The sequence below is a fragment of the Thioclava sp. F1Mire-8 genome, from assembly GCF_002213165.1.
GTDB classification, from domain to species: Bacteria; Pseudomonadota; Alphaproteobacteria; order Rhodobacterales; family Rhodobacteraceae; genus Thioclava; species Thioclava nitratireducens.
This window is the reverse complement of record NZ_NBNY01000002.1, coordinates 1-222,076: the sequence shown is the minus strand read 5'-3', so window position 1 is coordinate 222,076 and position 222,076 is coordinate 1. Positions and strand designations below refer to the sequence as shown.

The window sequence follows — 222,076 nt, the reverse complement described above, 5'->3', positions numbered from 1 at the left end:
GACCAGCTCCAAATCCTCACCCATCGCCTCTCGCCCGAGACGGCCTCGGACAGCTTCACCGAATAAGTTTTCCTAATATTTCGACGCCCCGCATAAGTTGAACTTATGCGCGCCCGGCATCAGCCCGAATTCGAGAACTGATCGAGCAGCCGCTTGAGGTAATCCAGTTCTTCCTCGGGGCGCAGACGATCGGCCGAGCGGCGCCGGATTTCATCGAGCAGGTCCTGCGCCCGGCGATAGACATCCTCGCCGTTGAGCATCTGACGATCCGTGCCGAGCTGGTTGCCCTCGCCCTGCGCCCGACCCAGCGGATCGCGTGGCATCTCGCGCCCACCGAGTTGTCCAGGTTGGCCCGCCTGCTGATTGCCCTGCTGGCCGGGCTGCTGACCGTCGCGGCGCGCCTGTTCGTTGCGCATCGCCTCGCCCAACGCGCGCATCCCTTCGCGCAGCGCCTCGATCGCGTCGGCCTGACGGTCGATCGCCGCCGAATTGTCGCCCTGGCGCAGGGCCTGCTCGGCCTGATCCATCGCGCGCCCGGCGTCGTCGAAACGCTTCTCGGCCTGCTGGCCCGCCTCGTTGCCAAAGCCCGGCAGCAGCCCGCGCTGGCGGTCGAGTTCGCGGCGGAGCGCACGTTGGCGATCCGCGAGGCTCTGGCCGTCCACACCGCCCTGCCCGCCGTTCATGCCGGGCTGGTCGCCCTGCCCCTGACCGTCGCGCTGCGCTTGTCCGTCCTGGCCTTGGCCGGGCTGGTTGCCGGGCTGCTGGCCCTGACCTTGTCGGCCTTGCTCACCCTGCTGGCCTTGTTGCCCCTGCTGACCTTGCTGCTGACCCTGTTGCCCTTGCTGACCTTGCTGGCCCTGCTGACCGTTCTCGGCCTGCTGCTGGCGCTCCTCGGGCGTCATGAACTGGTCCTGCAGGTTGCGGAACGCGTCGTCCGAAAGCTCCTGCTGCTTGCGCAAGGTGTCCTGCATGTCGCGCATCGCCTGACCGCCGGGCATGTCGCCCTGACCGTTCTGGCCCTGCTGGACCTTGAGGTTCTCCATCATCCGCGAGAGCTGATCGAGCAATTCCTGCGCCTCGGCCATCCGGCCTTCCTCCATCAGCTTCTGGATCTGGTCCATCATCTGCTGGATCTGGTCGCCGGTTATCTGCTGGCCCTGCTGCGGCTGCTGCCCAAATTGCGGACCCTGATCCTGCTGTTGCGAGCGTTCGGCGAGCATGCGGATGTAATTGTCGGTGGCCTGTTTCAGCTCCTGCATGAGCTTGGCGATTTCGTCCTTGGAGGCCCCGTTGCGGATCGCTTCGGAAAGCTTCTCCTGCGCCTTCTGCATCGCGGCCAACGCATCGGCCAAGCCGCCATCTTCGACAAGCTCCGCCATCTTCCACAGCGCCTCGGCGATCTCGTCGCGGGCCTCGGGGGACAGGTCGGGATCGTCGAGCCGCCCGATCACGAGGCGGATCATCAGATACACCTCCTCGCGCTTGATGAAGCCCTCGTGCCGGTTCGAGATCGCGCGGAGAAGCTGATCGGCATAGCCGCGGTTGTCGCGCGACCACAGCAGATCGCGGCGCACCTCAATCAGCGCGGCGGCGAGCGGGTCGAAGAAGCGCTTGCCGGGCAGGATGATTTCCTTCGTGCCGGAGGTGCCGGTCTGGCCGCGCCCGTCCTCGACATCGAGCGTAAGCTTCACCGGCAGGTTCGCCCAAGGATGCTTCGCGGCATCCTCGACAAGGCTCTCGGTGAAATCGGCGCGCGAGCCGGAAATCGGCAGCGGCAGATCATAGATCAGATCGTCTCGCGGCTCGGGCGGGATCTCCAGGCCGTAACGGCGATCGACCTTCGCCAGATCGAGCGAGATCACCGCATGGCCCTTGGTCACGGCGTAGTCGTCCTGCGCGGTGAAGGGCAGGCTCAGCTTACCATCGGCGCGGCGGTCGGGGGTACCGGCCAGCGCGACCGAGGGCGCCTCGTCGGGGCGCACCACCACGTTGAAGCGGCGCGCGGCGGGGCCCCTGAACTCCAAAAGCCCGTCGCGGACCGCTTCGAATTCGTGGGTCTCGATGCCGCTGGCGGTCTGCGCCGCGCCCTGTTCGGGCAGCGCGGCCGGATTCGAAACGCTCTCGGAAAAGCCGATCGCGCCGGACGAGCCGTACAGCCGGATCGAGAAACGGGTGCCCTCGGGCACGATCAGTTCGTCGCCCTCGACCTTGTTCAGATAGAGCCCCGGCTTGCCGGTATAGCGCGGCGGCGCGGCCCAGCCTTCCCAGCTCGGTCCCATCGCGGCCTCGGCAGAGCCTGCAGGCGTCGGCAGGCCCTCGGTCGGATGCAACAGACGCTGCGGCACCCCGAAGATCACCGCGACGACCAAGGCCGTGAGCGCAGTCAAACGCAGCGCATAAGGATCACGGCGGGCGAGATCGGGTTTCGGTCGCGGCGCGCGGGCGGCCTGCGCGGCTTTCGCCATGCGCCGCAGATGCGCCATCCAGAGCGCGCGGGCTGCGGGATCGTTCTGCCCCAGCGCCATTTCGTCGGTCAGCGCGGAAAGTGGGTGGCCCGGCAACGTCGCATCGAGACGCGCGATCGCATCGGTCCGGCGCGGCCAACGCATCCGCCACGCGCCCCAGCCCAAAGCCACGAGCGACGCGATCAGCGCGACCAGCCAGAACCAGCGCCCGCCCGGCCCCAGATAGGCGGGCAGCGCGAAGGCGATGGCGGTGGCGATCAGCGCGAGAACGGAGAGAAGCGGCCAGAAGGCGGCCAGCCCTCGCTCGAGGATCATCCCGGCATGGGTCAGCAAAATAGGCCGGGCGAGCGGGGCCAGAGCGGCCTGCCCGTCCTCCTTCGTCGCGGTATCGCGCGAAGCTTTGCTGAACCAGTTCCTGACCGGCATTCTCTCCCTATCCGTCGGCCCTGATTCCCTTCCTACGGATCAGAGCCACTCCGGGATCGTATCGCGGGAGAGCATTTCCTCAAAGCTCGGTCTTGCCCGAATGAGAGCGAATTCGCCCCCCCGCACCAGAACCTCGGGGATCAGCGGGCGGGAATTGTATTCCGACGACATGACCGCGCCGTAGGCCCCCGCCGAGCGGAAGGCGACCAGATCGCCCGGGCCCAGCGGCGTCAGGTTGCGCGCCTTGGCGAAGGTGTCGCCGGTCTCGCATACCGGGCCGACGATGTCGTAAGGCGCGGAGTCGGTGCCCGGCTCTGGTTCGAGCACCGGGACAATATCGTGATAGGCGCCATACATCGAGGGCCGCACGAGGTCGTTCATCGCTGCGTCGAGAATGAGGAAATCGCGTCCCTCGCCCTCTTTCAGCCAGATCACCGAGGAGACCAGCAGCCCGGCATTGCCCGAGATCAGGCGGCCCGGTTCGATTTCGATCTCGCAGCCCAGATCGCCCACGGTGCGCTGGATCACCTGCCCGTATTCGATGGGCAGCGGCGGCGCGGAGTTAGAGCGCTCATAGGGAATGCCCAAGCCGCCACCGAGGTCCAGCCGACGGATATCATGGCCATCCGCGCGCAACGTCTCGGTCAGTTCGCGGACCTTCAGAAAAGCCGCCTCGAACGGCTCCAGATCGGTCAGCTGCGAGCCGATATGCACATCGATGCCGACGACATCGATGCCCGGCAGCTTCGCAGCCTCGGCATAGACCGCGCGCGCCTTGGCGATCGGGATGCCGAACTTGTTCTCGGATTTCCCGGTCGCGATCTTCTCATGGGTCTTCGCGTCGACATCCGGGTTCACCCGCAGCGCGATCGGCGCGGTCACGCCCATCGACGCGGCAATCTCGGAAATCGCCAGTAGCTCCGGCTCGGATTCGACATTGAACTGGCGGATGCCGTTTTCGAGAACGTAGGCGATCTCCTCGCGGGTCTTGCCCACGCCCGAGAACACCACCCGCTCGCCCGGCACGCCAGCCGCCCGCGCACGGCGATATTCACCGCCCGAAACCACGTCCATCCCCGCGCCGAGATCGCCCAGCACCTTCAGTACGGCGAGGTTCGAGTTCGACTTGATCGCGAAGCAGATCAGGTGTTCGGTCCAGCCAAGCGCCTCTTCGAACAGCTTGAAATGCCTCTCCAGCGTGGCGGTCGAATAGACGTAGAACGGCGTGCCCACGGCCGCCGCAATCTCGGGGATCGGCACATCCTCTGCATGAAGGACGCCGTCGCGATAAAGGAAATGATCCATGAGAGGTCTCGATTACTGGGCCGAAGCCTGCTGGGATTGCGCGCTGTCCGCCTCGGACGGAGGAACGGGCGGGCCGTCGACACCGCAGGCAGCGAGCGAAAGAAGAAGCGTCAGGGCGAGGGTCAGGGTCTTGGTCATGGAGTCACCGACAGGGTCATGATGCCGACACGCGCCGTCGCGGCGGGATAGACTTTGATGCCGTCACGATTGATGCCGACATGCGTATGCAAGGCCGGGTCGGCGGCGCAGCCGCCAAGAAGGCCGATCAGCACGAAAGGGACCGCGAAGTTCATCCAAGCAGTTCCTTCCAGCGGGCGACCTGCGCGCGCACCTGATCGGGCGCGGTGCCCCCGTAAGACTGACGCGAGGCGACCGAGTTGTGAACCCCGAGCACATCGAACACGCTCTCGGTGATCGCCGGGTTGACCGATTGCATCTGCTCGAGGCTCAGATCGGGCAGATCGCAGCCCTGCTCCTCGGCCATCGCGACGAGCGAACCAGTGACATGGTGAGCGTCACGGAACGGTAGCCCCGCCTCGCGCACCAGCCAGTCGGCCAGATCAGTCGCGGTGGAGAACCCGCCCGAGGCCGCGGCCTCCAGCTTGTCGGCATTGACGGTCATGTCGCCGATCATCCCGGCCATCGCGGCGAGCGCGAGCATCAGGTTGTCGGCGGCGTCGAAGACCTGTTCCTTGTCTTCCTGCATATCCTTGGAATAGGCGAGCGGCAGCCCTTTCATCACGGTGAACAGCGCAACCGACGCCCCGAGGATGCGTCCGATTTTGGCGCGGATCAGTTCTGCCGCGTCCGGGTTGCGTTTCTGCGGCATGATCGACGAGCCCGTCGACCACTTGTCCGACATCGCGACGAAACGGAACTGCGCGGAGGACCAGATCACCAGTTCTTCGGCAAGGCGCGACATGTGCACCGCGCAAATCGCAGAGGCCGACAGGAACTCCAGCGCGAAATCGCGATCCGACACCGCGTCGAGCGAATTCGCCATCGGCCGATCGAAACCGAGCGCCTCGGCCGTGGCATGACGGTCGATCGGGAAACCTGTGCCAGCAAGCGCCGCCGCCCCTAGAGGAGATTCGTTCATCCGTTTGCGCGCATCAATGAACCGGGATTTGTCGCGCGCGAACATCTCGACATAGGCCATCATGTGGTGGCCGAAAGTCACCGGCTGCGCGGTCTGCAGATGGGTGAAGCCGGGCATGACCCAATCGGCGCCTTCCTCGGCCCGGGTCAGCGCGGCGCGGATCAGCGTGTCGAGACCCGAGATCGCGGCGTCGCATTGTTCGCGCACCCAGAGGCGGAAATCGGTCGCGACCTGATCGTTGCGCGACCGCGCCGTGTGCAGCCGCCCCGCCGGTTCGCCAATGACCTCTTTCAGCCGCGCCTCGACATTCATGTGGATGTCTTCGAGCGCGGTAGAGAACGGAAAGCCGCCCGCTTCGATCTCGGACAAGACAGTGAGCAAACCTTCCCCGATCGCCTCGGCATCCTTTTCGCTGATGATGCCCTGCGCAGCGAGCATCGCGGCGTGGGCCCGGCTGCCGCGAATGTCCTGCGTGTAGAGCCGCTGATCATACCCGATCGAGGCGTTGATCGCCTCCATGATCGCATCAGGTCCCGCGGCGAAACGCCCGCCCCACATCGCGTTGGAGGACTTGTTCTCGTCGGTCTGATCGGTCATGGTCGAAGGCCCTTGCTAGGAGGCTATATGTTACGGTTTCTCGTCCTTTATACGGCGCTGGCGCTGGGTGCAAATGTTGCGCAGGCCGCGGATCTCGATGCGGTGAAATCGGGGCAGATGGAATCCCTCGTTACCTATGACGAACCGCTGCCGCTGCCGCCCTTCACGGTGACCGATGAAGGCGGCGACGAGCATTCGATGAAAGATTTCGAAGGCAAGGTTGTGCTGATCAATTTCTGGGCGACGTGGTGTCCGCCCTGCCGCGAGGAGATGCCTTCGCTGAATGCGCTGCAAAAAGAGTTCGGCGAAGATGGGTTTCAGGTGATGACGATCGCCACGGGCGGATCGAACTCGCCCGAGAAAGTCGCCGCCTTCTTCGACAAGGAAGGCATAGACGTCTTGCCCCGTTTCCACGACGACGCCAATTTCGCCGCCCGCGCGATGGGGGTGCTGGGCCTGCCAGTTTCAGTCCTGGTCGACAAGAACGGCCACGAGGTTGCACGAATGATCGGCGGGGCGGAATGGAATTCGCCCGAGGCGAAGAAGGTCATTCAGGCATTGATCGACGAGGATTGAGGCGCGATGACGCCGTGACGCGTGTGGTTTAAGGCCAACCGCTGCGCCATCGCGGTATTCTCGTAGATGCTGTGCTGCGCATTTATACAGTACTTCGCATTCCACTTCATATGGCGCATGCGTTCGGACACCCGATGGCGCCCCATGGGCTCCGCGCTTCGCGAAACCTCGCGTATTTTCTTTGAGCGATGTGGCACTGCTAGTGCCACAAGGCTCTGGGCGCCTCATGGCCGTGATGGCACAGCCATAAGCCCTGAGACACGCTCATGCCGCGGTTCTTTCGGCTCGGAGGTAGCGCCCTAGCCAATGCTCGATCTCTTCGGATAGAGAAAGGATAGCCTCGAGCCGTCCCTTGATGTCGTCATGGAAGCTGTCGAGCTGGTCTATTGTGGCCGCGAGCCCACCGTTGGTATCCCGCATACGCCCGCACTCGACCCGCCCGAGAACCCGGATCGTGTCGAGCCCGAGCAACTGGCGACGAAGATCTCGACTTTGGTCCATCATATCGTCAGCGAGTTCTGCCGCTTGGCGCATCGCGGCATTCGCATCGGCAGTGCCCCTGACGACGACAGACTGAAGCAATGTGCGCTCCTCGTCTCGGGTATGACCGTCGCTAGGTTGGCTAGGCTGCGCCTCTTCGCCCATGAAATTTTCGCTCATCTCGTTGAGGACACGAGCGCATCCTAGTTGGAACACGGCGCGCGCAACCTGGTAGGCCATCTGGCCACAAAGATTGTCGCGGCCGGCGACGAATTTGCGCAGCCGTTCCGATATAACGGCAGACGAGGCTTTGTAATTTTCCGAGATTGCGGACACAGGCCCCCCGGATGGTTCCAACCGCGAAGCGACAATCCGCATATTGTTGGGCACGGATTGCAGCGCCTCGAAACTGCGCAAAAGTCCGAATTGTTCCTTCGTTAGCCGTCCCATCGCGGTGTTCAACTCGGCCAGCATCCGCGTATTCTCATCGGCAGTTCGACCGAGGCGGCGATCCCGTTCGGTCAGTTCAAGCGCCAGGGCATAGGCCATGAAGGCCGTGTAGTTGGAGTAGCCGCCACGCTCTGCGAAATCGCGCAGCAGACCCGCGCTCTCCCCCGGGTCGAGGGCCTCTGCCCGCTCGCGCGCAGAGAGCTCGCGATAGAATGAATGAATCCGATCGGAGAGGTCGCTCGTCGGCTTCAGCCGGACGGAAACATAACCGCTCTCGATTGGCATGACGACCGCGAACACCCAGTACCAACCGCCACCTTTCGCCCTGTTTTTCACATAGGCGCCCATGGGATAGCCCTCTTTGATCGCATCCCACAGCACCCGGAACACCGCGCGCGGCGTATCGGGGTGGCGCACGATCTTATGCGGGGCACCGATCATCTCGGACCACTCGAAGCCCGCGGTGCGTCGAAAAATTTCGTTACCCGATTGGATCACACCGCGCGTGTCGGTGCGCGAGTAGAACAATTCTTCCAGCGCGAAAGGCACCTCGCTGGTGCCGCGCATTTCCGGCTGCCCCATTGTCGTTATCGCCCATTCTGTTCCATCAGGACTCACCCTAGGCAACCGGCGGTTACGAACGGCTTAACGCTGCAGAAGAATTTTTTGTTAACCACGAGTCCGATGCCTTTCCCTCTCTTTACCGCTTCTTAGGCGCTTGCGGGGATGCTTGTTGCGAAGGTGAAGGAGGGGCACATGACGATTCGAAACGCGAAAGCCATGCCCGTGCATCGTGACGAAGACAGCCCACTGAGCTTCGCGGCTGCGGAGCAAAGACGACAGTCCATTGCCATGGTGCACGCGGCGATCGATAGGCACGACGTCATGCTGGCCTTTCAACCCGTAATCCAAACCTGTCGTCCCGACCGTCCTGCCTTCTATGAAGGGCTGATCCGTGTGCTCGACGACCGCGGGCGGATTATCCCGGCCAAAGATTTCATGGAGGCGATCGAACGCACGGAGGTCGGGCGAAAGCTCGACTGCCTCTCGCTCGAACTCGGTTTGAAAGCGCTTCTCGGGCAACCGGATCTGCGCCTTTCGGTCAACATGTCGGCGCGCTCTATCGGCTACGCGCCCTGGACCAAGGTGCTTAATCGCTGCCTCGCAATCGATGAAACGGTCGCCGATCGCCTCATACTCGAAATTACCGAAAGCTCGGCCATGGAAATGCCTGAGCTGGTCAGCATCTTCATGGAGGACCTGCAGGCCCGAGGTGTCAGTTTCGCGCTCGACGATTTCGGGGCGGGCTACACCTCCTTCCGCTACCTTAGGGATTTCTACTTCGACATCATCAAGGTCGACGGTCAGTTCATTCGCGGCATCTCCCACGATCCGGACAATCAGGCGTTGACGAAATCGCTGCTCGATGTAGCGCGCCATTTTGAGATGTTCACGATCGCCGAAGCGGTCGAGTCGCTGGAGGATGCCGAATATCTGGCGAGCCTCGGCATCGATTGCATGCAGGGCTATTACTTTGGCGCGCCGACGATCCACCCTCCGTGGAGCCAGACGCCCGAGCCGCAGAGGAGGCGCGCATGACCCCGGCGAAAGCGCAATAAACTTGCGCTAACAATTTCCCGAGCGACGGGATTAAGCTTGACCTCTCGCCTCCATCCGCCATGCTGCGCAGCAGCAGAACGGACGCGCTTTCGCGCCCGCTTAAGTGATGAGGAGGATCCCATGACCAATGTCGTCATCGTCTCGGCCGCGCGCACGCCCGTCGGCTCGTTTTTGGGCGCGTTCGCCAATACGCCCGCACATGACCTCGGCGCCGCCGTGATCGAGGCCGTCGTCGCCCGCGCCGGGATCGAGAAGTCCGATGTGTCCGAAACGATCCTCGGTCAGGTGCTGACCGCGGGCCAAGGCCAGAACCCCGCCCGCCAAGCCCATATCAACGCGGGCCTGCCGATCGAAAGCGCCGCCTGGTCCATCAACCAGGTCTGCGGCTCGGGCCTGCGCACCGTTGCGCTCGGCGCCCAGCATATCATGTGCGGCGATGCCGATATCGTCGTAGCCGGCGGTCAGGAAAGCATGTCGCTCAGCCCCCATGTCGCGCATCTGCGCGCGGGCCAGAAGATGGGCGACATGAAGATGATCGACTCGATGATCAAGGACGGGCTGTGGGACGCGTTCAACGGCTACCACATGGGCCAGACCGCCGAGAATGTCGCGACCCAGTGGCAGATTTCGCGCGAGCAGCAGGACGAATTCGCGCTCGCCTCGCAGAACAAGGCGGAAGCCGCGCAGAAGGCGGGTAAGTTCGCCGACGAGATCGCACCCTTCACCGTGAAGACGCGCAAGGGCGACATCGTCGTGGATCAGGACGAATATATCCGCCACGGCGCGACCATCGAGAACATGCAGAAGCTGCGCCCCGCCTTCACCAAGGACGGCTCGGTGACCGCGGGCAACGCGAGCGGCATCAACGACGGCGCGGCAGCAGTGCTGTTGATGTCGGAAGAAGAGGCCGAGAAGCGCGGCCTCACGCCGCTGGCCCGCATCGCGTCCTACGCGACCGCCGGCCTCGACCCGTCGATCATGGGCTGCGGTCCGATCCCCTCCTCTCGCAAAGCGCTGGAAAAAGCGGGCTGGAAAGCCTCCGATCTCGACCTGATCGAGGCAAACGAAGCCTTCGCGGCGCAGGCTTGCGCCGTGAACAAGGATATGGGCTGGGATGTCAGCAAGGTGAACGTCAACGGCGGCGCCATCGCCATCGGCCACCCGATCGGCGCAAGCGGCGCGCGAATCCTCAACACCCTGCTCTTCGAGATGAAGCGCCAAGGCGCGAAAAAAGGCCTCGCCACGCTCTGCATTGGCGGCGGCATGGGCGTCGCAATGTGTATTGAAGGCCTCTAACGGCAAAAAAATGCTGCATCTGCAAAAAGAGCGCGCAACTTTGTTGCGCGCTCTTGTCATTTTCGGTAACAGCGTTTCAAGGGGCAATCCATTGGAGGAGGAATCATGTCGAGAGTTGCATTGGTCACCGGCGGATCGCGCGGCATTGGCGCGGCGATCTCGAAGGCGCTTCAGGCGGCGGGCTACACGGTCGTCGCGAACTATGCCGGCAATGACGAGGCTGCGGCCAAGTTCACCGAGGAAACGGGGATCAAGACCTACAAGTGGTCGGTCGCCGATTACGACGCCTGCGCGGCGGGCATCGAGCAGATCGAATCCGAAGTCGGCCCGATCGACGTTTTGATCAACAACGCCGGCATCACGCGTGACGCGCCCTTCCACAAGATGACCCGCGAGCAGTGGAGCGAGGTGATCGACACCAACCTCAGCGGCATCTTCAACATGACCCATCCGCTCTGGACGAAGATGCGCGAGCGCAAGTTTGGCCGCGTCGTGAACATCTCCTCGATCAACGGCCAGAAGGGCCAGTTCGCGCAGGCGAACTACTCGGCAGCGAAGGCGGGCGATCTGGGTTTCACCAAAGCTCTGGCGCAGGAAGGCGCCCGCGCGGGCATCACGGTGAACGCGATCTGCCCCGGCTATATCGCAACCGAAATGGTCATGGCGGTGCCGGAGAAGGTGCGTGAGTCGATCATCGGCCAGATCCCGGTCGGGCGTCTGGGCGAGCCCGAAGAGATCGCGCGCTGCGTGGTCTTCCTCGTCTCCGACGATGCGGGCTTCATCACCGGCTCGACGATCACCGCGAATGGCGGTCAGTATTTCATCTGATTTCGCCTCTTGGCATTCTCGACGGGGGCCCGCATTTTGCGGGCCTCTTTGTTTTGGCGGGGGCAGGATGACGCGCGGCAAGGCCACTTCGATCGGGTTCACGGCAGTGTTGCTGTGGGCGCTTCTGGCGCTGTTCACCGTGGGATCGGATCCGGTGCCGCCCCTGATGCTGAACGCGCTGTGCTTCGCCCTTGGCGGCGCGGTGGGCATAATCTGGCTGTTCGCGACCGGCGCGCTAGGGCAACTGCGGCATGTCTCGTGGAAGGTCTATCTCGCCGGAACCGCGGGGCTTTTCGGATATCATTTCCTGTATTTCTCGGCGCTACGTCTCGCGCCTCCGGCCGAGGCCGGGCTAATTGCCTATCTCTGGCCGTTGCTGATCGTGCTGTTTTCCGGGCTGCTGCCCGGCGAGCGGCTGACCCTTTGGCATGTCGCGGGCGCGATACTGGCCTTCGGGGGCGCCGCGCTGATCCTGGGAGGCGGGATCTCCGCCGATCCGGAGGCGCTGCCCGGCTATGGGCTGGCGCTGATTTGCGCGCTGACATGGTCGAGCTATTCGCTGCTGTCGCGGCGCTTCGGCGCGGTGCCGACGGCGGCGGTCGCGGTCTATTGTCTGGCGAGCGCAGCGCTGTCCGCCGTCGCCCATCTGGCGCTGGAGCCAACGATCTGGCCACAAAGCGCGGTCGGCTGGGCCTCGGTGATCGGCTTGGGACTGGGGCCCGTCGGGCTCGCTTTCTACACATGGGATCTTGGCGTGAAGCGCGGCGATATTCAGCTGCTAGGCACGGCCTCCTATGCGGCACCGCTGGTCTCGACGCTGGTGCTGGTCGCCGTAGGGATCGCGAGCGCGCGCCCGACCCTGCTGATTGCGGCAGCGATGATCACCGGGGGCGCGGGGCTGGCGGCGCTTGGCGGTCGGGGTCGGCGCGCCTCGCCCCCTCCGCCGGACATGACCGGGCAAGAGATACCGCGGAAAGGTTCGGCCTGAGTAGGCGCCCTCTCGAACGGCCCCGTTATAATGACACGGGCCGCCCAAAGGACGGCCCGGTTAAACTCGTGGGAGGGCCCTCAGGCCGTTTCGAGGCGGCGGATTTCCTCTTTCAGCCGAAGTTTTTGCCTTTTCATCTGAGCGATTTCAAGATCGTCGACGCCGGGTCTGCGCGCAGCGCGCTCTACCTCCATCGACAGAGCCTCATGTTTCTTGCGAAGTTCGGTGATATGCGAACCAAGCGACATGGCAGTCTCCTCTCCAGTTGTCAGCCCGTCGATTGCAGCACAGCTTTTGAGTCGTGTCACGGAAATGTCGTATAGTGACGGGGCATCTCCATCATTTTCGCGAAATCTTGCGAAAGCACTAACGAGGAATAGGCAATTTTTGACCTTCGCGCAGAATTTCGCGCGCAATATCCGTCAAATCCTCCGCATCGTGTGAATGCATCGGCGCCGCGTGCAAGATCAGCGGCGCGAGAAGCTGCAGCGGCGTTCGCACCCCCTTGCGCGCCGTCACGATCACCCGCCGCGCCGGGCGCCCCAACCGCGGCGCGATCGGCAGGACGGTGATCGCGCCCGCGCGCCCCTGGAGCCCCGCCAGAAGGTCTGCCAGCCGGTCGGCCTGCTGGATGAGCGTGATCCGCCCCTCGGGCTTGAGCCGCCGCAGCCCCGCATCGAGCCATGCGCTGATCGGCGTCGCCTCCCGCTGCGCGCGCTCGCGACCGGGATCGGCGGCGGGCGTCCCGTCTTCGGGGCTGAAATAGGGCGGATTGGCGATGACGTGATCGAAACTGCGCGCCCGCAATTCGGCGGGCATCTGCGCCAGATCGCCTTCGATCACCTCGAGCGCGATCCCGTTATCCGCCGCGTTGCGCCGGGCGAGATCGGCATAGGCGGGCTGCAGTTCCAGCCCGCTTTGCGCAAGCCCCGGCACCCGCCAGCCAAGACACAGGCTCGCCACCCCTGCCCCGCAGCCGAGCTCGAGAACCGACTGACTCGCTTGCGCTGGACAGGCCGCCGCCAGCAGGACCGGGTCCATCGCGGCGCGGTAGCCCGCGCGCGGCTGGGCGATCCGCAACCGCCCGCCGAGAAAGCCATCGACTGTCAGATCTTCGGGCGCGAACCGATCCATGCGCTCAATCCGATTTTATCTCGTTATCGCGCAGCACCGCCTGCGCCATGAACATGTCGCTGTCGCGCACCATCAGGCGGCGCGGGAGAATCCCAAGCGAGCCTTCCAGCACGCTCGTATGGACGTCGAGTTGAAACGTGCTTATACCCTCGCCCTCGAGAAGGGCGGTCGCCATGGCCAGTTTCACCGGGTCCGTGCTGCGCAGTAGCTCTTTCATATCCCTCACTTACGGCCCCTTGCGAGGGCTGTCGAGATGAGGCAGATCGAAGGGATGAACATGAGCCTCGACGACAAGCCCGACAACACAGCGAAACCGCACGACCGGCTCGCGGAAGCCTTGGCCGACGACATGGCGGCGGTGGATGCGCTGATCGCCGAGCGCATGGCCTCGGAGAACGCGCCGCGCATCCCCGAAGTGACCGCCCATCTGGTCGGCGCGGGCGGCAAGCGGCTGCGGCCGATGCTAACGGTGGCGGCGGCACGGCTGTGCGGCTACGAGGGCAATCTGCACCATAACCTCGCCGCGGCGGTCGAATTCATCCATACCGCAACGCTGCTGCATGACGATGTGGTCGACGAGAGCAAGCAGCGCCGGGGCCGCCCGACCGCGAACCTGCTCTGGGACAACAAGTCGAGCGTGCTGGTTGGCGATTACCTCTTCGCGCGGTCGTTCCAGCTGATGACGGATACAGACAACCTGCGGGTTCTGTCTATCCTGTCGAACGCCTCCGCCGTCATCACCGAAGGCGAGGTGCTGCAGCTCTCGGCGGCCGAAGACCTGAACACGACCGAGGACACCTATTACAAGGTGGTGCGCGGCAAGACGGCGGCTCTGTTCTCGGCGGCGACCGAGGCGGGCGCGGTTCTGGCCGGCGCGCCGGAGGAACAGATCGCGGCGCTGCACGATTACGGCGAGAGCCTCGGGATCGCCTTCCAGGTGGTCGACGATCTGCTGGATTATCTCAGCGATGCCAAGACGATGGGCAAGAACGTGGGCGACGATTTCCGCGAGCGCAAGCTGACGCTGCCGCTGATCAAGGCGCTGGCCAAGGCCGACGGCGAGGCCCGCGCTTTCTGGACCCGCACCATCGACAAGGGCGATCAGCGCGAGGGCGATCTGGAGCATGCGTTGGAGTTGCTGAAGGCGACCGGGGCGCTGGAAGAGACCCGCGCCGCAGCCCTCGAGTGGGCCGATCGCGGGCGCGAGCGCCTGCAGATCCTGCCGGAAAGTGAGCTGCGGCAGATGCTGGACGATCTGGCCGATTACGTGGTGGCGCGGTTGCGCTGAGGGGGCACTACCCCCCGCCCTGCGGGCTCCCCACGGGATATTTGGGTCAAGAAGAAGAGGCGCGGCTATGGGGCTGCGCCTTTTGCGTCTGATCGCCGAGCATGCCGGAGGCCCGCCACCAGCGAGGGCGGCGCTGAGCCAGCGTGGCTTCCGCAGCCTGCGCGGCGTCCAGCGTCTCGAACAGCGCGAAACAGGTCGCACCAGAGCCCGACATGCGCGCGAGACGACAGCCGGGGAGCGTCATGAGCGCGTCCAGCACCTCCCCGATCACGGGGGCCGAGGCGATGGCAGGCGCCTGCAGATCGTTACGCTGCGTGGCCAGCCAGTCGATGCAGTCAGGCGCGCCAGTAAATGTCGGCAGCACGTCGGGCATCGGGGGATTGTCCTTCGAATCTAGCCCCTTGAAGATCGCAGGCGTCGGCACCTCCACACGCGGATTCACCAGTAGCGCGGGCAGCGGCGGCAGCGACACGAGGTCGAGCGCCTCACCAATGCCGCGCACGCGCTGGGGGCGTGGCGTCAGGCACATCGGCACGTCTGCCCCAAGTTGTGCGGTCTCCGCCGGAAGCGGATGGTCCCAAAGCGCAGCCAGCGCCCGCAGCGCAGCCGCCGCGTCTGACGATCCACCGCCGATGCCCGAGGCGGGCGGCAGATATTTGTCGAGATGGATTTCCGCCCCCTGCCCCGCCGGGCGCGACAGGAGGGACGCGGCTTTCAGCACGAGGTTCGACGGATCGGCAGGCACGCCCGCCGCCTCGGGGCCTGCCACGCTGAGCGACAGCGCGTCGCTCTCGCGCAGCACCAACCGGTCGCCCATCGGCCCGAAAGCCACGAGACTGTCGAGCAGGTGATAGCCATCGGCCCTCTGGCCGATGACATGCAGCGTCAGGTTGATCTTCGCAGGCGCGAAAGCGTCAATTATTCGCATCGCTCGCGGGCGTTTCGGGGGCGGCCTTGGGGCTATCCTTGCTCGGGCCCTTATCCTCGAGTGGCGGCAGACCCTGCTCCTTGCGCTGCTGGTCCAGACCTACCTCGATCTTGCGGCGGATCGCATCGGGATCGAGTTCCTCGGTGGTCTCCGCGTCGTCGGTCGCGAAGGACAATGCGCGGCGCCACTGGAATTTCGCCTCGCGCTGGCGGCCCACGGCCCAGAGCACATCGCCCAAGTGGTCGTTGAGCAGCGGATCGCGCGGCTCGAGCTCCACGGCTCGCTCCATCTTCTGGGCCGCCTCTTGGTAATGGCCAAGCTTGAACAGCGCCCAGCCGAGGCTGTCGATGATGAAGCCCGCATCGGGACGCTCGGCGGCGGCCTTGCGGATCATGTCGAGCGCCTCGTCGAGGTTCTCGCCCTTGTCCACGTAGGAATAGCCCAGATAGTTCAGCACAGAGGGCTGATCGGGCGAAAGGCGCAGCGCCTCGCGGAAACCCTTCTCGGCCTCGTCCCAATTGCCCGAGCGTTCCTGCGCGATGGCGCGCGAATACCAGACGAACCAGTCCTTCGGCTCGGGTTGGCCGAGCAGGTCGATCGCCTTGTCATAGGCTTTCGCAGCCTCGGCAAAGCGGCTCTCGCGGCGCAGCGTATCGCCCAGAGCGGTCCAGACGCCGACGAGGTTGGGTCGGCTGCGCGACAGGTTCTCGAGCACTTCGATCGCCGCATCGTTGCGGCCCGCGCGCACCATCGATTCCGCGCGCCCGATTTCGGCGGCGTGGTAGATCGGGCTGTCGGGCTTGATATCGGCATAGGCTTCGATGGCCAGATCGTATTGGCCCTGCTGGTCGAGCATCGACGCGGTCAGCAGAGTGGCGTCATCCATGTCGGGCCGGATCATGTTGGCCAGCCGCGAATGCACCAGCGTGAACGTGTCGGGCGCATCGCCGATCAGCGCCTGCGCGACCGAGTAATAGACCTCCGCAACGCCGTCGGACGCATTGCGCACGACGTCGAAGGGCAGCGTGTCGCCCGCCTCCAGCTTGGAGCGGATATCTTTAAGCTGCGGGTCGAGATCCTTGCCGAAGCGATCCTCGATCAGCTTCAGCGCCTCCTTGTTCTTCTCGAGTTGCGAGAGCACCTCGACATGGGCCAGAACGCCGCGACGGGTCGAGGTGATCTTCTCGCCATCTTCGCCCGAGAGGATCGCATCAGCCCCCTCGTAATCGCCGACGAGCGCGAGTGCGAGCGCCTTGTGGAAACCCGCGAAGGCTGCGAGGCCCTGCTGCTTGCCGACCTCGTCGAAGGCAGCGGAGGCGTCGGACATCTTGCCGTCGCCCGCAAGCACCCAGGCCTTAGTCAGCCCGCCCACGAGCGGCCCCGGATCGGCATCGCTGTCGAGCAACTTGAGCGCGGCGCTCCAGTTCTTGTCATGCGCGTCCGCAGCGAGCACGGTCAGCGCCGCGATCTGGCTTCCAGTGCCGGCCTCGACCATCTGCTGCGCAAGCGGCTTGGCACGGTCGAAATCGGCGATCGCGATCTCTGAGACGAGCGTGGCCTCTGCCGTCGTGCCACTGGTATCGCCGCTGGCCATCAACTGGCGGTAGTAATGCGCGGCTTCGGCGAAGTCGAATTGCTGCGACGCGATGCGCGCGGCGAGATAGGCTCCCGCCTCCGCAGGGCTCGGGTCATTCGCGGTGTCGCCTGCATCGCCTTCGGCAGCAGCAGTATCGGCAGCCTGCGCGGCATCCTCGGCGCTGCCGGCCGTCGGCGCATCCTGAGCGAACAGCGGCAGGGGCGCGGTGGAGCCCATCAAGAGGGCGAAGAGCGCAAGGCGCAGCGGGGTCTTAAAACTCGGCACGAAACGGTCCTCTCATTCGGGTCGAAATCGAGCGTAACGGGGCGCTGCGGGCATTACAATGAGCCGAACCACCGCACGCGGGAAGCCGCCGTCACAGACACGGCGTTGTGATGGGGGCGAGGAGGGGTGGAAACGAAAAAGGGGCCCGCAGGCCCCTTTCGCGATCACATGTTCGGGTAGTTCGGCCCGTCGCCGCCTTGCGGGGTGGTCCAGTTGATGTTCTGGCTCGGATCCTTGATGTCGCAGGTCTTGCAGTGGACGCAGTTCTGGAAATTGATCTGGAACTTCGCGTCGTCGCCCTCGCCGACCACCTCGTAGACGCCCGCCGGGCAATAGCGCTGAGCGGGCTCGTCATATTTCGGCAGGTTCACCGAGATCGGGACCGACGCGTCCTTCAGCTTCAGGTGGCAGGGCTGGCTCTCTTCGTGGTTGGTGAAGGAGAAGCTGACATTGGTCAGGCGGTCGAAGCTCAGCTTGCCGTCGGGCTTGGGATAGTCGATCGGCTTGAAGTTTTTCGCCTCGCCGGTCGCTCTCGCATCCGACTTGCCATGCTTGAGCGTGCCGAAGAGCGAGAAGCCGAAGAGATCGTTGGTCCACATGTCGAGCCCGCCGAGGACGAGCGAGGGGACCATCCCCCATTTCGACCACATCGGCTTCACGTTGCGGACCTTCTTGAGGTCTTCCGCGATCGGACCGGAGCGCAGATCGGCCTCGTACTCGGTCAGCTCGTCGCCCGAACGCCCGCCCTTGATCGCGGCTGCCGCGGCTTCCGCCGCCGCGATGCCGGAGAGCATCGCGTTATGGTTGCCCTTGATGCGCGGCACATTCACGAGCCCCGCCGAACAGCCCAGCAGCACCCCGCCCGGTACGGTCAGTTTCGGGATCGACTGCCAGCCGCCTTCCGAGATCGCCCGCGCGCCGTAAGCCACGCGCTTACCGCCCTCCAGCAGCTCCGCAACCATCGGGTGATGCTTGAAGCGCTGGAACTCCATATAGGGGTAGAGATGCGGATTCTCGTAGTTCAGGTGCACGACGAAGCCGACATAGACCTGATTGTTGTCGAGGTGATAGATGAACGACCCGCCGCCCGCATTGCCGCCCAAAGGCCAGCCCATCGTATGGGTCACGGTGCCCTCGCGGTGCTTCTCGGGGTCGATCTCCCAGATTTCCTTCATGCCGAGGCCGAATTTCTGCGGGCAGTGACCGTCGGAGAGGTTGTGCTTCTCCATCACCACCTTGGCGAGCGAGCCGCGCACGCCCTCGGCGATCATCACGTATTTGCCGCGCAGCTCCATGCCCGGCTCGTAGCCTGGACCCTCGGTTCCATCAGGGTTCTTGCCGAATTCGCCCGCGACGACACCGGCCACCCGGTCTCCATCCCAGACGATTTCCGACGCGGCCATGCCCGGGAAAATCTCGACGCCGAGGGCTTCAGCCTGCTCGGCCATCCAGCGGCAGACATTGCCCATCGAGACGATGTATTTGCCATGGTTCGACATCAGGCGCGGCATCGGCCAGTTCGGAATGCGCATCGCTCCGGCCTCTCCGAGGACATAGAAATTGTCCTTCTTGACCGGCACGGTGATCGGCGCGCCCTTGTCCTTCCAGTCGGGGATCAGCTGATCCAACCCGCTGGTGTCGAGCACCGCGCCCGACAGGATATGCGCGCCCACTTCCGAGCCCTTCTCGAGCACGACGACCTCGAGCTCCGGGTCGATCTGTTTGAGGCGGATCGCCGCCGAAAGCCCTGCAGGCCCCGCGCCCACGATCACCACATCATATTCCATCGACTCGCGCGTCACGTCGGTCATGTCTGTCGAACCCCTTGCTGGTCGTCCTAGCTGGCGTCCTGCCTAGCCTACCTCGCGTAACGAGGCAATTGTTACGCTGCGATGCCGCGCAACAATCTTGCGCCAAATTACGCCACCTTCCCGAACTGACGAGATCGGCAATTCGCCGCGAAAATCGCGCTGTCCTCTTGACTTCCGGGGGTGAGAGCAGATTTAGATGCCCTGAATTGGGGACAGTTCCGAGTTCGGGAGCCTTCCATGGACAAACAACCGATGACGCGCGCAGGTTTTGACGCGCTCAATACAGAATTGAAAAAGCTCAAGTCCGAAGAGCGTCCCGCGATCATTGCCGCGATCGCGGAAGCGCGGGAACTGGGCGACCTCTCGGAGAATGCCGAATACCATTCGGCACGCGAGAAGCAGGGCTTTATCGAAGGCCGGATCAAGGAGCTCGAAGGGCTTCTGGGCCGAGCCGAGGTGATCGACCCGTCGAAGATGTCAGGCGCCGTGAAATTCGGCGCGACAGTGACCATCGTCGACGAGGACACTGACGAAGAGAAGACCTACCAGATCGTCGGCGAACCCGAAGCCGATCTGGAGAAGGGCAAGCTCAACATGAAGTCGCCTCTGGCGCGCGCGCTGATCGGCAAGGACGAGGGCGACTCTGTCGAGGTTCGCACGCCGGGTGGCGACAAGGCTTACGAAATCCTCAAGATCGTTTTCGCCTGACACGGACGCCCCTGCGCGGCTGCCTCTGAGCATGTGCCCGTGCGCCACTGACGGAGAGCCTGAATGGAAGGACCCGCAGAGCAGGACAAGGATCGGTTCGCCATGCCCGGCGGATCGCACCCGCCTGCCGGTCGTCCACGCCTCAAGACACGCTTTCCCGGCGCGCCGGAATGGATCGCGCTGGGGCTGAGCATCCTGTGGGTCTTCCTGGTCGCGGCCTTCTGGTTCTTCGCACCCGGGATCGCGCGCGCCGCGTCGCTGTTTGCCACCGTCAGCCTCGTCGTGGGGATGGCGGTGCCGATCGTGATGGTCTGGGTCGCCGCCGTGACCGCGCGCGCTACCCGCGAGATGCGCGCCGAAACCGCCGCGCTGCGACAATCGATCGAGGCGATGCGTACCGCCTGGCTCAATCAGCAGGCGATGCGTACCGATCAGAATGTCGAGAAGAAGCTCGACGAGATCGCTGCCGTCGCCCGTCAGGCGGAGACCACGATCGCGACCTTCGCCTCGCGCCGCGACGTGCAGGCAAGCCAGCCCTCCGCCGACCGCAAGGCGGCGCTGGTCGCCCCGCCCCCGCCCCGACCCGATGACAGCGAACCGATGCTGGCGCTCGGCACCCCGGCGGAGGACCTCCGCGCGCCGCTCTCGGTCGCGGATTTCGTCCGCGCGCTGAACTTCCCGGATTCGCCCGACGATACCGAGGGCTTCCGCGCGCTACGCCGCGCGCTCGAAGACCGTTCGACGGCAAAGCTGCTGCGCTCGGCGCAGGATGTGCTGAACCTGCTCGCGCAGGACGGCATCTACATGGACGACCTCAAGCCCGACCGCGCCCGGCCCGAACTATGGCGCCGTTTTGCGCAAGGCGAGCGCGGCCGCGAGATCACCAGCCTCGGCGGCATTCGCGATCGCTCGTCGCTGGCGCTCAGCGCGGGCCGGATGCGCGGCGATACGATCTTCCGCGACGTGGCGCATCACTTCCTGCGCCAGTTCGACCGGACCTTCGCCGAGTTCGAGAAGAACGCCTCCGATCAGGACATCGCCGAGATGGCCGAAACCCGCACCGCCCGCGCCTTCATGCTGCTGGGGCGCGTCACCGGCAGTTTCGACTGACGGGCCAGCCCCTCGGGCTTCGCCCTCGCCCCCCCGGGGATATTTGAGCCACTACGAAAGGGCGCGGCGGAGCCTTCAGAGCGCGCGGCGCATCAGTTGCACCGAACGGAAATCGAAGACCAGCCGCGTCAGTCGCGAACTGCGCCGCCCCGTCACCTCGAAGCCCAGCCGTTGGTACAAGGCGCGTGCGCGCAGGTTCTCGTCGATCACGTCGAGACAGAGCGCCCGGTAGCCACGCCTGCGCGCCTCGTGGGACAGCGCCTCGATCAGCGCGCGCCCGATGCCTGCGCCGCGCAGTTCCGGGTGGACGGCGATCCCGTCGATCATCATTCCGCCTTCGGGCAAATCGTGGGCCAGAAGATGCAGGCAGGCGCCGCGCCAGAGCCCGCCACCGCGCCCGTAATGGCTGCGCAGATCGGCCCAGCTACCGCCGACGAAGGAGCCGCGCAGCGTGCGAAACCCGACCACCCCGACCAGCGCGCCATCGCCATCGAGCGCCGAGAGCGCGTGGCTCGGATCGATCACCTCGGCGATGAAGCCCAAGGCGCGCTGCTCCGGCCCCATCACGCGGCCGAGCTTGCCGCCGAAGGCCTGCCAGTAAAGCTCCGCCGCCGCTGCGCGATGCTCGCGTGCGAGCCCGTGCCGGATCGACACCTGGGTCACCGGGTCGCCTCAGCCAGATGCGCGGCCGCCGTGGCGAGATCCTCGGGCGTGTTGAGATTGGTGAACGGGTCTGGGCTGCCCTCGAACGCCACCCGCGTCGCCTCCGGGAAGGCCGCACGCAATCGGCGTTCGCCCGAGGCGAACAGCTCGGCTATCCGCGCCCGCTCCATGACCGGGCACAGCGCGACGCTCGGGTGGTCGCGACCGGCCGAGGCGGCGTAAGCCGCGCCGCCGGGAGCGCCCAGCCGGGCAACGAGGTCGCGGGGCAGGAAAGGTGTATCGACGGGAACGCTGAGCAGCATATCCGCGCCCTGCTCCGCCGCCCAGTCCAGCGCGCTCAGGAGCCCCGCCAGGGGGCCCTCGCCCTGCCTTTGGGGCGGATCGGGTAGAACGGGGATCGGAGCGAATCGAACCGCCGCACCATTGGCGGAGATCGCGAGCCCTGCCACCTGCGGGCCGATCCGTGCTGCGACATGGGCAAATAGCGGGCGTCCAGCGAGCATCACCATCGCCTTGTCGACGCCGCCCATGCGCCGGCCCTGCCCGCCCGCAAGGATCACCGCGACCACGCGCGGCTCGACTTCTTCGCCAGCGGTCAAGATGATTGCCTCCAATACAATCGCGCGCTTTGCCTTTGCCCGCATCCTTCCCTATCTGTCCCGCAACTGAGAACGGGAGACAAGCATCATGTCGGACATGACTGTGAACGGGACGGCCCCGAAAGGCGCGGTGCGGGCCGCCTATTGGCGCGGATTTCGGCATGGCCTGCCGTTCCTTCTGGTCATCGTGCCTTTCGGCCTCCTGTTCGGCGTGGCCGCAACCAGTGCGGGGCTCGATCTGGTACAGGTGATGGGCTTCTCGGTAATGGTCATCGCGGGCGCCGCGCAGTTCACCGCATTGCAACTGATGGGCGATCACGCGCCGGTCGTGCTGATCCTCGCAGCCTCGCTTGCGGTCAATCTGCGCATGGCGATGTATTCGGCGGCCCTCACCCCGCATTTCGGCAAGGCGAAGACGTGGCAGAAAGCGTTGGTGGCCTATTTCATGGTCGATCAGGCCTATGCGATGGCGGCCAATGAATACGAGGCCGAGCCCGACATGAGCCGCGCCGAGAAGCTGGCCTATTACGCGGGCGTCTGCTCCCCGGTCTGCCCGAACTGGTATGTCGCGACCCTTGTCGGCGCATTGGTCGGCGCGCAGATCCCGCCGGAATTCGCGCTCGATTTCGCGGTGCCGATCACCTTTCTTGCGATGATCGGGCCGGCGCTGCGCACGTTGGCCCATGTCGCCGCGGCGGCCGTCTCGGTCGTGGGCGCACTGGCGCTCAGCTTCCTGCCCTCAGGCGTTGGGCTGATGATCGCCGCCGTCGCCGCGATGGTGACAGGCGCGCAGGTCGAGCTTTGGGTCGCGCGTAGAAAGGCGGTGCGGGAATGAACGGCTATTCGGACGCTTTGGTCTGGGGAATCATCGTCGCACTGGGGATCGGCACCTACTTCCTGCGCTATTCCTTCATGGGGTTTCTCGGCGACCGGCAATTGCCCGAATGGGCGCTGCGCTACCTGCGCTACACGCCGGTTGCGGTGCTGCCGGGACTCGTGGCCCCGCTGGTGCTGTGGCCCGCAGGTACCGGCGGTGAGACCGACCCCGCGCGGATGATCGCGGCCTTCGCGACGCTCGGCGTCGGGATCGCGACGCGCAACACGCTGTGGGCGATTCTGAGCGGGCTCGCAGCGCTTTACCTCTCGCTGTGGCTGGTGTGAGCCGCGGCCTGCGCTGAAGGCGCAGATCGGGGGCTCCAGAGAAGCCACCGAAGCGGCGAACGCGGATTGCGCGAGCAATGACCCGGGGAACCCCCGGTAACTCCATCTTGAGCTTCCAGAGGGCCGCGCCCGACCTCAGGTGGGTGCTTTCCCCGCCTGTGGCAGGGTGCTTTATCTCGCAAGCCCGCAAGACACATATACCCGCGACGACATCGCCAATGCGCCCTCCCCGGGGGAGGTCGGGCGCGGCCCGGGCCGCTTCGCGGCTGACCCGGGCAGCCAGCTTCCAATTCCAATACAAAAAGAAAAAGGCCGTGCCCGGAGGCACGGCCTTCTAACCGTCAAGGTCAGGCGATCTTACTTGATCTTGCCTTCCTTGTATTCGACGTGCTTGCGCGCGACCGGATCGTATTTGTTCACGGTCATCTTTTCGGTCATGGTGCGGGCGTTCTTCTTGGTCACATAGAAGTGCCCGGTGCCCGCCGTCGAGTTCAGACGGATCTTGATCGTCGTCGGCTTCGCCATTGTCTATCTCCTAGCTCCGGGCATCGAAAAAACTACGCACCCGCGGAATCCTTGAAGCCCGCCTTTTAGCGATGCGCGATGCGGAGTCAACCGGCAAACCGGGCCGCAAGCTGAAAATTCTTCGCCCGCGCCCCATAAAGCCGGAAGGCTCTCTCCGCTCAGATCAGCGGCTTGCCCATCGTCTCGTGGATCTGGGCAACTTTCTCCGTCTCAAGGCCCAGCGCGGCAGCCAGATTCGCCAGATATTGCTTCTCCGCCTCGGTATCGACTGTAATCGGAAGAAGCGCTGCGGAATAGACCTGCGACTTCATGTGATCCGAGGTGGCATTGGCCAGAGCGGTGATGTCGATCGGGCCGTCGAGTTCGGCCTTCACGAAGGCGATTTCCTCATCGGAGGCATCGGACAGGTGATCGAGAATGGTCTGCCGCTCTTTGTCGTCGATCTCGCCATCGGCTTTCGCGGCCTGAATCATTGCGCGGATCATCAGCTTGGCCTGATCTTCCATCATCGCGTTGACCGGCGTGCCGGAGGTCACGGCGCCGAGCATTTCCGAGATATTGCCCGCGCCCGTCTTCGCAGCGCCGGTCATGGCGCCGATCAGCGCGCCCAGTCCCGCCTCGGTCGCAGCCGTCGCGGAGGCCGCCTGAGAGCCGAACTGGCCGAACAGACCGCGCACGGTCTCCTTGCCGCCGGGCATGCCCATCTTCTCGGCCCACTCGCCCATCTGGTCACCCATACCGCCGGGTTCGCCCGCCTTGCCGAGCGCGTCCTTCATGCCGTCGAGACCGCCCATCTTGTTGAAACGCTCCACGCCCTTGGCAGCGGCGAAGCCCACCGCGAGCGTGGCCAATGTCTTCACGAAGCTCATATCATTCCCCCGAAATTCGGTTTCCTGTTGCGACAGCTTCGCGCGCGTCGGCGCGCTTGGCTAGAAAAAACTCGTGCGGCCTACAGTTTGGCGATCACGTCGGCGAGCATCTGGCGCACCTGGCTGGCGACTTCCACGAGATCGTCGTTCTCGACCGCCAGCATCGAAGCCACCGGGTCGACCGCGCTGACCTCGATCCCGTTTTCGACCTCGCGCAGGACCACGTTGCAGGGCAGCATCGCCCCGATCCGCGGCGCGAAGCCGATCGCCTCGTAGGCCAACTTCGGGTTGCAGGCACCGAGGATTTTGTAGCGCGGCATGTCCTTGTCGAGCTTGGCCTTCATCGTGGCCGAGACGTTGATCTCGGTCAGCACGCCGAAGCCCGCATCAGCCAATCCCTCGCGCACTTTCGCCTCGACCTCGTCGAATGCCCCGGTCATCACCTTGTCGATCGTATAGCCCATGGCAATCTCTCTCCCCTGTTCGTCTCAGCTTTGTTTGCCTTTGCTTCGAGCGTGGTTAATTCGGTCCGAAACGCAAGTCACGATCATGGCGAGGCCTGTGCTTCAACGCGCGCTCGCTGTGCCGCAATGGCGGGAACCCGTGCGGGTGGGAGCTTGTTCCATGCCCGCGTTTTCTGGCGATACTGGAAGCGGAATTTGCGCGGACGGCCTGTAAGCCGGATTTTGTCCCGAGGGCTCGCGCCCCCGTGGATGACCATTCCTCTCGCCCTGCGATTGCTCGCAGGGTCCAGCCGCCAACCCGGATCGCTCGGGGCGAAGCTCCCCTGCTATCACCGCAAGCGGCGCAGCACACGATCCCTATTCGGCGTTGCTCCCGGTGGGGCTTGCCGTGCCGGTCCTGTTGCCAGTCCCGCGGTGGGCTCTTACCCCACCGTTTCACCCTGACCCCGGCCGAAACCGGGGCGGTCTGTTTTCTGTGGCGCTTTCCGTCGAGTTTCCCCGCCCGGGCGTTACCCGGCACCGTTGCTTCATGGAGTCCGGACTTTCCTCGGGCACCCGGCTGCCCGCATTGCGCGGGGCTACGGGCGCTCGCGGCCATCCAGCCATCCGCGCAAGGCAGCAGATAGACATTCGCACTCATGCGGTCAATCGCCCGGATGGGCGCACCGCGCGCGCCCGTAGCCGGGCCGAGAGCGCCAGCCATCCATCACGAGGACGTGAAATTTGCGGAGCGATCCGTGCAATCGCTTGCTTTTCGACCCCGGCACGTCGAGGCTGAGCTTCCATTGAAGTGAAAGGGAGATCACGATGGACAAGGGAGGACTGCGCCTCGGGCTCGCGCTCGCGGCGATGGTTTGGGCGTTGCCCGCGATGGCGAACGAGAAGATCGCGATTCAGGTCAACAGCGCCGACCCACAAGTGATGAACATGGCGCTCAACAACGCGCTCAACATGATCCAATACTACAAGGACCAGGGCGAAGACGTGCAGATCGAGCTGGTCACCTACGGGCCCGGTCTCAACATGCTGCGCGCCGATACCTCGCCGGTGAAAGCCCGGATCGAGGAAATGGCGATGCTGGGCCAGCCGATCCATTTCCGCGCCTGCGCCAACACGCTCGCCGGTATGACGAAGAAGCTCGGCAAGGAGCCTCCGATGGTCGAAGAGGCGGAGATCGTCCCGTCCGGCGCGGCCTACCTCGTCGATCTGCAGCGCGACGGTTACGCCTATCTGCGCCCCTGACGGACGAGAGCGCGGGCAGCACCACGCATCCCGCGCACTCCACTCTGAATTGCGCCCCAGATCGCCCCGCTCGGCCTTCCGTGCGGGGCGGCTTACGTTGCAGGCAGGGCTGATTGATTGACCCCCCGGCAGGATCGGCTATCCTCTTGACAAACAAGAGCAGTAACGGGCCCGCATGACCGCCCTTTCCGAATATGAGCGCCTCGAGGCGATCGGCATATGGCGTCCCGATGCGGACGCACAACGCCGCGAGGTGATCCTCTCGCTGGGCGACGCGACGCTTGTGCTGTCGGAGGTGCGCTCCGGCACGGCACTCGCACATTGGTCGCTGCCCGCGATGCACCGGCGCAATCCCGGCAAGCGCCCCGCGATCTTCGCCCCATCCGAGGAGCCGGGCGAAGAGCTCGAGGTCGAAGACGAAACGATGATCGCCGCGATCGAGAAGGTTCACGCGATGATCGCCGCACAGCGCCCGCATCCGGGGCGGCTGCGCGGCGTGCTCATCGGGGCTGTTCTGCTGGCAGTCGGCGCGGTGGCGCTGTTCTGGCTACCCTCGGCGCTGGTCGATCATGCCGCGCGCGTCGCACCCCAGGCAAAACGCGTCGAGATCGGGCGTAAGCTGCTGTCGGAGATGGTAAAGATGACGGGCGCTGCCTGTCACAGCCCCGGCGGCGATCGCGCGCTCTCGGCCCTCGCCGAGCGACTGCCCGGACAATCGGCGATCGCGGTCCTGCCGCAGGCGCTCGAAGGGGCGCGGCTGTTGCCCGGCGGGATGACCGTGGTCGGTCGCGACACGATCAACGGGCCGGACACGCCCGAGGTCGTCGCGGGCTACATCATCGCCGCGCAGAACAGCGCCGCCGGAGAACGCCCGCTGCACCGGATGCTCGACCGTCTCGGGCCCGCGGCGGCGCTGCGGCTGCTGACGACGGGCGACCTTCCCGAGAGCGGACTGGCCGAATATGCGCAGGACCTGTTGCAGCGTCCGCCTGCTCGCGCCGATGGCGACACGCTTCTGCGCGCCTTCCGCGAGGCCGGGGTCAGCGCGACGCCCTACGCCTACGCGCTCGACCCGACCGGAGAGTCCGTTCTGGGCCTGATCGAGGCCGATCCGTTCAAGGGCCAGCCCGCGCCGAAGCCGGTTCTCGAAGATGCGCAATGGGTGGCCCTGCAGGATATCTGCTCAGCGCAATGAAAAACGGCCCCGAAGCGCCGCTCGATCTTGCTTCGGTCGTCATACTTCCTCAGCGCACGAGCGCATCGGGAAAGCCCGCTCGACGCGCCGAGGCCAGCGCCGAGTTCAGCTTCGCGGTATCGTAGAACGGCCCGGCATAGACCACAGTCAGCTCCTGCGTCTTGGACGTCGCGACCGGCAGGCCCAGCGCCTGCAGACGCTTCGTCGCGGTCGCAACATTCGCGACATTGGCGAAGCTGCCGACCTGCACATATTGCTTGCCGTTCGAGCCGACCGGCGCGACCGATTTGTTCGACACAGTGACGGTCGGCACCACCACGATCCGGGTTCTTGGCACCGGCGGGTGAGAGCTTTCGACATAGACCTGATCGGGCGTCGCGGTGGGCCGTAGCTGCATCGGCGTCTCCTCGGTCCAGCGTGCCCGCATCTGTTCGTTGCCCTGGACGGTGCGTGGACCGCGATAGGGGTTGAGGCGCCCGTCCTCGAAGGCATTCGTCCAGCCGTTCTCCGGCTGGGGCGCGCGGGTTACGATCGGCGCGAGCCCACCGACGCTCACCCTGTGCGACACGCGCGCGCTGTCGCGCGGCGCGGGCGGGGACGCAGGGGTCGGCGAATAGGGAGCGCGCGTTGCCACCTTCGCCCGGGTGGCAGGTTTCGCAGTTGCGGGCTTCGCCGCCAGCGTCATCGTAGGCTTATAGCCGCAGACGATGCCGCGGTCGCTATTCATTCGTGGCACCCAGCGCACGGCGCCACCATAGTCGGCGCGCACGAAGACGCAGCCCTCGCTGTCGACATATTGCGGCTCGGTATAGCTTGCCGGGGGCATCTCGGCGGGCGCATATTGCTGCGCCCGCAATTCCGATGCGAAGCCTCCCAGCCCCAGCGTGAGAATTGCGGCCAGACCGACCGCTGCTCCTGCGTTCAATCGCATATACAACCCCTAAACTATCTAGGGGGAGGATAGCCGGGTTTTCCTTTGAGTAAAGGACGTTGCCCTTACTTCGTCCCGAACATCCGGTCGCCCGCGTCGCCCAGACCCGGCACGATATAGGCGTGCTCGTTTAGCTTCTCATCGAGCGCGGCGGTCACGATCGGCACGTCCGGGTGCGCCTCTTTCATGCGCGCGACGCCCTCGGGGGCGGCCAGCAGGCACATGAAGCGGATGTTCTTCGCGCCCTTTTCCTTGATCAGGTCGATCGCCGCGACCGAGGAGTTGCCGGTGGCCAGCATCGGGTCGACCACGATGGTCAGACGATCTTCGAGCTCGCTCGGCAGCTTGCAGTAATACTCGACCGGCTTCAGCGTCTCGGGGTCCCGGTAGAGACCGACGAACCCCACGCGCGCCGCCGGCACCAGTTCCAGCACCCCATCCAGCAGACCGTTGCCCGCCCGCAGGATCGAGACCAGCGCGAGCTTCTTGCCCGCGAGGATCGGCGCGTCCATTTCCTGAAGCGGCGTCTCGATGTTCTTCGAGGTCAGTTCCAACTCCGACGTGATCTCGTAGGCCAGCAGCAGGCTGATCTCGCGCAGCAGACGACGGAAGGACGCGGTCGAGGTGTCCTTCTCGCGCATCAGGGTCAGTTTGTGCTGCACCAGCGGATGTTTGACGACGGTCAGATGGTCACTCATGGTCTTGTCCCTCACAGAAAGCTTTTGCCCGGCCCTTGCGCCGGAATGTTCAGATGCGTGGCGAGCGAGGCCGCTAGGTCGACATAGCCCACATTCCCCACGCTGCGCGACCCGATACCCGGGCCCGCGCCCAGAACAGGCACGCGTTCGCGGGTGTGATCGGTGCCGCGCCAACTTGGATCATTGCCGTGATCGGCGGTGAAGATCGCCAGATCGCCCGGTTGCAGGCGGTCGAGAAATTGCTCCGCCACCGTGTCGAACCATTCCAGCGCGCGGGCATAACCCGAGATGTCGCGGCGATGGCCGTAGAGGCTGTCGAACTCGACGAAATTGGCGAAGGTGATCGAGCCCTCCTCAGCCTCACCCGTCAGCCGGATCAGGTGATCGGCCAGATCGGCATCGCCCTTGCCCTTGTGCAGATGGGTGATACCGCGATGCGAGAAGATATCCCCGATCTTGCCGATCGCATGTGTCACGCGGCCCGCGTCATAGGCCCAGTCCAGCAGCGTCGGAGACGGTGCCGGGATCGCGTAATCGCGGCGGTTCGGCGTGCGGGCGAACTCGCCATTATCGCCGATGAACGGCCGCGCAATCACACGCCCCACCTTCATCGCATGCAGCGTCGGCGCGAGCCCCTCGCAGAGCTTCAGAAGGCGGTCGAGGCCGAAATGCTCTTCATGGGCTGCAATCTGGAACACGCTATCGGCAGAGGTGTAACAGATCGGCCAGCCGGTGCGGATATGCTCGTCGCCCAGTTCCTCGATGATGTTCGTGCCCGAGGCGTGGCAATTGCCGAGGATGCCGTCGGTCCCAGCGATCTCGCAGGCTTTCGCGACGAGATCCGGCGGGAAGCTGTTAACCTTGTCCGGGAAGTAATGCCATTCCCACGGCACCGGCACACCTGCCAGTTCCCAATGGCCCGAGGGCGTGTCCTTGCCGGGAGAGACCTCGGTGGCCGCGCCCCAGAGCCCGACAGGTTCAGCCATCAGCCCCGGCGCATCCTCGCCCGAGGCGAGCTTCACCGCAGCGCCCAGCCCCAGACCGGCCAAAGTCGGCATCTTCAGCGGCCCCGAGCGGCCCTCCTCTGCCCGTCCTTCGGCGCAGGCCTGCGCGATATGGCCCACGGTATTCGCGCCCGTATCCGGCGCGCCGTCGTTGAAGAAACGATCCGCATCGGGCGCGCCGCCGATCCCGACGCTGTCCATGACGATCAGAAAGGCGCGGCTCATTGCACATCCTCCGGGCCGATACGTTCGTGGATCAGGGGCGGCTCTTCGGGGGCCTCGTCGCTCAGCTCGATCGCAGCCAGAAGGGCCGCTTCGGCGGCATCGGCGTCGCGATCATTCGCGGCATGGATCGTCACCAGCGGTTCGCCCGATGTCACGTCGTCGCCCAGCGAGACGATCTCCCACAGCCCGACCGAGGGATTGATCCTGTCGGTGCCGACCAGACGCCCGCCGCCCAGATGCACCACCGCTTCGCCCACCGCGCGGGTGTCGATGCGGCTGACGAAGCCTGCGCGCGGGGCCTCCACGGCGCGGATCACCGGGGCGGAGGGCAGTCGGTCGGGGAAACGTTCGACGAAATCGCTCGGGCCACCCAACGCGGCGACCATCTTGCCGAACACCTCGACCGCGCGCCCGTTGCTGAGCACCTCGTCGATCCGCGCCGTGCCGTCGACCGCGTCCTTGGCCAACCCCGCGAGAACCAACGCCTCGCCGCCCAGAGCCGCGGTCACGTCCCAAAGCGCCTCGTTCACACCGGTGCCGGTCAGCGTCTCCATCACCTCGATCACTTCCAGCGCATTGCCCGCCGAATGACCCAGCGGCTGGTCCATGTCGGTGATCAGCGCCGTGGTCTTGCAGCCCGCACCGTTCGCGGTGGCGACGAGGCTCTGCGCAAGCGCCTTCGCATCCTCGGGTCGCGCCATGAACGCGCCCGAGCCGACCTTGACGTCGAGGATCAGCCCTTCGAGCCCGGCGGCCAGCTTCTTCGACAGGATGGAGGCGGTTATCAGGTCGATGCTCTCGACCGTGCCCGAGATGTCTCGGATCCCGTAGAGGCGCTTGTCGGCCGGGGCGATCTCGCCCGTGGCGCCGACGATCGCGCAACCGACTTCGCCCACCACCTTGCGCAAAGCGCCGATGCCGGGCGTCGCATCATAGCCGGGGATCGCTTCCATCTTGTCGAGCGTGCCGCCGGTATGGCCCAAGCCCCGTCCCGAGATCATCGGAACGTAGCAGCCACAGGCCGCCAGCGCGGGTGCAAGCAGCAGCGAGACGGAATCCCCTACCCCGCCGGTCGAGTGTTTGTCGATGACCGGGCCGGGCATATCCCAGCGCAGCACCTCGCCGGAATCGCGCATCGCCTGCGTCAGCGCCACACGACCGTCGGTGCCGATACCTTTCAGCAGGACGGCCATCGCGAAGGCCCCCGCCTGCGCATCGGAGACCGAGCCGTCGGCCAGACCGCGCGCGAACCATTGGGCTTGATCTGCGCTCAAGCTTTTGCCGTCGCGCACCGATTGGATAATGCCGCGGGCATCCATCAGGTGTTTTCCATATGGCTCATATCGAAGCGACCGGGCAGCAGATCGCCCACCGTCGTATCGAGTCGCTCGCCCTCGGTCGTGGCCAGCGTCACCGGCGTGTCGTGACGCGCGAATTCCGCCAGCTTCTGACGGCAGCCGCCACAGGGCGGGACCGGCGTCGGGCTGTCGGCAATCACGGCGACCTCGGTGATCTCGGTCTCGCCCGCGGCCACCATCGCGGCAATCGCACCGGCCTCGGCACAGGTGCCTTCCGGATAGGCCACGTTCTCGACATTCACGCCGCTATAGATGGTGCCGGACGCCCCGCGCACCGCCGCACCGACCTTGAATTTCGAATAGGGCGCATAGGCGTTTTCGCGCACCTGACGGGCAGAATCGAGCAGCGACATCGGCGGTCTCCGGTCCGTGGCCGGAGCGTAAAATTTGTCCAGCCGGTTGAGTTCTCCCGATCCTGCGCCGCACCTGCTCCGGATGCAAGCGCTCACCTCGCGCCACCCGTCCACCTCGCGCGGAGTTCATGCCGCAACGTAATTCGCAGGGGTTGCAATCACTCCCTTCGTGCTATCTAGAACCACGGGAGAATCGCGCGCGAAAAATTAGTTTAGCGCTAAACCAGTTCGGGGAGGATCTCATGGAAGAGGCGCGTCAGGACACCCTGCGTCAGTCGGCACTGGAATATCACGCCAAGCCGAAACCCGGAAAACTGGAAATTCGTGCGACGAAGCCGCTCGCGAACGGCCGCGATCTGGCCCGCGCCTATTCGCCCGGCGTGGCCGAGGCGAGCCTCGCCATCAAGGAAGATCCCGACACCGCGCATGACTACACCGCGCGGGGCAACCTGGTGGCTGTCGTCACCAACGGCTCGGCGGTGCTGGGCCTGGGCAACATCGGCCCGCTCGCCGCGAAACCGGTGATGGAAGGCAAAGCGGTTCTGTTCAAGAAATTCGCCAATATCGACGCGTTCGACATCGAGGTGAACCAGAACGACCCCGAGAAGCTGGCCGAGATCGTCTGCGCGCTCGAGCCCTCTTTCGGCGCGATCAACCTTGAAGACATCAAGGCGCCCGACTGCTTCATCGTGGAGAAAATCTGCCGCGAGAAGATGAACATCCCGGTCTTCCACGACGACCAGCATGGCACCGCGATCGTTGTGGGGGCAGCCGCGACCAACGCGCTGCGCATCGCGAAGAAGAACTTCGAGGACATCAAGATCGTCTCGACCGGCGGCGGGGCGGCGGGCATCGCCTGTCTCAACATGCTGCTGAAGCTGGGCGTGAAGCGCGAGAACGTCTGGCTCTGCGATATCGAAGGGCTGGTCTACAAGGGCCGCGAAGCCGACATGACGCCGCAGAAGGCCGAATTCGCACAGGACAGCGATCTGCGCACGCTCGACGAGGTGATCGAAGGCGCGGACATGTTCCTCGGCCTTTCCGGTCCCGGCGTGCTGAAGCCCGAAATGGTGCAGAAGATGGCCAAGCAGCCGATCATCTTCGCGCTGGCGAACCCGAACCCGGAAATCCTGCCCGATCTCGCCCGCGAGGTCGCCCCCGACGCGCTCATCGCGACCGGGCGCAGCGATTTCCCGAACCAGGTCAACAACGTGCTGTGCTTCCCGTTCATCTTCCGGGGCGCGCTGGATGTGGGCGCGACGACGATCAACGACGAGATGCAGATCGCCTGCGTCGAAGGGATTGCCAAACTCGCGCGGCAGACCACCTCCGCCGAAGCCGCCGCCGCTTATCGCGGAGAGAAACTCACCTTCGGCGTGGACTACCTGATCCCCAAGCCGTTCGACCCCCGGCTGATCGGCATCGTCGCCTCCGCTGTGGCGAGAGCCGCGATGGAGACCGGCGTGGCGACCCGCCCGCTGGAAGATCTCGATGCCTACAAGGTCCAGCTCGACAGTTCGGTATTCAAATCGGCCCTGCTGATGCGTCCTGTCTTCGACGCCGCTGCGACTGTGAGCCGCCGTATCGTTTTCGCCGAGGGCGAGGACGAGCGAGTGCTGCGCGCCGCCAACGCGATGATCGAGGAAACCACCGACACGCCGATCCTGATCGGTCGTCCCGACGTGATCGAGATGCGCTGCGAACGGGCCGGCCTGCCGCTCGATCTCGGCGCGGTCGAGATCGTGAACCCGGAGAACGACCCGCGTTACCGCGACTATTGGGGCACCTATCACGAGCTGATGGCCCGCCGCGGTGTCACGCCCGACCTCGCGCGTGCGATCATGCGCACCAACTCCACCGCGATTGCCGGCGTTATGGTCCATCGCGAGGAAGCGGATTCGCTGATCTGCGGCACATTCGGGCAGTATCTGTGGCACCTGAAATATGTGCGCGAAATCCTTGCCCGCGACGGGCTCCATCCCCAGGGCGCGCTGAGCCTGATGATCCTGGAGGACGGCCCGCTTTTCGTGGCCGACACCCACGTCCATCACGCGCCGACGCCGGAGCAGATCATGGAAACGGTCTGCGGCGCGGCGCGGCACGTCTCGCGCTTCGGGCTGAAGCCGAAGATCGCGCTGTGTTCGCATAGCCAGTTCGGCAATCTCGACAGCGACTCGGGCGAGCGGATGCGCGCCGCGATGAATCTGCTGATCCAGCGCGAGGTGAATTTCGACTTCGAAGGCGAAATGCATGTCGACGCGGCGCTCGACCCCGACACCCGCGCCCGCCTGATGCCGAATTCGCGCTTCGAGGGGGCGGCCAACGTGCTGGTCTTCGCCAATACCGATGCGGCGTCGGGCGTGCGCAACATCCTCAAGATGAAAGCGGGCGGTCTGGAAGTCGGGCCGATCCTGATGGGGATGGGCAACAAGGCGCATATCGTCACGCCCTCGATCACCTCGCGCGGCCTGCTGAACATGTCCGCCATCGCAGGCACGCCGGTGGCGCATTACAGCTGAGTCGCACTCGCCAGCGAAATTTGCAAACCCCCACGAGGGTGCAAATAACCTGAAAACTCGCCCGCAGTTTGCAAAAGTTTGCGGGCGATTTGTCGCGGTTTCTGCAAATTTTTTGGCAGGGCAACCGATTGTGCGCGGTAACATTCTTGCGTCAGCCGTTTCCGCTCCGTAACACATCTCCAAATTCCTGAGGAGGAGATGTTCGCATGGGCTACAAAGAGGTCTATTCCGCCTGGCAGGCCGATCCCGAGAAATTCTGGATGGACGCCGCCGAGAAGATCGACTGGGACGAGAAGCCCTCGAAGGCCCTGTTTGACGGGAACGCGCCGCTCTACGAGTGGTTCTCGGACGGGATGGTCAATACCTGCTGGAACGCGGTCGACCGCCATGTCGAGGAAGGACGTGGCGATCAGATCGCGATCATGCATGAAAGCCCGATCACCCACTCGACCAAGGGCATCACCTACAAGGAATTGCAGACCCGCGTTGCCTCGCTGGCGGGCGCGCTGAAGATGCGCGGCGTCGAGAAGGGCGATCGCGTCATCATCTACATGCCGATGATCCCCGAGGCGCTGGAGGCGATGCTCGCCTGCGCCCGGATCGGCGCGGTCCATTCGGTCGTGTTCGGCGGTTTCGCGGCGCATGAACTCGCGGTGCGGATCGACGACTGCACCCCCAAGGCGATCATCGCGGCCAGCTGCGGTCTCGAGCCGGGCCGCACGGTGCATTACAAGCCGCTTCTCGACGAGGCGATCGAGCAGGCCGAGCACAAGCCGGAATTCTGCGTCATCTTCCAGCGCGAACAGGAAGTGGCGAAGCTGATCGAGGGGCGCGACTTCTCGTGGCACGGTTTCCAATATGGCGTGAAGCCCGCAGACTGCGTGCCGGTCGAAGGCAACCACCCGGCCTATATCCTCTACACCTCGGGCACGACCGGACAGCCGAAGGGCGTCGTGCGCCATACCGGCGGCCATCTCGTCGCGCTGCAATGGTCGATGAAGAACATCTACAATATCGAGGCGGGCGACCGTTTCTGGGCGGCGTCCGATGTCGGCTGGGTCGTGGGTCACTCCTACATCTGCTACGGCCCGCTGATCGCAGGCGCCACCACGGTGGTGTTCGAAGGCAAGCCGATCGGCACGCCGCATCCGGGCGTATTCTGGCGGATTATTCAGAACAACCGCATCAAGAGCTTCTTCACCGCCCCCACGGCGCTGCGTGCGATCAAACGCGAAGACCCGAATGGCGAATGGATCAAGCGCTATGCGCTGCACGACCTGCAGGCACTCTACCTCGCAGGCGAACGGGCCGATCCCGCGACCGTCGAATGGGCGCAGAAACATCTTGGCGTACCGGTGGTCGATCACTGGTGGCAGACCGAGACCGGCTGGGCCATCGCCGCAAACCCGATCGGGATCGAGGAACTGCCGACCAAGGTGGGCAGCCCCTCGGTGCCGATGCCGGGCTATGACATTCAGGTACTCGACGAGGGCGGCCACCCGGTCGAGGCGGGCCAGCTCGGCGCCATCGCGATCAAGCTGCCGCTGCCTCCGGGCACGCTGCCGACGCTGTGGAATGCCGAGGCACGCTTCAAGAAGGCGTATCTCGAACAGTTCCCCGGCTATTACGAGACGGGCGACGCGGGCTATGTCGACGAAGATGGCTATCTCTACATCATGGCGCGCACCGATGACGTGATCAACGTCGCCGGTCACCGCCTCTCGACCGGCGCGATGGAGGAGGTTCTCGCAGGGCATCCCGACGTCGCCGAATGCGCCGTGATCGGCGTGGCGGACGAGCTTAAGGGGCAGACGCCGCTGGGCTTCCTGTGCCTCAGTTCTGGCTGCAACCGCCCGCATGAAGAGATCGTCAAGGAATGCGTGAGCCGCGTGCGCGAACAGATAGGTCCGGTCGCGGCCTTCAAGCTCGCCACTGTGGTGGATCGGCTGCCAAAGACCCGCTCTGGCAAGATCCTTCGCGCGACGATGGTGAAGATCGCGGACGGGCAGGAGTGGAAAATGCCTGCCACCATCGACGATCCGGCGATCCTCGACGAGATAACCGAGGCGCTCAAGGGGCTCGGTTATCCCCGAAAGTAAGGCAAGCTTATAATAAGCGTCGCTGATTGTGAGAGACGCGAATAGGCACCACTTTAGAAGTTTACGCGAAAGTTAAGAAGCCGCATCCACAATGGGTGCGGCTTTACGTTATTGTTTATGCTATCAAAGATTGATTTGAGAACCGCACCCCGGAATCATCCATCGAGGGGTTATTTTGATGAACCGAGAGCTACCAGACCCCGCTGACCAAGCCCCTCTCGCGACATCGCGATGCGATCGGGGGCCTTTATGGCAGCACGATCTGCGCGCCGCGCTTGCCGATGTGATGTGCGGATTGGACGCGGCGCTCGCCGATCCCGGCGGGCGAGGCATGCATGGGCAACTCCAACGCGCACGCGAAGCGGCGAACGATCTCGCTCAGCTGATCGATCTGGACGACGCGGTGGCGGGTGCGCCCGTGGTCCAGAGCGATGACGCAGCCGATCGGGGCACCCCCTCCGAGACACCGCCCTTGGTCATCGCCGATGCGCTTGAACGTGTGCGCCGTCGCTGGACCAGCGCAGCCTCCGTTCGCGGCATGGCGCTCGCAGTTCATACGTCCCCCGATATTCCGCCGGTGCTGGCGATCGACCGCGTGCCGCTCACCCGCATCTTCGCCAACCTGATGCGCAACGCACTGTGCTATGCGCAGCGTGGCACGATCCATCTGTCGCTTGACTTCGACCAAGCCGAGGGGCTTTTGCTGACCGTGCGGGACGAGGGGGATGGCTTTCCCGCCGAACGCCTCAGCGATCCGGCATGCGCGGGGCAACGCAGCGAGACCGCGACGCTCCGCAGTCCAGAAGGGCAAGGCCTGGGGCTCGCGATCTGCCACGCGCTGGTGGCGGAGGCCGGCGGCCGGATCGAACTCGCCAACGCACCGGAAGGCGGCGCCGAAATTCGCGTGTCGCTTCCCGCCCGTCCCGTCGATATCGGCTCCACGATGCCAGACGCTCCGCTGCCCGATCTCAGCGGATGGAACGTGCTCGTCGCGGACGACAGCGAGACGAGCCGCGCCTTGCTCGAACAGTTCCTGAGCGCGTTGGGCGCGCAAGTGACAGGGTTGAGCAACGGCGGCACCGCCGCTGCCCAGTTATTGACCGAACGGTTCGATCTCGCGGTGCTGGACATCGAGATGCCGGGTCTCCGCGGCACCGAGGTGATTGCGGCTATTCGCCGCTCCGGGCTGCCTTGGGCGGACCTTCCGATCATTCAGTGTAGCGGCCATCGCGGAGCTCAGATGGGTGGGGCCGATGCCTGCCTCCTCAAGCCGATGCTGGGTCTGCAGCCGATCCTGCGCGCTCTGGAAGACGCCGGCTGCACGACGACGGTGCCGCGGGTGACCACACCGCCGCGCGGTCTGCTCGCGCACCTGCGCCTGACCGAGAAGGCGCTGCCGGAAGGGCTCGGGCGCGAGTTGATCGCCGATCTCGAGACGGTACGTCACGGACTCTCGCTCGCGTTGCCCCCTTTCGACCTCTGCGCCCTGCAATTACTTAGTCATAAGCTCAGTGCCGTGGCTGGAGCCGCCGGTGACACACCCCTGTCGCGGCAAGCACGGGCGCTTGACAGCGCTACCCGTCACGGGACTTATGAAGATATTCAAACCCTTGGCCGTGTCGCCCTCATTTTCATCGACCGGCTGATCGCCACCACTCGAAATAATTTGAACACGAAGACTGATTTACAGCATGAGACCCAGTGACTCCGATACGAAGACCCCGGACAGCGAGACGCACGGGGGGACGGACGACCAGCCTTACGCGTCAGGCCGACGCGCGCGGGACGGCGAAGACGCAGAAGCCGATCATTTCCTTCTGATCGAAGATGTCGGATCGCTGCGCGCGATCTACGACGCTTATCTGCGCAATGCCGGCTTCGTCACCCATCTCGCGGCAAGCGCCGAGGAAGGGATGCGCATCTTCCGCGAGAACCCGATCCGCATGGTTCTGCTCGATCTGATGCTGCCCGACCGCGATGGCGATGAGTTGATCGCGGAGATGCTGGCCCTGCGCCCCTACACGGCGATTATCGCGGTCACCGCCGACCGGTCGATCGATCGCGCGGTGCGAGCGATGCAGGAGGGCGCGATCGACTTTCTCGTCAAACCGATCGACGAACCGCGCTTCCGAAGCGCCATCGAGAGCGCGCGCAGCCTGTCGCTGCGAGCGGATGCCAACGATGCGAACGCGGTCGAAGGGACGGTCGGGGAGTTCATCGGCAGCGCGCCGAAGATGCGCGCGCTCTATGCCCGGACGCGCGCCGCCGCCCGCTCGACCGCGCCGGTCTATATCTGGGGCGAGAGCGGCACCGGCAAGGAACTCTGCGCCCATGCGGTTCACAGCACGAGCCCCCGCGCCGACGGCCCCTTCGTCGCGCTTGATTGCGGCGCCCTGCCCGCGGAACGGATCGACAGCGAGCTGTTCGGTCACAGCCGCGGCGCCTTCCCCGGCGCCTTGGAAGACAAACCCGGTGCGCTCCATGACGCAGATGGTGGCACTCTGTTGCTCGACAATATCGGCGAGCTCGCCCCCACCGCGCAGATCAAGCTGCTGCGGTTTTTGCAAAGCGGCCAGATCAAACCGCTCGGTGCCAGCCAGGCGATTGACGTCAACGTGCGTATCGTCTGCGCCGCCACCAGTTCGCCGACGGCACTGCTGCAAAGCGGCGCGATCCGCGAAGACCTCTATTACCGGCTGGTGGTGCTCGCGATTGAGATGCCGCCGCTGAGGATGCACCGGCAGGATATCGGCCCTCTGGCGCGGATGGCGCTGGAGCGGTTCGCCTCCGAGGAAGATCGCTGCTTCAGCGAGATCGAGCCCGAAGCGATCGCCCGTCTTGAAGACCGCCCCTGGCCCGGCAACGTGCGCGAACTCATGAACGTGATCCGCGCGACGATCGTCATGCATGAGGGGCCGGTGCTGCGCGCCCATATGCTTCCGGAGTTCGACCCGGCGATGGCCGCCGCCGCCGCGCCCGCCGCGCAAGCCGCCGATCCCTTCGCGAACCGCACCCTGGCAGAGATCGAGCGCGCCGCGATCGAAGCCGCGATAGACCGCCATGACGGATCTATCCCGCGGGCAGCGCTGGAACTGGGGGTCGCGCCCTCTACGATCTATCGAAAGCGCGATGCGTGGCTGTCGAAGGACTGAGCGTCAGGCGAATTGCTCGCGCATCAATCGCTCTTCGAGACCGTGGCCGGGATCGAAGAGGATGCAATGCTCGATCTCCGGCTCGGAGCGCACCTCGACCCATTTGACCGGCTTGACCGATCGGCTGTCCGCATCGGCCATGACCGGTCGCTTGTCGGATTCCAGAATGTCGAAGCGCACGAGCGCGGAGGATGGCAGGATCGCGCCCTGCCAGCGACGTGGCCGGAAGCTCGCGATGCCGGTCAGCGCCAGCACGTCGGAGCCGATCGGCAGGATCGGCCCGTGGGCGGAGAAGTTGTAGGCGGTCGATCCGGCCGGGGTGGAGACGATCGCGCCGTCGCAGACCAGTTCTTCCATCCGCACCTTGCCGTTGATCGAGATCTTCAGCTTCGCGGCCTGCGGACCGGCGCGCAGCAGCGAGACCTCGTTGATGGCGAGCGCCTCATGCAGCATCCCGTCTTCGGTCTCGGCTTTCATCGACAGCGGATTGATCACCGCCTGCTCCGCCGCCTCCAGCCGCTCTGGCAGATCGTCGGCGACATAGTCGTTCATCAGGAAGCCGACCGAGCCGCGGTTCATCCCGTAGACCGGCAACCCCGTGCCCTCGTGGAGGCATTGCAGCATGAACCCGTCACCGCCAAGTGCCACGATCACATCGGCCGCATAGCGCGGCACCTGCCCGTAACGCGCCACCAGATCCTCGAGCGCCTTCTGCGCCGTCTCGGCATGGGAGGCTGCGAAATGGATATGGGTAAATTGCTTCGCCACCGCGCCGTCCTCCTGCTTGTCCAAGGTGTTGCAAGGGCTTGGACGAAAGACAAGCGTCAATCCGGCGCGGAAATGACCGATTTGGTCGTTTGTCTGCTTTCAGCCCTGCGAAATCTGCGCTAAACGGTCGGCGACCGGATCTTTGCGAGGAATGGCCATGAAAGACCAACGCGATGCGGGCTTCTTCACCGAAAGCCTCTCCAGCCGTGACCCCGAACTGTTCAAGTCGATCACCGATGAACTCGGTCGCCAGCGCGACGAGATCGAACTGATCGCCTCGGAAAACATCGTCTCGAAGGCGGTGATGGAGGCGCAGGGTTCGGTGATGACGAACAAATACGCCGAGGGGTACCCGGGCAAGCGCTACTACGGCGGTTGTCAATATGTCGACGTCGCGGAGAACCTCGCGATCGACCGCGCCAAGCAGCTCTTCGGCTGCGAATTCGCGAACGTCCAGCCGAACTCGGGCAGCCAGGCGAACCAGGGCGTGTTCACCGCGCTTCTGAAACCCGGCGACACCATCCTCGGCATGAGCCTCGATGCGGGCGGCCACCTGACCCACGGCGCCAAGCCGAACCAGTCGGGCAAGTGGTTCAACGCGATCCAGTACGGCGTGCGCAAGCAAGACAGCCTGCTGGACTACGAGCAGGTCCGTGAACTCGCGCTGGAGCACAAGCCGAAGCTTATCATCGCCGGTGGCTCGGCCATCCCGCGCCAGATCGACTTCGCCAAGTTCCGCGAAATCGCGGACGAGGTCGGCGCCTACCTGATGGTCGACATGGCCCACTTCGCGGGCCTCGTGGCGGGCGGTCAGCACCCCTCGCCCTTCCCCTATGCCGATGTCGCGACCACCACGACGCACAAGACGTTGCGCGGTCCGCGTGGCGGCATGATCCTCACCAACAACGAGGAGATTGCGAAGAAGGTGAACTCTGCGATCTTCCCGGGCATTCAGGGCGGTCCGCTGATGCATGTCATCGCCGGCAAGGCCGTGGCCTTCGGCGAAGCGCTGCGCCCCGAGTTCAAGAACTACGCAGCCCAGGTCGTGAAGAACGCTCAGGCGCTGGCCGACGAGCTGATGAAGGGTGGCCTCGACATCGTCACCGGCGGCACCGACACCCACGTGATGCTGGTCGACCTGCGCCCGAAAGGCGTGAAGGGCAACGCGACCGAGAAGGCTCTGGGCCGCGCGCACATCACCTGCAACAAGAACGGCATCCCGTTCGACCCGGAAAAGCCGATGGTCACCTCGGGCATCCGTCTGGGCACCCCGGCGGGCACGACCCGTGGCTTCGGCGAAGAAGAGTTCCGCGAGATCGCACGCCTGATCGTCGAAGTGGTCGACGGGCTCGCAGCGAATGGCGAAGAAGGCAATTGCGAGGTCGAAGCGGCCGTGAAGGCCAAGGTCTCGACCCTGCTGAGCGGCTTCCCGATCTACCCCGAACTCTGATCCGGATCCGAGATCACGACGAAGGCCCCCGCGTTCCGGGGGCCTTTTTCATGTGGGAGATTGCGGGCGGATCAGATCGCCCCGGTCCAGACCATCGCCGCCAGCAAGGTGCCGCCCACGATCACCACGATCACCGCGATCGACGTGGCGAGGCCAAGCGCCGCAGAGCGCAACCGCTCTGCCGCGCCCAGCGGTTCGAGATAATCGCGGCAGGTCGCGAAGGCCGCCTCCACCCGGCGGGCATCCAGTTGTCGGGCGATCTTGGGGGCCTGCATCTTTCGCTCGGCATCGATCAGCACCAGCGCCGCCTTGCGCACCTTGCGCGGCAGCGCCCGGGCCCGCGAGGCGACCCGCGCCTCGAGCGTCGGCCCCTTAGCGCCCAGCCGCTGCGCCAGAAGCCGCGAGACCTGCCGCACCATCTCGTTTATCTTCTCCGGTCCCATGCGACCCTCTCCCCTACGCGGCGTTCGGCACGACCGCACCGGACGCTAGCCGCCGCGCGAGATCAGCGCAACAGCGCGCATGGCCGCAGTTTTTTTTCGCATCCGCTCTGGAAGCGCCTGGAAGAGCGATCTAGCTTAGGCCCCATGTTGAACACGACCCTCTACTCCTCCGACAGCAATCCCGGCGCGCGGCCCCTGATCATCGCGCCCGGCCTTTTCGGATCGGCCCGGAACTGGACCGCGATCGCCAAACGGCTGAGCGCGGACCGGCCCGTGATCGCGCTCGACATGCGCAATCACGGCGACAGCTTCTGGGACGACGATCACAGCTATGAGGCGATGGCGGGGGATATCGCCGAGGTGATCGAGGCGAATGGTGGGGTCGCGGACGTTCTGGGCCATTCGATGGGCGGCAAGGCGGCGATGACGCTCGCCCTGACGCGGCCGGAACGTGTCGAGCATCTCATCGTCGCGGATATCGCGCCCGAGAACTACGACCACGGCGACAACCACACTGCGCTGATCGAAGCGATGCAGGAGATGGATATCAGCGATCTGACCTCGCGTTCCACCGCGGACGAGCGGCTGGGCGAGCAGGTCTTCGATCCGGGCACCCGCGCCTTTCTGCTACAATCGCTGGTGCTTCGCGACGGCCCGCCGCGCTGGAAGTTCAACCTTGCGGCGCTGAAGGCGAATATGGACGGCATTCTCGGCTGGCCCGAGACACTCGAGGGCAAACAGTTCGACGGACCGACGCTGTTCCTGTCCGGCGCGGACTCGCATTATGTCCAGCCGGAGATGCATGAGCGTATCCGCGGCTTCTTCCCGCAGGCTCGCTTCGAGGAAGTCGATAACGCGGGCCACTGGCTACACGCCGAGAAACCCCGCGAATTCGAAGCCGACGTGGCGCGTTTCCTCAACTCCGCGAGCTGAGGAAACCGCGTCCCTTCGTTCAGGCGCCCGGCTTCATCATCCGGCGGAGCAGATGATCGCGCTTGACGTATTGGTGGTAGAGCGCGGCCGCCACATGCAGACCGGCGAGCCACAGGAGGGCCGTCGTCAGAATCGAGTGCGTCTCGGCCGCCCATCCCAGCTGCCCGTAATAGGCCACGAGCCCCGCAATCGGGATCAGGAAGAGCAGCACGTAAAGGAGCCAGTGGATTGCCGCTGCGCCGAACCGCAGAATGGCAGGATCGTTCTCCGGCGGCTCGGGCGTTCCATGGCCTGCGCGCAGCGCCAAGCGCCAGATCGCAAGTACGAGCACAGTAATGCCGATGACGATGTGACCATAGGTCAGAAACCCGGCATCGGCCGATCCGTTCTTCATCAGGTCATGGAAAGTGTGGCCCATCTCGTCATTGAACAGGTACTGGACGATGAGCAGCAGGACGACGGCCCAGTGAAGCCATATCTGCGTTTTCGAATAACCGGGGGCGTAGGACATGTTACCTCTTCAAAATTGGCGAAACGGCTCTGCGCTTCGCCAGACTAGCGCGAGGAAGGCGCAGAGGTTCCGCCCCGTCACGAAGTTGGGATTCCCCCGCGACGACGGCTCGCGCGAATGCGATCAGGCGTTTTCGCGGATCGCCTTGGCGACGAACCACGCGATCGGAAGGGCCACGAGGAAGCCGAGTACTGCCGAAACGATGATCGCGTTGGTCGTGACCATATTCATCGTCAATACGGCGATAATGAGGATGCCCGCAAGGGTCGGTCCGGCGAGGGCGTAGATGATACCGAAGAGGCGCATATCTGATCTCCAGTGAGAACACATTTCGGACGTCATATTGGCCACGATCACGGCGATGTTACCTTGATCCGCATCAAATCCGCCTTCTCGACGCTGCGGCAGGGCGTCGCATCAGCAATCGAGCTGGAAGCGCGCTTCGCCCGTATCGCCGGGCAGCGAGGGCGACCGATAGAGCCCGCCCGCCGAACCCGTGACCTTGCAGCCAGATACCTGTTCCGCCGCGCGGATCAACAGGGGCGGCACGCGGCCCCTCTCTGCCCTGCGCAGATAGCCCATTCGCACGACCTCCGCCCGGTCCCCCTTGAGGAAGACGACGAAATCGATGCCGTCGAGCCTCACCTTGTGCCGCGACGCACCGAGGAACTGCGGCGCCGGGGAAGCGCAGCTCGTGAGGAGGCAAAGAGCGAGGAAAAACGAGGCTCTAGACATGGAAAGGCTCCGGGGAGGGACAACCCGGAGCCTTTCAGAGCTTGATTAACAATAAGTTAACCAGCTCGGGCGGAGTGTGCGGCCCCCGCGAGGGACATAGCAGGGGCCGCAAGACCGTTCTGACAGGGATCATGCCTGGCGGGGCGGCCAGAACGGGTCATTCCTTTTGTTACGCCGCTCGGACCGGAGTCCGGCGAAAATTCGGTCCGGGAGGGCGACGACGAATAGGCGCAGAGGCGTCTTTCTTCGGGCTCTCCCTTATGTGTTCGAGGGCAAAACGCCGCTTCTTGCCTACAGTTCCACGGAACCGTAAATTTTTTCGTACGTTGGCCGACAATGGCTTAATAGGAGAGCGTAAGAGATGACGAAATCGGTTCAAATGGCAGCAATGACCGTGATTCTTCTGGGCCTCGCGGCCTGCAACACGGTGCAAGGCGCGGGTCAGGATCTGTCCGTCGCGGGCAGCACGATTGCGGGTGAAGCCCGTCAGGCGCGCTAAGCACGACCGAAGCTTGCCAAAAACATCAAAGGCCCCGGAAATTTCCGGGGCCTTTGCATTTCGAACTTCGGATCGATGCCGTCAGAGATGCGTCCGGCTCAGTATTTCACATGGGCGACGCGATCTTTCATCGACTCGCCCGGGTCCGACGACAGAAGGATTTTCGCGCCCGCCACCAAGGCATTGCCGCTGTCCCAGATCTCGGCCGCATCCGCATCGAAGCGCAACAGCACCAGCTTCGGGTCGTCCTTGCCGTCATACCAGGCGCTGACAAAGGGGTTCCACAGACGCTCGACGATCTCCGGGTCGGTGTTCTCCGTCAGACTGCCGGTGACGGTCGCGAAGACATCATGCCCCTTGTCGACGAAGGTGAACATCGCACCGGCGCCGGGGGCCAGCCCGTCCATCAATTCCGTGTCGCGCGCGGTGAAGAACCAGACGGGGCCGGGTTTTTCCTCGACGATCGCCGTCATCGGACGCGGCGCCGCCGTATCGACGCCGGCCCGCGCCAACATCACTGTGCGATCCGAGTCGAGGGCGTCCCAGAAGTCTTTCTCGATCTTGGCTTGGTCGGTCATGTCGTTTCCTCCTGAAATAGGTCTGGGAGGAGAACGTGAGCCCGCCTTCCCATGTTCCTCAGAAAGGCCGCCGCCCTGCGCCGCCAGAAACGAAAAGGCCCGGCGCAATCGCCGGGCCTTCAATCAGGAAATTTCGAAGAGGATCACTCGTCCATCTTCAGCGCCGCGATGAACGCGCTTTGCGGGATCTCGACCTTCCCGAACTGGCGCATCTTCTTCTTACCGGCCTTCTGCTTCTCCAGAAGCTTCTTCTTCCGGCTCGCGTCGCCGCCATAGCATTTCGCGGTCACGTCCTTGCGCATCGCCGACAGGGTTTCGCGCGCGATCACGCGGCCACCGATGGCGGCCTGGATCGGGATCTTGAACATGTGGCGCGGGATCAGGTCCTTGAGCTTTTCGCACATCGCGCGGCCGCGGGCCTCGGCACGGTCGCGGTGGACCATGATCGAGAGCGCGTCGACCGGCTCGTCATTCACCAGAATCGACATCTTCACGAGGTAGTCCTCGCGATATTCGGTGATCTGGTAATCGAAGCTGGCGTACCCCTTCGTGACCGACTTCAGCCGGTCGTAGAAGTCGAACACGACCTCGGCCAGCGGCAGGTCATAGACCACCATCGCGCGGCCACCGACATAGGTCAGGTCCTGCTGGATACCGCGGCGGTCCTGACAGAGCTTGAGCACATCGCCCAGATATTCGTCCGGCACGAGGATCGTCGCCTTGATGCGCGGCTCCTCGATATGGTCGACATAGGTCAGGTCGGGCATGTCGGCGGGGTTGTGAAGCTCGATCACCTCCCCGTCCTTCATGTGAACCTTGAACACCACCGAGGGCGCGGTGGTGATCAGGTCGAGATCGTATTCCCGCTCCAGACGGTCGCGCACCACTTCAAGGTGCAACAGCCCGAGGAAGCCGCAGCGGAAGCCGAAGCCGAGCGCTGCCGAGGTTTCCATCTCCGCCGAGAAGCTCGCATCGTTCAGCTGCAGTTTCTCGATCGCGTCGCGCAGCGCCTCGAAATCGTTCGCATCGACCGGGAAGAGGCCGCAGAACACGACCGGGATCGAGGGTTTGAAGCCCGGCAGCGCGTTGGCGCAGGGCTTCTTTTCATGGGTGATCGTGTCGCCGACCTTGGTGTCGCGCACCTGCTTGATCGAGGCGGTGAAGACACCGATTTCGCCGGGGCCCAGCTCGTCGATATTCACCATCGCGGGTTTCAGAACGGCGAGACGGTCGAGCTTGTAGGTCGCCCCCGTCTTCATCATCTTGATCTGGTCGCCCTTCTTGATCACGCCATCCATGACGCGGATGAGAACCACGACGCCCAGATAGGGGTCATACCACGAATCCACGAGCATCGCTTTCAGCGGCGCGTCACGGTCGCCCTGCGGGGCGGGCAGACGATGGACGATAGCTTCCAGAACATCCGGGATGCCCAGGCCGGTCTTCGCGGAAATCTCGACCGCCTCGGAGGCGTCGATCCCGATCACATCCTCGATCTGCTCCTTCACGCGCTCCGGCTCTGCCGCCGGAAGGTCGATCTTGTTCAGGACCGGGACGATCTCGTGATCCGCGTCGATCGCCTGATAGACGTTGGCCAGCGTCTGCGCCTCGACGCCCTGCGAGGCGTCGACAACCAGCAGCGATCCCTCGACCGCCTGCATCGAGCGCGAAACTTCATAGGCGAAGTCGACGTGGCCGGGGGTGTCGATCAGGTTCAGCACATAGGTTTTGCCATCCTTGGCGGGATAGTCGATCCGCACCGAGTTGGCCTTGATCGTGATGCCTCGCTCACGCTCGATATCCATCGCGTCGAGGAGCTGGTCCTTCATATCGCGTTCGGCCACGGTACCGGTCAGCTGGATCAGCCGGTCGGCAAGCGTGGATTTACCGTGGTCGATATGCGCCACGATGGAGAAATTGCGGATGCGATCAAGATCAGTCATGGGCGCGCGTATACAGGGGAAAAAGCGGGCCGGGAAGAGGGATTGAACGCCATCTGCCATTGACCTCGGCCCGGTCGCGTCCGACATATCCCTGAGACACGAAACACGGGAGACGCAAGATGATCTATTCCGTTCCGAACATGACCTGCGGGCATTGCAAAGCCTCGGTCGAAGCCGCGATCGAAGAGGTGGGCGGCAAGGCCGATGTCTATCTGGAAGATCGCGAGATCGAGGTGGAAGGGCTGCCCGAATCCACCGTGATCAGCGCGTTGAAAGGCGCGGGCTACGAGGCCACCCCGGTCGAAGAATGATCTGGAGGGGCGTCGCGGTCCAGATGTAGTAGGCCCAGCGCCGCGCAACGCGACGGTTAGAAATCGGGTTCCCTGCCCTGCCCGGGACAAGCGAAATCCTGCCTGTTTTATTGCCTGCTTTTTGAAATTTGTTTAGAATCGCGGACAAATGAGCAGGCAGGATCGGCAAATACATGCCGGCCGCAACGACAAAAGGGGCAGTAGATGACTTTCAAGACGACACTCGGACTCTGCGCATTCTCGGGCGCCGTGGCGCTCGCTTCGATGGCCTCGGCCGGGCCCATCGACAACGCCTGCCTGAAGGCGGGGCGCGCCAGCAATCCCGGCACCTGTGGGTGCATCCAGCAAGTCGCCGACATGACGCTGAGCCACCGCGACCAGCGCCGCGCCGCCAGCTTCTTCCACGATCCCGACCGCGCGCAGGAAGTGCGGATGTCGGATCGCAAGTCGGATTCGGACTTCTGGGACCGCTACAAGAACTTCGCCTCCACCGCGGAAGGCTTCTGCAAGTAAGCGGTCAGTCTGCGGCGCGCGGTCTACTGCCCGCGCCGCTTTTCTTCCTCATCGGCCAGCAAATCGGCGATCAGCTGATCCGCACCCGCCTCGATCATGTCGAGGGCTCCCTCGAAATTGCGGGTAAAATAAGGATCGGGCACATCGCGCGGTCCTTCCGGCCCGTCGATGAACATCTGCACCTGCGCGCGCATCTCGCGCGGCGCCCCGTCCAGCGCATCGCGCAGGTTATTTTCATCCATCGCCAGGATCACATCGAACGCGTCGTAATCGGCGAGCTCGATTTTCCGTGCGCGCAGAGCGCGCATGTCATAGCCGCGCGCCTCCGCCGCCGCGATCATCGGTTCGTAGGGCGGTTCTCCCAGATGCCAGCTACCGGTGCCGGCGCTGTCGAACTCGATATCGAGGCCGGCCGCGGCGGCCTTGTGACGGGTCACCGCTTCGGCGGCGGGCGAGCGGCAGATATTGCCAAGGCAGAGAAAGAGGATACGCATAGGAGGAGTGATAACGGAGGGCAGCGCGATGACCAAGGTCGTGATTCTGACTGGCGCCGGTATTTCCGCCGAAAGTGGTCTCAAGACGTTTCGGGCGAGTGACGGCCTTTGGGAAGAGCATCGCATCATGGACGTGGCGACGCCTGAGGGTTTTGCGCGCGACCCCGAATTGGTGCATCGCTTCTACAATGCGCGCCGGGCGGCGGCGCGCGCGGCACAGCCAAATCCTGCCCATGTCGCGTTGGCGGAACTCGAGGCCGATCCGGGCCACGAGGTTCTGGTGGTGACGCAGAATGTCGATGACCTGCACGAGCGCGCTGGCTCTCGGAACGTGATCCACATGCACGGCACGCTGTTTGGAGCCTTGTGCCACGCATGCGGCCATCGCTGGCCCGCGCCGGAAGCGATGAAGCCGCGTGACACCTGCCCCGAGTGCGGGCGAAAAGCCACGCGGCCCGACATCGTCTGGTTCAACGAGATGCCCTACCAGATGGACCGGATAATCCGCGAGCTGGAAGCCGCGGACCTCTTCGTCTCGATCGGCACCAGCGGCAACGTCTATCCGGCGGCAGGCTTCGTACAGGATGCCGCGATGGCCGGTGTCGAGACGCTGGAGCTGAACCTCGACCGCTCGGCGGGCAGCGAGATGTTCGACATCTCGCGCCAGGGACCGGCGAGCGTGCTCGTCCCGCAATGGGTGCGCGAGCGGCTGGGATAGAGCGGCGGGGCGGCTAACCGCCCTGCCCTGTCCGTTAGTAGCTGTATTCGGCGTAAATCTTGCTCAGATCGCCATTCCACTCGCCGTGATATTTCTCGAGGAGTTCGTCGGCAGGCACGCGGCCGGTCTCGACGCTCTCTTCCAGCGCGTTGAGGAAATGGGTCTCGTCGGGGATCATTCCGCCTGCGCCGGGCTTCGCCCGTGCCGCCAGACCGGATTTCGCGATCGCCACCGTTTCGCGTGCGAGGTCATGCAGCTTCACGCCGTTGAACTCGCCCTGCAGCGCATCGACCGCCGCCGCACGGCGCAGACCTTCGCGGGTCTCGTGATCGAAGCCCTTCACCAGATCCCAAGCCGCATCGAGCGCGGTCTGGTCATAGCACAGGCCGACCCACAGCGCGGGCAGCGCACACAAACGCCGCCAGGGCCCGCCATCGGCACCGCGCATCTCGATGAATTTTTTCGCCCGCGCCTCGGGGAAGACGGTCGTCAGGTGATCGGCCCAGTCACTCAGCGTCGGCTTCTCGCCGGGCAGCGCGGGCAGCTCGCCCTTGAGGAAGTCGCGGAACGACTGGCCCAGAGCATTGATATATTTGCCGTCGCGATAGACGAAATACATCGGCACATCGAGAACGTAGTTCGCGTAGGCCTCGTAGCCCGCGCCCTCTTCGAACATGAAGGGCAGCATGCCCGTGCGCGCATCGTCGAGGTTCTGCCAGATATGGCTGCGCCACGATTTCATGCCGTTGGGCTTGCCATCGAGGAAGGGCGAGTTCGCGAACAGCGCCGTCGCGACCGGCTGCAGCGCGAGCGCCACGCGCATCTTCTGCACCATGTCGGCCTCGGACGCGAAGTCGAGATTCACCTGCACGGTGCAGGTGCGATACATCATCTGCGTTCCGAGTTCGCCGACGCGGCCCATGTAATCGGTCATCAGCCGGTAGCGCCCCTTGGGCATCATCGGCATCTGCTCCTGCGACCAGATCGGAGCCGCGCCAAGGCCGATGAACCTTACGCCGAGATCGTCGGCGACCGACTGCACTTCGCGCAGGTGGAGGTTCACCTCGTCGCAGGTCTGGTGGATCGTCTCGAGCGGCGCGCCCGACAGTTCCAGCTGCCCCCCGGGCTCGAGGCTCACATTCGCGCCGTTCAGCTCCAGCCCGATGATGTTGCCCTGCTCTTCCACCGGCTGCCAGCCAAAGCGGTCGCGCAGACCTTCCAGCATCGCCTTGATCGACCGCGGGCCATCATAGGGCAGCGGCAATTGCTTGTCCGCGCAATAGCCGAATTTCTCGTGTTCGGTGCCGATGCGCCAATCGTCGCGCGGCTTCTCACCTTCGGCCAGATATTCGGCCAGTTGCTCGAAGCGCTCGATCGGGCCACCGCCCTGCTGCGGAATGGACATGTCTTTTCTCGCGTCGCTTTATGGAGCGCCACAGGTGGCGCGGGGGCTAGCTCAAGTCAAGCGTGAAACCTGTTTACGGATCCAGAGGCTCTGTGCGGTGGTCTGCTGGTCGAGCGCGGCGGAGATTTTCCCCATATCGACCCCCGGCAAGCTCGCGAAGGCATCGTAGAGCGCATCCGCCCCCGCCGCGTCGAGCGGGATCAGAAGCGCCTCGCCCGAGAGGCTGCGCAGCCGCCAATATTGCTGGCCCTGCAGCGTCAGCAGTCGGATTTCCGCCAGTTCGCGCAGCGGCAATTCGCCGCCCATCCCGAGCGCCGAGACATTGCTGCCCGGCCCCGCAATGGCGCGCGCCCGGCTGGCTGCGAAATAGGAGATACGGCCCTCGTCGATCTCGACCAGACCCGGCGCATTTGTTTCACGCGCGAAGCGCAACCGACGCCAGCCGATCAGCGCCCAGCCGAGGCCGAGCACGACCGCGACCAGTCCCAGCGGCATCAGGATCAATCCGCCGAGCCAGACTAACCACGCACCGAACGCCACCACGACGCCCGCCGCGATCACCTCGCTCCAGCGCTTGAACCCGTCTGCGACCTCGGGACGGATCACCGCCAGTCTCCCAGCGCCGATTGCCACAATGTAATCGCCGCGCAGACCGCCGTATCGGCGCGCAGGATGCGCGGGCCGAGGCTGACGGGGGTCACGAAATCGCGACTGCGAAGCATCTCGCGCTCGGCCTCCGAGAACCCGCCTTCTGGCCCGATCAGGATCGCCCAAGGTCCCGGCTCCAACCCCGCGAGCGTCTCTGCGGGGCCAACCAAAGCCTCGTCGGCCCAGAGGATGCGACGGCTCGGATCCCAGCCATCCAGCAGCTTCTTGAGCCCCTGCAAATCCTCGACCGGGGGCACATAGGTGCCCAGACATTGCTCCGCCGCTTCCTTGGCATGGGCCTGCAAGCGGTCCTGCCGGATGCGCGCGGAATTGGTGAACTCGGTCTGCACCGGCAGCACCTTGGCGCAGCCCAGTTCGGTCGCCTTCTCTACGATGAAATCGGTGCGCTCTTTCTTGATCGGCGCGAAGATCAGCCAGAGATCGGGCGGCGCGAGCTGCGGTGCGGCCTGCTCGACGCAGGCCAGAATACCGCGCTTCTTGTGAGCCTCGACGACCTCCGCCGTCCACTCGCCATCGCGCCCGTTGAACAGCGCGACACGGGCGCCCACGGCCAGCCGCATCACCGCGAAGAGGTAATGCGCTTCGTCCTGAGTCAGAGGCACGGCTTGCCCCGCGCCCAGCGGGTGCTCTACACAGAGCCTGATCTTGGCACGTTCCATGAGGCGGACTTTATGAGCGGAAAACCCGAAACGCCAGAGGCGGCGGAAGACGCAAACGGCACGGTCGCGGATGCTTATCGCGGCAACTGGGTCGACCGGCTGGCCCCGGCATGGACGCGGCCCTATCTGCGCCTGAGCCGCGCCGACCGGCCTATCGGGACGTGGCTGCTGCTGCTGCCCTGCTACTGGTCGATCGCGCTGGCGGCGTCCTCGACGGGCGGCTTCATCTGGTGGGATCTGTGGCTGGCCATCGGCGCCTCCGTCGGAGCCTTCCTGATGCGCGGCGCGGGCTGCACCTGGAACGACATCACCGACCGCGACATCGACGCCGGCGTGGCCCGCACCCGCTCGCGCCCGATCCCCTCGGGGCAGGTTTCGACGAAACAGGCGCTGGCTTGGGCTGTGATCCAGTCGCTGATCTCCTTCGCGATCCTGCTGACCTTCAACACCCCCGCGATCATTCTCGGGATTGTCTCACTCGGCCCGGTCGCGATCTACCCCTTCGCCAAGCGCTTCACCTGGTGGCCGCAGATCTTCCTCGGGATCGCGTTCAACTGGGGCGCGCTGCTGCTGTGGGTCGCGCATACCGGAAGCCTCAGCTGGCCGCCCGTCGTGCTTTATTTCGCGGGCATGGCCTGGACGTTGTTCTACGACACGATCTACGCGCATCAGGACAAGGAAGACGACGCGCTGATCGGCGTGAAATCCACCGCGCGGCTCTTCGGGGACGACAGCGCGAAATGGCTGGGCGGCTTCCTGATGACCTCCGTCGCGCTGATGACCATCGCCGTGATGGGCGCACTGTTGCCCGGCGCGCCGCCGCTGCGCCTCGCGCTCTCGTTGCTCGCGCCCTGGGCGATGGGGTGGCACATGCTCTGGCAGATGCGTCAGCTCGATATCGACGACCCGGACACCTGTCTGAAACTGTTCCGCGCGAACCGCGATACGGGCCTGATCGCTGCGCTGTTTCTCGCCGTTGGCGCAATCGTGTAACGGCGTATCGATTGATCCCCGCGCCCCTGCACCTTAAGGAAACGGGATAAAGATTCCCCTGGGGAGGGCCTGAGACCGATGCGCAGCCGCGCCACCTTGTTGACGATCGCCGCCTTTGTCCTCGCACTCGTCGTCTCCGCAGTCATCGCGGGCGGCGCGGCGACAATTGTCGAAAAATCCACGAAACAAGAAGTGCGCGTCGCGATGGAGGCGCAGGGCTACGGCTGGATGCGTATCCATACCGATGGGCTGCAGGTGATCCTCTCCGGCACCGCCCCGACCGAGGCCGAGCGGTTCCGCGCGGTCTCCGAGGTCGACAAATACGTCGACAGCTCGCGGGTCGTCGACAATACCGACACCCAGATCACGAAGCCGATCACGCCACCCGCCTTCTCGCTGGAAATGCTGCGCAACGAGAACGGCATCTCGCTGATCGGGCTGGTGCCATCCTCGATCGACCGCGAGGCGATCGTGGAGAAGCTCTCGAAAGTCGCAGGCGAGGATGGCGTCACCGACATGCTGGAGAGCGCCGATTACCCGGTGCCCGGCGGTTGGGACGAAGCGATGAAATTCGCGATGACGACGCTCGAGACGCTGCCGCGCTCGAAAGTGTCGGTCAGCGCGGGCAAAGTCTCGGTGGAGGCGATCACCGACAGCCCCGCCGAGAAGGGGCGAGTGGAGACTTCGCTGGCGCGCCGCCGCCCCTCCGATCTCAAGCTCAGCTTCGACATCTCCGCACCGCGCCCCGTGATCACCCCCTTCACGCTGCGCTTCCTCATCGACAAGGCGGAAGGCCCGCATTTCGACGCCTGCTCCGCCGATAACGAACGTGCGCGCGACCGCATCCTGACTGCGGCCCGCGCGGCGGGCGCGAAAGGCACGCTGAGCTGCACGATCGGGATGGGCACGCCTTCGCCCGACTGGTCCAAGGCCGCGCAGATGGCGATCAAGGCGCTCGGCGATCTCGGCGCGGGCTCGGTGACCTTCTCGGATGCCGATATCGCGCTGGATGTGCCTTCGACCGTCGATCAGCAGCAATTCGACGATGTCGTGGGTGAGCTGGAATCGAACCTGCCCGGGGTGTTTTCGCTCAAGGCCAAGCGCGAGCCCGCCCCCGATGCGAAAGCCGGCGAGGCGAGCTTCACCGCCACCCGCGACGGCAACGGCCATGTCGACCTGAAGGGCCGCGTGACCGATGCGCGTGAGCGCCAGACCGTCGAGAGCTACGCACGCGCCAAGCTCGGCCATGCCAATGTCCATGGCGCGACCCGCGTCGACAAGGAGCTTCCCGCCGGTTGGCCGGTACGCACGCTGGCCGCCCTCGACGCCCTGTCGGTGCTGCACGAAGGCAAGGTCACCGTGACCCCCGACGGCATCTCGGTCAGCGGCGTCTCGGGCGATCCGCAGGCCTCCGACACGATCTCGCGCATTCTGACGAGCGAGCTTGGCGAAGATGCGCAGATCGACCTGAGCGTGAAATACGACAAGCGCCTCGATGAGCAGCTCGCCCTGCCGACCGGCAAGGAGTGCGTGGCCCGCCTGAACGACACGCTGAAGAAGAAGAAGGTCGATTTCGATCCGGGTTCGGCGCAGGTCGCTGCGGAAAGCCTCGACGCGCTCGACGCGTTGGCCAAGGCAATGAAGAACTGCACCGACTTCAAGATGGAAGTGGCCGGCTATACCGACAATCAGGGCCGCGAGGAAATGAACCTGCAGCTCTCGCAACAGCGCGCGCAGGCGGTGATCCGCGGGCTTCTGGACCGTGGCGTGCTGATCGGCAACCTGGAGGCAAAAGGCTACGGCGAAGCCCAGCCCATCGCCTCGAACGACACCGAAGCCGGCCGCGAGCAGAACCGCAGGATCGAGTTCGTGCTGCTGGACGAGGCGCCGGTGGGTGACGAGGCGCTGCCCGATGCCACGGCAGACGCCACGGCAGGCGCTGACGAGGGGACTGGGGATGGCGCTGGCGAGCCGCACTGGAACGGCGCCGTGACCGATGACGGCGCCCCCGCCACCGAGAACGGCGCGCAGGACAAATCCGGCGATGGGGACACCGCCGCAGAACCGGGGCAACAGACCCCGCAACAAGAAGAAATTCCGGTCGAGACGCCCGGCGAGAAGACGCCGCGCCCGCAATCCCGGCCGGAGGACCTGTCGAAGGGCTGAAGGGACGCCATATGAACAGAGACGAATTCATCATAGCCACAGCGATCATCCTTTTCGTGGCTTTCGCGCTTGGCTGGTTCGCAAGCTGGCTGATCCACCGCCTCACCCGTGTGAGCCAGGCCGATATGGGCGAGCTGGAGCAGATGGCGCAGGCTTTGCATGAAGCCGAGGAGACCCGCGATCAGGCACTCGTCTATGTCGAGCAGCGCGAGGCGGAACTGGCCAATCAGCTCAGCCAGACCGAGGCCGAGCTGCGCGCGGCGATGGATGGATTGCGCGACGCGCGTCACGAGGCCGAGGAATTGCGCGCCTATTTAGAGCGTACGAAAGAGGCCTGATCTCTCGCGGCTCCCCGCCCGATATTGCCGCAGATTCTCCAAACGCTCATGTCAGGCGGCAGACGCCCGTGGCGCTTTGGCCCGCGCCCCGAAGTTGGTATCGAGTCCCGCCCGCCATGCGCGGCCGATCTGCAAGCCAATAGCTGCGCCATGCTCCAGACCTTTCCCGTGGCGCCCTCCCCTGCCGCACCGCCAGCATATGCGCCGAGCCCATGCCCCATATCGCAAGCCGCAGCCTGCCCGATGCGATCTGGCCGCTGAGCATCGTCGCCTATGTCGTGATCCAGACCCTCTACCGCACCGCGCTCGGCGGTGCGCTCGGGATTGACGAGGCGCAGATGATATGTCCGGGGCAGGTCTTCCGCGCGCGACCTATCCAGACCATCCCGACTGGACGATCGGTCCGGTGCAGCAGTTCGCGGCCCCCTACCCCTTCGCGGATGAGGCGAAGTTCACCCTCTCGGTCGCGCCAATCGTGACGCCGGGCGATCAGCCGCGCTGAGGGGGACGGATATCCGGCAGGGCCGCTTTCACCAGCGGGTGCAGCTCCAGCTTGTCCGCCGCCGCGAGGAACGTGTCGCGCATCGTGGGCGCCCAATTGGCATTGATGTGATCTGCCACGGCGCGCGCCTGATCGCCGGGCTGGCTTTCGAAGAACTGTGCGATCTGATTGGCCATCCCGGCGAGTTTCTCAGGCTTCATGCGGTGGCCTCCTGCGGCGCGGTGTAAAGCGCGAGGCCCCGGCCTGCGCGTGCAATAACGGTAAGGCCTGCGTCCCGCGCCTCGCTCACCGCCAAAGCGGTGGGGGCGGAGGGGCCGACTATCACCGGGATACGTAGGGTCGCGACCTTCTGGATCAGGTCGACCGAAAGCCGCGAGGTCATCACCAGCGCGCCGCTCGCCGGGTCTATCCCGCCCCGGATCAGCGCCCCGATCAGCTTGTCGAGGGCGTTGTGGCGGCCGACATCTTCGCGCGTCAGCACGATCCCCTTGCCCGGCTGCCAGAAGCTCGACGCATGGGCGGCGCGGGTTTCGTCCTGCAGAGGCTGATGGTCACGCAGGGTCTCGAGCGCCTCCGAGGCCTGTTCCGGCGTCATGGTAAAGGCGGGCGGGAGAACCGGAGCGAGCTTGCGCCGCGCCTCCTCCAGCTGCTCGATCCCGCAGAGCCCGCAGCCCACCGGCCCCATCGTAGCGCGGCGGCGTTCGGCAAACCGGGCGCCGGCGGGGGTTGCCAGCCAGTTGCGCGCTTCGATCCCGGCCTCGGTCACTTCGAGCTCCTGCCGGGTGATCTCGGACGCGTCCTCGATGAGCCCTTCGGAGAGCGCGAATCCCAGTGCGAAATCCTCCAGATCGGCGGGGCTCGCCATCATCACCGCCTGCGTTACCCCGTCGAAAGACAGCGCCACGGGCACTTCCTCGGCAAGGCGCTGCACAGCGCCGCTGGGCATTTCCCAATCGGTCGCCGTCATTCAGCAGCCTCGACGCGGCGGGTCAACTTGGTCTGCGCGGTGTAGAGCTCCTGCCAGTCCGACGGCCCGTTCGACAGCCCCACCTGCACCGCCGTCACCTTGTATTCCGGGCAGTTCGTCGCCCAATCGGAATTGTCGGTGGTGACGACGTTCGCCTGCGTTTCGGGGTGGTGGAAAGTCGTATAGACGACGCCGGGCGAGACCCGGTCGGTGATCGTCGCGCGCAAAGACGTCTCGCCCGCTCGGCTGGTGAGCCGGACCCAGTCGCCCTCGCGAATGCCGCGCGTCTCGGCATCATGCGGGTGAATTTCCAGCCGGTCCTCGGCATGCCAGACGGAATTCTCGGTCCGCCGCGTCTGCGCGCCCACGTTATACTGCGACAGGATGCGCCCGGTGGTCAGCAGCAGCGGGAAGCGCGGCCCGGTGCGCTCCTCGGTCGCGACATAGGCCGTGCGGATGAACCGCCCCTTGCCGCGCACGAAGCCATGTTCATGCATCACCGGCGAGCCTTGCGGATGCGCATCGTTACAAGGCCACTGCACCGAGCCCATACGGTCGATCAGGTCGTAGGTCACGCCCGCGAAGGCGGGCGTCGTACGACCGATCTCTGCCATGATCTCGGACGGGTGGGTGTAACTCCATCCCGCGCCCAGCGCATTGGCCAGCGCCTGCGTCGCCTCCCAGTCGGCCAGCCCTGCTTTCGGCGCCATGACCTTGCGCACCGGGTTGATCCGGCGCTCGGCATTGGTGAAGGTCCCGTCCTTCTCGAGGAAGGTGGAGCCCGGCAGGAAGACATGGGCGTAGCGCGCGGTCTCGTTCAGGAAGAGGTCATGCACGATCACGCAATCCATCGCCGCGAGGCCCGCGGCCACGTGATGGGTATCGGGATCGGATTGCAGAATATCCTCACCCTGAATGTAGATCGCCTTAAAGTCCCCCGCGACGGCGGCGTCGAGCATATTGGGAATACGCAGCCCCGGCTCGGGGTCGAGCGTCCTACCCCATTCCGCTTCGAACACCGCGCGCACGGAGTCGTCCGAGACATGGCGATAGCCCGGCAGTTCGTGGGGGAAGGAGCCCATATCGCACGAGCCCTGCACGTTGTTCTGCCCCCGTAGCGGGTTCACCCCCACACCGGGGCGTCCGATATTGCCGGTCATCATCGCGAGGTTGGCAATGGCGATCACGGTGGTCGAGCCCTGGCTGTGCTCGGTCACGCCCAGCCCGTAATAGATCGCCCCGTTCGGCGCGGCGGCATAGGTCCGCGCAGCGTGGCGCAGCGCGTCGGCCGGCACGCCGGTCAACTCTTCGACCGCCTCGGGAGAATGGGCCGGATCGGCGGCGAACTCGGCATAATCCGTCCATTCGTCCCAATCGCAGCGCTCGCGGATGAACGCCTCGTCACACAGCACTTCCGTCACGATCACATGGGCCATCGCGGTCAACACCGCGACATTGGTTCCCGGACGTAGCGGTAGGTGATGCCCCTCGCCCATATGCGGGGTCTCCAGCAGATCGATCCGGCGCGGGTCCACGACGATCAGCTTCGCGCCCTGCCGCAGCCTTTTGCGCAGCCGCGAGGCGAAAACCGGGTGGCCGTCGGTCGGGTTTGCCCCAATGACCACGGCGCAATCCACCTGCTCGACGGAGTCGAAATCCTGCGTGCCAGCCGAGGTCCCGAAGGTCTGCTTCAGCCCGTAGCCGGTCGGCGAATGGCAGACCCGGGCGCAGGTATCGGTGTTGTTCGTGCCCATAACCGCGCGGGCGAGTTTCTGCACGAGGAAGGTCTCCTCATTGGTGCAGCGCGACGAGGTGATGACGCCCACTGAATCCTTGCCGTGCTTGGCCTGCGCGCGCTTGATGCCGTTGGCAGCAAATTCCAGCGCCTCTTCCCACGACACTTCGCGCCACGGGTCAGTGATGCTGTCGCGGATCATCGGGTTCAGGATGCGGTCGCCATGGTTCGCATAGCCCCAGGCGAAACGGCCCTTCACGCAGCTATGGCCACGGTTCGCCTTCCCCTCTTTCCACGGCACCATGCGCACCAGCTGGTCGCCGCGCATCTGCGCCTCAAAAGAGCAGCCCACGCCGCAATAGGCGCAGGTCGTGACCACGGAACGCTCCGGCACGCCGATCTCGTCGACGGTCTTCTCCTGCAGGGTCGCTGTCGGGCAGGCCTGCACGCAGGCGCCGCAGCTGACGCAATCCGAGTTCAGGAAATCTTCCGTACCGGTCGAGATGCGGGCGTCGAAGCCGCGCCCGTCCACGGTCAGCGCGAAAGTGCCCTGCACCTCTTCGCAGGCGCGCACGCAGCGCATGCAGACGATGCATTTCGACGGATCGTAGAAGAAATACGGGTTGGAATCGTCGCGCGGAATATAGAGCGGATTGGCGCCGTCCGCCGCGCGCGTCTCGACATGGTTCTCGCCCGGCGTGTAGCGCACGTCGCGCAGGCCGACGGCCCCTGCCATGTCCTGCAATTCGCAATCGCCGTTCGCCGCGCAGGTCAGACAGTCGAGCGGGTGATCGGAGATATAAAGCTCCATCACCCCGCGACGCAGCCTGTGCAGCTGCTCGGTCTGGGTTTTCACGACCATGCCTTCGCGCACGGGCGTGGTGCACGACGCAGGCGTTCCGCGCATCCCCTCGATCTCGACCACGCAAAGACGGCACGAGCCGTAAGCGTCGAGCATATCGGTCGCACACAGCTTCGGCACGGTGATCCCGGCCTCGGCGGCGGCGCGCATCACGGAGGTGCCCTCGGGCACGCTCACATCCATGCCGTCAATCACCAGCGTCACAGGCGGGCCCGATTTGGCAGGCGTGCCCATATCGGAGAGTTTCGGCCCGTGCACTCCGTCGGGGATGATGAAATCCTTCATTCCGCAGCCTCCTGTGAGAGCGAGAATTCTTGCGGGAAAAGCCGTATCGCCGAGCGCACCGGGAAGGGCGTGAAGCCCCCCATCGCGCAGAGCGAGCCCTTCTCCATCACTTCGCATAGCTCGTGCAGCAACTCGATCGCCGCCGGGTCGCCCGCCGCCACGCGGTCGAGCGTTTCCATGCCGCGCACCGCGCCGATCCGGCAGGGCGTGCATTTCCCGCAGCTCTCGACGGCGCAGAACTCCATCGCGTAGCGGGCGAGCGCGAGCATGTCGGCGCTGTCGTCATGCACCACGAAACCGGCATGGCCCACGAGGCCACCCTGATCGGCGAAAGCCTCGTAGCAGACCGGCAAATCGAAATCGTCCGGCCCGTGATAGGCGCCCAGCGGTCCGCCCACCTGCACCGCTTTGAACGGACGACCCGAAGCCGTGCCGCCGCCGATCTCGTTGACCAGCGTGCCGAGCGACATCCCGAAACCGGTCTCGAACAACCCGCCATGTTTGACGTTGCCCGCGATCTGAAGCGGGATCGTCCCGCGCGAGCGACCCAGCCCGAACTCGGCATAGGCAGCGCCGCCGTGGACCAAGATCCACGGCACGGCGGCCAGCGAGAGCACGTTGTTCACCACGGTCGGCTTGCCGAACGCGCCTTCCAGCGCGGGCAGCGGCGGCTTGGCGCGCACCATCCCGCGCTTTCCTTCGAGCGAATTGAGAAGCGAGGTCTCCTCGCCGCAAATATAGGCGCCTGCGCCGACGCGCACCTCCAGATCGAAGGCCGGCCCCTGCCCCATCAGGCTGTCGCCGATGATCCCGGCCGCGCGCGCTGCCTTGATCGCTGCGTTCAGCGTGCGGATCGCGTGGGGATATTCCGAACGGACATAGATGAAGCCCTTGGTCGCGCCGACCGCAAGACCGGCAATCGCCATGCCCTCGAGCAGGCAGAAGGGATCGCCTTCCATCAGCATCCGATCCGCGAAAGAGCCGCTATCGCCTTCGTCCGCGTTGCAGACGATATATTTCTGCGAGGCCTCTGCCCCGGCGACAGTCTTCCATTTTATGCCGGTCGGGAAGCCCGCACCGCCACGACCGCGCAGCCCCGATGTGATGACCTCTTCGATGGTCTGCTCCCCGCTCAGTTCCAGCGCACGCTTGAGACCCTGCCAGCCCTCGCCCGCCTCATAATCGGCCAGCGACAGCGGATCGGTCCGACCGCAGCGCGCGAAGGTCAGGCGGGTCTGTTTTGCGAAGAAGGGGATTTCCTCGACCGGGCCGAGCGCCTTCGGGTGATCGCCGTCTTCGAACAGCGCAGGTACGTCCTCGGGCGTCATCGGTCCGAAGCCGTAGCGCACGCCGTCGCGCTCGATCTCGACCAAAGGCTCCAGCCAGTTCATCCCGCGCGTGCCGTTGCGGATGATCTCGACCGTTTCGCCGCTCAGACCAGCCGCCGAGGCAATCGCCGCCGCGACCTCATCGGCCCCACAGGCTACGGCAGCGGCATCGCAGGGAACCCAGATCTTCATGCCGAGACCTCCGCAACCAGAGCCTCGATCCGCTCGGGCGTCGCCCGCCCGACCAACTGATCGCCCACCATCGCGGCGGGCGCGCAGGCACACAGCCCGAGGCAGTAGACCGCCTCAAGGGTCACGTCACCCTTCGTTTCTCCGACTTTCATGCCGAGCGCGCGCTCCAGCCGCGCGATCATCTCCGTCCCGCCCATCGATTGGCAGGCCTCGGCACGGCACAGCTTGATCACATGCTTGCCCGCGGGCGCATCGCGGAAATCGTGATAGAAGGAGACGACGCCCGCCACCTCCGCCCGGCTCAACCGCAGCGCATCAGCAATCGGCTGATAGCTATCGGCGGGCACGCAGCCGTAAGCGGCCTGCACATCGTGAAGAATGGGCAGCAGCGCACCTTCGCGCCCCGCATGATCCGCCAGAATCGCGGCGAGCCTGTCGTCTTCGGTCATTTCCATCCTCCCGGCCCCGATGATGGGGCGAGCATGCCCCGACCAGCAAGTCACGACTGGTTCAATCGCGAACAGGCGCGGACAGGAACCGTCATCGCCATGCTTGCGCGGGCAGGGGTGAGCCTCTACATCCCTCACATGAGCCTGATCCAACGCCTTCCCTTCGTCAAGAAATCGCCCTTCGTCGCGGTGATCCGTCTGCACGGTGCCATTGGCATCTCGCGCCCGGGATCGCCCGGCCTGTCGGATGCCGCGATGGCCCCGATCATCGAGCGGGCTTTTTCCCGCGGGAAACCGGCGGCGGTGGCCCTGATGATCAATTCGCCCGGCGGATCGCCCGTGCAATCGGCGCTGATCGCGGGGCGTATCCGCAGGCTCGCGGACGAAAAAGGTATTCCCGTGCATGCCTTCGTCGAAGACGTCGCGGCCTCGGGCGGCTATTGGCTCGCCTGCGCCGCCGACCAGATCTGGGCCGACCCGACTTCGGTCGTGGGCTCGATCGGTGTGATCTCGGCAGGGTTCGGCCTCGACGAGTTCATCAGCCGTCACGGAATCCAACGCCGCGTGCACACGGCGGGCGGCTCGAAAAGTTTCATGGACCCGTTCCGCCCAGAAAAGGACGAGGACGTCGCGCGGCTGAACAAGCTGCTCGAGGACATGCATGTCAGCTTCAAGGAACATGTCGAGTCCCGGCGCGGCGCGAAACTGGCCTCGGATCGCGACCTCTTTACCGGCGATATCTGGACCGGGCGACAAGCGCTGGCCGAGAAGACCGGCCTGATCGACGGGCTGGCCCATGCGGTACCGAAGCTGAAGGAAATCTACGGCGAGAAGACACGCATCGTGCCCTATGCGCCCAAGCGTTCTCTCTTCCGGCGTTTCGGCGCGCAGATCGGCGGCGAGATGGCGGCGGCGACGGCAGGCGCACTTATCGACACGACCGAAGAGCGCGCGCTCTGGGCGCGCTACGGGCTGTAACCCGATGCTCATCAAGGGCATGACCCTCTTCCTGGTCGTCATGGCGGTGCTCGCCATGTTCGGCAAGCTGCGGATGCCGAAGATCAAGGGCCCGCGCGGTCCGGGCCGGCTGTCGGCACGTTGTCCCGATTGCGGACGTCCGAAAATAGGACGCGGCCCCTGCCCCTGCAAGACGACCTCCAAGACCAAGAGCAAGAAGACGGAGCGCCGGTCATGATCTGGGATTTCGGCGAGATCATTGCCGGGCTGGCGTTGCTGGTCGTGGCGGGCGATCTGCTGGTGAAAGGCGCGGTGGCGATGTCGCTGCGCCTGGGCATTCCGGCGCTGATCGTCGGGCTTACTGTCGTGGCCTTCGGCACCTCCGCGCCAGAGCTGATGGTCTCCGTCGCCGCCGTCCTCGACAATGCGCCGAGCATCGCGCTCGGAAACGTCGTGGGCTCGAATATCGCGAATATCCTGCTGGTGCTGGGATTGCCGGCGATCATCTCCGCGATCCGCACCGACCTGCACGACACGCGCGAAAGCTTCGTGCTGATGATGGGCGCGACGATTCTGTTCATTCTCGTCTGTTTCATGGGCCCGATCCGCTGGGCGCAGGGGCTGCTTCTGCTCTTTGCTCTGAGCATCGTCCTGTTCCGGCAGATCCGCGAGGCGCGCGCCCATCGCGCCAATCGCGGCAACGGGAGCGCGGCCGAGACCGAGGCGAATGAAGAGATCGAAAGCGTCGATCCGAAGATGCCGCTCTGGCGGATCGGGCTTTACGTTCTCGCGGGCCTCGTCGGCTTGCCGCTGGGCGCGAACTGGTTGGTCAGCGGCGCATCGGAGATCGCCAGCGCCATGGGCATCTCGGATGCGGTGATCGGCCTGACGCTGGTGGCGCTCGGCACCTCGCTGCCGGAGCTGGCGACCTCGATCACGGCGGCGATGAAAGGTCGCTCGGACCTCGCGCTCGGCAACGTCGTGGGCTCGAACATCTTCAACCTGCTCTGCATCATCGGCGTTGCGGGGCTGTTCGGCGATATTCCGGTGCCTCGGCAGATGCTGCAGATCGACCTTTGGGTCATGGCAGCCGCCTCGATCGCGCTCGCGCCATTCATCTTCGGCAACCGTGTGATCACCCGCGGCGTCGGTATCGCTTTTTCCGTGGCTTATCTGGCCTATATGGTGGCCCTCTTCATTGGAGGCAGCGCATGAAACGAGCATTGGTGACAGGCGGCGCGAAGCGGCTGGGGCGCGCGATGGCGCTTTATCTGGCCGAACGCGGCCTGGACGTCGCGATCCACTATCACGGCTCCGCGGAGGACGCGGAGGCCACGGCAGCGGAGGCCCGCGCGAAGGGCGCGCGCGCCGAGATCGTCCAGGCCGACCTGCTGGACGAGGCAGCGACGGCGGCACTGGTGCCGCATGCGGCGCAACTGCTCGACGGGCCGCTCGATCTGCTGATCAACAATGCCTCGATCTTCGAATACGACACGATCCGCTCGGCTACGCGCGAAAGCTGGGACCGGCATATCGGCTCCAACCTCCGCGCGCCCTTCGTGCTGATCCAGCACTTCGCGGCACAGGCCCCGCAAGCCGACCGCTCAGGCGCGGAACCCAAGGCCCGTGCCCTGGTGGTCAACATGGTCGATCAGCGGATGCGCAAGCTGACGCCCGAGTTCATGACCTACTCACTCGCGAAGATGGGGCTGTGGACGCTGACCCAGACCGGCGCGCAGGCGCTGGCCCCCGATATCCGGGTGAACGCGATCGGCCCCGGCCCCACCCTGCAGGGCGCGCGCCAGTCGGAAGATCACTTCAACCGGCAGCGCGCGGCGACGATCCTTGAGCGTGGCGCGGACCCTGCGGATATCGTTGCAGCGCTGGGATATTTCATGGATGCGCCGGCCGTCACAGGGCAGTTGCTCTGCGTAGATGGCGGCCAACATCTAGGCTGGCGGACGCCCGATGTATTAGGTCCGGAATGAGCCTGAAATCGAATCACAGGCCGAAGTTGTGCACTGCGCCGCGGCCTGTAACGAGACCGTCACAAAAGTATTAATCCTTTCAATAGCTTGGCAAATGTGCAGAAAATTTCTCAATGAAATCAATGCGCTCCGCAATTGCTCAAAAAACGGGCAAACACTCGATCAACCCTTATATTAAGGTCGGAACCCGCGGTCCCACATGTTTGCCAACAGACTTATCCCCAAATTTCGTGGACATGTTTTTTCTTGAAAACGGTCGCGCGAGGTTGCAGCCACGGGGGAGAATCGAAGCCTGCTCATGAATGATGACGAGAACAACAAGGACACCCTCGATCCCCCGGCGGCCACGCGCCCGCAACACGGGCTTACGGGCCATGCTCTGATCGCGGATTACCTCAAGCGTCTCGACGGATCGCCCGGCGTGTACCGGATGCTGAACGCGAAGGGCGAGGTGCTCTATGTGGGCAAGGCGCGCAACCTGAAGGCGCGGGTTTCGAACTATGCGCGGCCCTCGGGACACTCGGCACGGATCGCGCGGATGATCTTCGAGACCGCCTCGATGATGTTCCTCACGACGCGGACCGAGACCGAGGCGCTGCTGCTCGAGCAGAACCTGATCAAGCAGCTCAAGCCGCGCTACAACGTTCTCGCACGCGACGACAAGAGCTTTCCCAACATCCTGATCGCGACCGATCACCCCTACCCGATGATCAAGAAGCATCGCGGCGCGCGCAAAGAGAAGGGACATTACTTCGGCCCCTTCGCGAGCGCTGGCGCGGTGAACCGCACGCTGAACCAGCTGGAGCGGGTGTTCCTGCTGCGCAACTGCTCGGATTCGATGTTCGAGACCCGCACACGCCCCTGTCTGCAATACCAGATCAAACGCTGTTCGGGGCCTTGCGTCGGCAAGATCTCCGAGGAGGATTACGCAGCGCTGGTCGACGATGCGAAGCGCTTCCTGCAGGGCAAGTCCACCACGATCCAGCGTGAATTGGCGGAGCAGATGCAGCAAGCCTCGGACGATATGGAGTTCGAGCGCGCCGCTGCGCTCCGTGACCGGATCAAGGCGCTGACCAACGTGCAGCAAAGCCAGGGGATCAATCCTCGTACCACCGCCGAGGCCGATGTCATCGCGCTCCATCAGGAAGGCGGGCAGGCCTGTGTTCAGGTTTTCTTCATCCGCGCGAACCAAAGCTGGGGCAATCACGACTTCTACCCGAAGACCGGCTCCGGCGCCGAGGCGCCCGAAATCCTGCAGGCCTTCATCGCGCAGTTCTACACGAACCGTCCGCCGCCGAAGCTGATCCTGCTGTCGCACCCAGTCGAGGATGAGGAACTGGTAAGCGAATTCCTCTCCGAGCGCGCCGAGCGCAAGGTCGAGATCACCGTGCCGCAACGGGGCGAGAAAGCCGAACTCGTCGAGAACGCCGCGCGCAACGCCCGCGAGAGCCTCGGTCGGAAGATGTCGGAAACCGCGGCGCAGGCGAAGCTGCTGGCTGGCGTGGCCGAAGCCTTCGGGCTGGAGAAGCCGCCGCAGCGGATCGAGGTCTACGACAACTCGCATATTCAGGGCGCGCATGCCGTGGGGGGCATGATCGTCGCGGGGCCCGAGGGCTTCATCAAAAGCCAGTATCGCAAGTTCAACATCAAGAACGCCGACCTGACGCCGGGCGACGACTTCGGGATGATGAAAGAGGTACTGACGCGCCGCTTCACCCGTTTGCTGAAGGAAGACCCAGAGCGCAAATCCGAATCCTGGCCCGATCTGCTGCTCATCGACGGCGGCGCCGGCCAGGTCTCGGCGGTGCGCGAGATCATGGACGAGATGGGCGTGAGTGACGTCGCGATGGTCGGCGTCGCGAAGGGCGTCGACCGCGACCACGGCAAGGAAGAGTTCCACCGCACCGGCCAGCGCCCGATCGCCCTGCCCCGGCAATCGCCGGTCCTCTATTACATCCAGCGCCTGCGCGACGAGGCGCACCGCTGGGCCATCGGCACGCACCGCGCGAAACGCGCCAAAGCGCAGATGGCGAACCCGCTGGATGAAATTCCGGGCATCGGCGCGGCCCGCAAACGCGCGCTGCTGGCGCATTTCGGCTCCGCCAAGGCGGTGAGCCGCGCGGCCCCGATCGATCTTATGGAGGTCGACGGCATTTCCGAGGCGATGGCCGAGACCATCCACAATTTCTTCAACGAGAAGGGCTGAGATGACCGATCACAGCCGCCACCCCCGCGCGCTGACCCGCGTGGCCGATCTCGAACGCGACGGTCTGACCGCCTCGGGGGCGCGCGTCGATCTGGAGCGCGTCGCCAAGGAATTCCGCATCCGCGTGACACCCGAGATGCGTGGGGCCATCGCCGATCCGACCGATCCGGTGGCCGCGCAATTCGTGCCCTCCGCGGCGGAGTTGGTGACCCGCGCCGAAGAAATGGAAGACCCCATCGGCGACGATGCCCATTCCCCAGCGCCCGGGCTGACGCATCGCTATCCGGACCGGGTGATCCTGCACATCACCAAGACCTGCGATGTTTATTGCCGCTTCTGCTTCCGCCGCGAGACGGTGGGGGAGAACGGGCCGCTGCCGGAAGACCAATTGACGCAGGCGCTCGACTATATCGCCGCGACCCCGGCCATTCGCGAGGTGATCCTGACCGGGGGCGATCCGCTGACGCTGTCGACGCGCAGGCTCGGCGCGGTGCTGGAGCGTCTTTCCGGCATCCCCCATCTCGACCAGGTCCGGCTCCACACCCGCGTTCCGGTCGTCGCGCCAGAGCGCATCACCGATCAGCTTTGCGCTCTGTTGCGCAAGGCGCCTACTGCGTGGATCGTGCTGCACACCAACCACGCGCAGGAACTGACGCCCGCCGCCCGCACCGCCATCGCGCGACTTGTCGATCACGGCATCCCCATGCTCTCTCAAACCGTACTGCTGCGGGGCATCAACGACAGTGCCGACGCGTTGGAGGGCCTGTTCCGCGCCCTGACCAAGCTGCGCGTCAAACCCTATTACCTGCACCATTGCGACCTCGCGCGCGGTACCTCGCATTTCCGCACCACCATCGCGGAAGGCCGCGCGCTGATGGCCGAGCTGCGCCGCCGCTGCTCGGGCACCATGCTGCCGACCTATGTGCTCGACATCCCCGGTGGGCATGGCAAAGTGCCGATCACGTCCGACCATTTCACGCCGGGGGACAGTCCCGGAGACTGGCATGTGACCGACCGACGCGGCACGGTGCATGCATATCGCGATCCCGCGACCCGTTAACGCGCCCTCTTCCGCTTTGCCAAGCACGCAGCTAGGTTGCCTCCCATGAAATGGACCCTTCCCAATATCCTGACCGTGCTCAGGCTCTTGGCTGCCCCGGGCGTGGCGGTCATGTTCCTCTATTTCTCGCGGCCCTGGGCCGACTGGCTGGCGCTCGCGCTGTTCATCGGCGCAGCAATCACCGACTGGTTCGATGGCTACCTTGCCCGGGCGTGGAAGCAGGAGAGCCGCTTCGGCGCGATGCTCGACCCGATCGCAGACAAGGCGATGGTGGTGATCGCGCTTGTGGTGCTGACCGGCTACTCGGGCATGAACCCCTGGCTGATCCTGCCCGCCACCGTGATCCTGTTCCGCGAGGTCTTCGTCTCGGGGCTGCGCGAATTCCTCGGCGCGGATGCCGGGCGGCTGCGGGTGACCAAGCTCGCGAAGTGGAAAACGACCGCGCAGATGGTGGCGATCGCCGTGCTGTTCCTCGGTACCGGGCTCGCCTATCTCGAACAGGGTCAAGCCCCGCGCGCGGGGGAAGGTGATATCCGCATGGGGGCCACTCCCGCCGATGTCGCGACCCATGTCGGACTTGCGCTGATCTGGATCGCCGCCGTGCTGACCGCGATCACCGGCTGGGACTATTTCCGCAAGGCCCTGCCCTATCTGAAGGAGCCGAGCCATGATTGACGTTCTCTATTTCGCATGGGTCCGCGAGCGGATCGGCCTGCCGAGGGAAAAGGTCGAGACCGAGGCAAAAACAGTGGCCGATCTGGTCGAGGAGCTGAAAGCGCGCGAGCCGCGCTACGAGGCGGCCTTTGCCGACGTCTCGGCGCTTCGGGTCGCGCTCGATCAGGACCTGGCAGAGTTCGATGCGCCCCTCGAAGGTGTGCGCGAGGTGGCCTTTTTCCCGCCGATGACGGGAGGCTGAAATGAAAGTCTCCGTTCAGGCCGAGCCCTTCGATCTGGGCGCAGAGCTTGCCGATTTCGGCACGGGCCGCGCGGATGTCGGCGCGGTCGTCAGCTTCACCGGCATCGTACGCGACGACACCGGCGCGATGGAGGCGCTGGAGCTGGAGCATTACCCAGGCATGACCGAGCGCGCGATCGCGGATATCGTGGATCAGGCGGTCGAGCGTTGGTCCCTGTCGGACGTGACCGTGATCCACCGCCATGGACGTCTCGCCGTGGGCGAGCAGATCATGATGGTCGCCACCGCCGCACGCCACCGCGTCGCTGCCTTCGAGGCGGCCGAATTCCTGATGGATTACCTGAAATCTCGCGCGCCCTTCTGGAAGAAGGAACACGAGCCCGAAGGCACCTCCTGGGTCGCCGCGAAGGATGAGGATGAGGACGCGCTGAAACGCTGGTGATCAGTCGCCCAGCTTTGCGTGCACCTCGTCCAGATCGACCTCGCCCACCGGCATCTTGTTGTCCGGATCGTCGAAGTCGTATTGGAACAGCTGGAAATCCTTCTTGTAGATTTCCCAGATCAGGTGGCGCGACAAGTCGTCAAAATAATCGCTGACCTTATGCGCACGCTTCGGCCCGTGCCCTTCGGATTCGTTGAACCGCGGCACGTCGGCCAGATCGACCTTCACCGGCGTCTCGACCGCGTCGAGCACCGACTGCATCCCCTCGTTGAATTTCTCGGTAAAGAAGATGTTGTCGTAGCGGCCGCCATTGACGATGAAGGTCGAGATATGGCCCGACATGGCCGACCAGTGAATGTCCGGCTCCATCGGGCGGCGCCAGCGGATCGTGTCGCGCGCGAACAGCAAGAAGCGGCGGAACGAGGCGATCTGGTCGAAATCGAAGTTATCTTCCGGCGAGCCGACCTCGATCCCGTATTTCTGCACGAGCTGCGGCACCAGATTTCCGCGATAGCGTTTGCCGTTGCGCTGGATGCCCGCGATCTTGTCGAAGAAGCTCGACAGGATGCGCTGATACGGGTTGCGAACGCAGGTGAAGGCGTAGCTTTTGTGCGCCACCACGTTCTCGGTGATCGGCGTCTGGCTTTCCTCCTGCGACCACTTATGCAGCCCGGTCTTGGAATCGTGGATATCGCCGTCGAAGAATTTCCCGTGGTCGGAATAGAACATGATCTGCCCGATGGAGGAGCAGGCGCATTTCGGCACGACGCGATACACCATGCTTTCGCTCTCGGTCATCCAGGTTCCGGGAAATCCCATTCAAAGCCCTCCAGAAGGTCGCGCACCCGTGAATGGGTGACGCAGACATAATAAATATCGAGTAAAGAGCAAAGAAACCCTGTCTTTTCAACGCTCATTCCGGCTAACAAGTCGGATAATACCAGCAAGTGACAGCGCATCGTTTCCCGTATGGCCCGAATCGCCTTTATTCTTCTGACCCATAAGGACCCGGACGGGATCATCGCTCAGGCGGAACGACTGACGCAGACCGGCGATTATGTGGCGATCCATTTCGATGCCCGCGCCAAACCAGAGCATTACCGCAAGCTGCGCAGCGCGCTCGATGCCAATCCCAATGTCACCTTCGCGAAAAAGCGCGTCAAATGCGGCTGGGGCGAATGGAGCCTCGTCGCCGCGACCTTGGAGGCGGTAAAAGCCGCCGTCGCCGATTTCCCGCGCGCCACGCATTTCTACATGCTCTCGGGCGATTGCATGCAGATCAAATCGGCCGAATACGCGCATGACTTTCTCGACGCTGAAGAGGTCGATTACATCGAAAGCTTCGACTTCTTTTCGTCTGGCTGGATCAAGACCGGGATGAAGGAGGACCGGCTGGTCTATCGCCACTGGTTCAACGAGCGCAATCAGCCCAAGCGGTTCTACCTTGCCTATAACCTGCAGAAACGGCTGAAGCTGTCGCGCGAGGTGCCGCGCGATCTGCAGATGATGATCGGCTCGCAATGGTGGTGCCTGCGGCGGCGCACGATGGAGCAGGTGCTCGATTTCATCAAGGCGCGGCCCGATGTGATGCGGTTCTTCCGCACGACATGGATTCCGGACGAGACCTTCTTTCAGACCATCGTCCACCACCTGATCCCCGAGACCGAGATCCGTGCCCGGACGCTGACCTTCCTGATGTTCACCGATTACGGGATGCCGGCGAATTTCTACAACGACCATTACGACCTGCTGCTCGCGCAGGATTACCTTTTCGCGCGCAAGATCAGCCCCGAGGCGAAGGAGCTGAAGCAGCGTCTGGGCGAGCTGTGGACACGCGAGGGTGTCCAATTCGCCGTCTCGAACGAAGGCCGCGCGCTGCATCGCTTCCTGACCGGGCGCGGTCGCGTCGGCCGTCGCTTCGCACCGCGCTTCTGGGAGGCGGAGGCGACCTTGGGGCGCGAGCGCACGCTGACCCTGATCCTGTGCAAGAAATGGCATGTCGCGAAGCGGCTGGTGGCCGAGTTCCGCAAACGCTCCTCGATCCCCGCGCTCGATTACGTTTTCAACGAGATGGCCCCTCTGCCCGATCTCGGCGGCATCGAGACCAGCCCCGAAAAGCGCAACCGTCATCGCCGCGCCCTGATGCGGATGGTGTTCGACCATGAGAACGCCGACCGCATGGTGATCTCCGTCGATCCGGCCGAGCTTGACGTGATCGAGGATTTCACCCGCGACAAATGCCAGACCCGCATCCTCGAGATCGAGTGCCAGTTCTCCGACGACTATCTCAAGGGGCACGCGCAACGCGTGGGCCTCGCTGGGCATCATACGCCGCCGCAGGTGCTCGATCAGATGCTGCCGACGATCCGCGCCGACCTGCATCATGAATCCGAACGGCTCCGCGATGCCGAGTTCGAGAATTACGCGCTCATGCGCGAGGGCGGCGAGATCGAAGACAACGCCCGCGCGCTGGCCCATGCGCTCGACATCCCCTCCGATATGGCGCAGGAATTGGCCGAACTCGACTACATCTTCCGCGACTGAGGAGAGAGGCCATGGCCTATACCTATGACGATCAGAACATCTTCGCCAAAATCCTGCGCGGCGAGATCCCGAACGACACCGTTCTGGAGACCGAGCATACGCTCGCCTTCCGCGACATCGCCCCGAAAGCGCCCGAGCATGTGCTGGTGATCCCGAAAGGCGCCTATGTCGCGCTCGATCATTTCTGCGCCGAAGCCAGCGATGCAGAGATCGTCGATTTCCACCGCACCGTGGCCGAGGTCTGCAAGATGACCGGCGCGAGCCCGGGCGAAGGCGGCGAGGGCTATCGCGGCATCACCAATGCGGGCGAGAATGGCGTGCAGGAAGTGCCGCATTACCATCTGCATATCCTCGCAGGTCGCCCGCTCGGGCCGATGCTGTTGATGCGTTAAGGTTGGCGGCGCGCCCTGATCCCGGGCGCGCCGGACAGGCTCAGATGAGCCCGCGCTCTGCGAACAGCGCCTTCACATCCACTTCCGGGCGCGCGCCATAATGGCCGATCACCTCGGCCGCCGCGGCGCAGCCCATCTTGCCCGCGGTCTCGAGGTTCTGCCCCGTCGCGTAGCCATAGAGGAAGCCCGCCGCGAACTGATCCCCCGCGCCCGTCGCATCGACCGGCACCACGCGCTTGACCGGAACCGTCGCACGCTCCTCGCCACGGATCAGGATCACGTCGTCGCCCGAGCGGGTGCAGACCACCATCTCACATTCCTCAGCGGCCTGTTTCAGCGCCGCATCCAGATCGGTCTGGTAAAGCGATTCCCATTCGTGCTGGTTGCCGATCACGTAATCCATCTGGTCGCGCACCAGACGACGGAAATCGGCGCGGTGACGGTCGACGCAGAACGGGTCTGACAGCGCAATCCCCGCCTTGCCGCCGCCCCGGTGACAGCCCTGCGCCGCCTTCAGGAATGCGGCCTTCCCGTGATCCTTGTCGAAGAGATAACCTTCGAGGAACAGGATCTGCGTGTTCTCGACCACCTCGAGGCTTACATCCTCGGTCGAGACCTCAGCCGAAATCCCCAGATAGGTGTTCATCGAACGCTCACCGTCCGGCGTCACGAAGATCATCGAGCGCGAGGTCGGCAGTTCGCCATCCTTCACCGGCGGGTTCGGGAAATCCGTGCCCTCGCCATGCAGAGCCGCCTCATAGAAGCGGCCCAGCGTGTCGTCGCGCACCCGGCCGATAAAGGCGGTGGTCAGGCCCAGATTGCCCAGCCCCGCGATCGTGTTGCCAACCGAGCCGCCCGGCGCCTGCGTGCGTTCTTTCATGGCGCCGTAAAGTGTCTCGCCGCGCTCGCGCTCGATCAGCTGCATGATGCCTTTCTCGATGCCCATATGCTCGAGAAAGCTGTCGTCGCATTGCGCGATCACGTCCACGACGGCATTGCCGATGCCGACGACCTGATACTGTTTCAAAGGTTTTTCTCCTCGTGTTTCACACGGTCTTTTCGTCGAACTGGCACAGATCCTTGATCGGACAGGCCTGACATTTGGGTTTGCGCGCCACGCAGATATAGCGACCGTGCAGGATCAGCCAGTGATGGGCGTGGCGCTGGTACTCGACGGGCACGTTGTCTTCGATGGCGCGCTCGACCGCGTCGACATCCTTGCCCGGGCAGATGCCGCTGCGATTGCCGACCCGGAATATATGCGTATCGACCGCCTGCGCGGGATGGCCGAACCACATGTTCAGCACGACATTCGCGGTCTTGCGCCCCACACCCGGCAGCGATTGCAGCGCGGCACGCGAGGATGGCACCTCGCCGTTATACTGATCGACGAGGATCTGGCTCAGCTTGATGACGTTCTTCGCCTTCTGCCGAAAGAGACCGATCGTCTTGATATGCTCGGTCACGCCCTCAAGGCCCAGCTCCAGCATCTTCTCGGGCGTGTCGGCCACGGCGAAAAGCTTCCGCGTGGCCTTGTTCACGCCCGCATCGGTCGCCTGCGCCGACAGCGCCACGGCCACCACCAGCGTATAGGCGTTGACGTGCTCGAGCTCCCCCTTGGGATGGGGCTCGGAGGCTTCGAACCGCGCGAAGACCTCTTTCATCGTGGCATAATCGAATTGCTTGGCCATGCTTTCCTAATGCCCGCCACGCGCGCGAAGGGCAAGGCCGCGCGAAAACCGCAGCTTTCGGGTCGCGCGGCTGCCGCCTGCGCCCTAGGATCGAAGAGAACCAAGAGGTGCGTGATGAACGACCACAGCGACATTGCCGAGAGCTACCACTATCAGGTCATCGCCCGCGCGCTGGACGAGATCGACGCAGCGCAGGCGGCGGGCGAGTTGCTGACGCTCGAGGCGATCTCGGCGCGGCTCTCGATGAGCCCCGCGCATTTCCAGCGGCTGTTCTCGGCCTGGGTCGGGGTGTCGCCGAAACGCTACCAGCAATATCTGACGCTCGACTTCGTGCGCGAATTGCTGAGCCAGCGCCTGCCGCTCGACGAGGTGGCCGACCGTGCGGGACTGTCCGGCACGGGCCGTCTGCACGATCTGGTTCTGCGCTGGGAGGCGATGACGCCCGGCGCCTTCGCGCGTGGCGGCGAAGGTGTCGCGATCCGCTGGGGACGGTTCGACAGCCCCTTCGGCCCGGTGATCGCGATGGGCACCGGTCAGGGGCTTTGCGGCATGGGCTTCACTGCCGAGATGGGCGAGCAGGAGACATTTGACGATCTCGCCCGCCGCTGGCCCGAGGCCCGCTTCACCGAAGACGCCGAGCCGCTGCGCGCCTGGGTCGACGCCGCCTTCTCCCGCCATGGCGAGGCGAAACTGACGCTGATCGGCGCGCCCTTCCAGATCAAGGTGTGGGAGGCGCTGCTCTCGATCCCCTCGGGACAGGTCACGACCTATTCCGACATCGCCGAGGCGATCGGCCACCCGAAAGCGGTCCGCGCCGTCGGCACCGCCGTAGGCCGCAACCCGATTTCCTTCCTGATTCCCTGCCACCGCGCCTTACGCAAATCGGGCGGATTGGGCGGCTATCACTGGGGTTTGGGCGTCAAACGCGCGATTCTGGGCTGGGAAGGCGCCCGTGCAGAGGCAGATTGAGCGTCGCTCCGCCGCTTCTACCGGCAGATGATGCGCGGAATTCCGCGCTTCGCGAAAAGGGCATGGAACCTGCGCGTTTTTTACGCGTATCTTCCGTCAAGCCTCGAAACATGGGGCGACCAGAGAAGGCAGAGACAGAACATGACCACCGTTCTCAAGACCAAAACCATTCTTCTGAGTGCCGCCGCAGCGATGGCGCTCACCGCTTGTGTGCCGGGCGGCTATACCGGGGCGAACAACCCCGACCAGAGCCCGAACGCAAATCGCAATGCCGGTGCGATCACCGGTGCGCTGATCGGCGGCGCCCTCGGCGCGAAAAGCAAAGGCGACGAGAAGCTGACCAAAGCCGCAGCCGGCGCAATCGTCGGCGGCGTGATCGGCGGCGCGATCGGTTCGCAGCTTGACCGTCAGGCACAGGAACTGCGTCGCGACCTGACCACCAACGGCGTCAGCGTCGTGCGTCAGGGCAACCAGCTGATCGTGACGATGCCGCAAGACGTGCTCTTCGCGACCGACAGCGCGGCCGTGCGCCCCGATCTGCAGCGCGATCTGTACACGCTCGCCGGCAGCCTCAACCGCTATCCGGATACCACCGTCGAGGTCGTCGGCCACACCGACAACACCGGCGATGCGGCCTACAACATGCGCCTTTCGCGTCAGCGCGCGCAGTCGGTGGCCAATGTCCTCATCAATGGCGGCGTCCCGAGCTACCGCGTCATCCCGACCGGTCGTGGCGAGGATCAGCCCATCGCGAGCAACCTCACGCCGGAAGGCCGTCAGGCCAACCGCCGGGTCGAATTCATCATTCGTCCGAACAACTAAATCGCTCATCAGAGCGGGAAAAGGGCCGGGAAATCCCGGCCTTTTTTCATTGCCTACCCCCTGATCTGGTCATACATCTTGACCACATGGAGGGGGAAATGCCGTTTCAGAAGATTGAATCCGAGAAGCTCGCGAATGCCGTCGTGCGCCAGATCGAGCAGCTCATCCTGCAGGGCATCCTGCGCCCAGGAGAGCGCCTCCCCTCGGAGCGAGAGCTCTCCGAGCGTCTCGGCGTGTCGCGCCCAAGTCTGCGCGAAGCGGTCGCGGAGCTGCAGGAATCCGGCCTTCTGACGACCCGCGCCGGGGCGGGCATCTATGTCGCTGAAGTGCTCGATTCCGCCTTTTCGCCCGCCCTGATCCGGCTCTTCGCCCGCAACGACCAGGCGCTGTTCGATTACATCTCGTTCCGCCGCGACATGGAGGGACTGGCCGCCGAGCGCGCCGCGCAATGCGGTTCGGACACCGATCTCGAAGTGATCCAGACCCTGTTCTCTCAGATGGAAGCGGCCCATTCAAAGCGCAATCCCACGCAGGAAGCGCAGCTCGATGCGCAGTTCCACATGGCGATCATCGAGGCGAGCCATAACGTCATCATGATCCATATGATGCGCGCGATGTTCGATCTTCTGGCCGAAGGCGTGTTCTACAACCGCTCCATGATGTTCAAGAACCGCGGCACGCGCAGCAAGCTGCTCGACCAGCACCGCGCGATCAACGATGCGATCCAGCGCCGCGACGCCAACTCCGCGCGCAAGGCCATCGCGGCCCATATGGAATTCGTCGAGGTCGAGATGGCGGCGATGCGCCGGGCCGAGCGCAACGAGGCCACCGCGCGATTACGTCTCGAACATAACCGCTGAATAAAGAAAAACCCCGGCCCATCGGACCGGGGTTTTCAATGTCACCCGTAAGGGAAGATCAGTTCAGGCGCTGTTCGACTTCCGAAAGCGAGCTGTCGATCATCGCGGCGCGGTCCGACGCGCTCAGCTGCTTCGCGAGCACATCGCCGGCGGCGGCCACGGCGACCGACACGGCGCGGTCCTTGACCTCTTTCAGAGCCTGCGCCTCGGCCGAGGCGATCTGCTCGTCAGCGGCCTTCAGGCGGCGCTCGATCGAGACCTTCAGATCTTCCTTGGCCTTCTCTGCGGCGGCTTCGGCGTCGCGCTTGGCGGCGGCGACGATCTGGTCGGCCTGCCCCTGCACTTCGCGCGCCTTGCGCTCGTAGCTGGCCAGAACCGCCTGTGCCTCGTCACGCAGCTTGCGAGCTTCGTCGAGATCCGAACGGATGTTCGCCGCACGCTTGTCGAGCATCTTGCCCAGCGTCGCCGGCACCTTCGCGTAGAGCACGATGGCCACGAAGATGATGAAGGCGATGGTCACGATGAAATTCGTGTTCCACAGCGAGAAGAACGGACCAGTTGCCGCGAAGGCGGGCTGTGCCGCCACGAGCGGAAGGAGAAGCGAGAGTTTCTTCATCGTCTTACCCTTTCAGCCGTTGTTCGACAGCTGCGTTCACAGCCGCTGCGTCCGAGTTGCCACCCAGAGCCGCGACGATCTCGCCGGCGGTATCCTTGGCGACCTGATCGACCGCTGCAAGTGCGCCGTCCCGGATTTCCGCGATGCGCGCTTCCGATTCCGCGGAGCGTGCCGCGATCTCGGCATCTGCCTTGGCGATGGCCGCGTCGAGGTCCTTCTGGATCTCGGCCTTGGTTTCGCCTGCGATCTTCTGCGCCTGAGCGCGTGCTTCGGCCAGAGCTTTCTCGTAAGCGGCTTCGGCCTCTTCGGCCTTGCGCTTGAAGTCCTCGGCCGCGGCGATGTCACCCGCGATCGTGCCCTGACGGTCGGCGAGAACTGCCTCGATCCGGGGCAGTGCGATGCGCGTCAGCAGCCAGTAGATCGCGACGAGAGCGACCAGAAGCCAGAAGATCTGGTTCGGGTAGCTCGAGAAGTCGAGCTGCGGCATGCCGCCCTGCTGCGCGGAATGTGCCGCGCCTTGGGCCGCATCAGCGGCTGCGTGCGCCGTATTTTGCGTTTCGCTTGCCATGTCGTCCCTCGACCCTGATCACAAATCCCCTTGCGGGTCACGGGATGGGCTCCGAATGAGCCCACCCGCCCTCAAGGAAAAGCGTGCTGGATCAGACTGCGAACATCAGCAGCAGAGCGACGAGGAACGAGAAGATCCCGAGCGCTTCTGCGAAGGCGATGCCGATGAAGAGGGTCGCGGTCTGGCCAGCGGCCGCCGAGGGGTTGCGCAGGGCACCCGACAGGAAGTTGCCGGCAACGTTGCCCACACCGATAGCCGAGCCGCCCATGCCCATGCAGGCCAGACCAGCGCCGATGTAAGCACCCATTTGAACGATATTGCCTTCCATTGTCGTAACTCCTTGAGGTTGGAAGTGGCAGAAACTTGGTGAACTGGTTCGATCCGCGATCCGGTCAGTGTGCCGGGTGCAGCGCGTCGCGCAGGTAGACGCAGGTCAGGATCGTGAAGACATAGGCCTGGATGAAGGCCACGAGAACTTCGAGCCCGTACATCGCGGTGATCGCGAGGATCGACAGCGGGGTCACAGCGAGGCCGACGCCGGAGAACAGGATCAGCGGCGCGAAGGCGGCGAACACTTTCATAACCGCGTGGCCGGCCATCATGTTGCCCGCAAGACGAATGGAGTGGCTGACGGGACGCACGAAGTAGGAGATCACCTCGATGATCGCGAGGATCGGGCGCAGCGCCAGCGGGGCCGAAGCCACCCAGAACAGGCTCAGGAAGCCCGCGCCGTTCTTGACGAAACCGATGACGGTCACCGCAACGAACACCGCGACTGCCAGCAGACCGGTCACCGCGATATGCGAAGTCGTGGTGAAGCCGCGCGGCAGCAGGCCGAGGAAGTTCGAGAAGACGATGAACAGGAAGACCGTGAAGATATAGGGGAAGAACTTCAGCGCGTCCTTGCCCGCCACGTCCTCGACCATCTTGTGGATGAAGCCGTAGGACAGCTCCGCGATCGACTGGGCGCGCGAGGGTACCACGGCGCGGCCACGGGTGCCGATGACCAGCATGAAGAAGATCGCCAGAACGGCAATCGCCATCCACAGCGTCGCATTGGTCGGCGTGTACCAGTGAACCGGACCCTCGCCGAAGAGGGGCTTAACGATGAACTGATCCATCGGGTGGAAGGTCAGTTCACTGCGCATTTCCTGTTCAAGATTTGCCACGGTCGTCTTCCTCTTCATCGGCCATGTCGGCCGCACGCTCTTCGTTCATTTCCTTGGCCGAGCGAAGCATCACCTTCACCCCGGCCGCGAGCCCGAGAAGCGTGAACAGCACCATCATCCAAGGCATCGTGCCAAGCAGCACATCAAGCCCGTATCCGATGCCGAAGCCGATCCCCAGCCCCGAAACCATTTCGATCACCATACGCCAGGCCATGTTCGCCTGGGACAGATGATGATCGGCACGTTGCGGAGGCGGTTCTTGCGTCTTTCTCACTGCCGCAAGCTTCTTCTCAAGCGCTGCGAGGCGCTCAGGATCGGGCTCGTCGGAGCGGTGATCAGGCATGGTTCGGCCCCCACTCAGGTCCCAGCCGTGATAGCCGCGCCCCCAGCCTGAGTCAATTCCGGATAGCCCCTTGAAGGCACCGCGCAACCCATTGATCCGTAACGATTTTGAAAATAGGCATCAATTTCGCGCCGCGCCAAGCTCACGGAAATGCGAGCAATGGCATATTCAACCGATCGGTTGACGTTTGTCGCGTACCGCCCCATCAAGGAGCGATGCTACCGCCGCCCGCCCCTTCTCTCGATGCGATCTTCGCCGCGCTCGCCGACCCGACCCGGCGGACGATCCTGACGATGCTGCTCGAAGACGACATGGCGGTGACCGACGTGGCAGAGCCCTTCGAAATGTCGCTCGCCGCCGTTTCCAAGCACCTCGCGATCCTGACAAATGCCGGGCTGATCTCGCAGGAGAAACGCGGCCGGGTGAAATGGTGCAAACTGGAGCCGCTCGCAATGTCTGCCGCGACGACATGGATTCAGGGTTTCGGCCAGTTCGAACCGCTGGACTTCGATGCGTTCGAGAAATTCCTCGAAACCGAACTCGCGCAGGTCGAGATCGAACCTGTCGAGCCCTTGGAGACCGGGCGAAGCGACGCGCCGTCGAACAACGCGCCGCAACCCGATTAAATCGAACCCGCCTCGACCATGTAGTTGTTCGCGGTGCACATAGCCGCATCGTCGGACGCGAGGAACAGCACCATCCGCGCGACATATTCCGGCTGGATCAGATCCGGCAGGCATTGATTGCGACGATGATCCTCCAGCGCCTCGGGCGTCGCCCAGAGTGTTTTCTGCCGATCCGTCATGATCCAGCCCGGCACGACCGTGTTGACCCGGATGCGATGCCCGCCCAACTCGCGTGCCATCGTGCGGGTCAGCCCGTGCACCGCCGCTTTCGCCGTCGCGTAGGCCGGGAAACCGCTGCCGGCCTCCCACCACGAATTCGAGCCCATATTGATGATCGACCCCGCCCCTTTCGAGATCATGTCCGGCGCAACCGTCTGGATCGCGAAGAACATGTGGCGCAGGTTGGTGTGCTGGCGTTCGTCCCAGTACTCCGCATCGATCTCGCGCCAGTCGTGGCGGTCGTCACGCGCGGCATTGTTCACCAGCACATCCGCGGGGCCGATCTTCTCGCGCAGCTGACCCAGCGCCCCCTTCATCGCGGCGATGTCGCGCAGGTCGCACAGCTCGTACTCGACGCCCAGCCGTTTCGCGACCGCCGCACTCCCCTCCGCATCGCGGTCGAGAAAGCCGACCTTCGCCCCCTGCGCGGCGAAGCCTTCCACGATCAGCGCTCCGATCCCCGAGGCGCCCCCGGTCACGATCACGGATTTGCCCTTCAGGCTCGGATAAGTGGCGAATTCCGGCATCTGTTCCTCCCTCTTCTCGACGGGAGCATCGCGCCCGGGGTCGCGACTGTCCAGCCGGTGGCGGCGCGGCCCGCGTCACAAATCCTTCGCCCCTGCGTCAGCGGGCTGTCACAGCCCGGCGTATTATGACGCCCGAAGCGCCCCGAGCCGACGGTCTGCCGCCCGATGCACCGCGCCACCCTCTGGGCCTTCGTCATATCAAGTCTACCTTGGGGGTATATATGCCACGTCCTTCCCGTTCGATCACGCTTTGCGCGGCTCTCGCTGCCGCCGTTCTCTCCACTGCCCTGTTGGCTCCGGCCCATGCACAATCCGCCTCCGACGCGGGCGTGCTGAAGGTCGCGCTCTGGGGCGACGAGTTCTACAGCAAGGACCCGGAGGAAAAGGCGAACTGGATCGACCAGACCGTCGCCTCGATGAACGCACACGATCTCGACTTCACGATCTTCGCCGGCGATACCAAGAGCGGCAGCAGCGAGTGCACCGATCAGGCGATCGGGGCGGACGTGCAGGCGATCTTCAACCGCCTCGACATGCCGACACTCTACGCCCTCGGCGATAATGAATGGGTCGACTGCCACCGGACCAACAACGGCAGCTACGACCCGGTCGAGCGGCTGTCCTACCTGCGCAAGACCTTCTTTGCTGCCGCGAAGTCGCAAGGCCAGAACCCGATCGACGTCGAACGTCAGGGCTCGCCGGGCGAAGCTTACAGCGAGAACAGCCGTTTCGAGCGCGACAACGTCATGTTCGTGGCCCTCAACGTGCCGGGCAGCAACAACAACCTCGTCGTGACCGACAAGCAGTGCACCAAGAAATCCGACCGCACGCAGGCCGATTGCGATGCCGCAACCGCGGAATACGAAGCCCGCAATCCGAAGAACGTCGAATGGCTCAAGGAGTCCTTCGCGAAGGCGCGCGAGAATAACGACGCGGGCATCCTGATCGACATTCAGGCCGACATCTTCTTCCCGTTCGAGCTAAGCGACGGCGGCTACGAAGAGGATTTCCTTCCGACCCTCGACGACAAGAACGGCTTCACCGACTTCTACAAGACTCTCGTCGAGGAGACGCATAACTTCGAAGGTCAGGTCCTGTTGGTCCATGGCGACTCCCATTACTTCAAGGTCGACAAGCCGATGATCCAGCCCGATGGCCGCAGCACCGCGAACTTCACCCGCGTCGAGGTCTTCGGCAGCAGCGACAACAGCTGGGTCGAGATGGCGGTCGATCCGAAATCCGACGCCGTGTTCTCGTTCCAGCCGGTGGTGCTGAAGCAGTAAGTCGCAGCTACAGCGGAACAGGGCCGCCTCTCGAGCAGCTCACTCCGCCATATCAGCGACGGGCGACGGTTCATTCGTCGCCCGTCTTCCTTTTCCATCCTCAGCGGCGCGAAACGACGCACCCGCAATGTGAAAAGGCCGCCCCCGATGGGGCGGCCCTGATCTTTCGCAATGGCGACAACTTATTTGTGGTTGTCGTCTTCGTCCTCGTCCTCGTTGTCGTCGGGCAGGTTGAAGAAGCTGTCCGCGTCCGAATAGTCGGCATTGTCCGCGGTCTCTTCCTCTTCCTCGGTCTCCTGCTTGAGATCGGAGGAGGAGAAGTTCTCCAGGCCGGCGATGCCCGAGGGCAGACGCGGTTCGTCGGGCATGCCCAGCGACTGCTCGGTCGAGACCAGCTTGCGGCGCTCGTCATCGCTCATCACGCCTTCGGCGGCGGCTTTCTTCGCGGCCTTCTGCACTTCGATATCCAGTTCCGACTGGCGGCAAAGACCCAGCGCGACCGGATCGATCGGGGTCATGTTCTGGATGTTCCAGTGCGTGCGCTCGCGGATCGACTGGATCGTGGGCTTGGTGGTGCCAACGAGACGCGCAATCTGCGCATCGGCCAGTTCCGGATGGAATTTCACCAGCCACAGGATCGCGTTCGGACGGTCCTGACGCTTCGACAGCGGGGTGTACCGCGGGCCGCGACGCTTGTCCTCGCCCAGCGCCGCCTTGTTGAACTTCAGCTTCAGCTTGTGCAGCGGGTCTTTCTCGGCCTTGTCGATCTCTTCCTGATCGAGCTGGTTCGAGGCGACCGGATCGAAGCCTTTCACGCCGGTGGCGACGTCACCATCGGCGATGCCCTGTACTTCCAGCTCGTGCAGGCCGCAGAAATCCGCGATCTGCTTGAAGCTGAGCGTCGTATTGTCCACCAGCCACACGGCGGTGGCCTTTGCCATCAGGGGCTTGTTCGTCATTGCAGCCATCCTTTACATATCTCTCCCGGGCCGAGAAATCGGCTGCGGCGCGAGATTTCCCTGCCGCGGTCCATTTCTGGAAGGGGAATTGCCGCCTCATATAGTCAATCGCGCGTCAGGAGAAAAGAGAAAATGACTCGTTTGAGCCTTCTGACCGCAGCCCTGCTTGCGCTTTCGACCCTCACATCCAGCGTCTCCGCCGAGGGCGAGCGCGCGGGCGATTTCGACTATTACCTCCTCTCGCTCAGCTGGTCGCCCACGTGGTGCGCGCTGACCGGCGACGCGCGCAACTCGCCGCAATGTGACCCGGCGGAGGATCGCGGCTTCGTGCTGCACGGGCTCTGGCCGCAATACGAGACCGGCTGGCCCAGCTTCTGCCGCACGCCGCAGCGCGATCCGTCGCGCCAGCAGACCGCGGCGATAGAGGACCTGACCGGCGCGCCGGGGCTGGCGTGGTACGAGTGGAAGAAGCACGGGCGCTGCTCGGGGCTGTCCGCCACGGATTACTTCGCGTTGGAGCGCAAGGCTTACGAGAGCATCGAAATTCCGCGCGTGCTGGCGAACCTCGACCGCGACGTAAGATTGCCCGCGAAAGTGGTCGAGCAGGCGTTTCTCGAGGCCAATCCTGGCCTCGATGCCGACGAGATCACCATCACCTGCAAATCCGGACGCATCCAAGAAGCGCGCATCTGCCTGACCAAGGAGCTGGAGCCGCGCCGCTGCGGGGCCGATACGATCCGCGATTGCAGCCTGTCGAACGCGCTGATGGAAAAGGTGCGCTGAGGCGCTATTCGTCGAGCGGCGGCTGACGATCTTCCAGCGTCGGCAGCTTGTGTGTCGCCGCGACGTCGTGACTGTGATCTTCCTCCGGCTTGCCCGAGGAACAGATCCACGCTTTCGCCTGCTCGAGCTCGCTGAGATGAAACAGCTTGACCGTGCCGGGGATCATCGGCGCGAAGGCCTGAATGCCCCAGCGGATCCAGTCGACATCGCTGACCAGCGCCACGGCGGCGAAATCGCCCAGATGCGACAGGCCCAGCTTGGTGTCGTCCCATGCTCCCTTCGCAGTGTAGCCGTCGAATTCTTCCCCGATGATATAGAGTAGCTTCACCTTTCCCTCGGCGGCGATCTTCTTCTCCACCGCCGGGATGAGGTGTTTTTCGTAGGCTTCCGCACCGATCGTGCCTTTGGCTTCGAAAGCCAGCACATCCGCCGGAAATCCATCCAGAAATTCAAAGCGTCCTTCGCTCATGACTGCCTCCCCTCGTTGGTTCGCGCGCGCCGCAAGCATACACCCGGCGCGCGCTTCACGAAAGTTCAGCCGCCCGCAACTTCCAACACGATCTTGCCAATATGCTGGCTCGTCTCCATCCGGGTATGAGCTTTTGCGGCCTCGGCCAGCGGGAAGCTGCTGTCATGGATCACCCGCAGTTTGCCCGAATTGATCATCGGCCAGACATTGGCGTTCAATTGCCGCGCGATCTCTGCCTTGGCCGCAACCGATTGCGGGCGCAGCGTCGCTCCGGTAAGCGTCAGCCGCTTCGCCATGACCTGCGCAAAATTGATTTCAGCCTTCGGACCGCCGAGGAAAGCGATGAAGACCAGCCGCGCGTCATCGGCCATCGCCTTGATGTTGCGCGCGATATAGTCGCCGCCCACCATGTCGAGCACGAGGTTCGCCCCGCCTTCGGCCTTCAGCACGTCGACGAAATCGCCGGTCTTGTAGTTGATCGCGGTCGCGCCGAGTTCTTCGCAGACCGCGCATTTCTCCGCTGACCCGGCGGTGGTGAACACCCGCGCACCCAGCGCCGTCGCGATCTGGATCGCGGTGGTGCCGATGCCCGACGAGCCGCCATGCACGAGGAACCGCTCGCCCGCCTGCAAGCCGCCGCGCATCACAACGGTCGACCAGACGGTGAAGCAGGTCTCGGGAAGGCAGGCCGCCGATTTCAGATCGAGCCCGGCGGGCACGGGTAACGCATGTTCCGCCGGGCAGGTCGCGTATTCCGCGTATCCGCCACCGGGCAGCAGCGCGCAGACCTCGTCGCCAATCTCCCAATCGGTGACGCCCGGGCCGATCGCTGCGACCCGACCCGAGCATTCCAGCCCCGGCAGATCCGACGCGCCGGGCGGCGGATTGTAGGCGCCCGCACGCTGCAGCGCGTCCGGGCGGTTCACTCCGGCATAGGCCACCTCGATCAGGATCTCGCCATGTCCCGCGACCGGCACGGCGCGGGTCACTTCCTTCAGCACCTCCGGCTTGCCATGTTCGGAAATCTCGACGCAGCGCATCTCGGTCGGCATCTCGACAGGCTCCATTACTGCGCCTCCCGACCCGGCATGTCGGCATTGCCCTTGGGCGCACGGATGCCGCCAAGGAGTTTCGGCAGGAAGGGCAGCTTCATCGCGGCCCCCTTCACCTTCTCGAACTGCATCACATCCTCGATCCGGCGGTCGAGGAAGGCCCAGGTGTCACCCTTGCCCTCGCTCTCGTCGCCCATCCAGTAGAGCACCGTTGAGCTATAGACCCCCGAAAGCGTCATCCGCTTCGTGTACCAGTTGTAATCCTCGCTGATATCACCCAGCGCGCGCCAGATCTTGTCCGACGTTTCCCAGATCAGCTTCGAGCCGGTCGTGGCGTTCTGCGGCAGCGCGAAGATCGCGGCGCCACGGCGCACCAGCTCCGGATCGGCCTCTTCCAGACGGAAGCGCACGGCAGTCGCGATCCGGTCGCGGAACTTCAGTCCCGACAGATCCGCCTCTTCCAGACGCCTGAGCATTTCGGCATCGCCCTCGCGGTGATAGGCCACCGCCAGATCGACGGCACCACGCGGACACACGACCCGCGCCAACCCCGGATCGAGCCCCAGATCGGACACTGCGAGCTTGAAGGCAGGCTCGGACCAGCCATCGAAAGGGACATGCGGCTTGATCGCCGCCAACAGCTCGGACCGCGTGCGTTCCATATCGAGATGGTCGTTTTTCATCGCGTTTCCTCTCTCAGCTTTGACGGTAGACAAACCGCCTTTTGGTGACTATATGGAGCGCTCCTGCAAGCAACTGCAACTCTAACTTAGGAAGGTGGTGACACCACATGCAGGTCAGCGTTCGCGACAACAACGTCGAACAGGCGCTCCGTGCTCTGAAGAAAAAGCTTCAGCGCGAGGGTGTGTTCCGCGAAATGAAGCTCAAGCAGCATTTCGAGAAACCCTCGGTCAAAAAAGCGCGCGAGAAAGCCGAAGCCGTCCGCCGTGCCCGTAAACTGGCACGTAAGAAGGCTCAGCGCGAAGGCGCGCTCTAAGCGCACCGCTCCGCGTCTGAAAAGGCGCCTGAAAATGCTGGCGGGCTTGCCCGCACCGATGACCCCCGAGGCTTGGCCGCGGGGGTTTTTGGTTTCTGGAGGACACCGCTACAAGAAAGCGCAATCGCCGCCGCTTTGATCTTGCCTAAAGCGCTGCGCCCCCTACCCTAGCGCCAGCACTTCGCTCTGGCGGGAACCGCTTTCAAATGTCCGATATCCGGCCCGTCCTGCACCTCTTTGGCCTGATCGTCACAGCCCTCGGAACCGCTATGCTGGTGCCCGCGGCGCTGGATTTCAGCGACCTCAACCCGAACTGGCAGGACTTCCTGGAAGCGGCGTTCGAGACTGCGCTGATCGGGGGCGCTCTCGCGCTCGCGACCCGCACCAAGAGCGCGAGCGGGCTCACCACGCGGCAGGCCTATCTGCTCACCGCGGCGATCTGGCTCGGCCTGCCGATCTTCGCCGCCCTCCCTTTCATCGAAGGCGCACCGCGCGCGACCTGGACGAATGCCTATTTCGAAGCCGCCTCGGGCATCACCACGACCGGCTACACCGTCTTCGAACATCTCGACACGCTGCCACGCGGTGTCGTGTTGTGGCGCGGGATGCTGAACTGGTTCGGCGGGCTCGGGATCGCCTTCGTCGCGATGATCTTCCTGCCGGTGCTCCGCATCGGCGGCATGCGTTATTTCCAGGCGGAAGGCTTCGACACGCTGGGCAAGGTCATGCCGCGCGCCCATAGCATCGCGCGCTCGCTGCTCTGGGTCTATGTTTCGCTGACCCTGGCCTGCGCGATCAGCTACACCGCCACGGGCATGACCTCCTTCGACGCGATCTGCTACGCAATGGCGACGATCGCGACCGGGGGCTTCGGCACGCATGACAGCTCCTTCGCGAACTTCTCGCCCGGATCGCAATATGCGGGCGTCGTCTTCATGCTGGGTTCGGCCTTGCCCTTCATCCGCTATGTCCAGCTTGGCCGAGGCGACCTGCGCCCGTTCTGGGACGACCCGCAAATCCACGCCTTCTTTCGTTGGTTCGGCCTCGCGCTCGCGGCCCTCCTGATCTGGCTCTACACCCACGCGCCCGACGGGATCGAGCCGACCTTCCGTTCCGCCGCTTTCAACCTGTCCTCGATCATGACCGGCACCGGCTTCGGCACGGCCAACGTCTCGAATTGGGGCAGCTTCGCGATGGTGCTGGCCTATTGGGTCGGGCTGATCGGCGGCTGCACCGGGTCCAGCTCGGGCGCGCTGTCAGTTTTTCGCTGGCAGGCACTCGGCGCGGTGATCCGCGCCGCCGTGCGCCGATTGCAGATGCCGCATCGGGTACTGCAGCCGCGCCTCGGCGAAAGGCTGCTGGAGGAAGACATCCTCTCCTCTCTGATCCTCTATTTTACCGGCTACATCCTGACGCTGGGCCTGATCTCGGTCGGGATTTCGATGACCGGGGCCGATTTCGTCTCGGCCATCTTCGCGACCTGGGGGGCTCTCGGCAATATAGGCTACGGGGTCGGCCCGCTGACCGATCGCACCGGCACGATGATCGACTTCAGCGACGCCGCGACCTGGCTATTGACCCTCGCAATGCTGCTGGGCCGGATCGGGATGCTCGCGATCCTCGTCGTATTCCTGCCGCGCTTCTGGCGCGCCTGACTCTCAGACCGGCATCGCCGTGGTGGAGACCACGCATTTGAGCGAGAAGCTCGACTGGATCTGCGCCACGCCCGGAATGTTGGCCAGCTTCGCACGGTGCAGCCGCGCAAAATCCTCGGCATCGGCGGCGACCACTTTCAGAAGGTAATCCGCAGCCCCCGCCATCAGATGACATTCGAGCACCTCCGGGACCTGCTGCACACCCTTCTCGAAGGCATCCAGAACCTCGTCGGCCTGACTGGACAGCTTGATCTCGACATAGACCGTCGTGGTCCGCCCCAGCTTGCGCGGGTTCAGCAGGGCGACGTAATCGCGGATGTAACCCTCCTCCTCCAGTCGCTGCACCCGCCGGTGACAGGCCGAGGGCGAGAGGTTCACCCGCTCGCTCAACTCGGCATTGGAGATTCGCCCCTGCCGCTGCAAAACCTCCAGCAACCGACGATCTGTCGCGTCCAGCTTGTCGCTCATGCAATATCCTGCCGCTATTCACGTATTTTATCGAAGATACGAGCGGCCCACCCCATCCACAACCGCCAAATGGCAAAGCACTTGCTTGTGACGGAGCGCATACTGATCGCAGGACGTTTCCATGTTTTGGAGGAGGACACGCGATGAAGATCGGAACCGTACGCGAAATCAAGGCGCAGGAATTCCGCGTCGGGCTGACCCCGGCCGCGGCGCAAGAGGCGGTCGCCCATGGCCACGAAGTGCTGGTGGAAACCGGCGCAGGCCTGGGCGCGGGTTTCAATGACAGCGATTACGAGGCCGCCGGCGCGAAGATCCTCGGCGATGCGGCAAAGGTATTCGCCGAGGCCGAGATGATCGTGAAGGTGAAAGAGCCGCAGGCCTCCGAGCGCGCGATGCTCCGCGAAGGCCAGCTTCTGTTCACCTATCTGCATCTGGCCGCCGACCCGGCGCAGACTCATGACCTGATGAAAGCGGGCGCGACCTGCATCGCCTACGAGACGGTGACGGCGAAGGACGGCACCCTGCCGCTGCTCGCGCCGATGTCCGAGGTGGCTGGTCGCCTCGCGCCGCAGATGGGCGCGTGGACCCTACAGAAGGCCAATGGTGGGCGCGGTGTGCTGTTGGGCGGCGTGCCCGGCGTGTCGCCCGCGAAGGTCGTCGTGATCGGCGGCGGCGTCGTGGGCACCAACGCCGCGCGCGTGGCTGCCGGGATGGGCGCGGATGTGACCGTGCTCGACAAGTCGCTGCCGCGTCTGCGCTATCTCGATGACACGTTCGGCGGAACCTTCCGCACCGCCTATGCCTCGAAAGCCGAGACCGAGGCGCTGGTCGCGGCCTCCGATCTGGTGATCGGGGCGGTGCTGATCCCCGGGGCCGCCGCCCCGAAACTGGTCACCCGCGAAATGCTCAAGACGATGAAGCCCGGCGCGGCGATCGTCGATGTCGCGATCGATCAGGGCGGCTGCGTCGAGACCTCGCACCCGACCACCCATGACGACCCGATCTACGAGGTCGAGGGCATCATGCATTACTGCGTGGCCAATATGCCCGGCGCGGTCGCGCGCACCGCGACGCTCGCGCTGTCGAACGCGACCCAGCCCTTCCTGCTCGCATTGGCCGACAAGGGATGGGAGCGCGCCTGTGCCGAGGATCCGCATCTCGCGGCGGGGCTTAACGTCCATGCCGGCAAGGTGACCTATAAGGCAGTGGCCGAAGCGCTCGACTTGCCGTTCGACGCGCCGGACGCGGTGATGCACGCGGCCGAATAAAGGCCACGACGCCAAGAACAACTGCACCCATGACGAGGACGGCCCGGCGCTTTGCCCCGGGCCGTTCTTCTATCTTCAGGCGGCGCTGCGCGCCGCGCCATCACTTCCGAAGTGCGTCGCGAATTTCGAGCAACACATCGAGCTGGCTCGGACCGGTATGCACCTCGGGCGCGACATCGTCCGGCTTGTCCGCCGCAGCCTTGATGCGGTTGACCATCTTCACCAGCATGAAGACCACGAAGGCGATAATGAAGAAATTGATCACCGCCATCAGGAACGCGCCATAGGCGAAGACCGAGGCACCCGCCTTGCGCGCCTCTTCAAGGCTCGCCCCGGTGGGAACCTCGCCGGAGAGCACGGCGTAGTTATTCGTGAAATCAACGCCTCCGGTGAACAGACCGATGATCGGGTTGATGATGTCGCCGACCAGCGAGGTCACGATGGCGGTGAAGGCCGCGCCGATGATGATGCCCACCGCCATGTCCATGACATTGCCCTTGGCGATGAAATCCTTGAATTCCTGAATCATTCCAGCCCCTCATTGCGATACGCGTTCTGCGCGACGACAGGCTACCACGATCTTTGCGTCTGCATAGCCTCAAGCAGCGAGCGCGAGGCAGGCTTGCCGATTTCGCTTTAGCACAACTTTCGGCGTGCATCCTCGACAAGGCGGCGGGCGACCTGCGCCGCCGTGGACACCGTGTCGCCGCCGGAACGGGACGAGAGAGGCGCGGCGACCGGCAAGGCCGCGAAACCGTCGCTGAGCCGTGCGCGCGCTTCCTGTCTGGCGATGTCGGCGATGGCGTCTGCATCACAGCGGAGCGCCTGCTGGATTCGCTCTGCCACCCCCGAGCAGGGTCCCGCCCCGTCGCCCTCAGAGGGACAGTCAAAGCCGCAGGCACAGCCGAAATGCTGGGGCATTTGTGAGATATTGCGCAGACGCCGCTGCGCAGCACGGATGCGATCGCAGGCCGCGTCGCGTTGGTCGGCGCGCAGGGCAAGCTCCAGCGGCATGGTCTCTGCCACGGTCGCCCGCTCCTCCTGAAGCCCCTCGGCCGCAGTGCGCAGCGCCGCCGCAGTGTCCGCCTCCGCCGTTTCGGCATCGTCGAGGCAGCCCGAAATCATCTCGTCCAGGAAGGCGACCCGATGCCGCGCGATCAACTCGGCGGCCTCGGCGAAGGCGAGATCGGACACCGCCTGCCGTAACTCCTCCAACGCGCGTTCGACCGCGCAATCGCCCGGCCCGTGCAGCGCAGTCAATGCGCGCTGTTCAAGCGCGAGTGACGCGGACCCGAATTCCTGTCCAACCATGGCGGCATCCCCTTTCTGGTAACCGCTTCAGGCTGGCACAACGGAATGAACGAAAAGTGAACTTTCGCTCACCTTCCGCCACCTCATCGAATTTTCAGAGATTTCTCAGTCGTTTGACCGAAGCGTCTTGGTGAGAGCCGGGAACATTTCAGCATTCGACGCGATCACCGAACCCGATTCGAGAACGTCGCGCCCCTCGCGCACTGCTTCCACGAAACCGCCCGCTTCTTTCACGAGGAGAATCCCCGCGGCCATGTCCCAGGCGTTGAGCCCGCGCTCCCAATAGCCCTCGTAGCGACCCGCCGCGACATAGGCGAGGTCGAGCGAGGCCGCGCCCCAGCGACGAACGCCCGCGCATTGCGGCATCAGCTTCGCAAGGTCCTGCAGCGTCGCCGGAAGGGTCGACTTGCCGCCGAAGGGCACGCCCGTCGCGAAGATCGATTCGATCATCTTGTGACGGCCAGAGACCCGCAGACGCGTGTCGTTCATGTAGGCGCCGAGGCCCTTCTCGGCGAAATACATCTCGTCTTTCGCGGCGTCAAACACCACGGCCGCGATGATTTCGCCCTTATGCTCCAGCGCGATCGAGATCGCCCAATGCGGCAGGCCGTGCAGGAAGTTCGTGGTGCCGTCGAGCGGGTCGACGATCCAGCGGCGGGTCGGGTCATCGCCCGCCTCTTCACCGGTCTCCTCGCCGAGCCAGCCATAAGAAGGGCGCGCGCCGCGCAGCTCGTCCTTGATGATCTTCTCGGCTTCGCGATCGGCCTTCGAGACGAAATCGCCCGGACCCTTTGAGGAGACCTGAAGGTTCTCGACCTCGCGGAAATCCTTGACGAGCGAGCGGCCTGCCTTGCGGGCGGCCTTGATCATCAGGTTGAGGTTTGCGCTGCCTTGCATCTCTGGGCTCCTTCGCGTTTCAAGCGGTCGCCTTACAGGGGTTGCGCGGAAAATCCAAGAGCTTTGGCACGTAAGGCAAACTGAGGAGGGGCTCTGCCCCGCTCGCTGCGCGAGCCCCCGGGATATTCGGACAAGCCCGATGGATCAGGCACGCTGAAGCTTCACCGGCTCGGTGCGTGCAAGCCGCAGGAAATGCGCCATGAAGGGCTGGGTGGCATCCTCGGACCGCGTCGCGGCGTAAAGGCGCTTGGTCAGCCCGTGTTCGGTCACAGGTTTGGTGATGTAGTCAGGCTGGTACTTCACCTCGCGCAGCACCCAGTCGGGCAGCACCGCCACGCCGCGATTCGAGGCGACCAGCATCAGGATCACCGCCGTCAGCTCCACCTGTCGCACGGCTTTCGGCTCCACCCGTGCGGGCGTGAGCAGCTGGGTGAAGATGTCCGAGCGACCGCGGTCGATCGGATAGGTGATCAGCGTCTGATCCGCGAAGTCCTGCGCCTCGATATATGGCTTCGCCGCCAGCGGTGAATTCGCGGCGGCGATGAAGGTCGGCGCGTAGTCGAAAAGCGGATTGAAGGTGACGCCGTCGATCTTTTCCGGATCCGACGATATCACCAGATCGACCTCTTCGCGGCTCAGCGCGGGAAGCGCGTTGAAAGCCAGACCGGGCCGGATATCCACGTCGATATCGGGCCAGGCATGGCGGAAACGCTCCAGCACCGGAAACAGCCAGTCGAAACAGGCGTGGCACTCGATCGCAATATGCAGACGGCCCGCCCGCCCCGACCGCAGCGCGTCGAACTCGGCCTCGGTTGCCGCGATCTCGGGCAGGATGCGTTCGGCCAGCCGCAACAGCTTCTGCCCCGCCGCCGAGAGCTTCAGCGGCTTCGAGCGGCGCACGAACAGCTCCACCCCGGTCTGGTCCTCCAGCCCTTTGATTTGGTGCGACAGCGCCGATTGTGTTATGTGCAGAACGTCCGCTGCCTTCGCGAGCCCTCCGGCATCGTGAATCGCCTTGATTGTGCGCAGGTGACGGAACTCGAGATGCATCTTGCTGTTACACTCATAACCATTTTGAGGATTATGAGTTTGTCTCACAAAGCCCGATCTGGCACAAGAGAGCGAACGAAAGGACAAAATCCCATGACGACGCCCAAGGTCAGTTTCGAATTTTTCCCGCCGAAGACGCTCGATGCGTCGTTCCGGCTGTGGGAAACCGCGCAGGTTCTGGCACCGCTCAAACCCGAGTTCACCTCCGTGACCTATGGCGCGGGCGGCACGACGCGCAAGCTGACCCACGAGGCGGTGGGGACGATCCACAAGAATTATGGCCTCAATGTCGCCGCCCACCTGACCTGCGTGGAAGCGACCAAGGCAGAGACGATGGACATCGTGGACGCCTATGCCGAGGTCGGCGTGACCGAGATCGTGGCGCTGCGGGGCGACCCGCCGCAGGGTGCCAAGCATTTCACGCCGCATCCCGAGGGCTTCGCCTCTTCGGTCGAACTGATCGAGGCGCTGGCCGAGGATGGCCGCTTCACGATCCGCGCCGGCGCCTATCCCGAACGGCATCCGGACGCCGCCGACAACATGGCCGACGTGCGCTGGCTCAAGCGCAAGGTCGAGGCGGGTGCGACCTCGGCGATCACCCAGTTCTTCTTCGAGCCCGAGACCTTCTTCCGCTTCCGCGATGCCTGCGAGCGCGAAGGGATCGACGCCAAGATCATCCCCGGCATCCTGCCGATCCAGTCGTGGAAAGGCGCCAAGAAATTCGCGCAAAGCTGCGGCACCTCCATCCCCGCCTGGGTCGAGGAAGCCTTCGAGGCCGCGATCCGCGACGGGCGCGAGCATCTTCTGGCGACCGCGCTGTGCACCGAGCTGTGCGACAAGCTGATCGAGGGCGGCGTGGAAGACCTGCATTTCTACACGCTCAACCGTCCCGGCCTGACCCGCGACGTCTGCCACGCGCTGGGTGTGACGCCTGACACGGTGCTCGAGAAAGTGGCCTGAAAGGGTGCTCATATGGATTGAACGAAGGGGCCCGGCTGGGCCCCTTTCCTTTTTTGGTCGTGATGCGTCACGCGTCTGACGCTTGTCGCAACGCCCACACCACCGCCCAGAAGACGCTCAGGAAATCGCGCCGGTCGTGATAATGTTTACCCAACGGAAACCAGTTCAAATCTGCCGACGAGATCGCGCCGATGACTGGCGTCCGTTTTAGGGAGGTAACACATGGGACGTTTCGTGATCACGGGGAGCTTCTCCCCTCAGGCCATAAAGGGCTTCATGGACAGCCCGACGGACCGATGGGAGACCATCGACGCGCTGATAAAGGCGGCTGGGGGGAAACTGGAAAACTACTACATAACCACCGGTCCGAGTGACTTTCTGATCATCGCCACGGGCGACGACATGAAGAAGGTGCTGCCGGCGATCATGGCCGCCGCTGGCTCGGGGTCATTGTCGAAGGTGCAGACGCAGGAGGCCTTCACGACCGCCGACTTCAAGGAGATGCAGAAGGCTGCGGCCGGCATCCGTTCGAACTTCGTGGCGCCGGGCAGTTAAGGCCACTTCGGTCGCAGGTCGACACCTACCTCCCCTTTCCTTTCCGCTCGGCGACGATAGCTTAGTGCCGACCCGGAAAAGGACCCGAAGATGCCCGACCAATATTTCGCCGAAGGCCCCGAAGATTTCCTCCCGCTCGAGGAGGTGCTTTCGATGTCGGGGCTCGACTACGTTCGCAAGATGGTGACGGGCGACGTTCCCTCGCCCACCGTGCAGAAGCTGATGGCCTATCGGATCACCGAGGCCGAGGAAGGCCGCGTCGTCTGCCGCGGGACGCCGGGCCATCCGCAGACCAACGGCTATGGCGGCATTCACGGCGGCTGGTATGCGATGATGCTAGATACGGTGATGACCTGTTCGGTGATCACCGGACTGAAGAAGGGTCAGACGCAGACCACGCTCGAATTCAAGGTGAACCTGATCCGCGCGATCAAGCCCGGCACCGAGGTGATCGGCGTGGGACAGCTCGATCACATCGGCCGGTCAACCGGCGTCGCGCGGGGTGAGATCCGGGGCGCCGAGGATGGACGCCTCTACGCGACCGGCACCGCCACCTGTTTCGTCATGACGCCTGACCTCTGAGACAGGCTCGGACCGGCGCGCGAGACGACGGATTTCGGGACGCAGGATGCGCGGCCTGAAAATCGCGCGCGAGCCTTCGGGCAAGACCACGCTCTCATGCAGCCCTTCAGAGGGGTCGCGCCCCACGACGCGCGGCGCGCGCAGCCAGAACAGCTTGCCCCAGCCAGTCCAGGTGCCGACCGAGGGCGCATTCGGATCGCGCGGGAACTCCGCCTGCCAACCGGGCGGCAGGCTCAGACCCAGCGATTCCGCCCGCTCCAGCATCCACACGAGCGGAATATTGGCGAGCGGGCGCGCATCCGCGAAATGCCCGAGCATTCCGCCGATATCGCCATGGGCGCCGCGAAACCAGCGCTGCTCGATCCGGGTGGCGGAAGAATCGGCGTCGGAAGCGCCCTCGTCGCTTTCCCACACCAGCGGCTCCAGCACAGAGCGCCGCTCGTCGAGCGCGAGCGCCTGAAACCCGTGGCGCACATGGTCGCTCAGGTGGTGGTCGTGAAAGCGAACGCGCTCCTCGTTGACGATCCAGAAGAACGGCACGCGGATGCCCAGCGCCTGCACCGTATCAAAGGCGCCGACCATCTCGATCTCGACATTCTCGTGGCACAGGCTGTTGCGGAAGCTTTGGAGGACGTCCGCGGGCGTCTCTTCCTCGTAGTGGCGCCATGCAAGCCGCGTGTTGCGTTCGATCGCATGTTCGGGGCGCAACAGACCGATCCGCCCGATCATCCCCGCCAGCGAGCGCGCAGCGAAGCCGCCCCTAGAATAGCCGATCAGGAAGATGCGGTCGCCCGGGCGGTAGCGCATCGCGAGCCAGCCATAGGCGCGGGAGATCTGCTGATTCACGCCCCAGCCGAACCAGACATCCGACATGTCGTGCCAGTCGCGCCAGCGCAGGCCGCGCCCGTAATAGACCGAGACTTTCGGCGCCGCCCGGCGCAGGAAGCGGTAGATCAGCCCGATCGAGGTCAGCCGGTCGGCGCGCAGCGAGCCGAGCGTCCCGTCGAGCAACACGACATGATCGACCGGACCACGGCCCGCGCCTGCCGCCGAGCGCGCCTCGGCCCGTTCCGGGCTGCGGCGGCGCAGGGCAGAGATCACACGCTCGAAGAGACCGCGCATATCAGCGCTCCACATAAGTTGGGCTTATACTATCCAATGTAGGATAAGTTTCACTTATCTTCAGGGGCAATCGCGGCAGTTTGTTGACCCGATCGTGCCCGCCGCGCTTTTTCGGACCGCGCGCACGGGGTTTTCCTTGTCGCCTGCGCGGGCTAAACAGCCCTCAAGCCGAGCCAAGGATGCCTGACATGACGATGGACAAGACTTTCGATGCCGCGAGCGCCGAGCCGCGGATCTACGCGAAATGGGAAGAGGCCGGAGCCTTCAAGGCCGGGGCCAACGCGTCGCGCGACGAGACCTTCTGCGTGATGATCCCGCCGCCCAACGTGACGGGCGCGCTGCATGTGGGCCACGCCTTCAACAACACCGTGCAGGATATCCTCGTGCGCTGGCACCGGATGCGCGGCTTCGACACGCTCTGGCAGCCGGGACAGGACCATGCGGGTATCGCGACCCAGCTGATGGTCGAGAAGGAACTGGCCAAGACCGGTCAGCCCAAGCGCATCGAACTCGGCCGTGAGAAATTCCTCGAGAAGGTCTGGGAGTGGAAAGGCGAATACGGCTCGACCATCATCAACCAGCTCAAGCGTCTGGGCTCGAGCTGCGATTGGTCGCGCAACGCCTTCACCATGTCGGGGGCTCCCGGCGCGCCGGAAGGCAACGAGGGTAACTTCCATGACGCCGTGATCAAGGTCTTCGTCGACATGTACGAGAAGGGCCTGATCTATCGCGGCAAGCGGCTGGTGAACTGGGATCCCCATTTCGAGACCGCGATCTCCGATCTCGAGGTCGAGAATATCGAAGTCGCCGGTCACATGTGGCACTTCAAATACCCGCTCGCGGGCGGCGAGACCTATACCTATGTCGAGAAGGACGAAGAGGGGAACGTCGTCTTCACGGAAGAGCGCGACTACATCTCGATCGCGACGACCCGCCCGGAGACGATGCTGGGCGACGGCGCTGTCGCGGTGCACCCGTCCGATGAGCGTTACGCGCCGATCGTCGGCAAGCTCTGCGAAATCCCGGTGGGCCCGAAAGAGCATCGCCGCCTGATCCCGATCATCACCGATCAATATCCCGATCCCGAATTCGGCTCGGGCGCGGTGAAGATCACCGGCGCGCATGACTTCAACGACTACATGGTCGCCAAACGCGGCGGCATCCCGATGTATCGCCTCATGGACACCAAGGGCGCGATGCGCGCCGACGGGCTGTCCTACGAAGAATGCGCGGCCCGCGCGATGGAGATCTCCCGCGGCGCGGATTTCACCGAGGCAGAGATCGACGCGCTCAACCTCGTGCCCGAGGAGCTGCGCGGGCTCGACCGGTTCGAGGCGCGTGAAGCCGTGATCCGTCAGATCACCGAGGAAGGCCTCGCGGTGACGACCACGAAGACCGTCACCGACGAAGACGGCGTTGAGACCGAAACCACCGTTCCGTATGTCGAAGACAAGCCGATCATGCAGCCCTTCGGTGACCGCTCGAAAGTGGTGATCGAGCCGATGCTGACCGATCAGTGGTTCGTCGATGCCGAGCAGATCGTCGGCAAGGCGCTGGACGCCGTGCGCAACGGCGACACCGTGATCATGCCCGAAGCGGGCGAGAAAACCTATTTCCACTGGCTGGAAAACATCGAGCCCTGGTGCATCTCGCGCCAGCTCTGGTGGGGCCACCAGATCCCGGTCTGGTACGGTCTGGACATGGAAGCGCCCGACTTCCGCGATGACGAAGGCGATGGCACGATCGACCTCGTGGAGATGGGCCGCCTGCTCGTCGAGACGAAGATGGTGCATCGCGACGACCGCTATCACTGCGCCTCGGACTTCGAGAGCGTCATCGGCTGGTTCAAGGCACAGAACGCCGAACTGCCGACGCCGCTCAACGTGGCGCGCATCGTCGAGGTGGAAGATCGCCACAAGGCGATCGAAGTGCTCGCCGCGAGCCTCGCGCAATATGAGATGACCGAGGATCCGACGCAGCTCGTCTATCCGGTCTGGCGCGACGCAGATGTGCTCGACACCTGGTTCTCGTCGGGCCTCTGGCCGATCGGCACGCTGGGCTGGCCCGAGGATACCGAGGAGATGCGCAAGTATTTCCCGACCGATGTCCTCGTGACCGGCTTCGACATCCTGTTCTTCTGGGTGGCGCGGATGATGATGATGCAGCTGGCCGTGATGGATCAGGTGCCCTTCCACACCGTCTACCTGCACCAGCTCGTCCGTGACGAGAAGGGCAAGAAGATGTCGAAGACGACGGGCAACGTGATCGACCCGCTCGAGATCATCGATGCTTACGGCGCGGACGCGCTGCGCTTCACCAATGCCGCAATGGCGGCGATGGGCGGCGTGCTGAAGCTCTCTGAGGAGCGCATCAAGGGCTATCGGAACTTCGGCACGAAGATCTGGAACGCGACGCGCTTCGCCGAGATGAACGGCGTGTTCGAAGGGCCGGTCGTGACCGAGATCCCGCAGCCGACCCATACGGTGAACCGCTGGATCATCGGCGAGACCGCGAAGATCCGTGAGCAGGTGGACGAGGCCTTCGCCGCCTACCGCTTCAACGACGCGGCGCTGGGGCTTTACGGTTTTGTCTGGGGCAAGGTCTGCGACTGGTATGTCGAATTCGCCAAGCCCCTGTTCGATGGCGAGCATGCCGAGGAAACCCGCGCCACGATGCGTTGGGTGCTCGATCAGTGCTACGTCCTGCTGCACCCGATCATGCCCTTCATCACCGAAGAGCTGTGGGATCTGACCGCACCGCAGGGTGACCGCGCGAAGATGCTCGTCCATGCCGACTGGCCGGATTACAAAGCCGCCGATCTGGTGGATGAGGCCGCCGACCGCGAGATGAACTGGGTGATCGAACTGATCGAGGCGATCCGGTCGTCGCGCACCCAGATGGGCGTGCCGGTAGGCCTGAAGCTGCCGATGGTTCTGGCCGAGGCCGATGACGCCGCGCGCGCAGCGCTCGCCAATAACGAGGCGCTGATCTTCAAGCTGGCCCGCATCGAAAGCGTCACCGAGGGACCGATCCCGAAAGGCGCGATCTCGATCCCAGCGCAGGGCGCGCTGTTCGGGCTGCCGCTGGAAGGCGTGATCGACATCGCCAAGGAGAAGGCACGTCTGGAGAAGGCTCTGGGCAAGATGGAGAAGGAAATCGGCGGCATGAAGGGCCGTCTGAACAATCCGAAATTCATCGCCAATGCCGATCCCGACGTGGTCGTGGAAACCCGCGAAAACCTCGCCCGCGCCGAGGAAGAGGCCGAGAAGGTGCGTCAGGCCGTCGCGCGTCTGGCGGAGCTGGGCTGAGCGAGGCTTTTAGCGATCAGGGCCGCGCCTGCCCCTCGGGTGGGCGCGGCCCGGAGCTGGTCGCCCCGCGCCGTGAGCTGAGCGGAGACCTTACTCCGACACTTCCTTCATCGTGAACGCCACGCCCGAGGCGACCACGCAGATCCCCGCATAGACGATCAGCACCATATCCGGCCCCGCCATCGCGAGCGCCGAACTCGCCGCGCCGAAGGCCAGCAGCATCACGCCCACACTCGTGTTCGACACCGCTGTATAGGCCGCACGGTCGTCCTTGGGCGACATGTCCACGAGGTAGGTCGAGCGGCCCAGCCGCACCCCCTGATAGCCGATCATCAGCCCGAACAGCGCCACCGGCGAGGCCCAGATCGTGCCCATCAGCCCCGACCAACTCAATCCCACCGCAAGCGCCAGGAACGCGGCGGCGACCAGCCCGGTGAAGATCAGCACCTTGCGCGAGGAGCGATCCGCCAGCCGCCCCCAGATATAGGAACTCACCAGCGAGGCCAACGCCGAGGCCAGCACCATCGCCCCCAGCGCGCCGAACCGGTTATCTCCGGAATTCGCGGCGAGCAGCACGATATAGGGCGGCGCGAGCGCGGTCGGCAGCAGCAGCACCCGCGCGATCACGAACTTGCCAAGATCGGCATCCTTCCACAGCAGGCTAAGCTCGGACAGGCCAATGCTGCCCTTCGCCTCGCCCGGCTGGTCTTCCTCGCGCAGCGTCGAGAACAGCGCAGCCGCCGCCACCCAGAGCACGGCGGCCAGTGAAATCGCCCCGATCACGAGGCTCATCCGCGGGACGAATCCGCTCATCAGGATCAGCGCGAACAGGATCACCCCGGCCGCAGAAACGCTCGTCGCGATGCCGGTCGTCGTGCCACGCCGCGTGCGGTCCACGGTCTTGCCCAGCACGTCCTTGTAGCTCACCGAGGACAGCGAGCGCGCGATGGCCAGCACGCCCAGCGCGGCGAGCATCGCAAGCCCCGCGGCCATCCCCTGCATCGTCAGCGCAATCACCACGATCGCCGCCGCCGCCAGCCCCTGGATCATGCTACCGGCGGCCCAGGCCCATTTGCGCTGCGGCATCTTGCGGACATGCGGTGCGGTGAACAGCTGCGGCAATAGCGAGCCCGCCTCGCGCACCGGCACCAGCCAACTGACCAGAGCGGCGGGCGCGCCCACCGCCTGCATGAGCCAGCTGAGCACCAGCTTCGGGTCGATCAGCCCGTCTGCCAGCTTGGTCATCGACAGCGATCCGACATGGCGCAAAAAACTGCCGGGTTCGTGCTTGGCGGCGGTGTCGCTCAGCTCTTTCACATTCCCCGGCGCATCGCCGGTCAGCGTTTCGAATAGGGAGGAGGAGAAAGAGGTGTCGCTGGCGCTCATCGGCTGGCTTCCCGAACTTATGTCATTTCACGATATTACGCAGGGAAAAGCGCTTGGCCCAGTCCCCGGTTCCGCCGCGAGGAACCGATCGACGCAGCCTCTTGCCGCATCCGCGCTTTGCGCTTACGCCTGTAGCCATGACCGGACCTCGATATACCCGCCTGATCGACAGCCTTCCCGCCACCGTGCCCTTCGTCGGGCCCGAGGAACACGAGCGCCTTGCCGGTCGCCGCTTCACTGCGCGGCTCGGAGCCAACGAGAACGGCTTTGGCCCCTCGCCGCAGGCGATTTCCGCGATGGCGGCTGCGGCAGGCGATGCCTGGAAATACGGCGACTCGACGAGCTTCGATCTGCGTACGGCGATTGCCGCGCATCACGATGTCGCGGTCGAGAACGTTCTGGTCGGCGAAGGGATCGACGGGCTGCTGGGCTACCTGTGCCGCCTGATGATCGAACCGGGCGATCCCGTTGTCACCTCGGAAGGTGCCTACCCGACGTTCAACTACCATGTCGCGGGCTTCGGCGGGGTGCTTCACAAAGTGCCCTATGCCGGGGATCACGAAGACCCGCATGCGCTGATCGCGAAGGCCGCCGAGGTGGGCGCGAAGCTCGTCTATATCGCCAATCCCGATAACCCGATGGGCACGCATCATCCGCGCGAGACGATCGAGGCGATGATCGACGCGGTGCCGGATGGCACGCTGATGGTGCTGGACGAGGCCTATGTGGAATTCGCCGACGACGGGACCGAGGCGCGCATCGCGGCCGACGATCCCCGAGTGATCCGGATGCGGACCTTCTCGAAGGCCCATGGTCTGGCGGGCGCGCGCGTGGGCTATGCGCTTGCGGCCCCCGGCCTGATCGCGGCTTTCGACAAGATTCGCAATCATTTCGGCATGTGCCGCATCTCTCAGGCAGGCGCGCTGGCCGCGCTGCAGGACAAGACGTGGCAGGCCTACATGCGTCTCCTCGTGGCAGGCGCACGCGACCGGATCGACGAGATCGCGCGCAAGAACGGGCTGAGCACCCTGCCCTCCGCCACGAATTTCGTCGCCGTGGACTGCGGGCAGGATGGTGATTTCGCGCGGGCCGTGCTGCAGGAACTGGACGCGCGCGCGGTGTTCGTGCGGATGCCCTTCGTCGCCCCGCAAAACCGTTGCATCCGCGTCTCGGTCGGGCCCGAAGCCGAGCTCGACGCCTTTGCCGCGGCCCTCCCTGACGCGCTGAAAGCCGCCCGCGCGCGCTGATCTGCGCGCCCTCCCGGACACAAATCCGCCTACCAAATCGGCAAAAAAGCACCGGCGTCAGCACGTCTCGCCGCAAGGTGAATTGCGCCGACTCGAGGCCGGGCCCATGTTTTGCTCGACAACAGGAGCAGACACATGAGCCGCAAGATCCGCAACGCCCGTATCGCAATGTTGAGCCCGCTGGCCTTCGCGTTGGCCTTCGGTGCCTATGCAGGCAACACCCAGACCAGCCGCGAGATGCGGCTGTCGTCCTCGCGCACCGAGACGCCGCAGGTCTCGCGGGAAGCCTCGGAAGAGGTCGAACAGCTCACCGACTGGCTGGAGCGTCACGGTCAGGCCTGACCGGCGCCTTTCGCGATCGCACCAGCCGCCGCGGCGATGCCGCCGGGGTTGTGCGGGATTTTCAGCGCCTGCATCCCGGCCTCCATCGTCGCCAGCGCGCCCAGCGTCATATGGGCGTTCACATGGCCCATATGGGCGACCCGCAGGAAATCGTTGGCCTCGGGCGTGCCGGGTTCGGCCATGCCGAGCCCGATGCCGAGCGTCACCCCCGCCTCGCGCTCCAACCAGCTGCGCAGCCGCTGCGCATTGCCCGCGCCGATCCGCGCCGCCGTCACCGAATGGGCGCGATGCGCTGGGTTGGCGATGTTGAGCGCGATATCCCCTTCCTGCCCCCAGGTCTCGAACGCAGCCCAGACGGCGGAGGCGAGCGTCGCGTGACGCGCCCAGATATGGGTGAGCCCCTCTTCCTCGAGGATCATCTTGAGCGACTCGTCGAGGCCGAAGAGGTGATGCGTCGGGGCGGTGCCTCCGAAATACTGGTAGACCATCTCGGGGAAGGCGCGCGGCTGCCAGTCCCAATAAGGCGTGACCATATCGGCCTCGCGGCTCGCCGCCAGCGCCTTGTCGGAGAACCACACAAAGCCCAGACCCGGCGGCACCATCAGCCCCTTCTGGCTGGCGGCGACCATCACATCGACGCCCCAATCGTCCATCCGGAACTCGTCGCAGGCGAGCGAGGCGATGCAATCGACCATCAGCAGCGCCGGATGCCCCGCTGCGTCGATCGCCGCACGGATCGCCGCCACGTCGTTGACCACGGAAGTCGCGGTATCGACATGGGTCAGCAGCACGGCCTTGATCTCGTGATCCTTGTCGGCGCGCAGGGCCTCTTCGACGCGGGCCGGATCGGCGGGCGCCTTCAGGCCGAATTCCAGCCGCTCCACATGAACGCCCATCGTCGCCGCGTTACGCGCCCAGATATTGCCGAAGCGCCCTGTCACGAGGCTCAGCGCCTTATCCCCGCGCGAGAAGACGTTCGCGATCGAGGCCTCCCATGCGCCGTGGCCGTTGGCAATGTAGATCGCGACATGGGACGAGGACATTGCCACCCGCCGCAGGTTCGCCGCGACCCGCACCGAGATCTCCTCGATCTCGCCCTCATAGATGTTGGGCGCCGGGCGATGCATCGCGGCCAAAACACGGTCGGGCATCGTCGAGGGTCCGGGAATTGCGAGGTAAGGGCGACCTTGGGCAAGGCTCATCGGGTATCTCCGTCTGGCACAACGAATAATCGGTAATGCCGCCCGCGCGCGGCGTCAATCTCGCGCCCGGCTTGCACGCAGGCCCCGTCTCGCGGTAATTCACGGACTTAACCGCGCGCTCGAGAGGCGCGCCTATCGCATGGTGCCTCGTGGCCAAGACTGCAAACCCTTACACGTCGAAACACCTCGCCGGCCGGATGTGGCGCGATTATCTGCGCAAGCACTGGCCGATGATCGGGGTGTCGATGGTCCTTCTGATGATCGAAGGCTCAACGCTGGGCGCACTGAGCTGGATGCTCAAACCGCTCTTCGACAAGGTCTTCGTGCAGGGCGAGAGCGAGTTGATCTGGTGGGTCGGCGCCGCAATCTTCGGGCTGTTCGTGGTCCGGGCGACGACCTCGGTGGCCTCGCGCACGGTGATGACCAGCGTCTCGCTGCGCACGTCGAGCGACATGCAGACCGATCTGTTCCGCCACATGCTGCGGCTCGACCAGCGCTTCTACCAGGCCAATCCGCCCGGCGCGCTGATCGAACGCGTGCAAGGCGATACGAGCGCCGTGCAGAACGTCTGGAAGATCTTCATTTCCAGCACCGGGCGCGATGCGGTCTCGCTGATCTCGCTGTTCGCCGTTGCGGTCGCCATCGATCCGGGCTGGACCATGGGCGCCGTGATCGGCGCGCCGCTTCTGATCCTGCCGGTCGCGATGGCGCAGCGTTACATTCGCCGCAAAACCCGGCAGATGCGCGAAAGCTCTTCCGACCGCGCGACCCGGCTCGACGAGGTGTTCCACGGTATCGCTGCGGTGAAGCTCAACGGGATCGAAGACTATCAGGCGGGGCGCTTCGCGCGGCTGGTGGACGAGGTCCGCATCGCGCAGATCAAGACCACCTTCATCTCGGGGCTGGTGCCCGCAATGATCGACATCATCACCGGGCTTGGCTTCTTCTTGGTACTGATCCTCGGCGGTCAGGAAATCATGGCGGGCGAGCGTTCGGTCGGCGATTTCATGTCCTTCTTCACCGCAATGGCGCTGGCCTTCCAGCCGCTTCGCCGCCTCGCGAATTCGGCGGGCTCTTGGCAGACGGCGGCGGCGAGCCTCGAGCGGATCTATCGTCTGTTCGATACCGAACCGTCGATCACCTCGCCCGCGCACCCCGCCGCCCTGCCCGAGACCACGCGGATCGAGTTCGACGGCGTACATCTGCATTACGGCGACAAGCATGTCCTGCGCGGCCTCAGCTTCGTGGCGGAGCCCGGCCAGACCACCGCACTCGTCGGCCCTTCGGGCGCGGGCAAGACCACCGTGTTCAACCTGCTGACCCGGCTCGTCGATCCCGATAGCGGACGCATCACTCTGGGCGGCACGCCGCTGAGCGATCTCGGCCTTGCCGAACTGCGCCAGCATTTCTCGACCGTGTCGCAGGACTCGGCTCTCTTCGACGAGACGATCCGCGAGAACGTCCTGCTCGGCCGGCAGGAGGTCGATCCCGACCATATCCAGACCGCGCTCGAAGCCGCGCACGTGACCGAGTTCACAGACCTTCTGCAGAACGGCATCAATACCGGCGCAGGCCCGCGCGGCTCGGCGCTCTCGGGCGGCCAACGGCAAAGGGTCGCGATTGCGCGCGCCGTGCTGCGCGACGCGCCGATCCTGCTGCTCGACGAGGCGACCTCGGCGCTTGACACCGTCTCCGAGGCAAAGGTGGCGCAGGCGCTCTCGGAGCTCAGCGAGGGCCGCACGACGCTGGTCATCGCCCACCGCCTGTCGACCGTGCGCAACGCCGACAAGATCGTCGTGGTGGTTGAAGGTCAGGTCGTCGAACAGGGCACGCATGACGAACTGCTGGCCAAGAACGGGCCCTATGCGGGACTGTGCCGGATGCAGCTTCTCGATTGAGTTGGCATTCCCGCCCTGGCTGCCTACATGGGCGGGGAAAGGAGACCTCCATGGCCGAGCGCATTCTCTACGAGATCACTGGCACGGATCGCGAGCACTTCCTGCAAGGGCTGGTGACGAACGACGTGCGCCACGTGAAAGACGGGCTGGTCTATACCGCCCTGCTGACGCCGCAGGGAAAATACCTTGCCGATTTCTTCTTGCTAGCGCGAGGCGACGCGATCGTCATCGATATCGACGAAAGCATCGCCGAGGCGACGATCAAACGACTGGGCATGTACAAGCTCCGCGCCGACGTCGCGATCGCGCCCTCGGATCTGAAGGTCTACCGCGGCACAGGTCCGGCACCCGAGGGCGCGCTAACCGATCCACGCCATCCCGACATGGGCTGGCGGCTTTACGGCGACGAGGCGGGCGATGACGGCACCGATTGGGATGCGATCCGGGTCGAGCATTGCATCCCCGAGACCGGTATCGAACTGACCCCCGACACTTTCATCCTCGAAGCCGGGTTCGCTCAGCTGAATGGCGTCGATTTCCGCAAGGGCTGCTATGTCGGGCAAGAGGTCACGGCGCGGATGAAGCACAAAACAGAGCTGCGCAAAGGCTTCGTCACCGTAGGTGTCGAAGGGCCCGCGGAACCGGGTACCGAGATTACCTCCGAAAATCGCAGCGTGGGGCGTCTTTTCACGCGTTCGGGCGATCGCGCGATCGCCTATCTGCGCTTCGGGCGCGCCGATGGCGAGTTGTCGGCTGGCGAGGCCGTGGTCACTTATTTATGACCGCCGCGGATCAACTGTTTCGAAAAGCGCAAGCCCCACGGCGGAGATTTGCGGAACATCGTGACGCAGAGGAAACGACGATCGGCCGCACCTGGGGCACCAAAGGTTTTTTCGCTGCGCCCATCCCGTAAACTTGTAATGTTTACAGAATATTAACCGGCTCTTGATGCGATACGGGTTTCGCGCTTCGCGAATGACAGCCCTTGAATTTCGGGCGCCCGCGCTTAATTCGCGTTCAATGCGACCCTTCGCGAAGGACCAGGTTTTGGAAACGGGCAAAGGTGCCATGCGTTAAGCGCATAGCTGCCATGTGACCCAAGCCATATCGAATCGGGGGCCGAAAGGCCTAGATGGCCCTCACGCCAGGAAACGCAAGAGCAATAACAAAGGACGGAAGAATGCGCGATTTCGTTGACGGCTCGGCCTTCAATTACGAGCAGGGCCAACGAGCCCGCAAACTGTTCGCCGCTGTGGTCCTCGCGGCCTTGGACGATGCGATTGCAGACGACAAGAAATACGGCAATGGCCCCGAGCAGATCGCCCGCTGGGCACGCTCGCGCGATGGCCGTGAAGTTCTGTCCTGCGCCGGCATCGATCCGAACGAGCGCGTCGTCCGGGGTTTGATGGAATTCGTCGGCAAGGGTGTCCGTACGTCGGTCGCGCTGTCGCGCGAAGAAAGCGAACGCCGCCTCGCCGCGATCTCGGATGAGCACGAGGCCGAAGCGGCCTGATTCTGTCAGGCGCCACGGCGACAGTTGAGTACCCAAAACGGCGCGTCCCTCAGGGCGCGCCGTTTTGAATTTTCAAGGGCAGCTTTGCGCCGAGATTACCGCAATCGCGGCTGAAGCGCATGTTCGCGGGGGCAAACAGCGCGCGATCGTCGCCCCTGCCCCGGCTGTGTTGGCGATGGCGCGAGTCAGTCCAGATCGCGGCTCATCAGCGCGCGCTGCACTTCGCGGCGCACCATCTTGCGCAGATTACGTGTGATCTTCGCGCCAAGTGCGCCTTGCAACTCTTCGCGCAGCATCGCCGAGACGATCTGACGAAGTTGGGTTTCGTTCATTGATTGCACCGCCGGATGCAGCGGCGCTTCGGGTTGGTCCGGCGTCGACGCCAGTTCAGCCTCGAGCGCGGCGATCTCGTCGGCTTCGGAGTCCTCTTCCAGCGTCGCACGCAATTCGGCATAGCTGGACATACGTGGCTCCGGCTCCGGGATGCGCGCCCCGGCATCGCTGAGATGCAGGCGGCGTGGCGGCGCGGAATCGGTCGGTGGCGCGGTTGTCGCCTGCGGCGCGGCAGCGCCACCCGCGTCCGGTTCCGGTGCAAGATCTTCCCAATCCTGTGCCGAAGGCGCCTCCTCCGGTGTCTCAGCTCCCGGCGGGACATCGAAGCCCAAGAGGGCGTCTGCCCCGATCGGCGTTTCGCCGGGACGAACGTCTTCCGGCTCCCCTTCGTCTGTGTCGGCCGCAGCGAAATCAAGCCCGGCCAAGGGATCGGTTTCGGCAGGCGCGTCGGCATCCTCTGCCGGGAGCGGCTCTGTGACACCTTCGTCCGCGGCCCCAAACTGATCCGGCGATTGCGGCGCGACGAACCCGGCCACGTCCTCCCAATCGGCAGTGGCAAAAGTCTGCTCCGGATCCGCACCTTGGGACCAGACCGGCGTGAAGCTCTCGGGAAGTTCGGTCAGGGGTGCAGTGCCGGCAGGTTCGAACCTGTCGCCTGTCTCGGATTCGAAATCTGAGCCATCGCGCGCGACTTCCGCCTCGAGTTGCGCGAGCGACCCTTCAAGCCGCTTGAGCTCATCGTCGAACCCGCCCTGCTGCAGTTCCGCCTCCGACGGCCAGGGCTCGGCCTCGGCATCGTCGAATTCGGGTTCGAAATTCTGCGGCTTCCGACGTGCCTCGGACAGTGGCGCGGGCGCCTCGGCCCCGGCAGGCGCGGCGGCCTTCTCCGGCTGGTCCTGCGCGAAATCCTGCGGTTCGGCCGCCTCTTCTTCAGGCGTCACTCCCGGCGCGGACCATTCGAGATCATGGATGTCGCCCTTCGGCTCCGCCTGCGTGTCGGAGACGAGATGCGCGGGCGTCAGAACCAGCGGATCGGGGGCCGCACGCTCGGCCTCGGAGGCCGGATAACTCTCGGCCATACGCGGGCTGTCCTGCGACACCAGTCGCCGGATCGATGCCAGCACATCTTCGATTTCAGGTCTGGGTCGGGTATCAGCCATAATCACTCCATCCTGCAGCGCGCACGCGCGCCTGTCCAGCCGTGACGGATCCGAAACTGCGAGGGACACCCGGAGGCTGCGATACCCGCGCCACTATGGCGCGGCGGGCGGGCCCTGAGAGCCCGCCGGAACACCGGTTGGTCGTTACTGGCCGATGGCCTTGAGCACACGATCCAGACGCTTGCCCTGCGGGCTGAGCGTAAGGGGCGCGGTGCGGACCGCATTGTAATAAGCCGCGGGATCATAGGTCGGAATTCCAAGCTTCAGGTTTTCTACCGTCAACAGCCCCATAGCGGACAAAAGTTGATAATAAGCTACCTGCAGCGTGGCGGCCGCGTCGATCCGTCCGGCCTGCGCGTCAAGCAGATCCTGTTCTGCCGAGAGCACGTCGAGCGTGGTGCGGGCCCCCAGAAGCGCCTCTTCCTTGACGCCCTGATAGGCGGTACGCGCTGCGGTGATCTGCTGGTCATAAGCCGAGATCTGCGCCTTCGCGATGTCGATCGCCGACCAGGCATTGGCCACGTTCTGCGCGACCGTCACGCCGGCCTGGCTGAGTTGTGCACGGGCCGACTGGTCGTTCGCCACGGCCTGGCGCTGTGCCGAGAGAAGCGCACCGCCGGAATAGAGCGTCTGGCTCATTTCGATCCCGGCGGACTGCGTCTGGATGCCCTGCTCTTCCTGCTTCAGGCCGAGCGAACCGGTGATTTTCGGCAGACGATTGGCGCGGGCGTAATCAACGCCGAGGTCATAGACCGCAACAGTGTGCTGCAGTTGCTTGATGCTCGGATGGCTGCGTAGGGCGATATCGCGCGCGGCATCCAGCGAGCCCGGCAGCGAGGGCCGCTTCGGGAACGCCGCGAGATTGCTCGGGTAGTGCCCGGTCGCGGCCTTGTAGGCCTCGCGCGCGGAACGCAGCTTGCCCTGTGCCGCGGCGAGCGACGCGCGGGCGGAAGCCAGCTGCGCCTGTGCGAGCGAGACGTCGGTCTTGGTGACTTCACCCACTTCGAACCGGTCGTTCGACGCCTTGAGTTCCTCGTTCAGGACGCGCGCGGAATTCTGGTTGATCGCAACCTGCTCGGAGGCCGACTTCACATCCGAATAGGCCTGGATCGCTGCCAGAAGCACGTTCTGCTCGACCGAACGCAGCCCCTCGCGGGTGGCGAGCACGGTCTCTTTCTTCATCGAGACATTCAGCTTGTTACGGCCGAAATCGAACAGCGTCATCGACGCGCCGAGCGTGGTCGAGGCTTTTTGCGAGATCGTGCGCGTGGCGTCGGCATTGAGGTAATCGTAGCTCGCGGTCCATTGCAGGACCGGGCGCAGATTCGCGACGGCTTGCGCGACGTCTTCATCCGCGGCCCGCAGCGCAGCACGGTTCTGCTCCAGCAGGTTCGAATGGCGATAAGCAGAGACCAGCGCGTCGGCCAGCGTCTCGGCCCCGGCCGTGATCGGCGCCATGGCGGTCGCCGCGACCAAAGCGGTCCATGTCAGTGTCTTGCGCAGCATCGAATGCCCCTCGTTTTCCTGTATCGCCACAGATGCAGGAGTCCCTCTGCCGCCGGGCGCAATTACTTTAAGTTTATCGGCTCGCCGCTCGATTGCATATCCTGCAAAACAGCTAGCCTATTCGATGTGCCTTTCAGAGCACGAATTCACGCGGCTGCACGAAGCCCGGAAGGACCGGTGCGGTGCCATTGAACAGGTCGCGCCAGCTCATCGCTCCGTCGATCTTGTAGCCGATCCGAGCGATGCCGAGGGCGCCTTCCATGAAAATCGCGGCGATCCGACCGCCTTCCTTGAGCTGCTCGATCAGCGCGGGCGGAATGGCTTCCACTGCGCCTTCGATCAGAATTGCGTCATAGGGGCCGTGCTGCGCCGCACCCTCGGTCAGCGCGCCGGTCACGACGGCGACATTGTCGGCCCCGGCCTCGGCCAGCGCGGCCTCCGCCTGCGACGCCATGTCCCCGTCTTCCAGCGCGACGACTGCCTCGGCCATCCGCGCGATCACCGCGGAGGAATAGCCGAGCCCCGCGCCCACATCGAGCACCAGATCGTCGGGCTGAATGTCGAGCGCGTCGAGCATCTTCGCGAAATTGCGCGGCTCGAGCAGGACCCGGCCCGGTGCCAGTTCGAGGTTTTCCCCGATATAGGCGGCTTCGCGCTTGGCCGCGGGCACGAATTGCTCGCGCGGCACATGCAGCATCGCCGCGATGATCGGGAATTTGGTCACGTCGTTGGGGCGGACCTGCGTGTCGACCATCACGGTGCGGCGCGTAGCGAAATCTTGCATGTCGAGAACTCTTCGGTAGCAAACCCTTGTGGGCGGTTTTGCCACAGAAGCAGGGCCTGAGCAAGTTATGCGAGAGCCAGATCCGACCTGCCGTCGCGCTCAGGGGCGATGGCGCCCGCGCACAATGCATCTCGGACGCAACTCGCCTCTTGCGCGGGCGCCTGCGATACCGTATCTGACGCCCACACCACGGTGGCGAGTTGGCGGAGTGGTGACGCAGCGGATTGCAAATCCGTGTACACCGGTTCGATTCCGGTACTCGCCTCCATCCCCACTTTTTCGATAGATTTCCTGCAATCTGGCCTAAACCGGGCCACTGATTGTATTGGGAAAATAGGCTACATCCCATCTTCGCGGACAAGATGGACTGTGGGCACCCAGCTTGTGTGGATATTGAATGCGGGTATTCTCCGGAATGTCGATACCCACACACTCGCAGGACAGATTCCCATGCCTCTCACAGACGCAGCGTGCCGTGGCGCAAAACCTGATCCCACGGGAAAACCGAGAAAAATGGCAGATGGTGGCGGTTTGCTTCTGTTCGTCTCGCCATCGGGCGGGAAGCTGTGGCGGATGCGCTATCGCTTCGAAGGGAAGGAAAAGGTCCTGTCCTTCGGCGCGTACCCGCAAGTCACCTTGGCCGATGCCCGCGCCCTGCGAGATAAAGCGAAGCGTGCCCTTGCGGATGGACTCGACCCTGGCGCGAACTCCAAGGCTGCACTGACCGCTCCCGCCGGGGACTCCTTCGAAGCTGTCGCGCGCGAATGGATCAAGGCGCAGTCGGTTACATGGTCACCTGCCCATACCGCCCGCATCCTTTCGCGGTTTGAGCGCGACGCCTTCCCTGCCATCGGATCGATCCCTATCGCGGAACTGACGGCTCCGCAAATCCTCGAAATGCTGCGTCCAGTAGAGGAACGCGCACCCGACGTGGCAGGCCGCATTCGCATGACCACTGGCGCTATCATGCGCTACGCCATCGCCACCGGTCGTGCGTCTCGCGATCCGGCGGCAGACCTTCGAGGCGCGCTGAAGCCGACCCCGCGCGTCAAACACATGGCCCGTATAGAGGCTGGCGAGTTGTCGGGGTTCCTGCGTAAGCTGCACCATTATGACGGTGAACCCCAGACCCGTTACGCTATCGAATTCGTCATGCACACCTTTGTCAGAACCAGCGAACTCCGCTTCGGCAAGTGGCGCGAGGTGGATGGAGATGTGTGGAGAATTCCCGCGGCGCGGATGAAGATGAACCGCGACCATATTGTGCCCCTGACCCCGCAAAGCCTCGCCATCCTCGCCAAGCTGAAGGAACTGGCAGGCGACTCCGAATGGATCGTGCCGGGCAACAAGGGCAAACCAATCAGCGAGAACACCATGCTCTACGGGTTGTACCGCCTAGGCTATCACGGACGCGCCACGATCCACGGCTTCCGAGGGCTGGCCTCCACGGTTCTGAATGAAAGCGGCCTCTGGTCGGTCGACGCTATCGAGAAGCAGCTTGCCCATGAACCGAAGGACAAGGTGCGACGCGCCTACAACGCGGCGCAGCTTCTGCCCGAGCGGCGACGAATGCTCGAATGGTGGAGTGAATATATCGACAAGGCGACCCAAAAATCACGGACCGACCTGAGCGACCTACTTACCTAAAAACTAGTCATCTCATGACTATTTTATTTTTTGTTTTCAATACCTTGGAGAATCGCCTTGGGCGCCGTATACTGGTAAAGTGATCCTGTTCATGTTCACCGCCACATAAAGAACAGGGCCACCGGGGACGCAACCCGATGACCCTATGTGGAAGTTGATATGACAAAATATAGCAGCATTGCTGACCCTTTTCAAGGCGAAACCAAAACCGATCTTAGCGATTTGTTCACGGGCTTCTCACCCGGACAAGTCTCTGCGGAAACCGATCCAACCGACCTGTTCCAACCTACGCCGCCCGCGATAGAAAACGTGGATGTGGCGTTGTCATTGGCTACCCGTGGGCTTGCGGTATGTCCCGTGCGCCAATGGGGCGATGGTGATGGATGGAAGCCGATTTCCGGCTTCAAAGAACTCGCCTCAACGGACGCGGCTCAAATCCGCAAATGGTGGCGAGATTGGCCGGAAGCGCGTGTTGCCCTGATCACGGGTGAACGCAACGGGATCAGTGTCCTTGACGTCGACGTGAAGAATGGCAAGGACGGGCTTTTGTCGCTTTCGACCTTGGGCTTCGATGATCATCGGGCCATGACCCCGATCCGAACCGTGACCCCGAGCGGCGGCTTTCATCTGTTCTTTGCTTACAAACCCGATCTGAAGGCTACTGTCGGCAAAATCGGTCCCGGCCTCGACGTGCGCAACAATGGCGGTTTCGTCATTGCCCCCGGCAGCCTCAAGGATGGAAAGCTGTATCAAGTTGAGGGCGAGGAACTGGCAAAGGAAATGCCGTTGCCCAACTGGCCTGAATCCCTGACCCCGCCCTCGCAGCCTGAAAGACAACCTGTCGACATTCAGGCTGCGTCCGATTTCCATAGTGAATGGGCGCTCGACTACCTTGCCAAGCGCGTGGCAGACGTTGCGGCAACCGCTGAAGGTGGACGGCAGGCCGTGTTGAATGATGCAAGCCTTTGGGCGGGCGGCGCTGGCGCACATGGCGCTTTGTCGCGCGAACATGCAGAGGCACTTCTAGTCGAGGCTGGTAAGACATGCGGTCTGTCGGAACGCGAAGCCCGCGACACATTCAATCATGGTTGGAGTGACGGCCTCAGGAAGCCTATCGAGTTGCCGCCGGATTACAGCAATATTGCTGACCTTCTCGACGATCTGCCGGAAAACTTCGCGGGTTTTCCCATGACCGAAGACGGCGTGGCCCTGGCTTTCGCCGCGCGTAACGCTGATCGGTTGCGCTTTTGTCATTCGTCGGGCCGCTGGTACGTCTGGACGGGCAGCCACTGGCAGAAGGAAGAATCGAAACTGGCATTCGATTGGGCAAGGCAGATGTGCCGCACTCGCGCCGCGTCAGAACCACGTTCCGCAGCCGCGAAGGCGCTGGCGAAAGCCGCTACAGCGTCCGCAGTTGAGCGTTTTGCCCAAGCTGACCGGGCATTTGCTGTGACAGCCGACCTGTGGGACCGGGAACATTGGCTTCTGGGCACACCGGGCGGGACGGTCAACCTGCGCACTGGCGAACTGCGCCCAGCGCGGCAATCAGACATGATTACCAAGATCACAGCCGCAACCCCGATCCCGTTGGAGTCTTTCGATCCCAAACGTGACTGCCCAAGATGGATGGCTTTCCTCGACCAAGCGACCGGCGGCGATGCAGGTGCGATCCGGTTTCTGCAACAATGGGCGGGCTACAGCCTGACGGGCGACACGCGCGAAGACGCCCTGCTATTCGTTCACGGGCCTGGCGGTTCCGGCAAGTCGACAGCCATCGTCACGCTTGGCGACGTACTGGGCGACTACGCCATTTCAATGGATACCGAGACGATCACCGCGCAGAAACACGCCCGACATTCGACCGAGGTAGCGCGGCTGCACGGGGCGCGGATGGTGTTCGCATCCGAGACCGAAGCGGGCCGCGCGTGGGCTGAAAATCGGATCAAGCAACTGACCGGCGGCGATGTGATGACCGCCCGGTTCATGCGGCAGGACGACTTCAGCTTCAAACCGCAATTGAAGCTGGTGATCGTTGGCAACAATAAACCTGCCTTCTCGAACGTCGACGGCGCGATCAAGCGGCGCTTCAACGTGCTGCCATTCGACAAGAAACCGGCTTCCCCCGATCAGGGATTGAAGGATGCCCTGAAGGCTGAGTTTCCCGGCATTCTGTCTTGGGCCATTCAGGGTTGCCTCGATTGGCAGCAAAACGGGCTGGTTCGTCCTGCGATCATGCTGGAAACGACTGCCGACTACTTCGAGTCGCAGGACATCTTCGCGCAATGGCTGGCGGATCAGTGCATCACCGGCGCCCGCGAAGCGGCTACAACTGCCGATCTGTTCGAGTCCTGGTCCTTCTATGCCCGCTCGAATGGCGAGGACCCCGGATCGAAAGTGCGAACATTTCCCGAGAAGCTGACTCAACATGGCTTCAAGCCGGTCAAGGATGCGATGGGCATACGGGGACGCGGGTTTTCAGGGCTTTCGCTCAAGATCGTCCCGCCCACGGACGACTTTGCTCTCTTTGCCCAGAACGAAATCTCAGCGGTCAATATATCCAGATCCAACTGAGAAAATCGGCTTCAGCCAATCTTGCGACGCGTGCGACGGGTCTTCCGGCTCTCTCTGAATACCCGATCTCGTTTTCGGATAACTGGTGGAAACACTGAAAAGCGGAACAGCCGTCGCATCAGTCGCAAAATGGGCTGGAGCCAAAGAACTAAAAATATACGCATGGGCAAATCCCTGCCCAGTGCGAATACCGCAAAAGCGAAGGAGATATGTAAAATGACCTTTCTGGAATTCTTAGAAGATAACGAGCCTTGGGATGGGCCTGAGGGTGAGTTCGTAAGCGATACTCTTGCTTTGAAGAGAAAACGGCCCCTTAAATCATGGCACGAAGTGAAATGGTACCTGGAATTCAAGGGTTGCCGATGGGCCATTAGACCCGCTCGAAATGTCTGGGAAGCCTATCAGGCCGCACTGGACGACATGCTTCTCGTGTAGGTCGCATGTCCTCACAGCTTTTGGCACCCAACCACACGAAGCCATCGAAAGAACGCTCTAACGAGAGACTGATTGGATACTATATGCGGTCGGAAAGCTTGATGCGCAACGCATCCAAATAGATTTGCGCATCTGGATTTTCGCCACGGAGGTATTCGGCGCAATCACCCTGCCTAGTTGAAGTAGTGAGCAAGGACATATACACAATATATAGGCGAACTCTAACAGGTCAGATATGCAGTTCATTGAAGATGGTCCCGACATCCCAGACGAACTTTTGTTGGCGCTGGACGAAGGACGTGTCGTATTTTTCTGCGGCGCAGGAGTGTCACGCGCGAAAGCAAAATTACCTGATTTCTTCGGCCTTGCCGATGAAGTCTTGACTACCCTCGGCGTCCCTCCTGACGCTCCTGCCGCCAAAATTCTTAACGAAGCCCGGGAAATCGAAGCGCGCACTGGTGTACCAGGCTTAATCTCTGCCGACCGGGTATTTGGTCTGCTTGAACGCGACTTCCTAGAGCAGGACATTGAGCGCGCTGTAGCCAATGCCCTCACACCCAAAGCAGGTGTAGACCTTTGGGCGCATGAACTTCTCCTTGATCTAGCTACCACCAAAGAAGGCATTACCAAGCTAGTCACCACGAACTTTGACCGCCTTTTTGACGACTGCGGACGCGGATTGAATGCGTGGCAACCACCGAGACTCCCTGATCCGACTAGACCTAGCGACTTGAACGGTGTGGTCTATCTGCACGGTCGCGCAACAAAGGACTACGAAGGTGCCGAAGGAGACGGGTTCGTACTTTCGAGCGCCGAATTTGGTCGGGCCTACCTTGCGGAAGGTTGGGCTACTCGCTTTTTCAAAGACGTAATCGACCGATACTATGTAGCTTTTGTGGGCTACAATGCTGACGACCCACCTGTACAATATCTACTCGAAGCGCTGAACAAATCCAATCCTCACTTGGATAGGGTATACGCCTTTCAATCCGGTGATGCGGACGATGCAACGTCGCGCTGGGCGCACAAAGGGGTGACCGCAATACCATTTCCCAAGGACGACTATTCGGCCTTGTGGGACACCCTAAAGGAATGGGCTAAGCGAGCCAAAGACCCAGAAGGTTGGCAGGCAAAGACCATAGCAATGGCCCAGCGCGGCCCCGAAACACTTTCACCGTTTGAACGCGAACAAGTCGCGCACTTGATCTCTACAAAGGAAGGTGCGCGCAAATTCCTTGAAAGTGATCCGCCTGCACCTGCCACTTGGCTCTGCGTCTTTGATAGTTCAGTTCGATACTCAAGGCCGAATGTTATTCGATCCGGTGAAAACGAAGGCAAAATAGTTGACCCATTTTCCTTCTACGGCTTGGCGAGTGACACCCCTCCCACGCCGATTCACCCGGAAGACATCAACCCGAAGCGGGAAATTCCAACGACTGCATGGGATGCGTTTGCGCTCAACCGCCGAGACCGGCTGGAACTGCGTGACCAACACATAACGCCCATGCGCGGCGGCCAGTCCCTTTACGCAGGTCAACTGCCAGACAGGATCAGTATCCTTGGCCTTTGGGTTGGAACGGTTGCCGGTCAAAATGCCGCCGTATGGTGGGGCGCGCGGCAGAGCGGTCTGCACGGCGACATTCAGCAAAGAATTCGATGGAACTTGGAAAACGCCGACGCTGATTGCGCCCCGCACATTCTCCAAGCTTGGCACTATCTTTTCGAGCACTGGCGAGCCGGAACCGATGCAGACCGGCTTGATTGGTACCGCTTTGCGAATGAAATCAAAGTTATGGGTTGGAACAGCACAACGGTTCGAAAGTATGAGAAGCTTTCGCGGCCACGTATGACAGCTGGACACAACTATTTCCGCTCTACAGTGGCACCGCAGCTCGATGACAAAATGAGTCTTGGCGATTTAATCCTTCTGGATCTGGCCTACACAGAAGACGGCCCGGAAATCGCCATACCGGACGAATGGCTAGCGGACGTTGTTTCGGCTCTAAAACGTAATCTGGACATTGGGATTCAGCTTGAGTCTGAACGCGGGCACTACAATTGGTTGGACATACCGCCAATCATGCCTTCGGACGATCCAGACGTAAGCGACTATGAGCGCAAGAAAGGGCTTTCTGGCGCCGCGTTGTCCTACGCTTCCCTGTTCGAAAAACTCGTGAAACTGGACGTCATGCGAGCACGTAGGGAAGCCACGACTTGGCCCACAGACGACGACAACGTGTTTGCTAGATTGCGGCTATGGGCGAGCCGGTTCGAGACACTTGTTCCCAACGAAGATTTCACTGACTTCTTCGAAATCGTTAGCCGGGATGCGTTTTGGAACATCCGCCATCAACGCGACCTTTTGCTTGCTTTGCGAGAGCGCTGGGCAAAACTTCCAATACCCGCCACAAGAAGGATCGAAACGCGTATCCTAGAAGGCCCGGAACGCTGGGAAAACGAAGCGGAGCACGAATTCGTGCAGCGGCGCGCTTGGAGCATTGCCCAGCGCCTTCATTGGCTTCGTTCGAAAGGATGCAACCTAAACGTTAATTACGACGAAGAAATTATACGGCTTCAAAACGCTGCCCCCGATTGGACGCCAGAACATGGCGAAAACGCCGACCGGTCATGGGAAAGTCGAGGCGGAATGGTCCGCACCGAAACAGAGCATAGCCGTCTTCTTTCGGAGCCGCTGTCAAATGTATTGGCGAAAGCACGGGAAATCGGCGGGCGAACCGGACTGGTACTCGTTGACTACGATCCATTCGCAGGTTTGTGCGCAAGCCATCCTATCATGGCGCTTTCCGCCTTGCGACTGGAAGCGAAGCGCGGCGAATATCCGGAATGGGCATGGCGACGTTTCCTGCACTCAGAAAACAGAAAAGAGGACACTGGTCGCCTGAAAAACTTCGTTGCCGAACTTGTCATTTCAGCGAGCGACGAAGCGTTGAAGGGCATCGTCTACCCTGTGTCCGAATGGTTCCTTTCTACTACTGACAACTTGCCCGACGAATGTGTGCCCATCTTTGAGCGGTTGGCTAAGCGTCTACTCGACTTTCTAAGCGACAATCCGGACGCGGGCGGCTCTGGCGTTGTTCGCGGCAATCGCGACCCTGATTGGGCGACAGAAGCCCTAAACTCGCCTGCGGGCAAAATCTCCCAAGCGTTGTATCACGATCCGCGCCGAAAAGACCTTGAGAAAAACCAAGGCCTTCCAGCCGAATGGCGCACTCTCGTTGAACGTGCGTTGGCGTTATCCGGTGACAACGGCCGCTTCTCCTTGGTCTTTTGCAGCTATCTCTTGAATTGGTTCCACTACGTTGATCCCAAGTGGGCAGAAGATAAGCTCTTGTCTGTGCTTCAAACGAACAACAGCGAAACCTTGGAAGCATGGTGGACCGGCTATCTTTGGGGTGCGCGAGACCTACCAAACTTTGACCTATTTCAAGTCCTAAAGCCACATTTGCTAGCGAAAGCTACTGGCCAGACCTACGAGGAACGGAGCAACCGTGACAAACTCGCTGGATTGGTGCTGGCAAGTTGGGGACGCCCTGATCCAAAGACCGGTGCGGAACGCATTTCTGACGACGAGTTCCGTAGAGCTTTGCTCAACGCAGGCGACGGCTTCCGGTCCCGCATATTGTGGCAACTTGAGCGGTGGAGCAAAGAGGAAGGTGAGAGCGGAAAGTTTTGGCATCCCCTTCGAGAACGTTTCCTACGCCAAGTCTGGCCGCTTCAAAGAGCGGCTCGAACCCCGCAAAATTCGGCTAGACTGATCGAACTGGCGTTCTCCGATGAAGATAGCTTCATGGCCATTTCAGAGGCGATATTACCTTTGATAAGCAAGATCGAACGAGATCAAATCGTATTGCCTTCAATCCGGCGTGGCGAAGGGAACATCGTCGACAAACACCCGGAGCGCGTGCTTGAAATCCTGTACTTGGCCCTTCCCGAGAACGCGAACAGTTGGCCCTACGAGATAGACGCCACCCTTGGGCATATCGCCACAGCGGCACCAAGCTTACGAAGTGATCGGCGTTGGATTGAATTAATGCGTCGTTGGAATGCTCGATAGTTTGTCTTGATCACCCAATAGACTCAACTCAATCCGTCAATCTCGTCTTCGGGTGCTTTAGAAATTGGAGGAAGCAGCGCGGCGCGAGATAGCTTACACAACATCTTGGCTCTGGGTCCTTCTGGGTGTGGGACGCGCTGGGCGGCAACTCCGACTCCCGAAAATCTCGCGATTTAAATTTTCCTCCAGTAGGATTGTCCTTAGCAAATCTGAAAACGCGTACAGACCGACAGGTCGAGCCTAGACTGCCCACATGGACAGGGTCCTAACATCGCCCACAACCCAGCGCCTCTGCGTGACAGAAGATCGGCTGTAGTCTATCTTGTTTGAAGGCAAATCCGTGGCTGCGCGGCAACAGCGGCGAAAATAGCGTAGAACCCATCGAAATTGCGGGTACTTTCGCGGGTAGACGATCCGCTTTTCCATTTGAAATCAATGGCATGTGGTAGCGGTACTCGCCTCCACCTTTCCCCGAAAAATTCAGTTTTCGCCCACGGGGCGACTCCCGACAGAGCCTGCCCCCGATCGCGGCGACGAGGGCGGAATACGAAGGCCCCGCCTCTTTCGAAGCAGGGCCGGCTATCTCTCCGTCAAACCGATGAGTTTTCAGAGCGCGCACGTGGTCAGCGAAACCTGACAGCCTTCGAGCCCCCCGTGCAGCTGCACCCCCACCGGCAGAGGCTGCGGGCCGATGCGCGCGCCGGTGACGATGCAATGCTCCGCCCGCAGCCCCGGCCCGATCACGGTGGCGCGCTCGGCGAGGAAGCCGAGGAAGGACACGATCTCGGAAAGTGACATCCCAGCGGCCATTTCAGGCGGCTCGGCAGGCGCGCCGATCGCAAGCGGCAGGCGCGAGAGGTCACGGGTTTGCCAATCGGGCATCTCATCTCCCATGACGATCGCCCGGTTCGAGAACCGATCCGCCATCTGTGCCAGCGGCGGCTGCTTTTCGAGCGTGGTGAAGCGCGACTGGAGCACTTCGAAGGCGACATGAACGCTGCCGATCGCTTCCAGAATCTCGTGAGATTTGGCCTCGGGCGAAATATCGGCACGCAGCCGCACCGCGATTTCCAGTTCGAGCCGCGCATGGGGCGCGACGGCAAGGGTCGCACCCGAGCGATGGATCGCGCGACCCAGAACCGGGGCGCAGGACAGGTCCTGCCCGCCCAGCAGCGCGTGTTTCCACCCCCCCACGGGGCCGAGATGGCGCAGGCTCTCGGCCTGCACGGCATAGGCTTCCGCCGGCGTGACCGGCAGCGGGGTCAGCGCCTCGAGCGTCTCGCCGTCATTCGCGGCAGCCAGCGCCTCTGCGGCGCTTGCGATCTGGTCACGCTGCATGGTGTGCAACCTCTTCTTTCATGGCATCGCGCGGGATGATCGCGCCGGGATGACGGACGACTCGGCTTGCGAGACGCGCACCGTCGAGAATTGCGGCCTCCAGCGTTTTACCGCGCTGCAGGGCCGAGAGGAGAGCGGCATCGAAACTGTCGCCTGCCGCAGTCGTGTCGACAGCCGCGACGGGATCGGGCAGCGCAACGCGCAGCGTCGCCCCCGATGCGTCGCGCGCGAGCACCGCGCCGCCGCCCGTCGTCAGTACGATGGCGCCCGCTGCGTGTTTCTCGCAGCGCGCCATGATCGCCTCGGGGTCGGTCTCGTTCCAGAGCGCCGCGAGATCGTCGAGCGAGGGCAGCGCGAGGCTCGTCACCGCCAAGGCGCGCTCAGTCCACTCCGCCGCCTCGGCCCGGTCGCGCCAGAGCCGCGGGCGATAATTCGTGTCATAGGCGACGGTGATCCCGCGCTGGCGCAGCGCGTCCAACTCCGCCAGCAAACGGCTGCGCGCCGTGTCGGGAAGGATCGCCAAGGTGATGCCCGAGAACAAAAGGACGCGTGCCTGACCGAGCGCCGCGACCTCCTCCCCGTCGGCGCCGAACATCCGGCGCGCCGGCGCCTGATCGCGCCAATAGGTAAAGCTGCGCTCGCCCGTGGCATCGGTGGCGATGAAGCTCAGCCCCGGGCTGCCATCGGCCTCGGACCCGATTGCCTCGATCTCGACCCCCTCCTGCGCGATCGTATCGCGCATCCAGCGGCTCATCCCGTCCGAACCGAGCCGCGAAAGGTAGCCCACCCGCAGATCGGGCCGCAGCCGCGCGAGGTAGATCGCCGCATTCAGCGTGTCGCCCCCAAGCCGGCGGTGGAACAGATCGGGCGTTGCAGGGTCGTTTGTGAACTCGGCGAGAGGCTCGCCGATGCAGAGAAAGTCCAGCATGCAAGGCTCCGATCAGGCGGGCCCTACCGGGCTCGGAAGCGGGGCTCCGGCCAGATAGGCGTCGATATTCGCGATCACCAGCTGCGCCATCGCGCGTCGCGCCTCGTTCGTGGCCGAAGCGATATGTGGCGTGAAAAGCGTGTTCGGCGCGCGCAAAAGACCGTCCTCCGCCCCATCGGGCGCGACAGGTTCGACCTCGAATACATCGAGCGCGGCAGAGCCGAGCGTGCCGCCATGCAAGGCCGCAGCCAGCGCCGCGCTGTCGACGACCGAGCCGCGCGCGACATTGACCAAGGTGCCTTCGGAGCCGAGCGCCTCCAACACCGGCGCATCGACAATATACCGCGTCTCAGGCGTGGCCGAGAGCGTGACGAACAGGACGTCACTTTCGGCGGCCAGCGTCCGGGCGTCGGGGCGCCATGCCTCGGGGGCGTCATCATGGGGCTTGCGGGCATGATAGATCACATCAACCCCCAGCGCGCGCAGCATGTCCGCCAGTGCGCGCCCGATCCGGCCATAGCCGAGAATACCCGCACGGCAACCGGTCAGCGCCTGACCGAGCCGCGGTTTCTGCCCGTTCGACCAGCCGCCCGAGCGAAGCAACCGCTCGCCCTCGCCGATCCGCCGCCGCACCGAGATAGCGAGACCCAGCGCCAGCTCGGCCACCGCTTCCGACAGCACGTCGGGCGTGGTCGTCACATGGATGCCGCGCGCGGCCGCCGCATCCAGATCGACCGCATCGGTGCCGACGCCATTGACCGCGATCAGACGCAGGTCGGGAAATTCGGCGATCTCCTCGCCGGAGAGGCCGCGCGCGCCACTGGTCAGCACGATCTCGATGCCCTCGCGCGCTGTGGCGTCACGGGTGACCGGATGCTCGGCACAGAACGCTTCCATCATGTCGGCGGGCTTCAGTTCGATCAGCGCGAGGATCGACGGGGAGGGTTTGGCATCATCACTCATGAGATCTGCCCCAGGAAGTTGCGCAGACGCTCCGACTTCGGATTGCCGAAGAACTCTGCCGGCGGCCCCTCTTCGATGATCGCGCCCTGCTCCATGAAGATCACGCGGTCGGCGACGGCACGGGCGAAATCCATCTCGTGGGTCACGCAGAGCATCGTCATGCCTTCACGGGCGAGGTCGATCATCGTGTCGAGCACCTCCTTGACCATCTCGGGATCGAGCGCCGAGGTCGGCTCATCGAACAGCATGATCCGCGGCTCCATGCAGAGCGCCCGCGCAATCGCGACCCGCTGCTGCTGACCGCCCGAAAGCTGGGCGGGAAATTTGTCCGCCTGCTCGGGGATCTTCACGCGCTCCAGATACTTGCGCGCGGTCGCCTCCGCCCCGGCCTTGTCCGCCCGCCGCGTCTTGAGTGGCGCGAGCGTGCAGTTCTGCAGCACGGTCAGGTGGGGAAACAGGTTGAATTGCTGGAAGACCATCCCGACTTCGCGGCGCACCTTGGCGACGTTCTCGCCGCCTGCCGTCAGCTCGATCCCGTCGACGGTGATCGTGCCATCCTGAATCTCTTCGAGCTGGTTGAGCGTGCGGATCAGGGTCGACTTGCCGGAGCCGGACGGACCGCAGATCACGATCCGCTCGCCTTGTTCGACCGTCAGATCGATCGACTTCAGCGCCTGAAACGCACCGAAGAACTTGGTGACGCCGCGCATCTCGACGGCGGGCTGCTGTGCTTGTGTCATGGGATGCCTTGTAGGGTGACCCGGCGCAGCGCGGGGCTGCGCCGGATGTGGGGTGAGATCAGTTCGAGGCCGATTTCGGTGTCGCGGCTTCCTCGGCCGATCCGTTGCGGACGAAATCGGGGATGTCCGTCGCCAGCCACTGCTGCGAGATCTTGTCCATCGTGCCGTCTTTCATTGCGGAGCCGACGAACGCGTTGATCTTGGCCAGAAGCTTGTCGGCGCCCGGCTCGACCGCGATGCCCTGGACCTGGCTCGAAAGCGGGAACTTCTCGTCGAAGCGACCTGGCGCAGCCTTCGCGATCTGCGCGGCCACGACGTTGGACACACCGATCAGCGGCACCTGCCCCGAGAGGAGTGCCTGCACTGCGGCCGCGTCGTCGTCGAAGCGGCGGATCGTGGTGTCGTCGGGAGCGACCTTGGTCACGCCCGCGTCCTGCGTCGAGGCACGCACGACGCCGACCGATTCACCAGACAGATCAGCCGGCTTCGAGACCTTTTCCTCTTTCTTGCCGTAGACCATAATCTCGATCCCGGCATAGGGGCGCGAGAAATCGACCCGCTTGGCGCGCTCTGGCGTGATGCCCAACGAGGCGACCAGCACATCGACCTGACCTGAGAGCAGGTAGGGGATACGGTTCGGGCCGGTCACCGGCACGATCTCGATCTTGGTGCCCAGGTAGTCGGCAAGCGCCTTGGCGGTATCCGCGTCATAGCCTTCGGGCTTGCCGCTGGTGCCCATCAGACCGAAGGGCGGGAAATCGACGAGCATGCCGACCTTGAGCACGCCGGCCTTCTCGACCTGATCGAGCGTGGTGGCTTGCGCGTGGCCTGCCATCAATGCGCCGACCGTCAGGGCCGCCGTTGCGACTGTCTTGAGAAACTTCATGTTTTACTCCTCCTAAACCTGAAGCGGGTGAAAAATCAGCGGGTGAATGCGAGGCGCATCCGCCCTTCCAGCCGGCGCGCATAAAGCGACAGCGGCCAGCAGATGATGAAGTAGATCGCGGCCACCAGCCCGAAGACCACGAAGGGGTCGAAGGTCGCGTTGTTGACGATCTGACCGGCGCGCGTCAGCTCGGTGAAGCCGATGATCGAGGTCAGCGAGGTGCCCTTGATCAGCTGCACAAGGAAGCCGACGGTCGGGGCTACGGCGATCCGCGCCGCCTGCGGCAGAACCACATGCTGCATCCGGTCGCGATAGCTCAGCGAAAGCGCAGTCGCGGCCTCGGTCTGCCCCGACGGCACCGCGTCGATCGAGCCGCGCCAGATCTCGCCCAGATAGGCGCTGGCATGGAAGGTCAGCGCGATCGCCGCCGCCAGCAGCGGGTTGATCGGCAGGTTCAGCACGGTCAGACCGAAATAGAACAGGAACAGCTGCATCAGGAGCGGGGTGCCCTGGAAGATCCGGATGAACCCGGCGCTGATACGGCGCAGAGCCTTCGAGCCCGAGCTGCGCGCGAGTGCCACGAACAGCCCGCCGATTGCGCCGCCGATGAAGGCGATGACCGACAGCAGAAGCGTCCAGCGCACGGCCTCAATGATGAACAGGATGTCGGAGGGACCGAATTGGCGGATCATGTCAGCGGCTCGCAGGATAGTTGAAAATGGCGTTCTGGACGAGCTTGAAGAGGCCCGAGAACAGTAGCGAGAGAACGAGGTAGAACGCGGTCACGACGAGGTAGATCTCGAAGCTGGCGAAGGTCTTGGCGTTCAGATCCGCCCCTACCGAGGCCAGATCGTTCGCGGAGATCGTCGAGACGACCGACGAGGTCAGCATCAGGTAGATGAACTGGCTCGTCATCGCCGGATAGACGTTGCGCAGCGCCGGCTTCAGGATCACGTAGCGGAAAATCTGAATCGGCCCGAGACCCAGCGCGCGCCCTGCCTCGATCTGGCCATGGGGCACGGATTCGATCCCGGCGCGGGTGATTTCGGTCCCGTACGCGCCGACATTGATCACCAGAGCGATCAGCGCCGCGACATTCGGATCGAGAGAAATCCCGATCGCGGGCAGCCCGAAATACAGAAAGAAGATCTGCACGAGGAAGGGCGTGTTGCGGATGATCTCGACATAGGCGCCGACGATCGCGTGCAGCACCTTCGAATGCGAGGTGCGCGCAGCAGCCCCGAGAACCGACACGATCAGGCCCAGAAGCATCGCCGCGAAAGACAGGCGGATGGTCAGCCATGCGCCGTAAAGCAGCAGGTCCAGGTTCTCGAATACGGGCGTGAAGTTGAAGTGATACACGTCGCCTCCCTGCGTGTAACCACATGCCCTCGCGCTCCTCAACGGTCGGGCATGCTCATTTAGATCGATCTAATTAGAACGATCTAAATTACGAGTCGCAAATCACGGATGCGTGAGTGAAAGACGTCGGGGTAAGCTGGGATCAGTCGGCGGGACCGGTGGTGTCGCGCACCCGCAGGCGCGGCGTCACGATCTCGGTTTTCCGCTCTGCGCCCGGATCTGCGATCCGCCGCAGCAGCAGGCGCGCCGAAGCCGCGCCGATCTGGCGCGGGAAGACCTGCACTGTGGTCAGGCGCGGCGGCGCACCGAGATCGATGAAGGACAGGTTGTCGTGGCCCACCACCGAAAGATCGCGGCCGGGCATCAGTCCCAGATCGAACAGTCCCCGCAGCAGGCCCGAGGCGAGGATGTCGTTGAAGCAGATCGCTGCGGTCGGGCGTGGCTCGAGCGCCATCAGCATCGCGGCCGATTGCGGCGAGCCATCCCATGCGAGCGGCACGTCGATCACCCCAGCATTGATGAGCTCCTGAGCCCGCATCTCCTCCTCGAAGGCCGCGAGACGTTCATCCCGCGTGGAAACCTCCCCCGCGAGCGCGACGAAGGATATCCGTCGATGGCCGAGATCGCGCAAATGCCGAACGCTCAGCCGCACCGCGAGGCCGTGATCTGAGCCTGCGAAATCGCTGAGATCGCGGCCCACGTGGCGCATCGCCTGCACCAGCGGCACCCCTGCCGCGACCAGCTTCTCTATCGTATCCGGCTCGGTCCCTTCGGCGGGAAACAGGATGATTCCCTCCGCGTCATGCTCGCGCAACCGGCGGAGCAGACCCGATTGCCGTTCCGGATCGTCCCGCGAACTGGCGAGCATGACCTGATAGCCCTGCTCGTCCAGCTCGGCCTCGATCCCCTCGACGAATTCCGAGAAGAAGCTGTTCACGAGGTTCGGAATGATCACGCCGATAGTGCGGCTTTTCTGACTGCGCAGACGTGCCGCGCCGCTATTGGGCACGTAGTCGAGCTCGGCGATGACCTTCTCGACCTTCTCGCGCGTCTTTGCCGCCACGAGGTCCGAGCCGCGAATGACGAGCGAGGCCGTCGCGCGGGACACGCCCGCCGCCCGCGCCACATCCATCAATGTCGTACGCTTCACCGCCATAATCGCGGAGTAACGACAGGAAGGCGCTCGCGCAAGCACGACACCGCCGTCACGCGACTAGCTGCGCTCATTGGGAAACGGCCGCCCCGTCTGGGGAGCCCGTCTGGGGAGACCGTGTCAACGCGAGTACGAGAGTTTAGCGGTAGTGCTTCTGCGTCATGTCGAAAGCGCCGCGTTTCAGATCCATCTTGAAGAACTTGTGGTCACGCTTGAGGCGCTTCACCGCCTCTCGCCCGAAACACAGCAGATCGTCGACGAACAGATCGAAGGGCTGCATCGCCTCGATGATGCGCGGCTCGATCCGGTAGTCCAGCTCGCCCGCATCGTCGGAGCGCGCGTGGGCCTGCGCCAGCGCCTGCCCGCAGGCATGGGCATAGTCACGCCAGCTGTCCTTCGACAGATCGTCGAGGTCGATATCGTCGCGGAACGGTGCACGTTCGCGCGACATGAAGCTCATATCGTCGATCTCCACGCTGCCGTAGAAGACATCGCCATGCGCCAGATGCACCCGCTGGCCATGCGCGATCCGGTCGCCCTTTTCACCGGCGACAAAATCGTTCTCCGGGACCAGACCTTCGAGCGCTGACTGCCGGGCACGCTTGAACTCGATGATCAGATCGTCGCTGGCATTCTTGCTCGGACCTTCGATCAGGCAATAGTAGCGCGGCAGCCCCAGCGAGGCCGTGCCCTGCCCATGGCGGATGCACACATCCTTCACCTTCAGCTGCCCGGCGCGCCCACCGGGATCGATCCCGTTCTGCTTGGCCACGTCGTTGATGTAACCCTGAAACTCCGAGATCCGACTGGAGATCGGCGTCAGTTCGTCATTCGCCCGGAAGCCCCGCCCGGTCTCGTTGAGATAGCGATCCCAGAGCCATTCCTTCCGACTATTGCGCGCCTTCTTGAACATCCGCCGGATCACTTTCGGACTGTTATCGGGGCGCATCTGCTGGCTCGCCTCCTTGTCGTGGCGGGCATAGAATTCCATCCCGTCACGATAGCCTTCGACGAATTTGCGCACGATCTTCTCACGGTGCTTCTTCTTCTGGTCTCCCTCTTCCTTGGCGGCGATCAGAAAGCCCGTGATGCCGCGCTTCAGATCCCAGGTGAAGGGCCCGTAGAGCACGTCGTCGAAATCGTTCACGCCGAAGATCGGCACGTTATCGGCATTGGGCATGATCCCGAAATTCTCCGGATGGACATCCCCGAGCGCGAGCACCGTCGGCATCCGCTCATCCTCGCCCAGCATGTCGCGGTGAAACAGCAGCGACGTGCCGCGGAAGAAGGAGAACAGCGAATCCGCCAGTTCCTCGAATTTCTCGCTCGCGCCCTCGGCCTTCTCGTCGATGCGCACCGCGTGGTCCTCGATGATCGTCGAGCGCACATGCAGGCGACGCGCAAGCCCGGTCAGATCGCCCGGACGCATCACGCAGGGGTATTTCACATAGGCCTCGGCGAGCTCGCGATAGGCCTCGACGCGGCTCTGGAGCTGTTGGACGGGCGCAACCCCGGTGGCCTTGCGCGACCGTTTCTGGCTCGACGCTTTCGAATTGGAAGATTTCGGCTTGTTATTGCCTTCCGCCATGGGGGTGCTCCTTTTCGGGGTTCGCTCTCCTAACGGGAGGACGGGCGAAGGCGTTCCGAAAAACCGGCGTGAGCCCCAAGTCTCAGGGCGTGTATTCTCCGCAGAGCGACCGGGAGAGGCGCGCCGCCCGCGTCTGCGGGTCGTCGAACGTAAGGACATGGGAGAGCTTTGTATAGGCCGACTCCGGCGTCATGTCGCGCCCGTCGATCACCCCGTGATCGCGCAGGACCGCCCCCGCCGCATAGGTGCCGAGCGCCATCCCTCCCTCGGGACATTGGCTGACCCCGATGACCGGGACCGCGCGGGCCTGCGCCGTGGCAAGCGCCGCGCGCAGGCCGGGCGTGTCGGGCGCAGTCCCCGAGCCGTAGCAGCGCAGCACCAGACCGTCACAGGTCTTGGCTGCATGGTCGAGCAGGCTCTCCTCCGCCCCCGGCGCAACGGCCAGAACGGCGATCCGCGCGGGCCTGACCGGATGACGGATCAGGCGCGGCCCCGGCTGGCAGGGCGGGATGTCGGAAGGATCGGCGGCGAAGGCATCGAAAGCGCGCGAGTGGCTTTTGCGGACCCGCGCGCCGTGCAACAGGCGTCCGGCGAATTGCACCCATATGCCTGGCGTAGCTGTCCGCGCCGCCGCAATCGCGTCGCGCAGATTGCGCGCGCCGTCATTGCCCTCGACCGAAAGCGGCAGCATCGAGCCGGTCACGATCACCGGCTTGCCCAGCCCTTCGAGCGCGAAGCATAAAGCCCCCGCCGTATAGGCGAGCGTATCGGTGCCGTGGGTCACGATCACCCCGTCGCAACGGTCGTGATGCGCGGCGATGGTCTCGGCGATCCGATCCCAATCGGCGGGTGTGGCATTGGCGCTGTCGATCAGCGGATCGAGACGTAGGGTCTCAACCTCGCGCCCCTCGGGCAGGGTCGCGAGGAAATCCTCGACCACGCCCTGCTGCGGTACGAAACCCGCATCAGAGGCGACCATGCCGATCGTCCCGCCCGTATGGATCAGAAGCAGTGCCACGCCGCGTCCCTCAGTTCCGCGACAGGACGCTGGAAGGCCGTGCGCGGGCCAGAGAGACGGTCAGCGCCGCAACGATCAGCGCCTTGATCAGATCGCCGGGGATGAAGACGACCATTAGCGAGGTGCTTTCGATCAGGCTCTTGCCGAGCGCAAGCGACAGCCCGACGATTCCCATCGCGTAGGACAACACGATCCCACCAAGGATCGAGCCCACGAAGACCGATGCGCCCAGCGGAACCGAGCGCCATTTCTCGACGACGAAGCCAGTCAGCCACGCGGCCAGCGGCCAGCTGAACAGGAACCCGCCCGTCGGACCGAAGAAGACGCCGAGGCCCCCACGACCGCCGGCCAGCAGCGGCAGACCAACGGCCACCAGCAGCAGGAACAGCAGGACCGCCAGAGCACCACGCTTCGAGCCCAGCACGGCGCCGGCCAGCATGATCCCAAGGCTCTGCGCCGTGATCGGCACACCGAAGCCCAGCGTGATCTTCGGGATCAGCGCGAGTACCGCGATCAGGGCCGCAAACAGCGCGATCAGCGCGACATTCTTTTCCATCTCAAGTCTCCCTCTCGGATGTGAGCCCTCCCCGGGCCCGTAGCGCATCGCCGACATGGTCGGCATCGTCAAGCGCAAGAAGCGTGAAGGGCAGCACCAGCCGCCAGCTCGGCCGCCGCGTGGCCCGGGCGCGCCAGCTCTCGGTCAGGCGCGCACCCTTGTTGGTCAGCACCGGCACCATGCGGATCACCAAAGCGATCGCGATCTCTAGCGCGGCGGTCGACAGCCCGAAGCGGCGCAACGGTGTCGTGAGCCAGCGCACAACCGCGATCATATCACTGAGCCGCGTCGTCATCGACACGAGGTTCGCCAGCGCCACCGCCGAGATCATCCGCATCACGATCACCGCGCCTTCCGCGATCTCGCCGATCACCATCTGCCAGATCGCGACGATGACGATAAACGGCCAGAGCAGCTTCAGCGCCGACAGGCCCGCGCGCAGGAAGGCGCGACCGGGCAAGGCATAGGCGATCAGGATCGCCGTGACGACGCCCGCGAGGATCAGCGGGCTTTCGATATAGAACAGACCCACGGTCGCGAGGCAGAGCGCTGCGAGTTTCAAACCCGCAGGCCAGTCATGGGCGGCGGTCTTAACGGGAGAGCTGAGCGATATCATCGGCCTCTCCCGCGCGGGTCATCTCTTCGACATAGGCGGGCAGCACCTCGCGCGCCGCGCCATGCATTCGCAGCCGCCCTTGGTCGAGCCAGAGGATTTCGTCGTAATGCTCCAACTCGCGCGGGTCGTGGGTCACCTGCACCAGCGTCCCGCGATAGAGCGTCAGCGCGCGACCCAGCTGCGCCTTGGTCGGGATGTCGAGGCCAGAGAAGGGCTCGTCGAGGATCAGCAGGTTCGGGGCCATCGCGCTCACCGCCATCAGGCATAGAAGCTGCTTCTGGCCCTGGCTGAGCGTCGTGACATAGGCATCGCGCCACGCCGCCTTGCCGAACTGCGCGAGTGTCTCTTCCGCCGCAGCCTCGGCTTCGGTTTTCCTCATCCCCTGCTGGCGCAGCCCGAAGGAAATCTCCTCGATCACGGTGGGGAAGATGATCTGATGATCGGGGTTCTGGAACAGGATGCCGACCTCGCGCAGCGCGGCCTTGCGGTCGGCGGCCAGATCGTGGCCGTTGATCCGCAGGCTGCCCCGGCTCGGCGCAATCAGCCCGGCCATCAGCCGCGAGAGGGTAGATTTGCCCGATCCGTTGCGCCCCACCACGCCGATGCGGCGGGCACGGGTCTCAAGCGAAATCCCCTCCAGCACCGGGCGACCGTCGAGATCGTGGCCCAGATCGGAAATCGCGATATGGCTCGCAGAAGTAAGGGTCGCGCCGTCAGACATGCGCCGGGTCATATACGCAGTCGCGCCGCGTTTCCAGACGCCCTGCGCATAGCTAAAGGCGCGCGAGGTTTCCCCCCGCGCGCCTCTCTGTCTCAAGTGTCACTCAGTTTACCGAGGCTCGGTCCGAAGCCCCTTCCAGATCGCCCAGCACATCACCAGCAGAACCAGCGTGAAGGGAAGACCGGTCGAGATCACCATCGCCTGTAGCGCGCTCAGCCCCCCGCCGATCAACAGCACGATCGCGACCGCGCCCTCGAAGGTGGCCCAGAACACACGCTGCGGCACCGGAGCGTCGACCTTGCCGCCTGCCGTGATCGTGTCGATCACGAGCGAGCCGGAGTCCGACGAGGTCACGAAGAACACGATCACCAGGATGATCGCGATGACCGAGGTGATCGAGGTCAGCGGGAGACCCTCCAGCATCGCGAACAGCGACAGCGGCGGGTTGTAGCTATCGATGACCTGCGCCTTCACCAGCGAGCCTGCCGGGTCCGAGATAACCTGGTCGATCGCGACGCCACCGAAGACCGCCATCCACAGCACGCAGACGAGCGAGGGGATCAGCAGCACGCAGATGATGAACTCGCGCACGGTACGGCCACGCGACACCCGGGCGATGAACATACCGACGAAGGGCGACCAGGAAATCCACCACGCCCAGTAGAACGCGGTCCAGCCGTCGCGATAGCTGTCATCCGTGCGCCCGATCGGGTTCGACAGCGGAATGATGTCCTTGGCATAGGCCAGAAGACCCTGACCGAAATCGGTGAAGATCATCAGGGTCGGACCCGCGAAGAGAACGAAGAGCAGCAGCAGCGCCGCGATGCCCATGTTGATCTCCGAGAGCAGCTTCACGCCGCCGTCGAGGCCGCGCAGCACCGAGAACAACGCAACGCCGGTGATGATGGTGATCAGAATGATCTGCACCGTCGTGTTGATCGGGACGCCGAAGACGTGATTGAGACCCGCATTCGCCTGCTGCGCGCCGAAACCGAGCGAGGTCGCAAGACCGAACAGTGTCGCAAACACCGCGATGATGTCGATGATGTGGCCGGTCCAGCCCCAGACCTTCTCACCGAAGATCGGATAGAAAGCCGAGCGGATCGTCAGCGGCAGGCCCTTGTTATAGGAGAACAGCGCCAGCGCGAGCGCCACGACCGCGTAGATCGCCCAAGGGTGCAGACCCCAGTGATAGATCGTTGCGGCGAGGCCCATTTCCTTGGCCCGGGCGACATTCTCCGGGATCAGGTTGCCATCCGCATCGAAGGGCGAAGGTGTGCCCAACGGCTGCGATACCGCCATGTGATAGACCGGCTCGAGCACGCCGAAGAACATCAGACCGATGCCCATACCGGCCGCGAAGAGCATCGCGAACCAGCCCATATAGGTGAAGTCCGGCTCGGCATCCGTGCCCCCCAGACGCACCGCGCCATAGGGCGAGACGATCAGGGCGAGACAGAAGATGACGAAGATGTTCGCGGCGCTCATGAAGAACCAGTCGAAAGTCGAGGTCAGCCACGGACGCATTGCGCCGAAGATCTCGCTCGCCTGTTCGGGCAGGGCTAGCGCATAGAAGACGAAGGCCACGATCGTCAGCGCCGAGATCATGAAAACCGGGTTGTGAATGTCGAAACCGAAGGGCCCGACTTGGCCTTCCAGGTTGTCCTGACCGATTTCGTAATCGGTTTCGATGAGTTGCGTGTCCCCTTCGGGGGCAGGGATACCCTGAACTTCTTCAGGTTCGGCCATATGCCGTCCTCCTGTCCTTATTGGTTATGTTGGTCCGCTTATCCGCGTACGAGGAAGACCGACGCATCGCTGTGCGCGGCCAGATGTCCCCCATGCGAGGCAAAGAGATAGTTGGCCGCGTTGGGCACGTGCGTGGCCATCACGACGAGATCGGCCTCGAGATCGTCGGCCACCTTCAGCAACGTCTTGTCGAGATCCACGGCAGGATCGGGCACGACGACCGCCTTCCCCGAGGCCTTGTGCCCGAATTCGTTGGCATGACTATCCGCGAAAGCGTCCAGCTTCGCGGCATATTCTTTGGCATTATGGCCGAATTCGCTCGGCTCCTGGCTCGTAACACCTATGAAAACGACTTCCGCGTCGTGTTTCGCTGCGATTTCCGAAGCGACTCTCAACGTCTTGTCCATCTTCTCGACGTGACGCAGGTCGACCGGAACCATGATTTTCTCAAACATCTCGATCCGTCCCTCAGTCTTGAAGCGCAGCACCCTATTGCAGGATGCAACGATATCCAACCAACCCAGTGTGTCACAATCGGTTCCGGAAATCGTGAATAAATATTAAAGAAATGACATGCCGTTATCGGGTGCGGCGCGCGACGGCCTCAATTTCGCCCAAAACCGCCATACGCGGATGTACCATGTCCAATCGCCTCAGACCGGAGAGGGCGAGACGTTTTCACTGCCGATATGGAACAGGATTTCAGCGGCACCAACACCGTGATCGCGGTCGGAGGCGCCTCGGCGTCCCCCGCTGGCGGCGTTCATTCCGGCGAAACATGCGGCCCGTCTCTCGGCCTTGGAGGACGCGTATCAGGCGGACGATCCGTCACTCGCGGGCGCCCTCTCCGGACCTGCCCCGCCAGGAGCCAAGCGCTACAAATGCAAAACGCCCCGGCCTTTCGGTCGGGGCGCTTCGTTACTCAGATGAACCGGTCGGTTCAGCCACGCTCTTCGACGATTTCGACGAGGTGCGGGATCTTCGCGACCATACCGCGCACGGCCGGGGTATCTTCCAGCTCACGGGTACGGTTCATCTTGTCCAGACCCAGGCCTTTCAGCGTGGCACGCTGGATGGCGGGGCGACGGATCGGCGAACCGATCTGCTTGACGACGATGGTAGCCATTGATCGCTCTCCTTACGCTTCCGTGGCTTCGGCAGGTGCCTCGGCCTCGGGCTTCTTGAGGATGTCGGCCACTTTCTTGCCGCGGCGCGCAGCCACCTGACGGGGGCTTGCTTCGCGGGTCAGACCGTTCAGCGTGGCACGGATCATGTTGTAGGGGTTCTGGGTGCCGGTCGATTTCGACACGACGTCCTTCACGCCCAGCATCTCGAACACGGCACGCATCGGACCACCGGCGATGATCCCGGTACCTTCCGGTGCGGTGCGCATCACGACCTTACCAGCGCCGTGACGGCCCTCGATGTCGTGGTGCAGCGTGCGGCCATCGCGCAGCGGGACGCGGATCAGGTTGCGCTTCGCTTGCTCGGTGGCTTTGCGGATCGCTTCCGGAACCTCTTTGGCCTTGCCTTTGCCGAAGCCGACACGGCCACGCTGGTCGCCGACGACCACGAGGGCTGCGAAGCCAAAGCGCTTACCACCCTTCACGGTTTTCGACACGCGGTTGATCGCGACGAGGCGATCGGCGAATTCCGGGTTTTCGTCGCGGTCGTCGCGGCGGCCCCGGCGGTTGTCACGTTCTGCCATGAGGCATTCCTTCTCGTGATGGCGTGGTCTCACGCCGTTTGTCTCAATCCAGGTGCCCCGCCCCGAAGGGCGCGGCCCGGATCATCGGGGGGACGCGAACGTCCCCCACCAGTCTTAGAACTTCAGACCGCCTTCGCGGGCTGCGTCGGCGAGCGCCTTGATCTTCCCGTGGAACAGGAAGCCACCGCGGTCGAAGTAGCAGGTTTCGACACCGGCCTTCTTCGCACGCTCGGCGATCGCGGCGCCAACCTTGGCTGCCGCTTCGACGTTGTTCTTGCCGACCACACCGAGATCCTTCTCGAGCGTGGAAGCGGCGGCCAGAGTGCGACCGTTGACGTCGTCGATCAGCTGAACGCTGATGTTTTTCGACGAACGATGCACCGAAAGACGGGCGCGACCAGCGGCCATCTTGCGAAGCTTGTTCCGGACGCGCAGGCGGCGCTTGAGGAACAGATCCCGTTTGCTGTTTGCCATTTTCGCGTTCCTTACTTCTTCTTACCTTCTTTGCGGAAGATATACTCGCCCTTGTAGCGGATGCCCTTGCCCTTATAGGGCTCGGGAGCACGCCATTCGCGGATATTTGCCGCGACTTGGCCCACCTGCTGCTGGTCGGAACCTTCCACAACGATCTCGGTCTGCTTCGGAGCGGTGACAGTCACGCCCTCCGGAACCTCGAAGTTGACTTCGTGCGAATAACCGAGCGACAGCTTCAGGACGTTGCCCTGCATCTGCGCACGATAACCAACACCCTGGATCTCCAGCTCCTTCTTGAAGCCTTCGGTCACGCCCTGCACGAGGTTCGCGACCTGCGAGCGGGTCATGCCCCACTGCTGGCGCGCGCGCTTCGAGAGGCCACGCGGGGTGACGGTGACGAGGTTGTCCTCGACCTTGAGGGTCACATCGTCGGTCGCGGTGAAGGAACGGGTGCCTTTCGGCCCCTTCACTTCGATGGTCTGGCCCGACAGCTGCGCCGAAACGCCGCTGGGAAGCTCGACCGGTTTCTTACCAATACGAGACATTGAGCCCTCCTTAGAATACGGTGCAGAGCACTTCGCCGCCGACATTGGCGGAGCGTGCGTTTGCATCCGACATCACGCCCTTCGAGGTCGAGACGATCGAGACGCCGAGGCCCTGACGGACCGACGGGACGTCTTTCGCGGCCATGTACACGCGACGACCGGGGGTCGAGACGCGCTGCAGCTCGCGGATGACCGGGGTGCCCTCGTAGTACTTGAGGCTGATTTCCAGCTCCGGATGGCCGGCAGCAGACGTCGTCTGCTCGTAACCACGGATGTAGCCTTCGTCAGCCAGCACGTCGAGAACCCAAGCGCGGAGCTTGGAGGCCGGAGTGCGGACGGTGGATTTGCCACGCAGTTGTGCGTTGCGGATGCGGGTCAGCATATCGCCGAGAGGATCGTTCACAGACATGTCGCCCTCCTTACCAGCTCGACTTCACCATACCGGGGATCTGACCGTAGGAGGCCAGGTCACGCAGCATGATCCGCGAGAGTTTGAGCTTACGGTAGTAAGCGTGGGGACGACCCGTGAGCTGGCAACGATTGTGCAGCCGGACCGCCGACGAGTTGCGCGGGAGTTCCGCGAGTTTCAGCGACGCCTTGAAGCGCTCTTCCATCGGGCGCTCCTGGTCGTTGATGATTTCCTTGAGCGCGGCCCGCTTGTCAGCGTACTTGTTCACAAGACGCTGGCGCTTCGCTTCGCGCGCAACCATGGATTTCTTAGCCATAAGTTTCGTTCCTCCGCGATCAGGCGTTGAAAGGCATGTTGAAATGCTTCAACAGCGCCTTCGCTTCGGCATCCACGTCAGACGTGGTCACCATGATGATGTCCATACCCAGAACCTCATCGACCTTATCGAAGTCGATTTCCGGGAACACGATGTGTTCCTTGAGGCCCATTGCGAAGTTGCCACGACCGTCGAAGGCCGGCTTCACGCCGCGGAAGTCGCGAACGCGCGGCAGGGCAACGTTGATCAGGCGATCGAGGAATTCGTACATCCGGTCACCGCGCAGGGTCACTTTCGCGCCCAGCGGCATTTCTTCACGGACGCGGAAGCCTGCGATCGACTTCTTCGCCTTGGTCATCACGGCCTTCTGACCAGCGATGAGCGAGAGCTCTTCGGCGGCCTGCTTGACCTTCTTGGTGTCTTTCACGGCTTCGCCGACGCCCATGTTCAGCACGATCTTGTCGAGCCGCGGGATCATCATGTCGTTCTTGTAGCCGAACTCTTCTTTCAGCGCGGCTTTGATCGAGTCGCGGTAAAGAGCGCGAAGACGCGGAGTGTAGGTAGCTTGATCGAGCATCAGATCGCATCCCCCGTGGTCTTGGCGTAACGCACCTTCTTGCCGTCTTCCTCGCGGAAGCCGACGCGGGTGGCTTTGCCGTTTGCGTCCATCAGAGCCAGGTTCGACAGGTCGATCGGCATCGCCTTGGGCTGGCGACCGCCCTGGTTGGACTGGGTCTGACGCTGGTGGCGGATCGCAACGTTCACGCCGTCGACGACAGCTTTGCCGGCTTTCGGGTCAACAGAGGTGATTTCACCCTGCTTGCCCTTGTCCTTGCCAGCGAGAACGACGACCTTGTCGCCTTTGCGGAGCTTAGCAGCCATTACAGCACCTCCGGAGCAAGCGAGATGATCTTCATGAAGTTCTTCGCACGCAGCTCACGCACAACCGGCCCGAAGATACGGGTGCCGACCGGCTCGCCCGCGTTGTTCAGGATGACGGCGGCGTTGCGGTCGAAACGGATGGCGGTGCCATCGTCGCGACGAACTTCTTTGGCGGTGCGCACGACGACGGCCTTGCGGACGTCACCTTTCTTCACGCGGCCGCGCGGGATCGCTTCCTTGACCGACACCACAATGATGTCGCCCACGGATGCGTAACGGCGGTGCGAGCCGCCGAGGACCTTGATGCACTGAACCCGGCGAGCGCCGGAGTTGTCAGCAACATCCAGATTGGTCTGCATCTGGATCATGGGGTTACTCCCGACCTTTGGGGACGCCTATGCAGTAAGGGCCCCAGGGTTTCGAATACTGGCGAAATGGCCGCGGCTTACGCCGTGACCACAACCCGCCAGCGCTTGGTCTTCGAGATCGGCGCGCACTCTTCGATGCGAACAATGTCACCGGTCTTGAACTGGTTTTCCGCGTCGTGGGCGCGGTATTTCTTGGACTTCCGGATCGTTTTCTTGAGAACCGGATGCGTGAAGCGGCGCTCGACCGAAACGGTGATGGTCTGGTCGTTCTTGTCCGACGTCACGGTACCTTGCAGGATGCGTTTGGGCATAGGAAGCTCTCCTTACTTCGCGGCTTCAGCGGCTTTTTGGTTCAGCACGGTCTTGATCCGTGCAACGTCCCGACGAACGGTACGCATGCGCGCGGTATTCTCGAGCTGGTTCGTGGCCTGCTGAAAGCGGAGGTTGAAGGCTTCTTTCTTCAGCGAGACGAGCTGGTCACGCAGCTCATCAGGCGTCTTCGCCTTGAGTTCTTGGGCGTTCATCCCGGGTCCTTTCTTGGCATCAGAGGGCCCCTCGCGGGTGACCCTACTTCTGATGGGTTATGTCGGTCCTGATTTCAGGAACTTGGGGCCAATATCAGAGCGAATCGAATATGGCAAGGATTGTTTGGCCTCCGGCCCGCTTTCGCGTAACAGGGGGTAAATCCACGCCCAGTTGCGAGAGCCCCCAATGCCCGAGTCCAAATCCCAGATCGAGTCCCTTTTCGTCACCCGCCTCTACCGCGCTTCCCTATCCGAATTCGGCCCCAAGGTCGATACGAACGAGCTGGAGGCCTCGTGCTACGCCATCGCCGAGGATGACGAAGCCGGTCAGGACTGGTGCGAGGAGAACGGCTATCCGGGCTATACCTCCTACGCCTCGCTCACCGATCTGCCCTGGCGCTTCCCGATCTTCGCGGACATGGTGAAGGCGCTCGACAAGCACGTTGCGGCCTTTGCCAAAGATCTCGAATTCGATCTGGGCGAGGGTAAGTTGGTGCTGGAAGACCTCTGGATCAACATCCTGCCCGAAGGCGGCACCCACAGCTCACACCTGCACCCCCATTCGGTGATCTCGGGCACGACCTATGTCGCGATGCCCGACGGCGCCTCGGCGCTGAAGCTGGAAGACCCGCGCAGCGCCCGGATGATGGCGGCCCCTACCCGCCTCAAGACCGCCCGGCGCGAGCTGCAGCCCTTCATCTACATCGCCCCCGAACCGGGTGAGGTGCTGCTCTGGGAGAGCTGGCTGCGCCACGAGGTACCGATGAACATGGCCGAAGACGAGCGGATCTCGGTCAGCTTCAATTACAAATGGGTCGACTGAGCCCGGCGCTTTGATCGTCATCATAGCCAAGCCGCATCTCACCTGATTTTCTTGCTGCGCAACCAGACACCGGGAGCGCAGCATGAAAGCACTCGTCGCCTATGCCTCGACCGAGGGGCAAACCCGCAAGATCGCGCGGCACGTCGCCGACCGCATCGCGGATCTGGGTTACTCCGCGGAATTGATTTCCACCGATGAGGCCGAGGGGATGGATCTCGGCCGGTTCGACCGGATCGTCCTCGCGGCCTCGATCCATGTCGGACATTATCAGGGTCGCTTCGCGGATTTCGTCGCCGAACAACGCGATATCATCAAGAACCGCCCGAACCTCTTTCTCTCGGTCTCGCTGGCCGCCGCCGGTCATGACGCAGAGGATTGGCGCGCCCTCGATAAAATCCTGAAGGACTTCGAAGCGGCGACCGGCTGGACGCCGGATCTGACGGAACAGATCGCGGGCGCCTATCTGCCGTCGAGATACGATATCTTCCGCCGGTTCGTGATGCGCCGGATCGTCGCGAAGAAAAATCCCGATGCCGATCTCGATGCTGATATCGAATATACAGACTGGAAGGCACTGGACGCGCTGATCGACGGCTGGATTTCCGACGGCGCCTGATCTCGGCACCAGATACGCAAAAGCCCCGCCATCTCTGGCGGGGCTTTCGTTTGTCTTCAGCTTCAGACCGGGATTACCAGTCCTGACGCTCGACGATGCGGCAGGCCACCGGAAGCTTGGCCGCGCCGAGGCGCAGAGCCTCGCGAGCGGTCACTTCGTTGACGCCGTCGATCTCGAACATCACGCGGCCGGGCTTGACCTTGGCGGCCCAACGGTCGACCGAACCCTTACCTTTACCCATACGGACTTCGGTGGGTTTTGCGGTGATCGGGGTATCCGGGAAGATCCGGATCCAGACACGGCCTTGACGCTTCATATGGCGGGTGATCGCACGACGCGCAGCTTCGATCTGACGGGCGGTGACGCGCTCGGGCGCCTCTGCCTTGAGGCCGAAGTGACCGAAGTTCAGGTCGAAACCACCTTTGGCTTCACCATGAATCCGGCCTTTGTGCATCTTGCGGAACTTCGTCCGTTTCGGTTGCAGCATAACTATCTACTCCCTCAGCGATCGCGACGCGGGCCGCGCGGTGCCGGGCCCTCTTGGGCTTCGGCGTGCTTGCGGTCACGAGCTTGCGGATCATGTTCCATGATCTCGCCTTTGAAGATCCAGACCTTCACGCCGATGATCCCGTAGGGGGTCGACGCTTCGGACAGCGCGTAGTCGATGTCGGCACGCAGGGTGTGCAGCGGAACGCGACCTTCGCGATACCACTCGGTCCGTGCGATCTCGGCGCCGCCCAGACGGCCAGCGACGTTCACGCGGATACCAAGACCACCCATGCGCATCGCGTTCTGCACCGCGCGCTTCATGGCGCGACGGAACGAGACACGACGCTCGAGCTGCTGAGCGATCGACTCGGCAACCAGCTGCGCGTCGAGTTCCGGCTTGCGGACTTCGACGATGTTCAGGTGCAGCTCGCTGTCGGTGAAGTTCGCCAGCTTCTTGCGGAGCGCTTCGATGTCAGCGCCCTTCTTGCCGATGATGACGCCCGGACGCGCAGCGTGAATGGTCACGCGGCACTTCTTGTGCGGACGCTCGATGATGACACGGCTGACGCCGGCCTGCTTGGCTTCCTCGTGGATGAACTCGCGGATCTTGATGTCCTCGAGCAGCAGGTCGCCGTAGTCCTTGCTGTCGGCATACCAGCGGCTATCCCAGGTGCGGTTGACCTGGAGGCGCATGCCGATCGGATTAACCTTCTGACCCATTACGCTTGCTCCTCAACCTGACGCACCTTGATGGTGATTTCCGAGAACGGCTTCATGATCTTGCCGAAGCGACCACGCGCCCGCGGACGGCCACGCTTCATCACCAGGTTCTTGCCGACCCAGGCTTCCGCCACGACGAGTTCGTCCACGTCCAGGCCGTGGTTGTTCTCTGCGTTGGCGATCGCCGACTGGAGGCACTTCTTCACGTCGAGCGCGATGCGCTTCTTCGAGAAGGTCAGGTCCGAAAGGGCCTTGTCGACCTTCTTGCCACGGATCATCGCGGCGACGAGGTTCAGTTTCTGCGGCGAGGTGCGAAGCATACGGGTCTTCGCCATCGCTTCGTTCTCCGCCACGCGGCGCGGATTCTTTTCCTTACCCATGACGATTACTTCCTCTTGGCTTTTTTATCGGCCGCATGCCCGTAATAGGTGCGGGTCGGCGAATATTCACCGAACTTCTGGCCGATCATTTCCTCGGTGACGTTGACCGGGATGTGTTTCTGACCGTTGTAGACCCCAAAGGTGAGGCCGACGAATTGCGGCAGGATGGTGGAGCGACGCGACCAGATCTTGATGACGTCGCCTTTGCCCGACTCGCGAGCCTTCTCTGCTTTTTTCAGCAGGTAGGCATCAACGAAGGGGCCTTTCCAAACAGAACGAGACATATGTTAGCGACCCTTCTTCTTCGCGTGACGCGAACGCAGGATGTACTGGTCCGTCTTCTTGTTGACGCGTGTGCGCTTGCCCTTGGTGGGCTTGCCCCACGGCGTAACCGGATGACGGCCACCCGAGGTGCGGCCTTCACCACCACCGTGCGGGTGGTCGATCGGGTTCATCGCGACACCGCGGACGGTCGGACGAACACCCATGTGGCGCTTACGACCGGCTTTACCGAGGTTCTGGTTCGAGTGGTCGGCGTTCGACACGGCACCGATGGTCGCCATGCATTCCTGACGCACGAGGCGCAGTTCGCCCGACGAAAGACGCAGCTGAGCGTAGCCGCCGTCACGACCGACGAACTGGGCGTAGGTGCCCGCGGCGCGTGCGATCTGGCCACCCTTGCCGGGCTTCAGTTCGACGTTGTGGACGATGGTACCGATCGGCATGCCCGAGAACGGCATCGCGTTGCCCGGCTTGACGTCGTGACGCGAGCCCGAAACGACCTTGTCGCCGACAGCGAGACGCTGGGGCGCGAGGATGTAGGCCTGCTCACCATCTTCATAGTTGATCAGCGCGATGAAGGCGGTCCGGTTCGGATCGTACTCGATCCGCTCGACGGTGCCATGAACATCGAACTTGCGACGCTTGAAATCGACGATGCGGTAGAGACGCTTCGCGCCACCACCCTTGTGCCACATCGTGATCCGCCCGGTGTTGTTCCGGCCACCCGACTTGGTCAAACCCTCAGTGAGGGCTTTGACCGGACGGCCTTTCCAAAGCTCCGAACGGTCGATCAGAACCAGCCCACGCTGGCCCGGCGTCGTCGGCTTATACGACTTGAGTGCCATGCTTTCTGTCTTCCGTTGGTTTGCGGCGAGTTGCCTCGCCTGTCTGTGTGTATAGGGCCCCGAAGGTCCCCGAATTCAAAAATCACGGGCCCCGGAACGATTCCGAGGCCGCGAGACTGGCGCGATGTAGCAGGGATGCGGGGGTGAGTCTATAGGCTTGGCCTGTTTTTGCGCGCGATGGACCAAGCAACTGGCGCTTCGCGGTCCGGGCAGGCAAAATGGCCCCCGAGGCAGACGACATAACAGGAGAAAATCGATGCGTCCAACCCGAGCAATTCTGCTCGCCGCTCCGCTCTGCGCGGCAGCCACCCTCGCCACCCCCACCCTCGCCGACGCGTGGCGCGGCACCTATGAGGTCGCCGGGGTGAAGGGCCAGGACATGCTGAAACTGCGCGCAGGCCCCGGCACCGGCTACAAGGTAATCCTGGGGCTTCCCAACGGCGCAATCGTCCATGTGCGCAGCTGCGAGCGGAGCGGCAATACCCGCTGGTGCAACGTCTCGCTCGACGTCGCGCGCAACCTGCGCGGCTATGTCTCTGAGAGCTACCTGCGGGAGAAGTGAGTGGTGGGCGCTGCCCGGGCTGGCCACCCGGGCGCCCCATGAGAGACAAGCCCCTAATCCAACTCCGCAAACGAAAAGGCCCCCGCGATCACGAGGGCCTTTCCAATGTCTCGGTCGTACCGGATTACAGGCCGGTGGTGACGTCGATCGTGTTGCCTTCTTCCAGCGTCACGTAGGCTTTCTTGAAGTCCGAGCGACGGCCGGGGGTGCCCCGGAAGCGCTTGGTCTTGCCCTTGGTGATGGTGGTGTTGACCGCCTTCACCTTGACGCCGAATAGAGTCTCGACAGCTTCTTTGATCTGCGGCTTCGAAGCGTCTTTCGCCACTTCGAAAACAACAGCGCCGTTCTCCGAGGCCATGGTGGCCTTCTCGGTGATGACCGGCTTGACGATCACGTCGTAATGTTCGGGTTTCGCGCTCATTTCAGACGAGCCTCCAGAGCTTCGACACCCGCCTTCGTGAGCACGAGCGTGTCACGCTTGAGGATGTCATACACGTTGGCGCCCATCGAAGGCAGCACATCGATGCCGTCGATGTTGCGCGCGGCTTGGGCGAAGTTCTCGTTCACCTCGGCCCCGTCGATCACCAGCACCTTCTTCCAGCCCAGCTCCTTGGCGGCTTTCGCCAGCAGCTTGGTCTTGGCTTCGGCGAGCTGCGCGTCCTCCAGGACGATCAGTTTGCCAGCGGCGGCTTTCGACGACAGCGCGTGCTTCAGACCCAGAGCCCGGAACTTCTTGGGCAGGTCATGAGCGTGGCTGCGCGGGGTCGGACCCTTGTAGACACCACCCTTGCGGAAGATCGGCGCCTTGCGGGAACCGTGACGTGCGCCACCGGTGCCCTTCTGACGGTAGATTTTCTTGGTCGAGTAGCTGACCTCCGAGCGGGTGAGAACCGAGTGGGTGCCCTGCTGAGCCTTCGCGCGCTGCCAGCGCACGACGCGATGCAGGATGTCCGCACGCGGCTCGAGCCCGAAGATCTCGTCGGCGAGGTCGATCGAACCGGCCTTGCCGGCGTCGAGCTTGATCACATCGAGTTTCATTCTTTGTCTCCTTCGGGCGCTTCGCCGCCGTCTTCGCCTTTATCGGCTTCGATCGACGCTTCGGCTTCCTTCAGCGCGGCAGCTTCCTGAGCGGCCTGCTCCTCGGCGAGACGCTGAGCTTCGGCTTCGGCCTCGGCGGCAGCGGCGGCAGCGGCTTCTTCGGCAGCTTTCGCAGCGGCTTCGGCAGCCGACTTCAGCGCGGCGGGGTAGATGATGTTCTCGGAAAGCGGTTTCTTGACCGCATCCTTGACCGTCACCCAGCCACCTTTGGCGCCCGGAACCGAACCCTTGACCATGATCAGGCCACGGTCGGCATCGGTCTTGACGACCTGAAGGTTCTGGGTCGTGACACGGACGGCACCGAGGTGACCGGCCATCTTCTTGCCCTTGAACACTTTACCCGGGTCCTGACACTGACCGGTCGAACCGTGCGAGCGGTGCGAGATCGACACGCCGTGCGTGGCGCGCAGACCGCCGAAGTTGTGACGCTTCATCGCACCGGCGAAACCCTTACCGATCGAGGTGCCCGCGATATCCACGAACTGACCTTCGAAATAGTGGTTCGCGGTGATTTCCTCGCCCACTTCGATCAGATTTTCTTCAGCGACGCGGAATTCCGCGACCTTGCGCTTCGGGGCGACATTGGCTTTCGCGAAGTGACCACGCAGGGCGGCGGTCGTACGCTTGGCCTTGGCTTCACCAGCGCCGAGCTGAACGGCCGTGTAGCCGTCGGTCTCGGAAGTGCGCTGAGCCACCACCTGAAGCTTGTCGAGTTGGAGAACGGTCACAGGAACCTGTTTGCCGTCCTCAAGGAAGAGCCGGGTCATGCCCAGCTTCTTGGCGATAACACCAGTCCGCAGCATAATGCCCTCCTTACACCTTGATCTCGACGTCGACGCCCGCTGCGAGGTCGAGCTTCATCAGCGCGTCCACGGTCTGGGGGGTCGGATCGACGATGTCGAGAAGACGCTTATGCGTCCGGATTTCCCACTGGTCGCGCGACTTCTTGTCGATGTGCGGACCACGCAGAACCGTGAATTTCTCGATCTTGTTCGGGAGCGGGATGGGCCCGCGAACCTGGGCACCCGTGCGCTTCGCGGTGTTCACGATTTCCTGGGTGCTGGCGTCCAGCACGCGGTAATCGAACGCCTTGAGCCGGATGCGGATATTTTGGCCGGTCATATGTCATGCCTCTTCGCATGGCGTGAAGGTTGAGAGGCAGACGGCACCGAATGTAGCGCCTGCATCGAACCTATAAATCTTGGCAGATCAGGCGCGTCCTCTATGGCGTCACCCTGAGTCTGTCAAGAGCGAATGGCGCGCCTTTCGGCGCACCATTCAGATTCTTTCCAACTGTCGTTTTCGGGGCCCCGGAGAGGGCCCCGAAACCACCGATCACTCGATGATTTTGGAGACGACGCCGGCGCCGACGGTGCGGCCGCCTTCGCGGATTGCGAAGCGCAGACCGTCTTCCATCGCGATCGGAGCGATCAGTTCGACTTCGAACTTCAGGTTGTCGCCCGGCATCACCATCTCGGTGCCCTCGGGCAGCGTCACGGTGCCGGTCACGTCCGTCGTGCGGAAGTAGAACTGCGGACGGTAGTTCGCGAAGAACGGGGTGTGACGGCCACCTTCCTCTTTGGTGAGGATGTAGGCTTCAGCTTCGAACTTCGTGTGCGGCTTCACCGAACCCGGCTTGCACAGAACCTGACCACGCTCGACGCCGTCACGGTCGATGCCGCGCAGCAGCGCGCCGATGTTGTCGCCAGCTTCACCACGGTCCAGCAGCTTGCGGAACATCTCGACGCCCGTGCAGGTCGTCTTCGAGGTGTCGCGGATACCCACGATTTCCAGTTCGTCGCCGACGTTGATCACGCCACGCTCGACGCGGCCGGTCACAACCGTACCACGGCCCGAGATCGAGAACACGTCTTCGATCGGCATCAGGAAGGGCTGGTCCACGGCGCGCTCCGGCGTCGGGATGTAGCTGTCGACAGCTTCCATCAGAGCACGGATCGAGTTCTCGCCGATTTCCGGATCACGGCCTTCCATCGCGGCCAGAGCCGAACCCTTGATGATCGGAATATCGTCGCCGGGGAAGTCGTAGGACGACAGAAGTTCACGAACTTCCATTTCCACGAGCTCGAGCAGCTCCTCGTCGTCGACCTGGTCAACCTTGTTCAGGTACACGACCATCGCCGGGATGCCGACCTGACGGCCGAGCAGGATGTGCTCGCGCGTCTGCGGCATCGGGCCGTCAGCTGCGTTCACGACCAGGATCGCGCCGTCCATCTGCGCTGCACCCGTGATCATGTTCTTCACGTAGTCGGCGTGGCCGGGGCAGTCGACGTGCGCGTAGTGACGCGACTCGGTCTCGTACTCCACGTGCGCGGTCGAGATCGTGATGCCGCGGGCTTTCTCTTCCGGCGCGCCGTCGATCTGGTCATACGCGCGGAAATCACCGAAATACTTCGTGATCGCAGCCGTCAGCGTCGTCTTGCCGTGGTCAACGTGGCCAATCGTGCCGATGTTGACGTGCGGTTTGTTACGTTCAAACTTTTCCTTTGCCATGATGGCCTCCTGTCAGTGCGTTGGGTGGGAAAGGCGCCGGGTCTCCCCGGCGCGCGTCCCTTACGCGTATTTCTTCTGAATCTCGTCCGAGATGTTCTGCGGCACGGCTTCGTAATGGCTGAAGAGCATCGTGAAGACCGCACGGCCCGAGGACATCGAACGCAGGTTGTTGATGTAGCCGAACATGTTGGCGAGCGGCACGAAGGCGTTCACGACGACCGCGTTGCCGCGGGTGTCCTGACCTTGCACCTGGCCCCGACGCGAGGTCAGGTCGCCAATGATGCCACCGGTATATTCTTCCGGGGTCACCACTTCGACTTTCATCATCGGCTCGAGCAGCTTCGCGCCAGCCTTGCGCAGACCTTCACGCATCGCGGCACGCGACGCGATTTCGAAGGCGAGCACCGAGGAGTCGACGTCGTGGAATGCACCGTCAACCAGCGCAACCTTGAAGTCGATCACCGGGAAGCCTGCCAGCGGACCGGAGTCCATGACCGACTTGATGCCCTTTTCGACGCCCGGGATGTATTCCTTCGGAACCGCACCACCAACGATGCGGCTCTCGAACGAATAACCTTCGCCCGGCTCGGTCGGCGAGATCTCGAGCTTGACGCGCGCGAACTGACCGGTACCGCCGGTCTGCTTCTTGTGCGTGTAGTCGATCTCGGTCGCGTGGCTGATCGTCTCGCGATAGGCCACCTGCGGCGCACCGATATTCGCCTCGACCTTGAACTCGCGCTTCATGCGGTCGACCAGGATGTCGAGGTGAAGTTCGCCCATGCCCTTCATGATGGTCTGGCCCGACTCGAGGTCGGTTTCGACGCGGAAGGACGGGTCTTCGGCTGCCAGGCGCTGAAGGGCGAGGCCCATCTTTTCCTGGTCGGCTTTCGACTTCGGCTCCACGGCGATCTCGATCACCGGATCGGGGAAGGTCATCGTTTCGAGAACGACCTGGTTGTTCGGGTCGCACAGCGTGTCACCGGTGGTGGTCTCTTTCAGACCGGCCAGCGCGATGATGTCGCCCGCATAGGCTTCTTCGATCTCGGTCCGGTTGTTCGAGTGCATCATCATCATACGACCGATGCGCTCTTTACGACCTTTGGTCGAGTTCAGGATCGAGTCGCCCTTCTTCAGCGTGCCCGAGTAGAGGCGCGTGAAGGTGAGCGAACCCACGAAGGGGTCGTTCATGATCTTGAACGCAAGACCCGACAGGGGCTCTTCGTCCGAGGCATGACGTGCGATGTTGCGGGTTTCCGTCTCGTCGTCCGGCGAGAAGCCCATGTAGGCGGGCACGTCGAGCGGCGAGGGCAGGAAGTCGACCACGGCGTTGAGCAGCGGCTGGACACCCTTGTTCTTGAAGGCCGAACCACCGAGAACCGGAACGAAGGACAGCGACAGCGTGCCCTTGCGGATCAGGTTGCGCAGCGTCGGGATATCGGGCTCTTCGCCTTCGAGATAGGCCATCATCGCGTCGTCGTCTTGCTCGACGGCGTTCTCGATGAGGTGCGAACGCCATTCGTCCGCGGTCGCCTTCAGCTCGTCACGGATCGGCTGACGCACCCAGGCAGCGCCCAGATCTTCGCCTTTCCAGACCCACTCTTCCATGGTGACCAGGTCGACGATGCCTTCGAGTTGATCTTCGGCACCGATCGGGAAGTTCACCGGAACCGGAGTCGCACCGGTGCGGTCCTTGATCATCTTCACGCAGTTGAAGAAGTCCGCGCCGATCTTGTCCATCTTGTTGACGAAGACGAGGCGCGGAACCTTGTAGCGGTCAGCCTGACGCCACACGGTCTCGGTCTGCGGCTCAACACCGGCGTTCCCGTCGAGCAGCGCGACAGCGCCGTCGAGCACGGCCAGCGAACGCTCCACCTCGATGGTGAAGTCGACGTGGCCGGGGGTGTCGATGATGTTCATACGGAACTTGGTATCATCCGTACCTTCGGCGGTCGGATCTTCCTGCCACTGCCAGAAAGTCGTGGTAGCTGCCGAGGTGATGGTGATGCCGCGCTCGGCCTCTTGCTCCATCCAGTCCATGGTAGCAGCACCGTCGTGCACTTCGCCGATCTTGTGCGACTTGCCGGTGTAGAACAGGATGCGCTCGGTCGTCGTGGTTTTACCAGCGTCGATATGCGCCATGATCCCGAAGTTGCGATAACGCTTTAGGGGATATTCGCGAGCCATGGTGGCGTCCTTCCGTTATTACCAGCGATAATGGCTGAACGCTTTGTTCGCGTCGGCCATCTTGTGGGTGTCTTCGCGCTTCTTGACCGCGGAACCACGCGAGTTCACGGCATCGAGGAGTTCGCCGGCGAGGCGCTCTTCCATGGTGTTCTCGTTGCGGGACTTGGCGGCAGCGATGAGCCAGCGGATGGCCAGCGCTTCGCGGCGGGTCGGGCGCACCTCGACCGGAACCTGATAGGTGGCACCACCCACACGACGCGAACGCACTTCGACCGAAGGCTTCACGTTGTCGAGGGCTTCGTGGAACACCTCGATGGGCTCACGCTTGAGCTTGCCCTCAACGCGGTTGAGCGCGTTGTACACGATTTTCTCGGCGGCGGACTTCTTGCCGTCGATCATCAGGTTGTTCATGAATTTGGTCAGCACGCGATCGCCATATTTGGCGTCGGGCAGGACTTCGCGCTTCTCAGCGGCGTGACGACGAGACATCTCGAGATCTCCTTACTTCGGACGCTTCGCGCCGTATTTCGAACGGCGTTGACGACGGTCTTTAACACCTTGCGTATCGAGCACACCGCGCAGGATGTGGTAACGAACGCCCGGAAGGTCTTTCACACGGCCGCCACGGATGAGCACAACGGAGTGCTCCTGGAGGTTGTGCTTCTCGCCCGGGATGTAGGAGATGACCTCGAAGCCATTCGTCAGGCGCACCTTGGCGACCTTACGCATAGCGGAGTTCGGTTTCTTCGGCGTCGTAGTGTAGACGCGCGTGCACACGCCACGCTTTTGCGGGCATTCTTGGAGGTGCTGCGACTTAGAGCGCTTCACCTTGGGCTGCCGCGGTTTGCGGATCAGCTGTTGGATCGTCGGCATTCGGTTCCCCGTTCTGCTGTCAATACTCGCCCCGTTTCCGGAGGCGCCACTTCTCGACGCGTTTCCGCGCGGATTCGCGAAAACGCCAAATCGCATTCCTCCCCGGCCCGAGGACCGCGGCGAATGCGTTGAATTCCAGAGGATCGGGGCGAAGGCCCGGATCATGACCACTAGAAATCGGCGACCCTTCGGGCAGACTTCACCCGTCAGGTAGCGCGGCGTATAGGGGGAGTCGTCTGGGTTGTCAACTCTCGCGCCGGGCCTCGCCGCGCACTTGCGCCACAAGCCGCGCGCCCCACCCTGCGAAGAGGATTCCCCAGAGTAGCCAGGCCACCGTAAGGCTTACGAGTCCGGCGAAATAGGTGTCGGACAGAAAGTGCCGTCCGGTGCCGATCCGCTGCACGATGATGAAGACCGCGACGAAGACGCCGACTGCGCGCAAATAGAGCACGCCCCAGCGTGGCAGGTGCGCCCGCCACAGCTCTGCGCCGAGCCATATTAGCAGCCCCAGCGCAACTGCCGCCGCGACCTCGCCCGACACGAACGAGCAGTTCCGCGAGCATTGATTGGTGAAGGTGCCCGGCAGGCTGAAGTGATGCGCGCCGCCGAATAGATCAACATTCGCAGGTCGCGCTCGCCCGGAATTCGCCTTCAGCACGCCGTTCACGACCACGATCGGACCAAGCAGATAGAGAAGGCAGATGAAGGCCCAGATCCGCGCAGGCAAACGCAGCACCGTGCGATGGCGCAACCCCGCCCATGGCCACGCCACGAGCGAGACGACGAACAGCACGATGGAGATATCCCAGATCCGCTGGCGCAGCCATTCCCAGAGCGGGTTGGTGATTACCGTGAACCCCTCCCCTGCCCGGTAGAACAGCCCGGCGGTGCCCAGATCGAGTTCCGGCACCAGGCGGAACAGCAGGAAGCCTCCGATCCACGCCGCCAGCAGCAGCCGGATGGCAAAGCTCATATCAATTTTCGGAACGGACACAGCGCGCCTCCACCAGATAAGCCGCATACCCCTTATCGGCCCAAGTCCCCGTCGCATCGAGCTGCGCCGCCGGCGAGACCGGGCCGCTGCCGCAATCGGGCGGGCTGTTGGCGATCAGAAGTAGGCGACCTTTGTAGTCCTGTGGCAAGGGCCACATCTGCTCGTAATAGCTGTCGGCCCGCACGACGGGCTTCGGTGCGTAGACGGTCACGCCCGCGCCCTGCCCCGTATAGAACAGATCGGCGAGGATTGCGCGATTGCTGGCATACACCGGAACATCGGCCTCTTTCGCGAGCGTCAGGATCTGGCGGCTCAGATCGGCCTGCCCCAACCACCGCTTCAGGAGCGGCGCGCCGTCTTTTTGCGGATAGGGTGCGAGGACGGTCAGCAGCGGGATCGACAGCGCGATCAGACCGTTGATCAGGATTGCAATCCAGCGCCAGATGTCGCGCAGAACCATCGCCGCCAGAACGGTTCCGGCGAAATAGGCGGCGACCGCCCAATTGGCATAGGCCCGGTCCAAGAGCGCCTCGAGCGTCACCGCGACCAGCGGCGGCACCGAGAGCATCGCCAGCCCGCGCTTCGCCGGGTCACCCCAGCTCGCATAGCCGATCAGCAATGCCACCATCGTCACCGGCCCGAAGACGGCGAATTGCGAGGCGACGAACTCGGCCATCGAGCCGAAATTCAGCTCGGCCCCTTCGCGGACCCAGCCAACATTGTCCATCGTATGCGAGACCGTGGTCAGGCCATGGGTGAGGTTCCAGACGACGTTCGGCGCGATCACGAGCCCGAACGCCAGCGCCGCAATCACCGTATTGCGCCAGCCGATCCGCCATGCCGGCGCGACAAGTGCAGCCAGCGCCAGACCGGGCATCAGGTAAATTGCAGCGTATTTCGCCATGAAGGCCAGCCCTGCCGTCAGCCCCGCGGCCAGCGCGTCCGACCAATGGCGGCTACCGCCCGCGCGTTGCAGGAACAGCAAGCTCAAAGCGTAGAAGGGCGCCATCACCGTATCGGTCGAGATCAGCACCGAGCCGAGCGCGACGAAGGGCAGCGTCACATAGATCGCAGCCGACCAGATCGCGACCCGACGCGATGCGATCCGGGCCCCCAAGGCGCCAAGTACCAGCGCCGTGATTCCGTGCAGAATGGCGCCCGGCATCCGCACCCAGAACGGCGCATCGGAGCCCGCCAGATCGGTCACCGCCCGAAGCAGCCAGCCGATCAGCGGCGGCTTGGAATAATAGCCGAAGTCGAGATGCTGGCCCCAAAGCCAGTATTGCGCCTCGTCGACGAAGAGATCGGTTTTGTTGAACGCCAGGAATACGAGCCGCAGCGCAGTGGCTGCGGCGACGACGATCAGGGTCGGGAGGAACCAGCCGTCCCGATCCGCCCCGCGATCAAGCTTCGCGCCGACGCTTGGCATAGATCAGCCACAGATTGCGCCCGTAGATGAACACCCCGAGCGACTGGCCGAGAACGAAAACCGGGTCTCTGCGATAGAGCGCATAGGTCAGCAGCATCGCACCGCCCGCGACCGAGAAATACCAGAACGAAATGGGCACTACGGATTCGCCCTTGCGCTCGGAGGCAATCCACTGGACGAGAAACCGCCCGGTGAACATCAGCTGCGCAAGCAGGCCGAACAGGACCCACCACAGCTCGACTATGCTTTCCACGTGAAGCATATCCATCAGCCAGTCCATCGGCGTCACTCCTCGCGCGCCACTTCTCCGGGCTGCGCTTTCTTGCGCCGACGGAGAAGCCACGCAACGCCCATCAGGTCGACGATGCCGACAAGACCGCGCTGCAGATTGTTGTAATTCGAGCTGCCGCCGCCGCGCGAGCGGTGGGCCACGTCGACATGGGCCACCTGCCACCCATCGCGCGAGAACAGCGCGGGGAGGTAGCGATGCATATGGTCGAAATAGGGCAGCGCCAGGAACGCCTCGCGCCGGAACGCCTTGAGGCCGCAACCGGTGTCGCGGGTGCCATCCTTGAGGATCGCGCCGCGGATCTTGTTCGCGAGCTTGGACGCCAGCTTCTTCGACATCGTGTCCTGCCGCCCGACGCGTTGCCCCGCGACCAGCCCGATCATCTCGGAGCCCTCGGCGCGCAGCGGCGCCATCAGCGCAGGCAGTTCCGACGGCGGGTTCTGACCGTCACCATCGAGCGTGCAGATGATGTGGCCCTTCGCGGCCCGAACGCCCGAATGCACGCCCGCGCTCTGACCGCCCGAAGCCCGCTGACCGGCGGCGTTCAAATGCTGCAGCAGACGCAGGTTCGGATGGGTCTCCATGCGCTCGCGCAGAATCTGGTCCATCCCGTCATCCGAGCCGTCATCGACCACGATCACCTCGTAGTCGCAGACCGGCGCGCAGGCGGCGTCGATCTCGTCGAGGAGCCCCGCGATGTTGGGCGCCTCGTTCTTTGCCGGGATGACGATGGAAATCTCGGGCATGGGTGCCAGAACTCTTTTGTCGCTGCGCCACGGTAGCGCCGAAGGTGCGGCTCTATTAGACCTGCGACCCGGTCTTGTAAACGGATCATGCCGGGACAGCCGCCCCCCTGTGGCCGATCAGCCGAATTTCGCGAAAAGCTGCGCGTAGCTCGCTTTGAGGGCGTTTCGCATCTCCATCGCGCGCTCCATGTCGCCCGCCATCGCCGCATCATAGAAAAACGCGACGGAGACCGCGAAGCCGTCCACGAGTTTTTGATAGCTCATATCGGCGTCGGCCTCCGGCGCCGGATGCTTGACGACCTGCGCCGCGAGGTAGCTCAGAAGCGAGGCATCCGCGATCAACTGGCGCGCGCCCTCGCCGCCCATCCGGACGTAATCGCGGGCGAGCACCTTTTCCATTTCCGCGTGATAGGCATTCATCCGGTCCGAGAAGCCGACGACACCGTTGCGCAGGTGCAGATCGCCGATGCTCTCACGCACCCCTTCGAGGGTCTCATGCGCCTCGGGCAACTTGCCGGCGGCGACCTCTTCCTTGGCCTTCGCGGCCAGTTCGCCGACCTTGTCGAAGGTCGCGCCGAGAACCGCGTCATCGGCATATTGCGGCGGCGGCGAAGCGGTCCATTCGTCCGACAGGGACTGCCACTCGCCGACGAAGCGATCGAGCGCGGCCTTGGTTTCCGCCTGCTTGCCCTGGTTCGACAGGAACAGCGCCGCACGATAGTCCCCATAGGCCTTGCGCAGCTGGGCCTCCGCATCCTGATAGGCTCCTGCGAAAGCAGGCAACGCGATCAACGCGCTCAGCGCAAACGGGGTGACAAAGCGGATCATCGGGGTCCCTCCTCCGGCAAACAGGCTTTCGCCCTTCGACGTTACACTGCCCCACGGATCGGGTTCGCGCAAAGAAAAACCCCCGCGCGAGCGATCGCGCGGGGGTGTGTCATATCGTTTCCAACCGGAGTTGGATCAATCGCGGCTTTCGGGCGTCTCGACCGGACCGAAATCGGCCTCTTCCTCGGTCGGAGCCGCCAGCGCTGCCGCGGCTTCCGCCTCGGCCTGACGCTGCTGAATGACCTTGGAGTCGCGCTCGGTCGCGATCTTGCGGACCTTGGTGGTCGCGCCACCGGTACCCGCCGGGATCAGACGGCCGACGATGACGTTCTCCTTGAGGCCCACGAGCTTGTCGCGCTTGCCCTGCACCGAGGCTTCGGTGAGGACGCGGGTCGTCTCCTGGAAGGAGGCCGCCGAGATGAACGACCGGGTCTGCAGCGACGCCTTGGTGATGCCGAGCAGCACGGGTTCGCCATGCGCCGGACGCCCACCACGGGCCGCGACCTTGTCGTTCTCCTCGTCGAACTCGACCTTGTCGACATGTTCGCCCTTGAGGAGCGTCGTATCGCCGGAGTCGAGGATCTCGATCTTCTGCAGCATCTGGCGAACGATCACCTCGATGTGCTTGTCGTTGATCTTCACGCCCTGCAGTCGATAGACGTCCTGCACCTCGTTGATGAGGTAGTCGGCCAGAGCCTCGATCCCCATGATGCGCAGGATGTCGTGCGGCGCCGGGTTGCCGTCCATGATGTAGTCACCCTTCTGCACGAAGTCGCCTTCCTGCACCGGGATGTGCTTGCCTTTCGGCACCATGTACTCTGCCGGCTCCAGACCCTCGTCACGCGGATCGATCGCGATCCGACGCTTGTTCTTGTAGTCCTTGCCGAAGCGCACATAGCCATCGATTTCGGCGATGATCGCGTGATCCTTAGGACGGCGTGCCTCGAAGAGTTCGGCCACACGCGGCAGACCGCCGGTGATGTCCTTCGTCTTCGCGCCTTCGCGCGGAATACGCGCAACGACGTCGCCCGCCTTCACGTCCTGACCGTCTTCCACCGAGAGGATCGCGTCCACCGACATGGTATAGGTCACCGGGTTGCCCGCTTCGTTGCGGACCGGTTCGCCATCCTCGCCGAGGATCAGAACTTCCGGCTTCAGATCGTTGCCCTTGGGCGCAGCGCGCCAGTCGGACACGATCTTCTGGGTCATGCCGGTCGCATCGTCGGTATCCTCGCGAACGGAGATACCCGAGATGAGGTCCACGAAGCGCACCTTACCGGGCTTCTCGGCGATGATCGGCAGGGTGTAGGGATCCCATTCGATCAGCTTGTCGCCGCGCTTGACCGTTTCGCCATCCTTCACGAAGACCTTGGTGCCGTAGCCGATCTTGTGCGAGGCAAGCTCGTCACCCTGATCGTTCACGATCACGATCTGCATGTTCCGGCCCATGACGATCTGCTCGTCCATCTCGTTGAGGATGATGTTGGCGTTGCGGAACTCGATCTTGCCCTCTTGGCTGGCCTCGAGGAACGACTGCGAGCCACCCTGAGCAACACCGCCCAAGTGGAAGGTCCGCATCGTCAGCTGCGTACCGGGTTCACCGATGGACTGCGCGGCGATGATGCCCACCGCTTCGCCCTGGTTCACCAGCGTACCGCGTGCGAGGTCGCGACCGTAGCAGAGCGCGCAAACGCCCTCTTCGGCCTCACAGGTCAGCGCCGAGCGGATACGGACGGATTGGACGCCCGCCTGCTCGATCGCGTCGGCCTTGCGCTCGTCGATCAGCTCGCCGGCGCGGACGATCACTTCGTCCTCGCCCGGAACCGTCACGTCATCCGCTGCGACACGGCCCAGCACGCGCTCCGAGATCGGAGCGACGACTTCACCGTCGTTCACAGCCGCCGAAGCGGTGATCGCGCGGTCGGTGCCGCAATCATGCGTACGCACGATGCAGTCCTGAGCGACGTCCACCAGACGACGGGTCAGGTACCCCGAGTTCGCCGTCTTCAGTGCGGTATCCGACAGACCCTTACGGGCGCCGTGGGTCGAGTTGAAGTATTCAAGAACGGTCAGACCTTCCTTGAAGTTCGAGATGATCGGCGTCTCGATGATCTCGCCGTTCGGCTTGGCCATGAGGCCACGCATGCCGCCCAGCTGCTTCATCTGCGTCACCGAGCCACGCGCACCCGAGTGGGCCATCATGTAGACCGAGTTCGGTTCCTGCTCGGCGCCATTCTCGTCGTATTTCGGCGCCGAGATGGTGTTCATCATCGCGTCGGTGACCTTGTCGTTACACTTCGACCACGCATCGACGACCTTGTTGTACTTCTCACCCTGGGTGATCAGACCGTCCATGTATTGCTGTTCGAAGTCCTTGACCTGGTCGCGGACGGTTTCGACGATGTCCCACTTGTTGTCCGGGATAACCATGTCGTCCTTGCCGAACGAGATGCCCGCCTTGAACGCTTCCTTGAAGCCCATGCCCATGATCTGGTCGCAGAAGATGACCGACTCTTTCTGACCGCAATAGCGGTAGACGGTGTCGATCGTGTTCTGCACGTCTTTCTTACGCAGAAGACGGTTCACCAGCTCGAACGGAGCTTTCGCGTTCAGCGGCAGCAGCGCGCCGAGGCGCACCCGGCCGGGCGTGGTCTCGAAACGCTGGTAGACCTCGTTACCGGTTTCGTCGATCTGCTTGATCCGCGCGGTGATCTTGGCGTGCAGATGCACTTCGCCAGAGTTGAGCGCGTGCTCCACTTCCTCGACCGAGGAGAAGGACATGCCTTCGCCCTTCATGCCTTCGCGTTCCATGGTCACGTAGTAGAGACCCAGAATCATATCCTGCGAAGGAACGATGATCGGCGCGCCGTTGGCGGGCGACAGAACGTTGTTCGTCGACATCATCAGCACGCGCGCTTCCAGCTGGGCTTCCAGCGAGAGCGGGACGTGGACGGCCATCTGGTCACCGTCGAAGTCAGCGTTGAACGCCGAGCAGACGAGCGGGTGCAGCTGGATCGCCTTGCCTTCGATCAGCATCGGTTCGAACGCCTGGATACCCAGACGGTGCAGCGTCGGCGCACGGTTCAGCAGGACCGGGTGCTCGCGGATGACCTCGTCGAGGATATCCCACACTTCGGGGCGCTCTTTCTCGACCAGCTTCTTCGCCTGCTTCACGGTGCTCGACAGGCCTTTGGCCTCGAGGCGCGAGTAGATGAAGGGCTTGAAGAGTTCGAGCGCCATCTTCTTCGGCAGACCGCACTGGTGCAGCTTGAGTTCCGGGCCGGTCACGATGACCGAACGACCCGAGAAGTCGACGCGCTTACCCAGAAGGTTCTGACGGAAACGACCCTGCTTACCTTTCAGCATGTCCGAGAGCGACTTCAGCGGGCGCTTGTTGGTGCCCGTGATGACGCGACCACGACGGCCGTTGTCGAACAGCGCATCGACCGATTCCTGCAGCATCCGCTTTTCGTTGCGCACGATGATGTCGGGCGCACGCAGTTCGATCAGACGCTTCAGACGGTTGTTCCGGTTGATCACGCGACGATAGAGATCGTTGAGATCCGAAGTCGCGAAACGGCCACCGTCGAGCGGGACGAGCGGACGCAGTTCCGGCGGGATCACCGGAAGCACGGTCAGCACCATCCACTCGGGACGGTTGCCCGACTCGAGGAACGACTCGACGATCTTCAGACGCTTGATGATCTTCTTCGGCTTCAGCTCGCCGGTGGCTTCCTTCAGCTCCTCGCGGAGCTGCTCGGCCGTGGCTTCGAGATCGATGCCAGCGAGCATTTCACGGATCGCTTCCGCGCCGATATTGGCGGTGAAAGCATCCGCGCCATAGGTGTCCTGCGCGTCGAGATACTCTTCTTCGGACATCAGCTGACCGTATTGCAGGTCGGTCAGACCCGGCTCGATCACCACGAAGTTTTCGAAGTAGAGGATACGCTCGAGGTCGCGCAGCGTCATGTCCAACATCAGGCCGATGCGCGAAGGCAGCGACTTGAGGAACCAGATGTGAGCGACGGGCGAGGCCAGTTCGATGTGGCCCATACGCTCGCGGCGCACTTTCTGGAGGGTGACTTCGACGCCGCATTTCTCGCAGACGACGCCGCGATACTTCATGCGCTTATATTTGCCGCACAGGCATTCGTAGTCTTTGATCGGGCCAAAGATGCGCGCGCAGAACAGACCGTCACGCTCGGGCTTGAACGTACGGTAGTTGATGGTTTCCGGCTTTTTGATTTCACCGAAGGACCAGCTCAGGATCCGCTCCGGCGAGGCGAGCGAGATCTTGATCTCGTCAAACGCCTTCGGCTGCGCGAGCGGGTTGAACGGGTTTTGGGTCAGTTCCTGGTTCATCTGTAAATCCTTGAATGAGGGCGGAAGGGCTTAGAGGAGGGCCGAAGCCCTCACTCCTCATCCTCCGCGTCCAGGAGTTCCATATTGAGGCCGAGGCCCCGGACCTCTTTGACGAGAACGTTGAACGACTCCGGCACGCCGGCTTCGAAGTTGTCCTCACCTTTGACGATCGACTCGTAGACCTTCGTCCGGCCTGCCACGTCATCCGACTTCACCGTCAGCATCTCCTGCAGGGTGTAGGCGGCGCCGTAAGCTTCCAGAGCCCAGACCTCCATCTCCCCGAGACGCTGACCGCCGAACTGCGCCTTACCACCCAGCGGCTGCTGCGTGACGAGCGAGTACGGACCGGTCGAACGGGCATGCATCTTGTCATCGACGAGGTGGTGAAGCTTCAGGAAGTACTTCACACCCACCGTGACCTGCCGCGCGAACTGCTCGCCGGTGCGGCCATCGAACACGATCGACTGACCGGATTCGTTGAAGCCCGCACGCTTGAGCGCGTCGTTGATGTCGGCCTCCTTGGCGCCGTCGAAGACCGGGGTCGCGATCGGAACGCCGGTGCGGACGGCTTCGGCGCTCTCGATGAACGCTTCGTCATCCATACCTTCGATGATCTCACCGTAGGTCTCGTCGCCATAGCCGATCTTCATCGCTTCGCGAACCGGGGTCAGGTCGCCGTTACGACGATAGGCTTTCAGCGCCTCGTCGATCTGGTTGCCCAGACCGCGCGAAGCCCAGCCCATGTGCGTCTCGAGAATCTGACCGACGTTCATGCGCGACGGCACGCCCAGCGGGTTCAGCACGAGATCGACAGGGGTGCCATCGGCGAGGAACGGCATGTCTTCCATCGGAACGACTTTCGACACAACGCCCTTGTTGCCGTGACGGCCAGCCATCTTGTCGCCAGCCTGAAGCTTGCGCTTAACAGCCACGAAAACCTTGACCATCTTCATCACGCCCGGAGGCAGATCGTCGCCCTGACGGACCTTCTCGACCTTGTCCTCGAAGCGCAGGTCGAGCGCGCGCTTCTGCGCCTCGAACTGGTCGTTGAGGGCTTCGACTTCCTTGGCGTCGCCCTCGTCTTCGAGCGCGAGCTGCCACCACTGGCCCTTCGACAGGGTGCCCAGCAGTTCTTCGTCGATGGTCGAACCAGCCTTGACGCCTTTCGGCCCCTTCACGGCGGTCTTGCCGGTGATCAGGGTCTTGAGACGCGCGTAGATGTTGCGCTCGAGAATGGCGAGCTCGTCGTCCCGGTCACGGGCCAGACGCTCGACTTCCTCACGCTCGATCTGCAGCGCACGCTCGTCCTTGTCGACGCCGTGACGGTTGAAGACGCGGACTTCCACGATCGTGCCGTAAGCCCCCGGCGGCAGACGCAGCGAGGTGTCTCGCACGTCCGATGCCTTCTCGCCGAAGATGGCGCGGAGGAGTTTCTCTTCCGGCGTCATCGGGCTTTCGCCCTTCGGCGTGATCTTACCGACGAGAATGTCACCCGGCCCCACTTCGGCGCCGATATAGACGATACCGGCCTCGTCTAGGTTGCGCAGGGCTTCCTCGCCGACGTTCGGGATATCGCGGGTGATCTCTTCCGGGCCGAGCTTGGTATCGCGCGCCGCCACTTCGTATTCGTCGATATGGATCGAGGTGAACACGTCGTCGCGGTGGATCCGCTCGGAGATCAGGATCGAGTCTTCGTAGTTATAGCCGTTCCACGGCATGAAGGCGACGACCACGTTGCGACCGATAGCCAGTTCGCCCATGTCGGTCGACGGACCGTCAGCGACGATCTGCCCCTTCACCACCCGGTCGCCCACTTTCACGATCGGACGCTGGTTGATGGTCGAGGACTGGTTCGAACGCTTGAACTTGCGCAGACGATAGATGTCCACGCCCACATCGCCCGCTTCGAGATCGTCGGTCACGCGGATAACGATACGCTGCGCATCGACCTGGTCGATGATGCCGCCGCGGTTCGCCATGATCGCAGCGCCGGAGTCGCGTGCGACGGTCGCTTCCATGCCGGTGCCGACATAGGGAGCTTCCGAGCGCAGAAGCGGCACGGCCTGACGTTGCATGTTCGCACCCATCAGAGCGCGGTTGGCGTCGTCGTTTTCGAGGAACGGAATGAGCGCTGCACCGACCGAGACCAGCTGCTTCGGCGACACGTCGATCAGGTCCACCATTTCCGGCGGGTTGAGCGCGTATTCGCCCGACTGGCGGGTCGAGACGAGATCGTTGATGAACTTGCCGTTCTCATCGAGAGTCGCGTTCGCCTGCGCCACAGTGTGACGCATTTCCTCGGTCGCGGACATGTAAACCACCTCGTCGGTGACCTGACCGTCGGTGACCTTGCGGTACGGGGTTTCGATGAATCCGTACTTGTTCACGCGGGCGAAGGTGGCCAGCGAGTTGATCAGGCCGATGTTCTGACCTTCCGGCGTCTCGATCGGACACATCCGACCGTAGTGGGTCGGGTGAACGTCGCGCACCTCGAAGCCGGCACGCTCACGGGTCAGACCGCCCGGACCGAGCGCCGAAAGGCGACGCTTGTGCGTGACTTCCGACAGCGGGTTGGTTTGGTCCATGAACTGCGACAGCTGCGAGGAACCGAAGAATTCACGCACCGCGGCCGCGGCCGGTTTCGCGTTGATCAGATCCTGCGGCATGACCGTGTCGATCTCGACCGAGGACATACGCTCCTTGATGGCGCGCTCCATGCGCAGCAGGCCGACGCGATACTGGTTTTCCATCAGTTCGCCGACCGAACGCACACGGCGGTTGCCGAGGTGGTCGATGTCGTCGATCTCGCCCTTGCCGTCGCGCAGCTCCACCAGGCCCTTGATGCAGGCGATGATGTCTTCGCGGCGCAGCGTGCGCTGGGTGTCCGGCGCATCGAGGTCGAGACGCATGTTCATCTTGACGCGGCCCACGGCCGAAAGGTCGTAGCGCTCGGAGTCGAAGAACAGGCTGTTGAACAGGGTTTCCGCGGCCTCGACGGTCGGCGGTTCGCCCGGACGCATGACGCGGTAGATATCCATGAGCGCGGTTTCGCGGTTCATGTTCTTGTCCGACGCCATGGTGTTGCGGATGTAGGGACCGACATTGACGTTATCGATGTCGAGCACCGGGATCTCGGTGATGCCGTTGTCGATCAGGGTCTTGATCGAACCGCCCGAGAGTTCCCCGTTCTTGTCGTATTCCGCCGTCAGCTCGTCGCCGGCTTCGATGTAGATGAAGCCGGTTTCCTCGTTGATGATGTCCTTGGCGCAGAAACGGCCCATGATGTGATCGAACGGCACGAGCAGCTCGGGAACCGAGTTGTCGTCACGCCATTTCTTGACCATGCGCGGGGTCGCCTTGTCGCCCGCCTTCAGGATCACTTCGCCCGACGCCGCGTCGACGAGATCGAAGGTCGGACGGGTGCCGCGCACGCGGTCGGGGAAGAACTTGGTGACCCAGCCCGACTTGCCCTTCGCGGTGTAGGTGACGGTCTCGTAATAGGCATCCATGATGCCTTCCTGATCGAGCCCCAGCGCATAAAGCAGCGTCGTCACCGGCAGTTTCCGGCGGCGGTCGATACGCGCGAACACGAGGTCCTTGGCGTCGAATTCGAAGTCCAGCCACGAGCCGCGATAGGGAATGATGCGGCAGGCGAACAGCAGCTTGCCCGAGGAGTGGGTTTTGCCGCGGTCATGGTCGAAGAAAACGCCCGGCGAGCGGTGCATCTGGCTCACGATGACCCGCTCGGTGCCGTTCACGATGAACGTACCGTTCTTGGTCATGAGGGGCATATCCCCCATGAACACGTCTTGCTCCTTGATGTCCTTGACCGAGCGCGCGCCGGTTTCCTCGTCCACATCGAACACGATGAGGCGCAGGGTCACCTTGAGCGGCGCCGAATAGGTCATGTCGCGAGCCTGGCACTCGTCGACATCGTATTTTGGTTTTTCGAGCTCGTATTTCACGAACTCCAGGATGGCGTTGTCGTTGAAATCCTTGATCGGGAAGACCGACTGGAAAACGCCCTGGATACCCTCGCCATCGGTGGGCTGATCCACTTCGCCGGAGCGCAGGAACAGATCGTAGGAGGATTTCTGAACCTCGATGAGGTTCGGCATTTCGAGGACTTCGTGGATTTTGCCGTAATAGCGACGGATGCGTTTCTGACCAACGTAAGCTTGAGCCATGCTCTGCGTGACCTTTCGTCTCTTCGCGGCACATGCAATGTCGGGGCCCATTGCACGCCGCAAGGCGAATGAAGGGGGGGCGGTTCCATACCTGCCTTCCGTCCCACCGGAAGGCTCCCGAACCGCGAACACCGCCTTGGAGAGGGCTTCAGGGCGCCAAAGCCCTCTCCGAGACAGGTTCGGCTGGGCCCGGGAAAACCCCGGACCCAGCCCATTTTTCAGATCGGATGCGGACGCATCCGGCTCGCTTACTTGAGCTCGACTTTCGCGCCAGCGTCTTCGAGCTTTTTCTTGATCTCTTCGGCTTCCGCTTTCGCAGCGCCTTCCTTGACCTTGCCGCCAGCTTCAACGAGCTCTTTGGCTTCTTTCAGGCCCAGGCCGGTGATGCCACGGACTTCTTTGATCACGTTGATCTTCTGAGCGCCAGCTTCGACGAGAACGACGTCAAATTCGTCTTTCTCTTCAGCAGCTTCTTCGCCACCAGCAGCCGGACCAGCCATCATGACGGCGCCACCAGCAGCCGGCTCGATGCCGTATTCGTCTTTCAGGATGGTTTTCAGTTCCTGGGCTTCCAGGAGGGTCAGACCCACGATTTCTTCGGCGAGTTTTTTCAGATCAGCCATTTTTCAGTTCCTAGATTTGGGTTTCCAACGTCGCGGTTTCAAGCCGCTACGGGACAAGTCGATTGCTTACGCAGCCTTTTCCTCGATGGTGGAAAGGATGCTCGCGATGTTCGAAGCAGGCGCGCCAACGGCACCGGCGATGTTCGAAGCGGGTGCGCCGATCTGCGACACGATCTGAGCGATGAGCTCTTCACGCGACGGCATGTCAGCGACAGCTTTGACACCAGCGATGTCGAGTGCCGAGTCTCCCATTGCGCCGCCGAGGATCGAGAGCTTCTCGTTCTCTTTGGCATAGTTGACGACCACTTTCGCCGCAGCGACAGGGTCCTCGGAATAGGAAAGCACGGTCATGCCCGTCAGGTATTCAGCGATGCTTTCGCAGGGCTGACCTTCAAGGGCGATCTTGGCGAGCTTGTTCTTGGCAACACGAACCGAACCACCCGCTTCACGCATGCGTGCGCGGAGGTCCTGCATGTTAGCAACCGTCATGCCTTCGTAGTGAGCAACCACTACGACGCCAGAGCTTGCGAAGATCTGGCCGAGTTCCTCGACCACTTTCTCTTTTTGGGCTCTATCCACAGTTACACTCCAAGTATGGGGGTTTCCCCCCGGCTCTCATTGTCCCGGTTTCCCGGGGTCGGGTCCGAAGGGCCCGAGGCCAGATCGCCCGAGATCGGCCCGAAGGCCCAAACCCGGAATTGGTCTCGATCCCCATCTCAGGAAGGAAATTAAGCCGTCACCTTGCGGGATCTGGCACCCTCCGTCTCGGACAGGTCAGGGCGGAGACTTTAGGCCGCCGCCCCACCACCCACCGAGGTTTCCCCCGGTGGAATTCTCTTAGTTGCCGGTCGCCGACGTGATGTCGACTGCGACGCCCGGGCCCATCGTCGAGCTCAGGGACACCTTCTTCATGTAGGTGCCCTTGGCGCCGGCGGGCTTGGCTTTGGTCACGGCATCCACGAAGGCGCGGATGTTTTCGGCCAGTTGCTCCTCCGAGAAGGAGACCTTGCCGATGCCGCCATGAATGACGCCGGCCTTTTCGACCTTGAACTGAACCTGGCCACCTTTCGCCGCTTCGACAGCCGCTTTCACGTCCATCGTCACGGTGCCGACCTTCGGGTTCGGCATCAGGTTGCGCGGGCCCAGGACCTTACCCAGACGGCCGACGATCGGCATCATGTCCGGGGTCGCGATGCAACGATCGAATTCAATCGTGCCGCCCTGAATGGTTTCCATCAGGTCCTCGGCGCCGACGATATCGGCCCCGGCTTCCTTGGCCTCATCCGCTTTCGCGCCACGAGCGAAGACAGCCACGCGGACGGTCTTGCCGGTGCCGTTCGGCAGAGCGACGACGCCACGAACCATCTGGTCGGCGTGACGGGGGTCAACACCGAGGTTCATCGCGATCTCGAGGGTCTCGTCGAATTTCGCGTTCGCGTTCGACTTGATCAGCGAAACGGCTTCCTCGACGGAGACGTTCGACTTGCCGGCGAAGGCTTCGCGGGCGGCTTTGGTGCGTTTACCGAGCTTTGCCATGACTTAGCCTTTCACCTCGATGCCGATCGACTTCGCGGAGCCGAGGATGATGTTCATCGCGCCTTCGATGTCGTTGGCGTTCAGGTCCTTCATCTTCGCTTCGGCGATCTCACGCACCTGAGCGGCGGTGATGGTCGCGGCGGTGACGCGGCCCGGAGCTTCCGAACCCTTCGGACGGTTACGCTTGCCGACCGGCTTGAGACCGGCCGCCTGCTTGATCATGAAGCTAGCCGTGGGCTGCTTGATCTCGAAGGTGAACGACTTGTCGGCGTAGTAGGTGATGATCGTCGGGATCTTCGCCTGCTTGTCCATTTCCTGCGTCTTGGCGTTGAACGCCTTGCAGAATTCCATGATGTTGATCCCGCGCTGACCCAGCGCCGGACCGACCGGCGGGGACGGGTTCGCGCCGCCTGCCGGAATTTGCAGCTTGAGCTGCCCAACAACTTTCTTGGCCATGTGGCCCTCTCCTTATCACTGTCACGCCCCTAGGGGGTCGCGAAGTTTAGTGGTTCGGTCCGGGCCTCCCTGTCGCGCAGGGCCCCTCGCCTCCCACGGCTCCCACTCAGGCGGTTTTCTGCACCTGCGTGTATTCCAGTTCGACCGGGGTCGGCCGGCCGAAGATCGAGACGGTGACTTTCAGGCGGCTCGCCGCCTCGTCCACTTCCTCGACCATGCCCGAGAAGCCCTCGAAGGGCCCGTCGGTCACATTCACGTTCTCGCCGACCTCGAAGGTGATGAGGCTGCGCGGTGCCGCCTGCTCACCCGATTCGTCGACACGGCTGAGGATGCGGTTCACTTCCGCATCGCCCATCGGCATCGGCCGGCCCTGCGGCCCGAGGAACCCGGTGACCCGGTTCGTCGAGTTGATCAGGTGGTAACCCTTGTCGGTCATCTCCATCCGCACCAGCACGTAGCCCGGCATGAAGCGACGTTCGGAGGTCACTTTCTTGCCGCGACGCACCTCGATCACTTCTTCGGTCGGCACCAGAACCTCTTCGATCTGGTCTTCCAGACCTTGATCGATCACGGCCTGACGGATTTGCTCGGCCACTTTCTTCTCGAAGTTCGAGAGAACGCTTACCGAATACCAACGCTTCGCCATGCCGATTCTTTGCCTCTTGCCGCCGACGCCGGAGCGCCGAAAATTCCTGTTATTTCACGGTATTACCCGCTTCTCCCAGAATAAAAAACAGCGCGCACCACGCGAATCGATGCACGCCGCCTCTGGGAAAGTCCCGCCCCTTTACCGCCGGAGCCCTGTGATTTCAAGAGCGTAAGGCTGGAGCGCGATCACTTCCTCGCCGCAACTGCGAATTAGGTCTGGCGGCGAGCGCCCGGGGGCCTATCAGCTCCCGATCACCTGCGTCACGCCGAGACGGATCACCCAGTCCACCAGCGAGAAGAAGATTGCCGTCAGTGCCGCCATCGCCAGCACCATGCCGGTCGTCAGCAGAACTTCGCGGCGGCTCGGCCAAGCCACCTTGCCCGCTTCCGAGCGCACCTGCTGGAGAAACTGGAGTGGGTTTGCCATCGTCGTCGTTCCTTACGCGCCCAATGCGGCGCCCTTGAGCCGAAAAAACCGCGCCGCTTTCGGCGCAACTGCCGCCAGATACTTGCTCCCCTCGCGGATTTCAAGGCTGTTGCGCCTTCCTGCCCCCGCGCAAGCGTCATGCGCGGGCTGCAAGGCGGCTTTGAGGACGGAAATTTGCTCGCCCCGCGTGGAAGTTGATGTCCGCAAACGCACGCGGTCGCAGTTTCACAGGAGCCTTCAATGCCCGCCATTCTCAACCGCTACGCCACACCGCTCATCACCGGTCTTTTTCTCGTATCGCTGGTTTCGGGAATCGCCCTTTTCTTCCATTGGGGCAGCGCGTGGTTTCACGGGATGCACGAATGGCTCTCGATGGTTTTGATCGTGCCTTTCGGACTGCACATCTGGAAGAACTGGCGACCGATGAGCTGCTACCTGAAGCGCGCGCCGATGGCGCTGGCGCTTGCCCTCTCCCTCGTCGCGGCACTCGCCTTCGCGCTTCCCTCCGTCATCGGGCCGGAGAACGGCGCGCGCCGGGGTCCGCCGCAATTCGCGATCGCCCAAGCGCTGTTCGACGCACCGCTGTCCGAGGCCGCCCCGGTGCTGGGAATGTCGGGAACGGATGCCGCCGCCAAACTGGGCGCCACCGTGACGCAAAGCCTGACTGAGATCGCCACGGTGCAGGACTGCTCCGCCGCGGCGCTGGCCGAACAATTGATGGCGCAGCCGTAATGACGCCGACCGGGTCACCCGCCAATTTCCGGGTGGCGCGGAGTGTTGCGATTATCGCCGACGATGGACCAGGGCTTATCCATCGAAAATTGACTTTTCTCGAAGACAATTTTGGCATGTCGACTTTCGCCCCGCCCCCATCCGCCGTCTCGTTCCTCCACCGCCTGCGCGGCTATCGCGGCGCGCTCGAGCGGCTCGAGAACGGAAGGGTAATCGGTTGGCTCGCGAAGACAGGCGACAGCGCCCCGCTCGATATCGAGATCCACTGTAACGCTGGGCGGCTCGGGTCGGGGCGCGCGGCAATGTTTCGCGCCGATCTTGTGCAGGCAGGCATCGGCGCGGGCAACCACGGCTTCGCACTCCCTCTCTCGCCGGCCCTGAAGGACGCCGCAGGCGGTGCGCTCAGCCTGCACCTTCCCGGCGGCGGCCCGATTGCCTCGCTGCGCTTCGACCCCGATGCGGCACCGTGTCCGAAAGAGAGAGACGCTCTGCGGCGCCATATGCTTGGCCCGATCGTCACGCTACGCACCGCCGGGACAGAGCGGGCCCGCACTCCCCATCTGAGCGCGCAGCACCCCCTTTTCACCTCGCGCGCGAGGAAAGAGGCGCTGCCCGCACCGCTCTTTTCCTACATCGACTACGCGCGCCATCATGCGGGGATGGCGAAGCAGCTTCCTCTTGATGGCAGCGACAGGGCGGTATCGAACATTCTCCGCTGGTATCTTGAGAGCCACGCCGCGCAGCACCCGGCACAGCAAATCCCGGTGAGTCGCGCCGCGATCGACTGGCTCAATACGGAGATCCACCCCGGCGGCCCGAGCCGAGCGATGCATATCCTCGGAAAGACCGGGGACGATCGCGACACCGCGACCGCATGGGCACTTCGCGGGGCCCCGTCGCTCGGCATCGCCGATTGCCTCCTCCCCGCCAGCCTGATCGAGTCTTTGTCCCAGTCGGAAACCCCCGGCCCCTGGCCGATGACCCGCGGCCTTCTGGCCCTGCGCGAGGCCATCCCGCCGCTCGCGCAGTTTTCGCCGAAAATCGAGCGCCACCGCCGGATGCTGCATGTGCTCGCGATGATCCTCGCGGTCGAGCGGCCCGAGATCTTGCTGTTCCTGCGTCGAAGTGAAACGAAGATGCTTCTCGAAGGCGGTCGCCTCTCGGATGTCTGCGCGCGGCTGCATCCCGGCCCGCCGATCACCCGCGCGCACTATGCAGCGGCGCTGCGCGAGAATGGGTTCGACCTCGACAGCCTGGCGTTCCTGCGCGCACCCGGCGGCCATCGTCTCGCGGCTGCCACCCGCCCTGCCCCGAAGGGCGTCCCGGTCGATGTTCAAGTCCTCGGCCCCTTCGCGAAAGCCTCCGGACTGGGCCAATCGACGCGGCTCTCGCATGACATTTTGTCCCGCTGCGACGTCACGCTCAACGCGGTGGAAAGCGCGCGCGACAATCCGACGCCAGCGCAAGGCGGAGCCAAGACCGCCGTATCCCGCCCCGCGCGGATCAACCTCCTGCACCTGAATGCAGACGCGATCCCCCCGGCCTTCTCCTTCGACGCCGACTGTTATTCCGACGCCTACAATATCGCCTATATGCACTGGGAATTGAACCGCGCCCCTGCCTGCCATCGCCTCGCCCTCGATCTGATCGACGAGGTCTGGGTGCCCTCGGAATATTGCGCCGAAATTTACCGCAAGGCGACCGATAAGCCGGTGGTGAATGTCGGGATGTGCTATCCTGAACCGCCCGCCATCGACCGGGGCCACGCGCGCAGCGCCCTGCGCCGACGCAACGATTGGCCCGAGCAATGCTTCGTCTGCCTCGCCAGTTTCGACAGTTTCTCGTTCGTACAACGGAAGAACCCGCTCGGCACGATCCACGCCTTCCGCGCGGCCTTTGGCGAGGATGCGGAGGTGCGCCTACTGATCAAGACGCAGAATCGCGGCCGTATCTGCGATCCGGCGCAAGCCATGCTTTGGTCCGAAATCGAGCGCCTCCTGGCGGCGGACCCGCGCCTCTCTTTGCTCGACGAGACGCTCGATCACGCGGAAGTGCTGGAGCTGATGACCGGTGCGGACCTCTACGTGTCGATGCATCGCTCCGAGGGCTGGGGGTTCGGTATGCTCGAGGCGATGGTGCTTGGCGTGCCGGTCCTATGCACGGGTTATTCCGGCAATCTGGAATTCTGCAACGAAGAGACCGCGTGGCTTGTGCCTGCGATCGAGGTCGAAGTCGCGCCGCAGGACTATCTCTATGTCGAACCGGGGATGCTCTGGGGCGAGCCCGATCACACCGCCGCGGTCGCCCAGTTACAAGCGGCGCGCAGCCACCCGGATGCGCGCAAGAAAAAGGCGGCGCAGGCCGAAGCCTTCGTGCGCCGCCATTTCTCCGCCGATGCGATCGCCGCGCGCTACAGTGACCGCCTGTCCGAGATTTTCATCCGACTCGACGGGGCGCACAAACCGCTCGCTCGCCCCGCCGAGTAAGCGTCACACCCAGCGCCCGATCGCGGTGACGCTCAGATCGCAACTCTCACCGCTGAGGAAACTCGCGCCATTCGTGGCATAGACCACGGCGCGCGCGCCCGAACTCGTGACGGCCTCGACTCCCGCGAAGGAGAGCGCGCCCGCACTAATGGCACTGCCCGCCGCGAGGCTGTCCGCATCGAGCGCGACACTCAGACAGGGCGCCTGCGCGAATTGCGCCGGATAAGCCCAGTCCTCCTTGAGCGCCCAATCCGCGACGTAACTAAGGCTCAGCTGCGCCGAACAAATCTGCGTGCCATCGGCAAAGCGGATGTAATCGCCCGAGGCGGTGCTGCCCTGCTCGATCACGGCACCCGCCGATACGCCGCCGACCTGCGCGACCGTGCCGACGACGCCGCTGCCTGTCAGCGCTCCGTCGATCACCGCGCCTTGCGACATCGTCGCGCGGCCGGTGGCCGCGTCGATGCGCAGACCCTCGAACCATGTCGCGCCATCCGCACTCGCCTTGATCGCGAAGTCGTCGCTGCCCGCCAGTCCCATTTCGGCCCGGCCAGACCAGTTCGACTGGAACAGCAGGCTCGCCGTCTCCGCCGCCGCTGCCTTGTTCAGCTTGAGCTGATGACCCGCCCCGGCATGGCTCAGCAGCGTAGCCTCGGCGGCAACCGAAAACCGGTTCACCGCATCATAGCCAGTCATGATCCCGACACCGTCGAGTTGGCTCAACTCCGGCAACGGCGGCACGTCCCAGGCGCCTGCTGCGAAGACCAGTTCTACCGCCTCATCCAGCACGAAAGCGCGCCAGCCCGCACGCGGGCTCAGAAATTGCCAAGCCCCGGCCGAGAAGATCGCAAGCGCGCCGTCGTGCCCCGCCCACGCGCCCAGCGCACCGGCTGGCAAGAGATACCTCGCCCCCTCGGATGGACCGGTCGGAGGTTCGCTTACACTGCGCGAAATCACCGCAAGCTGCACAAGCGTATCGAGCCGTTGCAGCGCCTCGTTATGGGTGACGTGTTTCTGGGCCTGGCTGCCAAGGATGAGCGGCAGCGCGAGATTGGCGGTCTGATCGGGCATCGGGATTTCCTGCGATGGTTGCGATGGGACCGACGATAGGAATCTGGCGTTAACTGTATCTGAGAGCTGCGCACGGCGCTTGCCTGTCCCCCCCCCTCCCCCTAGGGTCGACGCGATTGCAACGGCGCGACAATCGAGGACTTATGGCACCGAAATTTGGCACCAGCGGGCTGCGCGGCCTTGTCACCGAACTGACCGACGCGCTGGTCACCGATTACACCCGCGCGTTCCTGTCTGCCTGCCCGCAGGGCGGAGCCGTCCATGTGGGCTGGGACTTGCGCCCTTCCTCCCCAGCGATCGCCGAGACCGTCATCGCCGCAATCCGCGACGCCGGACTCACCGCGATCCGCGAGGGCGCGCTCCCTACCCCCGCGCTCGCGCTCGCATCGATGGGGGCGGGCAACGCCGCGATCATGGTCACCGGCAGCCACATCCCCGCCGATCGCAACGGGCTGAAATTCTACGTCCCGCATGGCGAGATCGCGAAAGAGGACGAGGCCGCCATCCTCGACCGGCTCGGTCAGGACCATCCCGTGACCGAGAAGTGCGGCTCCGAAATCCCCGGGGCAGATACCGCGGCGCACTACATCGCCCGCTATGTCGACGCCTTCGGCTCGGAGGCTCTCGAGGGCCTGCGCATCGGCGTCTATCAACACAGCTCCGTCGCTCGCGACATCCTGGTCACCGCGATCGAGGCGATGGGCGCGACCGCTGTTCCGCTCGCCCGATCGGACGAGTTCATCCCCGTCGACACCGAGGCGATCGCCCCCGAGACTCGCGAAACGTTGCAAGGCTGGTGCACCGAGCAACGGCTGGATGCGGTGATCTCGACCGATGGCGATGCCGACCGCCCGATGCTGACCGACGAGACCGGCACGCTGATCCCCGGCGACGTGCTGGGGGCGCTGACCGCGCGGCTTCTCGGGGCGAAAATCCTCTGCACCCCGGTCTCCGCCAATACGATGGTCGACGCGATGCCAGAATTCGACAGCATTCATCGCACTAAGATCGGATCGCCCTTCGTGATCGCCGCGATGGGGGCCGCGCTCGCTGCCGATCCAGCCGCGAAGGTCGTAGGCTATGAGCCCAATGGCGGCTTCCTTCTGGGCTTCACCGCAACGGGCCCTGTCGGGCAGATCGCGCCGCTCGCAACGCGCGATTGTCTGCTACCGATCGTCGCTCCGCTGGTCGCAGCGAAAAAGGCCGGCACCGCCCTCAGCGGACTTGTCGCCCAGCTGCCCGCCCGCTTCACCGCAGCCGACCGGGTCGCCGAAGTCTCGACCGACCGCTCGCGCGCCTTCATTGATCGCCTCGCGGACGATCCCGTCGCACGGACGGAATTCTTCAGCGATTTCGACCCGGCCGAGCGGATCGACCAGACCGACGGTCTGCGCCTAACCTTCCCCTCGGGCGAGATCGTCCATCTGCGGCCCTCTGGCAACGCTCCTGAATGCCGCTGCTACGCCGAAGCCGCGACGCCCGAGCGCGCAGAGAGCCTTGTCGCAAGCTACCTCGCCGCACTACGAACGGAACTCACCTAGCCCGAGAGGTCGAACATCCCGTCGGAGAACAGGCCGAGATCGGTGTCGATGAACTCGACCGTGACGCCCTGATCGGAGAACGTCACGCCGGAGACGGTCTCGACCATATGGTGGCGGGCCTCTGCGGCAGAGCTGTAGTTGAACCCCTCGAAGCTCAGCTGATCCCAGGGTTCGATATCGATGATGACGTGATGCCCGTCTTCATCAGCGCGGAACACGAACTGATCCGCCATCACGCCACCCTGGAGCAGGTTGTACCCGTCGCCGCCATCGAGTTGATCCTCGAAGCCGAAGGAACGGAACCAATCGATCTGCGACTGCGCCGTCTGGGTTATCATCTCGGGGCTTTGCGCGAAGGCGGCGACGACCTTCTCGCGAGTGTAGCCCCCGCTGTCGAGTTGATCGACCCACCATGTCAGCCCTTCGCTATCCGGCGCCCGCCCAAAGACATTCTGATAGAGCAGCGAGACGAAACCGGCATCGTCGAGACTGCCGTAAGTTGCGGTGAATTCCGGCGAGTTGACGAAGCCCGAGACCACGTCGAGAAACTCCATTCCGTCGGCCTGCATCTCGCTCCAATATATCATCCCGCCGAGATTCGGCTCGCGCCCGAGCGTCGCCTGATACAGGCGAAACACGTCGTCGGTGAAATCCGTCTGAGTGCTGGCCTGGCTCAGGAGAAGCGTGTCGATTTCCGTGGCTTTCCGAAATTCCGGGCTTTCCGAAAATCCCAAGACAACCTCCTCCCGGCTTCGTTCCCCCCGATCGAGCTGGTCGAGCCAATAGCTCAGCCCCCCGCTATCGGGGTTTCGATCCAGCACGTTCTGGTAAAGCAGCGTCAGAAACTCCGCGTCGCTCGTCTGCGCGTAGTTCGACTGGAATTCCGGCGAGTTGATGAATCGGTCCGCGACTTCCTGCAGATCGATCGCGCCACTCGACAGAAGGTCCGTCCAATAGTGCAGACCGTTTCCATCGGGCGCCCGGTCAAGCGTCGCCTGATAGACCCGGAACACCTGTGCCGCGAACGGATCGTAGCTGCGATCGATCCGTCCGCCATTTAGCAGGTCATCCCCGCCCATGCCTTGCAGGATATCCGCCCCGTCATTGCCGACCAGCAGATCGTCCCCGCCGCGCCCATCTATGATATCGCCCTGCGCTGTACCTTCTTTGTGGATATCGCCGACCTCGAGCGGGTTGATCGCGGAATGCCACAGATCGCGCAGCTCCGAGGTTTCGAAATCCGTGGCGCTCAGGCTTGAGCCATTCGCGGTATTCAAGATCACCCGTTCATCGCCGATCCGAATATCCGCCCCCGTCGCCGTCGGGGTAATGTCCAAAGCCTCCTTGGTGTAGAACCAGGCCATGCTCGAGAGGTCGAGCCGATCGATGCCGGGCTCGTAATCCATGATGAAATCCGTGCGCCCATCCGCATCGAGCACGAAGACGTCCTCCCCTTCGCCCCCCCAAAGCGTATCCACACCGCCGCCGTCTTGCAGGATGTCCGCCCCTGCCCCGCCGTAGATTTCGTCATCGCCTGCGCCGCCGGAAATCTGATCGTTCTCCACCCCACCTTTCACGGTTTCGCCGCCATCGCCAAGCTTCAGCGCCAGACCGGCAGGGCCCAACTCCACCTTGATATGGCTGAGCCCCATTCCCTGATCGCTCGCGCTCGCTGACACGTCGCCCGCCACGAAAATATCGAGCCCGGTCGCATCCGCGATCATCGCCGCCGCAGCCGGATCGGTCAGCGCGGTTTCGATCTCGTCCGCCAAGGTCCCGATCTGGACCAGTTTGCCGCCGGGCAGCAGCGTAAGCAGGCTGACCCCTTCATCGGCGCCTCCAGCCAGCACATAGACCTGATCGCCCATCGTCACGGTTTCGAGCGTCGTCACGCCCTCGAACCGCGTGCCGAGGTCGTCATTGATCTGATCGGTGACCTCCATCCGCCCGCCCGGACCGAGCGCCACGACAGAGATCGAGCATGTGCCCGCCGCTCCCAGAAGCGCATAAGCCTGACCGCCCACATGGACCGTCTCGATCGAATTAGGGGTGTTGATGAAGAGGCCGTCGCGCGCATCGATCTGACTGGCGATCTTCAGCTGTCCCTGCGTATCGAGCGCGAGCGAGGTCAGCGAATTATCCGTAGCCGAGGCGGCCAGAACGTATTGCGCCCCGTCGATCTCGACCGTGCCGAGAGTATGGACATCATTCGCTGACCAAGTGGCGCCCGCAGTGCCCTGCGCGATCTCTGTCATCCGGCCTCCGGCACCCATCTGCCAGACATGCAGCCCGCTCCCATGCGACAGGGCGCCGACGAAAAAGCTCTGCGCGTCGAGTTGCAGCGGCGCGATCGCAAGCACCGCACCCGGCGCAACCGCCCCCGGCAGCGTAAACACATCGCTGATTCCACCGTCATTCTGGTTTAGCCAGACCGCTTGAAACGCGCCCGATGCCGAACCGGTCGCCATCAAGGCAGGACTGCCGTCGATCGAGATCTCGGTCAGCGTCCCGGCTGCATCCAGTCCCGCACTTTCGCTCAGATAAGCCAGATCGCTCGAATTCAGCCGCGCGGTCAGCGGAAGCTGCGCGATGCCGCCTGGCGCATTGGAAATCGAGTAAAGCGTCGGCCCCGTCTCACCCTGCACGAGAAGCAGGTCGGTGACCGACGTCATGAAATTTTTCGCACCATTCGTTACGGTCGCGACCGGCGTCAATTGAGGCATAGCCACCTCCGCTTTCAACGTTCTCACTGTCTCAAGCATGAGGCGCGGCTGGGCTCAGAGCGCGGAGGGAAAGCGGCCCGAAAATGGTTTTTTCTCAATATTTTAATAGAATTCAACGACTGACATCGCCCAACTCAAAGCATATTGCGTTCGTGGCAGGCAATCGCGGCATTGAGATCGTCGAAAAACTCAAGCCGTCCACGCTCGAGCACCGCGCCGCAATCGCAAATCTCGCGCAACTGGTTCACTGAGTGGCTGACCACAATCGCTCCGGCTTCTTTCAGCCGGTCGCGAAACAGGGCTGCGCTCTTCTCGCGAAACGCCGCATCGCCGACCGCCGTGATCTCGTCGACGAGATAGGTGTCAAAACTGATCGCCATCGACGCCGCAAAGGCCAATCGCGCGCGCATCCCGGAAGAATAGCTGCGCAGCGGCATTCGGAAATGCAGCCCGAGCTCTGCAGTCTCCTCCACGAAGGCCACCATCTCGTCCGTATCCACCCCGTAGATCCTCGCGATGAAGCGGCAATTCTGCGCGCCTGTCAGGTCATTGTGAAACGACCCTGCGAAGCCGACAGGAAAAGAGACGCTGCCCCGCGTGATCACCCGGCCCCGATCGGGCCGTGCGGTCCCCGCTATCATTTGCAGAAGCGTTGATTTCCCCGCCCCGTTGCGCCCCAGCAGTGCGACGGATCGCCCGCTGGGAAAGCTCGCGCAGATATCGAGCGCCACGATTTTCTCGCCACCGGGAACGCGGAAGCTCTTGCCGAGATTTTGCAGCCGGATCATCGCCGTTACCGACGGTCCCGGATCGCATAGCCCGCCAGCACGCCAATCGCCCAAAGCAAAATCAAGCTGCCGGCGATCAGCGCAAGAAGCGTTTCGCGGCGGGGATATTCGGCGCTCTCAGCGAGGGTCGGCGCCATGAATGTCGCGAGAAAACGGCTCTTGCGGCGCGCCTCGGCCTCCGCCGCCTCAAAGCTCGCACGCGTTGCCGCATAGGCACGCTCTGCGAATTCGCGCTCCGTCATGAGCCGCTCGAATTCGCCCACGATGCTTGCATAGGCTTCGTCCTTCGTGCCGCCCTCGATGCCAAGCTTGCGCCGTTCCGCCACGATCCGTTTCTCGATCACCGCCAGCCGCCGCTCGGCCTGCTTCAACCGCGGATCCGTACCGCTGCGCACGGTGCCGCGTAGTAGATCGCTCTCGATCATCACATGCGCCTGCTGCTCGAGCAGCGATCCCAGAACCCCAGCTTGGCTTTGCAAATCCATCTCCGGGCTGATCAGTTGATGGCGATTGCGGAAGGTGGTGAGTGCCATGCGCGCCGCCTTCAGTCGCCCCTCCGCCCGCCGCAACTCGCCGCGCGCATGGCGGATCGCGTCTTCGCGCGCCGCGTTGCTGAGCCGATTAATCATCGTCGAGCTGCGGGCCATCAAGGTCTGCGCGATCCTCTGCGCCGAGACCGGGTCGAAAGCCCGCACCTCGATGTCGAGCAGCCCGGCACCCGCGCCGTGCCACACATGGACCATGCGCCGCCAATAGGCGACAAGATCCTCCAGATTGGCGTCGGTCGATAGCCCGAACACCGGATCTGATCGCTTGCGCGACCAAATCGCTCTCAGATCGAGCGCATCGTCGATCTCGGCGACAAGGCTGGGGCTTTGAATAAACTCATACAGAATATCCGTATCGTCCGAAGACGCCCCCGACAGGCTGGATAGCCCGCCGAAAATATCGAATGCCGGGCCGGCCTCCTTGCGCTGAACCGTAAAGCCGACGCGGGAGACGAACTGATCTGCAGCCTGCGCGTAAAGAAAACAGGCAGCGGCCAGAACCGGCGCGATCACCAGCGCCACGAAGCTCAACCCCACCGCATGATGGCGCCGCCGCCAACGCGCCTTGCGGGCAGGCGGGGCGTAAGCGCTCGGCACTGGTCGTAGCGGCTGGGAGACGTCGCGCAACCCCGCCCCCGTCGCGAGAACGGGCGCGGCACGCGCGGGCTCGTTAACCGCGTGTTTCACAATTGGCTCCACTATTGATCGCATCGGATCCCAGCGAACACGATCCGAATTGAAAACCGGTAAACGAGGCTCGAAATGTTTTTCTCACATGCGCCCAGTCCCCCCAACCGGTCCTTCCCGGCTCTTCGTGCGATCGGCGCGCTCATCTTGCGCGAGATGTCCGCCAGCTACGGCCGCTCGCCGGGGGGCTATCTCTGGGCTCTCCTCGAGCCGGTCGGCGGCATCGCCTTGCTCACTCTTTTCTTTTCGTTGACCTTCCATGCTCCGCCGCTCGGAGCCAGTTTCGCGCTTTTCTATGCGACAGGGCTACTGCCCTTCATGCTGTTTTCGGAGGTCCAATCGAAAGTCGCCAACGCGCTCACCTACTCGCGCGCCCTTCTGGCCTATCCGACGGTGAGCTTTCTCGATGCACTCATCGCGCGACTCGTTTTGAATGCACTCACGAAACTCATCGTCTCTTACCTAGTTCTTCAGGGCTGCCTGCTGATCTTCGACTCCCGCGCGAGCCCTGATCCGCTGCGGATATTCGAGGCGGCGAGTCTTGCCGTGCTGTTGTCCTTCGGCATCGGAACGCTCAACTGTTTTCTCTTCCTGCGTATCCCTGTCTGGCAGCAGATATGGTCGATCCTGATGCGACCTATGTTCCTGATATCCGGTGTGTTTTTCCTCACCGATCACCTGCCGACGTGGGCCGCAGACGTCCTGTGGTTCAACCCGCTCGTACATGTCATCGGCTATCTGAGGCACGGGTTCTTCCCGACCTACGAGCCCGATCATCTTTCCGCGCCTTGGGTCATCGGCGTATCACTCGTGGCGCTGGCCATCGGCCTTCTGGCGCTCAGGACGCGTTACCGGGATCTCCTCGCAAGGTGAGCGTTGCGGACCGGCGCGAAGGCGCACCGAACAGCGCGGCGCGCCACCGACCACAACGGTCCTTGTGCAGAAGGGTATCGAGACGCTTTGCGATCAACCGATCGAGTTCTCCAAGCGTTGCGTCCGCTGGCCATGACCCAGAGAGGAGCCGCCCCGCAAAGATGCGCAATTCGTCGAGATCGTCTAGCCGTGCAGGACCTTTCTCTATTTCGGGATGATAGGGATAGGGGGAAGCCCAGAACGGATCGTCGCATATGGCCTCCGCCTGGGTAGCGGGTAACACGCGCTCGAGCTTTTGGCGCTGGGTCTGCGCGATCTCCTGCAGCGTCTCCACATGATGCGGCGCGATTGCCCACGCGCGGCGAAGCATAGGCCCCGCCGCCAAACACCTCTGCAACAGGAACTCGATTTCGGCGCGATGGGTATCTGGGCGGAAGCGCCGATTGCGCAGTAGGAAACCAATCTGCGCCGCGCTGCCAGTTCTGTGACGCTGCCGGGACGGCTGGCTCGATGTTTGAAAGAGAGCATCGGTGCAAGCGACCGCGTCATGCCCTGCTGGGGCGACCTGCAAGCGAACATTGGGAATACGCACCCAAGCCGCGAGATCGGCACCGAAGCTATAAGGACACCGCCAGGCGCGCAGCCAATCGTCAAAGCAGGGACGGCTCCAGACGCCCCACTGCCAGAACGCCGCATTCATCCATGTCAAAGGCGGCCGCAGGAAGGCCAACACGGTGACGGGCGGATGGCCAAGGTCGGCGAGCAGCGACGCAAAAATTTCGGGGCGCCGAATCCATCCCTCATTCGAGAAAAACGGGATGTAGCCGCAGCTGTGGGCGCGCGCCATTTCTCTCTGGAGGAAAGCGGCGAAGGGGCTTGCCCCGACCTCGCGACCCGGATCTGGCATCGAGACATATCCGTAAGGAGAAAGCGCCGCGGCATGTGACACGGCCCTGCCGCGCAGCGGCATCACCAATCCCCTGACCTTCGCCGCGCCGATATAGCGCACGCGATGTCCGGTACGTGACGCCCTGTCCGGGTGTACGCTCCATGCCGATTGAAGGGCCGAACTGCCGCATTTCGGAGCGCCGACGTGGAAGACGGCAAGACTGTCCTCGAATGTCACGCTACCCACCTTTCGCAGTCGGGCTGTCCGAGCAGGCGACCCATGTCGACATCCGATGGATACCGTGGCAGCGGCAAAACGCATCCCTGTCTGCCCGCAGCCCTGACCGCCTCAGCCTGTGCGCCGAGATCGAAACAGGTCACCGGCAGGCCGGTGCCGAGGGCCTCGTGCGTCGTGAACGAAAAGGTCTCCGGCCAGAGCGACTGGATAAACCACCGATCGATTCCGTGATGCGCAACCAGTATCGGCAAGTCAGACCGCTCGAACGGCCCATGGATGTGGTTCGGCGCGTCGAGATGAAACCGCGGATCGAGAGTCCCCAGTAGCACGAGCCGCGCGCGCCCGTCAGCGATGCACGCATCGCCTACGGCTTCCACGACCGAGGCTCCCTTGTGCAGGCCGATATGGCCAAGCACGCCAATAACGGGCTGCGCAGATCTGTCAGCATTCGAGGAGGTGCCGGAGTTCGCCAGTTGCCTGTGATGCGGATAGGTCAGACGTGCAGGTCGCCTCCTGTCATGCGGCTTGCAGTCGATCTTATCCGCAAGGTCGGGGCGAACCGACGCAACGATGCCAGCGGAACTGCGCGAGAAAACGCGCAAGCGCGTCGCCGCGGTCATTGCGGCACCCCATGCAGCTTCCCATTCCGATCGGTCGCCGCTTGAATGCGCGCGAGGCGGCTTTCGGAATCCGGGGCGCAGATCGATACGCACCGGGATGTCGCGCAGACTGGGCCCCTCTTCCAGGAGGGTGTATGCCTCACTGAGAGGGAAATAGTCGTGGAAAAGAATGTCGAGTTGGTGCCCTCGGGACAGATCGACTAACAGCTCTGGGATTTCGAGCGGCGCCGAATGACCGACGCCGCAGGAATAGATTACGTGGCGTTCTGGAAGGACCTGCAGCAGAGAAAGGATCGCTGCCCGATCCGCCGTCTCTGTGATGCATGGGCCGAGCGGGTCGTGAAGCTCGATGGACCAGCGAGCCGCACCGCCGACACGCAGAACGACGCCGCGCCGCCCGGCGCGAAGCTCCGCGGCGATTTCCTCACGCAGCCGAATCTCTGCGCCGCCACCAAGGGAATGCCCGAACCAGATTTTGAGCGGCGCGGCCTGCAATGCGCCCGCACGCGCCAAGGCAAGCACAAAACGAGGAGCTGCCAGCGGGTCGCGGCTAAGAAACCGATCGACCGCGCGCGGATAGCTCGGATAGCGCCGCTCGATCTTCGCGTGATTGCGTTCCACCAGTTTCTGGCGCGCCGACGGACCGAAGGAGGCACTGCCCCGATGCTCGACGAAAAGCGAGCTTATCCCGACATGGCGCCCCCCGAGCCGCCGTACCCTTTGGCACCAATCCGTCTCCTCTCCGTAGCCGCGCCCGAACCCCGGATCGAAGCACGGAAGTTGGGAAAGAAAGCGGGGGGCGAGCGCCATGCAAAAACCGATCCCGGTGGGCAGATCGGCGCGCGCTTGCGAAGGTTCCAACTTCGCGGCGAAGGCATCGATCTGATCGACGGCCCCGGGCGGCAGATCGCTCCGCGCACCAGGCATCGGCACCGACAATATCTGCGCGTCATTCGACATTGGCGTCACGCTTGCCACCTCAGGGTCGGTGAGCGGCTCCACAAGCCGCGACGCCCAGCCCGCAGGCACGAAGACATCCGAATTCAGCAAGACCACGGGACGGTCTGGGAAGCGATTCAGGACCTCCTCATACCCGCGATTGACGGAGGCGACGAAGCCCAGATTTGCTGCATTTTCCAGAAGCGTCACGTTGGCTTTGGCCTTACACCAATCGCGCAGAAACGGCCGCATCTCGGGATCGGTCGAGCGATCTTCGACCACGATCATGTGCCAATCGAGATCCGTATGCCGAACGATGCGATCGAGCGTCTCGCGCAGCAGATTCCGCGCGTTGAAAACTGGCAAGACAATCACGATCGCGGGGGAAGCCGGCGGTTCGTCAGGCGGTTCGGTGCGCAACAAGTCGGACGGTAGAAGCGCACCTCGCGATTGCGCCACAAACCCCAGTGCCGACTTCACCCTCATCCCCGCGGAACTGTCGCCGCGGCTTCGCCATCGCCAGATGTCGCCGGCATGAGAGGCGAGCCGCCAAAGAAATATCGGCGCAATACGCAGCTGCCCGAAAGTGAGACGAAGGCGTCCGATCGGCGGCAAGGTCCAGCTTTCGTTTCCTTGCCCTTTCAGCTCCTTTACCGGGAATGGCCAGTTCTACCCGAGCGGGCCAAAACGGCAGATCGAAGGCGAATTTCGCCACCCCTGAAGCGTCGGGTTCAAGGGCGCATCGTTGCGTCACGCTGTCCAACCGCAAGACCAGCTCCGGAGCGGCGATTCGCCCCTCCAGCCGAAGACGGTTTCCGCTATACTCATATCGCGTGACATGCAGGCCGCAAGCTTCCGCGCGCGCGCCCAAACCGCCCACAGTCCGAGAGATTCGGAGATTCGCGTCGGCATATCGCTGAAAGACCCGGAAAATTCTGCCCAGCACAACGATTCCTCGCGATAGCGTCCGAAATCGGCGTCAGGTGACGCCATCTTTCGGAACGTTACGCGAACGAACGTAAATTTTCAGGAAACGGCTGGCAGGGGCAGAGGGACTCGAACCCGCGACCCTCGGTTTTGGAGACCGATGCTCTACCAACTGAGCTATACCCCTAGGCCGTGGCGTGGGTGCTAAAGTCTCACGCGACCGAAATCAAGTACCTTTCCATCGATCTCTCGCATTTCCCCGCCGAAGAAATCGCCGTGGAACGCAAGCCGAGCACAGATCGTTTTTCCTCCGAACCCGCGCAAGCTGCGCCTCTGGAAAGGAAAGCATATGCCAAAGATTACCGAAGCCCGCATTCTGATCATGGCCACCGATGGTTTCGAGCAGGCCGAATTGACCGTTCCGCGCGACAAGCTGATCGAAGCAGGCGCGCAGATCGACATCGCCTCGCTCGACGGCGAAGATATCTGCGGTTGGGACGAAACCGACTGGGGCGAAACCGTTTCGGTGCAGCGCAAGATCTCCGATGTCGACGCGTCGAATTACGATGCGATCGTTCTACCCGGCGGTCAGATCAACCCCGACCTTCTTCGTGTCGAGAAAAGCGCGCTGGACCTGCTGCGCAATTTCTATGACCAGGGGAAGGTTGTAGCCGCGGTCTGCCACGCACCTTGGCTTCTGATCGAAACCGGTATCGCCAAGGGGCGCAAGATGACCTCGTATCACTCGGTGCGCACCGATGTCGAAAACGCCGGTGGCGAATGGGTCAACGAATCCGTGGTTTCCGACAATGGCGTCGTCACCTCGCGCAACCCGAAGGATCTCGACGATTTCGTCGCAAAGATCATCGAGGAGGTGCAGGAAGGTCGCCACATGCGCGACGCCGCCTGATCGCGTGAATTACCGCTTCCTGCGCTTCGAATAGAGGCGCAGGAGGCCCATGACCATCAACTGCACGGCGACGATCACCACGCAGACGATCACCAGATAATTGAACGCATTGTCGGAATTCAGCCCCGGCATCCCGCCGATGTTGACACCGAACAGTCCGGTGAGAAACCCGAGGGGCAGGAAGATCGTGGAGACCACCGACAGCACGAAGGTGTTGCGGTTCACCCGATCCGACAGCTGGCTCGAGAGTTCCTCGCGGAGCACCTGCGCCTGATCGCGCAGCTCGTCCATATCTTCCGAAATCCGCGTCATTTTCAACGCTTCTTCCTCGATCTCGCGCCGCGTGACCTCGTCGATGATCGGGCTCTCCGCCTGCGTCAGACGGATCAGGGCTTCGCGTTGCGGCGCGAGGTAACGCCGCGCCGCGATCACCTGCAGCCGCAGGTCCAGAACGTCGCGGCGCATGTGATCGGCGTGCCCGCCATAGACCTGATCCTCTAGCGTTTCGGCGCGTTCGTCCAATTCGCTCTGGAACACTCCGATATTGCCGACGATATCCTCGGTGAGTTGCACGAGGAAGCTGCCCGCGTCGCTGGGCCCTTGGCCGTCGCGGATCGCTACGTTCATGTGCTCGATCGCGCGCACGCGCTTGCGCGAGATCGTCAGGATGCGCTGCCGGTCGAGATACATCCGCAGCGAGACCATATCCTCGGGGTCTTCGCCCTCGTTGAAGTTGATCGCGCGCAGGATCACCAGAAGCCCCTCGCCGATCTGGCTCATGCGCGGGCGCGTATCGACATCTAGCAACGCCTCCACCGCCTGCGGGTCGAGGTAATCCAGCTCCTCGCGAATCCAGCGCTGCGCCCGCGGGTGCGTCCCGTCCAGATGCGCCCAGGCGAGCCGTTCGTCCCGTAGCGCCTCGACGATATCGGCAGGCCCGTCAGGATCGGGCGCGCCCGAGAGGATATGCGAGAAGAGGATCGGGCTGTTGGTCATCCGGGCTCCGGGCGAAATCGTAGCGTTGCCCAGAGCCTAGCGTCGTTGCGCGCAGCGGCAAGCCTCTCGCTTAGGGTGCGTGTCTGGCCAGTGCGGCGACATCGCCTGCTTCCAGTGCCGGAAGCGCGGCCTGTATGGCCTCCACCGGCCAGTCCCACCACGCCAGTTCGAGCAATTGTGCAATCTCATCGGGGTTGAACCGGGACCGCACCACGCGCGCCGGATTGCCAGCAACGATGGCGAAGGGCGGCACGTCCTGCGCGACCACCGAGCCAGCCGCCACGATCGCCCCCGCGCTGATGCGCACCCCGGGCACCACCATTGCATTGAAGCCTAGCCAGACATCCGGCCCGATTACCGTATCGCCGATCGCGGCATTCTCCTCGAGATATTTCCCCGCCGTCTCCATGTCGAAAATCCGGAACGGATAGGTCGTAATCCCGCCCATCGGATGATTGGCCGAGGCGGTGATGAAGCGCACCCCATGCGCGATCTGCGCGAAGGGGCCGATCACCAGCCGCTCGGGGCAGCCGGGAAACAGATACGGCGCCAGCTCCGCCGCCGCGTCCGGCACGGGAACGAGAGGGCTGTAATAAGCATAGCGCCCGACCTCGATATTGGGATGATCGATCACCGCCTGCAGGAACACGGTGGGTTCATGCGGCATGCCATCGGGCAGCAGGACAGGATTGCGGGTATCGGGCGCAGGAAAGCGCCGCGGCAGCGGATGGGCAGACATGGAGAGACCTCTCTCGATCAGAGTTTCAGGGAAACGGGATCAGAAAAGGGTCTTGTCCATCGGCGCCTCCATTGCGTGCTCGTCCGGTCTAGCGCAAGCGACGGGTCCGCGCCAGCCGTCCGGTCACAGCTTGCGCGCGCGCCACTCCGTCATCGCCTTCGCGATCTGCTCCGCCGCGTCAGGGTCGAGGTGGAAATGGTGGCCGCCGGCGATCTCCACGCTCTCGTAATCGGCGATCAGCTCGGCCCCCCATCGCGCCAGCTCCGCCGTGCCCTCGCGCCGCGCCCGGATCCCGTCCTCAGCCCAGATATTGAGCACCGGTGCCCGGATCGCCCGCAGCACCGCCTCCACATCGTCGCGATCGAGTTTCGCTGCAGAGCTTGCGAACAGCCGCCGGTCGCCGCGCAGATGCCAGCCCTCGGAGCCTTCTTCCAGTGCACGCTCCGCCAGCGCCTCGGCCACCGCGCGCGCATTGCGCTGCCCCGCGCGGCGCGCGATATAGGCCTCGCGCATCGGGAAACGGCGCGGAGGTCGCGCCGCCTGCGTTGGCACCTCGGTCAGATAGGCGCGCAGGGTTGTGACGAAGTCCTGCGCCACCGGCTCGGGGGCCAGCGAATCGAGCGCGATGAAACCCCGCACCCGCTCCGGCATCGCTGCCGCCAACAGCGCCGCGATATTGGCACCCCGCGAATGGCCCAGCAGCACGCACTCCTTCCAGCCCAGAGCGTCGAGCACCCGCAGGATCTGCGGCAAGTCGTCCCAGATATTGTAGCTCGCATGGGCCGCGCGATGCCCGCTCAGCCCCTGCCCGCTCAAATCGAGCGCGACGACATGGCAGCCATTCAGCCGCGGCGCGAGCTCGGCAAAGCTTGCTGCATGATCCATCCAACCATGCAGCGCCAAGACCGGCAGCCCCTCCTCGGGGCCCCATTTAAGCCCGGCGATCCGTAGCCCGTCTACGTCCCAGCGCCGCTCACGCGCACCGTTCGTCTCCACCATGTCTTGCATCCTCCCGCACCACCCGATCCGCAGAAGATCTAGCGCGAGACACCCGCGATTGCGACCACCGGCACCGCGCCTTTCACGCAAAGCAAAAGGGCCGCCCAAGCGGGCGGCCCTTCGCAAGTCCAAATGATCCGAAGATCACTCGATGATTTTCGACACCACGCCGGCGCCGACGGTGCGACCGCCTTCGCGGATTGCGAAGCGCAGACCGTCTTCCATCGCGATCGGAGCGATCAGTTCGACTTCGAACTTCAGGTTGTCGCCCGGCATCACCATCTCGGTGCCCTCGGGCAGCGTCACGGTGCCGGTCACGTCCGTCGTGCGGAAGTAGAACTGCGGACGGTAGTTCGCGAAGAACGGGGTGTGACGGCCACCTTCCTCTTTGGTGAGGATGTAGGCTTCAGCTTCGAACTTCGTGTGCGGCTTCACCGAACCCGGCTTGCACAGAACCTGACCACGCTCGACGCCGTCACGGTCGATGCCGCGCAGCAGCGCGCCGATGTTGTCGCCAGCTTCACCACGGTCCAGCAGCTTGCGGAACATCTCGACGCCCGTGCAGGTCGTCTTCGAGGTGTCGCGGATGCCCACGATTTCCAGTTCGTCGCCGACGTTGATCACGCCACGCTCGACGCGGCCGGTCACAACCGTACCACGACCCGAAATCGAGAACACGTCTTCGATCGGCATCAGGAAGGGCTGGTCCACGGCGCGCTCCGGCGTCGGGATGTAGCTGTCGACAGCTTCCATCAGAGCACGGATCGAGTTCTCGCCGATTTCCGGATCACGGCCTTCCATCGCGGCCAGAGCCGAACCCTTGATGATCGGGATATCGTCGCCGGGGAAGTCGTAGGACGACAGAAGTTCGCGAACTTCCATTTCCACGAGCTCGAGCAGCTCCTCGTCGTCGACCTGGTCAACCTTGTTCAGGTACACGACCATCGCCGGGATGCCGACCTGACGGCCGAGCAGGATGTGCTCGCGCGTCTGCGGCATCGGGCCGTCAGCTGCGTTCACGACCAGGATCGCGCCGTCCATCTGCGCGGCACCCGTGATCATGTTCTTCACGTAGTCGGCGTGGCCGGGGCAGTCGACGTGCGCGTAGTGACGCGACTCGGTCTCGTACTCCACGTGCGCGGTCGAGATCGTGATGCCGCGGGCTTTCTCTTCCGGCGCGCCGTCGATCTGGTCATACGCGCGGAAATCACCGAAATACTTCGTGATCGCAGCCGTCAGCGTCGTCTTGCCGTGGTCAACGTGGCCAATCGTGCCGATGTTGACGTGCGGTTTGTTACGTTCAAACTTTTCCTTTGCCATCTCGCGGGGCGCCTCTGGTTAGGGGGCCGCTAGCAGCGAGCCCGAGTCAATATCGCGCGCTACCTATTGCCCTGGCGGGGAAAAATCAAGCCCGGAATGTAGGGTTTCCCCTGTCTGTGTTCGCGGTTTCGCTTGGGCAGCGACCCGCTCCGCACTACCATCCCGTCATGGATTACGCTGCGACAGACGACACCCACCGCCTTCCCGCCCGCGCACCGCTTGCCGAGCACCCGCTGGGGATCCTCGCGAGCTTCCGGGCTGCGCGGCGCAACCTGTTGGAAATAATACCGGAACTGGCCACCCATGCACCGATCATCTCGGGCAATACAGGCGCGCGCTGGCATATGGTGATGGACCCTGACAGCCTGCGTCACATCCTCAAGACGCGCGTCGAGGATTATCCGAAATCGGTGGTGACCAAGCTCATTCTCGGCCCTGCCGTAGGGGAAGGGCTATTCGTCGCCGAAGGGGCCGAATGGCGCTGGCAGCGCCGCGCCGCCTCTCCGGTTTTCGCCGCGCGCAACATGGAGGCGCTCGCCCCCGTCATGGGGGCGGCAGCGGAGGCCTCTGCCGCGCGCATCAGCACCGCCGCCGATACCGGTCGCGCGGTGGATCTGCATCAGGAGATGGTGGCTGCGACCTTCGAGGTGATCTCGGACGTGACCTTCTCGGGCGACGAGGGCTTCGACCGCGCCGCGATCCATCGGGCGATCGACGCCTATATCGCGCAGACGGCAAAGGTCTCGCTGCTGGATCTCTTCGCGCTGCCCGCTTGGGTGCCGCGCCCGCATCGGGTGATCTCCTCGGGCGTCGTGCGCGACCTCAAGCGCCATGCGGACCGCGCGATCGAGGCCCGGCGCGCGAGCGAGGCGAAGGCGGTGCCCGACCTTCTGGACCTGCTCGACGGCGCGCAGGACCCCGAAACCGGCCGCGAGATGAGCCCGGCCGAGCTACGCGACAACCTGCTGACCTTCATTGTCGCAGGCCATGAGACCACCGCCCTGACGCTCGCCTGGGCGCTCTATCTCTGCGCCTTCGACCCGGCGGTGCAGGAGGCCGCCCGCAGCGAGGCGCAGGCCGCGCTCGGCGCGCATGCGGCGACCGTCGATGACCTGCCGAAAATGCCCCTCGTCGCGCAGATCGTGAACGAAAGCCTGCGCCTCTACCCGCCTGCGGGCTTCCTGTCGCGCACGGCGCGCAAACCCGACACGCTTCTGGGGCGCGAGGTGCGCGCAGGCGACACGGTGATGCTGCCGATCTACGCGCTCCACCGTCACCACGCGCTGTGGGACGACCCGCATGCCTTCCGCCCGGATCGTTTCGCCGATCCGACGCATGACCGCTTCGCCTTCCTGCCCTTCGGGGCCGGGCCGCGGATTTGCATCGGCGCGGGCTTCGCGATGCAGGAAGCACAGATCATCCTCGCCACGCTCCTCGCCCGGTTCCGCTTCACCGCCGTTCCGGGGCGCGAGCCTGTGCCGGAGATGATCCTGACCACACGCCCAAAGGGCGGCATCTGGCTGACAGTAGAGCGCGCGTGACGGGCGAGAGCGAACATTCATGCTTCGCCTTGGCGAAAATATCCCGGGGGTGAATTGCCCGACAGGGCAAGAGGGGGCGGCGCCCCCTGCCGGATCGCCCGGGCCTGTCCGGACGATCCCTCAGGCAAAGCCTCAGGTGAACCTGTTGTCCCGCGGGAAGCCACGCGGGGCCATGCGGCCCGCCGAGGCGCGCTTTCCGGTCCATTCGGCGAGGTCGGTCTCGGTCCGCGTGCGGCCCGCCGGATCCTTCCAGCTCAGACCATCGGCCAGGGTGAAGGTCTTGGCGTCGCTCAGCCCCCCGTCCTTGTATTTCTGCAAACGGACGCCCTTGCCGCGCGCCATTTCGGGCAGCTCTTCCAGCGGGAAGACCAGCAGCTTGCGGTTCTGACCGACGCAAGCGACCGTGTCGCCGTCGATCTTCGAGCAGACGGTGGTTTTCGCCGCCCCCTTCATGTTCAGAACCTGCTTGCCCGATTTGGTCTGCGCCACGAGCTCTTCGCCCGGGCAGACGAACCCGTCGCCATCCGAGGAGGCTAGAAGGTATTTCTCGCCCGCCTTCGGCAGCAGCAGATGCGTCACCTCCGCCTCGTTGGGCAGGTCGACCATCAGCCGCAGCGGCTCGCCCATGCCGCGCCCGCCGGGCAGATTCGCCCCGAGCACCGTATAGGCGCGCCCGTTGGAGCCCATCGCGACGATCCGGTCCGTGGTCTCGGCATGCATGGCGAACATCGGCCCGTCGCCATCCTTGAACTTCACCTCGGCGTCGAGCGCGTTGTGGCCCTTCATCGCCCGGATCCAGCCCATCTTCGACAGGATCACGGTAATCGGTTCGCGTTCGATCATCGCCTCGATCGGCACTTCCTCGACCTCACCGGCCTCGGCGAAGCCGGTGCGTCGCGCGCCGCCCTCGGCGTTGCGGCCGAATTTCTTGTCGATCTCTTTCAGCTCACCGCCGATCGTCTTCCATTGCAGCTTTTCGGAGGCGAGAAGGTCTTCCAGTCCCGAGCGCTCTTCGATCAGTGCATCACGCTCGCGCTTGAGTTCCATCTCCTCGAGCTTGCGCAGACTGCGCAGGCGCATGTTTAGGATCGCTTCGGCCTGCACGTCCGACAGTTCGAACTCGGCCATCAGCATCGCTTTGGGTTCGTCCTCGTAGCGAATGATCTCGATCACCCGGTCGAGGTTCAGGAAGGCGATAATGTAGCCTTCGAGCACTTCCAGACGCGCGTCGATCTTGTCCATCCGATGCTGCGAACGGCGCAGCAGCACCTCGCGCCGGTGATCGAGGAAGGCGCGCAGCACCTCCTTGAGCGAGCAGACCTTCGGCACCCGCCCGTCGATCAGCACGTTCATGTTGAGCGAGAAGCGGACCTCCAGATCGGAGTTCTTGAACAGCATCCCCATCAGCATCTCGGGCTCGACGGTGCGCGATTTCGGCTCCAGCACGATGCGGATATCGTCGGCACTCTCGTCGCGCACATCGGCCAGCGCGGGCACTTTGCGGGTCTGGATGACCTCGGCCAGACGCTCGATCAGCTTCGATTTCTGCACCTGATACGGAATCTCGGTGACGACGATCTGCCACTGACCGCGGCCGAGATCCTCTTTCTCCCAGCGCGCCCGCAGACGGAACGCACCGCGCCCGGTGCGATAGGCGTCGCGGATATTCTCGGGCGGCTCGACCAGCACACCGCCGGTCGGGAAGTCGGGGCCGGGGATATGCTCGACCAGCTCGTCATCAGTGATGGCGGGGCGCTTGATCATCTCCAAGAGCGCCTCGACCAACTCACCGAGGTTATGCGGGGGGATGTTCGTCGCCATGCCGACCGCGATGCCGCTCGCGCCATTGGCCAGCAGGTTCGGAAAGGCGGCGGGCAGCACGACCGGCTCGGTCAGCGTACCGTCGTAGTTCGGGCGGTAATCGACCGCGTTCTCGGCCAGACCTTCCAGAAGCGACTCGGACGGTGAGGCCAGACGTGCCTCGGTGTAACGCGAGGCTGCCGGGTTATCGCCGTCGATATTGCCGAAGTTGCCCTGCCCGTCGACGAGCTTGTAGCGCATCGCGAAATCCTGCGCGAGACGCGCCATCGCGTCGTAGATCGCGGCGTCGCCATGGGGGTGGTAGTTCCCCATCACGTCACCCGAGATCTTCGCGGATTTCCGAAAGCCGCCGGTGGGCGACAGCTTCAGTTCGCGCATCGCGAAGAGGATGCGCCGATGCACCGGCTTCAACCCGTCGCGCGCATCGGGCAGCGCCCGGTGCATGATCGTCGAGAGCGCATAGGTCAGATAGCGCTCGCCAATCGCGCGGCTCAGCGGTTCGGAACTGGTGGAGAGGGGATTTTCTTCGTCACTGCTCATGCCGATTTACTAAAGCCGAGCCCGATCCCGGTCCAGCGGGAAAAGCAGGAATAAGAATTTCCAAGGAACTTTTCCCCCGTCGGCGGAATTTCACCGACGTAGAGCAGGCGGAATCGTGTTAACATTTCAATGATTCCCCAGCTGCCAATTCGGAATCAGGGGGTTGAACATGGGTAAGTTGTTGCTGACCACTTTGGCGGGTATTTACGCCGTTATGGCCATCGCCGGTCGCGACGTCCCCGGGGACGTCGAACAGGCCTCTGCGGCTACGTCAAATGACACGGTACAGGTGTCACGCGCCGCGACCGACAGTCAAGAACTTTCGGCCAGCGAAGCGCCTCAAATTGTCGCGAAGGCGGCCGCCACATCGCCGACCGATACGCCGAAAATCGAGAAGGCGTCGCTGATCACGCGCATCACGCCGAACACGCGGATGCCGGGCCCTGAGCTCAAACCCTCGCCGGAACATCGCAAGACCGCTGCGCCGGAAGTCGACGGCGGCACGCTCTGGAGCGTCTCGGCCAATGCCCTCAACGTGCGCTCGGGCCCCTCGACCAGCAATGCCGCGATCGACAGCGTCCGCAAAGGCGATCAAGTGCTCGTTGTGGCCGAGAGCGGCGGTTGGGCGCATGTGAAGATCGAAGGCGGCGGCACCGAAGGCTGGGTCTCGAAGAAATATCTGCGCCCGGCGAACTGAGCTTTCACAGGCGGTGCACCGCTAAATTCTTGTTTTTCCACCCGGGTCAAAATATTCCCGCCGGAGGCATATCTCCGGCGGGTTTTTCTTTGCCTCGCCGGATCAGAGGGAAGGCGCGCGCATGGCCAAGACGATTCTGATCACCGGATGCTCCTCGGGCATCGGCTACGACGCGGCCCACGGGCTGAAGGCCGCGGGCTGGAAAGTCTTCGCCACCTGCCGCCGCGAAGAGGATTGCCAACGTCTGCGCTCCGAGGGCTTGGTCTCGTTCCAACTCGACGTGGCCGATCCCGAAAGCATCGAGGCTGGCTTCAACGAGGCGCTCGCGCGCGGGCATGGCCGGCTTGATGCGCTCTACAATAACGCCGCCTTCGCCTGCCCCGGCGCTGCTGAGGACATTCCGCCCGGCGCGCTGCGCGAGATTTTCGAGACCAACCTGTTTGGCCTGCACGACCTGACGACCCGCGCGATCAAGGTGATGCGCGCACAGGGCGACAACGGCGAAGGACGCATCCTGCAATGCTCCTCGGTGCTGGGCTTCGTCGGTCTGAAATGGCGCGCAGCCTACGCCTCGACGAAATTCGCGCTGGAAGGGCTGACCGACGTGATGCGGCTCGAGATGGCAGATACGGACATCAAGATCGTGCTGATCCAGCCGGGCCCTATCACCTCGAAAATCCGGGTCAATTCGATCCCGCCTTTCGAGAAATGGGTGGATTGGGAGAACTCCGCCCGCCGCGCGCAATACGAGGGCAGCTTGCTAAAGCGTCTCTACCAAGGCCGCGGCAAGCCCGACACGTTCGAACTGCCGCCCTCCGAGGTGACGAAGGCGATCCTCAAGGCGCTCGAGGCCCCGAACCCGAAGCCGCGCTACAAGATCACCACGCCCACGAAGACGATCAGTGTCGTGCGCCGCTTCCTGCCAGACCGGATGCTCGACTGGGTGCTGGCCAAGGGCTGAAAATCCTTTCGCATTTTCGTGATCTCCAGCTATGTCTTGAGCCCAGAGGGAGAGAGACTACATGCGCAACGACCCGTTATTCTACATCGTCGCCGTGGCAAGTCTGGCGGTTCTGGTGATCTTGATGATCGGCATCGCGGGCTTCGGACGCGGGGGCGATTTCAACAAGAAACATGCCAACAAGCTGATGCGGTTGCGCATTGCCGCCCAGGCGGTCGCGATCGCGCTGATCCTGTTGTTCGTTTATCTCAGAAAGGGTGGCTGATGGTCGTTCTCAATCGCATCTACACGCGCACCGGCGACGCCGGGGAAACCGCGCTCTCGAACGGGGTGCGCGTTGCCAAACATTCCGCGCGCGTGACCGCCTATGGCACGGTGGACGAGCTGAACGCGACCGTGGGTATCGCGCGCCTGCATGCCGACAAGGCGCTGCAAAAGCAGCTTTCCGTGATCCAGAACGACCTCTTCGATCTTGGCGCCGATCTGGCGCGCCCGGACATGGAACATGACGACGAGGCGGGCTACCCGGTCCTGCGCATGGTCGAGTCCCAGGTGACCCGGCTCGAGACCGAGATCGACGCGATGAACAAGAAGCTCGAGCCGCTGCGCAGCTTCATCCTGCCGGGCGGCACGGCGCTCGCGGCGCACCTTCACATGTCGCGCACCGTCGCGCGTCGTGCCGAGCGCGAAGCCGTGTCCCTCGCCGCGATCGAAGGCGTCAACGAATGGGCAGTGAAATATCTAAACCGCCTGTCCGACTGGTTCTTCGTCGCAGCCCGGATCGCGAATGACGATGGCAAGGATGATGTGTTATGGGTACCCGGAGCGAACCGCTAACGAAGGCAGTGGCGGAGCTTCCAGAAACCACCGGCGAAGGGAAGAGGCAGCCGCTAGGCGCCCTCAAAGAAAGCTCTGCGGATCGATATCGACTGCGAGCCGCGCATTCGTCGGCAGCTTCAGCCCCTTGAGCCAAGCCTTGAGCGCGCCCTGCAGCGGCGCGCTTTTCTCTGCCTTCACCAGCATCCGCACCCGATGCCGCCCGCGCACCCGCGCGATCGGCGCAGGCGCGGGCCCGAAGACCTGCGCGCCGATCCGGCGCAGCGCGGCGTCGTTGCGCGCCAGGTGATTGCCGATCTCGAAAAGCGGCTGCAGATCCGGCCCCGACAGGATGATCCCGGCCATCCGCCCGTAAGGCGGTACGCCCTGGGCCTGCCGCGCGGCCGCCTCCTGCGCCCAGAACGCCTCCTCGTCGCCGCCCAGAATCGCCCGGATCACCGGGTGCTCGGGCTGATAGGTCTGCAACAGCGCCGCGCCCTTCTCCTCGGCGCGGCCCGCCCGGCCCGCCACCTGCCGCATCAGTTGGAATGTCTTCTCCGCCGCGCGCAGGTCCGAGCCCTGCAGGCCCAGATCGGCGTCGATCACGCCCACCAAGGTCAGCCGTGGGAAGTTATGCCCCTTCGCCACGATCTGGGTGCCGATGATGATATCCGCCTCGCCCTGTGCGATCTCGGCGATCTTCTCCTTCAGCGCGCGGGCTGAACCGAACAGGTCAGAAGACAGCACCGCCAGGCGCGCGTCGGGGAAGCGCTCCGCAACCTCCTCGGCCAGCCGCTCGACCCCCGGCCCGACCGGCGCGAGCTTCCCTTCCACTTCGCAGCTCGGGCATTTCACCGGGATCGGCTTCGTCTCGCCGCATTGGTGGCAGACGAGGCGCTTCAGGAAACGGTGCTCGACCATCCGCGCGTCGCAATGATCGCAGCCAATCTGATGCCCGCAGGCCCGACAGATCGTGACCGGCGCATAGCCGCGACGGTTGAGAAACAGCATCGCCTGCTGCCCCTCGGCCACCCGCGCCAGCACCTCCTTCACCAGCGTCGGCCCGATCCAATGCGCGCTCTCGATCGCCTCGTCACGCATGTCGATCGTGCCCATCTCGGGCAGTTCCGCCGTGCCGAACCGTGCGCCCAGATCAAGCCGCTGATACTTCCCCGCCTCCGCGTTCGCCCATGTCTCGAGACTAGGCGTCGCCGAGGCCAGCACCACCTGCGCCGAACAACCCGAGGCGCGCAGCACCGCCATGTCGCGCGCATTATAGAGAACGCCCTCCTCCTGCTTGTAGGAGCTGTCATGCTCCTCATCGACGACGATCAGCCCCAGATCGCGAAACGGCAGGAACAGCGCCGAGCGCGCGCCGACGACAAGCTGCACCTCGCCCGCGCCGCAGGCCTTCCACAGCCTGCGCCGCTCGCTCTGCGTGACGCCGGAATGCCACTCGCCGGGGCGCGCGCCGAACCGCGCCTCGACCCGCGAAAGGAACTCGGAACTCAGAGCGATCTCGGGCAACAGCACCAAGGCCTGCCGCCCCTTGCGCAGACATTCCGCGACGGCCTCGAGATAGACCTCCGTCTTGCCCGATCCGGTCACGCCCTTAAGCAGCGTCGTCGAATACGCGCCGGAGCCTGTCCGCAACGCCGCCGCCGCGGCGGTCTGCGCCTCCGACAGCGCCTTGCCGGGCCGCGCCGGATCGAGCCGCGGGAAGGGCTGATCGCGCGGGACCTCCGCCTCGATCAGCGCACCGGTCTTCACCAGCCCTTTCACCACCTGCGTCGTCACCCCCGCCAGATGCGCTAACTCGCTCAGGTAAAACCCTGCGCCGCCATGCTCTTCCAGCACCTCGAGCACCCGCGCCCGCGCATCGGTCATCCGCGACGGCTCACGATCGCCCAAGCGGTAGATCTTGCGCATCCCCGGCGGATCGCCCAAGCCCGGCGCCCGCGTCGCGAGGCGCAAAACCTGCGGCAGGGGCGTCATCGTGTACTCCGCCATCCGCTCGAGAAAGACGCGCAGCTCGTCGCGCATCGGCGGCACATCGAAGACCCGGTTCACCGCGCGCAGCTTGGCCGCGTCGAAACCGCCCTCGCCCGCCCCCCAGACCACACCCAGCACCTTGCGCGGCCCCAGCGGCACCTCGACGAAAGCGCCGTTGTAGCAGCCGCCCTCCGGCGCGCGGTAATCGAGCGGCCGCCCGATCGGCTCCGCTGTCAGCACCGCGACCCGCGCGCCCTCTTCGAACCAACCGGGTTCAGACATCGCCATGCCTTCCAACTGCACTAAATATTCCCGGGAGCGGCGAAGCCGCGGGGCTGAGCCCCTCTGGCGTTGCGACCTCTTTCACCCTCGCCGCTTTTGCGCTAACACGCTCGCGACTGCCGCCAAGGAGAGCTGCCATGAAATTCTTCGTCGATACCGCTGACACCGCCGCGATCAAGGAACTCAACGATCTGGGTATGGTCGATGGCGTGACCACCAACCCGTCGCTGATCCTGAAATCGGGCCGCAACATTCTCGAAGTCACCAAGGAAATCTGCGACATGGTCCACGGGCCGGTCTCGGCCGAAGTCGTGGCCACCGAAGCCAAGGACATGATCGAAGAAGGTATGAAGCTCGCCAAGATCGCCCCCAATATCGCGATCAAGGTGCCGCTGACCTGGGACGGCCTGACCGCTTGCAAGGCTTTCGCATCCGAAGGCCACATGGTCAATGTCACGCTGTGCTTCTCGACCGCGCAGGCGATCCTCGCCGCAAAGGCGGGCGCGACCTTCATCTCGCCCTTCATCGGCCGCCTCGACGACATCAACCTCGATGGGATGGATCTGATCGAAGACATCCGCACGGTCTATGACAACTACGATTTCTCGACCCAGATCCTCGCCGCCTCGATCCGCTCGGTGAACCACATCAGCGACGCCGCGCGCATCGGCGCCGACGTGATCACCGCCCCGCCGGCGGTTATCAAGTCGATGGCGAACCATCCGCTGACCGACAAGGGTCTGGCCCAGTTCCTCAAGGATTGGGAAGCGACCGGCCAGAAGATCTGATCTTCCGGCGTGAGTCCGAAACGGCACAGGCCCGCCTATCCGGCGGGCCTTTTTCGTCGCGGGGGCCGATTTTTGGACTGCGTCGCGATGCGCATCGTGTATGCTCGGAAAAAATGACGCATCGATGAGCGACGAGACAGGCATGACCGAACCGGCCCTCGTGGAGCAACTCCGCGACAAGATCATTTCCGACCCTGACGTGATTCTCGAGGACCGCGACCTGATGCGGGCGCTGATCGCCGCGAACGAAGCGGCGATGGGCGGCAATATCGTCGATCTGCGCGGCGCGGCCATGTCCCGGCTGGAGGCGCGGCTCGACCGGCTGGAAGACACCCACCGGTCGGTCATCGCCGCCGCCTATGAGAACCTCGCAGGTACCAACCAGATTCACCGCGCGGTTCTGCGGATGCTCGACCCGCATGACTTTCAGTCCTTCCTGTCGAATTTGGCTTCCGAAGTGGCCGAGATCCTGCGCGTCGATGCGGTGCGTCTGGTGCTCGAGAGCCACCAGAACGAGGACGACCCGGCACTTCGCCAGCTGGGTGAGGTGCTTTGCGTCGCCGAACCCGGCTTCATCACCGAATACATGCGCGGCGGGCGCGGCGGGCAGCCGCGACAGGTCGTGCTGCGCCAGACCGTTCCCGGCTCCGAGGCGATCTTCGGCGAGGCCGCGAACTGGGTGCGCTCCGAGGCGCTGATGCAGCTCGATCTGGGCGAGGGCCGGCTGCCGGGCATGCTGGTCATGGCCGCCGAGGATCCGCATCAGTTCAAACCCTCGCAGGGCACCGATCTTCTGGCCTTCTTCGCAGGCGTATTCGAACGCACGATGCGCCGCTGGCTGGATTGATGGCGGAGCCGTCCGCAGGGCTGCAAGACGCGCTCGCCGAGTGGCTGAGCCATCTGCGCGGTTTACGCGACGCGTCCGAGCATACGATCACCGCCTATCGGCGCGACGTGGCGGGCTTCCTGGGATTTCTGCAAAATCATCATGGCGAGAGCCTCGACACCGCCCGGATCGCGCAGCTCGGCCCTTCCGACATGCGGGCATGGATGGCGCATGAGCGGTCGCGCGAGGTTTCATCGCGCTCGCTCGCCCGCGCTCTGTCCTCGGTCAAAAGCTTCATCCGCTGGCTCGCCGATCGCGACGGGTTCGACGCGAGCCATATCCTCTCGACCCGCAGCCCGAAATATCAACGCAAGCTGCCGCGACCGCTGAACGAAGACGCCGCCGCCGAGATGATCGAACAGGTCGACACGCAAGCGATGGAGCCGTGGATCGCCGCGCGCGATGCCGCCGTGCTGACGCTGCTTTATGGCTGCGGGCTGCGGATATCCGAGGCGCTCGCGCTGCGCGCCGACGCCCATCCGCTGCCCGAGGTGCTGCGCATCCGGGGCAAGGGCGACAAAGAACGGCTGGTCCCGGTCGTCCCCGCCGCCCGCGAGGCGGTGGCCGAATACATACGCCTGTGCCCCTACCCGGCCGAGCCGGACGCCCCCTTGTTCTACGGCGCACGCGGAAAGCCGCTCAATCCGCGGATGATTTCCAAGGCGATGGAGCGGGCGCGCATGTCGCTTGGCCTGCCTTCGACCGCGACGCCGCATGCGATGCGCCACAGCTTTGCCACGCATTTGCTGGCCGCTGGCGGCGATCTGCGCGCCATTCAGGAACTGCTGGGCCATGCGAGCCTCGGCACCACCCAGATCTACACTGCCGTCGACGCGGCGCGACTTATGGAAATCTACGACAAGAGCCATCCGCGCGCCTGAAGTTCGCTTGCCCCTGCGTCGCAAATCCGGCATCACGGACAAATGGATATCCGCATCAAAGCCCTTTTCGTCCACCTTCTGACCGCCACCGGCGCGGTGTTGTCGATGCTCGCGCTTCTCGCGGCCGCGGAAGGCCAATGGTCGATGATGTTCCTTTGGCTCGTCACCGCGTTCTTCGTTGACGGGATCGATGGTCCGCTCGCGCGGCGCTACGATGTGAAGGCGAATTTTCCGCTCTATGACGGTGTCCTGATGGACCTGATCATCGACTACCTGACCTATGTCTTCATCCCTGCCTTCGCGCTGTTCCAGTCGAGCCTGCTGCCGGGATGGACGGGCTGGCTCGCGATTATCGCGATCACATATGGCAGCGTGGTCTATTTCTCCGACACCCGGATGAAGACGAAGGACAACTCGTTTCAGGGTTTTCCGGGCGCGTGGAACATGCTGGTGCTGGTGCTGTTCGCGCTGAAGCCCGGCTATTGGACGATCCTCGTGGTGGTCGTGGCGCTTGCCATCGCGATGTTCCTGCCGCTGAAATTCATCCACCCCGTGCGCACGAAGCGCTGGCGCGTGGTCTCTCTGCCTGTGGCGCTACTGTGGACCTTCTTCGCGGGCTGGGCCGCATGGGTCGATTTCGACCCGGCGAGCTGGGCGCATTGGGGGCTGGTCGTGACCTCGTTCTACCTGCTGCTCGTCGGCATCGTGCAACAAATCGTCCCTGAACGGCGTTGACCTGCGACGGCCGCTCCGGCGGTCCGCGGCAACAGTTTTCAGGAGGCCTCATGCGTCACACTTTCGCGCTCATTGCCGTCGTGTTCTCGGCGCAGTCGGCCATCGCCGCGCGGGACTATCTTGACGACCGCTCCACCCCCGCTGCGCTGGTCCGCTCGCTCTATAACGCGATCTCGCTGCATCAATACGCCCGCGCCTGGAGCTATTACGCCGATCCGGAAGAGGATGGCGATTATGCGGATTTCGCGAGAGGCTACGCCGACACGGCGGAGGCCTCGGTCACGGTCGGCCCCATGACGTCGGAAGGCGCGGCCGGCTCTATCTACACGACTCTCGCGGTGACGGTGACCGCCCGGACGCGTGACGGAAAGACCGAGAGCTTCGGGGGCTGTTACGTGGTGCGCCAGATTCAACCCGCGATCCAGGAACCGCCCTTCACGCCGCTGCAGATCACGGACGGGTACCTCGTGGCGCGATCTTCGGACGAGGCCATGCCCGTAAGCTGCGACGCCGACGGTCGGCCGCGGTTCTGAGCACTCAGACCCGCGTCAGCACCACGCCCGAGACGATCAGCAGCGCGGCAAGCGCTTTCGTAACCCGCATCTTCTCGCCGAAAACGAGCCAACCGATCAGCACCGCGAACAGGATCGAGGTCTCGCGCAGGGTCGCGACCAGCGCGATCGGCGCGCGGGTCATCGCCCAGATCGAGATCGCGTAAGCCCCGTAAGACGCCGCAGCCCCGAGCGTCGCGATTCCCCATTCGCGCGGCACGGCGCGCAGCATCGCGGTGCCGCGCTGAGCCAGCATACCTGAGGCGAAGAGCACGCCACCCAACACCATGATCCACCCGACGTAGCCCACCGGCTCGCCCGATATGCGCGCGCCCATCCCGTCGACCAGCGTGTAGGTCGCAGTCGCGAGTGCCGAGCCCATCGCGTAGGGCAGCAGACGGCGACTCTCGCCATCGGTGAACACGCCGCGCGCCATCAAGGCGATGCCGAGGCCCAGCACCGCGATCCCGGCATATTCGAGCCCGCTCATCGCGTCGATCGCCAAGGCGGCGGAGACGACCGCCACCATCATCGGCGCGGTTCCACGCGCGATCGGATAGACCCGGCTCAGGTCGCCCTGCTCATAGGCATGGGCGAGGAAGAACTTGTAGCCAAAATGGATGACGCCCGCGGCGAGGATCCAGCCCAGCGCGGCACTGTCCGGCAGCGGTCGCGACAGGGCGACCGCCAGGCCGATCACCGCCTCGGCAATCGACAGCATCACCATCGCACGGATTTTCGAGCCACCAAGCCGGATCAGCGCGTTCCACAGGGCGTGCAGAAAGGCCGCGCCCAGCACCGCCGCCATGATCGTCAAACTCATTTCCGCGCCCTTCCCTGCCCGACCGACAATCGGTAGCTCCGGGCCACGACAAGGGCAAGCGGCCTCGCACCGTGCTGAGATGTCTGGCCTCGCCGCAACGGCTTCTCTCCGCGCGGGGCGCACGAAGAAACTGGGGAAGGGGCTACGGCGCTCTCGAGTCAACCGACATGCGAGGAATGCGACCGAATGATACAGTGAATCGGAAACTTCGTCCCAAGCCGGCAACCCCCCGCGCGTCTGGAAAACGGTGCCGTCCGCCGAACTCCCAGGTTGCAAGAAGGGGCGCGCGAAGGGATTGCGGAACGCAGCGCACTCGGGCTATGGGCGATCCATGCCCAGATATGCCTTGAAAATCGAATATGACGGGGGCCCCTTTGCCGGGTGGCAACGTCAGGCCGATCAGCCTTCGGTGCAAGGCGCGGTCGAGGACGCTTTGGCGAAGCTCGAACCCGGCCCCCACACGATCGCCGCGGCGGGACGCACCGATGCGGGCGTTCATGCGACCGGGCAGGTGGCCCATGCCGATCTGAAGAAGGACTGGGACCCGTTCCGACTTTCGGAAGCGCTGAATTATCATCTCCGCCCCGCGCCGGTGGCGATACTCGCCTGTGCCAGGGTCGACGACGAGTTCCACGCCCGGTTCTCGGCGCAGGAGCGGCGCTACCTGTTCCGGCTCGTGCAACGTCGTGCGCCGACGACCCATGACCGCGGTCTGGTCTGGCGCGTGCAGAACCCGCTGGACGTGGAGGCGATGCGCGAAGGCGCGTCGCATCTGATCGGGCACCATGATTTCACGACGTTTCGTTCGACCATGTGCCAATCGAAATCGCCGGTCAAAACGCTCGACGAGATCCGGATCGAAGAACATGACATTCTGCATGGGCGCGAGGTACGGTTTCATTTGCGCGCTCGCAGCTTCCTGCACAATCAGGTCCGTTCGATCGTCGGCACGCTGGAGCGGGTCGGTGCTGGCTCCTGGCCGGCCGAGCGCGTCGCCGAAGCGCTCGCCGCCCGCGACCGCGCCGCATGCGGTCCGGTCTGTCCGCCGCAGGGCCTCTATCTAAGCGCCGTCGGCTATCCCAGCGATCCCTTCGGCTGACACGGTCTGGCCCCCGGCCGGGGCGCGCGGCATCGGCAGCTGAGTTGGAAGCGAGGTCTTGCGCTTTTCCATCGGGGCGAAGCTCCGACTTTCCTTCATCGCGCGCGTGACCTGGCTTGCCATTGCTCCGCTTCGACTGCGCGGCGTGATCTCGAAATTCTGCGCTTTTTGAATATCAGCGTCAGGCCCTCCGGGCACCTGAACGACAGGCGAAGCAGGGTCGTCGCCCTCCAACCGTTGCAGACGCGAGATGATCTCATCCAGCCGCGCCGCGCAACGCTGCCCCAAGGCAGCGTCGAGATAGCGCAGAAACATGGCGGTCTCGCGTGTCGAGAGATGGGGCACGGGGACATCTCGAATCTTCGGATGTGCGGTCGCTTGGCTACGCGCGCCGGTCACCGGAGCTTCATGCAATTTCTCGCCCGGACGCAGGCCGATAGGCAAAAGCTCGATATCGCCTTCTGGACAGTCCGGTCCGCGAAGGCGCAACCCGCGCGCTTCGACCATCTGCCGGGCGAGATCGCCGATCCGGATCGGCGCGCCCATGTCGAGTGCATAGACCCGTCCTGCGCCGTCCCAACGCCCTGCGATCAGCACAAGCCGCGCGGCCTCGGCGATCGTCATGAAGTAGCGCGTGGCCTCGGGATCGGTGAGCGTGATCGGCCCGCCCTGCGCGATCTGTCGCTCGAATATCGGCACGACCGACCCGGATGAGCCGAGCACATTCCCGAAGCGCACGATGGAGAAGACGGTCGCGCCCGCACGGCGCGCAAGATCCTGCACGACCAATTCGGCCATTCGTTTAGACGCCCCCATGACCGAGCGGGGCGCGATCGCCTTGTCGCTCGAAATCAGCACGAAACGCGCAACTTTCGCGGCGCGGGCGGCGCGCGCGAGACAGACCGTGGCGGCGACGTTATTCGCGCATCCCGAGAAGGGATTCTGCTCGACCAGAACGACATGTTTGTAGGCGGCGGCGTGGAATACGACGTCGATCGTTTCGCGCGAGAATATCTCATGCACCAGCGCCGCATCCGCTGCAGAGCCGAGCCGCGTGACAAGTTCGGTGCCCGCGCGCTCCGCCAGCGGGCTCAGGTCGGAGAGGATTGTGAAGAGCGCCGTTTCCGATAGCTCGAGAAGGACCAGTTTCGCCGGACGACAGGCGAGTATCTGGTGGCAAAGCTCCGCCCCGATGGAACCGCCCGCCCCCGAGATGAGCATGGTTTTGCCGCGGTAGAACTCCGCGTCGGGCGGATCGTCTTCCGTGATCTCGGAGCGACCAAGCCACCGTTCGGAGCGCACCGGCTGCAGCCGCGCGGCGAGATCGGCGCCACCGACCAGAAGCGCGAAATCCGGCAATGCCTCGCAGCGCAGTCCGAGGGCCGAGAGGTCTCGCGCCAGCGCGGCCTTGCGCGGCGTGGACAGGAGCGGGTCGGCGAGAACGACGCGATCGACGTTGAACTTGCGGATCAATGCCTCGCGCGTCACGTGGCCGAGAACCGGAACCCCGTCCAAGGTCGCACCGCGCAGAACCGGGCTGTCATCGAGAAACGCGCAGGTCAGGAAACCGGATCGATCGCGCAACGCCCGTGCCAGCGCGAGCCCCTCCGGGGTCGCGCCGTAGATTGCGATGCGCGAGACGACGTACGAGCGGCGATACAGCACTGCGGTCAGCCCCAGAAAAGCCCAGCGTTGAGCCACGAGGCCAGACAGGAATACGCCCCCGAAGAAGAATGCGGTCGCGCCACCTCGCCATCCAGGACTGATCCAGAGGGCAAATACCAGAAGGCAGGAGACACCCAATGCCTTCCCCGCCCCATGCCTTGCGAAGTCCTTCAGGGGCAAGCGGGCAAGACCGGTGCCGAGGCTCACTGATGCGGCGACGATACCCCCCACCGTCAGAAAGATCGGCGAAGGGAGCCCAAGGCTCCATCCCGGCGACGTGGTTGCGAAATGCATTGCTGCGGCAAGGCATCCTATCGCCAGAAGCGCATCGAGCGCCGCGATGACAGCCGCCTTGCGCGGGCGCGACATTGCGATCAGCCGCGTCGCGATCTTGTCGGTGAGCACCGAACTCATGCGCGCGCTCTGCGCAGGGTTTGCCAGATCAGCGCGAGATCGAGCCAGCACGAGGCCCGACGTTGGTACAGCAGATCAAGCCGCGCTTTCTGTGGAACGCAGACGCGGTCATAGATCCGCCGCGCCTCCTCCGCGGAACGACACGATGCCATCAGCCGCGCCTCTTTCGCGGCGAACTGGACGCTCGCAAGCCCGGTGATACCCGGCGGACTTGTAAGCACCTGTGCGTAAAGCTCGGGAAATCGCTCCACCACCTCGCGCAGCGGCGGGCGCGGTCCGACGAAGCTCATGTCGCCGCGCAGCACGTTCCATATTTGCGGCAATTCATCCGCGTGGCAGCGGCGCAACAGCCGGCCAAGCGGCGTAATCCGTCTGGCTTTATGGCCGCCGGAGACGCCGTAATCGCCGGGATCCGCCGCCATCGTGCGAAACTTCCACATGCGGAAGCTACGCGTGGGACTGTGCATCCGCTCACCCCCGTGGAACCACGGTCGCCCCTGCACCATCGCGATGACCAGCCAGACCAGCGCGATCAGCGGCACCACCATGGGTAGCGCGAGCATCGCCAGTGTCAGATCGAAGAGACGCTTACGCCTGCGCCGGACCTGGGTCATGCCAATTCTCCTGCTGTGGATCATCACCGAAGAAACGAAACCTTCGCGAGCCTATGCCTCTTCCAGTTGCGATGCGGTTAACGCCGCCAGGTCACGAGATGTGACCGGACCTCACGGCACCTGACACCGATACAATCGGCTGTATGGACTTCGCCGGACGCCAGTGGTTGGATCGCGCCCGATACGAAGGAGGCACCGATGGCATTCGGCAAAAACATCCGCACATGGTTCGAAGGCGCATGGCACGAGGGCGATATCGCCGTGATGCGCGCCGCCGATCACGGGCTTTGGCAGGGCAGCTCGGTCTTTGACGGGGCGCGACTTTTCGACGGGGTCGTGCCCGATCTAGACCTGCATTGCGCACGCACCAACCGCTCCGCCGAGGCGCTGATGATCACGCCGACCATCGCACCCGAGGAGATGGTCGAAATCGCGCGCGAGGGGCTACGGAAATATGACAAGGGTGCTGCTGTCTACGTGCGCCCTATGTACTGGGCGATCGCGGGCTCGGATCTGGGCGTCGCACCGAAGCCCGGCGAAACCGGATTCGCGCTGTGCCTCGAAGAGGTGGCAATGCCCGACCCCGGCAAGTCGACGACGCTGACCACGACGCAGTTCCGCCGTCCCGTTCTTGCCGACAACGTCACCGACGCGAAGGCGGGCTGCCTCTATCCGAACAACGCCCGAATGCTGGTCGAGGCGCAGCGCAAGGGCTTCGGCAATGCGCTGGTGCAGGACGCCATGGGTAACGTCGCCGAAAGCGCGACCGCGAATGTCTGGATGGTAAAGGATGGCGAGTATTTCACGCCGATGCCAAACGGCACCTTCCTCGCAGGCCTCACGCGCAAGCGGATCATGGGCCTTCTGCGCGAGGGCGGCGAGACGGTGCATGAAGCGGTGCTGACGCTCGACGATTTCCGCAATGCCGACGAGGTCTTCCTGACCGGCAACTTCGCCAAGGTCACCCCGGTCGCGGGCTTCGACGATGTCAGCTACACGCCCGGCAAGGGCACACAGCGGGCGCGCGAAGCCTATATGGACTGGGCGCAAGGCTCGCCGCTTTGAGCCTCGACACCCCTGCGGTTGCCAAAGGCCCCTCGCCGGGCGATGATCCGCAGACACCCCGTCCCGGAGGAGCCATGCGCAAGTTTCTGGTTGTGCTCGACGATACCCGCGAATGCCTCAACGCGATGCGGTTCGCGGCGATGCGCGCGAACCATACCGGCGGCGGCGTGATCATCCTTTCGGTGATTCCACCCGACGAGTATCAGCATTGGATCGGCGTAGCCGAGATCATGCGCGACGAAGCCCGCGAGCGGATCGAGGCGCATTTCGAGGTTTTCGCGAAATGGATGCGCGACCGGCAGGGCGTAGAGCCGGAACTGGTGATCCGCGAAGGCGAGCCGGTGCCCGAGATCATCGCCGTGATGGACGAGCATCCCGAGATCGGCGTTCTGGTACTCGGCGCGGGCTCCGGCAAGGGCGGCGCGGGTCCGCTCGTGACGCAGATGGTCAAGCAGGCGGGGACGCTGCCCTGCCCGCTGACGATCGTGCCGGGCGAGATGTCGAAGGAAAAGCTCGAACAGATCACCTGACCGATGCCGATGCCCTGGACCTATCGCCATGCGCAGAAGGAGTTCGCCTCTTTCCTCGCAGATGCGCGCGATCGGATGAGCCTCGATTCCGACAACATGACCTACACGGCGATCGAGGGCGTCTTCGTGACCTTCCGTGCTCGGCTGCGCCCTGTCGAGGCCATCGCCTTCGCCGATTGCCTGCCTGCGGTGGTACGTGCGATTTTCCTGTATCACTGGGATGTGATGTCGATGCCGCAGCCGTTCGGCAGCCGGACCGAGATGACGCGCGAAGCGCAGGCGTTGCGCCCACATCACAACCTGACCCCCGATAACGCCATCGAGGCCACCGCCTTTGCGCTCTGGCGCCATGTCAATCATCGTGACTTCGGGGCCGCTCTCGCGCGGATCGGGCCGGAAGCGGAAGCATTCTGGCGCCCGGAGGTGGCCGATCCCGCCGAGATCGCGCCGCGCATCATTTAGCGCATAGCCGCGATTACTTGATTAATTCAGTCGGAAGGCGCATATCAGCGGCAAGCCAAGGAGGCACGCGATGTTTATTCAGACCGAGACGACCCCGAACCCCGCGACGCTGAAATTCCTGCCCGGCCAGACCGTGCTGGAGACCGGCACCGCTGATTTCCCCTCCGCCGAGACGGCGGCCAAATCGCCGCTGGCCAAGCGCGTTTTCGCAGTACCCGGCGTGACCGGAGTGTTCTTCGGTTCGGATTTCGTGACCGTGACGAAGGATGACACGACCAGCTGGGATCATGCGAAACCGGCGATCCTCGGCGCGATCATGGAGCATTTCCAGTCCGGCGCCCCGGTGATCGAAGGCGAAGCTGCGCCCTCGGGCCATGCCGAGCATGACGGCGAGGACGGTGCGATCGTCTCGCAGATCAAGGAGTTGCTCGACACCCGCGTGCGCCCGGCCGTGGCGCAGGACGGTGGCGACATCACCTTCCACGGCTTCGAGCGAGGCGTGGTCTACCTGCACATGCAGGGCGCCTGCGCAGGCTGCCCGTCGTCGACGCTGACGCTCAAGATGGGGATCGAGAACCTGCTCAGACATTACATCCCCGAGGTTTCAGAGGTGCGTCCGGTCAATGCCTGATCTGACGTTAGGCTTCGACACATCGGCCGCGCATTGCGCGGCCGCTTTGCTGTCGGGTGAAGACTGCCTCGCTTCCCGCCACGAAGAGATGGGACGTGGTCAGGCGGAACGGCTTGTGCCGCTTCTGGAAGAACTCCTCGCCGAGGCGGGCGTTTGCTGGCGCGACGTGACGCGAATCGGCGTCGGGATCGGACCGGGAAATTTCACCGGCGTCCGTATCGCCGTATCCGCCGCACGCGGGCTTTCACTGAGCCTGAGGGCCCCGGCTCTGGGCGTCTCGATCACCGAGGCCACACAATTCGGTAGTAAGGGCCCGGTGCTTGCGGCGGTCGCAGCCCCGCGCGAGCGTGTCTATCTCGAAGGATTCCGCATGGCCCGGCCCGTTTCGCTCGATCTGCACGATCTCGACGCGCTGCCCGAAGGGCTGACCGAACCCGGGCTGACGTGCATCGGCTCCGCAGCCGAAGCGGTCGCCCAACGGATCGGCGCCGCTGTCGCGCCTGCGGCTTTTTCGCCGGCCGAAGCGATCGCACGCATCGCGGCGAAGCGCGAAGTGGTTGCAGGCGAACGGCCCGCGCCGCTCTACCTGCGTGCCGCAGATGCCGCCCCGCCCTCCGATCCGCCGCCAAGGATCCTCGACTGATGCGCGCCGAAGCTCTCGCCGAACTGCACGCCGCCTGTTTCACCACGCCACGCCCTTGGAACGAAGCCGAGTTCCGGGATCTGATGCGCGGTCCCGGCACCTTTCTTCTGAACGAGAACCGAGGCTTCCTGCTGGGACGCGTCATCGCGGGCGAAGCCGAGCTTCTGACCCTCGCCGTCGACCCGAAAGCGCGCCGCAACGGCACGGGACGCGCGTTGGTCGAGCGTTTCGCGCAAGAAGCCGCAGAGCTGGGGGCCGAGAGCGCCTTCCTAGAAGTCTCCGCCGAGAATGATGCCGCACGCGCGCTTTACGCAGCGACCGGCTGGAAGGAATCAGGCCGTCGCAAGGGCTATTACCGCGGTCCGGAGGGCGAACGCATCGACGCGCTGGTTCTTACGCTGCCACTCTCTAGAGCGGGAAGCTGACCGTTCAATCAAATTTGTCTCGCGACCTCGCGTCATCCGCAACTTGACGCTTGACCCCCTCGGCAAGCTCTGCCCAAATCGCTGTGTCCGCGCGCCGAACAGAGCGCGCCAACAGGCTTTTCCAACAGGGCCATAACGACTCGGGAGTAATCCATGACCTATTTCACCAAGTTCCTCGGCGCCGCGACCGCGCTCGCGCTGAGCGCCGGGGCCGCGCTGGCCGATCCCGCGATCATTTATGATCTGGGCGGCAAGTTCGACAAGAGCTTCAACGAAGCCGCCTTCAACGGCGCGAAGCGTTGGGCGGAAGAGACCGGCGGCTCCTACAAGGAACTGGAAATGCAGTCGGAAGCTCAGCGTGAGCAGGCCCTGCGCAAACTCGCCGAGTCGGGAGCCAATCCGATCGTGATGACCGGCTTCGCCTTCGGCGACACGCTCAACACCGTCGCCCCCGACTATCCCGACACGAAATTCGCGATCGTCGACATGGTCGTCGACCAGCCCAATGTCGAGTCGATCGTCTTCAAGGAAGAGCAAGGCTCGTATCTCGTCGGCCTGATGGCTGGCATGGCCTCGAAAACCGGCACCGTCGGTTTCGTCGGCGGCATGGACATCCCGCTGATCCGCAAATTCGCCTGCGGCTACGTGCAGGGCGTGAAAGCGGCCAATCCGGACGCGAAAGTCATCCAGAACATGACCGGCACCACCCCGGCGGCTTGGAACGACCCCGTGAAGGGCGGCGAGATCGCCAAGGCCCAGATCAGCCAAGGCGCCGACGTGATCTACGCCGCTGCCGGCGGCACCGGCATCGGTGTTCTGCAAGCGGCTGCCGACGCCGACGTCCTGTCGATCGGCGTGGACAGCAACCAGAACTATCTGCACCCGGGCAAGGTTCTGACCTCGATGCTCAAGCGCGTCGACAACGCCGTCTATGACGCGTTCTCGGCCGGTCCCGATCTGAAGCCGGGCATTAAGGTGATGGGTCTCGCCGATAACGGCGTTGGCGTCGCAATGGACGACAACAACAAGTCGCTCGTCACCCCCGAGATGGAAAAAGCGGTGGAGCAGGCGAAAGCCGACATCGCTTCGGGCAAGATCGAAGTGCATGACTACATGTCGGATGACAGCTGCCCGGTCGAGTGATGAACGGAACAGAGTCGAACAATGCAGGGCGGCAGGCAACTGCCGCCCTTGCCACTGAAAACGCCAGCGATGCGGCCGAGGCGGCCCACGCTGCCGCAACGCCCACGGGCGCGCCCGCGATCGAGCTTAAAGGCATCTCGAAAGCCTTTGGCACGGTGCAGGCCAACAGGGACATTTCGATCCGGGTCATGCCCGGCACGATCCACGGCATCATCGGCGAGAACGGCGCGGGGAAATCCACGCTGATGTCGATCCTCTACGGCTTCTACAAGGCGGATGCGGGCGAGATCTGGATCAAGGGCAAGCATACTCATATCCCCGACAGCCAGGCTGCGATCAGCGCCGGCATCGGCATGGTCTTCCAGCATTTCAAGCTGGTGCAGAATTTCACCGTGCTCGAGAACATCATCCTTGGCGCCGAGGATGGCGCACTTCTGCGCCCCTCGCTGTCGAAGGCGCGCAAGGAACTCAAGCGCCTCGCCGGGGAATACGAGCTCAACGTCGATCCCGACGAGAAGATCGAAGAGCTTTCCGTCGGCCACCAGCAGCGCGTGGAAATCCTCAAGGCGCTGTATCGTCAAGCAGATATCCTGATCCTCGACGAGCCGACCGGGGTGCTGACACCTGCAGAGGCCGACCACCTGTTCCGCATCCTCGATTTCCTGCGCAAGGAAGGAAAGACGATCATTCTGATCACGCACAAGCTGCGCGAGATCATGGAGATCACCGACACTGTTTCTGTGATGCGCCGCGGCGAGATGACGGCGACCGTGAAGACCGCCGAGACCTCGCCAGAGCAACTGGCCGAGCTGATGGTGGGCCGCAAGGTTCTGCTGAACGTCGACAAGACGGCAGCCCAGCCCGGCAAGACCGTACTGGAGATCGAGAACCTCCGCGTGAAGGACGAAGACGGGATCGAACGCCTCAAGGGCATCAATCTCGAAATCCGCGCGGGCGAGATCCTCGGCATTGCGGGTGTGGCGGGCAACGGCCAATCCGAACTGCTGGAAATCCTCGGCGGTTTCGCCAAGGGCACCGGCAACATCCGCATCAACGGCGAAGAGATCGACCTCACCGGCAAGCATAGCGACGGCCAGTCGCGGCGGCGTCGGGGTATCTCGCACGTTCCCGAAGATCGCCACAGTCTCGGGCTGATCCTCGATTTCGCCGCGTGGGAGAACATGATCTTCGGCTATCACTCGGATCCGGCCTATCAGAAGAACCGCTTCGTGATGGACAATACGGGGATCGTCGCCCACACCGCCGAGGCGATGGAGCGTTTCGACGTGCGCCCGCCGATCCCGACCCTGCCGGCAAAAAGCTTCTCGGGCGGCAACCAGCAGAAAATCGTGCTGGCGCGAGAGATCGAAAGAGATCCGGCCCTGCTGCTGGTGGGGCAACCGACCCGCGGCGTCGATATCGGCGCGATCGAATTCATCCACAAACGCATCATCGAACTGCGCGACCAAGGCGCTGCGATCCTGCTGGTCTCGGTCGAGCTTGACGAGATCCGGGCGCTCTCGGACCGGGTCGCGGTCATGTTCGACGGGCAGATCATGGGCATCGGCCCCGTCGAGACCGCCACGCAGACCGGCATGGGCTGTTTGATGGCGGGCATGGGCGGAGAGGACGTGCGCGGCATGGACGGCTGGACGATCGCCGCGCCCGAGGAGAGCCAATAATGGAAAAGACACCGAAATGGGTCGACGTGGCCCTGATTCCGCTCCTCAACCTGCTGATCGCCTTCGTGATCTCGGGGATCGTGGTGCTGCTGATCGGTGAAGACCCGATCAAGGCGATCAAGGTCATGGTCTCGGGCGCGCTCGGCTCGCCCTATGGCTGGGGCTACACGCTGTATTACGCCACGAACTTCATTTTCACCGGCCTCGCCGTCGCGGTCGCCTATCACGCGAGCCAGTTCAATATCGGCGGCGAGGGTCAGGCGACGCTGGGCGGGCTTGGCGTGGCGCTGGTGCTGCTGGCCTTCCCGTGGCCGCATTGGACCATCGCGCTGATCGCGGCGATGGCGGGCGGCGCGATCTTCGGCGCGGCCTGGGCGGCGATCCCGGCCTATCTGCAGGCCAAGCGCGGCAGCCATATCGTGATCACCACGATCATGTTCAACTTCATCGGCGCTGCGGTGCTGAACTACATGCTGGTCAACGTGCTGCGTCCGCGCGGCTCGATGGACCCGGCCACCGCGCGCTTCGGGCCCGCGACGCATCTGCCGACCTTCCATGACTTCCCGCTCGTCGGTCAGTTCTTCTCGAAATCGGTCCCGGCAAACGTGTCCTTCTTTGTGGCGATCCTCGCCTGCTACCTCGTCTGGGTGCTGATCTGGCGCACGAAGCTGGGCTTCGAGATTCGCGCCTTCGGGCGGTCGGAAAGCGCGGCGCGCTATGCAGGCATTTCGCCGGTGAAGATCGTGATGGCCGCGATGCTGATCTCTGGCGCTCTCGCCGGGCTGATGGCGATCAACAACGTGATGGGCGAGGCGCATCGCCTCGTGCTGAACTCGGTCGAGGGCGCGGGCTTCATCGGGATCGCGGTCGCCCTGATGGGCCGCAACCACCCGTTCGGCGTGTTCCTCGCGGCACTTCTCTTCGGCTTCCTCTACCAGGGCGGCGGCGAGCTGGCGCTGGAAACCACGATCCCGCGCGAGCTGATCACCGTGATCCAGGCGCTGGTGATCCTGTTCACCGGGGCCTTCGACAACATGCTGCGCGCACCGATCGAGAGCTTCTTCGTCGCGCGCGCCAACGCCCGGAAGGAGGCCTGAGATGGATTTCGGAACGATCATCGAAATTCTCGATAGCGCCGTTCGTCTCGGCACGCCGCTGCTGCTGGCCTGCCTCGCGGGCCTGTTCTCGGAACGCGCAGGCATCTTCGACATCGGCCTTGAAGGCAAGATGCTGATGGCCGCCTTCTTCTCCGGCGCGGTCGCGGCGGTGACGGGCAATGCGTGGCTCGGTCTTCTGGCGGGTGTCGCGGGCTCGATGAGCCTCGCCTTCGTGCACGGCCTCGCCTCGATCACCTTCCGCGGCAATCAGCTGATCTCCGGCGTCGCGGTAAACTTCCTTGCCTCGGGCTTTACCGTGCTGATCGCACAAAGCTGGTTCCAGCAGGGCGGTCGCACACCGCAGCTTTCGGGCAACGGGCGCTTCGATCCGATCACGCTGCCCGGTGCGGACGCGATAAAGGATGTTCCCTTCTTCGGGCCGATCTACTCGAACCTGATCTCGGGCCACTCGATCCTCGTCTATGTCGCCTTCGCGATGGTGCCGATCACCTGGTGGGTGCTGTTCCGCACCCGCTTCGGCCTGCGCCTGCGCGCGGTGGGCGAGAACCCGGAATCGGTCGACACCGCGGGCATCTCGGTCATCCGGATGCGCTACACCGCCGTCGCCATCACCGGCGTTCTGGCGGGGCTGGGTGGCGTCTATCTGGCAACCGGTCTGGCGGCTGGCTTCGTGAAGGAAATGACCGCCGGCCGCGGCTATATCGCTCTCGCGGCTCTGATTTTCGCGAAATGGCGGCCGGTTCCGGCGCTTGGCGCGACGATGCTCTTCGGCCTGCTGGAAGCGATCTCGAACCGCTATCCGAACATCGATCTGGGCGTCATCACGCTGCCGATCCAGTTCATGCAGGCGGTGCCCTACATCCTCACCGTGATCATCCTCGCCGGCTTCATCGGCAAGGCGATCCCGCCGCGTGCAGGGGGGCAGCCCTATGTCAAAGAGCGCTGAACTCGCGCAACTGATCCGCGAACGCGCGGGCGACGAGGCCCCGCGCCTCGGCCTGATCCTCGGCTCCGGCCTCGGCCATCTGGCCGAGGAGGTCGAGGGTGTCGCGATCCCCTATTCGGAGCTTCCGGGCTTTCCCCATGCGGGCGTCTCGGGCCACAATCCGAAGCTGGTGATCGGCACGCTCGAAGGCGTCCGCGTCGCGGTCTTCGGCGGTCGGGTTCACTATTATGAACACGGCAACCCCGCCGAGATGCGCCTCCCGCTGGAGATCCTCAATGAGCTCGGTTGCGAAAGCCTGCTGCTGACCAATGCGGCCGGAAGCCTGCGTGAGGACATCCAGCCCGGCGGGCTGATGATGCTGAACGATCATATCAACTTCTCGGGCAACAACCCCCTGATCGGCGAGCCTTCGGATGCGCGTTTCGTGCCGCTGACCGAGGCGCACGACCCTGAAATCCGTGCCGGGCTCAAAGCCGCGGCCCAGGCCGAAGGGATCGAACTGCCCGAAGGCGTCTATTGCTGGTTCTCCGGCCCGACCTTCGAGACCCCCGCCGAAATCCGCGCCGCCAAGGTCTTCGGCGCCGATGCGGTGGGCATGTCGACCGTGCCGGAAGTGATCCTTGCGCGTTTCCTCGGGCTGCGCGTCGCCGCCGTCTCCGTCATCACCAATATGGGGGCGGGCATGGCGCAGGAGAATATCAGCCACGAGCAGACCAAGGCGATCGCCCCCATGGGCGCAGCCAAGCTCGAGCAAGTTTTGCGACGATATCTGCAACAGATGTAACCCTGCGGCACGGCGGGGTTTGACTTCGCCTGTCCTTCGGGGACACTAACGATGCAACCTCCTCAGCGGGTGCAGCCCATGCAGATCTACCTGCCCATCGCCGAAGTCTCGGTCAATATCTTCACCCTGCTGGGGCTCGGCGGCATCGTGGGGCTGCTCTCAGGCCTGTTCGGCGTGGGCGGCGGCTTCCTGATCACGCCGCTTCTGTTCTTCATCGGCATCCCGCCTTCCGTCGCGGTGGCGACCGGCGCGAACCAGGTCGTCGCCTCCTCGGTCTCAGGGGTTCTTGCGCAGCTCAAACGCAAGGCGGTCGACATCCCGATGGGGCTCGTGCTGCTGGTGGGCGGCCTTCTTGGCTCGGCAAGCGGTATCTACGTCTTCAACCTGCTCACCGCGCTCGGCCAGATCGACCTCGCGGTGCAGCTTTGCTACGTCGTCTTTCTCGGCCTGATCGGACTACTTATGCTGCAGGAGGGCATCCGCACTCTGCAAAAGCAGCGCAAGGGCGGTGGCGCGCGCAAGAAACGCGTGCAGCACACCTGGGTCCACAAGCTGCCCTTCAAGTTCAAGTTCCGGGCCTCGGGCCTGTATATCTCGGTGATCCCGCCGCTGCTGGTCGGCACCTTGGTCGGGATTCTCGCGGCGATCATGGGCGTCGGCGGCGGTTTCATCATGGTTCCGGCGATGATCTACCTGCTGAACATGCCGACCAAGGTCGTGATCGGCACCTCGCTGTTCCAGATTCTATTCGTCTCGGCCTTCACGACGCTGATGCACGCGATCACCAATCAGACGGTCGACGTGATGCTGGCGCTGCTGCTGATCGTCGGCGGCGTGATCGGCGCACAGATCGGCTCGCGTCTGGGCGCGCGGCTGAAAGCAGAACAGCTTCGTATTTTGCTGGCGCTTCTCGTGATCATCGTCGCAGGCAAGCTCGGCCTCGACCTCGTGCTGCATCCGGCCAATCTCTACTCCATCGCATCGGGGGGCGAATGATGATCCGTGCCGCTCTTCTCGTCCTCGGCCTTTGCGCAGCCGCCCTGCCCGCTTTGGCGCAGACCCGGCAGGTACTCCCCGCGCGCCCCGGGATGCCGATCACCAATCGCCCCGAGCCAGACGAGCAGATCGTCGCGGGGCTGAGCCGTGACAATATCGGCATCACAACGTCCTTCGACGGGTCACAAATCCTGATCTACGGCGCCATCAAGCGCGAGGCCCCGCAGCCCGACGGGCAGAAACTCGCGGTGATCGTGACGCTGGAAGGTCCGCTCGGCCCGGTCACGATCCGCCGCAAATCGCGCGAATTCGGCATCTGGGTGAACACGGCCTCCGTCGGCGTGGCCGCCGCGCCCAGTTATTACGCCGTCGCCACCTCCGGTCCGATGGAGGACATCCTCTCGCGGCGCACCGATATCCAGCAGCGCATCTCGATCCCGCTCGCGATGCGGGCCTTCTCCGGGCCGATCACGGTCGAGGATTCGATCCCCTTCACCGAGGCGATGGTCGATATCCGCAAGCAGCAAGGCCTCTACAAGATGGAGTCGGGCGGCGTGCATATCGTCGACGACACACTGTTCCGCGCCGATTTCGCGCTGCCGGCGAACCTCATCGAGGGCGATTACAAGACCCGCATCTTCCTACTGCGCGGCGGCAAGCTGGTGGACAAATACCAATCCGCGATCGAAGTGCGCAAAGTCGGGCTTGAGCGGTGGCTCTACTCGCTCGCCCATGAGAACGCGCCGCTCTACGGGCTTTTGTCACTGGCGCTTGCGGTCTTCGCTGGCTGGGCCGCCGCTGCGATCTTCCGCTTCGTGCGTTAACCACGCCCGAGGAAGGGCATTCCGCTCGCCATCACCGTCATGTTGAGCACATTCGCATCCAGCGGCAGCGACGCCATGTGCAGCACCGAGCGCGCGACATTCGCCACATCCATCGTAGGCTCCGCCGTCTTCGCCGCCGCCGCATCCATATTCGCCAGAAGCCCGGTGCGCGCGTTGCCCACGTCGATCTGCCCGCAGGCGATGTCGAAGTCGCGCCCGTCCAGCGCGATCTGCTTGGTCATACCGTTGATCGCGTGTTTCGTGGTCGTATAGGCGAGCGATTTCGCGCGCGGCACCTGCCCCGAGATCGAGCCGTTATTGATGATCCGTCCGCCGCGCGGGGCCTGCCTGCGCATCTGCGCGAAAGCGGCCCGGGCGCAAAGAAACATCCCCGTCAGGTTCACCGCGATACAGGCATCCCAATCCTCGAGCGTAACCTCGTCGGGCAAGGCGGCAGGCGGGAACATCCCAGCATTGTTGAACAGCACGTCGATCCGGCCGAACCTGGCGACCACCTCGGCAAAGGCACGCTCCACCGCTTGCGCATCGCTCACGTCGCAGGCCACCGCCAGCCCTTCGCCCTTCGCGGCGACCTCCGCCAGCTTGTCTTCCGAACGTGCCAGACAGGCGACCTGCCAGCCCTCGGCCAGCGCGGCCTCTGCCACCGCGTGCCCGATCCCGGCACTCGCCCCGGTCACCACCATCACGCCCATCTCGCCCCTCCTTCGCCTTGGCTCAAATATCCCCGCCGGAGGCTCCGGCCCTATCCGTTCTGCGGTTCGGCTTTCAGTTCCAGCTTACCGCCGCCTTTCGGCAGGTCGTCAATGGTCAGTGGCGCCGAGGGCCGCGCCAGCCGCGCCCGCACCACCCAGAGCAGGCGATGTTGCGCTCGCGTGATCGCGACATAGGCCAGCCGCTTCCACAGCGGGATGCCCGCCTCGATGCGCCCTGCCCTGTAAGCCGCGTAGATATCCGGCGCGAAAACCTGCACATCCTCCCATTGCGAGCCTTGCGCCTTGTGGATGGTCACTGCCGCCCCATGCAGGAAGGTGGCGCCCATCCGGGCCGCGAACGGAATGAACGGCTCTTCCTCGTCCGGCATCTCGATCTTCACGATCGAGGCCGCCGAAAGCCGCGGATCTTCCGCCCCCATCACATGTAGCCGCGAGAAACCGGGCTTCTTGCCGGGGCCGAGATAGATCACCTGCGCGCCCTTGATCAGCCCGCGCGCCTCCAGATCGATCCGCTTCTTGCGGTGCTTTACCGGCAGTTCGATCCCGTCGCAGATCAAGGGCTCGCCCGGCAGCATCATGTCGGCGGGCGCGGAATGGGCCGCACGGAAGGCATGGATCAACCGGATGCGCGTCGCGTTGCGCCAGACAAGCACCGGCGAGCGCGCCATCAGATCGCTCTCCACCCGCTCGGCCCAGACGACGCGGTCATCCTTCGCCGCCGCCTTCTCGATCTCGCGCTCGAACTGCTCGAAGGTCAGGCTGTCGTCGCCCAGCATATGCGCTAGATCGAGGATCGGGTTATCTTCGGCCTGCCGGTGGATGCGGTGCAGAATGTGTTTGCGCTCGTCGGGCAGCCGTTCGAACACCATCTCGCCCGACTGGTTCACCGGAGCGAGCTGCGCCGGGTCGCCGAACAGAACCAGCGTCGGGAAAATCTCGCGCAGATCGTCGAACTGCCGCTCGTCGAGCATCGAGGCTTCGTCGACAAAACCTATATCGAGCGGGTCTTCGCGCCGTTTCCAGCCATTGATGAAATCCGAGCCGCGCAACCCCGCCGAAGCCAGCGCCGCCGGGATCGATTTGTGTAGATCGTAGAAGGCCTTCGCCCGGTCGAGCGTTTCTTCGGTGAGCCCCATCTCGATCAGCAATTCAGGTTTCGGACGCTCGCCCTGACCGGTGAGCCATTCCGCGATCCGTTCGTATTCCGGGTCGTAGACGGGGGTGTAGAGAATGCGGTGGATCGTCGTCGCGGGCACCCCGCGCGAGCGCAACACGCTCGCCGCCTTGTTCGTCGGCGCGAGGATCGCCAGCGTGCGCTTCTCCTTGCGCCGCTTGCCCTCGAAATCGCCTGAGACCAGATCGACCCCTGCCGCCTCCAGCGCCTTGTAGAGTTCCGCCAGAAGCAGCGTCTTGCCCGACCCCGCCTTGCCGATCACCGACAGCACGCGTTTGCTGCCGCTTTCAGGCGTCATCGCGCCTTCGAGAATATCGACCCCCGCCGCCTCGAGCGCGGAAGCAACGGCATCCCAAGCCTCGGCCTGGTCCTCGGAAAACTGGATCATGGGGGTCGTCATGGCGTGACCTTACCCGCGCACATTGGCGGGCGGAAGGGAGAAAGGGCGCGGTTTTCGCGGGGTCCGCCACCGGGAGCCTCCGGCGGGGATATTTGGGTCGAGAAGAAGACGCCTGCCCCTTCCCGATCCCAATTGGCTTGCGCGTTCAGGCCGCCTTCTCGGCCGGGGTCGCGAGCGTCACGATATCCATCATTATCCGGTTCAGCTCGAAATCCTTGGGCGTGTAGACGCGGGCGACGCCGAAGCTGAGAAGCTTCTTCGCGTCCTCATCTGGGATAATCCCGCCCACGACGACCGGGACATGGTCGAGGCCCGCCGCGCGCATCCGCTCCATCAGTTCCTCGATCAGCGGCATATGCGAGCCGGACAGGATCGACAGCCCCACCACATGCGCCTCGTCCTCGATGGCCTTGGCGACGATCTGTTCCGGCGTCAGGCGGATGCCGTCATAGGTGATGTCCATGCCGCAATCGCGGGCACGGAAGGCGATCTGCTCGGCGCCGTTCGAGTGGCCGTCGAGGCCCGGCTTGCCGACGAGGAATTTCAGGCGGCGGCCCAGCTGCGAGCTGACCGCGTCCACGGCTTCGCGGATATCGTCGAGCCCTTCGGTCTGGTTCGAGGGCGAACGCGAGACGCCCGTCGGACCGCGATACTCGCCGTGAACCGCACGCATCACGCCCGCCCATTCGCCGGTAGTCGCGCCCGCTTTCGCGGCAGCAATCGAGGCTTCCATGACGTTCTTGCCGGCTTTCGCGTCCGCCTTGAGCTGGGCCAGCGCAGCCTGCACGGCGGCCTCGTCGCGCTCGGCCCGCCATGCGTTCAGCCGGTCGATCTGCTCCTGTTCCACCGCCGGGTCGACGACCATGATCCCGCCATCGCCTGCGGTCAGCGGAGAGGGCTCGCCCTGCTGCCAGCGGTTCACGCCGACGACGATGGTCTCCTCGGCCTCGATGCGGTTGATCCGGGCGGCGTTCGATTCCACCAGACGCGACTTCATGTAGTCGATCGCGGCGATCGCCCCGCCCATCCCGTCGAGCGTTTCGAGTTCGGCGCGGGCGCCATCTTTCAGTGCCTCGACCTTGGCGGTCACCGCCGGATTCCCGTCGAAGAGGTCGCCATATTCCAGCAGGTCGGTCTCATAGGCCATGATCTGCTGCATCCTGAGCGACCATTGCTGATCCCACGGGCGCGGTAGACCCAGCGCCTCGTTCCACGCAGGCAACTGCACCGCGCGGGCGCGCGCGTTCTTCGACAGCGTCACGGCCAGCATCTCGATCAGGATACGGTAGACGTTGTTCTCCGGCTGCTGCTCAGTCAGACCCAGGGAGTTCACCTGCACACCATAGCGGAAACGGCGGAATTTCTCATCCTCGACGCCGTAGCGGTCACGGCAGATTTCGTCCCAAAGCTCTGTGAATGCGCGCATTTTGCACATCTCGGTGACAAAGCGGATGCCCGCATTCACGAAGAAGGAGATGCGGCCGACCATCGCCGGGAAGGCCTCTTCCGGTACTTTGGTTTTCAGATCGTCGAGCACTGCAATCGCCGTCGCCAGCGCGAAGGCCAGTTCCTGCTGCGGCGTCGCCCCGGCTTCCTGCAGGTGGTAGGAACACACATTCATCGGGTTCCATTTCGGCAAGTGCTCGCGGGTATAGGCCGCGACATCGGTGATCATCGCGAGGCTCGGCTTCGGCGGGCAGATATAGGTGCCGCGCGACAGGTATTCCTTCACCAGATCGTTCTGCACCGTGCCCTGCAGCTTCGAGACATCCGCGCCCTGCTCCTCGGCCACAGCGATATAGAGCGACAAGAGCCACGGCGCGGTCGCGTTGATCGTCATCGAGGTGTTCATCTGCTCGAGAGGGATCTCATCGAACAGCGCGCGCATGTCGCCCAGATGGCAGACCGGCACACCGACCTTGCCCACCTCGCCGCGCGACAGGACATGGTCGCTGTCATAGCCGGTCTGGGTCGGCAGATCGAAAGCCACGGAGAGCCCCGTCTGTCCTTTGGCGAGGTTGTTGCGATAGAGCGCGTTCGAGGCGGCAGCCGTGGAATGGCCCGCATAGGTGCGAAACAGCCAGGGGCGGTCTTTGGCGGGCATCGTGTCGGTCATTGCGGCCTCCATCGGGGTGCGAATCTTGTCTGCGCAATATTGTTGCGCGTTTGGATGGTTTAAATTCAATTTTGTGATCCTGTCAATTCGCTGCGTCGCGGCGAGGCGGCAGCCCCAAGGGAACGCATCGTAGCAGGGCGGGGTTTTGACGGGGAGACCACCTTAGGAGAGCCCTTTGAAACTGCTGATCGTTCCCGCCCTCGCCCTTGCTGCCACTCTGCCCGCCTGCACCCGAGAGCAGGTCACCGACAACTCCGTGGATGCTGCCAAGCTCGGCGGTCGGGTGGTGGTCAACACCGCCGTTGGAGCAACAAACCTTGGCTATGAAGGGGGCAAGGCAGCCTATGGCGCAGTGAGGAACGCGCGCAACCAGGAAGGCGAAGCTTTCCCCGACGGGGCGCTTCTCTGCAGCGTCGGCGATGGCAGTTTCGTCAAAGCGAAAAGAGCCAAGGACGGGAGTTACAGCTGCCCCGAACTTTGATCTATGATCCGCGCCGCGCGAAACGGCAGGGACATATTATTTCAAAACTATGCATTACAACTATTGCAAAGTTACTCGGCCATGCGTAACTCTCCTACTCAACCCGCCCCGATTCTGCGGCGCGGCGAGATTTTGACAGGAGAGAGCCATGGCCCTTGATCAGGAAACCGGGATCGCGCCCTACGACGCGCCGGAGAAGGACCTTTACGAGATCGGCGAGATGCCGCCCCTCGGCTACGTCCCCCCGAAAATGTACGCGTGGGCGATCCGCCGCGAACGCCATGGCGAGCCCGAGCAGTCGTTCCAGCAGGAAGTCGTCGACACCTGGGAGATCGACAGCCACGAAGTGCTGGTGCTCGTGATGGCCGCTGGCGTGAACTATAACGGCGTCTGGGCAGGCCTCGGCGTGCCGATCTCGCCCTTCGACGGGCACAAGCAGCCCTATCACATCGCGGGCTCGGACGCTTCCGGCATCGTCTGGAAGGTGGGCGACAAGGTCAAACGCTGGAAGGTCGGCGACGAGGTCGTGATCCACTGCAACCAGGACGACGGCGACGACGAGGAATGCAACGGTGGCGATCCGATGTTCTCGCCCAGCCAGCGGATCTGGGGCTACGAGACGCATGACGGCTCGTTCTCGCAATTCACCCGCGTGCAGGCGCAACAGCTGATGCCGCGCCCGAAACACCTGACCTGGGAAGAGGCCGCCTGCTACACGCTGACGCTGGCCACCGCCTACCGGATGCTGTTCGGTCACCACCCGCATGAGCTCAAGCCCGGCCAGAACGTGCTGGTCTGGGGTGCCTCTGGCGGTCTCGGCTCCTACGCGATCCAGCTCGCGAACACCGCGGGCGCAAATGCGATCGGCGTGATCTCGGACGAGAGCAAGCGCCAGTTCGTGATGGATCAGGGCGCCAAGGGCGTGATCAACCGCAAGGAGTTCAATTGCTGGGGGCAGCTGCCCACGGTCAACACGCCGGAATATAACGAATGGCTGAAAGAGGCTCGCAAGTTCGGCAAGGCGATCTGGGACATCACCGGCAAGGGCGTGAACGTGGACATGGTCTTCGAACACCCTGGCGAGGCGACCTTCCCGGTCTCGACGCTGGTGGTGAAGAAGGGCGGCATGGTCGTGATCTGCGCCGGCACCTCCGGCTTCAACTGCACCTTCGACGTGCGTTACATGTGGATGCACCAGAAGCGTCTGCAGGGCTCGCACTTCGCTAACCTCAAGCAGGCGGCCTCGGCCAACAAGCTGATGGTAGAGCGGCGTCTGGACCCCTGCATGTCCGAAGTCTTCCCGTGGGATCAGATCCCGCAGGCCCATACCAAGATGCTGCGCAACGAGCATAAGCCGGGCAATATGGCGGTGCTGGTTCAGGCTCCGAGAACCGGTTTGCGCACCTTCGAGGATGCGCTGGAAGCGGGCCGCCGCGACTGACGACCCATTTATGTTTCACGAGAAACCCGCGCTCGCGAGGGGCGCGGGTGTTCTGGTGTGGGGGCTTCCGGGTGCGTCAGAGCCTTGAGTGGGCGCTTCGTCCGGCCGGTGCCCGGGCGCTTTATCTTGCAAACCCGTCGGTCACTCGTGTCCGCTCTGTCCTCGCCAATGCGCCCTCCCGGGGAAGGGGCGGGCGCGGCCCGGGGTGGTCGCCCCAAGCCAAGGACGCAACCCCAAACGAAAACGCCCGGCCATTCCGACCGGGCGCCTCGGTTTCTTGCCTGCGCTCAGGCCGCCTCTGTCGCGCCGTCGGGGGTTTTGGCGCCTGTCATGAAGGCGACGGCGTCCGACATCGAGTGTTGCTTCGGGTCGATGACGCAGAGCCGTTTGCC

The 222,076-nt window shown here is 63.8% G+C and carries 225 protein-coding genes, 2 tRNA genes, 1 other RNA gene and 1 pseudogene (1 of these 229 cut by a window edge); 94 read left to right on the top strand and 135 right to left on the bottom strand.

Annotated features, from left to right (window positions below):
- A protein-coding gene (locus B6V75_RS09590; RefSeq protein WP_088719545.1) for a zinc-ribbon domain-containing protein crosses the window boundary here: on the top strand, positions 1–66 show its end. 1,047 nt of this gene lie to the left of the window's left edge; only the last 66 of its 1,113 coding nucleotides appear in the window; its start codon lies off the left edge, out of view; it ends in the stop codon at positions 64–66.
- 53 nt (positions 67–119) lie between these two features.
- Here B6V75_RS09590 and B6V75_RS09585 read toward each other — a convergent pair whose 3' ends face one another.
- From B6V75_RS09585 to argH, 5 genes are read right to left on the bottom strand one after another with little or no spacing between them, the layout of a single operon-like run.
- Positions 120–2,891 carry a DUF4175 domain-containing protein gene (locus tag B6V75_RS09585; protein ID WP_240496943.1) on the bottom strand — a complete coding sequence of 924 codons (2,772 nt, stop codon included), beginning with the start codon at positions 2,889–2,891 and terminating at the stop codon, positions 120–122.
- Positions 2,892–2,930: 39 nt separating this feature from the next.
- Positions 2,931–4,196 carry a diaminopimelate decarboxylase gene (gene lysA / locus B6V75_RS09580; protein WP_088719544.1) on the bottom strand — a complete coding sequence of 422 codons (1,266 nt, stop codon included), beginning with the start codon at positions 4,194–4,196 and terminating at the stop codon, positions 2,931–2,933.
- A 12-nt stretch (positions 4,197–4,208) separates the two neighbouring features.
- On the bottom strand, positions 4,209–4,334 hold the full coding sequence (locus B6V75_RS18915; protein ID WP_255415012.1) for a hypothetical protein: 126 nt from the start codon (positions 4,332–4,334) through the stop codon (positions 4,209–4,211).
- Positions 4,331–4,489 (bottom strand): hypothetical protein, encoded by a 159-nt coding sequence (locus B6V75_RS18655; RefSeq protein ID WP_157771608.1) that lies wholly within the window; start codon positions 4,487–4,489, stop codon positions 4,331–4,333. Before B6V75_RS18655 ends, B6V75_RS18915 begins: the two co-directional genes overlap by 4 nt.
- Entirely contained in the window at positions 4,486–5,892 is a 1,407-nt protein-coding gene (gene argH / locus B6V75_RS09575; RefSeq protein ID WP_088719543.1) for an argininosuccinate lyase, read from the bottom strand. The genes B6V75_RS18655 and argH overlap by 4 nt, the downstream gene beginning before the upstream one ends.
- Before the next feature lie 27 nt (positions 5,893–5,919).
- On the opposite strand from argH, the gene B6V75_RS09570 reads away from it, so the two are divergent.
- On the top strand, positions 5,920–6,468 hold the full coding sequence (locus B6V75_RS09570; RefSeq protein WP_088719542.1) for a TlpA disulfide reductase family protein: 549 nt from the start codon (positions 5,920–5,922) through the stop codon (positions 6,466–6,468).
- A 264-nt stretch (positions 6,469–6,732) separates the two neighbouring features.
- Here B6V75_RS09570 and B6V75_RS09565 read toward each other — a convergent pair whose 3' ends face one another.
- Positions 6,733–7,980 (bottom strand): PAS domain-containing protein, encoded by a 1,248-nt coding sequence (locus B6V75_RS09565; protein ID WP_088719541.1) that lies wholly within the window; start codon positions 7,978–7,980, stop codon positions 6,733–6,735.
- 198 nt (positions 7,981–8,178) lie between these two features.
- On the opposite strand from B6V75_RS09565, the gene B6V75_RS09560 reads away from it, so the two are divergent.
- The 4 genes from B6V75_RS09560 to B6V75_RS09545 all read left to right on the top strand — a co-directional run bounded on the left by B6V75_RS09560 (position 8,179) and on the right by B6V75_RS09545 (position 12,130).
- Positions 8,179–8,997, top strand: coding sequence for an EAL domain-containing protein (locus B6V75_RS09560; RefSeq protein WP_088719759.1), 819 nt, complete (start codon positions 8,179–8,181; stop codon positions 8,995–8,997).
- A 141-nt stretch (positions 8,998–9,138) separates the two neighbouring features.
- On the top strand, positions 9,139–10,314 hold the full coding sequence (locus tag B6V75_RS09555) for an acetyl-CoA C-acetyltransferase (RefSeq protein ID WP_075773962.1): 1,176 nt from the start codon (positions 9,139–9,141) through the stop codon (positions 10,312–10,314).
- 105 nt (positions 10,315–10,419) lie between these two features.
- Positions 10,420–11,142: a beta-ketoacyl-ACP reductase gene (locus B6V75_RS09550; RefSeq protein WP_075773961.1), complete on the top strand. Its 723-nt coding sequence runs from the start codon at positions 10,420–10,422 to the stop codon at positions 11,140–11,142.
- Positions 11,143–11,209: 67 nt separating this feature from the next.
- On the top strand, positions 11,210–12,130 hold the full coding sequence (locus tag B6V75_RS09545; RefSeq protein ID WP_088719540.1) for a DMT family transporter: 921 nt from the start codon (positions 11,210–11,212) through the stop codon (positions 12,128–12,130).
- Positions 12,131–12,210: 80 nt separating this feature from the next.
- Here B6V75_RS09545 and B6V75_RS09540 read toward each other — a convergent pair whose 3' ends face one another.
- From B6V75_RS09540 to B6V75_RS09530, 3 genes are all read right to left on the bottom strand, one after another.
- Entirely contained in the window at positions 12,211–12,378 is a 168-nt protein-coding gene (locus tag B6V75_RS09540; RefSeq protein WP_075773960.1) for a DUF465 domain-containing protein, read from the bottom strand.
- A gap of 118 nt (positions 12,379–12,496) precedes the next feature.
- Positions 12,497–13,264 (bottom strand): methyltransferase, encoded by a 768-nt coding sequence (locus tag B6V75_RS09535; RefSeq protein ID WP_088719539.1) that lies wholly within the window; start codon positions 13,262–13,264, stop codon positions 12,497–12,499.
- A 4-nt stretch (positions 13,265–13,268) separates the two neighbouring features.
- Entirely contained in the window at positions 13,269–13,481 is a 213-nt protein-coding gene (locus B6V75_RS09530; RefSeq protein ID WP_075773958.1) for a DUF2007 domain-containing protein, read from the bottom strand.
- 36 nt (positions 13,482–13,517) lie between these two features.
- On the opposite strand from B6V75_RS09530, the gene B6V75_RS09525 reads away from it, so the two are divergent.
- Positions 13,518–14,552 carry a polyprenyl synthetase family protein gene (locus B6V75_RS09525; RefSeq protein ID WP_233242994.1) on the top strand — a complete coding sequence of 345 codons (1,035 nt, stop codon included), beginning with the start codon at positions 13,518–13,520 and terminating at the stop codon, positions 14,550–14,552.
- Positions 14,553–14,598: 46 nt separating this feature from the next.
- Here B6V75_RS09525 and B6V75_RS09520 read toward each other — a convergent pair whose 3' ends face one another.
- The 3 genes from B6V75_RS09520 to B6V75_RS09510 all read right to left on the bottom strand — a co-directional run bounded on the left by B6V75_RS09520 (position 14,599) and on the right by B6V75_RS09510 (position 19,152).
- Positions 14,599–15,480 carry a 4-(cytidine 5'-diphospho)-2-C-methyl-D-erythritol kinase gene (locus tag B6V75_RS09520; protein WP_088719538.1) on the bottom strand — a complete coding sequence of 294 codons (882 nt, stop codon included), beginning with the start codon at positions 15,478–15,480 and terminating at the stop codon, positions 14,599–14,601.
- Positions 15,467–17,341, bottom strand: coding sequence for a tetratricopeptide repeat protein (locus B6V75_RS09515; RefSeq protein WP_088719537.1), 1,875 nt, complete (start codon positions 17,339–17,341; stop codon positions 15,467–15,469). Before B6V75_RS09515 ends, B6V75_RS09520 begins: the two co-directional genes overlap by 14 nt.
- Before the next feature lie 164 nt (positions 17,342–17,505).
- Positions 17,506–19,152 (bottom strand): electron transfer flavoprotein-ubiquinone oxidoreductase, encoded by a 1,647-nt coding sequence (locus B6V75_RS09510; protein WP_088719536.1) that lies wholly within the window; start codon positions 19,150–19,152, stop codon positions 17,506–17,508.
- Positions 19,153–19,389: 237 nt separating this feature from the next.
- On the opposite strand from B6V75_RS09510, the gene greA reads away from it, so the two are divergent.
- Together greA and B6V75_RS09500 are read left to right on the top strand one after the other, a co-directional pair.
- Entirely contained in the window at positions 19,390–19,860 is a 471-nt protein-coding gene (gene greA, locus B6V75_RS09505; protein ID WP_078522518.1) for a transcription elongation factor GreA, read from the top strand.
- Positions 19,861–19,923: 63 nt separating this feature from the next.
- Positions 19,924–20,970: a hypothetical protein gene (locus B6V75_RS09500; protein WP_233242995.1), complete on the top strand. Its 1,047-nt coding sequence runs from the start codon at positions 19,924–19,926 to the stop codon at positions 20,968–20,970.
- A 75-nt stretch (positions 20,971–21,045) separates the two neighbouring features.
- Here the strand turns inward: B6V75_RS09500 and B6V75_RS09495 are convergent, their stop codons facing one another.
- Both B6V75_RS09495 and mobA read right to left on the bottom strand, forming a co-directional pair.
- Entirely contained in the window at positions 21,046–21,633 is a 588-nt protein-coding gene (locus tag B6V75_RS09495; RefSeq protein ID WP_240496942.1) for a GNAT family N-acetyltransferase, read from the bottom strand.
- On the bottom strand, positions 21,630–22,232 hold the full coding sequence (mobA, locus tag B6V75_RS09490) for a molybdenum cofactor guanylyltransferase MobA (RefSeq protein ID WP_276206180.1): 603 nt from the start codon (positions 22,230–22,232) through the stop codon (positions 21,630–21,632). Before mobA ends, B6V75_RS09495 begins: the two co-directional genes overlap by 4 nt.
- An 88-nt stretch (positions 22,233–22,320) precedes the next feature.
- On the opposite strand from mobA, the gene B6V75_RS09485 reads away from it, so the two are divergent.
- Complete coding sequence (locus B6V75_RS09485; protein WP_240496941.1) at positions 22,321–23,067, top strand: AzlC family ABC transporter permease; 747 nt, start codon at positions 22,321–22,323, stop codon at positions 23,065–23,067.
- A complete protein-coding gene (locus B6V75_RS09480) occupies positions 23,064–23,393 on the top strand; it encodes an AzlD domain-containing protein (RefSeq protein ID WP_075773953.1) in 330 nt (109 codons plus the stop codon). The genes B6V75_RS09485 and B6V75_RS09480 overlap by 4 nt, the downstream gene beginning before the upstream one ends.
- A 357-nt stretch (positions 23,394–23,750) precedes the next feature.
- Here B6V75_RS09480 and rpmG read toward each other — a convergent pair whose 3' ends face one another.
- From rpmG to rnpB, 4 genes are all read right to left on the bottom strand, one after another.
- Positions 23,751–23,918 (bottom strand): 50S ribosomal protein L33, encoded by a 168-nt coding sequence (gene rpmG, locus B6V75_RS09475; RefSeq protein ID WP_036638206.1) that lies wholly within the window; start codon positions 23,916–23,918, stop codon positions 23,751–23,753.
- 158 nt (positions 23,919–24,076) lie between these two features.
- Positions 24,077–24,787 carry a tellurite resistance TerB family protein gene (locus B6V75_RS09470; protein WP_088719534.1) on the bottom strand — a complete coding sequence of 237 codons (711 nt, stop codon included), beginning with the start codon at positions 24,785–24,787 and terminating at the stop codon, positions 24,077–24,079.
- Between the two features lie 80 nt (positions 24,788–24,867).
- Entirely contained in the window at positions 24,868–25,251 is a 384-nt protein-coding gene (locus tag B6V75_RS09465; RefSeq protein WP_075773951.1) for a DUF302 domain-containing protein, read from the bottom strand.
- A gap of 195 nt (positions 25,252–25,446) precedes the next feature.
- Positions 25,447–25,861: RNase P RNA component class A (rnpB, locus tag B6V75_RS09460), an RNA gene on the bottom strand.
- A gap of 197 nt (positions 25,862–26,058) precedes the next feature.
- Here rnpB and B6V75_RS09455 point away from each other — a divergent pair.
- Complete coding sequence (locus tag B6V75_RS09455; RefSeq protein WP_075773950.1) at positions 26,059–26,493, top strand: DsrE family protein; 435 nt, start codon at positions 26,059–26,061, stop codon at positions 26,491–26,493.
- Positions 26,494–26,668: 175 nt separating this feature from the next.
- Positions 26,669–27,688 carry a hypothetical protein gene (locus tag B6V75_RS09450; protein WP_088719533.1) on the top strand — a complete coding sequence of 340 codons (1,020 nt, stop codon included), beginning with the start codon at positions 26,669–26,671 and terminating at the stop codon, positions 27,686–27,688.
- Positions 27,689–27,737: 49 nt separating this feature from the next.
- Here the strand turns inward: B6V75_RS09450 and B6V75_RS09445 are convergent, their stop codons facing one another.
- The 5 genes from B6V75_RS09445 to B6V75_RS09425 form a co-directional block, all read right to left on the bottom strand.
- Complete coding sequence (locus B6V75_RS09445) at positions 27,738–28,619, bottom strand: SPOR domain-containing protein (RefSeq protein WP_146735125.1); 882 nt, start codon at positions 28,617–28,619, stop codon at positions 27,738–27,740.
- Between the two features lie 65 nt (positions 28,620–28,684).
- Positions 28,685–29,317 carry a uracil phosphoribosyltransferase gene (gene upp / locus B6V75_RS09440; protein ID WP_075773947.1) on the bottom strand — a complete coding sequence of 211 codons (633 nt, stop codon included), beginning with the start codon at positions 29,315–29,317 and terminating at the stop codon, positions 28,685–28,687.
- 11 nt (positions 29,318–29,328) lie between these two features.
- Positions 29,329–30,546 carry a phosphopentomutase gene (locus B6V75_RS09435; RefSeq protein ID WP_088719531.1) on the bottom strand — a complete coding sequence of 406 codons (1,218 nt, stop codon included), beginning with the start codon at positions 30,544–30,546 and terminating at the stop codon, positions 29,329–29,331.
- Positions 30,543–31,865 carry a thymidine phosphorylase gene (locus B6V75_RS09430; protein ID WP_088719530.1) on the bottom strand — a complete coding sequence of 441 codons (1,323 nt, stop codon included), beginning with the start codon at positions 31,863–31,865 and terminating at the stop codon, positions 30,543–30,545. Before B6V75_RS09430 ends, B6V75_RS09435 begins: the two co-directional genes overlap by 4 nt.
- Complete coding sequence (locus B6V75_RS09425) at positions 31,865–32,257, bottom strand: cytidine deaminase (protein ID WP_075773944.1); 393 nt, start codon at positions 32,255–32,257, stop codon at positions 31,865–31,867. Before B6V75_RS09425 ends, B6V75_RS09430 begins: the two co-directional genes overlap by 1 nt.
- A 242-nt stretch (positions 32,258–32,499) precedes the next feature.
- On the opposite strand from B6V75_RS09425, the gene B6V75_RS09420 reads away from it, so the two are divergent.
- The 4 genes from B6V75_RS09420 to B6V75_RS09405 all read left to right on the top strand — a co-directional run bounded on the left by B6V75_RS09420 (position 32,500) and on the right by B6V75_RS09405 (position 40,027).
- Positions 32,500–34,776, top strand: coding sequence for an NADP-dependent malic enzyme (locus B6V75_RS09420; RefSeq protein WP_075773943.1), 2,277 nt, complete (start codon positions 32,500–32,502; stop codon positions 34,774–34,776).
- A gap of 206 nt (positions 34,777–34,982) precedes the next feature.
- Positions 34,983–36,875, top strand: a complete 1,893-nt coding sequence (locus tag B6V75_RS09415) for a propionyl-CoA synthetase (RefSeq protein WP_088719529.1) — start codon at positions 34,983–34,985, stop codon at positions 36,873–36,875.
- Positions 36,876–37,206: 331 nt separating this feature from the next.
- Positions 37,207–38,580 carry an ATP-binding protein gene (locus tag B6V75_RS09410; RefSeq protein WP_168174463.1) on the top strand — a complete coding sequence of 458 codons (1,374 nt, stop codon included), beginning with the start codon at positions 37,207–37,209 and terminating at the stop codon, positions 38,578–38,580.
- Positions 38,567–40,027, top strand: coding sequence for a sigma-54 dependent transcriptional regulator (locus B6V75_RS09405; RefSeq protein ID WP_088719527.1), 1,461 nt, complete (start codon positions 38,567–38,569; stop codon positions 40,025–40,027). Before B6V75_RS09410 ends, B6V75_RS09405 begins: the two co-directional genes overlap by 14 nt.
- 3 nt (positions 40,028–40,030) lie before the next feature.
- On the opposite strand, the gene B6V75_RS09400 is transcribed toward B6V75_RS09405, so the two are convergent.
- On the bottom strand, positions 40,031–40,795 hold the full coding sequence (locus B6V75_RS09400; RefSeq protein ID WP_199224616.1) for an NAD kinase: 765 nt from the start codon (positions 40,793–40,795) through the stop codon (positions 40,031–40,033).
- A gap of 157 nt (positions 40,796–40,952) precedes the next feature.
- Here B6V75_RS09400 and glyA point away from each other — a divergent pair, with 157 nt between their 5' ends.
- On the top strand, positions 40,953–42,245 hold the full coding sequence (gene glyA, locus B6V75_RS09395; RefSeq protein ID WP_088719526.1) for a serine hydroxymethyltransferase: 1,293 nt from the start codon (positions 40,953–40,955) through the stop codon (positions 42,243–42,245).
- A 71-nt stretch (positions 42,246–42,316) separates the two neighbouring features.
- Here glyA and B6V75_RS09390 read toward each other — a convergent pair whose 3' ends face one another.
- A complete protein-coding gene (locus tag B6V75_RS09390; protein WP_075773939.1) occupies positions 42,317–42,688 on the bottom strand; it encodes a hypothetical protein in 372 nt (123 codons plus the stop codon).
- A gap of 144 nt (positions 42,689–42,832) precedes the next feature.
- Here B6V75_RS09390 and B6V75_RS09385 point away from each other — a divergent pair, with 144 nt between their 5' ends.
- Positions 42,833–43,621 (top strand): alpha/beta fold hydrolase, encoded by a 789-nt coding sequence (locus B6V75_RS09385; RefSeq protein WP_075773938.1) that lies wholly within the window; start codon positions 42,833–42,835, stop codon positions 43,619–43,621.
- 19 nt (positions 43,622–43,640) lie between these two features.
- Here B6V75_RS09385 and B6V75_RS09380 read toward each other — a convergent pair whose 3' ends face one another.
- The 3 genes from B6V75_RS09380 to B6V75_RS09370 all read right to left on the bottom strand — a co-directional run bounded on the left by B6V75_RS09380 (position 43,641) and on the right by B6V75_RS09370 (position 44,867).
- Positions 43,641–44,132 (bottom strand): cytochrome b/b6 domain-containing protein, encoded by a 492-nt coding sequence (locus B6V75_RS09380; protein ID WP_088719525.1) that lies wholly within the window; start codon positions 44,130–44,132, stop codon positions 43,641–43,643.
- Between the two features lie 123 nt (positions 44,133–44,255).
- Positions 44,256–44,438, bottom strand: a complete 183-nt coding sequence (locus tag B6V75_RS09375; protein WP_088719524.1) for a hypothetical protein — start codon at positions 44,436–44,438, stop codon at positions 44,256–44,258.
- A 111-nt stretch (positions 44,439–44,549) separates the two neighbouring features.
- Positions 44,550–44,867, bottom strand: coding sequence for a hypothetical protein (locus tag B6V75_RS09370; protein WP_088719523.1), 318 nt, complete (start codon positions 44,865–44,867; stop codon positions 44,550–44,552).
- Between the two features lie 361 nt (positions 44,868–45,228).
- Between B6V75_RS09370 and B6V75_RS18455 the strand changes: the two genes are divergently transcribed.
- Positions 45,229–45,366, top strand: a complete 138-nt coding sequence (locus B6V75_RS18455; protein ID WP_109171601.1) for an entericidin A/B family lipoprotein — start codon at positions 45,229–45,231, stop codon at positions 45,364–45,366.
- Positions 45,367–45,464: 98 nt separating this feature from the next.
- Here B6V75_RS18455 and B6V75_RS09365 read toward each other — a convergent pair whose 3' ends face one another.
- Together B6V75_RS09365 and lepA are read right to left on the bottom strand one after the other, a co-directional pair.
- Positions 45,465–45,944, bottom strand: a complete 480-nt coding sequence (locus tag B6V75_RS09365; RefSeq protein WP_075773934.1) for a pyridoxamine 5'-phosphate oxidase family protein — start codon at positions 45,942–45,944, stop codon at positions 45,465–45,467.
- Positions 45,945–46,087: 143 nt separating this feature from the next.
- On the bottom strand, positions 46,088–47,887 hold the full coding sequence (lepA, locus tag B6V75_RS09360; protein WP_075773933.1) for a translation elongation factor 4: 1,800 nt from the start codon (positions 47,885–47,887) through the stop codon (positions 46,088–46,090).
- 119 nt (positions 47,888–48,006) lie between these two features.
- On the opposite strand from lepA, the gene B6V75_RS09355 reads away from it, so the two are divergent.
- Positions 48,007–48,198: a heavy metal-associated domain-containing protein gene (locus tag B6V75_RS09355; RefSeq protein WP_088719522.1), complete on the top strand. Its 192-nt coding sequence runs from the start codon at positions 48,007–48,009 to the stop codon at positions 48,196–48,198.
- 204 nt (positions 48,199–48,402) lie between these two features.
- Positions 48,403–48,711: a hypothetical protein gene (locus B6V75_RS09350; RefSeq protein ID WP_075773931.1), complete on the top strand. Its 309-nt coding sequence runs from the start codon at positions 48,403–48,405 to the stop codon at positions 48,709–48,711.
- A gap of 23 nt (positions 48,712–48,734) precedes the next feature.
- Here B6V75_RS09350 and B6V75_RS09345 read toward each other — a convergent pair whose 3' ends face one another.
- Positions 48,735–49,205, bottom strand: a complete 471-nt coding sequence (locus tag B6V75_RS09345) for a low molecular weight protein-tyrosine-phosphatase (RefSeq protein WP_088719521.1) — start codon at positions 49,203–49,205, stop codon at positions 48,735–48,737.
- 28 nt (positions 49,206–49,233) lie between these two features.
- On the opposite strand from B6V75_RS09345, the gene B6V75_RS09340 reads away from it, so the two are divergent.
- Positions 49,234–49,923, top strand: a complete 690-nt coding sequence (locus tag B6V75_RS09340; protein WP_088719520.1) for an NAD-dependent deacylase — start codon at positions 49,234–49,236, stop codon at positions 49,921–49,923.
- Between the two features lie 34 nt (positions 49,924–49,957).
- Here the strand turns inward: B6V75_RS09340 and B6V75_RS09335 are convergent, their stop codons facing one another.
- Genes B6V75_RS09335 through B6V75_RS09325 form a run of 3 tightly spaced genes read right to left on the bottom strand, consistent with a single transcriptional unit; the run spans position 49,958 to position 52,656 of the window.
- The gene (locus B6V75_RS09335) at positions 49,958–51,328 is read right to left on the bottom strand and encodes a glutamate--cysteine ligase (RefSeq protein ID WP_088719519.1); all 1,371 of its coding nucleotides are present in this window, start codon (positions 51,326–51,328) and stop codon (positions 49,958–49,960) included.
- 51 nt (positions 51,329–51,379) lie between these two features.
- Positions 51,380–51,934, bottom strand: coding sequence for a hypothetical protein (locus B6V75_RS09330; RefSeq protein WP_088719518.1), 555 nt, complete (start codon positions 51,932–51,934; stop codon positions 51,380–51,382).
- Positions 51,931–52,656: a 16S rRNA (uracil(1498)-N(3))-methyltransferase gene (locus tag B6V75_RS09325; RefSeq protein ID WP_075773926.1), complete on the bottom strand. Its 726-nt coding sequence runs from the start codon at positions 52,654–52,656 to the stop codon at positions 51,931–51,933. Before B6V75_RS09325 ends, B6V75_RS09330 begins: the two co-directional genes overlap by 4 nt.
- Before the next feature lie 12 nt (positions 52,657–52,668).
- Between B6V75_RS09325 and ubiA the strand changes: the two genes are divergently transcribed.
- The 4 genes from ubiA (at position 52,669) to B6V75_RS18650 (ending at position 56,655) form a co-directional block, all read left to right on the top strand.
- A complete protein-coding gene (gene ubiA / locus B6V75_RS09320; protein WP_075773925.1) occupies positions 52,669–53,649 on the top strand; it encodes a 4-hydroxybenzoate octaprenyltransferase in 981 nt (326 codons plus the stop codon).
- 78 nt (positions 53,650–53,727) lie between these two features.
- Positions 53,728–55,815 (top strand): OmpA family protein, encoded by a 2,088-nt coding sequence (locus B6V75_RS09315; RefSeq protein ID WP_075773924.1) that lies wholly within the window; start codon positions 53,728–53,730, stop codon positions 55,813–55,815.
- 11 nt (positions 55,816–55,826) lie between these two features.
- Positions 55,827–56,153, top strand: coding sequence for a hypothetical protein (locus B6V75_RS09310; RefSeq protein ID WP_088719517.1), 327 nt, complete (start codon positions 55,827–55,829; stop codon positions 56,151–56,153).
- 343 nt (positions 56,154–56,496) lie between these two features.
- The gene (locus tag B6V75_RS18650) at positions 56,497–56,655 is read left to right on the top strand and encodes a hypothetical protein (RefSeq protein WP_168174462.1); all 159 of its coding nucleotides are present in this window, start codon (positions 56,497–56,499) and stop codon (positions 56,653–56,655) included.
- Here the strand turns inward: B6V75_RS18650 and B6V75_RS09305 are convergent.
- Genes B6V75_RS09305 through B6V75_RS09285 form a run of 5 tightly spaced genes read right to left on the bottom strand, consistent with a single transcriptional unit; the run spans position 56,643 to position 62,473 of the window.
- Positions 56,643–56,855: a formate dehydrogenase subunit delta gene (locus B6V75_RS09305; RefSeq protein WP_088719516.1), complete on the bottom strand. Its 213-nt coding sequence runs from the start codon at positions 56,853–56,855 to the stop codon at positions 56,643–56,645. The two genes, B6V75_RS18650 and B6V75_RS09305, sit on opposite strands and share 13 nt — an antisense overlap.
- On the bottom strand, positions 56,852–57,622 hold the full coding sequence (fdhD, locus tag B6V75_RS09300) for a formate dehydrogenase accessory sulfurtransferase FdhD (protein WP_088719515.1): 771 nt from the start codon (positions 57,620–57,622) through the stop codon (positions 56,852–56,854). The genes B6V75_RS09305 and fdhD overlap by 4 nt, the downstream gene beginning before the upstream one ends.
- Positions 57,619–60,504, bottom strand: a complete 2,886-nt coding sequence (fdhF, locus tag B6V75_RS09295) for a formate dehydrogenase subunit alpha (protein WP_088719514.1) — start codon at positions 60,502–60,504, stop codon at positions 57,619–57,621. The genes fdhD and fdhF overlap by 4 nt, the downstream gene beginning before the upstream one ends.
- On the bottom strand, positions 60,501–62,024 hold the full coding sequence (locus B6V75_RS09290) for a formate dehydrogenase beta subunit (protein ID WP_088719513.1): 1,524 nt from the start codon (positions 62,022–62,024) through the stop codon (positions 60,501–60,503). The genes fdhF and B6V75_RS09290 overlap by 4 nt, the downstream gene beginning before the upstream one ends.
- Positions 62,021–62,473, bottom strand: a complete 453-nt coding sequence (locus tag B6V75_RS09285; RefSeq protein WP_075773918.1) for a formate dehydrogenase subunit gamma — start codon at positions 62,471–62,473, stop codon at positions 62,021–62,023. The genes B6V75_RS09290 and B6V75_RS09285 overlap by 4 nt, the downstream gene beginning before the upstream one ends.
- A gap of 138 nt (positions 62,474–62,611) precedes the next feature.
- On the opposite strand from B6V75_RS09285, the gene B6V75_RS09280 reads away from it, so the two are divergent.
- From B6V75_RS09280 to B6V75_RS09240, 9 genes are all read left to right on the top strand, one after another.
- The gene (locus B6V75_RS09280) at positions 62,612–63,451 is read left to right on the top strand and encodes a S49 family peptidase (protein WP_075773917.1); all 840 of its coding nucleotides are present in this window, start codon (positions 62,612–62,614) and stop codon (positions 63,449–63,451) included.
- Between the two features lie 4 nt (positions 63,452–63,455).
- Complete coding sequence (locus B6V75_RS09275) at positions 63,456–63,668, top strand: hypothetical protein (RefSeq protein WP_075773916.1); 213 nt, start codon at positions 63,456–63,458, stop codon at positions 63,666–63,668.
- Complete coding sequence (locus tag B6V75_RS09270; RefSeq protein ID WP_088719512.1) at positions 63,665–64,645, top strand: calcium/sodium antiporter; 981 nt, start codon at positions 63,665–63,667, stop codon at positions 64,643–64,645. Before B6V75_RS09275 ends, B6V75_RS09270 begins: the two co-directional genes overlap by 4 nt.
- Positions 64,642–65,418, top strand: a complete 777-nt coding sequence (locus tag B6V75_RS09265) for an SDR family oxidoreductase (RefSeq protein WP_088719511.1) — start codon at positions 64,642–64,644, stop codon at positions 65,416–65,418. The genes B6V75_RS09270 and B6V75_RS09265 overlap by 4 nt, the downstream gene beginning before the upstream one ends.
- Before the next feature lie 298 nt (positions 65,419–65,716).
- Entirely contained in the window at positions 65,717–67,624 is a 1,908-nt protein-coding gene (uvrC, locus tag B6V75_RS09260) for an excinuclease ABC subunit UvrC (protein WP_088719510.1), read from the top strand.
- A gap of 1 nt (position 67,625) precedes the next feature.
- On the top strand, positions 67,626–68,684 hold the full coding sequence (locus tag B6V75_RS09255) for a lysine-2,3-aminomutase-like protein (RefSeq protein WP_088719509.1): 1,059 nt from the start codon (positions 67,626–67,628) through the stop codon (positions 68,682–68,684).
- Positions 68,685–68,729: 45 nt separating this feature from the next.
- The gene (gene pgsA / locus B6V75_RS09250) at positions 68,730–69,359 is read left to right on the top strand and encodes a CDP-diacylglycerol--glycerol-3-phosphate 3-phosphatidyltransferase (protein ID WP_075773912.1); all 630 of its coding nucleotides are present in this window, start codon (positions 68,730–68,732) and stop codon (positions 69,357–69,359) included.
- Positions 69,352–69,600, top strand: coding sequence for a molybdopterin converting factor subunit 1 (moaD, locus tag B6V75_RS09245; RefSeq protein WP_088719508.1), 249 nt, complete (start codon positions 69,352–69,354; stop codon positions 69,598–69,600). The genes pgsA and moaD overlap by 8 nt, the downstream gene beginning before the upstream one ends.
- A gap of 1 nt (position 69,601) precedes the next feature.
- On the top strand, positions 69,602–70,042 hold the full coding sequence (locus tag B6V75_RS09240; protein WP_088719507.1) for a molybdenum cofactor biosynthesis protein MoaE: 441 nt from the start codon (positions 69,602–69,604) through the stop codon (positions 70,040–70,042).
- On the opposite strand, the gene B6V75_RS09235 is transcribed toward B6V75_RS09240, so the two are convergent.
- A complete protein-coding gene (locus B6V75_RS09235) occupies positions 70,043–70,861 on the bottom strand; it encodes a sulfotransferase family protein (RefSeq protein WP_088719506.1) in 819 nt (272 codons plus the stop codon).
- A 150-nt stretch (positions 70,862–71,011) separates the two neighbouring features.
- On the opposite strand from B6V75_RS09235, the gene B6V75_RS09230 reads away from it, so the two are divergent.
- A complete protein-coding gene (locus tag B6V75_RS09230) occupies positions 71,012–72,586 on the top strand; it encodes a DUF5928 domain-containing protein (protein ID WP_088719505.1) in 1,575 nt (524 codons plus the stop codon).
- An 11-nt stretch (positions 72,587–72,597) separates the two neighbouring features.
- Positions 72,598–72,978: an HIT domain-containing protein gene (locus B6V75_RS09225; RefSeq protein WP_075773907.1), complete on the top strand. Its 381-nt coding sequence runs from the start codon at positions 72,598–72,600 to the stop codon at positions 72,976–72,978.
- 40 nt (positions 72,979–73,018) lie between these two features.
- On the opposite strand, the gene B6V75_RS09220 is transcribed toward B6V75_RS09225, so the two are convergent.
- Both B6V75_RS09220 and nth read right to left on the bottom strand, forming a co-directional pair.
- Positions 73,019–74,005 (bottom strand): adenosine kinase, encoded by a 987-nt coding sequence (locus B6V75_RS09220; RefSeq protein ID WP_088719504.1) that lies wholly within the window; start codon positions 74,003–74,005, stop codon positions 73,019–73,021.
- A gap of 19 nt (positions 74,006–74,024) precedes the next feature.
- Positions 74,025–74,669 carry an endonuclease III gene (gene nth, locus B6V75_RS09215; protein ID WP_088719503.1) on the bottom strand — a complete coding sequence of 215 codons (645 nt, stop codon included), beginning with the start codon at positions 74,667–74,669 and terminating at the stop codon, positions 74,025–74,027.
- A gap of 114 nt (positions 74,670–74,783) precedes the next feature.
- Between nth and B6V75_RS09210 the strand changes: the two genes are divergently transcribed.
- From B6V75_RS09210 to B6V75_RS09200, 3 genes are all read left to right on the top strand, one after another.
- Positions 74,784–75,638, top strand: coding sequence for a bifunctional helix-turn-helix domain-containing protein/methylated-DNA--[protein]-cysteine S-methyltransferase (locus B6V75_RS09210; protein ID WP_088719502.1), 855 nt, complete (start codon positions 74,784–74,786; stop codon positions 75,636–75,638).
- Positions 75,639–75,779: 141 nt separating this feature from the next.
- Complete coding sequence (locus B6V75_RS09205; protein ID WP_075773903.1) at positions 75,780–76,460, top strand: OmpA family protein; 681 nt, start codon at positions 75,780–75,782, stop codon at positions 76,458–76,460.
- A 98-nt stretch (positions 76,461–76,558) separates the two neighbouring features.
- On the top strand, positions 76,559–77,320 hold the full coding sequence (locus tag B6V75_RS09200) for an FCD domain-containing protein (protein WP_075773902.1): 762 nt from the start codon (positions 76,559–76,561) through the stop codon (positions 77,318–77,320).
- Positions 77,321–77,378: 58 nt separating this feature from the next.
- Here the strand turns inward: B6V75_RS09200 and B6V75_RS09195 are convergent, their stop codons facing one another.
- The 5 genes from B6V75_RS09195 to B6V75_RS09175 all read right to left on the bottom strand — a co-directional run bounded on the left by B6V75_RS09195 (position 77,379) and on the right by B6V75_RS09175 (position 80,016).
- Positions 77,379–77,936, bottom strand: a complete 558-nt coding sequence (locus B6V75_RS09195; protein WP_075773901.1) for a F0F1 ATP synthase subunit B — start codon at positions 77,934–77,936, stop codon at positions 77,379–77,381.
- Positions 77,937–77,940: 4 nt separating this feature from the next.
- Positions 77,941–78,504, bottom strand: coding sequence for a F0F1 ATP synthase subunit B' (locus tag B6V75_RS09190; protein ID WP_075773900.1), 564 nt, complete (start codon positions 78,502–78,504; stop codon positions 77,941–77,943).
- 91 nt (positions 78,505–78,595) lie between these two features.
- Positions 78,596–78,832, bottom strand: a complete 237-nt coding sequence (locus B6V75_RS09185) for a F0F1 ATP synthase subunit C (RefSeq protein ID WP_038144344.1) — start codon at positions 78,830–78,832, stop codon at positions 78,596–78,598.
- 64 nt (positions 78,833–78,896) lie between these two features.
- Positions 78,897–79,652 (bottom strand): F0F1 ATP synthase subunit A, encoded by a 756-nt coding sequence (locus B6V75_RS09180; RefSeq protein ID WP_233243003.1) that lies wholly within the window; start codon positions 79,650–79,652, stop codon positions 78,897–78,899.
- A 7-nt stretch (positions 79,653–79,659) separates the two neighbouring features.
- Positions 79,660–80,016 (bottom strand): AtpZ/AtpI family protein, encoded by a 357-nt coding sequence (locus B6V75_RS09175; protein WP_075773898.1) that lies wholly within the window; start codon positions 80,014–80,016, stop codon positions 79,660–79,662.
- 215 nt (positions 80,017–80,231) lie between these two features.
- Between B6V75_RS09175 and B6V75_RS09170 the strand changes: the two genes are divergently transcribed.
- Positions 80,232–80,642, top strand: a complete 411-nt coding sequence (locus B6V75_RS09170) for a metalloregulator ArsR/SmtB family transcription factor (protein WP_075773897.1) — start codon at positions 80,232–80,234, stop codon at positions 80,640–80,642.
- Here B6V75_RS09170 and B6V75_RS09165 read toward each other — a convergent pair.
- Positions 80,639–81,388: an SDR family oxidoreductase gene (locus tag B6V75_RS09165; protein ID WP_088719501.1), complete on the bottom strand. Its 750-nt coding sequence runs from the start codon at positions 81,386–81,388 to the stop codon at positions 80,639–80,641. The two genes, B6V75_RS09170 and B6V75_RS09165, sit on opposite strands and share 4 nt — an antisense overlap.
- Positions 81,389–81,609: 221 nt before the next feature.
- Here B6V75_RS09165 and B6V75_RS09160 point away from each other — a divergent pair, with 221 nt between their 5' ends.
- Positions 81,610–82,671 (top strand): hypothetical protein, encoded by a 1,062-nt coding sequence (locus B6V75_RS09160; protein ID WP_088719500.1) that lies wholly within the window; start codon positions 81,610–81,612, stop codon positions 82,669–82,671.
- Between the two features lie 182 nt (positions 82,672–82,853).
- On the opposite strand, the gene B6V75_RS09155 is transcribed toward B6V75_RS09160, so the two are convergent.
- Entirely contained in the window at positions 82,854–83,630 is a 777-nt protein-coding gene (locus B6V75_RS09155) for a cell cycle transcriptional regulator TrcR (RefSeq protein ID WP_075773894.1), read from the bottom strand.
- A gap of 132 nt (positions 83,631–83,762) precedes the next feature.
- Between B6V75_RS09155 and B6V75_RS09150 the strand changes: the two genes are divergently transcribed.
- The gene (locus tag B6V75_RS09150) at positions 83,763–84,413 is read left to right on the top strand and encodes a ribonuclease T2 (protein ID WP_088719499.1); all 651 of its coding nucleotides are present in this window, start codon (positions 83,763–83,765) and stop codon (positions 84,411–84,413) included.
- Positions 84,414–84,417: 4 nt separating this feature from the next.
- Here the strand turns inward: B6V75_RS09150 and B6V75_RS09145 are convergent, their stop codons facing one another.
- From B6V75_RS09145 to B6V75_RS09135, 3 genes are all read right to left on the bottom strand, one after another.
- Positions 84,418–84,882, bottom strand: a complete 465-nt coding sequence (locus B6V75_RS09145; RefSeq protein WP_168174461.1) for an STAS/SEC14 domain-containing protein — start codon at positions 84,880–84,882, stop codon at positions 84,418–84,420.
- A 65-nt stretch (positions 84,883–84,947) separates the two neighbouring features.
- Positions 84,948–85,934: an NAD(P)H-quinone oxidoreductase gene (locus B6V75_RS09140; protein WP_088719754.1), complete on the bottom strand. Its 987-nt coding sequence runs from the start codon at positions 85,932–85,934 to the stop codon at positions 84,948–84,950.
- Between the two features lie 14 nt (positions 85,935–85,948).
- Complete coding sequence (locus B6V75_RS09135; RefSeq protein WP_088719497.1) at positions 85,949–86,617, bottom strand: COQ9 family protein; 669 nt, start codon at positions 86,615–86,617, stop codon at positions 85,949–85,951.
- Between the two features lie 107 nt (positions 86,618–86,724).
- Here B6V75_RS09135 and rpsU point away from each other — a divergent pair, with 107 nt between their 5' ends.
- Together rpsU and B6V75_RS09125 are read left to right on the top strand one after the other, a co-directional pair.
- Positions 86,725–86,931, top strand: a complete 207-nt coding sequence (gene rpsU, locus B6V75_RS09130) for a 30S ribosomal protein S21 (RefSeq protein ID WP_011748553.1) — start codon at positions 86,725–86,727, stop codon at positions 86,929–86,931.
- Positions 86,932–87,137: 206 nt separating this feature from the next.
- Positions 87,138–88,586 carry a TrkH family potassium uptake protein gene (locus tag B6V75_RS09125; RefSeq protein WP_088719496.1) on the top strand — a complete coding sequence of 483 codons (1,449 nt, stop codon included), beginning with the start codon at positions 87,138–87,140 and terminating at the stop codon, positions 88,584–88,586.
- Positions 88,587–88,589: 3 nt separating this feature from the next.
- Here B6V75_RS09125 and B6V75_RS09120 read toward each other — a convergent pair whose 3' ends face one another.
- A complete protein-coding gene (locus B6V75_RS09120) occupies positions 88,590–89,054 on the bottom strand; it encodes an Lrp/AsnC family transcriptional regulator (protein WP_075773891.1) in 465 nt (154 codons plus the stop codon).
- Positions 89,055–89,197: 143 nt separating this feature from the next.
- On the opposite strand from B6V75_RS09120, the gene ald reads away from it, so the two are divergent.
- Positions 89,198–90,322 (top strand): alanine dehydrogenase, encoded by a 1,125-nt coding sequence (ald, locus tag B6V75_RS09115; RefSeq protein WP_088719495.1) that lies wholly within the window; start codon positions 89,198–89,200, stop codon positions 90,320–90,322.
- Between the two features lie 100 nt (positions 90,323–90,422).
- Here ald and mscL read toward each other — a convergent pair whose 3' ends face one another.
- From mscL to B6V75_RS09095, 4 genes are all read right to left on the bottom strand, one after another.
- Positions 90,423–90,851 carry a large conductance mechanosensitive channel protein MscL gene (gene mscL, locus B6V75_RS09110; RefSeq protein ID WP_088719494.1) on the bottom strand — a complete coding sequence of 143 codons (429 nt, stop codon included), beginning with the start codon at positions 90,849–90,851 and terminating at the stop codon, positions 90,423–90,425.
- Between the two features lie 107 nt (positions 90,852–90,958).
- A complete protein-coding gene (locus B6V75_RS09105) occupies positions 90,959–91,633 on the bottom strand; it encodes a hypothetical protein (RefSeq protein WP_088719493.1) in 675 nt (224 codons plus the stop codon).
- Between the two features lie 105 nt (positions 91,634–91,738).
- Positions 91,739–92,530, bottom strand: a complete 792-nt coding sequence (locus B6V75_RS09100) for an inositol monophosphatase family protein (protein WP_088719492.1) — start codon at positions 92,528–92,530, stop codon at positions 91,739–91,741.
- 144 nt (positions 92,531–92,674) lie between these two features.
- Entirely contained in the window at positions 92,675–93,580 is a 906-nt protein-coding gene (locus B6V75_RS09095) for a LysR family transcriptional regulator (RefSeq protein WP_075773886.1), read from the bottom strand.
- A 93-nt stretch (positions 93,581–93,673) separates the two neighbouring features.
- Between B6V75_RS09095 and metF the strand changes: the two genes are divergently transcribed.
- The 3 genes from metF (at position 93,674) to B6V75_RS09080 (ending at position 95,677) form a co-directional block, all read left to right on the top strand.
- Entirely contained in the window at positions 93,674–94,540 is an 867-nt protein-coding gene (gene metF / locus B6V75_RS09090) for a methylenetetrahydrofolate reductase [NAD(P)H] (RefSeq protein ID WP_075773885.1), read from the top strand.
- A 222-nt stretch (positions 94,541–94,762) separates the two neighbouring features.
- The gene (locus B6V75_RS09085; RefSeq protein WP_088719491.1) at positions 94,763–95,095 is read left to right on the top strand and encodes a GYD domain-containing protein; all 333 of its coding nucleotides are present in this window, start codon (positions 94,763–94,765) and stop codon (positions 95,093–95,095) included.
- 90 nt (positions 95,096–95,185) lie between these two features.
- Positions 95,186–95,677 carry a PaaI family thioesterase gene (locus B6V75_RS09080; RefSeq protein WP_075773883.1) on the top strand — a complete coding sequence of 164 codons (492 nt, stop codon included), beginning with the start codon at positions 95,186–95,188 and terminating at the stop codon, positions 95,675–95,677.
- Here B6V75_RS09080 and B6V75_RS09075 read toward each other — a convergent pair.
- Positions 95,579–96,799 carry a DUF2235 domain-containing protein gene (locus tag B6V75_RS09075; protein WP_088719490.1) on the bottom strand — a complete coding sequence of 407 codons (1,221 nt, stop codon included), beginning with the start codon at positions 96,797–96,799 and terminating at the stop codon, positions 95,579–95,581. The two genes, B6V75_RS09080 and B6V75_RS09075, sit on opposite strands and share 99 nt — an antisense overlap.
- A gap of 188 nt (positions 96,800–96,987) precedes the next feature.
- Here B6V75_RS09075 and B6V75_RS09070 point away from each other — a divergent pair, with 188 nt between their 5' ends.
- Positions 96,988–100,107, top strand: a complete 3,120-nt coding sequence (locus B6V75_RS09070; RefSeq protein WP_088719753.1) for a valine--tRNA ligase — start codon at positions 96,988–96,990, stop codon at positions 100,105–100,107.
- A 90-nt stretch (positions 100,108–100,197) separates the two neighbouring features.
- On the opposite strand, the gene B6V75_RS09065 is transcribed toward B6V75_RS09070, so the two are convergent.
- Positions 100,198–101,493: an MFS transporter gene (locus tag B6V75_RS09065; protein WP_088719489.1), complete on the bottom strand. Its 1,296-nt coding sequence runs from the start codon at positions 101,491–101,493 to the stop codon at positions 100,198–100,200.
- 137 nt (positions 101,494–101,630) lie between these two features.
- Between B6V75_RS09065 and B6V75_RS09060 the strand changes: the two genes are divergently transcribed.
- Positions 101,631–102,740, top strand: a complete 1,110-nt coding sequence (locus B6V75_RS09060) for a pyridoxal phosphate-dependent aminotransferase (RefSeq protein WP_088719488.1) — start codon at positions 101,631–101,633, stop codon at positions 102,738–102,740.
- 135 nt (positions 102,741–102,875) lie between these two features.
- Positions 102,876–103,082 carry a hypothetical protein gene (locus B6V75_RS09055; RefSeq protein WP_088719487.1) on the top strand — a complete coding sequence of 69 codons (207 nt, stop codon included), beginning with the start codon at positions 102,876–102,878 and terminating at the stop codon, positions 103,080–103,082.
- Here the strand turns inward: B6V75_RS09055 and B6V75_RS09050 are convergent.
- Positions 103,073–104,284, bottom strand: coding sequence for an aminotransferase class V-fold PLP-dependent enzyme (locus tag B6V75_RS09050; RefSeq protein WP_075773877.1), 1,212 nt, complete (start codon positions 104,282–104,284; stop codon positions 103,073–103,075). The two genes, B6V75_RS09055 and B6V75_RS09050, sit on opposite strands and share 10 nt — an antisense overlap.
- A gap of 197 nt (positions 104,285–104,481) precedes the next feature.
- Between B6V75_RS09050 and B6V75_RS09045 the strand changes: the two genes are divergently transcribed.
- From B6V75_RS09045 to B6V75_RS09035, 3 genes are all read left to right on the top strand, one after another.
- The gene (locus B6V75_RS09045; RefSeq protein ID WP_088719486.1) at positions 104,482–106,182 is read left to right on the top strand and encodes an ABC transporter ATP-binding protein; all 1,701 of its coding nucleotides are present in this window, start codon (positions 104,482–104,484) and stop codon (positions 106,180–106,182) included.
- Positions 106,183–106,232: 50 nt separating this feature from the next.
- The gene (locus tag B6V75_RS09040; protein ID WP_088719485.1) at positions 106,233–106,964 is read left to right on the top strand and encodes a folate-binding protein YgfZ; all 732 of its coding nucleotides are present in this window, start codon (positions 106,233–106,235) and stop codon (positions 106,962–106,964) included.
- A gap of 398 nt (positions 106,965–107,362) precedes the next feature.
- Positions 107,363–107,695 (top strand): DUF6280 family protein, encoded by a 333-nt coding sequence (locus B6V75_RS09035; protein ID WP_075773874.1) that lies wholly within the window; start codon positions 107,363–107,365, stop codon positions 107,693–107,695.
- Positions 107,696–107,880: 185 nt separating this feature from the next.
- On the opposite strand, the gene B6V75_RS09030 is transcribed toward B6V75_RS09035, so the two are convergent.
- The 3 genes from B6V75_RS09030 to B6V75_RS09020 all read right to left on the bottom strand — a co-directional run bounded on the left by B6V75_RS09030 (position 107,881) and on the right by B6V75_RS09020 (position 111,478).
- On the bottom strand, positions 107,881–109,188 hold the full coding sequence (locus B6V75_RS09030; protein WP_146735124.1) for a hypothetical protein: 1,308 nt from the start codon (positions 109,186–109,188) through the stop codon (positions 107,881–107,883).
- A gap of 144 nt (positions 109,189–109,332) precedes the next feature.
- Positions 109,333–110,694 carry a TolC family outer membrane protein gene (locus tag B6V75_RS09025; protein WP_075773872.1) on the bottom strand — a complete coding sequence of 454 codons (1,362 nt, stop codon included), beginning with the start codon at positions 110,692–110,694 and terminating at the stop codon, positions 109,333–109,335.
- Between the two features lie 133 nt (positions 110,695–110,827).
- The gene (locus B6V75_RS09020) at positions 110,828–111,478 is read right to left on the bottom strand and encodes a protein-L-isoaspartate O-methyltransferase (RefSeq protein WP_088719483.1); all 651 of its coding nucleotides are present in this window, start codon (positions 111,476–111,478) and stop codon (positions 110,828–110,830) included.
- A 194-nt stretch (positions 111,479–111,672) separates the two neighbouring features.
- Here B6V75_RS09020 and B6V75_RS09015 point away from each other — a divergent pair.
- The 4 genes from B6V75_RS09015 to B6V75_RS08995 all read left to right on the top strand — a co-directional run bounded on the left by B6V75_RS09015 (position 111,673) and on the right by B6V75_RS08995 (position 120,206).
- Positions 111,673–111,746, top strand: a tRNA-Cys gene (locus B6V75_RS09015).
- 182 nt (positions 111,747–111,928) lie between these two features.
- Complete coding sequence (locus B6V75_RS09010) at positions 111,929–113,125, top strand: integrase arm-type DNA-binding domain-containing protein (protein ID WP_088719482.1); 1,197 nt, start codon at positions 111,929–111,931, stop codon at positions 113,123–113,125.
- Between the two features lie 159 nt (positions 113,126–113,284).
- Positions 113,285–115,696, top strand: coding sequence for a phage/plasmid primase, P4 family (locus B6V75_RS09005; RefSeq protein WP_088719481.1), 2,412 nt, complete (start codon positions 113,285–113,287; stop codon positions 115,694–115,696).
- 670 nt (positions 115,697–116,366) lie between these two features.
- A complete protein-coding gene (locus B6V75_RS08995; protein ID WP_088719479.1) occupies positions 116,367–120,206 on the top strand; it encodes an SIR2 family protein in 3,840 nt (1,279 codons plus the stop codon).
- Between the two features lie 606 nt (positions 120,207–120,812).
- Here B6V75_RS08995 and B6V75_RS08990 read toward each other — a convergent pair.
- From B6V75_RS08990 to rpmC, 26 genes are all read right to left on the bottom strand, one after another.
- The gene (locus tag B6V75_RS08990; RefSeq protein ID WP_088719478.1) at positions 120,813–121,544 is read right to left on the bottom strand and encodes a hypothetical protein; all 732 of its coding nucleotides are present in this window, start codon (positions 121,542–121,544) and stop codon (positions 120,813–120,815) included.
- Positions 121,534–122,472 (bottom strand): sugar kinase, encoded by a 939-nt coding sequence (locus B6V75_RS08985; protein WP_233242998.1) that lies wholly within the window; start codon positions 122,470–122,472, stop codon positions 121,534–121,536. Before B6V75_RS08985 ends, B6V75_RS08990 begins: the two co-directional genes overlap by 11 nt.
- Before the next feature lie 12 nt (positions 122,473–122,484).
- Positions 122,485–123,435: an NAD(P)-dependent oxidoreductase gene (locus tag B6V75_RS08980; RefSeq protein WP_088719477.1), complete on the bottom strand. Its 951-nt coding sequence runs from the start codon at positions 123,433–123,435 to the stop codon at positions 122,485–122,487.
- A complete protein-coding gene (locus tag B6V75_RS08975; protein ID WP_075773869.1) occupies positions 123,432–124,175 on the bottom strand; it encodes an amino acid ABC transporter ATP-binding protein in 744 nt (247 codons plus the stop codon). Before B6V75_RS08975 ends, B6V75_RS08980 begins: the two co-directional genes overlap by 4 nt.
- 58 nt (positions 124,176–124,233) lie before the next feature.
- Positions 124,234–125,061, bottom strand: coding sequence for a transporter substrate-binding domain-containing protein (locus tag B6V75_RS08970; RefSeq protein ID WP_088719476.1), 828 nt, complete (start codon positions 125,059–125,061; stop codon positions 124,234–124,236).
- 35 nt (positions 125,062–125,096) lie between these two features.
- On the bottom strand, positions 125,097–125,753 hold the full coding sequence (locus tag B6V75_RS08965; protein ID WP_075773867.1) for an amino acid ABC transporter permease: 657 nt from the start codon (positions 125,751–125,753) through the stop codon (positions 125,097–125,099).
- A gap of 1 nt (position 125,754) precedes the next feature.
- Positions 125,755–126,423, bottom strand: coding sequence for an amino acid ABC transporter permease (locus B6V75_RS08960; RefSeq protein WP_088719475.1), 669 nt, complete (start codon positions 126,421–126,423; stop codon positions 125,755–125,757).
- A 142-nt stretch (positions 126,424–126,565) separates the two neighbouring features.
- The gene (locus B6V75_RS08955; RefSeq protein WP_088719474.1) at positions 126,566–127,579 is read right to left on the bottom strand and encodes a LacI family DNA-binding transcriptional regulator; all 1,014 of its coding nucleotides are present in this window, start codon (positions 127,577–127,579) and stop codon (positions 126,566–126,568) included.
- Positions 127,580–127,715: 136 nt separating this feature from the next.
- Positions 127,716–129,164 carry a DUF2252 family protein gene (locus tag B6V75_RS08950; RefSeq protein ID WP_075773864.1) on the bottom strand — a complete coding sequence of 483 codons (1,449 nt, stop codon included), beginning with the start codon at positions 129,162–129,164 and terminating at the stop codon, positions 127,716–127,718.
- Positions 129,165–129,246: 82 nt separating this feature from the next.
- Complete coding sequence (locus tag B6V75_RS08945) at positions 129,247–130,182, bottom strand: asparaginase (RefSeq protein WP_088719473.1); 936 nt, start codon at positions 130,180–130,182, stop codon at positions 129,247–129,249.
- Positions 130,183–130,192: 10 nt separating this feature from the next.
- Positions 130,193–130,738 carry a biotin transporter BioY gene (locus B6V75_RS08940; protein WP_075773862.1) on the bottom strand — a complete coding sequence of 182 codons (546 nt, stop codon included), beginning with the start codon at positions 130,736–130,738 and terminating at the stop codon, positions 130,193–130,195.
- 1 nt (position 130,739) lies between these two features.
- On the bottom strand, positions 130,740–131,354 hold the full coding sequence (locus B6V75_RS08935; protein WP_088719472.1) for an energy-coupling factor transporter transmembrane protein EcfT: 615 nt from the start codon (positions 131,352–131,354) through the stop codon (positions 130,740–130,742).
- The gene (locus tag B6V75_RS08930) at positions 131,329–132,075 is read right to left on the bottom strand and encodes an ABC transporter ATP-binding protein (RefSeq protein WP_233242999.1); all 747 of its coding nucleotides are present in this window, start codon (positions 132,073–132,075) and stop codon (positions 131,329–131,331) included. The genes B6V75_RS08935 and B6V75_RS08930 overlap by 26 nt, the downstream gene beginning before the upstream one ends.
- A 108-nt stretch (positions 132,076–132,183) precedes the next feature.
- Positions 132,184–133,824, bottom strand: coding sequence for a BCCT family transporter (locus B6V75_RS08925; RefSeq protein ID WP_075773860.1), 1,641 nt, complete (start codon positions 133,822–133,824; stop codon positions 132,184–132,186).
- 38 nt (positions 133,825–133,862) lie between these two features.
- Positions 133,863–134,279, bottom strand: a complete 417-nt coding sequence (locus B6V75_RS08920; protein WP_075773859.1) for a universal stress protein — start codon at positions 134,277–134,279, stop codon at positions 133,863–133,865.
- 485 nt (positions 134,280–134,764) lie between these two features.
- Positions 134,765–134,950, bottom strand: coding sequence for a 50S ribosomal protein L30 (gene rpmD / locus B6V75_RS08915; RefSeq protein WP_075773858.1), 186 nt, complete (start codon positions 134,948–134,950; stop codon positions 134,765–134,767).
- A gap of 12 nt (positions 134,951–134,962) precedes the next feature.
- Positions 134,963–135,532: a 30S ribosomal protein S5 gene (rpsE, locus tag B6V75_RS08910; protein ID WP_075773857.1), complete on the bottom strand. Its 570-nt coding sequence runs from the start codon at positions 135,530–135,532 to the stop codon at positions 134,963–134,965.
- Positions 135,533–135,646: 114 nt separating this feature from the next.
- On the bottom strand, positions 135,647–136,006 hold the full coding sequence (gene rplR, locus B6V75_RS08905; protein WP_075773856.1) for a 50S ribosomal protein L18: 360 nt from the start codon (positions 136,004–136,006) through the stop codon (positions 135,647–135,649).
- Positions 136,007–136,017: 11 nt separating this feature from the next.
- Entirely contained in the window at positions 136,018–136,551 is a 534-nt protein-coding gene (gene rplF / locus B6V75_RS08900) for a 50S ribosomal protein L6 (RefSeq protein ID WP_075773855.1), read from the bottom strand.
- 10 nt (positions 136,552–136,561) lie between these two features.
- Positions 136,562–136,960, bottom strand: coding sequence for a 30S ribosomal protein S8 (rpsH, locus tag B6V75_RS08895; protein WP_088719470.1), 399 nt, complete (start codon positions 136,958–136,960; stop codon positions 136,562–136,564).
- A gap of 10 nt (positions 136,961–136,970) precedes the next feature.
- Entirely contained in the window at positions 136,971–137,276 is a 306-nt protein-coding gene (gene rpsN, locus B6V75_RS08890; RefSeq protein WP_075773854.1) for a 30S ribosomal protein S14, read from the bottom strand.
- 19 nt (positions 137,277–137,295) lie between these two features.
- Entirely contained in the window at positions 137,296–137,853 is a 558-nt protein-coding gene (gene rplE, locus B6V75_RS08885; protein WP_075773853.1) for a 50S ribosomal protein L5, read from the bottom strand.
- Positions 137,853–138,158 (bottom strand): 50S ribosomal protein L24, encoded by a 306-nt coding sequence (gene rplX / locus B6V75_RS08880; RefSeq protein ID WP_075773852.1) that lies wholly within the window; start codon positions 138,156–138,158, stop codon positions 137,853–137,855. Before rplX ends, rplE begins: the two co-directional genes overlap by 1 nt.
- Positions 138,158–138,526 (bottom strand): 50S ribosomal protein L14, encoded by a 369-nt coding sequence (gene rplN, locus B6V75_RS08875; protein ID WP_075773851.1) that lies wholly within the window; start codon positions 138,524–138,526, stop codon positions 138,158–138,160. The genes rplX and rplN overlap by 1 nt, the downstream gene beginning before the upstream one ends.
- Before the next feature lie 77 nt (positions 138,527–138,603).
- On the bottom strand, positions 138,604–138,837 hold the full coding sequence (gene rpsQ / locus B6V75_RS08870) for a 30S ribosomal protein S17 (RefSeq protein WP_075773850.1): 234 nt from the start codon (positions 138,835–138,837) through the stop codon (positions 138,604–138,606).
- A gap of 12 nt (positions 138,838–138,849) precedes the next feature.
- Complete coding sequence (gene rpmC / locus B6V75_RS08865; RefSeq protein WP_075773849.1) at positions 138,850–139,050, bottom strand: 50S ribosomal protein L29; 201 nt, start codon at positions 139,048–139,050, stop codon at positions 138,850–138,852.
- A gap of 187 nt (positions 139,051–139,237) precedes the next feature.
- On the opposite strand from rpmC, the gene B6V75_RS08860 reads away from it, so the two are divergent.
- Together B6V75_RS08860 and B6V75_RS08855 are read left to right on the top strand one after the other, a co-directional pair.
- Positions 139,238–139,873: a 2OG-Fe(II) oxygenase family protein gene (locus B6V75_RS08860; protein WP_088719469.1), complete on the top strand. Its 636-nt coding sequence runs from the start codon at positions 139,238–139,240 to the stop codon at positions 139,871–139,873.
- 82 nt (positions 139,874–139,955) lie between these two features.
- Positions 139,956–140,489, top strand: a complete 534-nt coding sequence (locus B6V75_RS08855) for a flavodoxin domain-containing protein (protein WP_088719468.1) — start codon at positions 139,956–139,958, stop codon at positions 140,487–140,489.
- A 73-nt stretch (positions 140,490–140,562) separates the two neighbouring features.
- Here B6V75_RS08855 and rplP read toward each other — a convergent pair whose 3' ends face one another.
- The 5 genes from rplP to rplB are packed head-to-tail and all read right to left on the bottom strand — an operon-like array spanning position 140,563 to position 143,205.
- Positions 140,563–140,976 carry a 50S ribosomal protein L16 gene (rplP, locus tag B6V75_RS08850; RefSeq protein WP_075773846.1) on the bottom strand — a complete coding sequence of 138 codons (414 nt, stop codon included), beginning with the start codon at positions 140,974–140,976 and terminating at the stop codon, positions 140,563–140,565.
- A 14-nt stretch (positions 140,977–140,990) separates the two neighbouring features.
- Positions 140,991–141,698: a 30S ribosomal protein S3 gene (gene rpsC / locus B6V75_RS08845; RefSeq protein ID WP_075773845.1), complete on the bottom strand. Its 708-nt coding sequence runs from the start codon at positions 141,696–141,698 to the stop codon at positions 140,991–140,993.
- Positions 141,698–142,078, bottom strand: coding sequence for a 50S ribosomal protein L22 (gene rplV / locus B6V75_RS08840; protein WP_078521290.1), 381 nt, complete (start codon positions 142,076–142,078; stop codon positions 141,698–141,700). The genes rpsC and rplV overlap by 1 nt, the downstream gene beginning before the upstream one ends.
- A 5-nt stretch (positions 142,079–142,083) precedes the next feature.
- Positions 142,084–142,362 carry a 30S ribosomal protein S19 gene (rpsS, locus tag B6V75_RS08835; RefSeq protein WP_075773843.1) on the bottom strand — a complete coding sequence of 93 codons (279 nt, stop codon included), beginning with the start codon at positions 142,360–142,362 and terminating at the stop codon, positions 142,084–142,086.
- Between the two features lie 3 nt (positions 142,363–142,365).
- On the bottom strand, positions 142,366–143,205 hold the full coding sequence (gene rplB / locus B6V75_RS08830) for a 50S ribosomal protein L2 (RefSeq protein ID WP_075773842.1): 840 nt from the start codon (positions 143,203–143,205) through the stop codon (positions 142,366–142,368).
- Between the two features lie 256 nt (positions 143,206–143,461).
- Between rplB and B6V75_RS08825 the strand changes: the two genes are divergently transcribed.
- Positions 143,462–143,767 (top strand): SH3 domain-containing protein, encoded by a 306-nt coding sequence (locus B6V75_RS08825; RefSeq protein WP_075773841.1) that lies wholly within the window; start codon positions 143,462–143,464, stop codon positions 143,765–143,767.
- Positions 143,768–143,891: 124 nt separating this feature from the next.
- Here B6V75_RS08825 and B6V75_RS08820 read toward each other — a convergent pair whose 3' ends face one another.
- The 21 genes from B6V75_RS08820 to secE form a co-directional block, all read right to left on the bottom strand.
- Positions 143,892–144,188 carry a 50S ribosomal protein L23 gene (locus B6V75_RS08820; RefSeq protein ID WP_075773840.1) on the bottom strand — a complete coding sequence of 99 codons (297 nt, stop codon included), beginning with the start codon at positions 144,186–144,188 and terminating at the stop codon, positions 143,892–143,894.
- Positions 144,185–144,805, bottom strand: a complete 621-nt coding sequence (rplD, locus tag B6V75_RS08815) for a 50S ribosomal protein L4 (protein ID WP_075773839.1) — start codon at positions 144,803–144,805, stop codon at positions 144,185–144,187. The genes B6V75_RS08820 and rplD overlap by 4 nt, the downstream gene beginning before the upstream one ends.
- Positions 144,802–145,668 (bottom strand): 50S ribosomal protein L3, encoded by an 867-nt coding sequence (gene rplC, locus B6V75_RS08810; RefSeq protein WP_075773838.1) that lies wholly within the window; start codon positions 145,666–145,668, stop codon positions 144,802–144,804. Before rplC ends, rplD begins: the two co-directional genes overlap by 4 nt.
- Positions 145,669–145,678: 10 nt before the next feature.
- Entirely contained in the window at positions 145,679–145,987 is a 309-nt protein-coding gene (gene rpsJ, locus B6V75_RS08805; protein ID WP_036639457.1) for a 30S ribosomal protein S10, read from the bottom strand.
- Between the two features lie 213 nt (positions 145,988–146,200).
- The gene (gene tuf / locus B6V75_RS08800; RefSeq protein WP_077701325.1) at positions 146,201–147,376 is read right to left on the bottom strand and encodes an elongation factor Tu; all 1,176 of its coding nucleotides are present in this window, start codon (positions 147,374–147,376) and stop codon (positions 146,201–146,203) included.
- 60 nt (positions 147,377–147,436) lie between these two features.
- Entirely contained in the window at positions 147,437–149,560 is a 2,124-nt protein-coding gene (fusA, locus tag B6V75_RS08795; protein ID WP_088719467.1) for an elongation factor G, read from the bottom strand.
- Positions 149,561–149,578: 18 nt separating this feature from the next.
- Positions 149,579–150,049: a 30S ribosomal protein S7 gene (gene rpsG / locus B6V75_RS08790; RefSeq protein WP_075773836.1), complete on the bottom strand. Its 471-nt coding sequence runs from the start codon at positions 150,047–150,049 to the stop codon at positions 149,579–149,581.
- A gap of 12 nt (positions 150,050–150,061) precedes the next feature.
- The gene (gene rpsL, locus B6V75_RS08785; RefSeq protein WP_038074720.1) at positions 150,062–150,433 is read right to left on the bottom strand and encodes a 30S ribosomal protein S12; all 372 of its coding nucleotides are present in this window, start codon (positions 150,431–150,433) and stop codon (positions 150,062–150,064) included.
- Between the two features lie 244 nt (positions 150,434–150,677).
- Entirely contained in the window at positions 150,678–151,406 is a 729-nt protein-coding gene (locus B6V75_RS08780; RefSeq protein WP_168174460.1) for a phosphatase PAP2 family protein, read from the bottom strand.
- Position 151,407: 1 nt separating this feature from the next.
- Positions 151,408–152,856, bottom strand: coding sequence for a glycosyltransferase family 39 protein (locus tag B6V75_RS08775; protein WP_088719466.1), 1,449 nt, complete (start codon positions 152,854–152,856; stop codon positions 151,408–151,410).
- Positions 152,831–153,136: a lipid-A-disaccharide synthase N-terminal domain-containing protein gene (locus B6V75_RS08770; RefSeq protein WP_075773834.1), complete on the bottom strand. Its 306-nt coding sequence runs from the start codon at positions 153,134–153,136 to the stop codon at positions 152,831–152,833. Before B6V75_RS08770 ends, B6V75_RS08775 begins: the two co-directional genes overlap by 26 nt.
- A gap of 5 nt (positions 153,137–153,141) precedes the next feature.
- The gene (locus B6V75_RS08765) at positions 153,142–153,891 is read right to left on the bottom strand and encodes a glycosyltransferase family 2 protein (RefSeq protein WP_075773833.1); all 750 of its coding nucleotides are present in this window, start codon (positions 153,889–153,891) and stop codon (positions 153,142–153,144) included.
- 117 nt (positions 153,892–154,008) lie between these two features.
- Positions 154,009–154,719: a hypothetical protein gene (locus B6V75_RS08760; protein WP_088719465.1), complete on the bottom strand. Its 711-nt coding sequence runs from the start codon at positions 154,717–154,719 to the stop codon at positions 154,009–154,011.
- A gap of 135 nt (positions 154,720–154,854) precedes the next feature.
- Complete coding sequence (gene rpoC / locus B6V75_RS08755) at positions 154,855–159,081, bottom strand: DNA-directed RNA polymerase subunit beta' (protein WP_075773831.1); 4,227 nt, start codon at positions 159,079–159,081, stop codon at positions 154,855–154,857.
- A 50-nt stretch (positions 159,082–159,131) separates the two neighbouring features.
- Entirely contained in the window at positions 159,132–163,268 is a 4,137-nt protein-coding gene (gene rpoB, locus B6V75_RS08750; protein ID WP_075773830.1) for a DNA-directed RNA polymerase subunit beta, read from the bottom strand.
- A gap of 248 nt (positions 163,269–163,516) precedes the next feature.
- Positions 163,517–163,891, bottom strand: a complete 375-nt coding sequence (gene rplL / locus B6V75_RS08745) for a 50S ribosomal protein L7/L12 (protein WP_075773829.1) — start codon at positions 163,889–163,891, stop codon at positions 163,517–163,519.
- A 66-nt stretch (positions 163,892–163,957) separates the two neighbouring features.
- Positions 163,958–164,470 (bottom strand): 50S ribosomal protein L10, encoded by a 513-nt coding sequence (gene rplJ / locus B6V75_RS08740; RefSeq protein ID WP_075773828.1) that lies wholly within the window; start codon positions 164,468–164,470, stop codon positions 163,958–163,960.
- 258 nt (positions 164,471–164,728) lie between these two features.
- On the bottom strand, positions 164,729–165,427 hold the full coding sequence (gene rplA, locus B6V75_RS08735; protein ID WP_075773827.1) for a 50S ribosomal protein L1: 699 nt from the start codon (positions 165,425–165,427) through the stop codon (positions 164,729–164,731).
- A gap of 3 nt (positions 165,428–165,430) precedes the next feature.
- On the bottom strand, positions 165,431–165,883 hold the full coding sequence (gene rplK / locus B6V75_RS08730; RefSeq protein ID WP_075773826.1) for a 50S ribosomal protein L11: 453 nt from the start codon (positions 165,881–165,883) through the stop codon (positions 165,431–165,433).
- A 106-nt stretch (positions 165,884–165,989) separates the two neighbouring features.
- Complete coding sequence (nusG, locus tag B6V75_RS08725; protein WP_075773825.1) at positions 165,990–166,529, bottom strand: transcription termination/antitermination protein NusG; 540 nt, start codon at positions 166,527–166,529, stop codon at positions 165,990–165,992.
- Between the two features lie 243 nt (positions 166,530–166,772).
- The gene (gene secE / locus B6V75_RS08720) at positions 166,773–166,958 is read right to left on the bottom strand and encodes a preprotein translocase subunit SecE (protein WP_075773824.1); all 186 of its coding nucleotides are present in this window, start codon (positions 166,956–166,958) and stop codon (positions 166,773–166,775) included.
- Between the two features lie 240 nt (positions 166,959–167,198).
- Between secE and B6V75_RS08715 the strand changes: the two genes are divergently transcribed.
- Both B6V75_RS08715 and B6V75_RS08710 read left to right on the top strand, forming a co-directional pair.
- Positions 167,199–167,690 (top strand): DUF4405 domain-containing protein, encoded by a 492-nt coding sequence (locus tag B6V75_RS08715; RefSeq protein WP_088719464.1) that lies wholly within the window; start codon positions 167,199–167,201, stop codon positions 167,688–167,690.
- 116 nt (positions 167,691–167,806) lie between these two features.
- Positions 167,807–170,176 (top strand): glycosyltransferase family 4 protein, encoded by a 2,370-nt coding sequence (locus B6V75_RS08710; RefSeq protein WP_168174459.1) that lies wholly within the window; start codon positions 167,807–167,809, stop codon positions 170,174–170,176.
- 3 nt (positions 170,177–170,179) lie between these two features.
- Here B6V75_RS08710 and B6V75_RS08705 read toward each other — a convergent pair whose 3' ends face one another.
- Entirely contained in the window at positions 170,180–171,247 is a 1,068-nt protein-coding gene (locus B6V75_RS08705) for a DUF2793 domain-containing protein (protein ID WP_088719462.1), read from the bottom strand.
- A gap of 143 nt (positions 171,248–171,390) precedes the next feature.
- Here B6V75_RS08705 and B6V75_RS08700 point away from each other — a divergent pair, with 143 nt between their 5' ends.
- Positions 171,391–172,788 carry a phosphomannomutase gene (locus B6V75_RS08700; RefSeq protein ID WP_088719461.1) on the top strand — a complete coding sequence of 466 codons (1,398 nt, stop codon included), beginning with the start codon at positions 171,391–171,393 and terminating at the stop codon, positions 172,786–172,788.
- On the opposite strand, the gene B6V75_RS08695 is transcribed toward B6V75_RS08700, so the two are convergent.
- The 3 genes from B6V75_RS08695 to B6V75_RS08685 form a co-directional block, all read right to left on the bottom strand.
- The gene (locus B6V75_RS08695) at positions 172,785–175,511 is read right to left on the bottom strand and encodes a DUF4214 domain-containing protein (RefSeq protein ID WP_146735123.1); all 2,727 of its coding nucleotides are present in this window, start codon (positions 175,509–175,511) and stop codon (positions 172,785–172,787) included. The two genes, B6V75_RS08700 and B6V75_RS08695, sit on opposite strands and share 4 nt — an antisense overlap.
- A 134-nt stretch (positions 175,512–175,645) precedes the next feature.
- Positions 175,646–176,299, bottom strand: coding sequence for an ABC transporter ATP-binding protein (locus B6V75_RS08690; protein ID WP_088719459.1), 654 nt, complete (start codon positions 176,297–176,299; stop codon positions 175,646–175,648).
- A 5-nt stretch (positions 176,300–176,304) separates the two neighbouring features.
- On the bottom strand, positions 176,305–177,534 hold the full coding sequence (locus B6V75_RS08685; RefSeq protein WP_146735122.1) for a hypothetical protein: 1,230 nt from the start codon (positions 177,532–177,534) through the stop codon (positions 176,305–176,307).
- Between the two features lie 75 nt (positions 177,535–177,609).
- On the opposite strand from B6V75_RS08685, the gene B6V75_RS08680 reads away from it, so the two are divergent.
- Complete coding sequence (locus tag B6V75_RS08680; RefSeq protein ID WP_088719457.1) at positions 177,610–178,407, top strand: ABC transporter permease; 798 nt, start codon at positions 177,610–177,612, stop codon at positions 178,405–178,407.
- On the opposite strand, the gene B6V75_RS08675 is transcribed toward B6V75_RS08680, so the two are convergent.
- The 3 genes from B6V75_RS08675 to B6V75_RS08665 form a co-directional block, all read right to left on the bottom strand.
- Positions 178,373–179,533, bottom strand: coding sequence for a hypothetical protein (locus B6V75_RS08675; protein WP_146735121.1), 1,161 nt, complete (start codon positions 179,531–179,533; stop codon positions 178,373–178,375). The two genes, B6V75_RS08680 and B6V75_RS08675, sit on opposite strands and share 35 nt — an antisense overlap.
- Positions 179,530–181,572, bottom strand: a complete 2,043-nt coding sequence (locus tag B6V75_RS08670) for a glycosyltransferase (protein ID WP_168174458.1) — start codon at positions 181,570–181,572, stop codon at positions 179,530–179,532. Before B6V75_RS08670 ends, B6V75_RS08675 begins: the two co-directional genes overlap by 4 nt.
- Positions 181,573–182,130: 558 nt before the next feature.
- Positions 182,131–182,206, bottom strand: a tRNA-Trp gene (locus B6V75_RS08665).
- 162 nt (positions 182,207–182,368) lie between these two features.
- Here B6V75_RS08665 and B6V75_RS08660 point away from each other — a divergent pair.
- Positions 182,369–182,929: a type 1 glutamine amidotransferase domain-containing protein gene (locus tag B6V75_RS08660; protein WP_088719454.1), complete on the top strand. Its 561-nt coding sequence runs from the start codon at positions 182,369–182,371 to the stop codon at positions 182,927–182,929.
- Between the two features lie 9 nt (positions 182,930–182,938).
- Here B6V75_RS08660 and B6V75_RS08655 read toward each other — a convergent pair whose 3' ends face one another.
- The 4 genes from B6V75_RS08655 to tuf (B6V75_RS08640) all read right to left on the bottom strand — a co-directional run bounded on the left by B6V75_RS08655 (position 182,939) and on the right by tuf (B6V75_RS08640) (position 186,983).
- Positions 182,939–183,925 carry a zinc transporter ZntB gene (locus B6V75_RS08655; RefSeq protein WP_075773813.1) on the bottom strand — a complete coding sequence of 329 codons (987 nt, stop codon included), beginning with the start codon at positions 183,923–183,925 and terminating at the stop codon, positions 182,939–182,941.
- 70 nt (positions 183,926–183,995) lie between these two features.
- Entirely contained in the window at positions 183,996–184,664 is a 669-nt protein-coding gene (locus B6V75_RS08650; RefSeq protein WP_088719453.1) for a CatB-related O-acetyltransferase, read from the bottom strand.
- A 123-nt stretch (positions 184,665–184,787) separates the two neighbouring features.
- Entirely contained in the window at positions 184,788–185,663 is an 876-nt protein-coding gene (locus B6V75_RS08645; RefSeq protein ID WP_088719452.1) for an alpha/beta fold hydrolase, read from the bottom strand.
- A 144-nt stretch (positions 185,664–185,807) separates the two neighbouring features.
- Positions 185,808–186,983 (bottom strand): elongation factor Tu, encoded by a 1,176-nt coding sequence (gene tuf / locus B6V75_RS08640; protein WP_077701325.1) that lies wholly within the window; start codon positions 186,981–186,983, stop codon positions 185,808–185,810.
- 167 nt (positions 186,984–187,150) lie between these two features.
- Here tuf (B6V75_RS08640) and B6V75_RS08635 point away from each other — a divergent pair, with 167 nt between their 5' ends.
- Positions 187,151–188,524 carry a cytochrome P450 gene (locus B6V75_RS08635; protein WP_088719451.1) on the top strand — a complete coding sequence of 458 codons (1,374 nt, stop codon included), beginning with the start codon at positions 187,151–187,153 and terminating at the stop codon, positions 188,522–188,524.
- Between the two features lie 132 nt (positions 188,525–188,656).
- Here the strand turns inward: B6V75_RS08635 and parC are convergent, their stop codons facing one another.
- Positions 188,657–190,885, bottom strand: a complete 2,229-nt coding sequence (gene parC, locus B6V75_RS08630; RefSeq protein WP_075773808.1) for a DNA topoisomerase IV subunit A — start codon at positions 190,883–190,885, stop codon at positions 188,657–188,659.
- Positions 190,886–191,054: 169 nt separating this feature from the next.
- On the opposite strand from parC, the gene B6V75_RS08625 reads away from it, so the two are divergent.
- The 4 genes from B6V75_RS08625 (at position 191,055) to B6V75_RS08610 (ending at position 193,380) form a co-directional block, all read left to right on the top strand.
- A complete protein-coding gene (locus B6V75_RS08625) occupies positions 191,055–191,582 on the top strand; it encodes an SH3 domain-containing protein (RefSeq protein ID WP_088719450.1) in 528 nt (175 codons plus the stop codon).
- Between the two features lie 121 nt (positions 191,583–191,703).
- Positions 191,704–192,543, top strand: a complete 840-nt coding sequence (locus B6V75_RS08620; RefSeq protein WP_088719449.1) for an SDR family NAD(P)-dependent oxidoreductase — start codon at positions 191,704–191,706, stop codon at positions 192,541–192,543.
- Positions 192,544–192,604: 61 nt separating this feature from the next.
- Positions 192,605–192,808: a twin transmembrane helix small protein gene (locus tag B6V75_RS08615; RefSeq protein ID WP_075773805.1), complete on the top strand. Its 204-nt coding sequence runs from the start codon at positions 192,605–192,607 to the stop codon at positions 192,806–192,808.
- Entirely contained in the window at positions 192,808–193,380 is a 573-nt protein-coding gene (locus B6V75_RS08610; protein ID WP_088719448.1) for a cob(I)yrinic acid a,c-diamide adenosyltransferase, read from the top strand. Before B6V75_RS08615 ends, B6V75_RS08610 begins: the two co-directional genes overlap by 1 nt.
- 63 nt (positions 193,381–193,443) lie before the next feature.
- Here the strand turns inward: B6V75_RS08610 and B6V75_RS08605 are convergent, their stop codons facing one another.
- Positions 193,444–195,633, bottom strand: a complete 2,190-nt coding sequence (locus B6V75_RS08605; protein ID WP_088719749.1) for a primosomal protein N' — start codon at positions 195,631–195,633, stop codon at positions 193,444–193,446.
- 137 nt (positions 195,634–195,770) lie between these two features.
- On the opposite strand from B6V75_RS08605, the gene fsa reads away from it, so the two are divergent.
- The 5 genes from fsa to B6V75_RS08580 all read left to right on the top strand — a co-directional run bounded on the left by fsa (position 195,771) and on the right by B6V75_RS08580 (position 199,456).
- The gene (gene fsa / locus B6V75_RS08600) at positions 195,771–196,421 is read left to right on the top strand and encodes a fructose-6-phosphate aldolase (RefSeq protein WP_088719447.1); all 651 of its coding nucleotides are present in this window, start codon (positions 195,771–195,773) and stop codon (positions 196,419–196,421) included.
- A gap of 142 nt (positions 196,422–196,563) precedes the next feature.
- Positions 196,564–197,268 carry a DUF484 family protein gene (locus B6V75_RS08595; protein WP_075774302.1) on the top strand — a complete coding sequence of 235 codons (705 nt, stop codon included), beginning with the start codon at positions 196,564–196,566 and terminating at the stop codon, positions 197,266–197,268.
- Positions 197,268–198,188, top strand: coding sequence for a tyrosine recombinase XerC (locus B6V75_RS08590; RefSeq protein ID WP_088719446.1), 921 nt, complete (start codon positions 197,268–197,270; stop codon positions 198,186–198,188). The genes B6V75_RS08595 and B6V75_RS08590 overlap by 1 nt, the downstream gene beginning before the upstream one ends.
- Positions 198,189–198,230: 42 nt before the next feature.
- On the top strand, positions 198,231–198,923 hold the full coding sequence (locus B6V75_RS08585) for a CDP-alcohol phosphatidyltransferase family protein (protein ID WP_088719445.1): 693 nt from the start codon (positions 198,231–198,233) through the stop codon (positions 198,921–198,923).
- A gap of 50 nt (positions 198,924–198,973) precedes the next feature.
- The gene (locus B6V75_RS08580) at positions 198,974–199,456 is read left to right on the top strand and encodes a hypothetical protein (protein WP_088719444.1); all 483 of its coding nucleotides are present in this window, start codon (positions 198,974–198,976) and stop codon (positions 199,454–199,456) included.
- A 4-nt stretch (positions 199,457–199,460) separates the two neighbouring features.
- Here B6V75_RS08580 and B6V75_RS08575 read toward each other — a convergent pair whose 3' ends face one another.
- Positions 199,461–200,297 (bottom strand): DMT family transporter, encoded by an 837-nt coding sequence (locus tag B6V75_RS08575; protein WP_075773798.1) that lies wholly within the window; start codon positions 200,295–200,297, stop codon positions 199,461–199,463.
- Positions 200,298–200,628: 331 nt separating this feature from the next.
- On the opposite strand from B6V75_RS08575, the gene truA reads away from it, so the two are divergent.
- Positions 200,629–201,396, top strand: a complete 768-nt coding sequence (gene truA / locus B6V75_RS08570; RefSeq protein WP_088719443.1) for a tRNA pseudouridine(38-40) synthase TruA — start codon at positions 200,629–200,631, stop codon at positions 201,394–201,396.
- On the opposite strand, the gene B6V75_RS08565 is transcribed toward truA, so the two are convergent.
- Positions 201,358–203,475 carry a polysaccharide biosynthesis protein gene (locus tag B6V75_RS08565; RefSeq protein WP_088719442.1) on the bottom strand — a complete coding sequence of 706 codons (2,118 nt, stop codon included), beginning with the start codon at positions 203,473–203,475 and terminating at the stop codon, positions 201,358–201,360. The two genes, truA and B6V75_RS08565, sit on opposite strands and share 39 nt — an antisense overlap.
- Positions 203,472–204,089: a sugar transferase gene (locus B6V75_RS08560; protein WP_088719441.1), complete on the bottom strand. Its 618-nt coding sequence runs from the start codon at positions 204,087–204,089 to the stop codon at positions 203,472–203,474. Before B6V75_RS08560 ends, B6V75_RS08565 begins: the two co-directional genes overlap by 4 nt.
- A 198-nt stretch (positions 204,090–204,287) precedes the next feature.
- On the opposite strand from B6V75_RS08560, the gene B6V75_RS08555 reads away from it, so the two are divergent.
- The 13 genes from B6V75_RS08555 to B6V75_RS08495 all read left to right on the top strand — a co-directional run bounded on the left by B6V75_RS08555 (position 204,288) and on the right by B6V75_RS08495 (position 215,338).
- The gene (locus B6V75_RS08555; protein WP_075773794.1) at positions 204,288–205,154 is read left to right on the top strand and encodes a branched-chain amino acid aminotransferase; all 867 of its coding nucleotides are present in this window, start codon (positions 204,288–204,290) and stop codon (positions 205,152–205,154) included.
- 74 nt (positions 205,155–205,228) lie between these two features.
- On the top strand, positions 205,229–205,684 hold the full coding sequence (locus tag B6V75_RS08550; protein ID WP_075773793.1) for a universal stress protein: 456 nt from the start codon (positions 205,229–205,231) through the stop codon (positions 205,682–205,684).
- Between the two features lie 3 nt (positions 205,685–205,687).
- Positions 205,688–206,146 (top strand): DUF2267 domain-containing protein, encoded by a 459-nt coding sequence (locus tag B6V75_RS08545; RefSeq protein ID WP_088719440.1) that lies wholly within the window; start codon positions 205,688–205,690, stop codon positions 206,144–206,146.
- Between the two features lie 70 nt (positions 206,147–206,216).
- Positions 206,217–206,777 (top strand): NifU family protein, encoded by a 561-nt coding sequence (locus B6V75_RS08540; RefSeq protein ID WP_075773791.1) that lies wholly within the window; start codon positions 206,217–206,219, stop codon positions 206,775–206,777.
- Positions 206,770–207,420, top strand: coding sequence for a tRNA (adenosine(37)-N6)-threonylcarbamoyltransferase complex dimerization subunit type 1 TsaB (gene tsaB, locus B6V75_RS08535; protein ID WP_075773790.1), 651 nt, complete (start codon positions 206,770–206,772; stop codon positions 207,418–207,420). Before B6V75_RS08540 ends, tsaB begins: the two co-directional genes overlap by 8 nt.
- Positions 207,420–207,845, top strand: coding sequence for a ribosomal protein S18-alanine N-acetyltransferase (gene rimI / locus B6V75_RS08530; RefSeq protein ID WP_088719439.1), 426 nt, complete (start codon positions 207,420–207,422; stop codon positions 207,843–207,845). Before tsaB ends, rimI begins: the two co-directional genes overlap by 1 nt.
- Positions 207,846–207,998: 153 nt before the next feature.
- The gene (locus B6V75_RS08525) at positions 207,999–208,988 is read left to right on the top strand and encodes a BMP family ABC transporter substrate-binding protein (RefSeq protein WP_075773788.1); all 990 of its coding nucleotides are present in this window, start codon (positions 207,999–208,001) and stop codon (positions 208,986–208,988) included.
- Positions 208,988–210,670, top strand: a complete 1,683-nt coding sequence (locus B6V75_RS08520; protein WP_088719438.1) for an ABC transporter ATP-binding protein — start codon at positions 208,988–208,990, stop codon at positions 210,668–210,670. Before B6V75_RS08525 ends, B6V75_RS08520 begins: the two co-directional genes overlap by 1 nt.
- Entirely contained in the window at positions 210,670–211,767 is a 1,098-nt protein-coding gene (locus B6V75_RS08515) for an ABC transporter permease (RefSeq protein WP_088719437.1), read from the top strand. Before B6V75_RS08520 ends, B6V75_RS08515 begins: the two co-directional genes overlap by 1 nt.
- Before the next feature lies 1 nt (position 211,768).
- Positions 211,769–212,734 (top strand): ABC transporter permease, encoded by a 966-nt coding sequence (locus B6V75_RS08510; protein WP_075773786.1) that lies wholly within the window; start codon positions 211,769–211,771, stop codon positions 212,732–212,734.
- Positions 212,718–213,518, top strand: a complete 801-nt coding sequence (locus B6V75_RS08505; protein WP_088719436.1) for a purine-nucleoside phosphorylase — start codon at positions 212,718–212,720, stop codon at positions 213,516–213,518. Before B6V75_RS08510 ends, B6V75_RS08505 begins: the two co-directional genes overlap by 17 nt.
- Positions 213,519–213,596: 78 nt before the next feature.
- On the top strand, positions 213,597–214,514 hold the full coding sequence (locus B6V75_RS08500; protein WP_075773784.1) for a sulfite exporter TauE/SafE family protein: 918 nt from the start codon (positions 213,597–213,599) through the stop codon (positions 214,512–214,514).
- Entirely contained in the window at positions 214,514–215,338 is an 825-nt protein-coding gene (locus B6V75_RS08495) for a TIGR02186 family protein (protein ID WP_166504624.1), read from the top strand. The genes B6V75_RS08500 and B6V75_RS08495 overlap by 1 nt, the downstream gene beginning before the upstream one ends.
- On the opposite strand, the gene B6V75_RS08490 is transcribed toward B6V75_RS08495, so the two are convergent.
- The 3 genes from B6V75_RS08490 to B6V75_RS08480 all read right to left on the bottom strand — a co-directional run bounded on the left by B6V75_RS08490 (position 215,335) and on the right by B6V75_RS08480 (position 219,774).
- A complete protein-coding gene (locus B6V75_RS08490) occupies positions 215,335–216,051 on the bottom strand; it encodes an SDR family oxidoreductase (RefSeq protein ID WP_088719435.1) in 717 nt (238 codons plus the stop codon). The two genes, B6V75_RS08495 and B6V75_RS08490, sit on opposite strands and share 4 nt — an antisense overlap.
- 50 nt (positions 216,052–216,101) lie before the next feature.
- Positions 216,102–217,646, bottom strand: a complete 1,545-nt coding sequence (locus B6V75_RS08485) for an AAA family ATPase (RefSeq protein WP_088719434.1) — start codon at positions 217,644–217,646, stop codon at positions 216,102–216,104.
- Positions 217,647–217,791: 145 nt separating this feature from the next.
- Complete coding sequence (locus B6V75_RS08480; RefSeq protein ID WP_276206141.1) at positions 217,792–219,774, bottom strand: protein meaA; 1,983 nt, start codon at positions 219,772–219,774, stop codon at positions 217,792–217,794.
- Positions 219,775–219,937: 163 nt separating this feature from the next.
- Between B6V75_RS08480 and B6V75_RS08475 the strand changes: the two genes are divergently transcribed.
- Both B6V75_RS08475 and ccrA read left to right on the top strand, forming a co-directional pair.
- The gene (locus B6V75_RS08475; RefSeq protein WP_088719433.1) at positions 219,938–220,243 is read left to right on the top strand and encodes a hypothetical protein; all 306 of its coding nucleotides are present in this window, start codon (positions 219,938–219,940) and stop codon (positions 220,241–220,243) included.
- Positions 220,244–220,391: 148 nt separating this feature from the next.
- On the top strand, positions 220,392–221,684 hold the full coding sequence (gene ccrA / locus B6V75_RS08470; RefSeq protein WP_075773779.1) for a crotonyl-CoA carboxylase/reductase: 1,293 nt from the start codon (positions 220,392–220,394) through the stop codon (positions 221,682–221,684).
- A gap of 287 nt (positions 221,685–221,971) precedes the next feature.
- On the opposite strand, the pseudogene B6V75_RS18855 reads toward ccrA, so the two are convergent.
- Positions 221,972–222,076: pseudogene (locus tag B6V75_RS18855) on the bottom strand (sugar ABC transporter ATP-binding protein); the annotation flags it as partial.

Excerpts from the sequence above, each read along its gene's own strand:
- B6V75_RS08690 (WP_088719459.1), bottom strand. The coding sequence starts at position 176,299 with ATGATCCGGCTGCAAAATCTCGGCAAGAGCTTCCGCGTTCCCGGTGGC.
- rplE (WP_075773853.1), bottom strand. The coding sequence starts at position 137,853 with ATGCTCGATCAAGCTACCTACACTCCGCGTCTTCGCGCTCTTTACCGC.
- B6V75_RS09430 (WP_088719530.1), bottom strand. The coding sequence starts at position 31,865 with ATGGATGCCCGCGGCATTATCCAATCGGTGCGCGACGGCAAAAGCTTG.
- rpoB (WP_075773830.1), bottom strand. The coding sequence starts at position 163,268 with ATGGCTCAAGCTTACGTTGGTCAGAAACGCATCCGTCGCTATTACGGC.
- B6V75_RS08950 (WP_075773864.1), bottom strand. The coding sequence starts at position 129,164 with ATGGCGGAAGGCAATAACAAGCCGAAATCTTCCAATTCGAAAGCGTCG.
- B6V75_RS09150 (WP_088719499.1), top strand. The coding sequence starts at position 83,763 with ATGACTCGTTTGAGCCTTCTGACCGCAGCCCTGCTTGCGCTTTCGACC.
- B6V75_RS08940 (WP_075773862.1), bottom strand. The coding sequence starts at position 130,738 with ATGGAAAAGAATGTCGCGCTGATCGCGCTGTTTGCGGCCCTGATCGCG.
- B6V75_RS09055 (WP_088719487.1), top strand. The coding sequence starts at position 102,876 with ATGAGCCGCAAGATCCGCAACGCCCGTATCGCAATGTTGAGCCCGCTG.
- tuf (WP_077701325.1), bottom strand. The coding sequence starts at position 186,983 with ATGGCAAAGGAAAAGTTTGAACGTAACAAACCGCACGTCAACATCGGC.
- B6V75_RS09100 (WP_088719492.1), bottom strand. The coding sequence starts at position 92,530 with ATGCAAGGCAGCGCAAACCTCAACCTGATGATCAAGGCCGCCCGCAAG.
- rpsQ (WP_075773850.1), bottom strand. The coding sequence starts at position 138,837 with ATGCCCAAACGCATCCTGCAAGGTACCGTGACGTCGGACAAGAACGAC.
- rplD (WP_075773839.1), bottom strand. The coding sequence starts at position 144,805 with ATGAAACTCGATGTGATCAAGCTCGACGCCGGCAAGGCCGGTTCGATC.
- rpsC (WP_075773845.1), bottom strand. The coding sequence starts at position 141,698 with ATGGGTCAGAAGGTTAATCCGATCGGCATGCGCCTCCAGGTCAACCGC.
- B6V75_RS09500 (WP_233242995.1), top strand. The coding sequence starts at position 19,924 with ATGGAAGGACCCGCAGAGCAGGACAAGGATCGGTTCGCCATGCCCGGC.
- B6V75_RS09465 (WP_075773951.1), bottom strand. The coding sequence starts at position 25,251 with ATGGGCTATACGATCGACAAGGTGATGACCGGGGCATTCGACGAGGTC.
- B6V75_RS09275 (WP_075773916.1), top strand. The coding sequence starts at position 63,456 with ATGCTCATCAAGGGCATGACCCTCTTCCTGGTCGTCATGGCGGTGCTC.
- B6V75_RS09095 (WP_075773886.1), bottom strand. The coding sequence starts at position 93,580 with ATGCATCTCGAGTTCCGTCACCTGCGCACAATCAAGGCGATTCACGAT.
- B6V75_RS09405 (WP_088719527.1), top strand. The coding sequence starts at position 38,567 with ATGAGACCCAGTGACTCCGATACGAAGACCCCGGACAGCGAGACGCAC.
- B6V75_RS08545 (WP_088719440.1), top strand. The coding sequence starts at position 205,688 with ATGCCGATGCCCTGGACCTATCGCCATGCGCAGAAGGAGTTCGCCTCT.
- B6V75_RS08970 (WP_088719476.1), bottom strand. The coding sequence starts at position 125,061 with ATGAAGTTTCTCAAGACAGTCGCAACGGCGGCCCTGACGGTCGGCGCA.
- B6V75_RS09165 (WP_088719501.1), bottom strand. The coding sequence starts at position 81,388 with ATGCCGGAATTCGCCACTTATCCGAGCCTGAAGGGCAAATCCGTGATC.
- B6V75_RS09030 (WP_146735124.1), bottom strand. The coding sequence starts at position 109,188 with ATGGCTGATACCCGACCCAGACCTGAAATCGAAGATGTGCTGGCATCG.
- B6V75_RS09085 (WP_088719491.1), top strand. The coding sequence starts at position 94,763 with ATGGGACGTTTCGTGATCACGGGGAGCTTCTCCCCTCAGGCCATAAAG.
- B6V75_RS09345 (WP_088719521.1), bottom strand. The coding sequence starts at position 49,205 with ATGCGTATCCTCTTTCTCTGCCTTGGCAATATCTGCCGCTCGCCCGCC.
- B6V75_RS08985 (WP_233242998.1), bottom strand. The coding sequence starts at position 122,472 with ATGCTGGACTTTCTCTGCATCGGCGAGCCTCTCGCCGAGTTCACAAAC.
- B6V75_RS09530 (WP_075773958.1), bottom strand. The coding sequence starts at position 13,481 with ATGAAAGAGCTACTGCGCAGCACGGACCCGGTGAAACTGGCCATGGCG.
- B6V75_RS08575 (WP_075773798.1), bottom strand. The coding sequence starts at position 200,297 with ATGAGTTTGACGATCATGGCGGCGGTGCTGGGCGCGGCCTTTCTGCAC.
- secE (WP_075773824.1), bottom strand. The coding sequence starts at position 166,958 with ATGGCAAACCCACTCCAGTTTCTCCAGCAGGTGCGCTCGGAAGCGGGC.
- B6V75_RS08700 (WP_088719461.1), top strand. The coding sequence starts at position 171,391 with ATGGCACCGAAATTTGGCACCAGCGGGCTGCGCGGCCTTGTCACCGAA.
- B6V75_RS08925 (WP_075773860.1), bottom strand. The coding sequence starts at position 133,824 with ATGGCCGAACCTGAAGAAGTTCAGGGTATCCCTGCCCCCGAAGGGGAC.
- B6V75_RS08635 (WP_088719451.1), top strand. The coding sequence starts at position 187,151 with ATGGATTACGCTGCGACAGACGACACCCACCGCCTTCCCGCCCGCGCA.
- B6V75_RS08825 (WP_075773841.1), top strand. The coding sequence starts at position 143,462 with ATGCGTCCAACCCGAGCAATTCTGCTCGCCGCTCCGCTCTGCGCGGCA.
- B6V75_RS09240 (WP_088719507.1), top strand. The coding sequence starts at position 69,602 with ATGAAAGTCTCCGTTCAGGCCGAGCCCTTCGATCTGGGCGCAGAGCTT.
- greA (WP_078522518.1), top strand. The coding sequence starts at position 19,390 with ATGGACAAACAACCGATGACGCGCGCAGGTTTTGACGCGCTCAATACA.
- B6V75_RS09340 (WP_088719520.1), top strand. The coding sequence starts at position 49,234 with ATGACCAAGGTCGTGATTCTGACTGGCGCCGGTATTTCCGCCGAAAGT.
- B6V75_RS09380 (WP_088719525.1), bottom strand. The coding sequence starts at position 44,132 with ATGTCCTACGCCCCCGGTTATTCGAAAACGCAGATATGGCTTCACTGG.
- ald (WP_088719495.1), top strand. The coding sequence starts at position 89,198 with ATGAAGATCGGAACCGTACGCGAAATCAAGGCGCAGGAATTCCGCGTC.
- glyA (WP_088719526.1), top strand. The coding sequence starts at position 40,953 with ATGAAAGACCAACGCGATGCGGGCTTCTTCACCGAAAGCCTCTCCAGC.
- B6V75_RS08500 (WP_075773784.1), top strand. The coding sequence starts at position 213,597 with ATGCAGATCTACCTGCCCATCGCCGAAGTCTCGGTCAATATCTTCACC.
- rplA (WP_075773827.1), bottom strand. The coding sequence starts at position 165,427 with ATGGCAAAGCTCGGTAAACGCACCAAAGCCGCCCGCGAAGCCTTCGCC.
- B6V75_RS09195 (WP_075773901.1), bottom strand. The coding sequence starts at position 77,936 with ATGAAGAAACTCTCGCTTCTCCTTCCGCTCGTGGCGGCACAGCCCGCC.
- B6V75_RS09435 (WP_088719531.1), bottom strand. The coding sequence starts at position 30,546 with ATGAGCCGCGCCTTTCTGATCGTCATGGACAGCGTCGGGATCGGCGGC.
- B6V75_RS08595 (WP_075774302.1), top strand. The coding sequence starts at position 196,564 with ATGACCGAACCGGCCCTCGTGGAGCAACTCCGCGACAAGATCATTTCC.
- B6V75_RS09450 (WP_088719533.1), top strand. The coding sequence starts at position 26,669 with ATGACCGCCCTTTCCGAATATGAGCGCCTCGAGGCGATCGGCATATGG.
- B6V75_RS09365 (WP_075773934.1), bottom strand. The coding sequence starts at position 45,944 with ATGACCGACCAAGCCAAGATCGAGAAAGACTTCTGGGACGCCCTCGAC.
- metF (WP_075773885.1), top strand. The coding sequence starts at position 93,674 with ATGACGACGCCCAAGGTCAGTTTCGAATTTTTCCCGCCGAAGACGCTC.
- rplL (WP_075773829.1), bottom strand. The coding sequence starts at position 163,891 with ATGGCTGATCTGAAAAAACTCGCCGAAGAAATCGTGGGTCTGACCCTC.
- B6V75_RS09415 (WP_088719529.1), top strand. The coding sequence starts at position 34,983 with ATGGGCTACAAAGAGGTCTATTCCGCCTGGCAGGCCGATCCCGAGAAA.
- rpsN (WP_075773854.1), bottom strand. The coding sequence starts at position 137,276 with ATGGCTAAGAAATCCATGGTTGCGCGCGAAGCGAAGCGCCAGCGTCTT.
- B6V75_RS09075 (WP_088719490.1), bottom strand. The coding sequence starts at position 96,799 with ATGCGCGGTCTCTTCGAGCGTGTGATCTCTGCCCTGCGCCGCCGCAGC.
- rpmG (WP_036638206.1), bottom strand. The coding sequence starts at position 23,918 with ATGGCGAAGCCGACGACGATCAAGATCCGTCTGAACTCGACGGCGGGC.
- B6V75_RS08605 (WP_088719749.1), bottom strand. The coding sequence starts at position 195,633 with ATGTCTGAACCCGGTTGGTTCGAAGAGGGCGCGCGGGTCGCGGTGCTG.
- B6V75_RS08695 (WP_146735123.1), bottom strand. The coding sequence starts at position 175,511 with ATGCCTCAATTGACGCCGGTCGCGACCGTAACGAATGGTGCGAAAAAT.
- B6V75_RS08920 (WP_075773859.1), bottom strand. The coding sequence starts at position 134,279 with ATGTTTGAGAAAATCATGGTTCCGGTCGACCTGCGTCACGTCGAGAAG.
- B6V75_RS09155 (WP_075773894.1), bottom strand. The coding sequence starts at position 83,630 with ATGACGAACAAGCCCCTGATGGCAAAGGCCACCGCCGTGTGGCTGGTG.
- B6V75_RS09350 (WP_075773931.1), top strand. The coding sequence starts at position 48,403 with ATGACTTTCAAGACGACACTCGGACTCTGCGCATTCTCGGGCGCCGTG.
- B6V75_RS08580 (WP_088719444.1), top strand. The coding sequence starts at position 198,974 with ATGCGTCACACTTTCGCGCTCATTGCCGTCGTGTTCTCGGCGCAGTCG.
- rpsJ (WP_036639457.1), bottom strand. The coding sequence starts at position 145,987 with ATGACCGGCCAAAATATCCGCATCCGGCTCAAGGCGTTCGATTACCGC.
- B6V75_RS08765 (WP_075773833.1), bottom strand. The coding sequence starts at position 153,891 with ATGCCCGAGATTTCCATCGTCATCCCGGCAAAGAACGAGGCGCCCAAC.
- B6V75_RS09175 (WP_075773898.1), bottom strand. The coding sequence starts at position 80,016 with ATGCCTGATCACCGCTCCGACGAGCCCGATCCTGAGCGCCTCGCAGCG.
- B6V75_RS08485 (WP_088719434.1), bottom strand. The coding sequence starts at position 217,646 with ATGACGACCCCCATGATCCAGTTTTCCGAGGACCAGGCCGAGGCTTGG.
- B6V75_RS08480 (WP_276206141.1), bottom strand. The coding sequence starts at position 219,774 with ATGGAGGCCGCAATGACCGACACGATGCCCGCCAAAGACCGCCCCTGG.
- uvrC (WP_088719510.1), top strand. The coding sequence starts at position 65,717 with ATGAATGATGACGAGAACAACAAGGACACCCTCGATCCCCCGGCGGCC.
- B6V75_RS09035 (WP_075773874.1), top strand. The coding sequence starts at position 107,363 with ATGCGCGATTTCGTTGACGGCTCGGCCTTCAATTACGAGCAGGGCCAA.
- rplP (WP_075773846.1), bottom strand. The coding sequence starts at position 140,976 with ATGCTGCAACCGAAACGGACGAAGTTCCGCAAGATGCACAAAGGCCGG.
- B6V75_RS09305 (WP_088719516.1), bottom strand. The coding sequence starts at position 56,855 with ATGAAGCCTGAGAAACTCGCCGGGATGGCCAATCAGATCGCACAGTTC.
- B6V75_RS09060 (WP_088719488.1), top strand. The coding sequence starts at position 101,631 with ATGACCGGACCTCGATATACCCGCCTGATCGACAGCCTTCCCGCCACC.
- rimI (WP_088719439.1), top strand. The coding sequence starts at position 207,420 with ATGCGCGCCGAAGCTCTCGCCGAACTGCACGCCGCCTGTTTCACCACG.
- B6V75_RS09080 (WP_075773883.1), top strand. The coding sequence starts at position 95,186 with ATGCCCGACCAATATTTCGCCGAAGGCCCCGAAGATTTCCTCCCGCTC.
- B6V75_RS08935 (WP_088719472.1), bottom strand. The coding sequence starts at position 131,354 with ATGATATCGCTCAGCTCTCCCGTTAAGACCGCCGCCCATGACTGGCCT.
- B6V75_RS08555 (WP_075773794.1), top strand. The coding sequence starts at position 204,288 with ATGGCATTCGGCAAAAACATCCGCACATGGTTCGAAGGCGCATGGCAC.
- B6V75_RS08975 (WP_075773869.1), bottom strand. The coding sequence starts at position 124,175 with ATGACACAAGCACAGCAGCCCGCCGTCGAGATGCGCGGCGTCACCAAG.
- B6V75_RS08660 (WP_088719454.1), top strand. The coding sequence starts at position 182,369 with ATGCCAAAGATTACCGAAGCCCGCATTCTGATCATGGCCACCGATGGT.
- rplK (WP_075773826.1), bottom strand. The coding sequence starts at position 165,883 with ATGGCCAAGAAAGTTGTTGGGCAGCTCAAGCTGCAAATTCCGGCAGGC.
- B6V75_RS09200 (WP_075773902.1), top strand. The coding sequence starts at position 76,559 with ATGCCGTTTCAGAAGATTGAATCCGAGAAGCTCGCGAATGCCGTCGTG.
- pgsA (WP_075773912.1), top strand. The coding sequence starts at position 68,730 with ATGAAATGGACCCTTCCCAATATCCTGACCGTGCTCAGGCTCTTGGCT.
- lysA (WP_088719544.1), bottom strand. The coding sequence starts at position 4,196 with ATGGATCATTTCCTTTATCGCGACGGCGTCCTTCATGCAGAGGATGTG.
- B6V75_RS09480 (WP_075773953.1), top strand. The coding sequence starts at position 23,064 with ATGAACGGCTATTCGGACGCTTTGGTCTGGGGAATCATCGTCGCACTG.
- B6V75_RS08510 (WP_075773786.1), top strand. The coding sequence starts at position 211,769 with ATGGATTTCGGAACGATCATCGAAATTCTCGATAGCGCCGTTCGTCTC.
- B6V75_RS09445 (WP_146735125.1), bottom strand. The coding sequence starts at position 28,619 with ATGCGATTGAACGCAGGAGCAGCGGTCGGTCTGGCCGCAATTCTCACG.
- B6V75_RS09325 (WP_075773926.1), bottom strand. The coding sequence starts at position 52,656 with ATGGAACGTGCCAAGATCAGGCTCTGTGTAGAGCACCCGCTGGGCGCG.
- B6V75_RS09270 (WP_088719512.1), top strand. The coding sequence starts at position 63,665 with ATGATCTGGGATTTCGGCGAGATCATTGCCGGGCTGGCGTTGCTGGTC.
- B6V75_RS09105 (WP_088719493.1), bottom strand. The coding sequence starts at position 91,633 with ATGGTTGGACAGGAATTCGGGTCCGCGTCACTCGCGCTTGAACAGCGC.
- B6V75_RS09255 (WP_088719509.1), top strand. The coding sequence starts at position 67,626 with ATGACCGATCACAGCCGCCACCCCCGCGCGCTGACCCGCGTGGCCGAT.
- B6V75_RS09585 (WP_240496943.1), bottom strand. The coding sequence starts at position 2,891 with ATGCCGGTCAGGAACTGGTTCAGCAAAGCTTCGCGCGATACCGCGACG.
- B6V75_RS08585 (WP_088719445.1), top strand. The coding sequence starts at position 198,231 with ATGGATATCCGCATCAAAGCCCTTTTCGTCCACCTTCTGACCGCCACC.
- fsa (WP_088719447.1), top strand. The coding sequence starts at position 195,771 with ATGAAATTCTTCGTCGATACCGCTGACACCGCCGCGATCAAGGAACTC.
- ubiA (WP_075773925.1), top strand. The coding sequence starts at position 52,669 with ATGAGCGGAAAACCCGAAACGCCAGAGGCGGCGGAAGACGCAAACGGC.
- B6V75_RS09375 (WP_088719524.1), bottom strand. The coding sequence starts at position 44,438 with ATGCGCCTCTTCGGTATCATCTACGCCCTCGCCGGACCGACCCTTGCG.
- B6V75_RS09565 (WP_088719541.1), bottom strand. The coding sequence starts at position 7,980 with ATGGGGCAGCCGGAAATGCGCGGCACCAGCGAGGTGCCTTTCGCGCTG.
- rpoC (WP_075773831.1), bottom strand. The coding sequence starts at position 159,081 with ATGAACCAGGAACTGACCCAAAACCCGTTCAACCCGCTCGCGCAGCCG.
- B6V75_RS09540 (WP_075773960.1), bottom strand. The coding sequence starts at position 12,378 with ATGTCGCTTGGTTCGCATATCACCGAACTTCGCAAGAAACATGAGGCT.
- B6V75_RS09025 (WP_075773872.1), bottom strand. The coding sequence starts at position 110,694 with ATGCTGCGCAAGACACTGACATGGACCGCTTTGGTCGCGGCGACCGCC.
- B6V75_RS08820 (WP_075773840.1), bottom strand. The coding sequence starts at position 144,188 with ATGAGCGCGAAACCCGAACATTACGACGTGATCGTCAAGCCGGTCATC.
- B6V75_RS08520 (WP_088719438.1), top strand. The coding sequence starts at position 208,988 with ATGAACGGAACAGAGTCGAACAATGCAGGGCGGCAGGCAACTGCCGCC.
- B6V75_RS08525 (WP_075773788.1), top strand. The coding sequence starts at position 207,999 with ATGACCTATTTCACCAAGTTCCTCGGCGCCGCGACCGCGCTCGCGCTG.
- B6V75_RS09065 (WP_088719489.1), bottom strand. The coding sequence starts at position 101,493 with ATGAGCGCCAGCGACACCTCTTTCTCCTCCTCCCTATTCGAAACGCTG.
- B6V75_RS08775 (WP_088719466.1), bottom strand. The coding sequence starts at position 152,856 with ATGCCAAGCGTCGGCGCGAAGCTTGATCGCGGGGCGGATCGGGACGGC.
- B6V75_RS09290 (WP_088719513.1), bottom strand. The coding sequence starts at position 62,024 with ATGAAGATCTGGGTTCCCTGCGATGCCGCTGCCGTAGCCTGTGGGGCC.
- B6V75_RS08655 (WP_075773813.1), bottom strand. The coding sequence starts at position 183,925 with ATGACCAACAGCCCGATCCTCTTCTCGCATATCCTCTCGGGCGCGCCC.
- B6V75_RS09170 (WP_075773897.1), top strand. The coding sequence starts at position 80,232 with ATGCTACCGCCGCCCGCCCCTTCTCTCGATGCGATCTTCGCCGCGCTC.
- B6V75_RS08955 (WP_088719474.1), bottom strand. The coding sequence starts at position 127,579 with ATGGCGGTGAAGCGTACGACATTGATGGATGTGGCGCGGGCGGCGGGC.
- B6V75_RS09230 (WP_088719505.1), top strand. The coding sequence starts at position 71,012 with ATGGCCCGAATCGCCTTTATTCTTCTGACCCATAAGGACCCGGACGGG.
- B6V75_RS09385 (WP_075773938.1), top strand. The coding sequence starts at position 42,833 with ATGTTGAACACGACCCTCTACTCCTCCGACAGCAATCCCGGCGCGCGG.
- B6V75_RS09560 (WP_088719759.1), top strand. The coding sequence starts at position 8,179 with ATGCCCGTGCATCGTGACGAAGACAGCCCACTGAGCTTCGCGGCTGCG.
- B6V75_RS09485 (WP_240496941.1), top strand. The coding sequence starts at position 22,321 with ATGTCGGACATGACTGTGAACGGGACGGCCCCGAAAGGCGCGGTGCGG.
- B6V75_RS18650 (WP_168174462.1), top strand. The coding sequence starts at position 56,497 with ATGTCCGGGGCAGGTCTTCCGCGCGCGACCTATCCAGACCATCCCGAC.
- B6V75_RS09355 (WP_088719522.1), top strand. The coding sequence starts at position 48,007 with ATGATCTATTCCGTTCCGAACATGACCTGCGGGCATTGCAAAGCCTCG.
- rpsG (WP_075773836.1), bottom strand. The coding sequence starts at position 150,049 with ATGTCTCGTCGTCACGCCGCTGAGAAGCGCGAAGTCCTGCCCGACGCC.
- B6V75_RS08515 (WP_088719437.1), top strand. The coding sequence starts at position 210,670 with ATGGAAAAGACACCGAAATGGGTCGACGTGGCCCTGATTCCGCTCCTC.
- B6V75_RS09160 (WP_088719500.1), top strand. The coding sequence starts at position 81,610 with ATGCCACGTCCTTCCCGTTCGATCACGCTTTGCGCGGCTCTCGCTGCC.
- fusA (WP_088719467.1), bottom strand. The coding sequence starts at position 149,560 with ATGGCTCGCGAATATCCCCTAAAGCGTTATCGCAACTTCGGGATCATG.
- B6V75_RS09145 (WP_168174461.1), bottom strand. The coding sequence starts at position 84,882 with ATGAGCGAAGGACGCTTTGAATTTCTGGATGGATTTCCGGCGGATGTG.
- B6V75_RS08860 (WP_088719469.1), top strand. The coding sequence starts at position 139,238 with ATGCCCGAGTCCAAATCCCAGATCGAGTCCCTTTTCGTCACCCGCCTC.
- B6V75_RS09225 (WP_075773907.1), top strand. The coding sequence starts at position 72,598 with ATGGCCTATACCTATGACGATCAGAACATCTTCGCCAAAATCCTGCGC.
- mscL (WP_088719494.1), bottom strand. The coding sequence starts at position 90,851 with ATGATTCAGGAATTCAAGGATTTCATCGCCAAGGGCAATGTCATGGAC.
- B6V75_RS08680 (WP_088719457.1), top strand. The coding sequence starts at position 177,610 with ATGTTTTTCTCACATGCGCCCAGTCCCCCCAACCGGTCCTTCCCGGCT.
- moaD (WP_088719508.1), top strand. The coding sequence starts at position 69,352 with ATGATTGACGTTCTCTATTTCGCATGGGTCCGCGAGCGGATCGGCCTG.
- B6V75_RS08550 (WP_075773793.1), top strand. The coding sequence starts at position 205,229 with ATGCGCAAGTTTCTGGTTGTGCTCGACGATACCCGCGAATGCCTCAAC.
- B6V75_RS08650 (WP_088719453.1), bottom strand. The coding sequence starts at position 184,664 with ATGTCTGCCCATCCGCTGCCGCGGCGCTTTCCTGCGCCCGATACCCGC.
- B6V75_RS09310 (WP_088719517.1), top strand. The coding sequence starts at position 55,827 with ATGAACAGAGACGAATTCATCATAGCCACAGCGATCATCCTTTTCGTG.
- tuf (WP_077701325.1), bottom strand. The coding sequence starts at position 147,376 with ATGGCAAAGGAAAAGTTTGAACGTAACAAACCGCACGTCAACATCGGC.
- B6V75_RS09265 (WP_088719511.1), top strand. The coding sequence starts at position 64,642 with ATGAAACGAGCATTGGTGACAGGCGGCGCGAAGCGGCTGGGGCGCGCG.
- ccrA (WP_075773779.1), top strand. The coding sequence starts at position 220,392 with ATGGCCCTTGATCAGGAAACCGGGATCGCGCCCTACGACGCGCCGGAG.
- B6V75_RS09470 (WP_088719534.1), bottom strand. The coding sequence starts at position 24,787 with ATGAGCTTCGTGAAGACATTGGCCACGCTCGCGGTGGGCTTCGCCGCT.
- nusG (WP_075773825.1), bottom strand. The coding sequence starts at position 166,529 with ATGGCGAAGCGTTGGTATTCGGTAAGCGTTCTCTCGAACTTCGAGAAG.
- rplV (WP_078521290.1), bottom strand. The coding sequence starts at position 142,078 with ATGGGTAAGGAAAAGAATCCGCGCCGCGTGGCGGAGAACGAAGCGATG.
- B6V75_RS08615 (WP_075773805.1), top strand. The coding sequence starts at position 192,605 with ATGCGCAACGACCCGTTATTCTACATCGTCGCCGTGGCAAGTCTGGCG.
- B6V75_RS09335 (WP_088719519.1), bottom strand. The coding sequence starts at position 51,328 with ATGTCCATTCCGCAGCAGGGCGGTGGCCCGATCGAGCGCTTCGAGCAA.
- tsaB (WP_075773790.1), top strand. The coding sequence starts at position 206,770 with ATGCCTGATCTGACGTTAGGCTTCGACACATCGGCCGCGCATTGCGCG.
- B6V75_RS09280 (WP_075773917.1), top strand. The coding sequence starts at position 62,612 with ATGAGCCTGATCCAACGCCTTCCCTTCGTCAAGAAATCGCCCTTCGTC.
- B6V75_RS08620 (WP_088719449.1), top strand. The coding sequence starts at position 191,704 with ATGGCCAAGACGATTCTGATCACCGGATGCTCCTCGGGCATCGGCTAC.
- B6V75_RS08505 (WP_088719436.1), top strand. The coding sequence starts at position 212,718 with ATGTCAAAGAGCGCTGAACTCGCGCAACTGATCCGCGAACGCGCGGGC.
- B6V75_RS09045 (WP_088719486.1), top strand. The coding sequence starts at position 104,482 with ATGTGGCGCGATTATCTGCGCAAGCACTGGCCGATGATCGGGGTGTCG.
- B6V75_RS08625 (WP_088719450.1), top strand. The coding sequence starts at position 191,055 with ATGGGTAAGTTGTTGCTGACCACTTTGGCGGGTATTTACGCCGTTATG.
- B6V75_RS09050 (WP_075773877.1), bottom strand. The coding sequence starts at position 104,284 with ATGAGCCTTGCCCAAGGTCGCCCTTACCTCGCAATTCCCGGACCCTCG.
- B6V75_RS09555 (WP_075773962.1), top strand. The coding sequence starts at position 9,139 with ATGACCAATGTCGTCATCGTCTCGGCCGCGCGCACGCCCGTCGGCTCG.
- B6V75_RS08645 (WP_088719452.1), bottom strand. The coding sequence starts at position 185,663 with ATGGTGGAGACGAACGGTGCGCGTGAGCGGCGCTGGGACGTAGACGGG.
- B6V75_RS09235 (WP_088719506.1), bottom strand. The coding sequence starts at position 70,861 with ATGGGATTTCCCGGAACCTGGATGACCGAGAGCGAAAGCATGGTGTAT.
- B6V75_RS09520 (WP_088719538.1), bottom strand. The coding sequence starts at position 15,480 with ATGCGAATAATTGACGCTTTCGCGCCTGCGAAGATCAACCTGACGCTG.
- B6V75_RS09125 (WP_088719496.1), top strand. The coding sequence starts at position 87,138 with ATGTCCGATATCCGGCCCGTCCTGCACCTCTTTGGCCTGATCGTCACA.
- B6V75_RS09370 (WP_088719523.1), bottom strand. The coding sequence starts at position 44,867 with ATGTCTAGAGCCTCGTTTTTCCTCGCTCTTTGCCTCCTCACGAGCTGC.
- B6V75_RS08710 (WP_168174459.1), top strand. The coding sequence starts at position 167,807 with ATGTCGACTTTCGCCCCGCCCCCATCCGCCGTCTCGTTCCTCCACCGC.
- B6V75_RS18655 (WP_157771608.1), bottom strand. The coding sequence starts at position 4,489 with ATGAACTTCGCGGTCCCTTTCGTGCTGATCGGCCTTCTTGGCGGCTGC.
- B6V75_RS08990 (WP_088719478.1), bottom strand. The coding sequence starts at position 121,544 with ATGCAGCGTGACCAGATCGCAAGCGCCGCAGAGGCGCTGGCTGCCGCG.
- B6V75_RS08705 (WP_088719462.1), bottom strand. The coding sequence starts at position 171,247 with ATGCCCGATCAGACCGCCAATCTCGCGCTGCCGCTCATCCTTGGCAGC.
- B6V75_RS09535 (WP_088719539.1), bottom strand. The coding sequence starts at position 13,264 with ATGGATCGGTTCGCGCCCGAAGATCTGACAGTCGATGGCTTTCTCGGC.
- B6V75_RS08590 (WP_088719446.1), top strand. The coding sequence starts at position 197,268 with ATGGCGGAGCCGTCCGCAGGGCTGCAAGACGCGCTCGCCGAGTGGCTG.
- B6V75_RS09135 (WP_088719497.1), bottom strand. The coding sequence starts at position 86,617 with ATGAAAAACGACCATCTCGATATGGAACGCACGCGGTCCGAGCTGTTG.
- B6V75_RS09570 (WP_088719542.1), top strand. The coding sequence starts at position 5,920 with ATGTTACGGTTTCTCGTCCTTTATACGGCGCTGGCGCTGGGTGCAAAT.
- rpsE (WP_075773857.1), bottom strand. The coding sequence starts at position 135,532 with ATGGCAGAACGTGACAACCGCCGGGGCCGCCGCGACGACCGCGACGAA.
- B6V75_RS08930 (WP_233242999.1), bottom strand. The coding sequence starts at position 132,075 with ATGTCTGACGGCGCGACCCTTACTTCTGCGAGCCATATCGCGATTTCC.
- B6V75_RS08610 (WP_088719448.1), top strand. The coding sequence starts at position 192,808 with ATGGTCGTTCTCAATCGCATCTACACGCGCACCGGCGACGCCGGGGAA.
- rpmC (WP_075773849.1), bottom strand. The coding sequence starts at position 139,050 with ATGAACGCCCAAGAACTCAAGGCGAAGACGCCTGATGAGCTGCGTGAC.
- B6V75_RS09010 (WP_088719482.1), top strand. The coding sequence starts at position 111,929 with ATGCCTCTCACAGACGCAGCGTGCCGTGGCGCAAAACCTGATCCCACG.
- B6V75_RS08780 (WP_168174460.1), bottom strand. The coding sequence starts at position 151,406 with ATGAGCTTTGCCATCCGGCTGCTGCTGGCGGCGTGGATCGGAGGCTTC.
- B6V75_RS08560 (WP_088719441.1), bottom strand. The coding sequence starts at position 204,089 with ATGACCCAGGTCCGGCGCAGGCGTAAGCGTCTCTTCGATCTGACACTG.
- rplB (WP_075773842.1), bottom strand. The coding sequence starts at position 143,205 with ATGGCACTCAAGTCGTATAAGCCGACGACGCCGGGCCAGCGTGGGCTG.
- rpsL (WP_038074720.1), bottom strand. The coding sequence starts at position 150,433 with ATGCCGACGATCCAACAGCTGATCCGCAAACCGCGGCAGCCCAAGGTG.
- B6V75_RS09525 (WP_233242994.1), top strand. The coding sequence starts at position 13,518 with ATGAGGCAGATCGAAGGGATGAACATGAGCCTCGACGACAAGCCCGAC.
- B6V75_RS09390 (WP_075773939.1), bottom strand. The coding sequence starts at position 42,688 with ATGGGACCGGAGAAGATAAACGAGATGGTGCGGCAGGTCTCGCGGCTT.
- B6V75_RS08770 (WP_075773834.1), bottom strand. The coding sequence starts at position 153,136 with ATGGACTGGCTGATGGATATGCTTCACGTGGAAAGCATAGTCGAGCTG.
- rpsS (WP_075773843.1), bottom strand. The coding sequence starts at position 142,362 with ATGTCTCGTTCTGTTTGGAAAGGCCCCTTCGTTGATGCCTACCTGCTG.
- B6V75_RS09140 (WP_088719754.1), bottom strand. The coding sequence starts at position 85,934 with ATGCCGACCGAGATGCGCTGCGTCGAGATTTCCGAACATGGCAAGCCG.
- B6V75_RS09070 (WP_088719753.1), top strand. The coding sequence starts at position 96,988 with ATGACGATGGACAAGACTTTCGATGCCGCGAGCGCCGAGCCGCGGATC.
- B6V75_RS09210 (WP_088719502.1), top strand. The coding sequence starts at position 74,784 with ATGAACGACCACAGCGACATTGCCGAGAGCTACCACTATCAGGTCATC.
- B6V75_RS18915 (WP_255415012.1), bottom strand. The coding sequence starts at position 4,334 with ATGACCAAGACCCTGACCCTCGCCCTGACGCTTCTTCTTTCGCTCGCT.
- B6V75_RS09185 (WP_038144344.1), bottom strand. The coding sequence starts at position 78,832 with ATGGAAGGCAATATCGTTCAAATGGGTGCTTACATCGGCGCTGGTCTG.
- rplR (WP_075773856.1), bottom strand. The coding sequence starts at position 136,006 with ATGGCAAACAGCAAACGGGATCTGTTCCTCAAGCGCCGCCTGCGCGTC.
- B6V75_RS09510 (WP_088719536.1), bottom strand. The coding sequence starts at position 19,152 with ATGACCGACGTGACGCGCGAGTCGATGGAATATGATGTGGTGATCGTG.
- B6V75_RS08995 (WP_088719479.1), top strand. The coding sequence starts at position 116,367 with ATGCAGTTCATTGAAGATGGTCCCGACATCCCAGACGAACTTTTGTTG.
- B6V75_RS08980 (WP_088719477.1), bottom strand. The coding sequence starts at position 123,435 with ATGAGTGATGATGCCAAACCCTCCCCGTCGATCCTCGCGCTGATCGAA.
- rpsU (WP_011748553.1), top strand. The coding sequence starts at position 86,725 with ATGCAGGTCAGCGTTCGCGACAACAACGTCGAACAGGCGCTCCGTGCT.
- B6V75_RS09425 (WP_075773944.1), bottom strand. The coding sequence starts at position 32,257 with ATGTCGCTGCTCGATTCTGCCCGTCAGGTGCGCGAAAACGCCTATGCG.
- lepA (WP_075773933.1), bottom strand. The coding sequence starts at position 47,887 with ATGACTGATCTTGATCGCATCCGCAATTTCTCCATCGTGGCGCATATC.
- rplN (WP_075773851.1), bottom strand. The coding sequence starts at position 138,526 with ATGATCCAGATGCAGACCAATCTGGATGTTGCTGACAACTCCGGCGCT.
- B6V75_RS09020 (WP_088719483.1), bottom strand. The coding sequence starts at position 111,478 with ATGCAAGATTTCGCTACGCGCCGCACCGTGATGGTCGACACGCAGGTC.
- B6V75_RS09285 (WP_075773918.1), bottom strand. The coding sequence starts at position 62,473 with ATGACCGAAGACGACAGGCTCGCCGCGATTCTGGCGGATCATGCGGGG.
- B6V75_RS09545 (WP_088719540.1), top strand. The coding sequence starts at position 11,210 with ATGACGCGCGGCAAGGCCACTTCGATCGGGTTCACGGCAGTGTTGCTG.
- B6V75_RS09190 (WP_075773900.1), bottom strand. The coding sequence starts at position 78,504 with ATGGCAAGCGAAACGCAAAATACGGCGCACGCAGCCGCTGATGCGGCC.
- rplX (WP_075773852.1), bottom strand. The coding sequence starts at position 138,158 with ATGGCTGCTAAGCTCCGCAAAGGCGACAAGGTCGTCGTTCTCGCTGGC.
- B6V75_RS08540 (WP_075773791.1), top strand. The coding sequence starts at position 206,217 with ATGTTTATTCAGACCGAGACGACCCCGAACCCCGCGACGCTGAAATTC.
- upp (WP_075773947.1), bottom strand. The coding sequence starts at position 29,317 with ATGAGTGACCATCTGACCGTCGTCAAACATCCGCTGGTGCAGCACAAA.
- rplF (WP_075773855.1), bottom strand. The coding sequence starts at position 136,551 with ATGTCTCGTATTGGTAAGAAACCGGTCGAGCTTCCCAGCGGCGTTTCG.
- B6V75_RS09005 (WP_088719481.1), top strand. The coding sequence starts at position 113,285 with ATGACAAAATATAGCAGCATTGCTGACCCTTTTCAAGGCGAAACCAAA.
- rpsH (WP_088719470.1), bottom strand. The coding sequence starts at position 136,960 with ATGTCTGTGAACGATCCTCTCGGCGATATGCTGACCCGCATCCGCAAC.
- rpmD (WP_075773858.1), bottom strand. The coding sequence starts at position 134,950 with ATGGCTACCATCGTCGTCAAGCAGATCGGTTCGCCGATCCGTCGCCCC.
- B6V75_RS08565 (WP_088719442.1), bottom strand. The coding sequence starts at position 203,475 with ATGAGTTCGGTGCTCACCGACAAGATCGCGACGCGGCTGATCGCAATG.
- B6V75_RS18455 (WP_109171601.1), top strand. The coding sequence starts at position 45,229 with ATGACGAAATCGGTTCAAATGGCAGCAATGACCGTGATTCTTCTGGGC.
- truA (WP_088719443.1), top strand. The coding sequence starts at position 200,629 with ATGCCCAGATATGCCTTGAAAATCGAATATGACGGGGGCCCCTTTGCC.
- B6V75_RS08715 (WP_088719464.1), top strand. The coding sequence starts at position 167,199 with ATGCCCGCCATTCTCAACCGCTACGCCACACCGCTCATCACCGGTCTT.
- rplC (WP_075773838.1), bottom strand. The coding sequence starts at position 145,668 with ATGCTGCGGACTGGTGTTATCGCCAAGAAGCTGGGCATGACCCGGCTC.
- B6V75_RS08760 (WP_088719465.1), bottom strand. The coding sequence starts at position 154,719 with ATGATCCGCTTTGTCACCCCGTTTGCGCTGAGCGCGTTGATCGCGTTG.
- B6V75_RS08855 (WP_088719468.1), top strand. The coding sequence starts at position 139,956 with ATGAAAGCACTCGTCGCCTATGCCTCGACCGAGGGGCAAACCCGCAAG.
- argH (WP_088719543.1), bottom strand. The coding sequence starts at position 5,892 with ATGACCGATCAGACCGACGAGAACAAGTCCTCCAACGCGATGTGGGGC.
- B6V75_RS09420 (WP_075773943.1), top strand. The coding sequence starts at position 32,500 with ATGGAAGAGGCGCGTCAGGACACCCTGCGTCAGTCGGCACTGGAATAT.
- fdhF (WP_088719514.1), bottom strand. The coding sequence starts at position 60,504 with ATGAAGGATTTCATCATCCCCGACGGAGTGCACGGGCCGAAACTCTCC.
- B6V75_RS09550 (WP_075773961.1), top strand. The coding sequence starts at position 10,420 with ATGTCGAGAGTTGCATTGGTCACCGGCGGATCGCGCGGCATTGGCGCG.
- B6V75_RS09120 (WP_075773891.1), bottom strand. The coding sequence starts at position 89,054 with ATGAGCGACAAGCTGGACGCGACAGATCGTCGGTTGCTGGAGGTTTTG.
- fdhD (WP_088719515.1), bottom strand. The coding sequence starts at position 57,622 with ATGACGGCGACCGATTGGGAAATGCCCAGCGGCGCTGTGCAGCGCCTT.
- B6V75_RS08495 (WP_166504624.1), top strand. The coding sequence starts at position 214,514 with ATGATCCGTGCCGCTCTTCTCGTCCTCGGCCTTTGCGCAGCCGCCCTG.
- B6V75_RS08490 (WP_088719435.1), bottom strand. The coding sequence starts at position 216,051 with ATGGGCGTGATGGTGGTGACCGGGGCGAGTGCCGGGATCGGGCACGCG.
- B6V75_RS09040 (WP_088719485.1), top strand. The coding sequence starts at position 106,233 with ATGGCCGAGCGCATTCTCTACGAGATCACTGGCACGGATCGCGAGCAC.
- nth (WP_088719503.1), bottom strand. The coding sequence starts at position 74,669 with ATGGCCAAGCAATTCGATTATGCCACGATGAAAGAGGTCTTCGCGCGG.
- B6V75_RS08965 (WP_075773867.1), bottom strand. The coding sequence starts at position 125,753 with ATGATCCGCCAATTCGGTCCCTCCGACATCCTGTTCATCATTGAGGCC.
- B6V75_RS09315 (WP_075773924.1), top strand. The coding sequence starts at position 53,728 with ATGCGCAGCCGCGCCACCTTGTTGACGATCGCCGCCTTTGTCCTCGCA.
- parC (WP_075773808.1), bottom strand. The coding sequence starts at position 190,885 with ATGAGCAGTGACGAAGAAAATCCCCTCTCCACCAGTTCCGAACCGCTG.
- B6V75_RS09455 (WP_075773950.1), top strand. The coding sequence starts at position 26,059 with ATGGACAAGGGAGGACTGCGCCTCGGGCTCGCGCTCGCGGCGATGGTT.
- B6V75_RS09180 (WP_233243003.1), bottom strand. The coding sequence starts at position 79,652 with ATGCGCAGTGAACTGACCTTCCACCCGATGGATCAGTTCATCGTTAAG.
- B6V75_RS09410 (WP_168174463.1), top strand. The coding sequence starts at position 37,207 with ATGCATGGGCAACTCCAACGCGCACGCGAAGCGGCGAACGATCTCGCT.
- B6V75_RS09205 (WP_075773903.1), top strand. The coding sequence starts at position 75,780 with ATGACCACCGTTCTCAAGACCAAAACCATTCTTCTGAGTGCCGCCGCA.